General features: G+C 63.4%; 138 protein-coding genes, 2 pseudogenes and 3 riboswitches. Of the genes and pseudogenes, 75 read left to right on the top strand and 65 right to left on the bottom strand.

What is annotated here, in order from left to right; genetic code table 11:
* Window positions 1–339 precede the first annotated feature (339 nt).
* From HB860_RS15485 to HB860_RS15470, 4 genes are all read left to right on the top strand, one after another.
* Window positions 340–789: a pullulanase gene (locus tag HB860_RS15485; RefSeq protein WP_025328176.1), complete on the top strand. Its 450-nt coding sequence runs from the start codon at window positions 340–342 to the stop codon at window positions 787–789.
* A 207-nt stretch (window positions 790–996) separates the two neighbouring features.
* Window positions 997–3,144 carry an adenosylcobalamin-dependent ribonucleoside-diphosphate reductase gene (locus HB860_RS15480; protein ID WP_247627225.1) on the top strand — a complete coding sequence of 716 codons (2,148 nt, stop codon included), beginning with the start codon at window positions 997–999 and terminating at the stop codon, window positions 3,142–3,144.
* A 9-nt stretch (window positions 3,145–3,153) separates the two neighbouring features.
* Window positions 3,154–3,837 carry an NrdJb gene (locus HB860_RS15475; RefSeq protein WP_247627224.1) on the top strand — a complete coding sequence of 228 codons (684 nt, stop codon included), beginning with the start codon at window positions 3,154–3,156 and terminating at the stop codon, window positions 3,835–3,837.
* A 220-nt stretch (window positions 3,838–4,057) separates the two neighbouring features.
* Window positions 4,058–5,428, top strand: coding sequence for a PhoH family protein (locus HB860_RS15470; RefSeq protein WP_139435097.1), 1,371 nt, complete (start codon window positions 4,058–4,060; stop codon window positions 5,426–5,428).
* A 117-nt stretch (window positions 5,429–5,545) separates the two neighbouring features.
* On the opposite strand, the pseudogene HB860_RS15465 reads toward HB860_RS15470, so the two are convergent.
* From HB860_RS15465 to thiB, 4 genes and pseudogenes are all read right to left on the bottom strand, one after another.
* Window positions 5,546–5,686 (bottom strand): annotated as a pseudogene (locus HB860_RS15465) (thiamine ABC transporter ATP-binding protein); the annotation flags it as partial.
* Between the two features lie 40 nt (window positions 5,687–5,726).
* Window positions 5,727–6,434, bottom strand: a complete 708-nt coding sequence (gene thiQ / locus HB860_RS15460) for a thiamine ABC transporter ATP-binding protein (protein WP_247627223.1) — start codon at window positions 6,432–6,434, stop codon at window positions 5,727–5,729.
* A 69-nt stretch (window positions 6,435–6,503) separates the two neighbouring features.
* The gene (gene thiP, locus HB860_RS15455; protein WP_247627222.1) at window positions 6,504–8,132 is read right to left on the bottom strand and encodes a thiamine/thiamine pyrophosphate ABC transporter permease; all 1,629 of its coding nucleotides are present in this window, start codon (window positions 8,130–8,132) and stop codon (window positions 6,504–6,506) included.
* The gene (thiB, locus tag HB860_RS15450; RefSeq protein ID WP_139435091.1) at window positions 8,108–9,088 is read right to left on the bottom strand and encodes a thiamine ABC transporter substrate binding subunit; all 981 of its coding nucleotides are present in this window, start codon (window positions 9,086–9,088) and stop codon (window positions 8,108–8,110) included. The genes thiP and thiB overlap by 25 nt, the downstream gene beginning before the upstream one ends.
* 100 nt (window positions 9,089–9,188) lie before the next feature.
* A riboswitch (TPP riboswitch) is annotated at window positions 9,189–9,279 on the bottom strand.
* Window positions 9,280–9,370: 91 nt separating this feature from the next.
* Between thiB and HB860_RS15445 the strand changes: the two genes are divergently transcribed.
* Window positions 9,371–9,661 carry a PilZ domain-containing protein gene (locus tag HB860_RS15445; protein WP_005323856.1) on the top strand — a complete coding sequence of 97 codons (291 nt, stop codon included), beginning with the start codon at window positions 9,371–9,373 and terminating at the stop codon, window positions 9,659–9,661.
* A gap of 104 nt (window positions 9,662–9,765) precedes the next feature.
* Here HB860_RS15445 and HB860_RS15440 read toward each other — a convergent pair whose 3' ends face one another.
* The 5 genes from HB860_RS15440 to leuA all read right to left on the bottom strand — a co-directional run bounded on the left by HB860_RS15440 (window position 9,766) and on the right by leuA (window position 15,856).
* Complete coding sequence (locus tag HB860_RS15440) at window positions 9,766–10,695, bottom strand: transglutaminase domain-containing protein (protein WP_247627221.1); 930 nt, start codon at window positions 10,693–10,695, stop codon at window positions 9,766–9,768.
* A 116-nt stretch (window positions 10,696–10,811) separates the two neighbouring features.
* Window positions 10,812–11,411 (bottom strand): 3-isopropylmalate dehydratase small subunit, encoded by a 600-nt coding sequence (leuD, locus tag HB860_RS15435; protein WP_202047127.1) that lies wholly within the window; start codon window positions 11,409–11,411, stop codon window positions 10,812–10,814.
* A gap of 107 nt (window positions 11,412–11,518) precedes the next feature.
* Complete coding sequence (gene leuC, locus HB860_RS15430; protein ID WP_247627220.1) at window positions 11,519–12,916, bottom strand: 3-isopropylmalate dehydratase large subunit; 1,398 nt, start codon at window positions 12,914–12,916, stop codon at window positions 11,519–11,521.
* Window positions 12,917–12,948: 32 nt separating this feature from the next.
* Entirely contained in the window at window positions 12,949–14,034 is a 1,086-nt protein-coding gene (leuB, locus tag HB860_RS15425; protein WP_247627219.1) for a 3-isopropylmalate dehydrogenase, read from the bottom strand.
* A gap of 259 nt (window positions 14,035–14,293) precedes the next feature.
* Window positions 14,294–15,856: a 2-isopropylmalate synthase gene (gene leuA, locus HB860_RS15420; RefSeq protein WP_005323845.1), complete on the bottom strand. Its 1,563-nt coding sequence runs from the start codon at window positions 15,854–15,856 to the stop codon at window positions 14,294–14,296.
* A 406-nt stretch (window positions 15,857–16,262) separates the two neighbouring features.
* On the opposite strand from leuA, the gene HB860_RS15415 reads away from it, so the two are divergent.
* From HB860_RS15415 to ilvN, 6 genes are all read left to right on the top strand, one after another.
* Entirely contained in the window at window positions 16,263–16,886 is a 624-nt protein-coding gene (locus HB860_RS15415; protein WP_247627218.1) for a TetR/AcrR family transcriptional regulator, read from the top strand.
* A 138-nt stretch (window positions 16,887–17,024) separates the two neighbouring features.
* On the top strand, window positions 17,025–17,528 hold the full coding sequence (locus tag HB860_RS15410; protein WP_247627217.1) for a phosphatase PAP2 family protein: 504 nt from the start codon (window positions 17,025–17,027) through the stop codon (window positions 17,526–17,528).
* On the top strand, window positions 17,525–18,634 hold the full coding sequence (locus tag HB860_RS15405; RefSeq protein ID WP_247627216.1) for an MJ1255/VC2487 family glycosyltransferase: 1,110 nt from the start codon (window positions 17,525–17,527) through the stop codon (window positions 18,632–18,634). The genes HB860_RS15410 and HB860_RS15405 overlap by 4 nt, the downstream gene beginning before the upstream one ends.
* A 35-nt stretch (window positions 18,635–18,669) precedes the next feature.
* Window positions 18,670–18,822 (top strand): hypothetical protein, encoded by a 153-nt coding sequence (locus tag HB860_RS15400; RefSeq protein WP_005323837.1) that lies wholly within the window; start codon window positions 18,670–18,672, stop codon window positions 18,820–18,822.
* A gap of 389 nt (window positions 18,823–19,211) precedes the next feature.
* A complete protein-coding gene (locus HB860_RS15395; protein ID WP_202047121.1) occupies window positions 19,212–20,930 on the top strand; it encodes an acetolactate synthase 3 large subunit in 1,719 nt (572 codons plus the stop codon).
* A 79-nt stretch (window positions 20,931–21,009) separates the two neighbouring features.
* Window positions 21,010–21,504, top strand: coding sequence for an acetolactate synthase small subunit (ilvN, locus tag HB860_RS15390; protein ID WP_025328160.1), 495 nt, complete (start codon window positions 21,010–21,012; stop codon window positions 21,502–21,504).
* 639 nt (window positions 21,505–22,143) lie between these two features.
* On the opposite strand, the gene pta is transcribed toward ilvN, so the two are convergent.
* Together pta and HB860_RS15380 are read right to left on the bottom strand one after the other, a co-directional pair.
* Window positions 22,144–24,297 (bottom strand): phosphate acetyltransferase, encoded by a 2,154-nt coding sequence (gene pta / locus HB860_RS15385; RefSeq protein ID WP_025328159.1) that lies wholly within the window; start codon window positions 24,295–24,297, stop codon window positions 22,144–22,146.
* A 69-nt stretch (window positions 24,298–24,366) separates the two neighbouring features.
* Window positions 24,367–25,569, bottom strand: a complete 1,203-nt coding sequence (locus tag HB860_RS15380; protein ID WP_025328158.1) for an acetate kinase — start codon at window positions 25,567–25,569, stop codon at window positions 24,367–24,369.
* Window positions 25,570–25,871: 302 nt separating this feature from the next.
* On the opposite strand from HB860_RS15380, the gene yfbV reads away from it, so the two are divergent.
* Complete coding sequence (yfbV, locus tag HB860_RS15375) at window positions 25,872–26,312, top strand: terminus macrodomain insulation protein YfbV (RefSeq protein ID WP_025328157.1); 441 nt, start codon at window positions 25,872–25,874, stop codon at window positions 26,310–26,312.
* Window positions 26,313–26,357: 45 nt separating this feature from the next.
* Here the strand turns inward: yfbV and HB860_RS15370 are convergent, their stop codons facing one another.
* From HB860_RS15370 to HB860_RS15360, 3 genes are all read right to left on the bottom strand, one after another.
* Window positions 26,358–26,858: a YfbU family protein gene (locus tag HB860_RS15370; RefSeq protein WP_005323826.1), complete on the bottom strand. Its 501-nt coding sequence runs from the start codon at window positions 26,856–26,858 to the stop codon at window positions 26,358–26,360.
* 219 nt (window positions 26,859–27,077) lie between these two features.
* Window positions 27,078–27,542, bottom strand: coding sequence for a thioredoxin-dependent thiol peroxidase (gene bcp / locus HB860_RS15365; RefSeq protein ID WP_106885901.1), 465 nt, complete (start codon window positions 27,540–27,542; stop codon window positions 27,078–27,080).
* Window positions 27,543–27,565: 23 nt separating this feature from the next.
* Entirely contained in the window at window positions 27,566–28,099 is a 534-nt protein-coding gene (locus HB860_RS15360; RefSeq protein WP_247627215.1) for a glycine cleavage system protein R, read from the bottom strand.
* A gap of 199 nt (window positions 28,100–28,298) precedes the next feature.
* Here HB860_RS15360 and dapA point away from each other — a divergent pair, with 199 nt between their 5' ends.
* The 3 genes from dapA to HB860_RS15345 all read left to right on the top strand — a co-directional run bounded on the left by dapA (window position 28,299) and on the right by HB860_RS15345 (window position 31,577).
* Window positions 28,299–29,186: a 4-hydroxy-tetrahydrodipicolinate synthase gene (gene dapA / locus HB860_RS15355; RefSeq protein ID WP_247627214.1), complete on the top strand. Its 888-nt coding sequence runs from the start codon at window positions 28,299–28,301 to the stop codon at window positions 29,184–29,186.
* Window positions 29,179–30,303 (top strand): outer membrane protein assembly factor BamC, encoded by a 1,125-nt coding sequence (gene bamC / locus HB860_RS15350; RefSeq protein ID WP_139435072.1) that lies wholly within the window; start codon window positions 29,179–29,181, stop codon window positions 30,301–30,303. Before dapA ends, bamC begins: the two co-directional genes overlap by 8 nt.
* A gap of 170 nt (window positions 30,304–30,473) precedes the next feature.
* Window positions 30,474–31,577, top strand: coding sequence for a phosphoribosylaminoimidazolesuccinocarboxamide synthase (locus HB860_RS15345; protein ID WP_202047117.1), 1,104 nt, complete (start codon window positions 30,474–30,476; stop codon window positions 31,575–31,577).
* 128 nt (window positions 31,578–31,705) lie between these two features.
* Here HB860_RS15345 and HB860_RS15340 read toward each other — a convergent pair whose 3' ends face one another.
* Window positions 31,706–32,308, bottom strand: coding sequence for a short chain dehydrogenase (locus HB860_RS15340; protein WP_247627213.1), 603 nt, complete (start codon window positions 32,306–32,308; stop codon window positions 31,706–31,708).
* 98 nt (window positions 32,309–32,406) lie between these two features.
* Here HB860_RS15340 and HB860_RS15335 point away from each other — a divergent pair, with 98 nt between their 5' ends.
* The 4 genes from HB860_RS15335 to HB860_RS15320 all read left to right on the top strand — a co-directional run bounded on the left by HB860_RS15335 (window position 32,407) and on the right by HB860_RS15320 (window position 35,329).
* Entirely contained in the window at window positions 32,407–33,306 is a 900-nt protein-coding gene (locus HB860_RS15335) for a LysR family transcriptional regulator (RefSeq protein ID WP_247627212.1), read from the top strand.
* A gap of 77 nt (window positions 33,307–33,383) precedes the next feature.
* The gene (locus tag HB860_RS15330) at window positions 33,384–33,998 is read left to right on the top strand and encodes a DUF2057 domain-containing protein (RefSeq protein ID WP_247627211.1); all 615 of its coding nucleotides are present in this window, start codon (window positions 33,384–33,386) and stop codon (window positions 33,996–33,998) included.
* A 70-nt stretch (window positions 33,999–34,068) separates the two neighbouring features.
* Entirely contained in the window at window positions 34,069–34,515 is a 447-nt protein-coding gene (locus HB860_RS15325; RefSeq protein ID WP_247627210.1) for an HIT domain-containing protein, read from the top strand.
* 118 nt (window positions 34,516–34,633) lie between these two features.
* On the top strand, window positions 34,634–35,329 hold the full coding sequence (locus tag HB860_RS15320; RefSeq protein WP_202047112.1) for a DUF3334 family protein: 696 nt from the start codon (window positions 34,634–34,636) through the stop codon (window positions 35,327–35,329).
* A gap of 68 nt (window positions 35,330–35,397) precedes the next feature.
* On the opposite strand, the gene HB860_RS15315 is transcribed toward HB860_RS15320, so the two are convergent.
* On the bottom strand, window positions 35,398–36,396 hold the full coding sequence (locus HB860_RS15315) for a DUF2860 family protein (RefSeq protein ID WP_247627209.1): 999 nt from the start codon (window positions 36,394–36,396) through the stop codon (window positions 35,398–35,400).
* A gap of 201 nt (window positions 36,397–36,597) precedes the next feature.
* Between HB860_RS15315 and arcB the strand changes: the two genes are divergently transcribed.
* From arcB to HB860_RS15285, 6 genes are all read left to right on the top strand, one after another.
* A complete protein-coding gene (gene arcB / locus HB860_RS15310) occupies window positions 36,598–38,910 on the top strand; it encodes an aerobic respiration two-component sensor histidine kinase ArcB (RefSeq protein WP_139435059.1) in 2,313 nt (770 codons plus the stop codon).
* A gap of 33 nt (window positions 38,911–38,943) precedes the next feature.
* Window positions 38,944–40,314 carry a dGTPase gene (dgt, locus tag HB860_RS15305; RefSeq protein ID WP_247627208.1) on the top strand — a complete coding sequence of 457 codons (1,371 nt, stop codon included), beginning with the start codon at window positions 38,944–38,946 and terminating at the stop codon, window positions 40,312–40,314.
* A 291-nt stretch (window positions 40,315–40,605) separates the two neighbouring features.
* Window positions 40,606–40,809, top strand: coding sequence for a hypothetical protein (locus HB860_RS15300; protein WP_139435055.1), 204 nt, complete (start codon window positions 40,606–40,608; stop codon window positions 40,807–40,809).
* A gap of 143 nt (window positions 40,810–40,952) precedes the next feature.
* Window positions 40,953–45,206 (top strand): transporter substrate-binding domain-containing protein, encoded by a 4,254-nt coding sequence (locus tag HB860_RS15295; RefSeq protein ID WP_247627207.1) that lies wholly within the window; start codon window positions 40,953–40,955, stop codon window positions 45,204–45,206.
* Complete coding sequence (locus HB860_RS15290; protein WP_247627206.1) at window positions 45,199–46,410, top strand: EAL domain-containing response regulator; 1,212 nt, start codon at window positions 45,199–45,201, stop codon at window positions 46,408–46,410. The genes HB860_RS15295 and HB860_RS15290 overlap by 8 nt, the downstream gene beginning before the upstream one ends.
* A gap of 36 nt (window positions 46,411–46,446) precedes the next feature.
* A complete protein-coding gene (locus tag HB860_RS15285; protein ID WP_247627205.1) occupies window positions 46,447–48,423 on the top strand; it encodes a methyl-accepting chemotaxis protein in 1,977 nt (658 codons plus the stop codon).
* Between the two features lie 177 nt (window positions 48,424–48,600).
* Here HB860_RS15285 and HB860_RS22300 read toward each other — a convergent pair.
* The 5 genes and pseudogenes from HB860_RS22300 to metN form a co-directional block, all read right to left on the bottom strand.
* A pseudogene (locus HB860_RS22300) lies at window positions 48,601–48,693 on the bottom strand (transcription/translation regulatory transformer protein RfaH); the annotation flags it as partial.
* Between the two features lie 139 nt (window positions 48,694–48,832).
* Window positions 48,833–49,333: a transcription/translation regulatory transformer protein RfaH gene (rfaH, locus tag HB860_RS15280; protein WP_139435048.1), complete on the bottom strand. Its 501-nt coding sequence runs from the start codon at window positions 49,331–49,333 to the stop codon at window positions 48,833–48,835.
* Between the two features lie 98 nt (window positions 49,334–49,431).
* Window positions 49,432–50,232 carry a methionine ABC transporter substrate-binding lipoprotein MetQ gene (gene metQ, locus HB860_RS15275; protein WP_005327312.1) on the bottom strand — a complete coding sequence of 267 codons (801 nt, stop codon included), beginning with the start codon at window positions 50,230–50,232 and terminating at the stop codon, window positions 49,432–49,434.
* A 26-nt stretch (window positions 50,233–50,258) separates the two neighbouring features.
* Window positions 50,259–50,912, bottom strand: coding sequence for a methionine ABC transporter permease (locus HB860_RS15270; RefSeq protein WP_247627204.1), 654 nt, complete (start codon window positions 50,910–50,912; stop codon window positions 50,259–50,261).
* Between the two features lie 58 nt (window positions 50,913–50,970).
* Window positions 50,971–52,014, bottom strand: coding sequence for a methionine ABC transporter ATP-binding protein MetN (gene metN / locus HB860_RS15265; RefSeq protein ID WP_247627203.1), 1,044 nt, complete (start codon window positions 52,012–52,014; stop codon window positions 50,971–50,973).
* A gap of 482 nt (window positions 52,015–52,496) precedes the next feature.
* On the opposite strand from metN, the gene HB860_RS15260 reads away from it, so the two are divergent.
* Window positions 52,497–52,952: a hypothetical protein gene (locus tag HB860_RS15260; protein WP_247627202.1), complete on the top strand. Its 456-nt coding sequence runs from the start codon at window positions 52,497–52,499 to the stop codon at window positions 52,950–52,952.
* Between the two features lie 52 nt (window positions 52,953–53,004).
* On the opposite strand, the gene ppgK is transcribed toward HB860_RS15260, so the two are convergent.
* Window positions 53,005–53,748 carry a polyphosphate--glucose phosphotransferase gene (gene ppgK / locus HB860_RS15255; protein WP_247627201.1) on the bottom strand — a complete coding sequence of 248 codons (744 nt, stop codon included), beginning with the start codon at window positions 53,746–53,748 and terminating at the stop codon, window positions 53,005–53,007.
* A gap of 83 nt (window positions 53,749–53,831) precedes the next feature.
* A complete protein-coding gene (gene queG, locus HB860_RS15250) occupies window positions 53,832–54,986 on the bottom strand; it encodes a tRNA epoxyqueuosine(34) reductase QueG (RefSeq protein WP_247627200.1) in 1,155 nt (384 codons plus the stop codon).
* A gap of 132 nt (window positions 54,987–55,118) precedes the next feature.
* Between queG and HB860_RS15245 the strand changes: the two genes are divergently transcribed.
* The 11 genes from HB860_RS15245 (at window position 55,119) to HB860_RS15200 (ending at window position 65,895) form a co-directional block, all read left to right on the top strand.
* Entirely contained in the window at window positions 55,119–56,621 is a 1,503-nt protein-coding gene (locus tag HB860_RS15245) for an NAD(P)H-hydrate dehydratase (protein ID WP_247627199.1), read from the top strand.
* 17 nt (window positions 56,622–56,638) lie between these two features.
* Window positions 56,639–57,112, top strand: coding sequence for a tRNA (adenosine(37)-N6)-threonylcarbamoyltransferase complex ATPase subunit type 1 TsaE (tsaE, locus tag HB860_RS15240; RefSeq protein ID WP_041206351.1), 474 nt, complete (start codon window positions 56,639–56,641; stop codon window positions 57,110–57,112).
* The gene (locus HB860_RS15235; protein WP_247627198.1) at window positions 57,103–58,638 is read left to right on the top strand and encodes an N-acetylmuramoyl-L-alanine amidase; all 1,536 of its coding nucleotides are present in this window, start codon (window positions 57,103–57,105) and stop codon (window positions 58,636–58,638) included. Before tsaE ends, HB860_RS15235 begins: the two co-directional genes overlap by 10 nt.
* 166 nt (window positions 58,639–58,804) lie before the next feature.
* Window positions 58,805–58,927 (top strand): hypothetical protein, encoded by a 123-nt coding sequence (locus HB860_RS22210; RefSeq protein WP_265436001.1) that lies wholly within the window; start codon window positions 58,805–58,807, stop codon window positions 58,925–58,927.
* Window positions 58,928–58,930: 3 nt separating this feature from the next.
* Complete coding sequence (gene mutL, locus HB860_RS15230; protein WP_247627197.1) at window positions 58,931–60,802, top strand: DNA mismatch repair endonuclease MutL; 1,872 nt, start codon at window positions 58,931–58,933, stop codon at window positions 60,800–60,802.
* A gap of 81 nt (window positions 60,803–60,883) precedes the next feature.
* Window positions 60,884–61,816: a tRNA (adenosine(37)-N6)-dimethylallyltransferase MiaA gene (gene miaA, locus HB860_RS15225; protein ID WP_202047099.1), complete on the top strand. Its 933-nt coding sequence runs from the start codon at window positions 60,884–60,886 to the stop codon at window positions 61,814–61,816.
* Window positions 61,817–61,888: 72 nt separating this feature from the next.
* Window positions 61,889–62,152: an RNA chaperone Hfq gene (hfq, locus tag HB860_RS15220; protein ID WP_011704864.1), complete on the top strand. Its 264-nt coding sequence runs from the start codon at window positions 61,889–61,891 to the stop codon at window positions 62,150–62,152.
* A 63-nt stretch (window positions 62,153–62,215) separates the two neighbouring features.
* Entirely contained in the window at window positions 62,216–63,502 is a 1,287-nt protein-coding gene (gene hflX, locus HB860_RS15215) for a ribosome rescue GTPase HflX (protein ID WP_139435032.1), read from the top strand.
* A gap of 82 nt (window positions 63,503–63,584) precedes the next feature.
* Window positions 63,585–64,733: an FtsH protease activity modulator HflK gene (gene hflK / locus HB860_RS15210; protein ID WP_247627196.1), complete on the top strand. Its 1,149-nt coding sequence runs from the start codon at window positions 63,585–63,587 to the stop codon at window positions 64,731–64,733.
* A gap of 3 nt (window positions 64,734–64,736) precedes the next feature.
* Window positions 64,737–65,621 carry a protease modulator HflC gene (hflC, locus tag HB860_RS15205; RefSeq protein ID WP_043130464.1) on the top strand — a complete coding sequence of 295 codons (885 nt, stop codon included), beginning with the start codon at window positions 64,737–64,739 and terminating at the stop codon, window positions 65,619–65,621.
* An 85-nt stretch (window positions 65,622–65,706) separates the two neighbouring features.
* Window positions 65,707–65,895 carry a DUF2065 domain-containing protein gene (locus tag HB860_RS15200; RefSeq protein ID WP_025328123.1) on the top strand — a complete coding sequence of 63 codons (189 nt, stop codon included), beginning with the start codon at window positions 65,707–65,709 and terminating at the stop codon, window positions 65,893–65,895.
* Window positions 65,896–65,987: 92 nt separating this feature from the next.
* On the opposite strand, the gene ispB is transcribed toward HB860_RS15200, so the two are convergent.
* The gene (gene ispB, locus HB860_RS15195) at window positions 65,988–66,959 is read right to left on the bottom strand and encodes an octaprenyl diphosphate synthase (protein WP_247627195.1); all 972 of its coding nucleotides are present in this window, start codon (window positions 66,957–66,959) and stop codon (window positions 65,988–65,990) included.
* Between the two features lie 242 nt (window positions 66,960–67,201).
* Between ispB and rplU the strand changes: the two genes are divergently transcribed.
* The 4 genes from rplU (at window position 67,202) to HB860_RS15175 (ending at window position 70,934) form a co-directional block, all read left to right on the top strand.
* On the top strand, window positions 67,202–67,513 hold the full coding sequence (gene rplU, locus HB860_RS15190) for a 50S ribosomal protein L21 (protein ID WP_005304210.1): 312 nt from the start codon (window positions 67,202–67,204) through the stop codon (window positions 67,511–67,513).
* Between the two features lie 17 nt (window positions 67,514–67,530).
* Window positions 67,531–67,788 (top strand): 50S ribosomal protein L27, encoded by a 258-nt coding sequence (gene rpmA / locus HB860_RS15185; protein WP_005311678.1) that lies wholly within the window; start codon window positions 67,531–67,533, stop codon window positions 67,786–67,788.
* A 201-nt stretch (window positions 67,789–67,989) separates the two neighbouring features.
* Window positions 67,990–69,195: an Obg family GTPase CgtA gene (gene cgtA / locus HB860_RS15180; protein ID WP_247627194.1), complete on the top strand. Its 1,206-nt coding sequence runs from the start codon at window positions 67,990–67,992 to the stop codon at window positions 69,193–69,195.
* Window positions 69,196–69,563: 368 nt separating this feature from the next.
* Window positions 69,564–70,934 carry a YjiH family protein gene (locus HB860_RS15175; protein ID WP_139435027.1) on the top strand — a complete coding sequence of 457 codons (1,371 nt, stop codon included), beginning with the start codon at window positions 69,564–69,566 and terminating at the stop codon, window positions 70,932–70,934.
* 71 nt (window positions 70,935–71,005) lie between these two features.
* Here HB860_RS15175 and HB860_RS15170 read toward each other — a convergent pair whose 3' ends face one another.
* Window positions 71,006–73,891: an HD domain-containing phosphohydrolase gene (locus tag HB860_RS15170; protein WP_247627193.1), complete on the bottom strand. Its 2,886-nt coding sequence runs from the start codon at window positions 73,889–73,891 to the stop codon at window positions 71,006–71,008.
* Window positions 73,892–74,123: 232 nt separating this feature from the next.
* Here HB860_RS15170 and HB860_RS15165 point away from each other — a divergent pair, with 232 nt between their 5' ends.
* Both HB860_RS15165 and HB860_RS15160 read left to right on the top strand, forming a co-directional pair.
* Entirely contained in the window at window positions 74,124–75,113 is a 990-nt protein-coding gene (locus tag HB860_RS15165; protein WP_247627192.1) for a luciferase-like monooxygenase, read from the top strand.
* Between the two features lie 170 nt (window positions 75,114–75,283).
* The gene (locus tag HB860_RS15160; protein ID WP_139435023.1) at window positions 75,284–75,769 is read left to right on the top strand and encodes a 2TM domain-containing protein; all 486 of its coding nucleotides are present in this window, start codon (window positions 75,284–75,286) and stop codon (window positions 75,767–75,769) included.
* A 116-nt stretch (window positions 75,770–75,885) separates the two neighbouring features.
* Here HB860_RS15160 and HB860_RS15155 read toward each other — a convergent pair whose 3' ends face one another.
* Genes HB860_RS15155 through lptD form a run of 6 tightly spaced genes read right to left on the bottom strand, consistent with a single transcriptional unit; the run spans window position 75,886 to window position 82,663 of the window.
* A complete protein-coding gene (locus HB860_RS15155) occupies window positions 75,886–76,707 on the bottom strand; it encodes a symmetrical bis(5'-nucleosyl)-tetraphosphatase (protein WP_247627191.1) in 822 nt (273 codons plus the stop codon).
* A 6-nt stretch (window positions 76,708–76,713) separates the two neighbouring features.
* Window positions 76,714–77,076, bottom strand: a complete 363-nt coding sequence (apaG, locus tag HB860_RS15150) for a Co2+/Mg2+ efflux protein ApaG (RefSeq protein ID WP_202047092.1) — start codon at window positions 77,074–77,076, stop codon at window positions 76,714–76,716.
* A 4-nt stretch (window positions 77,077–77,080) separates the two neighbouring features.
* On the bottom strand, window positions 77,081–77,908 hold the full coding sequence (gene rsmA, locus HB860_RS15145; protein ID WP_162519146.1) for a 16S rRNA (adenine(1518)-N(6)/adenine(1519)-N(6))-dimethyltransferase RsmA: 828 nt from the start codon (window positions 77,906–77,908) through the stop codon (window positions 77,081–77,083).
* Window positions 77,898–78,893, bottom strand: coding sequence for a 4-hydroxythreonine-4-phosphate dehydrogenase PdxA (gene pdxA / locus HB860_RS15140; protein WP_247627190.1), 996 nt, complete (start codon window positions 78,891–78,893; stop codon window positions 77,898–77,900). Before pdxA ends, rsmA begins: the two co-directional genes overlap by 11 nt.
* A 14-nt stretch (window positions 78,894–78,907) precedes the next feature.
* Window positions 78,908–80,200 (bottom strand): peptidylprolyl isomerase SurA, encoded by a 1,293-nt coding sequence (gene surA, locus HB860_RS15135; RefSeq protein WP_139435016.1) that lies wholly within the window; start codon window positions 80,198–80,200, stop codon window positions 78,908–78,910.
* A 30-nt stretch (window positions 80,201–80,230) separates the two neighbouring features.
* Window positions 80,231–82,663, bottom strand: a complete 2,433-nt coding sequence (gene lptD, locus HB860_RS15130) for an LPS assembly protein LptD (protein ID WP_247627189.1) — start codon at window positions 82,661–82,663, stop codon at window positions 80,231–80,233.
* A 174-nt stretch (window positions 82,664–82,837) separates the two neighbouring features.
* On the opposite strand from lptD, the gene HB860_RS15125 reads away from it, so the two are divergent.
* Genes HB860_RS15125 through djlA form a run of 3 tightly spaced genes read left to right on the top strand, consistent with a single transcriptional unit; the run spans window position 82,838 to window position 85,368 of the window.
* Window positions 82,838–83,866 (top strand): aminoglycoside phosphotransferase family protein, encoded by a 1,029-nt coding sequence (locus HB860_RS15125; RefSeq protein ID WP_247627188.1) that lies wholly within the window; start codon window positions 82,838–82,840, stop codon window positions 83,864–83,866.
* Entirely contained in the window at window positions 83,863–84,531 is a 669-nt protein-coding gene (murU, locus tag HB860_RS15120; protein WP_247627187.1) for an N-acetylmuramate alpha-1-phosphate uridylyltransferase MurU, read from the top strand. Before HB860_RS15125 ends, murU begins: the two co-directional genes overlap by 4 nt.
* 18 nt (window positions 84,532–84,549) lie before the next feature.
* Complete coding sequence (gene djlA, locus HB860_RS15115) at window positions 84,550–85,368, top strand: co-chaperone DjlA (RefSeq protein ID WP_247627186.1); 819 nt, start codon at window positions 84,550–84,552, stop codon at window positions 85,366–85,368.
* A 68-nt stretch (window positions 85,369–85,436) separates the two neighbouring features.
* Here djlA and HB860_RS15110 read toward each other — a convergent pair whose 3' ends face one another.
* The 4 genes from HB860_RS15110 to HB860_RS15095 all read right to left on the bottom strand — a co-directional run bounded on the left by HB860_RS15110 (window position 85,437) and on the right by HB860_RS15095 (window position 90,352).
* On the bottom strand, window positions 85,437–86,792 hold the full coding sequence (locus HB860_RS15110; protein ID WP_171272518.1) for an NCS2 family permease: 1,356 nt from the start codon (window positions 86,790–86,792) through the stop codon (window positions 85,437–85,439).
* Window positions 86,793–87,054: 262 nt separating this feature from the next.
* A complete protein-coding gene (locus HB860_RS15105; protein WP_247627185.1) occupies window positions 87,055–87,390 on the bottom strand; it encodes a hypothetical protein in 336 nt (111 codons plus the stop codon).
* 133 nt (window positions 87,391–87,523) lie between these two features.
* Window positions 87,524–89,191 carry an energy-dependent translational throttle protein EttA gene (ettA, locus tag HB860_RS15100; protein WP_247627184.1) on the bottom strand — a complete coding sequence of 556 codons (1,668 nt, stop codon included), beginning with the start codon at window positions 89,189–89,191 and terminating at the stop codon, window positions 87,524–87,526.
* A gap of 318 nt (window positions 89,192–89,509) precedes the next feature.
* A complete protein-coding gene (locus HB860_RS15095) occupies window positions 89,510–90,352 on the bottom strand; it encodes a lytic transglycosylase domain-containing protein (protein WP_247627183.1) in 843 nt (280 codons plus the stop codon).
* A gap of 358 nt (window positions 90,353–90,710) precedes the next feature.
* Between HB860_RS15095 and HB860_RS15090 the strand changes: the two genes are divergently transcribed.
* The 3 genes from HB860_RS15090 to HB860_RS15080 all read left to right on the top strand — a co-directional run bounded on the left by HB860_RS15090 (window position 90,711) and on the right by HB860_RS15080 (window position 93,616).
* Window positions 90,711–91,451, top strand: a complete 741-nt coding sequence (locus HB860_RS15090; RefSeq protein WP_247627182.1) for a glycosyltransferase — start codon at window positions 90,711–90,713, stop codon at window positions 91,449–91,451.
* 88 nt (window positions 91,452–91,539) lie between these two features.
* Window positions 91,540–91,938, top strand: a complete 399-nt coding sequence (locus HB860_RS15085; protein ID WP_247627181.1) for a lipid-A-disaccharide synthase N-terminal domain-containing protein — start codon at window positions 91,540–91,542, stop codon at window positions 91,936–91,938.
* Window positions 91,928–93,616, top strand: a complete 1,689-nt coding sequence (locus tag HB860_RS15080) for an ArnT family glycosyltransferase (RefSeq protein ID WP_247627180.1) — start codon at window positions 91,928–91,930, stop codon at window positions 93,614–93,616. The genes HB860_RS15085 and HB860_RS15080 overlap by 11 nt, the downstream gene beginning before the upstream one ends.
* 55 nt (window positions 93,617–93,671) lie before the next feature.
* Here the strand turns inward: HB860_RS15080 and HB860_RS15075 are convergent, their stop codons facing one another.
* A complete protein-coding gene (locus HB860_RS15075; RefSeq protein WP_247627179.1) occupies window positions 93,672–94,670 on the bottom strand; it encodes an NAD-dependent epimerase in 999 nt (332 codons plus the stop codon).
* Window positions 94,667–96,028 (bottom strand): UDP-glucose dehydrogenase family protein, encoded by a 1,362-nt coding sequence (locus HB860_RS15070; RefSeq protein ID WP_247627178.1) that lies wholly within the window; start codon window positions 96,026–96,028, stop codon window positions 94,667–94,669. Before HB860_RS15070 ends, HB860_RS15075 begins: the two co-directional genes overlap by 4 nt.
* 313 nt (window positions 96,029–96,341) lie before the next feature.
* Between HB860_RS15070 and HB860_RS15065 the strand changes: the two genes are divergently transcribed.
* A complete protein-coding gene (locus HB860_RS15065; protein ID WP_202047080.1) occupies window positions 96,342–96,950 on the top strand; it encodes a YitT family protein in 609 nt (202 codons plus the stop codon).
* Between the two features lie 342 nt (window positions 96,951–97,292).
* On the opposite strand, the gene HB860_RS15060 is transcribed toward HB860_RS15065, so the two are convergent.
* Genes HB860_RS15060 through HB860_RS15050 form a run of 3 tightly spaced genes read right to left on the bottom strand, consistent with a single transcriptional unit; the run spans window position 97,293 to window position 99,982 of the window.
* On the bottom strand, window positions 97,293–98,099 hold the full coding sequence (locus HB860_RS15060) for a heme ABC transporter ATP-binding protein (RefSeq protein WP_247627177.1): 807 nt from the start codon (window positions 98,097–98,099) through the stop codon (window positions 97,293–97,295).
* A gap of 15 nt (window positions 98,100–98,114) precedes the next feature.
* Window positions 98,115–99,146 carry a FecCD family ABC transporter permease gene (locus HB860_RS15055; RefSeq protein WP_247627176.1) on the bottom strand — a complete coding sequence of 344 codons (1,032 nt, stop codon included), beginning with the start codon at window positions 99,144–99,146 and terminating at the stop codon, window positions 98,115–98,117.
* A complete protein-coding gene (locus HB860_RS15050; protein ID WP_247627175.1) occupies window positions 99,143–99,982 on the bottom strand; it encodes a heme/hemin ABC transporter substrate-binding protein in 840 nt (279 codons plus the stop codon). The genes HB860_RS15055 and HB860_RS15050 overlap by 4 nt, the downstream gene beginning before the upstream one ends.
* A gap of 168 nt (window positions 99,983–100,150) precedes the next feature.
* On the opposite strand from HB860_RS15050, the gene hutX reads away from it, so the two are divergent.
* Together hutX and hutZ are read left to right on the top strand one after the other, a co-directional pair.
* The gene (gene hutX / locus HB860_RS15045) at window positions 100,151–100,663 is read left to right on the top strand and encodes a heme utilization cystosolic carrier protein HutX (RefSeq protein WP_005329147.1); all 513 of its coding nucleotides are present in this window, start codon (window positions 100,151–100,153) and stop codon (window positions 100,661–100,663) included.
* Window positions 100,660–101,217 carry a heme utilization protein HutZ gene (gene hutZ / locus HB860_RS15040; RefSeq protein ID WP_005329149.1) on the top strand — a complete coding sequence of 186 codons (558 nt, stop codon included), beginning with the start codon at window positions 100,660–100,662 and terminating at the stop codon, window positions 101,215–101,217. Before hutX ends, hutZ begins: the two co-directional genes overlap by 4 nt.
* 69 nt (window positions 101,218–101,286) lie before the next feature.
* Here hutZ and HB860_RS15035 read toward each other — a convergent pair whose 3' ends face one another.
* Genes HB860_RS15035 through HB860_RS15025 form a run of 3 tightly spaced genes read right to left on the bottom strand, consistent with a single transcriptional unit; the run spans window position 101,287 to window position 103,285 of the window.
* A complete protein-coding gene (locus HB860_RS15035) occupies window positions 101,287–101,691 on the bottom strand; it encodes a hypothetical protein (RefSeq protein WP_247627174.1) in 405 nt (134 codons plus the stop codon).
* 39 nt (window positions 101,692–101,730) lie between these two features.
* Window positions 101,731–102,285: a cysteine hydrolase family protein gene (locus HB860_RS15030; protein ID WP_139434982.1), complete on the bottom strand. Its 555-nt coding sequence runs from the start codon at window positions 102,283–102,285 to the stop codon at window positions 101,731–101,733.
* A gap of 25 nt (window positions 102,286–102,310) precedes the next feature.
* Complete coding sequence (locus HB860_RS15025; RefSeq protein ID WP_247627173.1) at window positions 102,311–103,285, bottom strand: ChaN family lipoprotein; 975 nt, start codon at window positions 103,283–103,285, stop codon at window positions 102,311–102,313.
* Between the two features lie 201 nt (window positions 103,286–103,486).
* Between HB860_RS15025 and HB860_RS15020 the strand changes: the two genes are divergently transcribed.
* The 6 genes from HB860_RS15020 (at window position 103,487) to HB860_RS14995 (ending at window position 119,566) form a co-directional block, all read left to right on the top strand.
* A complete protein-coding gene (locus HB860_RS15020) occupies window positions 103,487–105,580 on the top strand; it encodes a TonB-dependent hemoglobin/transferrin/lactoferrin family receptor (protein ID WP_247627172.1) in 2,094 nt (697 codons plus the stop codon).
* A gap of 264 nt (window positions 105,581–105,844) precedes the next feature.
* Window positions 105,845–106,987 (top strand): 3-phenylpropionate MFS transporter, encoded by a 1,143-nt coding sequence (locus HB860_RS15015; RefSeq protein ID WP_247627171.1) that lies wholly within the window; start codon window positions 105,845–105,847, stop codon window positions 106,985–106,987.
* Between the two features lie 82 nt (window positions 106,988–107,069).
* Entirely contained in the window at window positions 107,070–110,543 is a 3,474-nt protein-coding gene (locus HB860_RS15010; RefSeq protein ID WP_247627170.1) for a hybrid sensor histidine kinase/response regulator, read from the top strand.
* Window positions 110,544–110,745: 202 nt separating this feature from the next.
* Window positions 110,746–110,832, top strand: a riboswitch (cyclic di-GMP riboswitch).
* A 111-nt stretch (window positions 110,833–110,943) separates the two neighbouring features.
* The gene (locus tag HB860_RS15005; RefSeq protein WP_247627169.1) at window positions 110,944–113,541 is read left to right on the top strand and encodes a glycosyl hydrolase family 18 protein; all 2,598 of its coding nucleotides are present in this window, start codon (window positions 110,944–110,946) and stop codon (window positions 113,539–113,541) included.
* Between the two features lie 329 nt (window positions 113,542–113,870).
* Window positions 113,871–113,956: riboswitch (cyclic di-GMP riboswitch) on the top strand.
* Between the two features lie 376 nt (window positions 113,957–114,332).
* A complete protein-coding gene (locus tag HB860_RS15000; RefSeq protein WP_247627168.1) occupies window positions 114,333–117,011 on the top strand; it encodes a PKD domain-containing protein in 2,679 nt (892 codons plus the stop codon).
* Between the two features lie 188 nt (window positions 117,012–117,199).
* The gene (locus HB860_RS14995) at window positions 117,200–119,566 is read left to right on the top strand and encodes a M66 family metalloprotease (protein ID WP_282101237.1); all 2,367 of its coding nucleotides are present in this window, start codon (window positions 117,200–117,202) and stop codon (window positions 119,564–119,566) included.
* Between the two features lie 91 nt (window positions 119,567–119,657).
* On the opposite strand, the gene HB860_RS14990 is transcribed toward HB860_RS14995, so the two are convergent.
* Entirely contained in the window at window positions 119,658–120,458 is an 801-nt protein-coding gene (locus HB860_RS14990) for a putative RNA methyltransferase (protein ID WP_247627167.1), read from the bottom strand.
* A gap of 122 nt (window positions 120,459–120,580) precedes the next feature.
* Window positions 120,581–121,219, bottom strand: a complete 639-nt coding sequence (gene crp / locus HB860_RS14985) for a cAMP-activated global transcriptional regulator CRP (protein WP_025328082.1) — start codon at window positions 121,217–121,219, stop codon at window positions 120,581–120,583.
* 373 nt (window positions 121,220–121,592) lie between these two features.
* On the opposite strand from crp, the gene HB860_RS14980 reads away from it, so the two are divergent.
* Entirely contained in the window at window positions 121,593–121,997 is a 405-nt protein-coding gene (locus HB860_RS14980) for an OsmC family protein (protein ID WP_171272501.1), read from the top strand.
* A gap of 48 nt (window positions 121,998–122,045) precedes the next feature.
* On the top strand, window positions 122,046–122,345 hold the full coding sequence (locus tag HB860_RS14975; protein ID WP_025328080.1) for a hypothetical protein: 300 nt from the start codon (window positions 122,046–122,048) through the stop codon (window positions 122,343–122,345).
* A 67-nt stretch (window positions 122,346–122,412) separates the two neighbouring features.
* On the opposite strand, the gene HB860_RS14970 is transcribed toward HB860_RS14975, so the two are convergent.
* From HB860_RS14970 to HB860_RS14960, 3 genes are all read right to left on the bottom strand, one after another.
* Window positions 122,413–122,946 carry a DUF4136 domain-containing protein gene (locus HB860_RS14970; RefSeq protein ID WP_247627166.1) on the bottom strand — a complete coding sequence of 178 codons (534 nt, stop codon included), beginning with the start codon at window positions 122,944–122,946 and terminating at the stop codon, window positions 122,413–122,415.
* A gap of 15 nt (window positions 122,947–122,961) precedes the next feature.
* Complete coding sequence (locus HB860_RS14965; protein WP_005330514.1) at window positions 122,962–123,831, bottom strand: phosphoribulokinase; 870 nt, start codon at window positions 123,829–123,831, stop codon at window positions 122,962–122,964.
* Between the two features lie 276 nt (window positions 123,832–124,107).
* Entirely contained in the window at window positions 124,108–124,353 is a 246-nt protein-coding gene (locus tag HB860_RS14960) for a YheU family protein (RefSeq protein ID WP_139434965.1), read from the bottom strand.
* Window positions 124,354–124,442: 89 nt separating this feature from the next.
* Between HB860_RS14960 and HB860_RS14955 the strand changes: the two genes are divergently transcribed.
* The gene (locus HB860_RS14955; RefSeq protein ID WP_247627165.1) at window positions 124,443–125,594 is read left to right on the top strand and encodes a GGDEF domain-containing protein; all 1,152 of its coding nucleotides are present in this window, start codon (window positions 124,443–124,445) and stop codon (window positions 125,592–125,594) included.
* Here the strand turns inward: HB860_RS14955 and HB860_RS14950 are convergent.
* The 3 genes from HB860_RS14950 to HB860_RS14940 all read right to left on the bottom strand — a co-directional run bounded on the left by HB860_RS14950 (window position 125,576) and on the right by HB860_RS14940 (window position 128,360).
* On the bottom strand, window positions 125,576–126,559 hold the full coding sequence (locus HB860_RS14950; RefSeq protein WP_247627164.1) for a hydrolase: 984 nt from the start codon (window positions 126,557–126,559) through the stop codon (window positions 125,576–125,578). The genes HB860_RS14955 and HB860_RS14950 overlap by 19 nt on opposite strands.
* 59 nt (window positions 126,560–126,618) lie before the next feature.
* On the bottom strand, window positions 126,619–127,518 hold the full coding sequence (locus HB860_RS14945) for a chemotaxis protein CheV (RefSeq protein WP_247627163.1): 900 nt from the start codon (window positions 127,516–127,518) through the stop codon (window positions 126,619–126,621).
* A gap of 152 nt (window positions 127,519–127,670) precedes the next feature.
* Window positions 127,671–128,360, bottom strand: a complete 690-nt coding sequence (locus HB860_RS14940; RefSeq protein ID WP_247627162.1) for a hypothetical protein — start codon at window positions 128,358–128,360, stop codon at window positions 127,671–127,673.
* 39 nt (window positions 128,361–128,399) lie between these two features.
* Here HB860_RS14940 and HB860_RS14935 point away from each other — a divergent pair, with 39 nt between their 5' ends.
* The gene (locus tag HB860_RS14935) at window positions 128,400–128,606 is read left to right on the top strand and encodes a YheV family putative zinc ribbon protein (protein WP_033130616.1); all 207 of its coding nucleotides are present in this window, start codon (window positions 128,400–128,402) and stop codon (window positions 128,604–128,606) included.
* Window positions 128,607–128,829: 223 nt separating this feature from the next.
* Complete coding sequence (locus HB860_RS14930; RefSeq protein WP_005330502.1) at window positions 128,830–129,462, top strand: FKBP-type peptidyl-prolyl cis-trans isomerase; 633 nt, start codon at window positions 128,830–128,832, stop codon at window positions 129,460–129,462.
* A gap of 59 nt (window positions 129,463–129,521) precedes the next feature.
* Here the strand turns inward: HB860_RS14930 and HB860_RS14925 are convergent, their stop codons facing one another.
* Complete coding sequence (locus HB860_RS14925; RefSeq protein WP_005330500.1) at window positions 129,522–129,737, bottom strand: SlyX family protein; 216 nt, start codon at window positions 129,735–129,737, stop codon at window positions 129,522–129,524.
* Window positions 129,738–129,751: 14 nt separating this feature from the next.
* Window positions 129,752–130,720: a WD40 repeat domain-containing protein gene (locus HB860_RS14920; RefSeq protein WP_139434957.1), complete on the bottom strand. Its 969-nt coding sequence runs from the start codon at window positions 130,718–130,720 to the stop codon at window positions 129,752–129,754.
* Between the two features lie 119 nt (window positions 130,721–130,839).
* Here HB860_RS14920 and fkpA point away from each other — a divergent pair, with 119 nt between their 5' ends.
* Both fkpA and HB860_RS14910 read left to right on the top strand, forming a co-directional pair.
* The gene (fkpA, locus tag HB860_RS14915; protein WP_247627161.1) at window positions 130,840–131,646 is read left to right on the top strand and encodes an FKBP-type peptidyl-prolyl cis-trans isomerase; all 807 of its coding nucleotides are present in this window, start codon (window positions 130,840–130,842) and stop codon (window positions 131,644–131,646) included.
* 149 nt (window positions 131,647–131,795) lie between these two features.
* A complete protein-coding gene (locus tag HB860_RS14910) occupies window positions 131,796–133,199 on the top strand; it encodes a sigma-54-dependent transcriptional regulator (protein ID WP_247627160.1) in 1,404 nt (467 codons plus the stop codon).
* A 209-nt stretch (window positions 133,200–133,408) separates the two neighbouring features.
* Here the strand turns inward: HB860_RS14910 and HB860_RS14905 are convergent, their stop codons facing one another.
* The 3 genes from HB860_RS14905 to HB860_RS14895 all read right to left on the bottom strand — a co-directional run bounded on the left by HB860_RS14905 (window position 133,409) and on the right by HB860_RS14895 (window position 135,165).
* The gene (locus tag HB860_RS14905; protein ID WP_247627159.1) at window positions 133,409–134,272 is read right to left on the bottom strand and encodes a hypothetical protein; all 864 of its coding nucleotides are present in this window, start codon (window positions 134,270–134,272) and stop codon (window positions 133,409–133,411) included.
* A 99-nt stretch (window positions 134,273–134,371) separates the two neighbouring features.
* The gene (locus HB860_RS14900; RefSeq protein ID WP_043132774.1) at window positions 134,372–134,707 is read right to left on the bottom strand and encodes a hypothetical protein; all 336 of its coding nucleotides are present in this window, start codon (window positions 134,705–134,707) and stop codon (window positions 134,372–134,374) included.
* Window positions 134,708–134,823: 116 nt separating this feature from the next.
* The gene (locus tag HB860_RS14895) at window positions 134,824–135,165 is read right to left on the bottom strand and encodes a DUF2956 domain-containing protein (RefSeq protein WP_139434948.1); all 342 of its coding nucleotides are present in this window, start codon (window positions 135,163–135,165) and stop codon (window positions 134,824–134,826) included.
* A gap of 252 nt (window positions 135,166–135,417) precedes the next feature.
* Here HB860_RS14895 and ushA point away from each other — a divergent pair, with 252 nt between their 5' ends.
* Window positions 135,418–137,088 (top strand): bifunctional UDP-sugar hydrolase/5'-nucleotidase UshA, encoded by a 1,671-nt coding sequence (gene ushA, locus HB860_RS14890; RefSeq protein ID WP_247627158.1) that lies wholly within the window; start codon window positions 135,418–135,420, stop codon window positions 137,086–137,088.
* A gap of 207 nt (window positions 137,089–137,295) precedes the next feature.
* On the opposite strand, the gene HB860_RS14885 is transcribed toward ushA, so the two are convergent.
* Complete coding sequence (locus HB860_RS14885; RefSeq protein WP_139434945.1) at window positions 137,296–138,147, bottom strand: Tim44 domain-containing protein; 852 nt, start codon at window positions 138,145–138,147, stop codon at window positions 137,296–137,298.
* A gap of 426 nt (window positions 138,148–138,573) precedes the next feature.
* Between HB860_RS14885 and dnaB the strand changes: the two genes are divergently transcribed.
* Both dnaB and alr read left to right on the top strand, forming a co-directional pair.
* A complete protein-coding gene (dnaB, locus tag HB860_RS14880) occupies window positions 138,574–139,968 on the top strand; it encodes a replicative DNA helicase (RefSeq protein WP_005330482.1) in 1,395 nt (464 codons plus the stop codon).
* Between the two features lie 147 nt (window positions 139,969–140,115).
* Window positions 140,116–141,189 carry an alanine racemase gene (gene alr / locus HB860_RS14875; RefSeq protein WP_182786200.1) on the top strand — a complete coding sequence of 358 codons (1,074 nt, stop codon included), beginning with the start codon at window positions 140,116–140,118 and terminating at the stop codon, window positions 141,187–141,189.
* A gap of 155 nt (window positions 141,190–141,344) precedes the next feature.
* On the opposite strand, the gene putA is transcribed toward alr, so the two are convergent.
* Window positions 141,345–145,298, bottom strand: coding sequence for a trifunctional transcriptional regulator/proline dehydrogenase/L-glutamate gamma-semialdehyde dehydrogenase (gene putA / locus HB860_RS14870; protein WP_247627157.1), 3,954 nt, complete (start codon window positions 145,296–145,298; stop codon window positions 141,345–141,347).
* Window positions 145,299–145,711: 413 nt separating this feature from the next.
* On the opposite strand from putA, the gene HB860_RS14865 reads away from it, so the two are divergent.
* Complete coding sequence (locus HB860_RS14865) at window positions 145,712–146,149, top strand: VOC family protein (protein WP_247627156.1); 438 nt, start codon at window positions 145,712–145,714, stop codon at window positions 146,147–146,149.
* A gap of 61 nt (window positions 146,150–146,210) precedes the next feature.
* Here the strand turns inward: HB860_RS14865 and fumC are convergent, their stop codons facing one another.
* The gene (gene fumC / locus HB860_RS14860; RefSeq protein WP_247627155.1) at window positions 146,211–147,602 is read right to left on the bottom strand and encodes a class II fumarate hydratase; all 1,392 of its coding nucleotides are present in this window, start codon (window positions 147,600–147,602) and stop codon (window positions 146,211–146,213) included.
* 122 nt (window positions 147,603–147,724) lie between these two features.
* Here fumC and HB860_RS14855 point away from each other — a divergent pair, with 122 nt between their 5' ends.
* Genes HB860_RS14855 through HB860_RS14845 form a run of 3 tightly spaced genes read left to right on the top strand, consistent with a single transcriptional unit; the run spans window position 147,725 to window position 150,795 of the window.
* On the top strand, window positions 147,725–148,153 hold the full coding sequence (locus HB860_RS14855) for a MarR family winged helix-turn-helix transcriptional regulator (RefSeq protein WP_139434935.1): 429 nt from the start codon (window positions 147,725–147,727) through the stop codon (window positions 148,151–148,153).
* 37 nt (window positions 148,154–148,190) lie between these two features.
* Window positions 148,191–149,258: an HlyD family secretion protein gene (locus HB860_RS14850; RefSeq protein ID WP_247627154.1), complete on the top strand. Its 1,068-nt coding sequence runs from the start codon at window positions 148,191–148,193 to the stop codon at window positions 149,256–149,258.
* Between the two features lies 1 nt (window position 149,259).
* Window positions 149,260–150,795 (top strand): DHA2 family efflux MFS transporter permease subunit, encoded by a 1,536-nt coding sequence (locus HB860_RS14845; RefSeq protein ID WP_247627153.1) that lies wholly within the window; start codon window positions 149,260–149,262, stop codon window positions 150,793–150,795.
* 90 nt (window positions 150,796–150,885) lie between these two features.
* Here HB860_RS14845 and pepE read toward each other — a convergent pair whose 3' ends face one another.
* From pepE to HB860_RS14830, 3 genes are all read right to left on the bottom strand, one after another.
* Window positions 150,886–151,626 (bottom strand): dipeptidase PepE, encoded by a 741-nt coding sequence (gene pepE, locus HB860_RS14840; RefSeq protein WP_247627152.1) that lies wholly within the window; start codon window positions 151,624–151,626, stop codon window positions 150,886–150,888.
* A 141-nt stretch (window positions 151,627–151,767) separates the two neighbouring features.
* Window positions 151,768–152,379 (bottom strand): response regulator transcription factor, encoded by a 612-nt coding sequence (locus tag HB860_RS14835; RefSeq protein ID WP_247627151.1) that lies wholly within the window; start codon window positions 152,377–152,379, stop codon window positions 151,768–151,770.
* A gap of 1 nt (window position 152,380) precedes the next feature.
* Entirely contained in the window at window positions 152,381–154,216 is a 1,836-nt protein-coding gene (locus HB860_RS14830) for a sensor histidine kinase (protein ID WP_432612683.1), read from the bottom strand.
* A gap of 290 nt (window positions 154,217–154,506) precedes the next feature.
* Here HB860_RS14830 and dsrO point away from each other — a divergent pair, with 290 nt between their 5' ends.
* Genes dsrO through HB860_RS14815 form a run of 3 tightly spaced genes read left to right on the top strand, consistent with a single transcriptional unit; the run spans window position 154,507 to window position 159,513 of the window.
* Window positions 154,507–155,292, top strand: a complete 786-nt coding sequence (gene dsrO, locus HB860_RS14825) for a sulfate reduction electron transfer complex DsrMKJOP subunit DsrO (RefSeq protein ID WP_247627149.1) — start codon at window positions 154,507–154,509, stop codon at window positions 155,290–155,292.
* Entirely contained in the window at window positions 155,279–156,406 is a 1,128-nt protein-coding gene (nrfD, locus tag HB860_RS14820; protein ID WP_247627148.1) for an NrfD/PsrC family molybdoenzyme membrane anchor subunit, read from the top strand. Before dsrO ends, nrfD begins: the two co-directional genes overlap by 14 nt.
* On the top strand, window positions 156,406–159,513 hold the full coding sequence (locus HB860_RS14815) for a tetrathionate reductase subunit A (RefSeq protein ID WP_247627147.1): 3,108 nt from the start codon (window positions 156,406–156,408) through the stop codon (window positions 159,511–159,513). The genes nrfD and HB860_RS14815 overlap by 1 nt, the downstream gene beginning before the upstream one ends.
* Window positions 159,514–159,573: 60 nt before the next feature.
* Here the strand turns inward: HB860_RS14815 and HB860_RS14810 are convergent, their stop codons facing one another.
* The 3 genes from HB860_RS14810 to HB860_RS14800 form a co-directional block, all read right to left on the bottom strand.
* Window positions 159,574–160,941, bottom strand: coding sequence for an endonuclease/exonuclease/phosphatase family protein (locus tag HB860_RS14810; protein WP_247627146.1), 1,368 nt, complete (start codon window positions 160,939–160,941; stop codon window positions 159,574–159,576).
* A 265-nt stretch (window positions 160,942–161,206) separates the two neighbouring features.
* A complete protein-coding gene (locus HB860_RS14805) occupies window positions 161,207–161,944 on the bottom strand; it encodes an EAL domain-containing protein (RefSeq protein ID WP_247627145.1) in 738 nt (245 codons plus the stop codon).
* 212 nt (window positions 161,945–162,156) lie between these two features.
* Window positions 162,157–162,432, bottom strand: a complete 276-nt coding sequence (locus HB860_RS14800; RefSeq protein ID WP_247627144.1) for a hypothetical protein — start codon at window positions 162,430–162,432, stop codon at window positions 162,157–162,159.
* Window positions 162,433–162,645: the final 213 nt, after the last annotated feature.

Raw genomic sequence — 162,645 nt, 5'->3', positions numbered from 1 at the left:
GCGCCGATGGTAGTGTGGCATTCGCCATGCGAGAGTAGGACACTGCCAGGCACCCAATACAAGAAACCCCGCTCACTCGAGCGGGGTTTTTTATTGCCTTAAAATCAGTGCGTTGACTGATAATTGAGCTTTAACACTCCTGCAGTTTGACGATGAGCTCCCTACTCTCCCAAAACCTCTCCCCCTTTTCTGTTCGATATTTATCCATCGGTGCGGCGTGCTGGATATAAAAAGCACAGAATGTGATGACTCTACCTTTCTTGTGATGCCTGCTCTGCTTTAATTCGTCTGCCCACGTTCGATGGGCCAAGGAATCACAATAATCTGAGGAATGGACACATGTTCAAAAGAACAGTAACGATGATGCTGGCGGCGGGAACCCTGGTATTAGGCGGTTGCGCATCCAATGGCGGTGCAGAGCAGGCTGCAGACAACAGCGACTTCGGTGGCAAGTCCATCTACCTGCGGGGGGAGATGAACGACTGGATGGCGACCGATGAGAGCAAAGTGGTCAAGGTGGCCGACAAACTCTACATGGCCAAGGGAACACTCAAGAAAGAGTGGGCTCCCTACAAGTTCAAGTTCGCCGACTCCGGCTGGAGCTGTGGCACCAACTTCGGCTACAAGAGTCCGAGTGACGGCGTCGCCGTGCTGGGCGGAGAGCCTGTGCCGGTCAACCCCTGCTCCAAGTATGAGGACATGAAGTTCTCGCCGGATGCCGATGGTGTCTACGAGTTCTATCTGAATATGGCGGGTGAGACGCCGAGCGTGTACGTCAAGAAGCCCTGAAATTCCTCCTCCCGTTAAATTCATCGGGAAATGAACCGGTTAAATGCCCTGGCCCAAATATCTGCTGGCCGGGGCATTTTTTTAGGATAGAATCGGCGCCCCGTGAGAGAGATACTATATATAGTGCTATATGGTTAACATAAGACCTATTGGTTGTGTTTTTGACTCTGTCATGACGTTGTTGCATTCACATAAGGTGGCTTGAAAATGGCTAAATCCAACCCTGTTCTGGAGAGTGGACCCAACTCTGCCCTCATCCCCATGCAGGAAACCTCCCTCGAGATCTGGGACAGCAAGTATCGCCTCAAGAGCAAGGATGGGGCGCTCATCGACGGCACCATAGACGAGACCTATCAGCGGGTTGCCCGTGCGCTGGCGGCCCAGGAGAGCGAGCCCGATGCCTGGTATGAGCCCTTCCTGTGGGCCCTGCGCAATGGCGCCATCCCGGCGGGTCGTATCACCTCCAATGCAGGGGCCTTCGAGCACAAGCCGGCCACCTCGACCATCAACTGCACCGTCTCCGGCACCATCGAAGATTCGATGGATGACATTCTCGGCAAGGTGCACGAGGCCGGCCTGACCCTGAAGGCGGGCTGCGGCATCGGCTATGACTTCTCGACCCTGCGTCCGCGCGGTGCCTTCGTCTCCGGCGCCGGGGCCTATACCTCGGGCCCGCTCTCCTTCATGGATATCTACGACAAGATGTGTTTCACCGTCTCGTCGGCGGGTGGCCGTCGTGGCGCCCAGATGGGCACCATGGATATCCGCCACCCCGACGTGATCGAGTTCATCCAGGCCAAGCGGGAAGATGGTCGCCTGCGCCAGTTCAACCTCTCCCTGCTCATCACCGAAGAGTTCGTCAAGGCGGTGAAAGAGGATGCGCCCTGGCGGCTCATCTTCCCCTACACCGCCAAGGAGGTGGAGCAGGACGGCATTGCCCTGGACGATCCCGAGCAGGTGATCTGGGCGGACTGGCCGAACAAGGAGGGAGTGGTGATCAACGCGCTGGGGCAGGTGGCCTGCAAGGTCTACAAGACCCTGCCTGCCCGCAAGCTGTGGAACGTCATCATGACCTCCACCTATGACTATGCGGAGCCCGGTTTCATCCTGATCGACAAAGTGAACGAGATGAACAACAACTGGTTCTGCGAGGAGATCCGCGCCACCAACCCCTGTGGTGAGCAGCCCTTGCCCCCCTATGGCGCCTGCCTGCTGGGATCGGTCAATCTGACCAAGTTTGTGCGCGAGCCCTTCACCGAGCGGGCCGCCTTCGACTGGCCGGCGTTTCGCAAGGTGGTGGCCATCTTCACCCGGATGCTGGACAACGTGGTGGAGATCAACCAGCTGCCTTTGCCCAGGCAGCGCGAGGAGATCACCGCCAAGCGCCGCCACGGCATGGGCTTCCTCGGGCTGGGGTCCACCCTCACCATGCTGCAGATCAAGTACGGCTCTGCTGCCTCCGTGGCGTTTACCGAGCAGGTCTCCCAGGAGCTGGCCATGACCGGCTGGCAGGAGTCCCTGGCGCTGGCGAAGGAGAAGGGCCCGGCCCCCATCATGGAGCAGGAGTTCGAGGTGACCGGCAAGATGCTGCGGCTGCGCCCCGAGATGGCGGCCGATGGCATCAAGCTCGGCGACAAGGTGAAGGGCAAGGTGCTGCATGCACGCTACAGCCGCTATATGCAGCAGGTGGCCGAGGTGGATCCCGCCCTGGTGGCCGCGCTGGCCGAGGTGGGCGGGCGTTTCACCCACCACAGCAGCATAGCGCCGACCGGCACCATCTCTCTGTCGCTGGCCAACAACGCCAGCAACGGCATAGAGCCGAGCTTCGCCCATCACTACAGCCGCAACGTCATCAAGGCGGGCAAGAAGAGCAAGGAGAGCGTGGATGTCTACTCCTTCGAGTTGCTGGCCTATCGCGAGCTCGTCAACGCCGGCGCCATGCCCTACACCGAGGATGAGGCCTGCCGTCTGCCGGATTACTTCATCACCGCCGACGACATCAGCCCGGCCCAGCACGTGGACATCCAGGCCGCGGCCCAGCGCTGGATAGATTCATCCATCTCCAAGACCGCCAACGTACCGACCGACTTCCCGTTCGAGCAGTTCAAGGACATCTACATGTATGCCTCGGACTCTGGCCTCAAGGGCTGCACCACCTTCCGCTTCAACCCCGAGGCCTTCCAGGGGGTGCTGGTGAAGGAGAAGGATCTGGAGAACACTCAGTACGAGTTCACTCTGGAGGATGGCTCCGTCATCACGGTGAAGGGGAACGAAGAGATCGAATACGATGGCGAGCTGCACACCGCCGCCAACCTCTACGACGCCTTGAAAGAAGGCTATTACGGCAAATTCTGAGAACAGATTATGGTCAAGAAGATCGACAGGAAAATCGTCGCCTACAAGGTGAAAACCCGGGATGAGCCGCAAGAAGCACCGGCTCCCCAGGATGACGTGGTGCACATGCACGAGACGGTGCTGCGTCCGGAGCGGCTGATGGGCACCACCTACAAGCTGAAGACGCCGGAGCATGTCTCCGAGCACTCGCTGTTCATCACCATCAACGACATCATTCTCAACGAGGGCACAGTCCACGAGACGCGCCGTCCGTTCGAGATCTTCATCAACTCCAAGAGCCTGGAGCACTACCAGTGGATAGTGGCGCTGACCCGCATCATCTCGGCGGTGTTTCGCAAGGGCGGGGATGTCACCTTCCTGGTGGAGGAGCTGAGGTCCGTGTTCGATCCCAAGGGGGGCTACTGGAACAAGGGCAAGTATGTGCCGTCGCTCATCGCCGAAATTGGCAACGTGATCGAGACCCATCTCACCGAGATCGGCATGCTCAAGGCCACCGGGCTGGATGAGCACCAGCAGGCGTTTCTGGCCGAGAAACAGGCACAGATCCAGGCCGAACAGGAGGCTGACGCCCAGCAGTCAGGCAGCGGCTTCCCGGCCAGTGCGGCGCTCTGCTACAAGTGCCACACCAAGGCGCTGGTGCAGAAGGATGGTTGCATGACCTGCCTCAACTGCGGTGATTCCAAGTGTGGCTAATGGGGCCCACAGGAGCATAAATCAGCTTAAAAGACCGGCCTGTGGGCCGGTCTTGTTTATTGATTGCTTTATATACAGTCAGTTAGGACGGGCAAGGGAAATGTTGCACACCGGTAAATTCGGGCGTAGCGTGAGGGGTAATAAAACTGTCACGGCCGTGTGGTTTCAATGACATCTGAGATTCACACACGTGGCACCTTCAGTGCCAAGGAGGATGCTTATGGACAACACGGACCGAAAGCTGTTTATCCTGGATACCAACGTTCTGCTTCACGAACCCCTCGCCATCTACTCCTTCAAAGAGCACGACGTGCTCATCCCCATGACGGTGCTCGAAGAGCTCGACAACATCAAGGATCGCCAGAAGGACGTCAGCCGTGATGCCCGCATCGCCATCCGAGCCCTGGAAGACGTGTTCCGCGATGCGACCCCGGAGCAGATAGTGCAAGGGGTGGCGCTGGCCGGCGAGGCGAGCGGTCGCATCTCCATCTTCAGCGATCACCATCTGCCCCAGGATGCCGAGGTGTTCACCGACAAGGAGGCGGACAACCGCATCATCAACGCGGCCCTCTACCTGCAAAAGCACGAGATGAAACGCCAGGTGGTGCTGGTGACCAAGGACATCAACATGCGCCTCAAGGCCAAGGGGGCGGGCCTTGCCCACGTGGAGGATTATCGCAGCGACCAGCTGATCGACGACATCCGCCTGCTGGCCAAGGGCTTCCAGGTGGTGCCAGGCAGCTTCTGGGAGCGGGTTGGCGAGTGCGACAGCGAGACCCATGGCCGCGACACAGTCCACGTGATCGACTCGAACCTGCTGGAGGGGGTGCACGTCAACCAGTACCTGCTGGACGAGGAGAACTTCTTTGCCGCCAGGGTGCTAAGCCACGACGGCAACAAGATCCGCCTCAAGGATCTGGGCCGCGAGCGGCTGATGTCACGCAAGGCCTGGGGGGTGCATCCCAAGAACATCTATCAGGGCATGGCGCTGGACGCCCTGCTGGATCCGCACATCGATCTGGTGATCCTGACCGGCCCGGCGGGCTGCGGCAAGACCTTGCTCGCCATGGCGGCGGCCCTGGAGCTGGTGATCGAGAAGGGGATCTACGAGAAGGTGATCGTCACCCGCAACACCCCGGAAATTGCCGAGAGCATCGGCTTCCTGCCCGGCACCGAGGAGGAGAAGATGATGCCCTGGCTGGCGGCGGTGACCGACACCCTGGAGGTGCTGCACAAGCAGGACGAGAACATGAGCGGGTCTCTCAGCTACATCATGGAGAAGGCCAACATCCAGTTCAAATCGGTCAACTTCATGCGCGGGCGCAGCATCCAGAACACCTTCGTGCTGCTGGACGAGTGCCAGAACCTGACCGCCTCCCAGATCAAGACCATCATCACCCGCTGCGGCGAGGGGACCAAGATCGTCTGCTCCGGCAACCTGGCCCAGATAGACTCCAACTACCTGAGCCCGGTGACCTCGGGTCTGACCTACATAGTCGAGCGTTTCAAGGACTTCGACGGCAGTGCCAATATCTTCCTGAACGGCGTGGTGCGCAGCCGGCTGGCTTCGTTCGCCGAGGAAAATCTCTGATTCAACGCAATCTCTGCATGAGAAAGGGGAAGCCGGACGGCTTCCCCTTTTTTGATCCCGTTGCCGTCATTGCCTATGTGTATGGCCAAGGTAGCGCAGCAGCTTGTTGGCCATCCACTATGGAAATAGAGCGCGACCAAGGTAGCGCAGCAGCCCGGGGTGCTCGCTGTTCTGCAGTATGTCCGGTTTACCCTGCAGGGTGATGCGGCCTTCGTCTACGAACAACACCTGATCGGCGATCAGCTGGGCATCTTCCGGGGTTATGCCAGGGGGAGACCATCCACTTGTTGGCCATCCACTATGGAGATAGAGCGCGGCCAAGGTAGCGCAGCAGCCCGGGGTGTTCGCTGTCTTGCAGTATGTCGGGTTTGCCCTGCAGGGCGATGCGGCCTTCGTCCACGAACAGCACCTGATCGGCAATCAGCTGGGCATCTTCCGGGTTGTGGGACACCATGAGCACAGTGATGCCCTGCTCGCAGGCGAGGCGGGCCACCTCGGCCAGCATCTCCCGGCGCAGGGCGGGATCCAGGGCCGAGAAGGGCTCATCCAGCAGCAGCAGGGGTTTTCCCCGCACCAGGGCGCGGGCCAGCCCCACCCGCTGTTGCTGGCCGCCGGAGAGCTGCTCCGGCAGGCGGCTCAGCATGCCTCCAAGGCCGACCCGCTCTGCCCCCTGTTTCACCTGCTCGCGCTGGGCCTCGCTCAGGCGCAGGCCAGGGTGCAGGCCGATGGCGATGTTGTCGAACACCGACAGATGCAGGAAGAGGTTGTGATCCTGAAACAGTGTGGTCACCGGCCGCTCGGCGGGGCCGAGCGGCAGCAGATCGACACCATCGAAACTGAGACGGCCGGACTCCACCGGCACGAAGCCGGCGATCATGCCGAGCAGGGTGGACTTGCCGGCACCGCTCGGCCCTATCAGGGCGGTGATCTCCCCCCTGGGCAGGGTGGCGCTGAAGCTGACGCGCCAATCCGGGTAGCTGGTGACCAGCTGATCAATGTTCAGCATGTTGTCTTCTCCAAGAGGCCGCTTGACCAGCCAGAACAGCCGCAGAAACGGTAGCGCAGGGTTTGTACCTCAATGCTCGCCATTTTTTCCTCCAAGACCCCGCTCAACCAGCCAGAACAGGGAGAAACAGAGCGTGAGCAGCAGCAGGGCAGTGGCGGCCGCCTCGGTCAGTCGGTAGCTGCCGAGTTGCTGATAGAGCAGCCAGGGCAATGTGGTAAGGGCCTGGCTGCCGAACATGGCGATGGCGCCGAGATCCCCGAGGGACAATATCATGGAGAGCGCCATGGCGAGCGCCAGCGGGCGGCGCAGCAGAGGCCACTCCACCAGTCGCAGGCGATGCAGACCGCGCACTCCAAGGCTGTCCGCCAGCCGGTCGTACTGGCGCACCACCAGTTGCATGGGGGCGCTGAGGGTACGCAGCACATAGGGCAGCGCCATCAGGGCGTTGACCAGCACCACCAGCCAGGGGCCCAGGGCAAAGACGTCGACAAAGGGCATGAACATGATGAAAAGACCGGTGGAGAGCACCACTGCCGGGATCATCAGGATCATGGAGCCGCTGGCCTCCCACAGGGCGGCGGCCCGCCGCTTGCGCCCGCGCACCCTCAGGTGGCGGCTGGTGAGCAACAGACCGGCGCCGAGCAGGGTCGCCAGCGACCCGGCCGCCAGGGCGATGGCCAGGGACTGGCCGCCCGCCTGCCACAGCGCGGGGGATGCAAGCGCCGTCAGCAGGCCGGGGTTGAAACCGGCCACGACTATGGCCAGCAGGGGCGGCAGGAAGATGGCGAGCCCGGTGCAGAGCGCCACGGCATCCACCAGGCCTGTCCCCGGCTGATGGCGATCCGGCCTCAGGCAGGGGCGGCGGCTGGTGAGACGGCTGGCCGGGGTGGTCTGCAGTCGGTGTTGCAGCAGGAGCAGGGCGACGGTCAGCAGCAGCTGTACCAGCGCCAGACCGCCCGCGGTGGCGAGATCGAAGTCAAAGCGCAGTGCCTGATAGACGGCCACTTCCAAGGTGGTGGACTTGGGGCCGCCGCCCAGCGCCAGCACTGTGGTGAAGCTGGTGAAGCAGAGCATGAAGATGAGGCTGGCGAGCCCCGGCAGTATGCCGCGGATGAGCGGCCACTCCAGCAGCCGGAAGATGTGGGATGAGCGCATGCCGAGCTGGCTGGCGAGGCGCCATGAGGTCTCGGGGACGCTCTCTATGCTCTGCAGTATGAGGCGCGCCGCCAGCGGCATGTTGAAGAACACATGGGCCAGCAGTATGCCGAACAGGCCGTACAAGTAGTTGCCGGGATCCAGCCCCAGACCGCGCAGCAGCTGTGGCAGCCAGCCCTGGCGGCCGTGCACCGCGACCATGCCGAAGATGGCGATGATGACGGGCAGCACCAGGGAGAGGCCGAACAGCTTCAGCAGCAAGGCCCGGCCGGGGAAGCGGCGCCGCGCCAGGGCACGGGCCACCGGAATGGCTACACCCAGGCTCAGCAGGGTGGAGAGCAGGGCCTGCCCCAGGCTGAAGCCCAGCACATGGCGCAGATAGGGATCGGCCAGCAGGGTGCGGGGAGACAAGGTGCCCGCCTGCCACAGCAGGGCCGCGAGCGGCCCGAGGGACAACAGCAGGATCAGCAGGGTGGCTGCACTGCCCGGCAGCCACCAGAGGGGACGAGAGCCTGCGTTCACTGGGTGACGGCTTGCAGCCATTCACGGATCCAGTTCTTGCGATTGGCGGCCACGTCATCAGAGGTGAAGCTCAGCGGCTTGGCGACCGTGATCATCTGCTCGAAGCCCTTGGGCAGCGGCTGGTCTATCACCGGGTACATCCAGTTGCCGGCAGGGATCTCCTGCTGGAAGGCGGGGCTGACCATGAACTGCAGGAACTGGTCCGCCAGCTTGTCCTGGGCAGCGCTTTTCAGCTTGGCGGCCACTTCCACCTGACGGTAATGCCCCTCTGCGAAGGCGGCCGCCCGGTACTGGGGCTTGTTCTCGGCGATCAGGTGATAGGCGGGGGAGCTGGTATAGGAGAGCACCATGTCCGCCTCGCCGTCGAGGAACATGCCATAGGCCTCGGACCAGCCCTTGGTGACGGTGACCGTCTTTTTGGCCAGCTGTTCCCAGGCTGCGGGGGCCTGATCGCCATAGACGGACTTCATCCAGAGCATCAGCCCCTGGCCCGGGGTGGAGGTGCGGGGATCCTGATAGATCACCTTGAGATCCTGGCGTTCCACCAGCTCTTTCAGGCTCTTGGGGGGCTGCTTGAGTTTGTCCTTGTCGTAGACGAAGGCGAAGTAGCCGTAGTCATAGGGGACGAAGGTGTCATCCTGCCAGCCACCCGGCACCTTGAGGGCGTCGAGCCTGGTGTGATGAGGGGCGAACAGGCCGCTCTGCTTGGCCTCGCTGACCAGGGCATCGTCCAGCCCCAGCACCAGGTCTGCCTTGCTGTGCTGGCCTTCCAGCCGCAGCCGGTTGAGGATGGCGACACCGTCTTCCAGGGCCACCAGATTGAGGGTACAGCCGCACTCCTTCTCGAAGGCCTGCTTGATCTTGGGACCCGGGCCCCATTCGGCGGCGAAGGAGCCGTAGGTGTAGACGGTGAGGGTGTCGGCGGCAAATGCCTGGGCAGAGAGCAGGCCGGTCGCGAGCAGCAGCAGGGTCTTCATCAATGGCACTCCTGTGGGTACTGAGGTGCCATGGGCAGCGGTCTGCTCATCAATGGCACCTTTCTTGTGGTGAGGGCCAGCGGATGAGGGCGCAAAAAACGCGCGCCATGCCTCAAATTCCTCCGCCAGCATTATCTGGATCAGGTTCACGGGTATAATCTCAGCGGTAAACCGCACCCCGTTTGAGCAACGAACCGCATTGTATTGACCTTCTTTGGGGGAGGCCAGCACTATGTTTCACGGGCCGCGCCGTGCGAGCCACCACCAAGGAGGATGCCCCCAGTGATCACCAGCACCAAGGAAAGACGTGCCTTCCAGCGCATGGTCATCAACGCCCCTGTCACCCTGTTCCAGCACCAGCAGGTGCTTGAAGGAGTCTGCCGGGATCTCAGCGCCAATGGCATGGGGGTCGAGGTGAACGAACACGGGTTTGATCTGGCCCAACCCATCCGGGTGAGCCTGGCCACCAGCAGCAACCTGCTGCCTCCCTTTGAGGCCCAGGCTCGCATAGTGCGGGTGCTGGAGGAGGAGGGTGGGCTCTTGCTGGCGCTGGAGTTTCTGCCGCTGACCTGAGTCTGCACACCACCCTGTTCCATCGACCAGCCACCGGCTGGTCGATGCATTTTCGGCCCGGGCCAACCTTGTCTTCCCGCCCGGATCGCCGCTCCGGGTGCGGCTCAGTTGCTGGCCAGCACGGGTTGGGCGCTCAACTGCTTGCTGTCGACCAGCGTCTTGCTGGTGGGGGCGAGCTGGCCCATGGGGAGCTGGGCGGGGCCGGTCGGTTCCAGCAGCAGATAGGTTTCCCCTTGCCAGCTCAGGGTCGCCTGACCCGGGCCGGCCGGCAGCGCCACCCCCAGCAGGGCATGGCCCGGCACGAACACCATGGCCTGCTTCAGCTCGGGAAATCGCTGGGCCAGCAGGGCCGCCATCAGGGTCACCTTGCTGTCGCAATCCCCCCGGTTCTGCTCCAGCACCTGGCGCGGGCTCAGAAAGCCCTTGCCCGAGCGCCCCGACTGGCTGTCGAGCAGCTGATAGGGGATGGCCTGGATGAAGTCGAGCATATGGGCCACCGTCTTCTGGCGCGCCTCTGTCTCTGTGGCGCCCTCCTGCTTGAGCTGCTCGGCCAGGGGCGCCAGTTCGGCACGGCTCTCCAGGGCGATGCGCACATGATCCTGCTTGATGGCGGGGGCGCCGTCGGGCGGGGTGAAGGGCTGGAAGTAGTGCTGCTTGAGCCACTCGGCCTCCAGTCTGGCCTGCTCCGGCTTGACCCATAGCGAGGCTTCCCTGGCCTTGTCGGCGTTGCGGCTCTTGAGGCTGAGGGCGAGGCTGGGGCGAGAGAGGGAGAACTGCACCTCGGGGAATTCAAGCTCCGCCTGTCGCAGCAAGCTCTGCAGCACCTCCTCCTGCATCCTGGCCGGGCGATAGGCGATGAGCGGCGGCAGCTTGCCCGCCTCCAGCCGGTAGCTGAGTTGCTGGGCCTTGCCATCCCTGTCCTGCCAGCCGACGTTGAGCTGGCCGCCGTTGCTGTTGAAATAGGTCTGCCCGGCGCAGACCGGCAGCGCCAGCCAGAGGCCGCAGAGTAGGGGGAGGGCGATCGTCATCTTCATTCAGGTGTCCCGTCGGGCATGCAGAAGTGGCCGGCCATGCGTGTAGTCTGGCCTGACAATAAAACAGGGAGCCTGGGCTCCCTGTTGATTCTACTCGCTTTCTTGCCGCTGGCGCGTCAAATCCAGCTTGGCTGCTTTGCTTCGAAGGCACTGATGGCGGCCTCGTGCTGCAGGGTTAGGCCGATGGCATCCAGCCCGTTGAGCAGGCAGTAGCGGCGGAACTCGTCGATCTCGAAGCCAAACGTGAGCGCGCCGGCGCGCACCTGGTTCGCCTCCAGATCCACGTCGATCTCGATACCCGGCTGGGCGGCAACCAGCTGGAACAGGGCCTCGACCTCTTCTTCTTTCAGGCGTACCGGCACCATGCCGTTGTTGATGGCGTTGCCGTAGAAGATGTCGGCAAAGCTCGGGGCTATGATGGTCTTGAAGCCGTAGTCCGCCAGCGCCCAGGGGGCGTGCTCGCGGCTCGAGCCGCAGCCGAAGTTCTCCCGGGCCAGCAATATGCTGGCACCGGCGAATTGCGGCTGGTTCAGCACGAACTCGGGGTTGGGCTGCTCCCCTGCATCGTCAAGGAAGCGCCAGTCGTGGAACAGGTGCTTGCCAAAACCGATGCGGTTCACCTTCTGCAAAAACTGCTTCGGAATGATGGCGTCGGTGTCGACGTTGGCGCTGTCGAGGGGAACGACGATCCCTTTATGCTGTTTGAAACCTGTCATCTTGTTCTCCTCGTAATTACAGCGCGCGAATGTCGGCGAAGATGATGTCGGTGACGGCGAAGGGCCGTCCGCGTTGTTTGAAACCTGTCATCATGTTTTCCCTGTCGTTACAGCGCACGAATATCGGCGAAGCGGCCGGTGACTGCGGCGGCGGCGGCCATGGCCGGGCTCACCAGGTGGGTGCGGCCGGCACGGCCCTGACGCCCTTCGAAGTTGCGGTTGCTGGTGGAGGCGCAGCGCTCCCCCGGTTGCAGCCGGTCGTTGTTCATGGCCAGACACATGGAGCAGCCGGGCAGGCGCCACTCAAAACCCGCCTCGAGGAAGATCTTGTCCAGCCCCTCGGCTTCGGCCTGGGCCTTCACCTGCTCGGAGCCCGGTACCACCAGGGCCTGTACCCCGGCGGCCACCTTGCGGCCACGGGCGATGGCGGCGGCGGCGCGCAGATCCTCGATGCGGCTGTTGGTACAGGAGCCGATGAACACCTTGTCTATGGTGACGTCACAGAGCTTCTGGCCCGGCTGCAAGTCCATGTAGGCAAGCGCCTTGCGGGCGGACTGCTGCTCCATCAGATCGGCAAACGACTCCGGCGCCGGAATGGGTTCATTGACGGCGATCACCTGGCCCGGGTTGGTGCCCCAGGTCACCTGAGGGGCGATGGCGGCGGCGTCCAGCACCACTTCGGCATCGAAGGTCGCGCCTTCGTCGCTCTTGAGGGTTTGCCAATGGGCGATGGCCTGCTCCAGCGCCTCGCCGGTGGGGGCGAATACCTTGCCGCGGATGTAGTCGATGGTGGTCTGATCCGGGGCTATCATTCCCGCCTTGGCGCCGAGCTCGATGGCCATGTTGCACACCGTCATGCGCCCTTCCATGGAGAGACCCGTGATGGCATCGCCTGCGAACTCCACCACGTAACCGGTGCCGCCGGCAGCGCCGACCTTGCCAATGATGGCCAGCACCACGTCTTTCGCGCTGATGCCTTCGGCCAGCTTGCCGTTGACAGAGATACGCATGGTCTTGGCCCGGCCCTGCTTCAGGGTCTGGGTCGCCATCACGTGTTCCACTTCGGAAGTGCCGATGCCAAACGCGAGCGACCCAAAGGCGCCGTGAGTGGCGGTGTGGGAGTCGCCGCAGACTATGGTGGTGCCGGGCAATGTGATGCCGAGCTCGGGGCCCATCACGTGGACTATGCCCTGGTATTTGTGGTTGAGATCGTAGAGACGGACCCCGAACTCCTTGCAGTTGGCTGCCAGGGTCTCCATCTGGATGCGGGCCATCTCGCCGGAGGCGGCGATGTCCTTGGTGGTGGTGGAGACGTTGTGATCCATGGTGGCCCAGGTCAGATCCGGGCGGCGCAGCGGGCGTTTCATGGCGCGCAGGCCGTCGAACGCCTGGGGGCTGGTCACTTCGTGCACCAGGTGGCGATCGATGTAGATGAGGGGGGTTTCCCCTTCCACTTCCCGGACCACGTGGGCATCGAACACTTTCTGATAGAGGGTCTTGGACATTGCTCGGTATTCCTTGTTATGTGCTGCGTGGCTCAGATCCGTGCGGCTATCTGGCTGCCCATCTCGGCGGTGCTTTGCACCGGGTGCTGTGCGTTAGCCTGATGCAGATCGGCGGTGAAGTAACCTTCGGCCAGAGCCTGGGCAACGGCCTGCTCTATGGCCTGGGCGGCGGCTTCCTGGCCCAGGCTGTAGCGCAGCATCAGGGCGGCGGAGAGGATCTGGGCTATGGGGTTCGCAATGCCCTTGCCGGCGATGTCCGGGGCCGAGCCACCGGCCGGCTCGAACAGACCGAAGCCGGATTCGTTCAGGCTGGCTGAAGGGAGCAGCCCCATGGAGCCGGTGATCATGGCGCACTCGTCGGAGAGGATGTCGCCAAACAGGTTGGAGCAGAGCAGCACGTCGAACTGGGACGGATCCTTGATGAGCTGCATGGTGGCGTTGTCGATGTACATATGGTTCAGTTCGACGTCGGGATAATCCTTGGCGACTTGCGTCACCACTTCGCGCCACAGGATGGAGGAGGCGAGCACGTTGGCCTTGTCGATGGAGGTGACCCTGGACTTGCGCACCCGGGCGGATTCGAACGCTATCTTGGCGATGCGCTCGATCTCGAAGCGATGGTACACCTCGGTGTCGAATGCCTTCTCCATGGAACCTTCCCCTTCGCGCCCCTTGGGCTGGCCGAAGTAGATGCCACCGGTCAACTCCCGCACGCAGGCGATGTCGAAGCCGCGATCCGAGATGTCGGCGCGCAGGGGGGAGAACTGCTCCAGGCCGGTGTAGATGCGGGCCGGACGCAGGTTGCAGAACAGCTTGAAGTGGGCACGCAGGGGCAGCAGGGCGCCGCGCTCCGGCTGATCGTTCGGTGGCAGGTGCTCCCACTTGGGGCCGCCCACCGAGCCGAACAGCACGGCATCGGCCGCTTCGCAGCCCGCTATGGTGCTTTGCGGCAGCGGGGTGCCGTGGTTGTCGATGGCGATGCCACCCACGTCGTGGCGATCATAGTCGAGGGAGAAGCCGAATTTGGTCTGCACCTTTTCCAGTACCTTGATGGCCTCGGCCATCACTTCCGGGCCAATGCCGTCCCCCGGCAATACTGCGATCCGATAACTGCTCATACTCTCTCCGTCCTGATGTTGTGTTGAGTTCCATCTGCCCAGTGACCCGATACTGCGAGCCTATGCCTGTTCAGACTGTCTCCGTCCTGATGTTGTGATTGCATTCCATCCGTTCAGCGAGCCGTTCGCTGTTCAGACGGTCTCCGATTTGGTGCTGTTTTTATGTCCCATCTGCTCAGCGAGCCGAGCGCTGCTCAGACGGTTTCCGATTTGGTGTTGTTTTTATGTCCCATCTGCTCACTGAGCCATCACTCACAGTTCAGACGGTTTCCGATTTGATGTTGTTATTGCGTTCCATCTGCTCGGCGACCTGATCGGCACGCCAGATGCTGTTGATGACATGGACCAGGGCCTGGGCCGAGGATTCGATGATGTCGGTGGCCAGCCCCATGCCATGGAATTTGCGACCCTTGTATTCGGCGACTATGTCGACCTGGCCGAGGGCATTCTTGCCTTCCCCCTTGCCCTTGAGCTCGTACTTGTCGATGCGGATCTCGTAGCCGGTGATGCGGTTGATGCACTGGTAGACAGCATCCACAGGGCCGTTGCCTGTGGCCGCTTCGCAGATCAGGTCCTGACCCACCTTGAGCTTGACCGAGGCGGTGGCCAGCACGGAGCTGCCGCTCTGCACCCCGAGGTACTCCAGCTTGAAGTGCTCGGGCTCCTCGTGGATCTGGCTGAAGAAGGCCAGTGCCTCGAGATCGTAATCGAACACCTGCCCCTTCTTGTCGGCCAGCACCAGGAACTTGCCGTAGAGGTGGTCGAGATCGTAGCTGCTCTCGGCGTAGCCCATGCTCTCCATGCGGTGCTTGATGACGTGGCGGCCGGAGCGGGAGGTCATGTTGAGGTTGTTCTGGGTGAGGCCGATGCTCTCGGGGGTGATGATTTCGTAGGTGTTCTTGGCCTTGAGCACGCCGTCCTGATGAATGCCGGAGCTGTGGGAGAAGGCGTTGGCCCCGACGATGGCCTTGTTCGGCTGTACCGGCATGTTGCACAGCTGGCTGACCAGCGTGCTGGTGCGGTGGATCTCGTTGTGACGGATGTTGGTGTGCACCCCGAGCAGGTCGGCGCGGGTTTTCAGGATCATCGCCACCTCTTCCAGGGAGCAGTTGCCCGCCCGCTCGCCGATGCCGTTGATGGTGCACTCGATCTGGCGGGCCCCCATCTGTACGGCACCGATGGAGTTCGCCACCGAGAGGCCCAGATCGTCGTGGCAGTGCACCGAGATGATGGCCTGGTCTATGTTCGGTACCCGGTTGAACAGGGTCTGGATGATGCCGGAGAATTCGGTCGGCACCGTGTAGCCCACGGTATCCGGGATGTTGATGGTGCGGGCGCCCGCCTTGATGGCGGCCTCCACCATGCGGCAGAGGTTGTCAATCGGCGTGCGGCCCGCATCCTCGCAGGAGAACTCCACATCGTCTGTGTAGCGCAGGGCGTGCTTGATGGCGCCGACCCCCATCTCCAGCACGTCTTCGAAGCTCTTTTTCAGTTTGCTTTCGACGTGGATGGAGGAGGTGGAGATAAAGGTGTGGATACGGAAGGCTTCGGCGACCCGCAAGGCTTCGCCGGCGGCATCTATGTCCTTGGGCAGGGCGCGGGCGAGGGCGCAGACACGGCTGTTCTTGATGTGGCGGGCTATGGTCTGCACCGATTGAAAATCACCGGGGGAGGAGACAGGGAAGCCCACTTCCATGATGTCGACACCGAGTCGTTCCAGCGCCTGGGCAATCTGCAGCTTCTCCTTGACCGTCAAGCTGGCCGACAGCGCCTGCTCGCCATCACGCAAGGTGGTATCGAATATGATGACTCGATCTGACATGTGACTTCCCTCTTCCTAAGTTCGGTGCGTGCATCCTGCATTGGCATAAAAAAACCCGTGCGGGGTGCACGGGTTTTTGTAAATTCCGGCTATGCCTTAGCCCGGCTACAAGGATCCCGCGCGAGGAGTCGCGATTAGGGAGAGCAGTAGTAGCGGAGCGGCAATATGCATGATGACTCAATCCTTCCAGTCGATAACGCTACTACCAATATCGAGATTTTTATGCTGTGTCAACTCGAAAGGACAGGTTCAATTCACTGTGTTATTTAATCGGATTGTAAAGGAGTGCAAATTTCCTTGTCCCATATTCGGTTCATGCCTGATTATCTGGTCGTTCCTGCTGTACTCGATCACCCGCACAATCAGATCGACTTATCAGCCCTTGCTGAATTATCTGAGGTATTCCATGGAAAAACGCAGACCTGGCCGTCCGGTCGGACGTTCCGACATTCGTGACAAGCTGCTCGCCGCCGCACGCGAACGTTTTCTCAACACCCCCTACAGCAAGGTGACGACCCGCGAGATCGCCGAGCTGGCCGGCTCCAATCTGGCGATGATCCACTACTACTTCGGCAGCAAAGAGGGCCTCTACAAGGCGGTGCTGGGGGATGTGGCCGAGCCGCTGGATCAGGCCTGGCATGACGAGAGCAGCAACCGCAGCTTGACCGATCTGCTCAATACCTACTATCAGGTGATGGCGCCGAACAGCGAGCTGACTTCCGCCATCTCCAGCGCATTATCAACCGAGAAGAGTCCGGGGCGGGATTTTGTATTGAATCGTCTGCTGGAGCGCCAACTGCCCCAGTTCGATGCCCTGCTCGAGTCCATGCGCACCAATGGCCAGCTGGGTGACAACCTGGATCCCGAGATGCTGAAGATCTCCTTCCTCAGCATGATGTGGCAGCCCTTCGTGATGAAGGATCTCTACGAACAGGTGTTCGGCCTGACGGTGGACGAGAGCTTCATGAGCCGGTTGGCGGCCCACAACTGCCAGTTGATGGAGAACGGCCTGCGCGGTTCCCTGAACTGAGTCTTCCCGGGTAAAAACTGAAAAAGGGCCGCATGGCCCTTTTTGCATGGTGCCTGTCACAAATCTGTTATCTCTCCTTCAACCAAGTGTCACTCCGCCGCCCTAGTCTGCAGGCAAGACTCAAGAGCAGGAGGCGTGATGAACAAGATCCAGCAATGGGACCTGCGGGTGTGCCGCGTCTGCCTGCTTCATCCCTACAACGGGCCGCAGGCCAGGATCAGCCGGCTCGTCTCCCGCACCGGTGACGGTCCCCTCTACGCCGTGCTGGCCGCCCTGCTCTGGTGGCAGGGGGAGGCGCAGCGGGAAGTGGTGCAAGTCGCCCTGCTGGCCTTTGCCGCCGAGCTGCCGCTCTATTTGCTGCTCAAGAATGCCCTGAGACGCCAGCGCCCCGTGGGCTTGCCGGTCTTCATCACCCCCTCCGATCGCTACAGCCTGCCCTCCGGCCATACCGCCGCCGCCTTCCTGATGGCCACTGTGCTGGCGGCCAGTTTTCCGCTCTGGGCGCCCCTGCTGTTTCTCTGGGCCATATTGGTCGGGGCGTCGCGGCTGCTGCTCGGGGTGCACTATCTGAGCGATCTGGTGGCCGGCGCCCTGCTCGGGGGCGGCTGCGCCCTGTGGGCGCTCGGCTGGAGCCAGGGATGAGGATACTGTTCGGGGTACAGGGGACCGGCAACGGTCATATCAGCCGTAGCAGGACTCTGGCGCGCGCATTGAAGGGCAGGGGGATAGAGGTCGACTACCTGTTCAGCGGCCGCGCCGCCGACGGTTACTTCGAGATGGGGGAGTTCGGGGAGTACCGCACCTTCCCCGGCATCAGTTTCGTCAGTCATCAGGGCCGCATCTCGGGCTGGCGTACCCTCAAGAGACTCTCCCCCCTGCGCTTCTGGCAGGACATGCGGGCGCTGGATTGCCGGGGTTACGATCTGGTGATCAGCGATTTTGAGCCACTCAGTGCCCATGCCGCCCGGCGCTGGCAAAAACCGAGTCTGACCATCAGCCATCAGGCTAGCTTCGACTGGCCCATTCCGCGCTGGGGAGAGAGTGGTTTCAACCGCCAGCTGATGCGCCACTTCGCCCCGGTGAGCCGCTCTCTGGGGTTGCACTGGTTCCACTTCGGTCAGCCGCTGCTGCCCCCCATCATAGATCCCATGACCCCGGCCCCGGACAACCAGCAGATCCTGGTCTATCTGCCCTTCGAGCAGACAGAGCAGATAGCTGCGCTGCTGTCGCGCTTCGGCCAGCAGCGCTTCGTCTGCTTTCACCCCGGTCTTAGCAAGGCCAGTCAATGGCGCAACATCCGCTTCGAGCCTGCGGCCCGGGAGGGGTTCAAGCTGGCGCTGGCCGGTTGCCGGGGCGTCATCAGCAATGCGGGGTTTGAACTGGCCTCGGAGGCGCTGTCTCTGGGCAAGAAGCTCTTGGTCAAGCCGCTCGGCGGCCAGTTCGAGCAGCTGACCAACGGCAGGACCCTGGAGTTGATGGGGCTCGCCCAGTTGATGGAGACGCTGGATGCCAATGCGGTGCGGAGCTGGCTGGAGGCGCCGGCACCCGGCAGAGTGCATTACCCCGACGTGGCGGGGGCGCTGGCCGACTGGCTGCTGGCCGGTGCCGAGGAAGATATTGAGTCTCTCTCCCGCCGCCTGTGGGCCAGGACCCTCTTCCCGGAGGAGGTGTGCGATCGCCTCAGCGAACTGGCGGGCAACCCGACATTGGCCCGTCCCTGGTTATCGCAACTCAGCGCCTTTGACTAGACTGAGTTGATCCCACCAAGGAGAGGACGGACACCATGCGCTTTACCAATGAAAACGGCGACACCATGACCCTGGCAGACAATCTCACCCTGCATGAGCTGCTCGACATGGGGGTCAGCATCTCGGTCTGCGAAGAGACGGATCCGGATCAGCAGATCTGGCTGGCGGAGCCGGAAGACGAGCACTGAGACGCTATGGTTTTGACGGCCCGCCCCCTGGGGGCGGGCCATTTATTTCCATCCCGGCCCGGATTGGCAGCATGATCCGCTAGTTTCTCCCCCATACCCCCCGCTTTGTTTCCGGTCTGGTGACCAAGTCACTGAATGTTAATAGCTGTTTGAAATTTATGACTGTTCTGGTCAGACAAAGCCGTGGACAAGCGTTCACAAGCGGGTTAAGTTGGATTTTCACCCGCTTTTCGGGTGAATGATGGAAAAACCCTATTTTTCTACTATCGACGGCTCCGAACTCGCCTGGTCTGGATGCAGACAACAACAAGAGACGGATCGGCGCTGCCGGGAAGCAGCGGACTGTCGGTAGCTTTCGCTTAACGGAGCAAAGCCTGGAGGGCTTTATCATGGAGATGTTATCAGGCGCCCAGATGGTGGTTAGAGCGCTGGAAGATCAGGGAGTGGAACACGTTTTCGGCTACCCTGGTGGCTCAGTGCTCGACATCTATGACGCTCTCTTCGAAAACGGCAAGATGGAGCATGTTCTGGTGCGGCACGAGCAGGCCGCGGTGCACATGGCGGACGGTTACGCCCGCTCCACCGGCAAGGTGGGCACTGTGCTGGTGACCTCGGGTCCCGGCGCCACCAACTGCATCACCGGCATCGCCACCGCCTACATGGACTCGATCCCCCTGGTGATCCTGTCCGGTCAGGTGCCGACCAGCATGATAGGGGAGGACGCGTTCCAGGAGACCGACATGATCGGCATCTCCCGCCCTGTGGTGAAGCACAGCTTCCTGTGCAAGAAGGCCAGCGACATTCCCGACGCCATCAAGAAGGCCTACTACATTGCCGCCAGTGGCCGCCCGGGGCCCGTGGTGGTGGACTTGCCCAAGGACGTGCAGAACCCGAAAGAGAAATTCCCCTACCAGTATCCCGAGTCCGTTTCCCTGCGCTCCTACAATCCGACCAAGGCCGGACACAAGGGCCAGATCAAGCGGGCTGCCAAGCTGCTGACCGAGGCGAGCCGCCCGGTCATGTACGTGGGCGGTGGCGCCATCAACGCCAATGCGGATCACCTGGTGACCAAGCTGGCGGAGCTGCTGAACCTGCCGGTGACCACCACCCTGATGGGGCTGGGGGCCTTCAGCGGCACCCATCCGCAATTCATCGGCATGCTCGGCATGCACGGCACCTTCGAAGCGAACAAGAGCATGCACAACGCGGATCTCATCTTCGCCGTGGGTGCCCGCTTCGATGACCGCGTGACCAACAACGTGAGCAAGTTCTGCCCCAACGCCACCATAGTCCACATCGACATAGACCCCACCTCCATCTCCAAGACGGTGCAGGCCCATGTGCCCATCGTCGGCTCGGTGGAAACCGTGCTGGAGCAGATGCTGGAAGTGATCCGCGAGTGCGGCTTCGACAACGACAAGCAGGCGCTGGCAGACTGGTGGAGCCAGATCGATCAGTGGCGCTCCCGCAACTGCCTGGCCTACGAGACCCACCCCACCCTGATCAAGCCGCAGCAGGTCATAGAGGCGCTCTACAAGGTGACCAAGGGGGAGGCCTTCGTCGCCTCCGACGTGGGTCAGCACCAGATGTTTGCCGCCCTCTACTACCCGTTTGCCAAGCCGCGCCAGTGGATCAACTCCGGTGGTCTCGGCACCATGGGCTTTGGCATTCCGGCCGCCATGGGGGCCCAGTTTGCCAACCCGGATGCCGTGGTCTGCTGTGTCACCGGCGACGGCTCTGTGCAGATGAACATCCAGGAGCTCTCCACCTGCATGCAGTACGGGGTGCCCATCAAGATCATCTCCATCAACAACCGCGCCCTTGGCATGGTCAAGCAGTGGCAGAAGATGTTCTACGGCGGTCGTCACAGCCACTCCTACATGGAATCCCTGCCGGACTTCGTCAAGCTGGCGGAAGCCTATGGCCACGTCGGCATCGCGGTGAGCGATCCGGCCGAGCTGGAGAGCGCCATGGAGAAGGCGTTCGCCATGAAGGATCGGCTGGTGTTCATGGATATCTCGGTCGACCCGGACGAACACGTCTATCCGATGCAGATCAAGTTTGGTGCCATGGACGAGATGTGGCTGAGCAAGACGGAGAGGACTTGACGATGGGACATATCATTTCGGTCGTACTGGTGGAGCCCGCCATCGATGAGATGTGGCTGAGCAAGGCGGGGAGACATTGATGAGACATATAATTTCCGTTCTGCTGGAGAACGAATCCGGCGCCCTGAGCCGTGTGGTGGGCCTCTTCTCCCAGCGCGGCTACAACATAGAGACCCTGACGGTGGCCCCCACCGAGGATCCCACCCTGTCCCGCATGACCATAGTCACCATGGGTGACGAGCGGGTGCTGGAGCAGATCCAGAAGCAGCTGCACAAGCTGGTGGACGTGCTCAAGGTGTGCGATTTGAGCGAAGGGGAGCACATCGAGCGGGAGATCGCCCTGGTCAAGGCACGGGCCGCGGGCGGTGCCCGAGACGAGCTGAAACGGCTGGCGGACATCTTCCGTGGCCAGATCGTCGACGTCACCCCCGAGCAGTACACAGTGCAGCTGGTGGGCACCAGCGAGAAGCTGGACGCCTTCATCAAGACTGCCGCCCAGACCAACGAGATCATCGAAGTGGTGCGTTCCGGTGTCTGCGGCATCTCTCGTGCGGACAAGTCCCTGCGTCCCTGATATGGCCGGACGTGGAAAAGGTTGTTCAAGGGCTCTTCGGAGCCCTTTTGTTATTTGGCCGGGTGGTGCGCCTCAAGCTGTCTGCGGCATCTCCCGGGCGGACAAGTCCCTGCGTCCCTGATATGGCCGGACGTGGAAAAGGTTGTTCAAGGGCTCTTCGGAGCCCTTTTGTAATTTGGCCGAGTGGTGCGCCTCAAGCTGTTTGCGGCATCTCTCGTGCGGACAAGTCCCTGCGTCCCTGATATCAGGGGCTGGTAACCTGTCCAAAGGGGCTCTTCGGAGCCCCTTTCTCATGGTCGCTCGAGGGGGAGAAGTGCTGACCGGAACTGTCATTTTCTTTCAAATGATCGGTAAACTATCCACAAAAGCTGTGGAAAACTCTGTAGATTAGCGGTGTGTCTGGCGTTAGTTTGCTGATCTTAAAGGGATATTCTGATTTGATCCTGACTGGATCGCAATTGTGCAATCACCCTGCGCGGGTGTGAGTGTTTGCTTATCGCCAGCGCCTTGCCAGATGAGCCCCAGCGTCAGATCGGGGGATCAGCTCAGGATCCTGATTTGATCTTGTGGATCAACATCTCGCCGCCATAAAAAAACCCGCCGGAAGGCGGGTTTTTCACAGGGTCAGCGTTGGCGATATTACTCGGCCTGGGCTGCCTGGATACCGGTCAGGGCGATGGTGTAGACGATGTCGTCTACCAGGGCGCCACGGGACAGGTCGTTGACCGGCTTGCGCATGCCTTGCAGCATGGGGCCGATGGAGACCAGCTCGGCGGAGCGCTGTACCGCCTTGTAGGTGGTGTTGCCGGTATTCAGATCCGGGAACACGAACACGGTGGCTTTACCCGCGACCGGTGAGTTCGGTGCCTTGGACTTGGCCACGTTCTCCATGATGGCCGCGTCGTACTGCAGCGGGCCGTCGATGATGAGGTCTGGGCGCTTGGCCTTGGCCAGCTCGGTCGCTTCGCGCACCTTCTCGACGTCCGCGCCGGCGCCAGAGGTACCGGTGGAGTAGGAGATCATGGCGACGCGCGGCTCGATGCCGAAGGCGGCAGCGGAGTCGGCGGACTGGATGGCGATCTCGGCCAGCTGTTCGGCGCTCGGATCCGGGTTGATGGCGCAGTCACCATATACCAGCACCTGATCAGGCAGCAGCATGAAGAAGATGGAGGAGATGAGGGACGAACCCGGGGCAGTCTTGATGATCTGCATCGGCGGACGAATGGTGTTGGCTGTGGTGTGCACGGCGCCGGAAACCAGGCCGTCCACTTCGCCACGTTCCAGCATCATGGTGCCCAGCACCACGTTGTCTTCCAGCTGTTCGCGAGCGACCACTTCGGTCATGCCCTTGTTCTTGCGCAGCTCGACCAGACGCGGCACATAGCGCTCGCGCACTTCCAGCGGGTCGATGATCTCGACGCGATCGGTCAGTACCACACCCTGCTGTTCGGCGACGCGACGGATCTCTTCCGGGTTGCCCAGCAGCACCGGACGGGCGATGCCACGCTCGGCACAGATGGCGGCAGCCTTGATGGTCCGCGGCTCTTCCCCCTCCGGCAGCACGACGCGCTTGTTGGCCTGACGGGCCAGCTCGGTCAGCTGATAGCGGAACGCCGGCGGGCTCAGGCGACGGGAGCGGGTGGACTTGGCAGAGAGAGACTCGATCCAGTGCTTGTCGATGTGGCCAGCCACATAGTCCTGCACCAGCTCGATACGCTCGCGGTCATCTTCCGGGATGTCGACGTTGAAGTTCTGCAGGCTGACGGCGGTCTGCCAGGTGTTGGTGCCGGTGATCATGATCGGCAGGCCGGTGGCCATGGCCTGTTGGCACAGGGCGATGACTTGCGGCTCAGGGTGGTAGTTGCCGGTCAGCAGCAGGGCACCCAGCTTGACGCCGTTCATGGCGGAGAGGCAGGCGGAGACGATGACGTCGGAGCGATCGCCTGAGGTCACCAGCAGGCTGCCCGGACGGAAGTGCTCGATCATGTTGTGGATGGAGCGGGCACAGAAGGTCACGGTCTGCAGGCGACGGCTGTCCAGCTCACCCTTGTGCAGGATCTTGGCGGCCAGGTGCTTGGCGAGATCCTTGGCGCGCGGGGCGATCAGCTGGGTGTTCCAGGGGATGCAGCCGAGGATGCGCAGCGGGCTCTTGCCGAACACCTGCAGCACTTCCAGGTTGTGGGCGGTGTCGGAGGTGTGGTGGTGCGCCTCGAACATCTCGGTCAGATCGGGGCGGGTCACGCCGTGCTCGTCAACCGGTGCACCCACCTTGTTGATGACGCAGCCCACGATGCGCGGGTTGCTGACGCCACCGAAGTTGGAGCAGGCCAGCTCGATGCGCTCTTTGAGCTTCTGGCTGGAGTCGTTGCCCGGATGGGTCACGAACACCATGTCGGCATCCAGCGCCTTGGCGACGTCGTAGTTCAGCTTGTTGGCAAAGGGTTGCTTGTCGGTCGGCACCAGGCCTTCGATCACCACCACTTCGGCACCGCTGGTCTTCACGTGCTCTTCGAAGCGAGCAACTATCTCTTCCAGCAGGATATCGGTGTTGCTGGAGGTGATCATGTTCTCGGCGTAGGAGAGGGCGAACGGCTCGGGCGGGTTGATGTTGGCGGCGGCGCGGATCACGGCGGTGGAGCGCTCGGTACCGGTTTCACCCGGACGCGGCTGGGCAACCGGTTTGAAGAAGCTGACATTGACACCGTGACGTTCCATGGCGCGAACGACGCCAAGGCTCACGGAAGTTACGCCGACACCAGTGCCGACCGGGATGAGCATAATAGTGCGTGCCACTTATTACCCCTTGTTCATTTTTGGGATCAGGAAAAGGCCGCCCTGGGGCGGCCTTGCTCTACAGCTAATTTATGCGCCGACCAGTTCCAGCGCGTCGTGGGCGATGACCCACTCTTCGTTGGTCGGGATAACCAGGGCCTTGGTGGAGCCAGCCTTGGTGATCTCGCCACCCTTGCCGAAGCGCGCCTTCAGGTTGGCGTCGTGGTCGACGTCAAAGCCCAGCAGGCCCAGCTTGTTCAGGGTGATCTCACGGATCGGGGCGGAGTTCTCGCCGATGCCACCGGTGAAGACCACGGCATCCAGACGACCGTCCATGGCGGCGGCGTAGGCACCGATGTACTTGGCCAGGCGGTAGCAGTACACGTCCATGGCGCGCTTGGCTTCTTCCTTGCTGTCGTAGTTGTCTTCAACGAAACGGCAGTCGGAGGTGACTTCGGTCAGACCCTGCAGGCCGGATTCCTTGGTCAGCATGGTGTTGATCTCGGCGACGCTCATGCCCAGCTTGTCGTGCAGGAAGAAGATGATGGCCGGATCGATGTCACCGGAACGGGTACCCATCACCAGGCCTTCCAGCGGGGTCAGACCCATGGAGGTGTCGACGGACTTGCCGTTCTTGATGGCGCAGACGGAGCCGCCGTTGCCCAGGTGGCAGTTGATGATGTTGAGCTCTTCAACCGGCTTGTTCAGCTGCTTGGCGGCTTCCAGGCTGATGTAGTAGTGGCTGGTGCCGTGGGCGCCGTAGCGACGGATGCCGTTCTCTTTGTAGAGCTTGTACGGCAGGGCGTACAGGAAGGCTTCTTCCGGCATGGTCTGGTGGAAGGCGGTGTCGAACACGGCGACGTTCTTCTCGGCCAGCTCAGGGAACACCTTGAGGGCGGCACGGATGCCGATCAGGTGAGCCGGGTTGTGCAGCGGAGCGTAAGGAATGGCGGCTTCGATACCGGCGATCACGTCTTTGCAGATCCGCACGGAAGAAGTGAATTGCTCGCCGCCGTGTACCACGCGGTGGCCGATGGCAATCAGGTTCTTGGACAGTTCAGGGTTGAGCGGCAGGATCTTGTGGACGATGTAGTCCAGCGCTTCCTGGTGAGCGGCACCGGCACCCAGATCGGCGCTGCCCTTTTCGCCGTTGAGCTTCCACTTGATGCGGGCGTCGTCGAGGTTGAAGCACTCGGCCAGGCCGGACAGCAGATCATCACCGGTGGTTGCGTCAATGACAGCAAACTTCAGGGACGAGCTGCCACAGTTAAGAACAAGAACCAGCTTACTCATGAATAAATCCTATCGCAGATTGGGTTGGGTTGGAGGATGCGCCGGACGCGGTGCGCCCAAAAACTATCAACTTATCCTTATGAGGGTTGGCAATCTGTTGCTTGCCCCTTGTATAGTGATACAAGACCCGGAATTCTGACGTCCCTGACAGGCCAGCAGCAAACCACTGGCGTAAAAATTGGGCGTACAAAGGATAACCTGATTGTTGAAAAATAACAAAGTCATCCTCAACCTTTGTTATTGCCTCTCAAATATTGTCGAGGTTTTGCCGTTAATACGTTCAAAAAGAGCTCGGAGGTAGTATGAGCATGAACATTTTTGGAACTAAATTACAGCAAGGCCGTCATTATATGACTCTTTGGCCGCGCCGTCCCGAGCTTAATTCCATGTTCCCGGAGAATCGGGTGATCAAGGCCACCGAGTTCGCCCTCAGGGTCATCCCGGCGCTCGCCGTGCTCAGCGTCATGCTGCAGTTCCAGTTCGGCGAGCTGCACTACTGGCCCTCCGTCATGGCCTCAGTGTTGTTCCTGCTTAGCCTGCCGCTGCAAGGCTATTACTGGCTCGGCCAGCGTGCCGATACCCGCCTTCCCCCCTCCCTCGCCAACTGGTACAGGGAGATCAACGGCAAGATGAACGAGCAGGGGGGCCATCGTCAGCTGGTGGCCCGCCCCCGTTACGAGGAGCTGGCCGATACCCTCAACGCCGCCTTCAAGCAGCTGGACAAATCCTTCCTCTACGAATAACCCCGGCAGGGGAGCAAAAGGCGCCATCAGGCGCCTTTTTCACATTCAGGCGGCCAGCACCTTGCTGATCTCCTGGATGGAGAGCTTGTACTGACGGGGGCACTGACGCCAGGCCGCCAGCATGCGCTGGTACTTGTCGCGCATGGCGATGTCGCTGGAGAGCTCGTCGCAGGGGCAGGGCAGCTCGGGGAAGCGCTTGTCCACCTCCAGCAGGAAGCAGACATAATCCGCCAGTTCCCGCTCCTGGCTGCGGCTGTAGCCGTTGAAGGCCAGACGGCTCTCGTTCACCTCGGCCCGGGTACCGGCGTCGAGGTTGCCCCAGGAGATGGCCAGCGCGTGGTGCAGCTCCAGGGTGTCCAGCACCTCTTGGCAGGTGGCGAGATCCAGGTGGCCGAAGCTCTTCTCCAGCTCGAGGATCTGCAGGCAGTAGCCACGTTCGACTATGGTGCTGGCCCGCTGGTAAAACGCCGCCTTCTCCGGATTGAGTTTGGCCAGGATCTCGTACTGATTGCTCAGGATCAGGCGTTCGGTATGGCTCATGTTCATGGGCTGTCTCGCTGGAAAATGAATCTGGGGTCACGTTAACCCATATCCAGGATGAATTTTTTGATCTGATAAGGGAGGTTGGCGAGAAAAACGGGGAGGAGGGCGCAATAGGGGCGTTGCTTTTGGCAGGACATCCCCGGCTCTTGCGTGGCAGCGCCGGGTGCAAACGACCAGGGCCTGCATCTGCAGGCCCTGTTGTCGTGTCTGAACTTGCGGGGGTCAGCCCTTGACGAGGTCGAGCACCACCTGATGGTGATCGCTGGTCTTGAACTTGTCGAAGCGATGGGCCACCTTGCCCTCCTCATCGATGAGGAAGCTCAGTCGATGGATGCCGTCATACTCCTTGCCCATGAACTTCTTCGGGCCCCAGACGCCAAAGGCATCGGCCACGGCATGATCCTCATCGGCCAGCAGCCGGAAGTTCAGGCTGTCGCGCTCTTCGAACTTCTTCAGGCGCTTGGCCGGATCCGGACTGATGCCGAGCACCACCACGTTGAGTGCGGCCAGCTCGGCATTGACGTCGCGCAGGCCGCAGGCCTGGGTGGTGCAGCCCGGGGTCATCGCCTTGGGATAGAAATAGATGAGCACCTTCTTGCCCCGCAGGGAGGACAGGCTGACCTGCTGACCATCCTGATCGGAGAGGGAAAAATCGGGGGCCTGAGTACCAACTTGTAGTGGCTGCATGGGGTCTCCTCGGATAAACGCCGTCAGGCGTATTTGTGATTGACGATGAACTCGAATGACTCGGCACCCAGTTCAAGACAGAAATCGGCGAAGGCCGTCTTCGAGTCCGCCGCCTCCCCCTGCTTGGCCTGATTGAGCTGGAAATTGGCCTTGAGCAGGTTGAAGGGTTGCTGCTCGAGGGTGACGGTCTGCATGGCCTGGATATCCCAGCCGTGATCGCTGAAGAACTGGGTGCACTGGCTTACGATGCCCGGCTGATCCCGGATCAGCACCTCGGCGCTGGCGCTGATGTCATATTGAAGGGAGTGGTGGCGCTCGGTGCGCTTCATCATGGTGATGAGATCCCACTCCTGGCTGCGCAGGGGAAGGCTTATCTCAAGCTGCATCAAGCTGTTCCAGTCACCGGACAACAGCATGATGAAAGTGAATTCGTTGCCGAAGATGCCAAGACGGCTGTCGACAATGTTGCAACCGCAGCCACTGACGTGACGGGTAACCTCATTGACGATGCCAGGCCTGTCCGTGCCGATGGCCGTTACGACCAGGTAGTGAGTCATAAATCGTCTCTCGTCCATTTATTGCGAATGCGGTGAGAGCGAGCGCCTGACGGGCATGACGCCCTGCTCCGGGCTCTCTCCTGCCCTCGTGCATCCATACGTTTTGTGGCGGATGGTAACACGGCTTGTCCCTTGCCTCCCTTGTTTTTCAAAAGGGGCAGCTTTACCATTACGCCCCTGAAAATCGGGAGAAATATCCATGTTACGCGGTAGTATTGTTGCGCTCGTTACCCCCATGCTGGCCTCGGGTGAGATCGATTGGACCAGTCTGGCGGCCCTGGTGGAGTATCATGTCGGTGCCGGCACCAGTGCCATAGTCGCGGTGGGCACCACGGGAGAGTCGGTCACCCTGAGCGAGCAGGAACATATCGCCGTCGTGGAAAAAACCGTCGAGTTCGCCGCTGGCCGCATTCCGGTCATCGCGGGCTGCGGCTCCAACAGCACAGCCCATGCCATCGCTCTCTCCCGGCGTTTCGCCCAGACCGGCGTGGTGGCGGGCCTCTCTGTGACCCCTTATTACAACAAACCCACCCAGGAAGGTCTCTATCGTCACTATTGTGCGATCGCCGAGGCTAGTGGTCTGCCTCAAATTCTCTATAATGTGCCCGGTCGCACCTGCTGCGATCTCAAACCGGAGACCGTGGCTCGTCTGGCCAAGGTTCCCGGCATTATCGGTTTGAAAGAAGCGACGGGTGATTTGAGCCGCACCCCGCTGCTGCGCGAGTTGTGCGGGCCGGATTTCGCGCTTTATAGTGGCGATGATGCCAGCGGATGTGATTTTATGCTGCAAGGGGGCGATGGCGTCATTTCGGTCACCACCAATATTGCGGCGCCCCAGATGGCCGACATGTGTCGTGCTGCGCTGGCCGGTGATGCCGGGCAGGCTCATGACATCAACAATCGATTGATGCCGTTGCATCAGACTCTGTTCTGCGAACCGAGTCCCATCCCGGTGAAGTGGGCCTGTGCCCGACTGGGATTGATGGCGACGGCGACCTTGCGCCTGCCGCTGACCGACCTCACCCCCGAGGGGGAACAGGCGATGGCGCGAGCACTGACGACTGCGGAGTTGATGGCGAGTGTTTAAAGCAAATGGAAAGGGAAATGCAGTGCGCCTGGTGCTGAGTGTCGCGACTGTTGCCGTGTTGGCAGCCTGTAGCTCACCCCAGGATCGCAAGATGGCCAACCGTGGCTTCGAGTATGAAGAGAGCCGCCTCGAAGGTCGCGCCTTCCTCGTGCCCGCCGGGTTGAGTACCCCCGCCTTTAACAGTAATTTCGACATTCCGGCCCTGCCGGAGAGCAGCCGCGAAGGTGCCATCGGCGCCAAGGTGGACGTGCGTCCGCCAGCCCAGCTGCTGACAGTGGTCCCTGGCAGTCAGGTGGTGGCCAAGGCCAGCGAACCTACCCTGGCCTTCTATGCCCTGAGCACCAGCCAGAGCGTGGAGCGCGATACCTGGGCCTTCCTGATGAACTTCCTGGCCCAGCACAAGGTCACCACGGAGAAGCTGGATCAGCAGGCCGGCGTGTTGCAGACCGGCTGGTTTGACAACTCCGCCGCCCTCGATGGCTGGGCGGAGGAGGACGACGACTTCCGCATCCGTCAACGCTACCAGTTCACCCTGCGCAACGATGTGCAGCGTCACGCCGTCAACATGTCGGTGAGGGTGCTGGATCATGAAGAGACCATAGACGGCGAGACCAGCACTGTGCTGACCCCGGCCGATGCCCAGCGCTATGCAACCCGGGCGCTGAACCAGTTCTCCCTCTACTACGACAAGCAGCTCAAGGCTCGCGAACAGCACAAGTCCACCGATGGCATGGGCCTGGAGCTGGGTCTGGACAACAACGAGCTGAGTGCCTGGATTGCCGATGGTTCCTTCGAGCAGGTCTGGCGCCGTCTCAACCAGGTGCTGCCGGCCTACGGCTTCACCATCAAGGATACCCAGCAGTCCCTGGGCTGGATCGACGTCGAGTATGACGAGCCCAATGCCGAGTTCTGGCAGGCCAAGGGGGCCGAGCCGTTCAAGCTGGAGGAAGACCAGTACCGCTTCCAGCTGGGCGAGATGGCCGGGGGCAAGACCTCCATCACCCTGTTCGACAAGGACAAGAAGCCGGTTGCATCCGGTGTCATCTCCCAGATGTATATCAGCCTGTCCGAGGCCTTTGCCAAAGGCGTGGCCGATCAGGCCGCTAAAGCAGAATAGAAACAGGGGCCTGGTGCCCCTGTTTTGTTATGTGGAGTTCGCGCAGAGAGCCCTCTTGGGAGCCTGTCCCGGCAGAGAGGCCTGGCGCTGCTTCGCGTGAATGAATCCCTCGTAGACAGGAGCCTGATGCGCCTGTCTTGTCAGTCCCACAACAGGAAGTGTTATTAGCCATGAGTCTTGCAGATCAAGTATTGGCGGTGAATGACGATTTGCCGATCCGTACCGATAAACCTGTCCATTCCGGCAAAGTGCGCAGCGTCTACTGGTTGACCCCCGCAGACAGTGCCCGGCTCATAAGAGAGAAAGGCTATGATGTGCCGGCCGATACGCCCCTCGCCCTCATGGTGATCAGCGACCGCATCTCGGCCTTCGACTGCATCTGGCAGGGTGTGGATGGCCTGAACGGTGTGCCGGGCAAGGGGGCTGCACTCAATGCCATCTCCAGCCACTGGTTCAAGCTGTTCAAGGAGAAGGGGTTGGCGGACAGCCACATCCTGGACATACCGCACCCCTTCGTCTGGATAGTGCAAAAGGCCCGCCCGGTGATGATCGAAGCCATCGCCCGCCAGTACATCACCGGCTCCATGTGGCGTGCCTACAAGGACGGCGAGCGCGAGTTCTGCGGCATCACGTTGCCGGAAGGGCTGAAGAAGGATCAGAAGCTGCCCGAGATCCTCATCACCCCCTCCACCAAGGGGATCCTCAAGGGGCTGGATGGCGTGCCTGAAGCGGACGACGTCAACGTCTCCCGTGCCGACATCGAGCGCCACCATCAGGCCTTCGGTTTCCGCTCCCCGGCGGACATCGATCGCTATGAAACGCTGCTCAAGGAAGGTTTCAACGTCATCAGCGAGGCCCTGGCCGCGCTCGATCAGATCTTCGTCGACACCAAGTTCGAGTTTGGCTATGTCCAGGATGCCGCCGGTCGCGAGAAGCTCATCTACATGGACGAAGTGGGTACCCCCGACAGCTCCCGCATCTGGGACGGCGCCGCCCTGCGCAATGGCGAGATCGTCGAGAAGTCCAAAGAGGGCTTCCGCCAGTGGCTGCTGAACCACTTCCCGGATCCGGACATTCTGCTCAACAAGAACCGCATGCCGGAACGCTTCGCCCTGGCCCGGGACAACAAGCTGCCCACCGAGGTGATGATGGACATCTCCCATACCTACGTGGGGATCGCCGAGAAGGTCATCGGTCACAAGCTGGTGCGCAGTGCCAATCCCAAGCAGGAGATCATCGAGGTGCTGCGCGAGCAGTACGGTCTGATCGACTGAGGCTGACCGCCTTTTTTTGCCGCCGGCGCACAAACGTTTGCCGGCGGTGAAGGCAGCAAGCAGACAAACAGACGGGCCCCATGACGGGGCCCGTTTTTATTGGCGTCTGGCAGTGAGGGAGGGTGGCCTCAGCCATTGACCCGGAAGATCTGGCCGCTCTGCACCCCCAGCACCGACTTCTTGTAGGCCTGGGCCACCCGGGCGGCGGGCACGGGCACGAAGCCCGGGAAGAAGTCGGCGTACTTGTCCATGGACTCTTCCAGCACTGTGGGGCTCACCACGTTGATGCGCAGCCCCCTCGGCAGTTCGCACGCGGCCCCCTTCACGAAGTGCTCTATGGCGCCATTGATGGTGGTCGCGCTCACCCCCCAGTTGATGGGCTCCTCGCTCAGTATGCCGCTGATGAGGGTGATGGATCCCTTGTCATTCAGATGGGGAATGGCGGCCCGGGTCAGGTTGATCTGCCCCATCAGCTTGCTCTGAAGCCCCAGTTGCCACTGCTCGTCGGTCATCTCGGTCAGGGCGCTGAAGGCCACGCTGCCGCTGGCGACCACGAGGGCATCGAACCGACCTATGCCCGAAAATAGGGCGGCGATGGAGGCGCCATCCGTCATGTCGACGGTGGCATCCCCCCGGCTGTGGCCGACCCGGATCACCTGGTGGTCTCTGGCAAGCAACTCGCTGACGGCGGAACCTATGGTGCCGGAGGCACCCACAATCACAATCTTCATCTCTATCGCTCCTGGTTGGGATGTGTTGATGATAGCTGGATGAAAAGGGAGAAAAAGCGCTTAAGATAAACCCATTGTTTCCATATTGGAGCTAATGGATGGAGATCGCCCATCTGAGCAGTTTCTACGAGGTGGTGCAGCGCGGCAGTTTCTCCGCCGCCGCCGATGCATTGGGGGTGAGCAAGGGGATGCTGAGCCGCCACGTCAGCGCCCTGGAGTCCGCCCTCAATGCGCAACTGTTGCAGCGCACCACCCGTCGCCTCAGCCTGACCGAGGCGGGCAGGACCCTCTATGTGCAGGCTGGGCAGATAGCCGCCCTGGCCCGCCAGGCGGAGCAGGACATCCAGGCCCTGACCGAGGAGGACAGCGGTCGCCTGCGCTTCACCTGCCCGGTCAGCACGGGGGATCGCATGGTGAGCGAGCTGCTGGCGCGCTTCGCCGAGCTCTGCCCAGGGGTCGAGGTGGAGCTCAACTTCACCAACGCCATGATCGACATGAGCCAGGGGGAGAATGACATCGCCCTGCGCGCCATGGATCAGGTGCCGGACAATCTGGTGGCGCTGCCCCTCGGGCAGTTGAAAGACGTGGTGGTGGCGAGCCCGACCCTGCTGGCCCGGGAGGGGCTCCCCGCCACCCCCTATGAGCTGGGCGGGCGCCCCTGCCTGCTCCAGGGGCACAACCCGGCCTGGGAGCAGTGGCATTTTCGCAAGGCAGGGGAGGAGGCCCACATCCTGGTGCAGGGCAAGGTGCGGGCCAACCACTACAGCACCCTGCTGCAGCTGGCCCGCTCGGGCATGGGGTTTGCCAAGTGCCCGCTGATGCTGGTGGATACGAGCCTGGCCAGAGGCGAGCTGGTGGCCGTGCTGACGGAGTGGCAGACCGGCCTGCACCCGCTGCATGTGCTCCATGCCCAGCAGCGCCGGGTGCCGCGCAAGATCCGGCTGTTCAAGCAGGTGCTGGCCCAGTGGTTTGCCGAGCGGCCCCACTACCTGCTCTGAGAGGCTGGCGCGCGTTATTTTTCTGTCATCTTCGGCTGCTAGCCTGCGCCCATCATAGCGAGCAGAGAGAGACGGGAATGAAGGGTCATCAGGGTTGGGTTGGGGTCATGTTGTTGTGTGTCAGCTCGGTGCAGGCCGAGGTCAGGGTCGAGGTCCCCGGGGATTTCCAGATCCTGGCGGTGAGCGACGGCAAGGTGCAGGACGAGCGGCATGGGGTGCTGGCCGACGGGGCGCAGCAGTTGCTGGTGCGCTATGAGGGGGTGATCCCGAGTCGCAACAGCAGCGACAACGATCGCCAGATCCGCTCCGAGCCCCAGGTGCTCCGCTATGAGGCCAGCGGCCAGTCGGTACGCCTGAAGGCCCTGGTGCCCACCGACGAGAAAGGCATGGAGCGCTACGCCAAGGCGCCGGTCGTGAGCCTGCTGGCGGGAGACAAGCCCCTGCAGGTGCAGCAGGAGGCCCTGGTGGTCAACGGCATGCAGATCGGCATGGACTGGCACGCCAGGCTGATGGAGTACAACCGCGGCACGGGCAAGGCGGTGCTGGCGACCGGCGCCGTGGCGACCACGGCAGCGGTCCAGGCCCCGTCAGTACCCGCCAGCGAGCTGGAGGGGCAGTTGCAGCAACTCTTCCTGCGGGCGGACCCCGAACTTCGCAAGCGCTTCATCGGTTGGGCCGTGCCCCGGCTTTAAGTTTGCCCCCCGTTGCAGTAACGTGGGCACACTCATCTCCTGACGTGCCCATGTTGACCAGCGAGGCCCCATGTTTGAATTGCATCCCCGCCTGCAGGCGGATACCCAGATACTCGGGGATCTCCCCCTTTGCCGCGTGCTGCTGGCCAAAGACAGCCAGTATCCCTGGCTCATCCTGGTGCCCAGGGTCGCCGGACTGCGGGAAATCCACCACCTGGCCCCCGCGCAGCAGCAACAGCTGATGCAGGAGTCCTGCGCCGTCGCCACCCTGATGGAGCACGCGCTCAATCCGGACAAGATCAACGTGGCGGCGCTCGGCAACCTGGTGCCCCAGCTGCACCTGCACCATGTCGCCCGCTTCAGCTCGGATGCCGCCTGGCCCGGTCCCATCTGGGGAGCTCACCCCGCTGTCCCCTATCAGGCACAAGATTTGCGACAGCAGGCCGATAACTGGCGAGCCCGGTTGGCCACCCTGGGTGGATTCCAGCCGTTTCTGACTGACAATACGGTCAAGTGAGAGGCGGCTCGCGGTTTCAACACCGGGATCACGCAATCTGTTAGCGTATCGGACGCGCGCGTGATGACATGGGCGGTGAGACAGACAAGCCTATTTTTTCGATCAGCAGGAAGGTTCCATGATAGTGACAAGATCCGAGGATGATGCCGTATTGACCACAGAGGACGTGCTGCTGAGCCTGTGCAATTCGGTGACGAGCGTATTGAGTGCGGCGACCCAGACCCAGGTGCGCTTCTCCGGCATGGTGCAACGGATCAGCAAGACCTGCCTCAAGCCGGACATCGGCTGCTTCGTGCTGTTCGACGGAGGCTTCTCCGGGCTGGTGGTGATCAACTTCTCCGCCGCCGCCGCCATGGAGCTCTACCAGAGCTACATGCTCAGCATGGGGCTCTCCAAGGAGGATCTCGCCATCTCCCACACCTCGGATGAGGTGAGCAACGTCATGGGCGAGCTGATGAACCAGATCGTCGGCAGCTTCACCGGCAAGGTGGGGCGCGAGCTGCAGACCCACATCACCCAGAACCAGCCCAAGATGCTGGCACTCAACAAGCAGGTGATGCTGAGCGTCGACACCAACCTCGACAACCCCGAGACCCGCAGGGTCACCTTCTTCACCGCCAGCAACAACATCTTCTATCTGGAGCTGGCCATGGACAGGACAGAGTTTATCCGGATCCACGATGGCGGTGTGCAGGAGGAGGTCGATCCGGACGAGCTGATCGCCCAGGCCAAGCTGGCGGCGACCAAGCCGGCCCAGGCGGTCGCCCCGGCGAGCAACGAGCACGACGATCTGCTGGACTCTCTCGGCATCTAAGGCCGTCAGGAAGCGAAAAAAACGAGGCCACCCCTGGGGTGGCCTCGCTGTTTTCGACAGGGCTCGACTTAGAAGTTGTAGAGCAGGCCGGTGCTGAAGCGGGTGGCCTGGGTATCGTAGAAGTCGATGTCGGAGTCGGCGCCTGAGTAGGCGGCGGTGAAGGTCGCGGCCAGGGCCTTGACCCCGAACAGGTTGTGCCAGAAGAAGGTGCCGTTGATGGCGAACTCGTCTGCATCGGCACGCCGGCCGAACAGGGGATTCGCCTCGTCATACTTGCGCTTGCCGGCATAGAGGTTGCTGACGATGGACCATTGCGGGCCCCGCTTGGCGTAAGTGAGCTGCACCCCTGTGTTGTCGAAGCTCTCGGCGCTGCCGTCGAGCCTGGCCTGCTTGTAGAGGATCGCCGGCTCCAGCAACTGGTTGCCGCCGAAGTGGAACTGGTAGGAGAGCTCCATGTCGTGCACCTTGCCGTTGCGATTCAGCATGGCGGCATAGTTTGTGCCGTGGGCCTGGTCATACTGCTGACCGCTGCGCTCCTCGTCCAGATCCACCTCCCGGGTGGTGAGGCTGCCGTAGAACTGGCTGCCCCAGATCTTGTCCCAGGCAAAGCGCACCCCTTTCGACTTCACGTCGGTGGCGCTGCGATCCACCCCGGTGGCGAAGGGATCGCTCCACAGCTCCACCGGCATGGCGTTGAACACCAGGGAGGTGGCGACTATGCCCTTGTCGCCCATCTCCTGGCGCAGGCCCAGCTGCTGGGTGAAGTCGAAGCGCACCGCATCCTGGATCAGGTTGCCGAGGAACACCTGGGTGCGGGTGTCGGCGAAGGTGTAGCGGATGTCGGCGTTGATGAGGGGGGTCAGGCCGCTCTCGCTGTCGGGAGAGCCGAGATCATGGATGCGGCTGTTGCTGTCGTCGCCGGCATAGAAGTTGGACTCGTGGCTGACCACATTGACCCCGCCGAGCAGGAAACCGGACCAGCCGGACTCTCTGGGGATCTCGCCAAGATCGGCGTGGGCGGCATTGGCGGCTAGCAGACCAAGACTCAACAGGACATGATTGCGCATGGGGTGTGCTCCTGACACAAGGGATGACAAGGGTGGCAGTGCGGCTCGGGATCCTTTGCTGAACCGGAGCTGACTGACTCAGGCGGGCATGCTACCCCAGTCGGAGTGTGACGTTAATCAATAATTTAAGGTGCAACGGGCAAGAGTTCAGGGCGCCGTACTGGTATTCTGTTTGCGCAATAACGGGGAGAAAACAACGAGATGAAGCAAATCAAATCCTGGGCGCAATACTATGTCGACCTGATGACCAAGCTGGGACTGGTGCGCTTCAGCATGTTCCTGGCGACCGCCATCATAGTGCTGGCGGTCTCCATCCAGATGGGGGTGACCCTGTTTCTGCGCGGCACCGTGGATATAGTCGACCTGGTGCGCTCTGTCTTCTTCGGCCTACTGGTGACCCCCTGGGCCGTCTATTTCCTCTCCATAGTCGTGGATCAGCTGGAGGACTCCCGCCAGCGGCTGACCCGCATGGTGCGCAAGCTGCAGGACATGCGCGAGCGCGACCTCGAGCTCAACAGCCAGCTGCAGGAGAACATCAGCCGCCTCAATGCCCAGATCGCCGAAACCAACCGGGCCGAGACCCTGCGCCAGCAAGCCATAGAGGATCTGGAGAACGAGGTGTTCCAGCGGGAGAAGGCCCAGCTGCACCTGGGGGAGCGCACCGCCCTGTTGCGCTCCTTCATCGACTGCTCCCCGGATCTGGTCTACTACCGCAACGAGGACGAGCAGTTCTCCGGCTGCAACCGCGCCATGGAGGAGCTGACCGGCAAGGTGGAGGCCGAGCTCATCGGGCTGACCCCGTTCGATGTCTACAAGCAGGAGATCGCCAACAAGGTGGTGGAGACCGACAAGCAGGTCTTCGCCAGCAACGAGCCCCTCACCTACGAGCAGTGGCTGGAGTACCCCGATGGCCGCAAGGCCTACTTCGAGCTGCGCAAGGTGCCCTTCTTCGACCGCTTCGGCAAGCGGCTCGGCCTGCTCGGCTTTGGCCGCGACATCACAGAGCGCAAGCAGTATCAGGACAAGCTGGAGAAGGCGAGCCGGGACAAGACCACCTTCATCTCCACCATCAGCCACGAGCTGCGCACACCGCTCAACGGCATCGTCGGCCTGAGCCGCATGCTGATGGACACGCCGCTCGATGCCAAGCGGCAGCAGCAGCTCAAGACCATCCACCTGAGTGCGGTGACGCTCGGCAACATCTTCAATGACATCATCGATCTCGACAAGCTCGATCGCCGTCGCCTCGAGATAGCACCTGCCCCCATGGACCTGCCCGCCTTCCTCGACGAGCTGGAGATGCTGTCGCGCATCCAGGCGGAGCAGAAGGGGCTCTACCTGCACTTCGATCGGGATGGCGACATGCCGCAGTTCGTGATGGCGGACGGCACCCGGCTGCGCCAGGTGCTGTGGAACCTGGTGGGCAATGCGGTCAAGTTCACCGACGAGGGGGGGGTGACGGTGCGCTGCCTCGCCCACGCCGCCGATGAACCGGGCAAGCTGGCCCTGCACTTCGAGGTGGAAGACACCGGGGTCGGCATTCCCCGTGCCCAGCAGGAGAAGATCTTCGCCATGTACTACCAGGTGCAGGGCAAGAAGCACGCCACCGGCACCGGCATCGGTCTCGCGGTCTCCCGCCAGCTGGTGCAGGCCATGGGCGGCCAGCTCTATGTGGACAGCGACCCGGGGGAAGGCGCCTGCTTCACCGCCGAACTGGAGGTGGACTGCGTCGAGCCGCAGGCGACCTCGCCTGAGCCCGAGATGCCCTCCCTCGACATCCTGCTGGTGGAGGACGTAGAGCTGAACGTCACCGTCGCCTGCGCCCTGCTGAACAAGCTCGGCCATCAGGTGCAGGTGGCGCGGGACGGCACCCAGGCGCTGGCCATGGCCAACCCGGATGACTTCGACCTCATCCTGCTGGACATCCAGCTGCCGGACATGACCGGCTTCGACGTGGCGGCCCAGCTGCTGGCCCGTTACGGCGACAGCCTGCCCCCCATGGTGGCGCTCACCGCCAATGCCACCGGCGATCGCCAGTACTACCGGGATCACGGCATGCAGGATGTGATCAACAAGCCGCTCGGCTCCAAGGCGGTGCGGGAGGTGATAGGCCACCTGTTTGCGGATCTCGCCGACGACGAGGCCTTTGATCAGGCGGACGCGGGCAACCAGGATGCGCTGCTGGACTTGCCCTTCCTCACCGACTACGCCAGCACGGTCGGCAAGCCGGTGCTGATCTCCAGCGTGGATCTGTTCGAGAAGATGATGCCGGACTACATGGCGGTGCTGGACTCCAACATGATTGCCAGGGATCAGGCCGGCGTGGTGGAGGAGGCGCACAAGATAAAAGGGGCGGCGGGTTCCATCGGCCTGCGCCGCCTGCAGCAGACGGCCCAGCTTATCCAGAGCCCGGATCACCCCGCCTGGTGGGAGAACGTGGAGGACTGGATTGAGACGCTGCGTCGTGAATATCCCGGCGACATCGCCCGCTTGCGGCGCTGGTTGTTGTCGTGAACCTGACGGACGTCGCAGGCAAGGAGCCGCACCATGTATGACAGTCTGATTACCCCGGCGCGCATTCACCCCTGGGGCAGCGAGGAGCTGCTGGAGGCGACCGAGCAGGATCGCGCCCGCATCGTGCAGGCGGCGCCGGTGCGCCGCCTGCAGCAGAAGACCCAGGTCTTCCCGCTCGATGTGAAGGCCTCGGTGCGCAGCCGTCTCACCCACTCCCTGGAGGTGCAGGAGACGGGTCGCCAGATCAGCCGCCGCATTCTGGCGGCCCTGCCGGCGGGCACCGTCTGCGAAGGGGCCTTCATCAACCTGGTGGAGATGGCCTGCCTGCTGCACGACGTCGGCAACCCGCCGTTCGGCCACTTCGGCGAGCAGGTGATGAGCCAGTGGCTGGCACAGTCGCTGGATGAGCTGTTCGCCAGCGCCCATGATCAGCTGCCGAGCCCGCAGTGGGCCGAGCTTCGTCAGGACCTGCTGGTGTTTGACGGCAATGCCCAGAGCCTGCGGCTGGTGCACAGCCTGCACGAGATGAACCTCACCCTGGGCCAGCTGGCGGCCCTGTGCAAATACCCGCAGCAGCCCCTGCTGCACAGTCCCCAGGGCTATGGCCAGCACCATGGCTGGACCAGCAAGCGCGGCATCTTCTTCAGCGAGCAACCCCTCTATCGCGCCCTCGGCCAGAGTCTGGGACTGGCGCCGGGCTGTCGGCATCCGCTGGTCTACATCATGGAGGCGGCGGACGACATCTCCTACTGCATCGCCGATCTGGAGGACGCGGTGGACAGGCGCATCCTCACCCAGGGGGAGTTGCTGGCGGCGCTGCGCGGTGCCGATGAGGGGGACTACATGGCCAGCCTGCTCGAGGAGGCGCTCGCCTCCGGTCGGGGCTTCTTCCCCCATTTTCGCCAGCATCTGACCCGGGATCTGGTGGCGCTTGCGGCCCACACCTATGTGAGCGACCACGAGGCCATACTGAGCGGGGCCTACCCCAGGGCGCTGCTGCACGGTCAGGCCCCGGCGGCCCGGGTGCTGGATGTGCTCAAGGGGGTGGCGCGGGAGCAGGTCTTCATGCGTCCCGAGGTCGAGGCGCTGGAGCTGGAAGGCTATGCCGCCCTGCGCGGGGTGCTCTCCACCTACGCCTGCCTGCTGGCCCTGCCCGCCGCCCAGTTCGAGCGACTGCTGGCAGGCAACGGCGGGAGCGAGCTCTTCTTCGCCCGGCGCCTGTTCCACCGGTTGTCGGCCCGCCACCTCAAGGCCTACCGGCTGGCGGTGGCCAGCCGGGATCCGCGCTTTGACAATGGCGCCGAGCAGGAGTGGTACTACAGGGTGCGGCTGCTGCTCGACTATGTCAGCGGCATGACGGATACCTATGCGCTTGAGGAGTTCAGGCTGTTGTCCGGGATTTGACCGGGGCCGGTTGTGGCCGCATTCCACCCATATGGGTGGGGGTGATATTGCGTAAAATTCGGTGTTTTTTTAGACTGTGGCAACTTGTTCAACTTTCACACGGTAAGGAGACGATCATGCAACATTCCATGTTCAACGTTGCGTTCGATCGCTGCAATGGCAGCGCGAAGACTCGTGCTCTTTATTTACCGCGTGGAGGGAACAGGTAACACCTGCTTTTTCATCACCCGCGGTTGTCCCGCAGGGTGATGCCTCTCTCCGGGAGAACCGCACGTTCAACTGGAGAATATTATGTCTATCGAACTCGCCCTGCTGCGCCGCGTCGAAACCCTGGTTCAAAAACGGATCACCCGGCTGGAGCGCCGCGTCAGCTATCTGCATCTCTCTCCCGCCCTGCTCAAGGACATCGGGCTGGAAGGGCACAATGTGCAGGTCGCTCATGTCCGTGAGCGGGAGTTTCAAACCGGTTTCCGACTCGGGAATCGAATAACCTGAGGCGAGGGGCCTTGGCCCCCGACTCCTGGATGGCAGGCCTGGGCCTGCCATTTTTCTTTCCTGATGAGCATTCTCTCAATTTTGTTGTCGCACATTGAGCCAGACACATTATGATCCCCCTCCTATCCATACGGGAGTCACCTATGCTTTGCCGCTGCTATCGCCTCATCCTGTTGTGCTGGCTGGCCTGCTGTAGCCAGGGGGCGATGGCGGTCGAGACGCTGCTGGACAGGAGCGCCTTCGCGCCATCCGGGCAGCAATGGCTCTTCACCCACCATGAGCTGGTGGTCGGCATGCCGGCGACGGCCTGGCCCCCCTATACCTATACCGATGGCCGGGGTAACTTCACCGGCCCTCTGGATGCCTTTGCCTCGCAGATTGCGGGCAGCCTGGGCCTCGAGTTACGTTATCGCACCTATGCCAACAATACGGCGGTCCAGCAGGCGTTGCTGGACGGCAAGATTGACATGGTGATCGGCGTGGCCCCCAGCCCGATCCGCAAGCTGCGGATGCTGTTTACCTCGGAGCTGATGGCGTTGCCCCGCGCCGTGCTGCTGACCGGGGGGCGGGAGAGCCTCTCCCTGGAGGAGGCCTACGGGGTGCGCTGGGTCTGCGTCTTCGGTGTCAGCGCCTGCGATGAGCTGCTGCGCCTTGGCATCTCGAACCTGGTGACGGTGGACAGCCGGGATGAGGCGATCTTCATGCTCAAGGAGGGGAAGGCGGACGCCTATCTGGCCGAGCTGCCCATGTTGAGCCGCCTGCAGGCCATGGCGGGCATGACGCTGACCACGGTGGACTGGATGAGGGATACCTCCCTCGCCATGGCGGTGGCACCGGGCAACGAGCCCCTGCAGGGGCTGCTCGAGCGGGCGCTGGATGACATCTCGCCCGGCGAGCGCCGCCGCATCCTGGAGGCGGGGGGCATAGTTGACTATGAGCTGGTGAAGGGCAGCAAGGAGGTCGTCTTCAGCGCGCCGGAGCAGGCGTGGCTGCAGCAGCACCCTGTGCTCAAGTACGGGATCGCCCCAAACTGGCCCGGGATGAGCGAGATAGACGACAAGGGCCGGCTCAAGGGGCTGGTTGCCGATCTGCTGGCGATGTTGAACCAGCGCGCCGGCCTGCAGTTCACCCTGGTGCAGACCCGAAGCTGGGCCCAGACCCTGGAGCTGTTTCAGGCTCGCCAGCTGGACCTCATCCCGGCCATGACCCCGACCATGGAGCGCCAGCAGTTTGCCCGCTTTACGCCCAATTACGTCTCTCTCAACAGGGTGATAGTGGGCAGGCAGGGCATGGCGGAGCTGACCAGCCCTAGGGAGCTGAAGGGATACAGGGTGGGCATGGTGGGGGGCTCGGTGGAGAAATCCCTGCTGAGCGAGGTGGGAGCCGAGGCCGTGACGGTCGCAAGCGATCCCGAGCTGCTACCGCTGCTGGATCAGCAGAAGGTGGACTATGTGCTGATGAGTATGACCACGCTGGAGCAGTCGTTGCAGCGGGGCTTCAGCGATCGCTATCAGGTGGTCTTCTCCGGCAGCGAGTTGCGGGTTCCCGTCGCCATGGCGGCCCACCTGCAGGATCCCATGCTGCAGCAGATCCTGACCAAGGTGCTGCTCTCCATCCCCCCGGAGGAGCTGGTCGCCCTGGAGAAGAAGTGGCTCTCCCTGACCATACAGACGGGGCTGGATCCGCGCAAGGTGCTGCTCTGGTCCTCCCTGGGCGGGGGGATCTTTCTGCTCTTCCTGCTGCTGTTCGTGGGCTGGAACCGGACCCTGCGCCGCCAGATCAGTCAGCGGCGGGAGGCGGAGCGCCGGCTCGAAGAGCAGCTGGTGTTCGTCCAGATGATGCTGGATGCCCTGCCCAACCAGGTGGTGCTGACCAATGAGCACTATGAAATCGCGATGACCAACCTGGCATACCGGCAGATGTTCCTGGGGGGCGAGAACCTGAGCGGCTCGTACGAGCGCTTGCTCAAGGACAGGCTGCCGGAGGCCATCCGGGCCAGGGTGATCGAGGAGGATGCCAGGGTCTGGGAGAGCGGCGAGGAGCTGCACGGCCGCGGCGAGATCCGGCGCGCCGACGGTGTCGAGCATCAGATGATCTACACCAAGCGGCTGTTCGTCGGTCCCGACGGCAAGCGGCTCGGGATCCTGACCGTACTGACGGATGTCACCGAACTGAGGCAGGCGCGTTCCGCGGCGCAGGAGGCGCAGACCCGGCTGACCCAGATCACCGACAGCATGCCGGGGCTGGTCTATCAGTATCACTGGCTGGGGCCGGGCAACGGCAGCTTCCTCTACACCTCTCAGGGGCTCAAGGAGATGATGGGGTCCGAGGCGGCCGACGACACCCTGCTGGGGCTGACGGGGCAGGCCCTGCATGACTTCGTGACCACGGTGGAGCGCCATGCCCTGACCATGCAGCCGCTGGATCTCGAGGTGGAGATCAGGCGTCAGGGACAAACGGGCTACCTGCAGATCCGGGGCCACTTCGTGCGACAGGAGGGGCTGGAGGGGGTCATCCTGAATGGGGTTGTGCAGGACATCACCAAGCTCAAGCACCAGGAGCTGGAGCTGCGCGAGGCCAGGCGGGTGGCGGAGGAGGCGACCCAGGTGCGCAGCCGGTTCCTCGCCACCATGAGCCACGAGTTGCGCACCCCCATCTCCGGCATGCACGGCATGCTGGAGCTGCTGCAGATGAGCTCCCTCGATGACGATCAGCGCTATATGCTGCGCAACATCTCGACCTCCACCAATCACCTGCTCTATCTGGTGAACGACATCCTGGACTTCTCCAAGATGGAGGCGGGGCAGTTGCAACTCAATCCCCATCCCTGCCGGTTGACCTCTGTCATCTGCGACGTCATCCGGGGTCATGCCACCCTGGCCTATGGCAAGGGGCTCAACGTGACGCTGGCGTGGGGACAGGAGGTGCCGGATCAGGCCAGCCTGGACGCGGTGCGCGTGGGTCAGGTGATCTCCAATCTGCTGAACAACGCGGTGAAGTTCACCGAGGCGGGGGAGATTGCCATCCAGGTGGGTTATCAGGCCCATCAGCTGACCTTGACGGTGCGGGATACGGGGATTGGCATAGCCCGGGATAAGCAGGTCAATCTGTTTACCCCGTTCAAGCAGGTGGAGTCAGACATCACCCGGCGTTTTGGCGGCACCGGGCTCGGGCTCGCCATCTGCCATCAGCTGACCCTGAAGATGGGGGGAAGCCTGGTGCTGGAGAGCGAGGCGGGGGTCGGCACCACAGTGACCTTCGCCATCCCCCTGGCCGAGTGCCGCTGGGATGCCCCGCCGCTGGCGGGTCAGCACTGGTGGTGGTTCGGGGAGGACGAGGTGCTGCAAGCCGTGATGGAACGGCTCGGCGCCACGCTCCACCCCATGAGCGCCGAGCAGTGGCGTCATCCCCTTGAGGGCTGCCTGCTGGCGCAGGAGAGCCGCCTGGAGCAGGCCCTTGGCAGTGGCTGGTTGCAGCATTTGCAGCAATCTTCCCTCAAGGGCATAGTACTCTCCCCCCATGAGGCATTGCGTGGCCGCATGGGCAGTGACGCCTGGTGGCGGATCGGCCAGTCCCCCATCTACCCGGATCTGCTGCTGGAGACCTGCCGCCAGCTGTCGAGCGAGCGGCCGAGCCAGCCGATGCAGATGGAGGGAGAGCGACTCAGGGGCAGGGTGCTGGTGGCGGACGATCATCCCGTCAACCGCGCGCTGCTGACCCGCCAGCTCGCCATCCTCGGCATAGAGCCCGAGGTGGTGGATGATGGGGAGAAGGCGCTGCGCGCCTGGCAAGGGCAGGAGTTCGCCCTGCTGCTCACCGACTGCCACATGCCGGTGATGGATGGCTATACCCTGGCGCGCACCCTGCGGGCGGCCGGTGACGAGGCGCCCATCATAGGCATCACCGCCGACACCTCTGAGGAGGCCAGCCAGCAGATGCTGGAGGCCGGCATGAACGACATGCTGTTCAAGCCCTACAGCCTGGAAACCCTGCGCCAGACCCTGGCTCGCTGGCTACCGGCGGCCAGCCCGCAACAGGAGGCAGTGGCACCCCGGCAAGCAGAGGTTCAGGCTCCGGGAATATGCTGGTTGACCCTGTTTGGTGACGAGGGGGTGGCGCGCAGCATGGCCAGCGAATATCTGGAGGCCAACCGCCAGGATGGCGAAGACATGATGCAGGCTCTGGCCCGGCAGGATAACCAGGCGCTGGTGGAGACGGCGCATCGCATCAAGGGGGCCGCCCGCATGGTGGGGCAGCAGGCATTGGCGACCGAGGCCGCCCAGCTGGAGGCGGCGGCCAGGTTGAAGCAGCTGGACAGGCTCGACGAGCTGGTCCAGACGGTACAGGCATTGATGGACTCTATCAGAGGTGAAATGGAGTTATGGCTCGATGAATAGTGCACGGCATGAGTTGGCGATCATGGTGGTGGAGGATCACAACTTCCAGCGCAAGGCCCTGATGCACCAGATCCGCGGGCTTGGCTACGGCAACCTGCTGGAAGCCCAGGACGGGGAGGAGGCGCTGATCCAGTGCCAGCACCACCAGGTCGACATCCTGTTCTGCGATCTGCGGATGCCGGGCATGGATGGCATGGCCCTGCTGCGTCGCCTCTCCCTCGGCGGCTTTCGCGGCGGCATAGTGCTGTGCAGCGCACTGGAGGATGATGTGGTGGACGCCGTGCTGCGCATGAGTCGTGCCTACGGCCTGCAGGTGCTGGGGCGCATCGACAAACCCGCCAGCCATCAGCAGATCGCCCAGTTGATCGGCGCCTGGCAGCCCCAGCAGGTGCGCAGCCAGGAGGAGGACGGCCACAGCCTGAGTCTGGATGAGCTGTGCCGGGCCCTGGAGCAGGACCAGCTGCTGCCCTGGTATCAACCCAAGGTGAGCTTTGAAAACGGTCAGTGGGTCGGCATGGAGGCGCTTGCCCGCTGGCAGCACCCCGAATATGGGCTCATCTCGCCGGCCCGCTTCATCCCGCTGGCGGAGCACAACGGGCTCATGGATCCGCTGACCGAGGTGATCATCGGCAAGTCACTGCGCGACGGCCACCTGTGGGAGAAGACGGGGCTCTCCCTGAACCTGTCGATGAACCTCTCCACTACGTCGCTGATCGAGGGGGATCTGTGCAATACCCTGCTCAATCACTGCCAGCGCTGGAGCATCAACCCCGAGCTCATCACCCTGGAAGTGACAGAGAGCGCCTTCGTCAAGGATCTCGGCAAGTCCCTGGAGGTGCTGACCCGCTTGCGGATGCACGGCTTCGGCCTCTCCATCGACGACTTCGGCACCGGCTACTCCTCCATGCAGCAGCTCGCCCTGCTGCCGTTCACCGAGCTGAAGCTGGACAGATCCTTCGTCGATCGCTGCTATGAAGATCCCTCCCGCCTCGCCATCATCGAATCCAGTATCGAACTGGCGCGCAAGTTGGGGTTAAAATCGGTGGCAGAGGGGGTCGAGGACGAGGCCACCTGGCTGCTGCTGGCCAGGCTGGGGTGCGATCAGTGCCAGGGATTCTTCTCCGCACGCCCCATGCCACGCGAGGAGTTGCTCGTCTGGCATGACACCTGGCGCGAACGATTGCCCGCATTGATCGGGCGCTAATCAAGGGCAGGATGCCCCTGCGACACAAGGATGGTCATGAAAATATCAAGCAAGCTGTTGTTGAGCTTCTGTTTTATCAACCTGCTCATCATTCTCTCCTCCGCCCTTGTCTACCATCAGCTCGGCCGGATTGAAGCCTCCCAGGAGGCCTTGCTGGCCCAGGCCCTACCCGCCCTGCAACGGGACGAGGCGAGCCAGAAGGCCCTGATCGCCACCGTCTCCTCCCTGCGGGCCTACCTCATCCTCGGCAAGGATCCGGCGCAAGGTGCGCGCATCAAGCAGGAGTGGGAGCAGGCCTGGCGAGCCATAGAGCAGCAGGGATTCACGCCTGACCTGACCCGGTCCCTCAAGAGCTTCAAGGGGGCGCAGGAGAAGGTGTGGGCCCTGGCCCATACCGAAGACAACCTGCCGGCCCACACCCTGATGCTGCTGGAGGCAGGCCCCCTGGCTGAGGCGGCCCTCGATCAGCTGCAATCCATCGCCAACGAAGAGGTGGCGACCCCCCAGGAGGCACTGCCCGGCGATCGCCGTCTGCTGCTCAAGCAGGTGGGGGATGCCTACAACGGGCTGGCCAATGCCCTCTCCGCCCTGCGGGACTTCCTCATCTCGGGGGACAAGGAGTATCGCGACAAGTACCAGGACTACTACCAGTTCCATCTGCAGCGGGTGGCCGAGCTGAAACAGCAGCAGGCCAACTTCACCGAGGCGCAGAAGGGGTTGTGGACGCTCTTCGAGGAGATGTCTGCGCCCTTTGCCGAGCTGGTGGGGCAGGTGATCGCCAGGCGGCAGGCGCCGGACTGGGATCAGGCCAATCACCTGATGGCCACCGACATAGAACCTGCGTTGACCCGGCTCGCCGATCAGCTGGCGAATCAGGTGACCCAGACCCGGGGAGAAGTGGACAAGATAGCGGGCAAGCTGGCCGGTGCCAGTCAGGCCATTCACCGCACCCTGCTGCTGGCGACCACCAGCGTCATCCTGCTCGGCACCCTGGTAGCCCTGCTGTTCAGCCGCCGCCTGACCCGCGACATCGCCAGCCTGGTGAACCGTGCCGGGCAGGTCGCCGATGGCCGCCTGCCGAGTGCGCCCCTGCCGGTGCTGCGCCAGGACGAGCTGGGCGGGCTGACAGGCTCCATCAACCGGATGTCGAGCCAGCTGCGCCAGCTGGTGGGGGAGATCCAGGGGGCGGTGGCGCAGGTGGAGGGGGCCGGCCGCGAGGTGGGCCAGACCACCAATGCCATAGTGGACGATCTGGCGAGTCAGAATCAGCGGCTGGATACGGTCGCGGCCGCCATAGAGCAGATGTCCGCCAGCACCCGGGACGTGGCGGGCAACATCGCCGATGCGGCTGGCGCCGCGCGGCAGACCGAGCAGCAGGCCAGGCAGGGGGAGCAGGCCCTCGCCCGCATGGGGAGCACCATGGCGCAGATTGCCGCCATGATCACCCAGGCCAATCAGGCGATGACGCTGCTCAGCAGCCAGAGCGAGCAGGTGGGCCGCGTCACCGAGGTGATCGCCACCATAGCCGAGCAGACCAACCTGCTGGCGCTCAATGCCGCCATAGAGGCGGCGCGCGCCGGGGAGCAGGGGCGGGGATTCGCCGTGGTGGCGGACGAGGTGCGCCAGCTGGCCAGCCGCACCAGCCAGTCGACGGCGGAGATCAACCAGACCATCGCCAGCATACAGCAGCAGACCCGCCAGACCGCCGATACCGTGGGCAGCGGCACCCTGCTGGTGGAGCAGGGCAGGGGGGCCGTGGCCTCGGCCACCGAGACCCTGGCGGCCATGTCGGCGCTGGTGCAGGATCTCTGCGGCCAGCTCGCCGCCATCGCCACCGCGACCGAGCAGCAGTCCAGGGTGGCCCAGGAGGTGGCGGGCACGGTGGAGGAGATCGCCGGACTCAGCCACCAGTCCAGCGAACACAGCCAGCAGGGGGAGTTGATCGCCGCCCGGCTGACCCGGGAGACGGGCCAGCTGACCGCGGCCATCAGCCGCTTCGAGCTGGATGCCTGAGCAGGGCAGGGGTGACAGCCAAGCGGGGCAGGCCTATGGGCCTGCCCCGCTTGTTTTCACGCATGATATCGAGAGGCCCTGTGGTCGATGCTGCTGCCGGTCTCCTGGTTGAGCAGGCAGGCCAGCAGGCATAGGGCGCTTCTCGCTGCCGGCTCGGTCCGGACGCAGGAATCCAGGTCAGTCCAGACGCCGGAAGGCCCGGTGGTCGACGCTGCTGCTGGTCTCCTGGTTGAGCAGGCTGACCAGCAGGGGGATGGGGCGCTTCTCGCCAGCAACGTCTGGTGAGGGTCAGTCCAGCCGCCGAAAGGCCTGGTGGTCGACGCTGCTGGTCTCCTGGTTGAGCGGGCTGACCAGCAGGGGTATGGGGGCGCTTCTCGCTGCCGGCTCGGTCCGGACGCAGGAATCCAGGTCAGTCCAGACGTCGGAAGGCCTGGTTGTCGAAGCTGCTGCTGGTCTCCTGGTTGAGCAGACTGACCAGCAGGATGGCCCGCTTCTCCCCATCCGGCTCCAGATAGATGGCCTCGAACCCGGCCAGGGGGCCGGATTCGATCAATACCTTGTCCCCTTGCGTCGGCAGGCGGGCATAGCTGGCGCGCGCCTCGTCGCTGTCGTCCCGGCTCATCAGCCGGTAGATCAGCTGGCTGCTGACGGGGCTCCACTCCTTGCCGAAGTGAATGATGCGGCTGATGCCGCGGGTGGACTTCAGGGTGACCGGGGTCACCACTTCCAGATCCACGTAGATGAACAGGTAGTTGGGGAACATGGGTTCACGCTGCGGGACCCGTTTGCCACGCCGCAGCTTCTCCACTTCCACCATGGGGTAATAGGATTCGACGCCTTGAGCCGCCAGATGGGCGCGGGCGCGGGCCTCTTCCTTGGGTTTGCAATAGGCCAGATACCATTTCTTCATTGTTGTTCTGTTTTTTCGTGTTGCCGTGCTTCTGGCTATGATAACGGGGGCAAAAAAAAAGGCCACGCTTGACGTGGCCTTTTTTACAGAGTGAGTGGTTACCAACCTTTCACCAGACCGCCCTTGAACAGCTCGGTCCCCTTCTTGTAGACCTCGTCGGTCTGGAAGGCCTGGACGAACTCCTTGACCTTCTCGTCGTCCTTGTTGTTTTCGCGGGCAACGATCAGGTTGACGTAGGGGGACTCCTTGTCTTCGACGAAGAGGCCGTTTTCGGTCGGGGTCAGGCCGATCTGACCGGCGAAGGTGTTGTTGATGATGGAGAGATCAACATCTTCCAGGGAGCGGGGCAGCTGAGCGGCTTCCAGCTCGACGATCTTGAAGTTGCGCGGGTTGCTGGCGATGTCCAGCACGGTCGCTTCCAGACCGGCACCTTCCTTCAGCTTCAGCAGGCCCTGCTTCTCCAGCAGGATCAGGGAGCGACCCAGGTTGGTCGGATCGTTCGGCACCGCGATCTGGGCACCGTCTTTCAGCTCGGACAGGGCCTTGATCTTCTTGGAGTAACCGGCGATCGGGTAGACGAAGGTGTTGCCAACCGGCACCAGCTTGAAGCCGCGATCACGGATCTGGGCATCCAGGTAGGGCTTGTGCTGGAAGGCGTTGACGTCGACGCTGCCGTCGTTCAGGGCCACGTTCGGGGTGACGTAGTCGGAGAAGGTGACGATCTCGACGGTCAGGCCGTATTTCTCCTTGGCCACCTTGGCCGCGGTCTCGACCAGTTCGGTCTCGGGGCCGGCGATGGCGCCGACTTTCAGGGTCTTGCTCTCTTCCTTCTGACCGCAGCCGACCAGTACCAGAGTTGCCAGCAGCGCAGCCGCAGCGGATTTAATGCCCAATTTCATAAAAACCTCCTGTCAGAAATCGACGATTAACGATGATCACATTGTTTGACCAGGCGCTCACCCGCGCTCTGGATGAGTTGAACCAGTACCACCAGAATGACCACGGTGACCAGCATGACGGTAGGGTCGAAGCGCTGGTAGCCGTAGCGAATACCCACATCGCCCAGGCCGCCCCCCCCGATGGCACCGGCCATGGCGGAGTAGTTAACGAGCGTGACGAGGGTGATGATGATGCTGTTGAGGATCCCGGGCAGGGCCTCGGGCAGCAGCACCTTGGCAATGATTTGCAAGGGTTTGGCACCCATGGCCTTGGCGGCTTCGAGCAGGCCGTCCGGCACTTCCATCAGGGCACCTTCCACCAGACGGGCGATGAAGGGGATGCAGCCCACGGTCAGCGGCACTATGGCGGCTATGGTGCCTATGCTGGTGCCGACGATCAGCCGGGTCAGCGGAATGATGGCCACCAGCAGTATGATGAAGGGCACGGAGCGGCCGACGTTGACGACGATGCCGAGGATCTTGTTCAACAGCGGGTTGGCCAGGATCTGGCCCGCCTTGGTCACGTGCAGTGCCACGCCGAGCGGCAGGCCGAGCAGGCAGCCGAACAGGGCGGAGGCAAACACCATGATCAGGGTGTCGCCGAGGGCCGTGAACAGCAGATTAATCATGGCTTCGGACATGAGTCATTACCTCCAGCTGGATAAGATGGCTGAGTCGCCGAGGATTGGGCGCAGCAGATTAGTCATTGCTTCGGACATAGCCCATTACCTCCAGCTGAATGTGGTTGTCGATGAAGAACTGCTGGGTGGCCTCGCACTGGGCCTCGTCCCCGAACAGCTCCGCCAGCAGGAAGCCGAACTTGACGCCACCGGCGTATTCGATGTCTGCGCTCAGTATGCTGATGTCGATATTGAAACGGCGGCTCACCTCTGAGATAAGCGGCGAATCGACGGTGGCACCGGTGAAGCCGAGCTTCACCAGGGGATAGCTGTTGGCCACCCGCTCGCTGCTCATCCTGTCCTGGTACTCCTGGGGCACTTCCAGGTGGATGGTGGAGTGGATGAAGTCACGGGCCAGCTGGGTCTTGGCATTGCTGAAGAACCAGGCCACTTCTCCCTGCTCGATCAGGCGACCGTCGCTGATGATGGCCACTTCGTCACAGATCCCCTTCACCACGTCCATCTCGTGGGTGATGAGCAGTATGGTGAGCCCCAGCTTGACGTTGATCTCCTTGAGCAGGCTCAGGATGGATCGGGTGGTCTGGGGGTCGAGGGCCGAGGTGGCCTCGTCGCACAGCAGTACCTTGGGGGCCGGAGCCAGGGCGCGGGCGATGGCGACGCGCTGCTTCTGACCGCCGGAGAGCTCGGACGGATAGGCGTGGGCACGGGCTTCCAGCCCGACCAGGGCCAGCAGCTCTGAGACCCGGCTCTGGATCTGCGCCTTGCTCCAGCCCGCCAGCTCCAGCGGGAAGGCGATGTTGGCGAACACGGTGCGGGAGGCCAGCAGGTTGAAGTGCTGGAAGATCATGCCGATCTGGCGGCGAGCCTGGGTCAGATCCCGTTCGCTCAGGGCCACGAGATCCTGGCCGTCGACGATGACCTGGCCCTCTGTGGGGCGCTCCAGCAGATTGACGCAGCGGATCAGGGTGCTCTTGCCGGCACCTGAGGCGCCGATCACGCCGAAGATCTTGCCTTGTGGCACATGCAGGCTCACGTCACGCAGGGCGTGCACGGCGTCACTGCCTTTACCGTAGACTTTGTTGAGACCGATCAACTTAATCATGGATTCTTCCGTGCTAACAGCCTTAAAGCACAGGGCGCTACAGGCGGGTGAATTGGGCAGAGGTTTCACTGGGTTGCTCTGCCATCATGGAGGATGATGCTAAGATGTCCGGATGGCTGTGTCAACGCATGTTTCTACGTCTAGACGTCTAAAAAATGGATAAGGATTCCCGCTCGCTGACTAAGGAAAGAGGGGTAAACCGACAGCCTCAATATTAGATTCTGATTTGAAATTAGTAGGCCGAATATAACCTGGATAATCCTCCTTAACTCGATGATCCCCCCGTTTTGTCACGACCTCTCCCTGGGCGCTGGCGGCCAGTTGCCAGCATGACAGGGAGGAATCTCTTTGTCCTTTTCTCCTCGTTTTCTGCTTTTTCTTTCCCATCCCTTTGATGTAGAACAAAAAATGACCGCTTTTATCCGGGGAGAGCGCGGCGTTTTTTTATACTGGCAGGAGGTGGACGGCAGGAGGAGGCAGAGATGCGATTTCAACAGATCAAGGACCTGATGCTTTACCTCGAACAACTGCATCAGCAGCAGGGGCGCAGTTACGGGCGCCTGATCCCCCAGGTGGATGGGGAGCGCAGCCGGATGTTGCTGGCCTATCTGCAAGGGCGGGAGGATGCGGCGGCGGCCCACCTGCACGACTATCGGGAGCAGATGGGGCGCGGGGTCAAGGAGACCTGGCTGGATCAGGGATTCGGTGTGGATCTGCTGGCCGATTGCCAGCGTCTGGCACTGCCCGCCGGTGCCCAGCCCGAGGAGATAGTGGCCCTGGTGTCGCGGCAGGAGGAGAAACTCGTTGGCGAGCTGGGGCGCCTGGCCCGGGAGTGCCCCACGCCGGACACGGCCGCGCTGCTGAGCTCCCTGGCGTCCATGGCGCAATCCCGGCTGACCCGGCTGGTGCACGGAGCCCATCGGCTCGACGATCTCTAGCGCGCCATGGCAGAGGCCCGGCTCGGGCCTCTTGCGGCGTTGTCGGGGAGAGTCAGCCCTCTTGCCGGGCCGCACCGTAGAGGGCGGCCCCTATGATGCCGGCCTGGTTGAGGTTGGCCGCCGCCACCAGGGGGGCCCGGGTCTCGATCCGATCGATGAACTTGTCGAGCTTGGCGGCGCTGCCGCCTCCCAGGATGAAGAGATCGGGAGAGAAGAGGAACTCGAGGCGGGCCAGATACTTGTTGAAGCGTTTGCCCCAGCGGTTCCAGGAGAGATCCTCGCGTTTGCGCACCGCATCCGAGCAGTAGTGCTCCGCCACCATGCCTTCCAGGATGAGGTGGCCCAGCTCGGTGTTCGGCAGCAGCTGGCCGTTGACGAACACGGCGGTGCCGATGCCGGTGCCCACAGTGATGAGGATGATGACCCCCTTGCGATCCCGGCCCGTGCCGAAGCGCATCTCGGCCAGCCCGGCCGCGTCGGCGTCGTTGAGCACGTGGCAGGGCAGGCCGGTCACGTCGGCGAACAGGTGGGCGGCGTCTGTCTCGATCCAGCTCTTGTCGATGTTGGAGGCATTCTTGGCGATGCCGTTGTGGATGGTGGCGGGGAAGCCGCACCCCACGGGGCCCTTCCACTGGAAATGCTCGACCAGCGCCTTGAGGGTGTGCGCCACGGCGGCCGGGGTGGCCGGTTGCGGCGTGGCGATGCGGTGGCGCTCGCTAATCAGTTCGCCAGTCTCGGTGTCCACCAGGCAGCCCTTGATCCCGGAGCCGCCAATATCTACTCCCAACATCTGCATCCGAATCTTCCTTTTATTGTGCCTATGGTCAATGGTCGGCAGAGCATGAAAAAAGTGCTGTCATCCGGCAAGGGCCAGATCGCTTATGCGTGATCCGGCAGGCCTTTTTCGATGCAGCGGATCAGCAAACGGGTCTTCTTGTTCTCCTTCTCCTGGCGCGCGGCCAGGGTCGCCAGCGCCCACTCGATGTGTTCGGCCACCATGGGCTCGGCGCCGGGAAGCGCCTGCTGCAGGGCCGCCATGGCATCGCTGCTGGCCGGGCCGTTGCCCAGCGCCACCGCCAGGTTGCGGCGCCAGCGCTGATAGCCGATGCGGCGAATGGGGCTGCCTTCGGTGTGCTTCAAAAATGCCGCCTCCGACCACTGCCACAGGTCGAGCAGGGGGGGGCGGTGCAGATTGGGGCGCGGGCTGAAGTCGGGCTCTGGGCTCGCATCCGCATAGCGGTTCCAGGGGCAGATAAGCTGGCAGTCGTCACAGCCGTAGATGCGGTTGCCCATCAGCGGCCTGAACTCTTCCGGGATGGGGCCGTCATTCTCTATGGTGAGGTAGGAGATACAGCGCCGTCCGTCCACCACGTAAGGGGCTATGATGGCGCCGGTCGGACAGATGTTGATGCAGGCTACGCACTTGCCGCACTGCTCTTTTTCCACCGGGGCATCGACGGGCAGCGGCAGGCTGACCAGCAGCTCCCCGAGAAAGAAGAAGGAGCCGGCCGACTCGTTGAGCAGCAGCGAGTGCTTGCCCACCCAGCCCAGCCCCGCCTTGGCCGCCAGGGGGCGCTCCAGTATGGGGGCCGAATCGACGAAGGGGCGCCACTCCCCCGGGGTTTCCTGCGTGGATGGCAACAGCGCCTGGCAGCGCTGCTCGATGCGCTCCCCCAGCTGCTTGAGCCGGTTGCGCAGCACCTTGTGGTAGTCGCGCCCCAGGGCATAGCGGCTGATGTAGCCCAGGGTCGGATCGCGCAGAGTGGCGGCAAAGCCCGCCTCGAAGGGGAGATAGTTCATCCGCACCGACAGCACCCGCAGGGTGCCCGGCAGCAGCTCGTGGGGCCGGGCCCGCATCATGCCATGGCGCGCCATGTAATCCATGGTGCCGTGATGACCCGCATCCAGCCAGGCCTGCAACCTGGGCTCCTCGAGGGCGAGATCCGTGTCCGTGATGCCGGCCTGGTCAAATCCTAGCTCCCGTGCCCAGAGCTTGATATCGTGGGCCAGTTGTGCGAGTTCGGCGGCCGTCATTGTGCCTCACCTGCCTGCTGGCAGCGGCATGGCGCCCATGGCACCGAGCGTGACGAGGGCCGTGCGCCGTCATGGCACGCCATATGCCGGGCCAGGCGCCGGGCCAGTGGATGATGAAGGTGGGGAGCCGTCATGGTAGAGGGTATCGAGGACGCTATCGGCAAAAAACAAGGCATCAGTCTAGCACAGCCCCTGTGGCGGGCCGAACAGATCCGCAAGATGGAGCAGCGCTGGGCCGAGCGTGAGGGGCAGGCCCTCTACGCCCTGATGGAGCGGGCCGGTGCCGCCCTGTGCAGCTATGCCCGCCATCACTGGCCCCAGAGTCACCACTGGTGGATCTTCGTCGGCCCGGGCAACAACGGGGGGGATGGCTATGTGCTGGCCCGCCTCGCCCGTCGACTCGGTCTCGAGCCTCTGGTGATCGCCGCCCGGGCGCCAGGCCTGCTCCGAGGGGATGCCAGGCGGGCCGCCGACGAGTGGCTGGCGGCAGGGGGAGAGGTGATGATGGCCGATGCGCTCGAGGGGGCGTCGCTCCCTTCGCCGGATCTGGTGATAGATGCACTGCTCGGCACCGGTGTCCAGCTCCCCCTCTCCTCGCCAATGACAAAGATCGTCGCAACAATCAATGGCTTGAATGCCCCCGTTCTGGCGGTGGACCTCCCCTCCGGGCTCAATGCCGACACCGGCCGTGCCATGGGGGCCCTGGTGCACGCCACCCGTACCCTCAGCTTCATCGGCATCAAGCAGGGCATGCTCACCGCCGACGGGGTGGACGGCGTAGGCCAGCTCGACTTGGATCCCCTCGGGGTGGTGCCCGAGGCCGGCCTGGTGCCCGCCGCCGAGCGCCTGGATTATCCCCGCCTAAAGAGTCTGCTCACCCCTCGTCCCCGCTCTGCTCACAAGGGCAAGCACGGCAGGGTGCTGCTGGTGGGGGGCAACCTGGGGATGCAGGGGGCCATACTGCTGGCGGGGCTGGCCTGCCTGCGGGCGGGGGCGGGTCTGGTGCGACTGTGCCAGCACCCGGACTCTCCCCCCGCCAGCCTGGTGCAGCCTGAGCTGATGGGATGCCCGGCCGGGACGGACGAGGGGTGGGCCACGGTGCGCGTGCTGGGGCCCGGGCTCGGTCAGGATGAGTGGGGAAGGGCCCAGTTCGAACACCACCTCAGTGCCAGCGGGCCCCTGGTATTGGACGCCGATGGATTGAATTGGCTGGCGCAGGCACCCCGTCATCAGGATAATTGGGTGCTCACGCCCCACCCCGGGGAGGCGGCCCGCCTGCTGGGGTGCTCCGTCGCCGAGGTCGAGGCGGATCGTTTCGCCGCCGTATCGAGGCTGCAGCAGCGATACGGCGGCGTCGTGCTGCTCAAGGGGGCGGGCTCGCTTATCTGCGATGGCCAGTGCATCAGCCTCTGCGACGAAGGCAATCCCGGCATGGCCAGTGGCGGCATGGGGGATCTGTTATCTGGTATAATCGCCGCCCTCCTGGCCCAGGGCTGGTCTGCCGGCATGGCCGCGCGACTGGGGGCCGTGATCCACGCAGAGGCCGCCGACCTGGCCGCCGCCGAGGGTGAGCGGGGCATGTTGGCATCGGATCTACTGCCCTGGATCCGCCGTCTGGTCAATCCGACACCGTAACAAGTAACAAGAAGAACATGGCAAAAACCTTGATGATGACACTGCCGGACGAGGCAGCAACTGTGGCACTGGGTGGCCGTCTGGCGCAGGCGTGCCAGCAGGCCACTACCGTATTTCTGCACGGCGCCCTCGGGGCCGGCAAGACCACCCTGACCCGCGGCTGGGTGCAAGGGCTTGGCCATCAAGGTAAGGTCAAGAGTCCGACCTATACCCTGGTGGAGCCCTATGAACTGGCCGACTGGCAGGTCTATCACTTCGATCTCTATCGACTGGCGGATCCGGAAGAGCTGGAATTCATGGGCATTCGGGACTATTTCGGCGCCGACACCCTCTGTCTGGTGGAGTGGCCGGAGAAAGGGGAGGGCTGGCTGCCGTCCCCCGATCTCGAGATTACCCTGACGTATGTGAACGAGCAGCGCGAGGCCCTGATTGCGGCCCGCACTGCTATTGGCGAAGCCATTCTGGAACGGTTGTCATCTCAGTGCGCTTGATCCTTGTTATTGCCCTCTCCCTGATGGCCTTACCCTCCTGGGCGAACCAGCTCAAGAGTGTGCGGGTCTGGCCATCGCCGGATAACACCCGGGTGGTGCTCGACATGAGCAGTGCCCCCAATTTCAACTACTTCACCCTGAGCGGCCCGAGCCGCCTGGTGATCGATCTCAAGGGGGCGAGCAACGCCGCCAACCTGGCTCGCATCGAGAACAAGAGCGAACTGGTGCGCAAGATCCGCGAGAGCACGCCCCTTGAAAAGGGCAGCATGCGTCTGGTGCTGGATCTCAGCTCTTCCATCAAGCCGGTGGTGTTCCCGCTGGCACCGGCCGGCCCCTACGGCCATCGTCTGGTGATCGATCTGCCCTATGAAGAGAAAGGCGGCGCCACGGCGCAGCCCGCGCCCGTCGGCGGCCAGGGCAAGGCCATCGTCATCGCCATCGATCCGGGCCATGGGGGGGAAGATCCCGGCTCCATAGGCCCGCGCCGCACCTACGAGAAGCGGGTGACCCTGTCGGTGTCCCAGAAGCTGGCGGCGCTCATCGACCGCGAGCCGGGCATGCGCGCCGTGATGACCCGTCGTGGTGACTACTTCGTCGACCTCAACAAGCGCTCGGAAATCGCCCGCAAGGCCAAGGCGGATCTGCTGGTGTCCGTGCATGCGGACAGCTTCCACAACTCCACCCCGCGCGGCGCCTCGGTCTGGGTACTGTCGACCAATCGCGCCAACCGCGAGATGGGCAGCTGGCTGGAGAAGCAGGAGAAGCAGGGGGAACTGCTGGGCGGGGTAGGCAAGGTATTGGCCGAATCCGACCCCAATCCCTATCTGGCGCAGACCTTCCTCGATCTCTCCATGGACAAGTCCAGGGCCGAGGGTTATGAGGTGAGTCGCCAGATACTGCGCTCCATGGGACGGGTGGCCCGGCTGCACAAGAAGGCGCCGGAGCACGCCAGTCTGGCGGTGCTGAAGGCGCCGGACATTCCCTCTGTATTGGTGGAAACCGGCTTCATCTCGAACCATGCCGAAGAGAAGCTGCTGGCCACCGCCAGCTACCAGGATCAACTTGCCCGCGCCATCTTCGAGGGGATCCGCAGCTACTATCGCAGCCACCCGACCAAGGGGCCCATGATGACGGGCAAGGGGCAGCAAGTGGCCAGCGCCAGTCAGCCAGCGGCGAAAAAGGCGGCGGTTGCCCCCGCGCCCAGGCAGCAGGTGGCCAACCGCATGCCGGCGACAGTGCCGAGCCGCAGCAGCGATGGCGGCGCCCCGGTCAGCAGCGTCGGCAGCGCCTCAGGTGCCGGGGTGATAAAACCCTACAAGGTGGCGGCCAAGGAGCCGAGCGTGCCGGTCGCAAGCGTGCAGAGCAACGACAAGTCCAGGATGATCCGCCACGTGGTCACCCGCGGCCAGAGCCTCTCCCGCCTCGCCGAGAAGCACGGCGTGAGCCAGGCACGGCTGGTGGAGATCAACAAGCTCAAGTCACGGGATATCCAGATAGGGCAGGTGCTCTATATCCCCCAAAACTGACGCGCGGGAGCTGGCGAGGCAGGGCCGAGGGGCGCCCGGATTGGCGCTCGAACCAGGCCTTCGCCACGCTGGCCAACCGGATGGTTGCTGGCGAAGGTGCGGTGGCGCGGCCCGTCCCCGTGTTGAACGTGTCTTGACCCGCAAGCGAAATCATCAGGAGTAAGCCATGCCGATCCGTATATTGCCTCCCGTTCTGGCCAACCAGATTCCGGTTGGCGAAGAGGTGGTGGCGCTGCCCTTCTGGGTGGTTAAGGGGCTCATCATCCGCAAGATTGAAATTCAGGAGTAAGTGATGCCGATCCGTATATTGCCTCCCATTCTGGCCAACCAGATTGCTGCCGGCGAGGTGGTGGAGCGGCCCTCTTCTGTGGTGAAGGAGCTGGTGGAAAACAGCCTGGATGCGGGGGCCGACCGGGTCGAGATCGACATCGACAAGGGGGGCGCCAAGCTGATCCGCATCCGTGACAACGGCAGCGGCGTCGCCAGGGACGAGCTGGTGCTGGCGCTGTCACGGCACGCCACCTCCAAGGTGGCAACCCTGGATGACCTGGAAGGGATCAACAGCCTCGGCTTTCGCGGCGAGGCGCTCGCCTCCATCAGCTCCGTCTCCCGTCTCACCTTCACCTCCCGCACCGCTGAGCAGTCCGAAGCCTGGCAGGCGCAGGCCGAAGGGCGCGAGATGAGCGTCACCGTCAAGCCGGCCGCCCACCCGGTGGGCACCACGGTAGAGGTGGTGGACCTCTTCTTCAACACCCCGGCGCGGCGCAAGTTCATGCGCAGCGAGAAGACAGAGTTTGCCCACATCGACGAGCTGGTGCGCCGCATCGCGCTCTCCCGCTTCGACATCACCCTGATCCTGCGCCACAACGGCAAGGTGGTGCGCCAGTACAAGGCCGCCAATACGGTGCCTGAGCAGGAGCGCCGCCTCGCCGCCGTCTGCGGCACCCCCTTCATGCACCACGCGCTGGCGGTGGAGAGCGAGCACAGCGACGTGCGCCTGTGGGGCTGGCTGGCACTGCCCGCGGGAGCCAGACCGCAAAACGATCTGCAATACACCTATGTGAATGGCCGCATGATGCGCGACAAGCTCATCAACCACGCCATTCGCCAGGCCTATGACGAGCTGCTGCCCGCCGGCAGCTTCGCCGCCTATGTGCTCTACATAGAGCTGGATCCCCGTCAGGTGGATGTGAACGTCCATCCCGCCAAGCACGAGGTGCGTTTCCATCAGGCGCGGCTCATTCACGACTTCATCTTCCAGGCGCTCTTTACCGCCCTGCGCCGGGAAGGGGCGGGAGCCGGCGAGCAGGACGAGCCGCTCGCCGAGACCCTGGTCGAGCTGCCGACCAGCCCGCAGATAGAGTATCCAGGCCAGGCGCCGCGCCCCGAGTGGTACGGTGCCGAGCACAGCTATAGAGCCCCTGTCCAGACGCGGGATGGCGGCGCCGTGCGCGAAGGTGCAGGGCGCGCGGGCAACTATCAGGCCCCCGAGCCCCCCAGCCGGGAGGCGATGCGCGGCATGGGCGCCCTGCTCACCACCCTGCCGGTAGCGGGAGAGGCGCCCCAGACCGCCCCCGTCACCCCGGCCGGTCCGTCGCCCCAGGGGACTCGCGCCCTGACCCTGGTGGAGCAGGCCTATCTGCTGATCGAGCGGGAGGGACAACTGGCGCTGCTCTCCCTGGTGCGGGCCGAGCGGGTGCTGCTGCGCCACTGGCTGCTGGAGACCTGGGGGCAGGGGCTGGCGGCGCAGCCCCTGCTGCTGCCGGTCTCCTTCAAGCTGCCAAAGAACCTGATTGCGCTGGCGCAGGAGCAGGAACGTTTGCTCAAACGCATGGGGCTGGAGTTGAAAAGCGGGGGGCGCGACACCATGATCCTGACCAGGGTGCCCGCCTTGCTGCGCCAGACCGATCTGGTGCGTCTCTTACCCGAATTGCTGCAATTGGTCGAGAGCGGATCTGACAGTGATGCCGGCCAGCAGGCTGAAGTACTATGCCAGTGGCTGGTGGAGCAGGGGATAAGCGCCGAGAAAATATATGATTTTTCAACGGCCAGCCGGCTGCTGACGGAACTTGTGACCGATTTCAGTGACCAACTGGCAGACATTCGCATGGTGCGCCCTCTGTCGTTGGCGGCCGTGCTGGAGGGGTTTGCACAAGGCGATTGAGTCGCCGGGGCTGACCGCTTCAATCCATTGATAGTCAATTGCATGGTACGCCTCCCGACGAGGCGACCGTGCCAGAGGAACATGAAAGTGGCTGACTTGCCGACTGCAATTTTTCTGATGGGGCCGACGGCCTCCGGCAAGACGGATCTCGCCATCGCTCTGTGCCAGGCCCTGCCCTGCGACATCATCAGCGTGGACTCCGCGCTCATCTATCGCGGCATGGACATAGGCACCGCCAAGCCCACTGCCGCCGAGCTGGCCCAGGCGCCGCATCGCCTGATCGACATCCTGGATCCGGCCATGAGCTATTCGGCGGCGGATTTCTGCCGCGATGCCCTGCGGGAGATGAAAGAGATCGCCGACCGCGGCCGCATTCCGCTGCTGGTGGGGGGCACCATGCTCTACTTCAAGGCGCTGTTGGAGGGGCTCTCTCCGTTGCCCTCCGCCGATCCGGCCATTCGCGCCGAGATTGAGGCAGAGGCCGCCCGCCTCGGCTGGCAAGCCCTGCACGACGAGCTGGTGCGCATCGATCCTGTGGCCGGCGCCCGCATCCACCCCAACGACCCGCAGCGGCTCAGCCGGGCGCTCGAGGTCTATCGCATCAGCGGCAAGACGCTGACCGAACTGACCCAGGTGCAGGGGGAAGGCTTGCCCTACCGGGTGCACCAGTTTGCCATCGCGCCGAGCGATCGCGCCGTGCTGCATCAGCGCATCGAGCTGCGTTTTGACAAGATGCTGCAAGGGGAGTTCGAACAGGAGGTCAGGGCGCTCTATGAGCGGGGTGATCTTCACCCGGATCTGCCAGCTATCCGTTGCGTTGGCTACCGCCAAATGTGGGACTACCTGGCAGGGGAAGTGGGATATGATGAGATGCGTTATCGTGGCATCGTGGCCACCCGTCAGCTGGCCAAGCGTCAGATGACCTGGTTGCGTGGCTGGCCCGACCTGACCTGGTTGGAATCTGGTGAGTCTGGCAATGTGGCCAGGGTGGTCGCCCGAGCTGGTGCGGCTTGACACTCCCTGTATAATCAGGTTGTTATATTGATATCCGGTGTTTAAAAACAACAAACTATAAGGAAAAGAAAGATGGCTAAGGGGCAATCTCTCCAAGACCCGTTTTTGAATGCGCTGCGCCGTGAGCGGATTCCTGTTTCTATCTATTTGGTGAACGGCATCAAACTGCAGGGTCAGATCGAATCGTTTGACCAGTTTGTCATTTTGCTGAAGAACACCGTGAGCCAGATGGTCTACAAGCACGCCATTTCCACCGTGGTGCCGGCCCGTGCCGTCAACCATCACCAGCACGCCCCGGGCGCCGCCGGTGAAGAGCAGGGTGAAGCCGAGGCGTGATATCCCGCGGCGAGCCTACTCGCCAACTCAGAATCATCATGATACCTGTCAAGGAGCAAGCGCTTGTTTGACCGTTACGAAGCTGGTGAACAGGCCGTTCTGGTACATGTCAACTTCAGCGATGAGGGTGAGCGGGAGGATCTGGACGAGCTCAAGATGCTGGTGAGCTCGGCCGGGGTCAATGCGCTGGGGGTGATCACCACCAGTCGCAGCGCGCCCAGTGCCAAGTATTTTGTCGGCAGCGGCAAGGCGGAAGAGATCGCGTCCCAGGTCCAGATGCTGGGCGCGGACGTGGTCATCTTCAACCATGCCCTGACCCCTGCCCAGGAACGCAACCTGGAGCGTCTGTTCCAGTGCCGTGTGGTGGACAGGACAGGCCTCATCCTCGATATCTTCGCCCAGCGCGCCCGTACCCACGAAGGCAAGTTGCAGGTCGAACTGGCCCAATTGCGCCATCTTTCTACTCGCCTGGTGCGAGGCTGGACCCACCTCGAACGTCAGAAGGGCGGGATCGGTCTGCGCGGCCCGGGTGAAACCCAGCTTGAAACCGACCGACGCCTGCTGCGAGAGCGCATCAAGGCGATTCTGCGCCGGCTCGACAAGGTGGCGAAGCAGCGGGAACAGGGTCGTCGCGCCCGCAACCGCAACGAGGTGCCGACCGTGTCGCTGGTGGGCTACACCAACGCCGGAAAGTCCACTTTGTTCAACCAACTTACAGATGCCAGCGTGTATGCTGCCGACCAATTGTTCGCAACCCTGGATCCCACCCTGCGTAAATTGGTGATCCAGGATGTGGGTGATGTGATCCTGGCGGATACAGTTGGATTTATTCGGCACTTGCCCCATGATCTGGTCGCGGCCTTCAAGGCGACGCTGCAGGAGACCCGCGAAGCGGACCTGCTGCTGCACGTCGTGGACTGTGCCGATGAGCAGATGCAGGAGAATGTCGATTCGGTGCAGACAGTCCTGGCCGAGATCGAGGCGGACGACCGCCCCCAGCTGATGATCTGCAACAAGATCGACAAGCTGACCGATCGTCCGGCCGGTCTGGAGCGGGATGACGAAGGGCGCCCGCAGCGAGTCTGGCTGTCGGCCCAGACGGGTGAAGGCAGTGAATACCTGTTCCAGGCCCTGACCGAACTGCTGGCCGGATCCATGGTCCATCACACCCTGCAGTTACCGCCCTCGGCCGCGAGATTGCGCAGTGCGCTCTATCGGCTGAAAGGCATCGAGCAGGAAGGTTTCAGCGAGGAGGGGGATTTTGTCCTGGAGGTACGCTTGCAGCTTGCCGACTGGAACCGCCTCATGAAACAAGAAGGTGAGAGTTTACAACGCTTTATCAGGCATTGATCCGGCGATGAAGACAGGCTTCGTCAACGGTTGATGGCCCGATAGAGATGATATCCATCCGCATGTATTAATGGAGACGCTGATGGCTTGGAATGAGCCTGGTAACAACGGCAAAGACCGTGACCCTTGGGGGAACAACGGCAAGAATCAGGGACCCCCTGATCTGGATGAAATGCTGCGCAAGGTGAGCCGTCGTTTCGGTGGCCTGTTAGGTGGTGGCAAATCGGGTGGTGATGTGGGCAAGTTTGGCCTCTCCATCGCCCTGGTGGTGGCCGTGGTGGTGTGGGTCGTCAGCGGCTTCTACACCATTCGCGAAGCCGAGCGGGGCGTGGTGCTGCGTTTTGGGGAGTACTCCCATAACGTGGATCCGGGCCTGCGCTGGAAGCCGACCTTCATCGATCGGGTGATCCCGGTGGATGTGGAATCGGTGCGCTCCCTGCCTGCCTCCGGCTTCATGCTGACCCAGGACGAGAACGTGGTCCGGGTCGAGATGGACGTGCAGTATCGCGTGGTCGATCCCGAGCAGTATCTGTTCAGCGTCACCAATGCCGACGAGAGTCTGAGCCAGGCCACCGACAGCGCCCTGCGCTACGTGGTGGGTCACACCAAGATGGATGATGTCCTGACCACGGGTCGGGAAAAAGTTCGTCAGGAGACCTGGCAGGTGATCGATGGCATCATTGAGCCCTACCAGATGGGTCTGCAGATCGTCGACGTCAACTTCCTGCCGGCGCGTCCGCCGGAAGAGGTGAAGGACGCCTTCGATGACGCCATCTCCGCCCAGGAAGATGAGCAGCGCTTCATCCGTGAAGCAGAAGCCTATGCCCGTGAAGTCGAGCCCAAGGCCCGTGGTCAGGTCAAGCGTCTGGAACAGGAAGCCGAAGGCTACAAGTCCCAGATCGTGCTGAAGGCCAAGGGTGAAGTCGCGCGCTTCAACGAGCTGCTGCCCCAGTACCAGTCCGCCCCCGAGTTGACTCGTGAGCGTATCTACCTGGAAACCATGGAAGAGCTCTATCAGCAAGCCAACAAGGTGCTGGTCGACATGCCTGCTGGCAACAACAGCATGATCTACCTGCCGCTCGACAAGCTGTCCGGCAAGGCGAATGCCGTGCAACCGGCGCGTCCGGCGGGCACACCTGCGGTGGAGCCGGCCCAGCCGTCCAACGAAGGGGCCAACTCCACTCCGACCCCGCTGCGTGGCGGTGATCGTTTCAGCACAGGGAGAAACTGATAGATGAAAAAGCTAGCTATTGGTGTCATCGCTGTGGCCGCCATGGTCTGCTTCTCTTCCGTCTTCATCGTCGATGAAGGGCAGAAGGGAATCGTGGTGCAGTTTGGCAAGGTGAAGCGGGTTGACTCCGGCGAGCCGCGGCTCTATGAGCCGGGCCTGCACTTCAAGGTGCCGCTCATCGATCAGGTACGCAAGATGGATGCCCGCATCCAGACCCTGGAAGGTCAGGCGGATCGCTTCGTCACCTCCGAGAAGAAAGACCTCATCATCGACTCCTACGTGAAGTGGAAGATCGAGGACTTCTCCAAGTACTACCTGGCGACCGGTGGTGGCAACAAGATCCAGGCCGAAGACCTGCTCAAGCGCAAGATCAACAACGGTCTGCGTTCCGAGATCGGTAACCGCACCATCAAGGACATCGTCTCCGGCGAGCGCAGTACCGTGATGGAAGACGCCCTGATGAAGATGGCGCGCTCCTCCGAGCTCGGCATCAAGGTGGTGGATGTGCGCATCAAGCAGATCAACCTGCCGGTGGAAGTCTCCAGCTCCATCTATCAGCGGATGCGTGCCGAGCGGACTGCAGTCGCCCGTGAGCACCGCTCCCAGGGCCGCGAGCAGGCCGAGATCCTGCGTGCCGACATCGACCGCAAGGTCACCGTCATGATCGCAGACGCCGAGAGTAATGCGCGTCAGCTGCGTGGTGAAGGGGATGCCGAAGCCGCCAAGATCTACGCCGACAGCTACAAGAAGGACCCCGAGTTCTTCAGCTTCGTGCGCAGCATGGAGGCCTATCGCAAGAGCTTCGCCGGCGGCAACGACCTCATGGTCCTCAAGCCTGACAGCGAGTTCTTCCGCTACCTCAAGTCGCCTCACGGTGACAAGCAGTAAGCAGGCATAGCGCCATAACCCAAAGGGCCTGATGATTCAGGCCCTTTTGCTTGATGAGACAAGGGCCCAGAGGGCAGGAGGAGTCATGCTGACAGCCATCTTGATGGGAGTGGGGCTGTTGCTGCTGTTCGAGGGGCTGGGCCCCTTGCTGGCGCCGAGGGCCTGGCAACAGATGCTGAGACTGATGAGCGATCAGCCGCCGGAGCAGCTGCGGCGCATCGGCGGTTGCCTAGTGGTGGCGGGTGCCGTCATCCTCTGGGCGCTGGCCCATTGAGCAGTCAAGAGAGCGCTGGCGCCCGAGAGCAAGGCGCAGACCAAAAAAAAGAGGCCTATGGCCTCTTTTTTCTTGGATGCTGACACACTGGTTCAGGCGCTGCGCTGTACCGCCATCTGGGCCAGGGTCTCCAGCGCCTGCCTGTGCTGGGAGTCCGGCAGGATGGCGAGGGCGGCAATGGCCTTGTCGGCCTCTTCCCGGGCCCGCATGCGGGAGTACTCCAGGGCGCCGGTGCGATCCAGGATGGCCAGGATGCGTTCGAGATGCTCCATGCCGTTGCGGTGCTCGATGGCGTCGCGGATGAGCTGACGCTCTTCCGGGGTGCCCACGGCCATGGCGCGCAGCAGCGGCAGGGTGGGCTTGCCTTCGGTCAGGTCGTCGCCGACGTTCTTGCCCATCTCGTCGCTCTGGGAGCAGTAGTCCATGACGTCGTCGATGATCTGGAAGGCGGTGCCCAAATACTTGCCGTAGTCGGTCATGGCCTGCTCGACGGGCTCGGGCTGATGGGTCAGCACGGCGGCGAGGCGGGTGGCGGCTTCAAACAGCTTGGCGGTCTTGCAGTAGATGACCGTCATGTAGCTCTCTTCCGTGGTGTCCGGATCGTTGCAGTTCATCAACTGCAGCACTTCCCCCTCGGCGATGGTGTTGGTGGCATCCGACAGGATCTCCATCACTCGCAAGTTGGAGAGCTCGCTCATCATCTGGAAGGAGCGGCTGTAGAGGTAGTCACCGACCAGGACGCTGGCGGCGTTGCCGAACAGCGCATTGGCGGTCTCCCGGCCGCGACGCAGGTCGGATTCATCGACCACGTCGTCGTGCAGCAGGGTAGAGGTATGAATGAATTCGATGATGGCGGCGAGCTTGAGATGGTCCTGACCTTGGTACCCCAGTGCGCGGGCGGCCATTACCGTCAGCATGGGGCGCATCCGTTTTCCGCCTGCACTGACAATGTAGAAACCCAGCTGGTTGATCAGGCTGACATCGGACTGGAGCCGGGCCAGGATCAGTTCATTGACCGCCGTCATGTCGGCGGCACAGAGCGCACGGATAGTCTGTTGGTCCATAAGTCTCGTAACGTGACGGCAGCAATTACTGCGTTTTTAGCAATGGCGGGGATTCTACACGATTTCACAATGGGTTACAGTTAAGCGTTTATTCACGGCGGCAGATATGCGCACAAAATAAACTTTTTGCTAAATTGGCCTTGCCTAGGCAAATCGTTCTGCGTAGAATGCCCGCCCATTGTTATAGGTTTTTGCGCGTGTCTGGCCTTGAGCAAAAGACACGCCTTTACGGAGTTAATCAAATGTACGCGGTATTCCAAAGCGGCGGAAAACAACACCGTGTGGCCGAAGGTCAAATCGTTCGTCTGGAAAAGCTGAACGTTGAGACTGGCGCTACCATCGACTTCAACGAAGTTCTGATGGTTGCTGCAGGCGACACTTTTAAAGTAGGTGCTCCTTTCGTTGAAGGTGGCAAGGTTGTAGCTGAAGTTGTGGCTCACGGCCGTGGCGAGAAAGTGACTATCGTCAAGTTCCGTCGTCGTAAGCACCATCGTAAGCAAGCGGGCCACCGTCAGTGGTTCACTGAAGTCAAAATCACTGGCATCAGCGCTTAATTAGAGGAGTCCGATAAATGGCACATAAAAAAGCTGGCGGTTCATCCCGCAACGGTCGCGATTCTGAAGCTAAACGCCTTGGCGTTAAGCGTTTCGGCGGCGAAACAGTTCTGGCAGGCAGCATCATCGTTCGTCAACGTGGCACCAAGTTCCACGCTGGCACCAACGTTGGCCTGGGCACCGATCACACCCTGTACGCGAAAGCGACTGGCAAGATCCTGTTCGAAGTTAAAGGTCCGCTGAATCGTAAGTACGTCAGCATCGTTGCTGAGTAATTACGGACCGCAAGGATCCGAAGCCCCGCCAACAGGCGGGGCTTTTGTTTTTCTGACGTCTTTTCTGATGTCGTTGACGAAAAAACGGAACGCAGCTGACTTTGGCTCTGACGGGCATGATTGGCAAGATGCGTATCGCCCGCAGGGGTCTGTACCACTATAATTGCGTATCGGTTTTTCGAATTAAGGTGACGGTTACCTATGAAGTTTGTTGATGAAGTCCAGATTCGAGTCGATGCCGGTGACGGTGGTAACGGTTGTGTGAGCTTTCGCCGTGAAAAGTACATCCCGAACGGTGGCCCGGACGGCGGTGACGGTGGTGACGGTGGTGATGTCTATCTGATCGCCGACGAGAACCTGAACACCCTGATCGACTACCGTTTCGAGCGTTTCCATGCCGCCGAGCGTGGCGAGAACGGCCAGAGCGCCAACTGTACCGGTCGTCGCGGCAAGGATCGTACCCTGCGCGTCCCGGTCGGTACCCGCGCCAGCGATGAGGATACCGGTGAACTGCTGGGGGATCTGACCACCCATGGCCAGAAGCTGCTGGTCGCCAAGGGCGGTTTCCACGGCCTTGGCAACACCCGCTTCAAGAGCTCGGTCAACCGCGCCCCCTATCAGAAGAGCAACGGCACCCCGGGTGAAGTGCGCACCCTGAAGCTGGAGCTGCTGCTGCTGGCTGACGTCGGCATGCTGGGTCTGCCCAACGCGGGCAAGTCCACCTTCATTCGCGCCGTCTCTGCCGCCCGCCCGAAAGTGGCCGACTACCCCTTCACTACCCTGGTGCCGAACCTGGGTGTGGTGCGTGGGGAGAACTCCCGCTCCTTCGTCATCGCCGATATTCCGGGTCTGATCGAGGGTGCCGCCGAAGGCGCCGGCCTCGGTATCCGCTTCCTCAAGCACCTGGAGCGCTGCCGCGTGCTGATCCACCTGGTGGATATCTGCCCGGTTGACGGTTCAGATCCCGCCGAGAATGCCGTGACCATAGTCCGGGAGCTGGAGAAGTACAGCCCCGAGCTGGCAGGCAAACCGCGCTGGCTGGTATTCAACAAGATGGATCTGATCCTGGAAGAAGAAGCCCAGGAAGTGATGGACAGAGTCAAGGCAGCCCTGAACCACGAAGGCCCTGTCTATGCCATCACTGCCATCAGCAAGGAAGGCACCAAGAAGGTCTGCTACGACATCCTGGATCTGCTGGACACCATGCCCCGTCAGCTGGAAGCCGATGCCAAGGCCGCCATCGAGAAGGTCGAGTTCAAGTGGGACGACTACCACAAGAACCAGCTGGCCCAGGCCGAGGCGGAAGCCCTGGCAGCCTCCAAGGCCTTCGATGAGGCGCTGGACGATGACGACGACTGTGATGACGAAGATGACGACGGCGTCGAAGTGATCTACGTCCGCGACTGAGACTCTCTTTCGTGACAAGACCGGAGCCCCGACAGGCTCCGGTTTTTTTATGGGAGGATCGACGGGATCACCTTATAGATATATTTCTCATGCCACTTATTGCCTGCCAACCGCAACTGATTATACTGCGCCCCTGAACGTAACCTGTATGAAACATTATGCTAACCTGTTGAATTGAATTGATATGCATGACTGTTTTGGTTTGTTCTTATGGATGGTTTGCCTGATAAAATATTTATGCTTGAAATAATCCATTAAAAGCTTGTTTGTGCAGTTTTTTGGGTTATTCTTGCGCCCGTTTGCCGGGCGAGGGCATGAATATGCAGGCGGCCTGGCTGAAGGAAAAGTCACATTTAAGGCTGTCTATCATGTTGGAAAAGACCCTGCAGGCACCGGCGATCCATACTCGCCGCAATGTGCTGATGTTTTTGATCCCGTCGCTCATCGGGATCCTGCTGTTCATGACCCCCGTCATCTATGACGGCAATGTCACCATCCCTGTCGCCGTGCTGGCGAAGCTGGTACAGACGGTGTTCGCCGACTATCTGGTGGCCATGGTCAGCGCCATCATTACCACTACCATGCTGATGACCCTGATCGCCTGGTTGTTCAAGCCGGCGATCCTGGTGAGACGCCCCTTCCTCAACAGCCTGTTCAACGTCTCCCCCTTCTGGGCCTGCGTGCGGGTGCTGGGGGGCCTCTTCGTGCTGCTGACCTTCTTCGAGGCCGGTCCCGAGGTGCTGCGTTCCGGGGCGACCGGCGGCCTGGTGCTGCACGATCTGCTGCCGGTGCTGTTCTCCGTCTTCATCTTCGCCGGCTTGCTGCTGCCGCTGCTGCTGGACTTCGGCCTGCTGGAGTTCGTCGGCACCATGATGACCCGCATCATGCGCCCTGTGTTCCGCCTGCCCGGTCGCTCCGCCGTGGATTGCTTCGCCTCCTGGCTCGGGGATGGCAGCGTCGGCATCCTGCTTACCAGCAAGCAGTACGAGGGCAAGTTCTACACCCAGCGTGAAGCCGCCGTCATCGGCACCACCTTCTCCGCCGTCTCCATCACCTTCTGTCTGGTGGTGATCTCCCAGGTGAAGCTGGAGCACATGTTCGTCCCCTTCTACCTGACCGTCTGCCTGGCCGGTGTGGTTGCCGCCATAGTGGTGCCGCGCCTGCCCCCGCTCTCCTGGAAGAAGGATGTCTACAGCGACGGCACTCCCCTGTGCCGCAAGCAGGAGGCGATCCCTCATCAGCACAGCGTGCTGAGCTATGGCTATCAGCGTGCCCTGGCCAAGGCCGACAGCATGACTGATCTCGGTGCCGTGGCGCGGGAAGGGGTGAAGAACGCCCTGGACATGGTGTTTGGCGTGCTGCCGGTGGTGATGGCGATCGGGACCTGTGCCCTGATGCTGGCGGAGCACACCCCCATCTTCAACTGGCTGGGCGCCCCCTTCGTCCCCTTGCTGGAGTTGCTGCAACTGCCGGAGGCCGAGGCGGCGTCCAAGACCATCATGGTGGGCTTCGCCGACATGTTCATCCCGGCGGTGCTGGCCTCGACCATAGAGAGCGACATCACCCGCTTCGTGATCGCCGCCATGTCGGTGACCCAGCTCATCTATATGTCGGAAGTGGGCGCCCTGCTGCTGGGCAGCAAGATCCCGGTCAAGCTGTGGGAGCTGTTCGTCATCTTCCTGCTGCGTACCCTGGTGACACTGCCGGTGATCGCCGGTGTGGCGCACCTGCTGTTCTAAGGGGCAGCCTGGAGATGAAAAAACGGTCAACCTCGGTTGACCGTTTTTTATGGGCGCCCGGGCAATTGCGGCTAGCGCGGCTCCGCCAGCAGGGCCTGGCAGGCCGCCTCGTCCAGCTGCTCGGGGGTGAGGAAGCGCAGGGCATAGTCCCGCCAGACGCCGCTGTCGAGGAAGAGGGAGAACAGGGCCGGGTCTATGTGCTGCTCCTGCACCATCCTCTGCATGATGGTCAGGGACTGGGAGACCGTCTTGCCCGACTTGTAGGGACGATCGCTCGCGGTCAGGGCTTCGAAGATGTCGGCGATGGCCATGATGCGGGCGGGAATGCTCATCTGCTCACCCAGCAGCTGGCGCGGGTAGCCGGTGCCGTCCATCCGCTCGTGATGGCCCCCTGCGATCTCCGGCACCTTGCGCAGGTGACGGGGGAAGGGGAGCCGCTCCAGCATGCGGATGGTCTGGATGATGTGATCGTTGATCTTGTAGCGCTCCTCCTCGGTGAGGGTGCCACGGCCGATGGCGAGGTTGTAGCGCTCTCCCCGATTGTAGAGATGGGTGGGCACCCGCACCTTGAAGCCCCAGGGATTGTGCCTGGCCAGGTTGTCGTGGGCGGGGCGGGGAATGAGGTGCGCCGGCTTGTCGGCCAGCAGCGGCTCGCGGCAGGGCAGCGGCGCCGCCTCCCCGGGATGGCGCCTGAGCTCCTCCGGGCTGACGCCGAGGCGATCATCCAGGGTGCGCAGCCAGGTGCGGCTGGCAATGGCATCGAGCCGCGCCAGTTTTTCCGGTGCCATCCACTCGCCCCCCAGGTTGCACTCGGCGACGAAGGCGAACTCCTGATCCAGCATCTGCCAGATCGGGGTCACGGCCTCGAGGGTTGCCTGCCGCTCGGAGGCGGGCAGCCGGGCCGCCAGCGCCTCTATATGGGCGTCGCGCTTGAGCACCTCGAAACGGGTGCGGATCTCGTGGATCCTGTCGTAGATGGTCTCCAGCTTGGTGGCCTTGTCCACCACGAACTCAGGTGTGGTGACCTTGCCGCAGTCGTGCAGCCAGCTCGCGATATGGATGGCCTCCCACTCCTCGTCGCTGAGGGTGAAGTCGCCAAAGGGGCCCTGCTGCTGGGCGCAGGCCGCCTCCGTCAGCATGCGGGTCAGTTCGGGCACGCGCTGGCAGTGGCCTCCGGTGTAGGGGCTCTTGGCGTCGATGGCACCGGCGATGAGCTCGATGAAGGCCTCCAGCAGCTGTTTTTGCTCCTCCAGCAGGCGCTGATTCTCGATGGCGGAGGCGGACATACCCGCCAGCGCCTCGATGAGGCTGATGCGTGACGCCAGCTCCCGTGGTGCGCAGTCCGGCAGGATCAGCAACAGGCAGCCGATCAACTCCTGACGGTGATTGTAGAGGGGCTCGGCCAGCAGCTGGCGGGGGCCGGGGAAGGGGCCCCAGTCGGCGAGGTAGTGCGACCACTGTTCGGCGTTGAGGGGCAGGCTGAGCCGCTCGCTATGGTAGAGGCCGCCGAGCAGGGACTCCTGCCACTGCACCCGCTCACAATCCAGGGGCTGCCGTTGCCAGATGGCCTGAACCGCCTTCATCTGCCTGTCCTGGGCCAGATAGAGGCAACCGCCCTCCGCCTGGGCCGCCGCCACCGTCTCGTGCAGTATGCGGCTGAGCAGGGAGTCGAAGCGGTGCTCGGCCGTCAGCGCCAGACCCATGCTCATGAAGTTGCCCAGGGTCAGCCGCATGCTGGACATGGCCCGGGCGAGATCGTCTATTTCGCGGATCGCCGAGTCGGGCCGCTCGCTCTCGCCGAAGTCGAAGTGCTGGATCCGCTCGGCCTCTTGTGTCAGCGCCAGCAAGGGGGCGGCGGTGCGCCGCGCCACCAGCCAGATGACGGGCAGCAGCAGCAGCAGACCGGCACATGCCCAGGCCAGGTTGCGCAGGGCATCGTGGCGGGCCGGTGCGGTGAGCGCGTCCGCCGGGACCAGCAGGGCCAGGTAGAAGGGGGAGTCCTCGTCGAGGGAGGAGAGGTTGACCAGCCAGTCACGGCCATTGCCATCGTCCAGCGTCAGCTCGGCCGGCTCGTGCAGCAGGGCGGGCCTGGAGGCCATCTCCTGTTGCAACCTGACCAGTATGGGGTGCTTGAGCGCAGACAGCATGGGCAGGCGGCTCAGCTGCTCGAAGCTGGGCAGCCGCTCGGGATCCGTGGCCAGCAGGGTTCCGAATTCGTCGAACATCACCAGCTGGCAGTGGCTCGGCAGGGGCAGCTCGCCGATGAGGGAGGAGAGCCCCTCCACACCGGCATCCAGCCCTATCACAGCCCGGCGATCGTCGCTCTCCACCGCCAGCGTCATGCCCGGCTCCTTGGTGGTGAAGAAGAGATAGGGGTGGGTCACTATGATGCCCGTGCCCCAGCGGGCCTCCTTGTACCAGCCGCGGTCGCGGGGATCGAACTGGTAGTCCGGCATGGGCCGCCGCTCCAGAAGCCGCAGGCGCTGGTTGAAATAGAGGTACTCTCCCCGGCCCTGGCTCAGGCTCTGCACCAGCAGGTGGCTCCCGGGAGGGGGGCTGTCCAGCAACCCCCTGGCCCGCTCGGTCAGCTTGCGCACCAGGAAGAAGTCGCCGTTCTCGTAACCGGCATAGATGGCGCCATAGCTGGCGCTGTTGGCCAGCACCTCGGCCAGCTGGGGCAGGTAGCCGAGGCGGGATTCCAGGCTGGTCATGGCGGCCAGCTGGCCACTGCGCAACAGGCTGAGCGACATGCGGGCCGGGCGCTGGTTCAGCTTGATGGCGAGCGCCAGCTGTTCCCTGTACTGCTGGAAGCTTTGCCGTTCGTGCTCCAGCCCCTGCTGCATGCCCTGTTGAAACTGCAGCATGATGAGGGCGCCCCCCAGCACGGAGAACAGCAGTATGAAGAGGGTGGCAATGTGCACGTAGAAGGGCTTGCTGCCGAGGCTTGCTTTTGTCATGGACCTGTCCTTGTCCTGCGGGCGCTCCCCGCGATGATCTGCTAACAGTGTGCTCGCAAGATGACAAAAAGCATAGGAGGCGGGGGCCAGAACGGGGGCCCCTATCTTCTGCCATTCCCCTTGCCGCGAGCTGCATGGCGCGGGTCCCGGCAGCCTGGTCAGGTGATTCATTCAGATATCTCGTGCTACATTGCTCCACTGGTGAATCGCCTGTGAATCAATGGAGTGTCCCATGTCTGCCATCCCCTATTCCGTCCTGGATCTGGTGCCCGTCCCCGAAGGAAGCCTGCCGGCCGAGTCGTTTCGTCATTCGCAGGATCTGGCCCGGCATGCCGAGCGCTGGGGCTACCACCGCTACTGGCTGGCGGAGCACCACAACATGCCGGGGATCGCCAGTGCCGCCACCTCTGTGCTCATCGGCCATCTGGCCGGTGCCACCAGCACTCTGCGGCTGGGGGCCGGCGGCATCATGCTGCCGAACCACTCCCCCCTGGTGATCGCCGAACAGTTCGGCACCCTCGCCTCTCTCTACCCGGATCGCATCGATCTCGGTCTTGGCCGTGCGCCCGGTACCGATCAGCGCACCATGCAGGCGCTGCGCCGCCAGCGCAGCGGCGAGGTGGATGACTTTCCTGCGGACGTGCGCGAGCTGATGGGTTACTTCGGTGACGAGGTGGGTGCCGTGCAGGCGGTGCCCGGTCAGGGGCTGCACGTGCCGATCTGGCTGCTGGGCTCCAGCCTCTACAGTGCCCAGCTGGCGGCCGCCATGGGGCTGCCGTTCGGCTTTGCCTCCCACTTTGCCCCCGGTCTGCTGTTGCAGGCACTCGAGATCTACCGTACCCAGTTCCGCCCTTCCGCGCGCTGGCCCAAGCCTTATGCGGTGGTCTGCATCAACCTGATCGCCGCCGACACGACCCGGGAGGCCCGCTTCCTGTTCACCACGCTCCAGCAGCAGTTCCTGCGCCTCTACCGGGGGGATGCCGGCAAGCTGCCGCTGCCGGTGCAGAGCCTGGGAGAGGCGTGGTCACCCCGGGAGCTGATGGCGATGGAGCAGACCCTGGCCCGCTCCCTGGTGGGGGATCCGGATCAGGTGCGTCACGGCCTCAAGGCCTTGCTGGCCGAAACCGGGGCCGACGAGCTGATGTTCAACGGTCCCATCGTCGATCATCAGGCTAGACTGCGCTCCTTCGAGATCGCCGCCGAGCTGATGCGGAGCCTGTGACGGCCGGTGCGGGCACACCAGCTCGTGTGCCCGCACCGGGGTGAACCTCCCGTTCATATTTCAAGTCTTTGATTTTAAACGATAGTCAGGTTTATGTCGGCCCTCTGTCGTGTCACCTCTCGCCGTGCCGGCCCTATGCTGGCCCCGTCAATCACCACAAGGAGTCCAAGATGATCGTCAGGAAGTTGAGATTGCAGCGGGGTTGGTCCCAGGATCAGTTGGCGACCCTGACTGGCTTGAGTGTCCGCACCATACAGCGGATCGAGCAGGGCCAGCAGCCCGGACTGGAATCCCTCAAGGCCCTGGCCGCCGTCTTTGAGCTCGATGTGACTCAACTGCAGGAGAGCGAGATGAAAGGGAACGAGACCGACAGCCAGGGGACAGTGCATGTGGCCAGGGATGAGCGGGAGGCGATGAAGTTCGTCGAGGGGCTCAAGGGCTTCTACGGCCACCTCATCAGCTATGTGCTGGTGATAGGAGGGCTGTTTGTCATCAACTACCTGAGCAACCCGGACTATATCTGGGCCTGGTGGCCCATGCTGGGCTGGGGGCTGGGCCTGATGTCCCACGCCATCAACCTGTTCCAGCCATTCAAGCTGTTCGGGCCCGAATGGGAGCGGCGCCAGGTCGAGAAACGGCTGGGGCGCAAGCTGTAAGCCACGACCTCACCCCATAAAGCACGGGCCCGGCAATGCCGGGCCCGTTTTATATCAGCTCTCCCTCATGACTGCTGGTATCAATGAGGCAGGGGATCGCTGCCTGGGCGTCATGCTCACTTGGCATAGGCAGGGCAGGGGGTCGCTATCAGGGCATCGTCCTCGTAGCGCCAGAGGGTGAGGCTGTTGCCCCAGACGCAGCCGGTGTCCAGCCCCTTGATGTCATCTTTGCCGGTGGCGCCCATCAGGGCCGCCCAGTGGCCGAACACCAGTATGGGGTCGTCCACATGGTGCTCGCGCTGCTCGAACCAGGGGCGCAGGCCAGGGGTGGACTCTGTGGGACCCTTCTTGCACTTGAAGTCGAGCCGGCCATCGAAGTAGCAGAAGCGCATCCGGGTGAAGCTGTTGATGATGTAGCGGTAGCGCTCTATCCCCAGCAGATTTTCGTCCCAGCTATCGGGCTGATCGCCATACATGTTGTGCAGCAGCCAGCTGTACTGATCGCCGCGCAGCAGCGTCTCCACCTCGCGGGCACAGCTGCGTGCAGTGTGGGCATCCCAGGCCGGAGAGAGACCGGCATGGATCATCATGATGGGGAGATCCGGGTGCTCCGCCAGCAGGGGACGGTGGCGCAGCCACTCCAGCAGCTCGTCCCGATCCGGGGCTTCCATCAGGGCCTGCAGCTTGTCTTTCTTCTTGAGGGGGGCGACCCCATGAGCCACCGCCAGCAGGTGCAGGTCGTGGTTGCCGAGCACGGTCACGGCGCGGTTTCCCAGTGACTTGACGAAGCGCAGGGTGTTGAGAGAGTCCGGCCCGCGGGCGACCAGATCGCCGCACAGCCAGAGGGTGTCGTTGTCGGGGTCGAATTCGGCAAGATCCAGCAGACGGCGCAGATCGTCGTAGCAGCCCTGGATATCACCGACGAAACAATTCGCCATGAAACCTCAGTTGATAATGTTGGGAACGGCCAGTGTGAAGGGGGCTATGGGGGCCTCAAACTGCTGCCCCGATTCGTCTTGCAGGGTGTAACTGCCTTCCATCACGCCGAAGGGGGTGGGGAGGGGAACGCCACTCTGATAGGTGAAGGTCTCGCCGGGGGCGATGAAGGGCTGCTCGCCCACGACCCCGGGACCTTCCACTTCCAGCATCTTGCCATTGGCATCCGTGATGAGCCAGCGCCGATGCAGCAGCTGCACCTTGCCCGGTCCCAGATTCTCTATCTCGATGAGATAGAGAAAATGGTAGGGATCCTCGGTGCCCGCCACATAGCTGGGGTGCGGGCGAACCACTATCCGGGGGGATGCCATGGGATCAGGCCTGCTGCTGATCGGCCAGCCAGTTGGCTATCATGACGAACTGCTCGAGGGAGAGGTTCTCCGGGCGCAGGTTGCCATCTATGCCAAGCTCGGTCAGCTGAGCGTCGGTGATGAAGTTGGAGAAGCTGTTGCGGATGGTCTTGCGACGCTGGCCGAAGCCCTCGGTGCAGACCCGGCTCAGGCAGCGGATGTCTTTCGCGACTATGGTCGGGTTCTTGTGCGGGATGAGGCGCACCACGGCCGAGTCGACCTTGGGGGCAGGCTTGAAGGCGCCGGGGCCCACTTCCAGCACTGGCACCACCTGGCAGTAGTACTGGGTCATCACGCTCAGGCGGCCATAGGCCTTGCTGCCGGGACCGGCGGCCAGACGCAGTACCACTTCCTTTTGCAGCATGAAGTGCATGTCCTCCACCCGGTCGGCGAACTCGCACAGGTGGAAGATGAGCGGGGTGGAGATGTTGTAGGGCAGGTTGCCGAAGATGCGCAGGGGCGGTTTGCCTTCTCCCATCAGGGTGCCGAAGTCGAAGCGCATGGCATCGGCCTCGATCACCGTCAGCTTCTCCTTGAGGGTCGGGTGCTCGCGCAGGCGAGCCGCCAGATCCCGGTCAAGTTCGACCACCGTCATCTTGTCCATCTGGGAGGCGACCGGTTCGGTCAGTGCCGCCAGACCCGGGCCGATTTCCACCAGGTTCTGACCCGGCTGCGGGTTGATGGCGGCGACGATCTGGTCGATCACATAACGGTCGTGCAAGAAGTTCTGACCGAAACGCTTACGGGCCGTGTGGCCCATGTGCACCTTGTTGCTCTGCACCTTACTGCTCATATCTTTTTTTCTCTACCATCTGGATGGCGTGGTTAATCGCGGTGACCAGGCTGCCCGAGTCTGCCAGGCCCTTGCCTGCCAGATCCAGCGCTGTGCCGTGATCCACCGAAGTACGGATGAAAGGAAGTCCGAGGGTGATGTTGACCGAGTTGCCAAAGCCCTTGTATTTGAGCACCGGCAGCCCCTGGTCGTGGTACATGGCGAGTACCGCATCCGCATCCTTGAGGTATTTCTCCTGGAACAGGGTGTCGGCCGGCAAGGGGCCGACCAGATCTATCCCCTCCTGGCGCAGACTGGCCAGGGCGGGTTCGATCACGTCGATCTCTTCACGGCCGAGATGGCCCCCTTCCCCGGCATGGGGGTTGAGGCCGCAGACGTAAATTCTGGGGTGTGCTATGCCGAACTTGCCCTTGAGATCCGCATCCAGGATGCGGATCACCTTGGCAAGGCGCTCCTGCGTGATGGCCATGGCCACGTAGGCGAGGGGAATGTGGGTGGTCGCCAGCGCCACCCGCAACCCTTCGGTAGCCAGCAGCATCACCACGTCGGCGGTGTCTGACTGCTGGGCGAAGAATTCGGTGTGGCCGCTGAACGAGACGCCCGCCTGGTTGATGATCCCCTTGTGCACCGGACCTGTCACCACGGCGGCGAATTCGCCGCTCAGGTTGCCGTCGCAGGCGCGCTGCAGGGTGGCCAGCACATAGGCGCCATTGCCCTCGTCGAGCTCGCCCGGCACCACGGGGGCGCCGAGGGGGACGGGACAGACCGTCAGGGTGCCCGCCCGCTGACCCCTCACGGGGGCAGCAGCATCATAGGGTTCCAGCGCGATGGGCAGCCCCAGCAGGGCGGCGCGCTCGCGCAGCAGCGCCGGGTCGGCAATCACCACCAGCTGGTGCGGCCAGTCCCGCTGGGCTATCTGCAGCACCAGGTCCGGGCCTATGCCGGCGGGCTCACCCGGCGTGATGGCAAGACGATGGCTGTTCATCTGCTCGTCGCCCATTAATTGGGTTCGATCTGGATGTAGGCTTCGTCGCGCAGCTCATCCAGCCAGGCTTGGGACTCTTCGGTGAAGCGGCGGTTGAAGATGAGCTGATAGGCGCGCTGTTCCTGGGCCTTGCCGGTGGCATCCTGGCTGCGGCGATCTTCCAGCTGCACTATGTGCCAGCCGTGGCTGGTGCGGAAGGGCTCGCTGATCTGGCCCGGTTGCAGGCGGTTGACCATGTCGCGGAATTCAGGCACATAGACGTTGGGATCAGACCAGCCCAGCTCGCCACCCTGCACCGCAGAGCCCGGATCCTCGGAGTACTTCTCCGCCATGCTGGCAAAGCTCGCCTTGCCGCTCTTGATGTCGTGCAAGATGCCGTCCAGGGTACCCTTGGCCTTCTCCTCGGAGAGGATGATGGAGGGCTTGATCAGGATGTGGCGGGCCTTCACCTCGGTCTGCATCACTTGCTGCTGACCCTTGGTGTCGAAGATCTTGATGATGTGCAGACCGGCGCCGGAGCGCAGCGGGCCGACGATATCGCCCTTGCCGGCGCCCTGTACCGCCTCGGACATCAGGGTGGGCATCTCCTGCGGGCTCATCCAGCCCCAGTCACCCCCTTCCAGGGCCTTGGGGCCGTTGCTCTCGGCGATGGCCAGCTTGCGGAAGTCCGCCCCCTCTTTCAGTGCAGCCAGGATGCGTTCGATCTTGGCCTTGGCAGCGTTGAGCTGTTCGGCGTTCGGGTTGTCAGGCAGGGCAACCTGGATGTGGCCGACATGGTATTCGGTCTGTTGCTGGCCCTGCTTGCTCAGAGCCTCGACCACCTGCTTCACCTCCTGCTCGGAGATGTTGATGCGGCGGCGAACCTGGCTGCGGCGTACCTCGTTCATCAGGATCTCGCGGCGCACCTCTTCCCGGTACTGGGCATAGGTCAGCCCTTCCCGTTCGAGCTGGGCACGCAGCTGCTCCAGGTTCATCTTGTTGTCGGCGGCTATGCTCTGGATGGCCTGCTCCAGCTGGGTATCACTGATCTTGAGCCCCTGGCGATCCGCCAGCTGCAGCTGCAGGCTCTCCTGGATCAGACGATCCAGCGCCTGCTTGCGCAGGGTGACGTCATCGGGCAGGGATTGGCCGCTCTCCTGCGCGGAAGCCTTCACCTTCTGTACCAGGGCTTCCTGCTGACTGGCCAGCACCACGTCCTTGTTGACCACGGCAAGCACCTTGTCCACCAGCTCGGGCGCGGCGAGGGCGCCCTGGCTCATGACTCCAAACAGGCCTGCGGTCAGCAGGGAAATCAACGTCTTCTTCATATCCATCTCTCAAGGCGTTTGCCAGACCCGTTATTGGTCTCGCAGGTTAAACGGACGAATGTAAGGCAGTGCTTCGGTGTCAAGGGAGGTGCCCTTGGAGCCGGTACCCACGCTACCCAATCCTTTCATTTCAAATTGAATGCCGAGGCTGCGCTCGGACGTCGGGGCCAGGTTCACGTTGTCCGGCGTATTGACCCACTCCAGGTTGAAGTTGATGCTCCAGCAGCAGGAGTCATATTTCAGGCCCACCTTGCGGTCAACTTTGACGTTCTGATCGAGCTCCTGATAGTAGCCGCCATAGAGGTGCCACTGATCGTTGAGCGGTGTGGTCAACAGCAGGCCGATCTGGTTGAGATCCGTCACCTCGCCCTTGCGATCCAGGTCGTAGTTGGCGTCCCGCACGAAGCGGTGGCTCAACTGGCTGATCAGCTTCTCGTGGCGGTACTCCAGGGCGCTGTTGGAGGAGCTTATCTGACGCTGCTCCAGATCATATTGTGCCCCCGCATGGGCATACCACTGCTCGTTGATCTTGGCGTCACCCTCGAACGAGAGCGGAGAGCGGGTATTGGTGCTCAGCTCGTCGCTGGAGTAGAGCTTGACCCTGGGCGCCACGAAGTCGAAGGCTTGGGCAACGGCCAGCCGAATTCGTTCATCCCCGGCCGGATCATAGATACGGGTGGTGACGCCGACCGAGAGCCGGTTGGAGTCGCTGATGCGGTCCAGGCCGGCGAAGCGGCGGTCGCTGAACAGGCTGTAGTAGTCCTGGCGCATGGTGGTGGAGTCGTAGACCCCGATGTTGTCCTGATCCTTGTAGGGCACATAGAGGTACTGGAACTCCGGCTCCAGGGTCTGGCTGGCCCCTTCGCCGAACCACTGCTGGTCGCGCTCGAAGGTCATGCCGCCCTTGAGGCGAAACGAAGGCAGCACCCGGGTGATGATGCCCTCTTCCAGGGTGACATCCCCCCCACCCTGAGGAGTGAACCTGTTGGTGAAGGTGCTGCTCATGTCATCCGGCACCGTCTGATCGTAACGGGTGTACATCAGCTTGTACTGGCTGTCGAGGAAGTAGCCGGCTTCGTCGATGAGCGGTATGGTCAGGGTGGGGGCCGTGTAGACCCGGGTGCCGGTATAGGCCTCCCCCTGGTTCTGCTGGACGGCCTGGTCGTTGTTGTAGCCGAAGTTGGTCAGCTCTGTGTTCCAGGCCAGATCGTACCAGCTGCCCTGGTGGTAGTAGTTGTGATCGATGCGCGGCATCAGCTCGTGGGGCTGCTGGGCGCTGGCCAGCAGGATCTGGTAGGTGCGTACCTCGGCATTGAGGTTCCAGCTCTGCTGGAAGTAGCCGGCCGTGAGGGACTGCTGCAGCTGGTTGTCGACCTGGGTCCCCACCTTGGGGGAGAAGTCGTTGAAGTAGTTGTAGTCCCGATCCCGCACCTTGGTGTAGTCCACCGACACCCGCAGGGCGTTGTCCATGAACATGGAGGTGTGGCGGGCGTTCAGCAGGTAGCGATGCCCGTCGGACAGGTAATCGTTGAGGCTGTCCGTCTCGTCGTACTGCTTGTCATCCGCCAGGTTTTCGAAATAGAGGCTGCCCACGTGGGCCGGGTCCGGCATGTAGCGGAACTCGACCTGCTCCATCAGGCCCCGTCTGTCCATGAAGCGGGAGGTGATGGTGGCATCGTAGTTCGGCGCTATGTTCCAGTAGAACGGCTGGGTGATGTCCATGCCGTTCTTGGAGCTTTGGGTATAGCCCGGGTAGAGCAGGCCCGTCTTGCGCTCATCCTTGATGGGGAAGTTGATATAGGGGAAATAGAAGACCGGATAGTCATAGAGCCAGAGGCTGGCGTTCCAGGCCTCCCCGAACACCTCGGACTGATCGATGTCGATGCTGCCGGCCTTCAGGGTCCAGGCCTCCTGACCCGGTGGGCAGGTGGTGTACTGGGCCCCCTCCAGAGTGATGTTCTGGTTGTTGTTGGTCATGGTGACTTTTTCGGCGAAGCCGCGCACCGGTGAACCATGCACCTGATACTTGCCCTCTTCCAGCTCGGAGTTCTTGGTGTCCAGGTTGGATTTGAGGGTCTTGTCGCTGGTGACAGTAATCTGGCCATCGTTGTAATAGATGTTGCCGATGGCGATGACATCCCGGCTCTTCTGATCGAGCTGGGCGTAGTCGGAGTCAAATTTGCGCACGCCCTGACGCACCTTGACGTCACCTTCATAGACGGCGGTGCCGCCCTGCTTGGCCTCAAGGCGATCGGCATCCACTTCGACGGGCTGGGCATTGGCGTCCTGATCCGCGCTGGGTTTCTCGACCTTGGGGACATAGTCATAGCAGAGGCTGTTGAGGATCCCGGTGGCCGGTGGCGCATTGAGGGGCGCCGCCTGCACCGTGAACGGACTCAAGGCAGGAACAAGGCTGATGGTCAGGGCGATGGGATAAGAAGACCCCAGTGTCCATTTTGTCATGTGAAGGGCTCGCGCAATCCGTAGTAAAAACGGTTGATTCAGGGCATGCATTTTATGTCAGGATCCATCGAGTTGACATTGCATGTCATTGCTTTATGTTAGCCGGCAATGATAAAGCATTATTGCGGCCAGGGCTAACAGCCAAGTGCTGCTTTCCAATTTGGTTCCCGACTCATGCACGATCGCGCTTCCCTGCTATTGCAATGGGCACGCCGGATTACCGGTGATGCCAACCTCTCGTTGACGCTTATTTCCGGTGACGCCAGTTTCCGCCGCTACTTCCGTGGTGGTGGCCTGGTGTGGGTGGATGCTAATCCGAAAACCGAAAAAAATCATGAATTCGTTCGCAATGCCGCCGCCCTGCACGGCGTTGGACTGCTGGCCCCCGAGGTGAAGGGGGTCGACTATGAGCAGGGGCTGCTGGCGGTCAGTGACCTTGGCGATACCCAGCTTATCGGCTGCCTGAACGATGACAATGTGCTGGCCTGGTATGGCAAGGCCATAGGACTGCTGCCCCGGCTCGGATCGGTGGCGCTCGAGCTCGAGCCCTTCGACGAGGCCTTCATGGCCCGCGAGAACGCCATCTTCCCCGAGTGGCTGCTGGGTCATCACCTGCATCTGAGTCTCGGCGAGACCGAACTGCAACTGCTGGACGAGATGTTCGCCTGCCTCACGCAGAACAACCTGGCCCAGCCCCAGGGGGTGATGCACAGAGACTTCCACAGCCGCAACCTGATGGTGTGCGGTGGTGATACGCCGGACGACAGCCGGCTTGCCGTCATCGACTTCCAGGACATGGTCATCGGGCCCCTGAGCTACGATCTGGTCTCCCTGCTGAAAGACTGTTACGTGCGCTGGCCCGATGAGGTGATCGAGCAGGGCATGAGCCATGGCTTTGAGACCCTGAGCCGGGCAGGCCTGCTCGACGGGCTCGATTATGCCGGCTTCCGTCGTCACGCCGACCTGACCGGCATGCAGCGCCATCTGAAGGCGGCCGGCCTCTTCACCCGTCTCTACCATCGCGACGGCAAGTCCGGCTACCTCAAGGACATCCCCCGCACCCTGGGCTATGTGGTGGACGTGTGCCGCCAGCATGGGGTCGAACATCCGGTGCTGGCCCGCTTCGGCGACTGGTTGCAGCAGGTGGTGCTGCCGGGCCTGGCCCGGGCGGCAGAGGCACGGCGTGCCGGGGAGCCGTCATGAAGGCGATGATCCTGGCCGCGGGCCGCGGGGAGCGGATGCGCCCGCTCACCGACCTGCTGCCCAAGCCGCTGCTCGCGGTGGGGGGCAAGCCCCTCATCGTCCACCACATCGAGAAGCTCAAGGCGGCCGGGGTGACCCGGCTGGTCATCAACCACGCCTGGCTCGGTCACAAGCTGGTGGAGGCCCTCGGCGATGGCCGCCAGTTCGGGGTCGAGATCCTGTGGTCGGCGGAGGAGAGTGCTCTCGAGACCGCGGGCGGCATAGTGCAGGCATTGCCACTGCTGGGGGCGGAGCCCTTCTTGGTGATCAACGGCGATACCTGGATTGATGCGGATTATGGTGCTCTGGTGAACCAGTCGCTGGGAGAGGACCTGGCCCATCTCTGGCTGGTACCCAATCCGCCCCAGCACCCTCAGGGGGATTTCTCCCTGCAAGACGGCCGGGTGCTGGAGGCGCCAGCCCTCACCTTCAGCGGCGTCGGCCTCTATCACCCGGCGGCCTTTGTCCCCCTGCCTTGCGGTGCCCGCAAGCTGGCACCCCTGCTGCGCGACTGGATGGCACAAGGCAGGGTCGGTGGCACTCTGCTGACCGGCGAGTGGCGGGACATAGGCACAGTCGATCGGCTGCGGGAGCTGGATGACCAGCTGCTTGCCGGCACTCATTAACATCACGAGGTCTGAACCATGCGTATTTGGGGTAAGGTGCTTGGCGCCTTCTTCGGTTTTCTGCTCGGCAACATCTTCGGCGCCCTGCTTGGCCTCTGGATCGGCCACCGCTTCGATCGGGGCATGGGCATTCGGGGGGCGTTCCAGCGAGCTCCCAGCCAGCAGCAGCAGGCGGTCTTCTTCCACGCCACCTTCGCCGTCATGGGCCACATCGCCAAGGCGAGCGGTCAGGTCACCGAGCACGAGATCCGGGTCGCCTCCAGCCTGATGGACAGGATGCGACTCTCCGGCGAGCAGCGGGTGCGGGCCCAGGAGTCGTTCCGCCAGGGCAAGGAGAGCGATTTTCCGCTGCGCGAAACCCTGGCGGAGTTCCGCCGCGCCAGCCTGGGGCAGCGCGACATCCTGCGTTTCTTCCTGGAGGTGCAGCTGCAGGCCGCCTTTGCCGATGGCAAGGTGGAGGCCAACGAGCGTGCCATCCTGCAGACCATAGCGGACGAGCTCGGCTTCAGCCGTATCGAGCTGGCGCGGATCCTGGCGATGGCGGAGGCGCAGATGAACTTCTTCCACCGCCAGCAGCAGAGTGGACAAGGGCAGCAATACCGGCAGGAGGCCCCCTCCCAGGATCGCCTCAAGGATGCCTACCAGCTGCTGGGGGTGAGCGAGAGCGACAGCGATCAGGATATCAAGCGCGCCTATCGCAAGGAGATGAGCAAGCATCACCCGGACAAACTGGCCGCCAAGGGGCTGCCCCCCGAGATGATGGAGATGGCCAAGGAGAAGACCCAGGAGATCCAGCAGGCCTGGGAGTGGATCCGCGAGGCCCGCGGCATCCGTTGAACCCTGCCCCTCGCCAGCCATAAAAAATGCCCGTCGATGACGGGCATTTTTGTATGCGGAAGCCGGGATTAGTGGCTGTCGACCCAGACGAACTTGAGCACGAACAGCAGGGCCACCACCAGCACGCAGGGGTTGATCTCGCGCCAGCGGCCGGTGCCCGCCTTCATCACGCAGTAGGAGATGAAGCCCACGGCTATCCCCTCTGTGATGGAGAAGCTGAACGGCATCATCACCGCTGTCATGAAGGCCGGCACCGCCTCGGTCAGGTCTTCCCACTTCACCCGGGTCAGCTCGGAGCACATCAGCACCCCCACGTAGATGAGAGCGCCGGCGGCGGCATAGGCCGGCACCATGGCGGCAACCGGGGAGAAGAAGATCGCCAGCAGGAACAGCACGCCGACCACGATGGCGGTCAGGCCGGTACGGCCGCCGACGGCCACCCCTGAGCTGCTCTCGATATAGGCGGTGACCGATGATGTGCCCATAAAGGCGCCGCCGACCGAGCTCACGCTGTCCACCACCAGCGCCTGCTTCATGCGCGGGAAGTGGCCCTTGTCATCCGCCAGCTTGGCGCGGTTGGTGACGCCGATCAGGGTGCCGGAAGAGTCGAACAGATTGACCAGCATAAAGGAGAAGATGATTCCCGCGAGGCTGATGTCCAGCGATCCCATCAGGTCCAGCTGACCGAAGACGGGGGTGATGCTCGGCGGCACAGAGACGAAGCCCTTGAAGGTCACGTCGCCAAACAGCCAGCCCAGGGTGGTGGTGACGACGATGGCGATCAGCACGGCGGAGTGCACGCCGCGGGCGGAGAAGATGCAGATCAGGAAGAAGCCGAGCAGCCCCAGCAGACAGGGCAGGGAGGTGAGGTTGCCCACCGTCACCATGGTAGCGGGGCTTGCCACCACTATGCCGGCGTTGTGCAGGCCGAGCAGGGCGATCAGCAGGCCTATGCCGGCTGTGATGCCGACCCGCAGGGTGAGGGGGATGTTGGCAATCAGCCAGTAGCGTACCCGCAGCAGGGTGAGGATCAGCAATCCTAAGGCGCCCCAGAAGATGGTGCCCATGCCGACCTGCCAGGAGTAGCCCATGCCGGCCACCACCACGAAGGCGAAGAAGGCATTCAGCCCCATGGCGGGGGCCAGGGCGATGGGCAGGTTCGCCAGCAACCCCATGAGAATGCTGCCGATGCCGGCGATGAGGCAGGTGGTGACGAACACCGCCTGGGTGTCCATGCCCGCCGCAGAGAGGATCTGCGGGTTGACGAACACTATGTAGACCATGGTCAGGAAGGTGGTGATGCCGGCGATGACCTCGGTGCGAGCCGTGGTGCCATGGCCTTTCAGGGCAAACAGGCGCTCGAGCAATCCTTGCCCGGCGGCCGGGTTGGCTGCCTGCTCTGTGGCGTTGTGTGGTTGATTCATGTTGGATTCCAATGGGTGACGTGAAATAAGCAGCAGGCGAACAGTCAACTCCATCCATGGGGGCTGGGTTGCCCTGTTTCTGGCGACTGAGCGACCAGACTCGTCCTGATACCGTGACAGCGCGCACATTTTTACACAGGCGGCGACGTTTACAAACCCCGGATCTGCGAGGCGGATCAATGAATAGAGTAAAAATTCAAACGTTTGCCCATCGAGGTGCAAAAACAAGGTTCGATAGAGGCTTGTGTTGCCATGGTGCCCCTCAACGGCTCTTGAGGTAGCGCTCCACCAGCTGGGCCAGCACGGCGTCGCTGTGCTCCTGCAAGGTGGCGAGCGTCAGCCCCATGCGCTGCAGCAGCAGGCCGGCCTGTGTCTCGCTCAGGGTGCGCCCGTCGATGAAGTAGGCCTGCTCGGGCAACTGCTTGTCATGACGGGGGAGCAGCACCCAGCTCACCCGCTCGGGTTCGATGGCGGCAAAGATCCGGCTGGCCGCGGTGCAGAAGGTATCGATGTGGCGCTTGCCATCCGGGCCCAGGCAGCCGGGTTCGATCCGGATCTGGATGGTGACTCTCTTCGGGGGGGCGCTGGTCTGGGTCATCGGTGAGTGCCGGTAGGGGGAAGCGGGAAGAGTGTAAGCGAAAAGGCAAAAGAAAGGGGAGCCCGGGCTCCCCTTGTGACGTTGCAATCCCCCTGATGGGGCGACGCATCACTTCGCTTGCATGGCGGTCCGCTTACTTGGCGATGCGCTTGTACTTGGCGCGGTGCGGCTGGATGGCGTCGGCGCCGTAGGTCTTCTTCTTCCACTCTTCGTATTCGGTGAAGTTGCCCTCGAAGAAGGCAATCTTGCCCTCGTCCTGGTAGTCCAGGATGTGGGTGGCGATACGGTCGAGGAACCAGCGATCGTGGGAGATGACCATGGCACAACCCGGGAACTCCAGCAGGGCGTTCTCGAGGGCGCGCAGGGTTTCGATGTCCAGATCGTTGGTCGGTTCATCCAGCAGCAAGACGTTGCCGCCGGTTTGCAGCAGCTTGGCCAGGTGCAGACGGCCGCGCTCACCACCGGACAGCTCGCCGACCCGCTTCTGCTGATCGGCGCCCTTGAAGTTGAAGCGACCTATGTAGGCACGGCTCGGGAACTCGTAGTTGCCGATGCGCAGGATATCCTGACCGTCGGCGACCTCTTCGAACACCGTCTTCTTGTCGTTCATGCTGTCGCGGAACTGATCCACCGAGGCCAGCACGACGGTATCGCCCAGGGTGATGGTGCCGGAGTCCGGCTGCTCCTGGCCCGACATCATGCGGAACAGGGTGGATTTACCGGCGCCGTTCGGACCAATGATGCCGACGATGGCCCCCTTCGGAATGGAGAAGGAGAGATCGTCGATCAGCTGGCGGTCACCGTAGGACTTGCAGAGGTTCGCCACCTCGACCACCTTGTCGCCGAGACGCGGTCCGGGCGGAATGAACAGCTCGTTGGTCTCGTTGCGCTTCTGGTAGTCGTTGGTGTTGAGCTCCTCGAAGCGAGCCATACGGGCCTTGGACTTGGCCTGACGGCCTTTCGGGTTCTGACGCACCCACTCCAGTTCCTTCTCGATGGACTTGCGACGGGCCGCTTCCGAGCTGGCTTCCTGAGCCAGACGGGCGTCTTTTTGCTCCAGCCAGGAGGAGTAGTTGCCTTCCCAGGGGATACCCTCGCCACGGTCCAGCTCCAGGATCCAGCCCGCCACGTTGTCGAGGAAGTAGCGGTCGTGGGTGATGGCCACGACGGTGCCCTCGTAGTCGTGCAGGAAGCGCTCCAGCCAGGCCACGGATTCCGCATCCAGGTGGTTGGTCGGTTCGTCCAGCAGCAGCATGTCCGGTTTTTCCAGCAGCAGACGGCACAGGGCTACCCGGCGGCGCTCACCCCCGGAGAGGTGCTTGATCTGGGCGTCCCAGGCCGGCAGGCGCAGGGCGTCGGCCGCGCGCTCCAGCTGGTTCTCCATGTTGTGACCCCCCTGGGCGGCGATGATGGCTTCCAGCTCGCCCTGTTCGCGGGCCAGCTTGTCAAAATCCGCATCCGGGTCGGCATAGGCCGCATAGACCTCATCCAGGCGAGCCATGGCGCGTTTCACCTCGCCGACCGCCTCTTCCACCGCCTCGCGGACCGTCTGCTCCGGATCCAGCTTCGGCTCCTGGGGCAGGTAGCCGATCTTGATGCCGGGCTGCGGACGGGCTTCCCCTTCGATCTCGGTGTCTATCCCCGCCATGATGCGCAGCAGGGTGGATTTACCGGCGCCGTTCAGACCCAGCACACCTATCTTGGCGCCCGGGAAGAAGGAGAGGGAGATGTTCTTGAGGATATGACGCTTGGGCGGCACGACCTTGCCGACCCTGTTCATGGTGTAAATAAATTGAGCCATTGGCTAATTCTCTTCCTTTTCAGCAGTTTAATGTCTTTGCATTAACAAACTGATGTCGTGGTGGGGCCTGGTCGGCAGGGGCCGACCCGGTTCCAAAAAACCTGTCGATTGTAAACCAATGGGAAGAGGGCGGCAAAGTAGACAACCGGGGCATTGAGTGCAGGGAGTGCCCATCGGCAGAGGGGGGAAAAGAGGCGGGCATCTGGCAGATGCCCGGTCAGGGTTTCGGGCCGAGCTGGCTTAAGACTTCCTTAATTCTGGCTCGATAGGATTCATCAGCCGACCTTGAGAAGTCATGGGATCAGCTTATGCCAGGAGTCAGCGGGGCTGCCTGGTGCTCTTGGCCGCGTCCTGCCCCGAGTAGTAGAGCACCCGCTGCACATACTCCTGGGTCTCCTGGTAGGGCGGTACGCCGCCATGGCGGATCACGGCCTGTTCACCGGCGTTGTAGGCGGCGCTGATCCTGACCCAGTCGGGGCCAAACTGCTTCTCCAGCCACTTCAGGTAGATCATGGCGCCGCGGATGTTCTGCTGGGCGTCGAAGGGGCGGGTCACGCCGAAGCGCACCTGGGTCTCGGGAATGAGCTGCATGACCCCTTGCGCCTGCTTGGGGGAGACGGCTGTGCTGTTGAGATTGGACTCGGCGATGGCGATGGCGAGCGCCAGCTGGGGGTCGACCTTGTGACGGTGGGCTGCCTGGCGGATCATGACGGCCAGCTTCTGTTTGGTGAGGGATTGGCGGGCCAGATAGCTATCCTGATCGAAGGGGGTACTGGGGCGCACCCAGGGAGCGCCTCCTCCACCTCCGCCGATGCCGCAGGTGCCAAGGGGGGCGTTGCCCACCCGCTCGTTGTAGTAGCGAGCCGCTTGCTGATTGCCAAGGCGCATGGCCATGGCGAGGTAGGCGTTGGCGTGGCGGGGGCTGCGGATCCCCTGGGGCCCGCGAGCCAGCAGGCGGCCGATGCGATAGTAGGCTTCCGGGTTGCCCAGGCTGGCCGCAGTGCAGTAGTGGGCTATGGCTCGCCGCGGGTTGCTCTGCTCCATGGCGGCGCCCTGACGCAAGGCGCTCATGGCCTTGGGGGCCTGGCGAAAGGTGTCGGCATGGGAGGAGGTGGCAAGCAGCAGCAGGACTCCCCAGCCCCAGGTGCAGAGTCTCTGCATGATGGATACCTCGAATTAGTATCCGGAAGATATAGGCCTGATATGGGGGGGGCGCCAGCCAGGGGATGGAACATCTGGTTATGTGTCAGGCCATCAGAGATGAAAACGGTCTGGAACTTTTGGCAGAGTAAAAAAGGCGCTTCTGGTGAGTGTGATGGGGAGTCTGGAGTGTACGCGGTCAGCCTCTCTGCTTGCGGTACAACTCAAATTGATGGATTTGTTACTTTCGGGGCAATAAACTGCCGGCCTTGCACTCTAACGTCTTGTATTTGCATGATGTTAGCGAGCTTGTCGATAAAATAGAAATGGGGGACGCAGTCGAACCGATTGCATCCTTCGTCATGATTGGGAAGCGCATATGGTTGATTCGATCGATGTCTCTGTCGTGGTGCCCGCCAAGGATGAGCGGGACAATCTGGCCCCCCTCATCGGCGAGATCGATGCCGCGCTGGCGGGGAAATACAGCTACGAGCTGATCTATGTGGACGATGGCAGCGAGGATGACAGCTACGCCGTCCTGTGCGAGCTGAAGAGGCGTTATGCCGGGCTGCGCGTGATCCGCCATGCCAGGGCCGTCGGCCAGAGCATGGCGGTGCTGAGCGGCGTGCGCCAGGGGCGCGGCGACTGGCTGGTGGTGCTTGACGGGGATGGCCAGAACGATCCGGCCGACATTCCCGCCATGCTGGAGGAGGCCAGGCGCCGCTTCGCCTCGGACAAGTACCAGGTGGGGCTTATCGGTCATCGCGTCAATCGCCGGGATGACTGGGTCAAGCGCCTCTCGTCCAGGCTGGCCAACGGTTTTCGCGATCTGTTGCTGCGGGACGGCATCCCGGATACCGGCTGCGGTCTCAAGGTGGTGCGGCGTGACTGGTATCTGCGCCTGCCCGGTTTCAACCACATGCACCGTTACATTCCGGCCCTGATCCAGGCCCAGGGCGGGCGCATGTCCCCCTGGCCGGTCAACCACAGGCCACGGCAGGCGGGTGTCTCCAAGTACGGGGTCTGGAACCGGCTCTGGGTCGGGCTGGTGGACGTGGTCGGCGTCTGGTGGCTGCAACGCCGATCCAAGGTGGTCGAAGTCAGGGAGATGCTGGAGTGATGGAGACCCTGCTTTCGTTGCCGTCGATCTGGCTGGATAGGGATGTGCTTGCCCTGCATGTCGGTGGGTTGCACCTAGGAGGGTGGCGATGATCGATGCCCTGCTCTCCATGGAGCTGACCTGGTTCGACTGGACCGGCCTGCATGTCACCGGCTGGAAGCTCATCGGCTACACGGGGGCGCTGATGTTCGGCGGCCGCTGGCTGGTGCAGTTCCTGGCCTCCAAGCGGGCCGGCAAACCCGTCATCCCGCGCCTGTTCTGGTACATGAGCGTGTTAGGCAGCCTGATGACCCTCAGCTACTTCGTTTTCTCCCCCAAGCAGGACTCCGTCGGCGTGCTGCAGAATCTCTTCCCCACCTTCACCGCCCTCTACAGCCTCTACCTGGATATCCAGCACAGGGGCTGGAAGCGGGACAAGCTCGTCGAGGACAACGAGATCCGCCATAACAAGGCCGTCGACGACAACGAGATCCACCATGGTAAATGACCGCTTCCTGCTCAATCAGGCCTCCCTCGGCTGGCTGCTGCTGATCGCCCTGATAGTGCTGGGTGCCGGCCTCGGCCTGCGGGATCCCTGGCCCGCCGACGAGCCGCGCTTCGCCCTGGTCGCCAAGGAGATGGTGGAGAGCGGGCAGTGGCTGTTCCCCATGCGCGGCGGCGAGATCTACCCGGACAAACCCCCCCTGTTTATGTGGGGCATCGCCCTTGGCTATCTGCTGAGCGGCTCCATCAAGGTGGCGTTTCTGCTGCCCTCCCTGCTGGCGGGCCTGCTGACCATAGCGCTGGTGTGGGATCTGGGTCGCCGTCTGTGGAACCCGGCAACGGGCTTCATGGCCGGGCTGCTGCTGCTGTTCACCGTCCAGTTCACCCTGCAGGCCAAGACGGCCCAGATAGACGCTCTGGTGACCTGCTTCATCACGCTGGGGGTCTACGGTTTCGTGCGTTTTCTGCTCTGTGGGGGAGGCTGGCGCTGGTACTGGCTCGGCTGGTTTGCCGCCGGGCTCGGCATCATCACCAAGGGGGTAGGGCTGCTGGCCCTGCTGATCCTGATCCCGGCAATCTGGACCCACTGGAAGCAGATCCGTACCGCCCCCTTTGTCGACTGGTTGAAGGCGCTGGCGGGGCCGCTGTTCATGCTGCTGGCCATCGGGCTGTGGCTGGTGCCCATGCTGAGCGCCGTGGCCCAGAGCGGGGACCCAGTGCTGCAGGCCTATAGAGACAACATACTGCTGCGCCAGACGGTGACCCGCTACGCGAATGCCTGGCATCACGTCAAACCCTTCTGGTACTACCTCGGCTCGGTGATCCCGCCGTTCTGGCTGCCCCTCTCCCTGCTGCTGCCCTGGCTGGTGGTGGCGTGGCGCAAGGCCATCCAGGGGCAGGACAAGCGCGTCATATTGCTGCTCGGCTACCTGGTGCTGGTGGTGCTCTTCTTCTCCCTGTCGCCGGGCAAGCGCGGCGTCTATGTCACGCCGGGCACCCCGGCCCTGGCGCTGCTGACCGCCCCCTACATAGGTTCACTGCTGGCGCGGGTCTGGCCCGGCCGCCTGCTGGGCGGGCTCGGCTGGTTGCTGGGGATCATCTGCGTGGGCGGCGCGGGGGCGCTGGCCGTCAGCGACAAGCTGGCGAACCGGCTGGGGGAGCTGGGACCGGCCCCCTGGCTGCCCCTGCTGGTGCTGGGGGCGGCGCTGCTGCTGGTCAATGTGCTGCTGCGCCGGGCGCCGCTCAGCGCCATCCTCTGTTCGCTGGCGGTGGGGTGGCTGCTCTACTCCTGCTGGATCTGCATGCGCCTCAACGACATGCGCACGCCGCAGGGGGTGATGGCGCGGGCACAGCAGGAGGTGCCCGCGGGGGATGAGCTGCTGCTGGCCGGTTTCAAGGAGCAGCACCTGCTGTTCGCCCGGCAGCCCGTGCAACATTACCCCTACCTGCTGGGGGACGGGGAGCAGGCCCGCGAGGCGGCGGCCTGGGTGGCGGCCGGGCCCGGGCGCCATGTGCTGGGCAGCGCGGATCTGATGGTGCTCTGTTTCGAGCCCGAGAAGATGGAAAACCTCGGCAACCGCCATCGCACCGACTGGCTGCTGGCAGGCGCTGAGGCCCTCAAGCCCGCATGTCAGGGGCTGACCCCCAGGCTCGAACCCTTCCGCTATACCCCTGGCCCCTGAGGCCCCAGCAAGAGGGGCTGCCACTGGCAGCCCCTTTTCATTTCAGGCGTTCGGGTCAGACCCCGTAGTAGGCCCTGTACCAGTCGACGAAACTCGCCACCCCTTCTCTGAGGCCCACGCGGGGTCGATAGCCGGTGGCATCGAACAAGGATTCGGTATCGGCCCAGGTGGCGAGCACATCCCCTGGCTGCATGGGCAGCAGGTTGCGGATGGCCCGCTTGCCGAGCGCCGCCTCTATGGCCTCCACGAAATCCATGAGTCGCACCGGGCTGCCATGGCCGATGTTGAAGAGGCGGTAGGGGGCCGGGCTGGCGTCGGCCGCTCCCTGCCAGTCCGGGTCGCCCTGCGGGGGCCTGTCCGCGACCCGCACTATCCCCTCCACTATGTCGTCTATGTGGGTGAAGTCCCGACTGAGCTGGCCCTGGTTGTAGATGTCGATGGGCTCGCCGTTCAGGATGGCGCGCACGAACTTGAACAGCGCCATGTCGGGCCGCCCCCAGGGGCCGTAGACGGTGAAGAAGCGCAGGCCAGTGGTGGGCAGCCCATAGAGGTGGGAGTAGGAGTGGGCCATCAACTCGTTCGCCTTCTTGCTGGCGGCATAGAGGGAGACGGGGTGATCCACCCCGTCCGAGGTCTTGAACGGCATCTGCTCGTTGAGGCCATACACCGAGCTGGAGGAGGCGTAGACCAGGTGCTGCACCCCGTGATGGCGGCACCCCTCGAGGACGGTGAGGGTGCCGTTGAGATTGCTGTCGGCGTAGGCAAACGGGTTGTCCAGCGAATAGCGCACCCCGGCCTGGGCCCCCAGGTGGATCACCAGATCGAACCGCTCGCGGGCAAAGAGCGCCGCCATGGCGGCGCGATCGGCGAGATCACCGCGCTCGAAGCGAAAACCGGGCAGTGGCAGCAGCAGTGCCAGCCGCGCCTCCTTCAGGCTGACCTCGTAGTAGTCGTTGAGGTTGTCCAGGCCAACCACCTGATGGCCGTCGCGGCAGAGCCTCTGCGCCACATGAAAGCCGATGAAGCCGGCGGCGCCGGTGACCAGATATTTCATTGCCGTTGCTCCTCGTACAGCTCTGCGGTCAGGCTGTCGCCCCGGCCTATGGCGTAGTAGGTGAAGCCGCGCTGGCGCAGGCGGGCCGGATCATAGAGGTTGCGGCCATCGATGATGAGGGCCTGCTTCAGGGTTTGGCGCAGCAGCTCGAAGTCCGGGGCGCGGAACTGCTGCCATTCGGTGCAGATGAGCAGGGCGTCGGCCCCCTTGAGGGCGGCCTCCTGGGTGCCGCACAGGGTCAGATCGTCCCGCAGGCCGTAGAGGCGCTGGGCCTCGCTCATGGCCTCGGGATCGAACGCCTGCACCTTGCCGCCGGCGGCCCAGATGGCCTCCATCAGTACCCGGCTCGGGGCTTCGCGCATGTCGTCGGTGTTGGGCTTGAAGGCCAGGCCCCAGAGGGCGAAGGTCCGTCCCGTCAGATCGCTGCCGAAGTGCTGCTGCAGGCGCGCCATGAGCTTGTGCTTCTGACTGTCGTTGACCCGCTCCACCGCATGGAGCAAAGGGGCATCGCAGCCAATCTGGCCGGCGGTGTGGATCAGCGCCTTGACGTCTTTCGGGAAACAGGAGCCGCCGTAGCCGCAGCCGGGATAGATGAAGTGATGGCCGATGCGCGGGTCGGCGCCTATGCCCTTGCGCACGGCTTCGATGTCGGCCCCGAGCTTCTCCGCCAGGGTAGCCATCTCGTTCATGAAGGAGATCTTGGTGGCCAGCATGGCGTTGGCGGCGTACTTGGTCAGCTCGGCGCTGCGAGCGTCCATCTGGATGATGCGATCCCGGTTGCGGTTGAAGGGGGCATAGAGCTCTTCGAGCAGGGAGAGGGCGTGGGCCGAATCTGTGCCTATGATGATGCGATCCGGCCGCAGGCAGTCGGCCACCGCGGCCCCCTCCTTGAGAAACTCCGGGTTGGAGACCACCTCGAGGGGCAAGTCGACCCCGCGATCGCGCAGGATGGCGGCGATATGTTGGTGCACCCGGTTGACGGTGCCGACCGGCACTGTGCTCTTGTTGACCACCACCTTGCCGCCCTGCATCAGGCGGCCTATGGTGCCGGCCACCGCCAGCACGTGCTGCAGATCGGCCGAGCCGTCCTCATCGGGCGGGGTGCCGACCGCGATGAAGATGAGCTCGGCGAACGCCACCCCCTCGGCCACGTCCGTGGTGAAGTGCAGGCGACCGGCCTGATGGTTGGCCTGCACCAGGGGGGCGAGACCGGGCTCGAAGATGGGGATCACGCCCTCTTTGAGGCGCTCGACCTTGGCGGCGTCCACGTCCACACAGGTTACCCTGTGGCCCATCTCGGCAAGCACGGCGGCCTGAACCAGCCCCACATAACCTATCCCGAATACGCTGACTCTCATCTGCTGTCGCTCCGCAGCCTGTGGCAAGGAGGTCATTTTAGAACGATTCCCGCCTGCTGGCAGCGAGATAGCCCGGGTTTTTCAGACGCGCTTCAGGCTGGCTTCAGCTTGAGAGGGGAAGGGCGTGACATATTTTGGTGCAAGGGTTGTAACGCGGCGCTGACGCGCACCATTTCGGCGCATGCGATCCCGTACTTGTGATCCGGGTCACTCAAAATGGACACTGTGGCCATAACGAAGCCCCGACTCACGGGGCTCGCGCCCGTCATCGGGTCTCAGACACTCTTTTCACTTCGCTACTGGACATAAGGTTATGGACAACACCCCCCGTTCGGCCCATCCGCTCTATGAGGATGTGCTCGCCCTGCTGACCGCGGCAGGCTTCGTTTCCCTCGGCATCTTCCTGTTTCATCAGGTCGGTCTGCTCACCGGCGGTACTGCCGGGCTGGCACTGCTGCTGCAGCAGGTGACCGGCCTGAGCTTCGGCCTGCTGTTCTTCACCATGAACCTGCCATTCTACGCCCTGGCCTGGCTCAGGATGGGGCCGCGCTTCACCCTCAACACCTTCGCCGCCGTGGCCACCGTCTCCTTCATGACGGATCACCTCAACGCCGTGCTGCAGATAGGCAAGATAGAGCCCGTCTATGCGGCTCTGATCGGCGGCACCCTGATCGGCATGGGGCTGCTCATCATGTTCCGCCACAAGGCGAGCCTGGGGGGCTTCAACATACTGGCGCTGTTTATTCAGGACAAGTTCGGCATCCGCGCCGGAAAGCTGCAAATGGGGCTGGATTGCGCCATCGTCATCGCCTCCTTCTTCGTGGTCTCCCCCTGGCTGCTGGCGCTCTCCGTGGTCGCGGCCATCATCTGTAACCTGGTGTTGACACTCAACCACAAGCCGGGCCGCTACCAGATCGCCTGAGCCTCCCTCCACTTTGCAAGCAAAAGAGCGCCTGATGGCGCTCTTTTGCTATTCAGGATCCTGACTTTATTCACACCACCATGGGTTGCCTTGTGTCGGGGTGATGGATGGCTTGGACGGGGTAGGCGTGGATACGAAGGACGATGCTCCCGTGATCGCACCACCACCGATATCACACCACCATAGGCTGTCCCGTCTCGGGGTGATGGATGGCTTGGACGGGGTAGTCGTGGATACGAAGGACGATGCGCCCGTGATCGCACCACCATAGGCTGTCCCGTCTCGGGGTGGTGGATCACCTGGGCGGGGTAGTCGTAGAAAGGAAGGGCGATGAGCTCGTTATCACACCACCATGGGCTGTCCCGTCTCTGGGTGATGGATCACCTGGGCGGGGTAATCGTAGAGGCGGGCGATCAGTTCGGGGGTCAGCACCTCTGCCGGGGAGCCGTCCGCCATCAGCCTGCCCTGCTCCAGCATCACCAGCCGGTCGGCGTAGCGCGCCGCCAGGTTGAGGTCGTGCAGCACCACCAGCACGGCGGTATTGCGGGCGGCCAGGGCGCGGGCCATGGTGAGCAGCTGATGCTGGTACTTGAGATCGAGGGCCGAGGTGGGCTCGTCGAGCAGCAGCAGTCGCGGCTGTTCGGGATCGGACAGCCGTTCCGGTGACGGCTCCTGCCAGATCTGGGCCAGTACCCGGGCGAACTGCACCCGCTGGCGCTCTCCGCCGGAGAGGCCGGGATAGAGGCGGCCGGCCAGGTGCTCGACGCCGGCATGGGTCATGGCGGCCCGCACTATCTGGTCGCGGCGGCTGACGGGTTCGCTGTGGGGCAGCCGCCCCATGGCCACCACCTCCTCGCACAGGAAGGGGAAGCTCAGGGACGAGCTCTGGGGCAGCACTCCGACTCGGTGGGCCAGGGCATCGCCGGCCCACTCTTGCCGCTTGCGACCGAACAGGGAGATGTTGCCGTCATAGGCCAGCTCGCCGGTCAGGCACTTGAGCAGCGAGCTCTTGCCCGCCCCGTTCGGGCCGAGCAGGGCGGTCAGGCTGCCCCCATGCAGGTCGAGATCCAGGTTGTCCAGGATGAGGCGATTGCCCCGGGTGAGGTTGAGAGCGCGGCAGGCGAGCAGGGGGGAGGGGGATCCGGGCAAGGTGGCGTTCTCCTGTTACAGCGTCCGGCGACTCTTGACCAAGAGCCAGATGAAGAAGGGGGCACCCAGCAGGGCGGTGATGATGCCCACCGGCATCTCGGCCGGTGCCAGCAGGGTGCGGGCCAGCATGTCGGCCCCCAGCAGCAGGGCGGCGCCGAGCAGGGCGCTGAGCGGCAGCAGCCTGACGTGATTGGGCCCGGCCAGCAGCCGCACCAGGTGCGGCACCACCAGGCCGACGAAGCCGATCATGCCGGCCACCGCCACCGCCACACCGACCCCGGCGGCAGTGAGCAGGATTAGGCGCCGCTTGAGGCATTGCACATTGACCCCCAGATGACGGGCCTCACCTTCGCCCAGCAGCAGGGCGTTGAGGGGGTTGGCATCGCGCATGAAGAGCCACAGCAGGGCGACCAGGGTCAGCAGCGCCAGCCCCACATCCACCGGCTTGCCGGCGGCCAGGGAGCCCATCTGCCACAGGCTCAGGTTGCGCAGCATCTGATCGTCAGCGAGGTAGGTGAGGAGCCCGATCACGGCCCCAGACAGCGCCGTGATGGCGACGCCCGCCAGCAGCATGACGGTGACCGAGGTGCCCCCCTCACGGGTGCCCAGCAAATAGACAAGGGTGGTGGTGAGCGCCCCGCCGAGGAAGGCGAGCAGGGGCAGCAGACCGAGGCCCAGCAGGCTCTGCAACTGCTGGCCGAGGGGGGCCAGCAGCACTATGGCCAGGGCGGCCCCGAGCGCCGCACCGCCGGAGACCCCTATGATGCCGGGGTCGGCCAGGGGGTTGCGAAACAGCCCCTGCATCACGGCGCCGCAGAGGCCGAGAATGCCCCCCACGGCGATGCACAGCAGGGTGCGTGGCAGGCGGATCTCCTGCACTATCAGCAGCTTGTGTGCTTCTATCCCGCTCTCTTTGCCGGCGAACAGCGCCTGCAGACTCTCGCCGAAGGAGAGCGACATGGGGCCGGTGGCGAGGGAGCCGACCAGCAGCAGGGCGAGCGTGCAGCCGGTGAGCGCGAGCAGCCAGGGCAGCGGCAGACGCATCATGAACCCTGCTTGATCCACTGGGCTATCTGGTTGGCCTGCTGCAAGGATCTCAGGCTGAGCCCCCCTTGCAGGGCGTGACCGTCGATGGCGTGGATGGCCCTGTTCTTGCCTGCCGGCGTGGCGGCCAGGGCCGGCACCTGGGCCAGCACGCTGTCGACGCTCTGGTATTGCTGCCAGTCACGACCGCTCACCAGCACCAGATCCGGCTGCAGTTCGATCAGGGATTCGGTGGAGACGGGCTTGTAGTCGTGCAAGCGGGCGACCGGGTTGACGCCGCCGGCCAGGGTCACCAGGGCGCTGGCGGTGGTATTGCCGCCGGCTATGCTGGTGGGCTGGCCCTTGTGCAGCAGCAGGAAGGCGACCCTGAGGGGTTTGTTCTGTTTCGCCTGGGCCGCCAGCTTGTCGCTCTGGACGGCGATCTCGGCCTTCAGCCTGGTGCCGGCGGCCTGATTGCCCAGCAAGCCGGCCAGGGCGTCGATCCGCTCGTTGAGGTTGGCCAGGGTGGGTGCCGTCGGCAGCACTGTCACCTCGACGCCGGCCCGGCGCAGCTGTTCCAGAGCCGGTGGCGGCCCCATCTCGTCGCTGCCGACCAGTCGGGTCGGGGCCAGGCTCAATATCCCTTCGGCAGCCAGGGCGCGGTGGTAGCCGACTCTCGGCAGCCCCTTGGGTTCAGGGCTGCTGACGTCGGTGGCAATCAGGCTCTGCTCGCCCCCCAGAGCCATAATGAGCTCTGTGGTGGCCGGGCCTATGCTGACGATACGTTCCTGCGCGACAGCAGGCAGAGAAAGGGCTGAACAGCCGAGCAGGCTGAGTGCGAGGGCAAAACGACGGCCCATGCGAACCTCCGAAGGGTGTATGAGAGTGGGATTGCCGCCGAGAATATCAAGCTCGTGAAAAAAATGCACTGATAATGAAAGCGATTATCAATTGCGTTAAGGGGGCCGCTTTATTACAGTATCCGCCGCGAGACCGAGTACCATCGCCAGATCATCCAGGGAGAACCGATGAGCATTGCACAACGCATTCATGCGCTGCTGGAACAAGATCCCAGCGCCCATCCTTCCAGCATCGCCACCGAGCTGGCCGTCAGCGAGTGGGAGGTGGTGCGCCACCTGCCCGCCGAGCTGATGACGCTGGTGCCGAGCGATCAGGCCGAAGCCCTGCTGGCGGATCTGGCCAGTTGGGGTCAGGTGACCACCATTGTGGAGTCCGACGGCTCCATCTTCGAGGTGAAGGCCCCCTTCCCCAAGGGCAAGACGGCCCGTGGCTACTATAACCTGATGGGTCGGGACGGCGAGATGCACGGCCACCTCAAGCTCGACAACGTGGTCGGCATTGCCCTGGTCAGCAAGCTGTTCATGGGCAAGGAGGGGCACTCCTTCCAGTTCTTCGGCCACAGCGGTCGCTGCATTTTCAAGATCTACCTGGGCCGTGACGAGCAGCGTCAGCTGCTGCCTGACCAGGTGGAGCGTTTCAAGGCCCTGCGCCACCAGTATCAAGAGGAAGTGAAAGCATGAGTGAACGTCAGGAGCGTCTGCAGAACCGTCTGCAACCGGAGATCCGCGAATTTCGTGACGGTTGCCGTACCCTGCAGCTTGCGACCGTGGATGGCGAAGGCAACCCCAATGCCAGCTACGCCCCCTTCGTGCTGCAGGAAGATGGCTACTATGTGCTGATCTCCGAGATAGCCCGCCATGCCCGCAACCTGCAACAGGTGCCCAAGGTCTCCCTGATGCTGATCGAGGACGAAACCGGCGCCCGCGAACTGTTCGCCCGCAAGCGACTCACCTTTGACGCGGTGGCCGAGGTGGTGGCGCGGGATGACGAGCGCTGGGGCAAGGCGATAGCTGCGCTGGAAGGGCGTTTCGGCGACATCGTCAAAGGGCTCTCCAACCTCAAGGACTTCGTGCTGTTTCGCCTCAAGCCCGAGCAGGGACTGTTCGTCAAGGGCTTCGGCCAGGCGTTCCGGGTCTCGGGTGACGAGCTGGTGGACTTCGTCCATCTGGTGGAAGGACACAAGCGCGTCGACAACGGCGCCGAATTGACCAGCGAGACGGACGCACCTGTCTGAGGCGCGAGGTCATGAGATGAAAAACGGGCAGCCTGGGCTGCCCGTTTTGTTACCTGTCCCCAATCGGGATCACTCCTGCCAGGAGGCCTTGTTGGGGAAGGCGTCGCGATCGGCCTGGGTGGCGGTCTCGTTGCACTCCCCCCGGATCTTCCAGGAGGTCTGGCTGAGGACTATGTAGCCGGTGCGGCAATAGTTGCGCGCCGTCAGCGTCTCGGTCAGTTGCTCGTCCTGCAGGGCCTCGCGGCGCTCCAGCAGGCTCTTGCTGTTGCGGCTCAGCCGGCTGTCATCCTCCTGCAACCGACTCGGCAGGACGTCGAGGGGCGCGGCTTCGAAGGTGAAGCGCTTGCTCCCCTCTTCGTTGATGTTGGTATGAAACAGGGGGGCCGGGCCGTCGGGCGTGGTGCCCGGCATTCCGGAGCAGGCCGTGATCGCCGGTAACAACAGCACAAGGGCAACGGCAGAGAATAGACGCACGCAAGACTCCAATCAGGTGATCACTTCAAGGCAGGCAGATTAGCACGCCAGCGCGGGTTGAGCCGCCTCGAGCAGCTGATCCGTGGTGAGCAGGGTTATGCGTCTGCCCTCGGGCAGGTCCAGACGCTGCCACATCCAGTTGTGGTGCTCGATGATCTGCTCGGCGCTCAGGTGGGGACGATCGGCTGTGGTGTGACCATCCTGCAACACCAGCACCTCAAAGCCATGGGCCGCGGCGCTGCGTACCGTGGTATCGACGCAAAAATCGGTGTTGCTGCCACAGAGGATCAGCCGGTCGACGGACTGCTCGGCCAACAGGAAGGCCAGCTCGGTCTCGAGGAAGCTGTCGCACGCCGTCTTGCGTACCCGGCTATCCCCCTTGGCGGGTTGCAGGGCCGGGTGCAGTTGCCAGCCCGGGGTACCGGGCTCCAGCTCGCCCCCTGGCAGCTCGTCATGCTGGATGTAGATGACCCGGCCATGATGCTGTCTGACGTGGGCCGCGGCCCGGTTGATGTTGGCCAGTACCTGTGGCTGTTGGTGATGGGTCGCTTTCATGACCCCTTGCTGCACATCGATGATCAATAACACGTCCATATTTTACCCGCCGTATCCTGGAAGATTAGGGTTGCAGCCACTGGCTGCAGTCACGGCTGCGGGATTGATGCAGCGCGCCCATATCTTGCTTCATTTCCGCTGCATTTAGCCAGCGTTCCGGCAGGGGGGCTATGTGCACCCGCACGTCGGCACTCCGTCCGGGGGCGGCCTTGCCATCCTGGGAGCCAGTCTCAGGCACCACCAGGGCGACTCTCAGCGCCGGATTGCGGCTGGCGATGCGGCTCGCGATACCCAGTCCCCCCTCCACGTGGAAGTTGCCGGCGATGTGCATGATGCGCCGGCCGGGATGCTGCTCGAGATAATCGACCATGCTCTCGGCCATGGTGTCGTCCCAGCTGGTCTGGGCGGCAAATCGGCGGGCATTGCCGTCCGCATCCCCATGATGCATGGAGGCCATGAACTTCTGACGATAGGGATCTTCCCCCAGGGTGAGCTCGCGGGCGAGCTGGCTGCGGCGGCTGGCAGGCAGCTTGTCGAGCCACTCGGGGCCCTCCTGACCGACACAGCTCACCAGCGGCTTGGGGGCATTGGCGGCGATCACCGTCAGCTGCTGCGCCTTGGCAAATTCCACCAGGGGGCGGTAGTCGCTCGGGTAGTTGGGCCAGGCATGGCCCTCGCGGATCAGCGTGGATTCGCCGATGCGCCCGGCCAGGTAGGCATCCAGCACCGGTTGATCGGCGCGGGTGAACTGCTCCATGGAGAGCACCAGGGCCCGGCCATCGACGCGCGACATGCCGGCAAGCTCTGCCAGCAGGTTTGCCTGCAACAGGTGCACGGCAGGGTGGCTGTGAAGCTCGCCCACCAGCACTATGTCGGCATCCCTGACCTTGTCCACCGCCTGGGCGAGGCTGAGGGGCCTGTCGTCCGTCCCCTCGCCAAGCTGGTAGTGATAGAGGGTCTGGGGAGGCTGGCTCTGCGGCGGGGTGGCACAGGCGGCCAGCAGCAGGGGCAGGGCGAGCAGGGGGAGTCGTCGAGTCATGGCATCTCACTCACAAAGGCAGAGATTGGCAAAGGTACAGCACCATACGATGGCAGCATGGCGAGCAGGAAAAAAGAGGCGCTAGTGTAAAACCGTTCAGAAGCAAAAGAAAATGAGAATGATTCACTTTATTATTGATCTTTGTCGCGAGCTGGGTAAGATGCCGTTCGGTTGATAATGATTCTCAATAAGGACTTTGCAGTGGCGCACAACAACACCCCCTCTCTGATTGCCCTCGCCGTGGCGGCCGGGCTGGTATCCCCTGCTTTCGCCGCAGACAAGAAAACGGATGAAGTCATGGTCGTCAGCGGCTCCCGCATGGAGCAGAAGCTGGAAGACGTCTCCGGCCCCATCGCCGTCATCACCTCGGAGCAGATCGAAGAGCAGGTCGTCAGCAATGTCGCCGATCTGTTCCGTTATGAGCCGGGTGTGAGCGTGCAGGGGGGGGCGGGGGATGCCCAGACCTTCACCATTCGCGGCATGAGCGAGAACCGGGTCAAGGTGGTGCAGGACGGGGTGCGCCAGAACGACGCCTACAAGAATGGCGGTGTGGGCCAGACCTACTTCGACACCGACATGATCAAGCAGGTGGAAGTGGCCAAGGGGCCGGCGTCCGCGGCCTACGGCTCCGATGCCCTGGGGGGCGTCATCGCCATCACCACCAAGGATGCCGGCGACTTCCTCAAGGGGAAGGACAGCTACCTGGACGCGACTACCGGCTATGCCTCCAGCAGCCACCAGAAGATGGCCGGCATCACGGGAGCGCTGCGCAGCGGCGAGTTCGAAAACCTGTTGCGCTACACCTGGCGCGACGGCGGGGTGACCCAGAACTACGACAGCGACAAGGACGAGTTCGACATCGTCAGCCAGGCGGTGCTGCTCAAGAGCAAGTGGAACCTCTCCGATGATCAGTTCCTGAAGCTGACGGTCGACTACTTCACCGAGGGGCAGGATCCGGATGCCATCGATCTGACCAAGGCGGGCTCCGTCTTCAATCAGCCGATCACCGATAAAGACACCGACAACCTCTCCCTGGTGCTGGATCACGGCCTGGCCCTGAACGCCCCCTGGGCGGATCGGGTGGACAGCAAGATTTACTACACCCGCACCAAGCAGACCCTGGATCAGTACGCCTCCTCCAAGTATCCGGTCAACCCGCGCAACCCCTATGTGACCAAGAACTCCCTGGATCACAACGGCTTCGAGCAGGAGAGTCTGGGGGCCCAGGTGAAGTTCAGCAAGGCGCTCGCCAGCCAGCGCCTTGCCTGGGGTGTGGAGTATGAGCACACCGACAACGAGCGTACCCGTTTCAAGGCGCCGACCGTACCGGGCGACTTCGTCGGTTACAGCGAGCTGAGCTTCCCGTCCACTACCAGCGAGCGCAGCGCGCTCTGGGCCTTCGACGAGATCAAGTTTGGCGAGCGCTGGGTGCTGACCCCGGGTGCCCGTTACGACTACTACAAGATGACCCCGGACGAGGATCCCGCCTACACCGGCGAGAACATGCAGAAGATCTCCGAAGGGGAGTTCTCTCCCAAGCTGGGGCTGGTGTTCAAGGCACACGAGGCGGCCAACCTGTTCGCCCAGTACAGCCACGGCTTCAAGGCGCCCATGTATGACAACGCCTTCTCCACCCTGAACCACCAGGCCTACGGCTATCGCATCGAGCCGAACCCTAACCTCAAGCCCGAGAGCAGCGACGGCATCGATCTCGGGGTGCGCGGCAGCAGCGGCGGCTTCAGCTACGAGGTGGCGACCTTCTACAACCAGTTTGACGACTTCATCGAGCTGACCGCCGTGGGGACCGAAGGGCGCACCGCCATCTATCAGTACCAGAACCTGGACAAGGCGACCACCAAGGGGGCCGAGGTCAAGGCGGACTACTGGCTGAACGAGCTGGTGAACGTCTGGGGCAACCTGGCCTACATCGAGGGCAAGGACGGCGACGGCAACTACATCAACAGCCTGAGCCCGTTCAACGGCAGCCTTGGGGTGCGTCTGGAGCAGCCGAACTGGAACATCAACACCGCCCTGCGCTTCGCCGACGACATGGACAAGGTGGGCAAGGACGCCAGAGGTAACGACAACATCAAGAGCGCCGGCTGGGGCGTGGTGGATATCTACGCCCAGTTCAAGCCGATGCAGGATCTGCAGCTCAACGTCGGCGTCTTCAACCTGTTTGACAAGGAGTACGTGAGCTACGAGAGCATCACGGGCCTTGCCGCCAGCTCGGACACCAGCAACCAGACCGAGCCGGGTCGCAACCTGAGCGCAAGGGTCAAGTACGTGTTCTGATACTTGCCAGTGACGATGATGAAGGGGCCCTTGGGCCCCTTCTCTGCGTCTGGCGGCCCAAACCGGCCCCAAAAAGAAACCCGCCAGGGGCGGGTGTAAGGATTGCAACACTCATCAGGAAGCGGTGTTATCCAGATAGACAGGGGGATGTGACAAAGGTTCAACTTTATTGATATTTATCGTTTTTATCTCCCCCTTGCCCCTGGGGATCCCCGCGCCAAAATCGGTTATCATTTGTGCCCCTTGTCCCGCTGCCGAGCCCCTATGCCCGCCTTCTCCTGGTTAGCCCTGTTCTTTGGCGCCTTCTACTTCGTCTACGGCGCCTATCTGCCGTTCTGGTCCCTGTGGCTCGAGGGCATAGGGGTGAGCGCCGAGCAGATAGGCTTGCTGCTGGGGGTCGGCATGGCCATCCGTTTTGCCGGCAACCTGATGGTGATGGGACGGGTCAAGGGGGCCGGTCAGTTGTTGCCCGTCACCCGGCTGCTCTGCCTGCTGAGCCTGCTGGCGTTTCTGGGCTTCTACCTCAGCCACAGCCTCTGGTGGCTGGTGCTGCTGACCCTGGTGGCGAACTTCATCTACCCGACCCTGATGCCCATGGGGGAGGCGCTCGCCACCCGCATGGTGGTGCAGACGCACCTCGACTATGGCAAGGTGAGGCTGTGCGGCTCCTTCGCCTTTATCGCCGCCTCCACCCTGGTGGGGGCTCTGGTGAGCAACTTCGGCAGCGACTGGGTGCTGCACACCATGGTGGCGGGACTGCTGGCCATGCTGGCGCTGAGCGCGCTGCCGCTGCGGCCGCAGCCCCAGGAGCTCAAGGGGGAGCGGGCCCGGGCTTCCCTGCTCGTCACCCTCAAGTCAGCGCCGGTGCGCCGCTTCCTGCTCATTACCGCCCTGCTACAGGGCAGCCATGCCGCCTACTACGGCTTCAGCGCCATGTACTGGAAGGGGGCGGGTTACAGCGGCACCCTGATCGGCTACCTGTGGGCCCTGGGGGTGGTGGCGGAGATCGCCATGTTTGCCGCGGACAAGCGCTTCTTTCACCGCTTCGGGGCCCAGACCCTGTTTCTGGTGGGGGCCGTCGGCTGCGTGGTGCGCTGGGTGTTGCTCGGCGCCTCTACCGAGCTGGCGGTGCTGGTGCTGGGTCAGCTGCTGCACGGGGTCACCTTCTGCATCAGCCACCTCGGCGCCGTGCGCTTCATGACCCGCCAGCTGCCCGCCGAGCAGCAGATCCCCACCCAGGCGCTCTATGCGGCGCTCGGCCTCGGCATGACGGTGGCGGCCCTGATGGCGATCTGCGGTGTGCTGTTCGAGCCGCTCGGTGGGGGCATCTTCTTCATCATGGTGCTGGTGGTGCTGCCGGTCTTCGTCCTGCGGCTGCGCGGGGAGCATGAGGGCGCCGCCGCCTGAGCGGGCACACTCAATGACGGTTGCCCGTCGGCACGCTGAGCCGGCGCGGCGCTCAACACATCTGAACAAGGGAAGAATGTAGATGCACCAAGGATGGCTGCTGATCGGGTTGTCGCTCGCCTATCTGGGCTTGCTGTTCCTCATCGCCTATGTGGCGGACAAGAGCAAGCGCCGTCGGCTCAAGGGCCAGCCCCTGCTCTACAGCCTGTCGCTCGCCGTCTATTGCACCTCCTGGACCTTCTTCGGCACAGTGGGGCAGGCGAGCGAATCCCCCTGGTCGCCTGTGCCCATCTATCTTGGCCCCATGCTGGTGTTCCTGTTTGGCTGGCGCCTGCTGGCCCGCCTCATCCTGGTGGCCAAGCGCGAGCACATCACCTCCATCGCCGACTTCATCGCCGCCCGCTATGGCAAGTCCCAGCGTCTGGCCATGGTGATCAGCCTGATCGCCGTCATGGGGATACTTCCCTACCTGGTGCTGCAGCTCAAGGCCATCGTCACCGGGCTGGATCTGCTGATGGCCAACTCGGTGCCGGCGGGGCCCACGGGCAACACGGCCGAGCTGGCCCTCGGCGTCGCCCTGTTGCTGGCCCTGTTCAGCATACTGTTCGGCACCCGCAACCTGGACGCCACCGAGCACCACCGCGGCATGGTGGTCGCCATCGCCTTCGAGTCCGTGGTCAAGCTGCTCGCCTTCATGGCGGTGGGGGGCTTCGCGCTCTGGCTCATCATCGCTAGGCCGAGCGAGGCCCGCACCCTGGTGGCCGGGGACTTTCTCGATGCGGTGGTGGCGGTGTCGCCGGGCAGCCTGCTGGAGCTCGCCATCTATACCCTGGTGGCCATGTGCGCCGTCATCTGCCTGCCGCGCCAGTTCCACGTGACTGTGGTGGAGAACAACCAGGGCCAGGATCTGCACTGGGCGCGCTGGCTGTTCCCGCTCTACCTGTTCCTGATGGGGCTCTTCATCTGGCCGCTGGCGCTGGCGGGCAAGCAGTGGGTGGGGGCCGACATGGCCTCGGACACCTATGTCATCAGCCTGCCCATGTCGCTGGGCTTCGACGGCATGGCGATGCTGGCGTTTCTTGGCGGCACCTCGGCGGCCACCGGCATGGTGATCGTCTGCACCATAGCCCTGGCCATCATGGTCAGCAACGATCTGGTGCTGCCGGTGCTGCTGCGCCGCTTCTGGCAGCAGGGGCGGGATGAGCGGCTGATGCGGCTGCTGCTGCAGGTGCGCCGGGGCGCCATACTGCTGATCCTGCTGGCGGCCTGGGTGCTCTATCTCTGGCTCGGGGATCTCACCAGCCTGTCGCGCATCGGCTACCTGTCGTTCGGCGCCGTGGCCCAGTTCGCCCCGGCCCTGCTGCTCGGCCTCTACTGGCGGCACGGCAACCGCAAGGGGGTCTATCTCGGGCTCGCCCTCGGGGTCAGCCTCTGGTTCGTGACCCTGCTGGCCGAGAGCGGCCTGCTGGCGGGCTCGCCGCTGGAGGCGCTGCTGGCCCCCCCCGACTGGCCCGCCTTTCGCGAGCTGAGCCTGGGGGCCTGGTGCATCTTCCTGAGCCTGTTGCTCAACCTGCTCGGCTACGTGGCGGGATCCCTGCTGTCGCGGGCGGCGGTGAGCGAGCGGCTGCAGGCCGCCAACTTCGTCGGCAAGCCGAGCCGGGATACCACGGCGCTCTACCAGGCGCGGGTCTCGGTCAAGGAGCTGGAGATGCTGGCGGCCCGCTTCGTCGGCTCGAGCCGGGTCAAGCGCGCCTTCGGCCGCTTCGCCGGCGAGCGCGGCGGCACCCTGGCGCCCCAGATGCAGGCGTCGGCCGATCTGATTGCCCACACCGAGCGGTTGCTGGCGGGGGTATTTGGCACCTCGTCCGCCCGGCTGGTGCTGGCCTCTGCCCTGCAGGGGCGCAACATGCAGCTCGAGGAGATAGCCACCATAGTGGACGAGGCCTCGGACGTGTTCCGCTTCAACCGCGGCCTGCTGCAGGGTGCCATAGAGCACATGGGGCAGGGGATCTCTGTGGTGGACAGGGAGCTCAAGCTGGTGGCCTGGAACCGGCGCTACATAGAGCTGTTCCACTATCCGCACGGGCTCATCCAGGTGGGGCGATCCATCGAGGAGATCATCCGCTACAACGCCGGGCAGGGGCTCTGCGGCCCAGGGGACATAGAGGCCCAGGTGGCGCGCCGGGTCGCCTTCATGAAGCGGGGCAGCCCCCATGTCTCGGCGCGGGAGCGACCGGACGGCCGGGTGATAGAGATGCAGGGCAATCCCATGCCGGCGGGGGGCTTCGTGATGACCTTCACCGACATCACCCCCTTCCGGGCGGCGGAGCGGGTGCTGCGGGAAGCGAACGAGCACCTGGAGGCGAGGGTGGCCGAGCGTACCCACGAACTCTCCGAGCTCAACCGCCAGCTGCTGCTGGTGAACCAGCAGGTGGAGCGGGCGAACCACTCCAAGAGCCGCTTCCTGGCGGCGGTGAGCCACGATCTGACCCAGCCGCTGAACGCGGCCAAGCTGTTTACCTCCTCCCTGCTGGAGATGCTGCCGCAGGGAGGGGAGCAGGCGGCGGAGCAGGTCCGCATCGCCCGCCACATCGACGATGCCCTAGGGGCGACCGAGGATCTCATCACGGATCTGCTGGACATCTCGCGCCTCGAGGCGGGCAAGTTCAAGGCGAAGAAGCTCGATTTCGCCCTGAGCGACGTGCTGGGCAACCTCAAGGCGGAGTTCGGGGTGCTGGCCCAGGCGGGAGAGATCCAGTTCTCCGTGGTGGAGAGCCGCCTCGCGGTCTACAGCGACGTGCGCCTGCTGCGCCGGGTGTTGCAGAACTTCCTCACCAATGCGTTCCGTTACAACCCGGGCGGCCGGGTGCTGCTCGGCTGCCGCCGCCTGGGGGACAAGGTGCGCGTCGAGGTGTGGGACAATGGCCCCGGCATTCCGCTGGACAAGCAGGAGGCGATCTTCGACGAGTTCTCCCGCCTCGATCACTCCCGCACCGCCAGGGAGCAGGGACTTGGCCTCGGGCTCGCCATCGCCCGCGGCATCTCCCAGGTGCTGGGACATCAGCTCTCCCTGCGCAGCTGGCCCGGGGCGGGGTCTGTGTTTTCCATCACCCTCAACCTCGCGACCCGGCCGGTGACGCCGAGCCAGCTGGCGGCCCCCGTGGTGCGGGACAGCCAGCTCGAAGGGATCCGGGTGCTCTGCATCGACAACGAGGAGGACATCCTCATCGCCATGGCCTCCCTGCTGGGACGCTGGGGCTGCGAGGTGCGCTGCGCCCAGAGCCTGGAGCAGGCAGAGGAGATCATAGGGGCCGGTTTCCTGCCCCGGCTGGTGCTCTCCGACTACCACCTGGATGACGGCAAGACCGGGCTGCAGGCGCTGCACATGATCCGGCTGGCCCATGGCAACGACATAGGCGGCATCATCATCAGCGCGGATCGCAAGAGCGAGCTGCAGACCCAGATCCGCGAGCACGGCTTTGGCTACGTCAGCAAGCCGGTCAAACCCCTCAAGCTGCGGGCGCTGATGAACAGCCTGCTGCTGCCAATACAGTGACAGCCTTCACACAATCAAGCATTGTTTGGCAAGTTCGGGAGCTGTCATCAGGCGCCAGCATCACCGATGTTGGCGCCAGCTTGCCGGCATGTTCGCGAACAATCTGGAAAATGAGTCCTATTCGCTGTCATTTTTACTAGGTAGCGCCGCCTCCGACTCCCTCCTATAGTCATTCGGCGATTATTTTTGTCGCAAATCAAGTTGTGCAAAAAGGCAAACCGGACGAAAGTCCGGGACGCAAAGCCTCCGGTCTAAGGGTCAAAGTACCTAGGATAGCGGGGTCACCACAGGTTGTATCGTCCATGGGCCAAGCCATGGTGGCGATGATGTCTGCGTTACCTGGCAGGTTGCGTTGCCTTTTTCGTTGTTAATTCCAATAACGAAATAAGGAAGTTCAAATATGTTAAGTCCAAAACTTTCCCTGCTGGCGCTCCTGGTCGGGGGATTCTGTGCTACCTCCGCCTTCGCCGCTGCCCCGGGCAAACCCACCATAGGCTCGGGCCCCACCAAGTTCGCCATCGTCGAAGTCAATCAATCCGCCTCGGCCTACAACCAGCTGGTGACAGTCCACAAGGATGGCGCCCCGGTCAGCGTGACCTGGAACCTCTGGTCCGGTGACGTCGGTCAGACCGCCAAGGTGCTGCTCGATGGCCAGGAGGTGTGGTCAGGCCCCGCTTCCGCCGCGGGTACCGCCAACTTCAAGGTGACCAAGGGGGGCCGCTACCAGATGCAGGTGGCCCTGTGCAACGCCGACGGCTGCACCCTCTCCGACAAGAAGGAGCTGATGGTCGCCGATACCGACGGCAGCCACCTGGCGCCGCTCAATGCGCCGCTCAAGGAGAACAACAAGCCCTACGCCAACAAGTCCGGCAAGGTGGTGGGGGCTTATTACGTGGAGTGGGGTGTCTACGGTCGCAAGTTCACCGTGGACAAGATCCCGGCCCAGAACCTGACCCACATTCTCTACGGCTTCACCCCCATCTGTGGCGGCAACGGCATCAACGACAGCCTCAAAGAGATCTCCGGCAGCTTCGAGGCGCTGCAGCGCTCCTGTGCCGGTCGTGAGGACTTCAAGGTCTCCATCCACGATCCCTGGGCGGCGATCCAGATGTCCCAGGGCAACCTCAGTGCCTGGGATGAACCCTACAAGGGCAACTTCGGCAACCTGATGGCCCTCAAGCAGGCCCATCCTGACCTCAAGATACTGCCGTCGGTCGGGGGCTGGACCCTTTCCGACCCCTTCTACTTCCTGGGGGACAAGAGCAAGCGCGACACCTTCGTCGCCTCGGTCAAGGAGTTCCTGCAGACCTGGAAATTCTTCGACGGGGTGGACATCGACTGGGAGTTCCCGGGTGGCCAGGGTGCCAACCCCAGCCTGGGCGGTCCGAACGATGGTGCCACCTATGTGGTGCTGATGCAGGAGCTGCGCGCCATGCTCGACGAGCTGGAAGCCGAGACCGGCCGCCAGTATGAGCTCACCTCGGCCATCAGCGCCGGCGGTGACAAGATTGCCAAGGTCGATTATCAGGCTGCCCAGCAGTACATGGACCACATCTTCCTGATGAGCTACGACTTCAGCGGCGCCTTCGACCTGCAGAATCTGGCCCACCAGACCAACCTCTTTGCCTCAAGCTGGGATCCGGCCACCAAGTACACCACCGACAAGGGCGTCAAGGCGCTGCTGGGTCAGGGGGTGACACCGGGCAAGATAGTGGTGGGGGCGGCCATGTATGGCCGTGGCTGGACCGGGGTGAAGAACTACCAGGCCGGCAATCCCTTCACCGGCACCGCGACCGGGCCGGTCAGCGGCACCTGGGAAAACGGCGTGGTGGATTATCGCGACATCGTCAACAACCGCATGGGCGCAGGCTGGGAGCAGGGCTATGACGAGTCGGCCGAGGCCCCCTATGTGTTCAAGGCCAGCAGCGGCGATCTCATCAGCTTCGACAACGATCGCTCGGTCAAGGCCAAGGGGCAGTACGTGCTGGCGAACCAGCTCGGCGGCTTGTTCGCCTGGGAGATAGACGCGGACAACGGCGACATCCTCAACGCCATGCACGAGGGACTGGGCCACGGCGAGGGTAGTCTGCCGCCGGTCAACAAGCCGCCGGTGGCCAATGCCGGCAGCGATCTGAGCGTCACAGGCCCGGCCGAGGTGACCCTCAACGGCAGCGCCTCCCACGATCCGGAAAGCGGCGCGCTGACCTACAGCTGGAAGCAGGTCTCCGGGCCCCAGGCCAGCCTGCTGGATGCCACCCAGGCCAAGGCCCGGGTGGTGCTGGACGCCGCCACTACCGACATCAATCTGGTGTTCGAGCTGACTGTGACCGACGATCACAACCTCAGTGCCAAGGATCAGGTGGTGGTGACCAACAAGGCGCCGCAGCCGAACCTGCCCCCCGTGGTCAGCGTACCGGCCAGTGCCACCGTCGAGTCCGGCAAGCAGGTGACCATCAAGGCCACGGCGTCCGATCCGAACGGTGATGCCCTGAGCTACCAGTGGAGCCTGCCAGCGGGGCTCACCGCCACCGGTCAGGACAGCGCGACCCTGGTGGTCACGGGCCCGAACGTCACCAGCGACACTGTCTATGACCTGAGTCTGGTGGTGACCGACGGGGCGCTGGATGCCAGTGCCGGCACCCGCCTGACCGTCAAGCCAGCCAGTACAGGTGGCGGCTGTGAGGCAACCGATCCGGATGCGGCCAACTGGCCAGCCTGGAGTGCCAGCACCGTCTACAACACCAATGACAAGGTGAGCCACAACCAGCTGGTGTGGCAGGCCAAGTACTGGACCCAGGGCAACGAGCCAAGCCAGAGCGCCGATCAGTGGAAGCTGGTGAGCCAGGTGCAGCTCGGCTGGAATGCCTCAGTGGCCTACAACGCCGGTGATCTCACCAACCACAACGGTCGCAAGTGGAAGGCCCAGTACTGGACCAAGGGCGATGAGCCCGGCAAGGCCGCCGTCTGGGTGGATCAGGGGGCTGCCAGCTGCAACTGATGGTCATAAGGAGTGGGGCCTTGGCCCCACTCCTTTTTCCTGTGGCGCTTTGCGGGCTGACCTCGGCCTGGGGCGGATAAACCGCCAGCCATGGCCATCGGCGCCAGTCTTTGCTAGGGAATTAATCATTTCACCCGAAGTTGAAAAAAATATTTTCATCTTGAAAACGCTTTCAATGGAGTGAGTTGGATGGTTGACATCCGCTCTCACGCCGAGCTTAACCCTGCCTTCAGGGATATTTCCTGATAGAACACCAAGTCAGGATCCCGCTCTGCCATTTGCAGTGACTGCGGCTATGGAGAATAATCGCGGCGCACTACTGATTAATTTGTGTATAAGGGCAAACCGGTTGAAAGGCCGGGACGCAAAGCTTCCGGTCTAAGGATCCATGATCTAGGACAGCGGGGCCGCCACAGGTCGTATCGATCCTCTGCCAAGGGGAGATCTTGCACCATCTGCTGGTTACGTCGTCCTTATCGTATTGACTAATAACGAAAAAGGATTATTCGCCATGCAAAGTCCACCCCTTCTTACTGCCGACCTGTCTGGTTGGCTCCCTGCTTGCCTTCCCCCTTCGTGTCACCGCGCCAGGCAAACCCCGCCTAGGCTGGGGTGAAACCAACTTCGCCATCACCGGGCTCAACCCGCCCGCTCACGCCCTGCCGCTCAGGGTGAGCGCCGTCAGTGGCGGCAGGAGAAGAGGGTCGAACCCTGTGCTCATGTCAACTCAATAACAACGATGTGCCTGCCACCGACGCAGGCGCCAAAAATAGGGACATCACGGAATGCAGATGAAAAAAAACAAGGTAAATCTGGCGATGCAGGGGGGCATGCTCGCCCTGCTGGCCGCAGGGGCGGTGCCGCAGACGCTGGCCCAGCAGAGCAGTACCACCGGGGAGTTTCGCAAGGACAACAGTGAGCCCAGGATTTACAGTCAGGAGGGCATGGTCAACAACTTTGCCCAGCAGTTGCCGCTCGGCGCGACCTTTGCCCCCTTGCTGACGGCCTGGGACGTGGAGGATGGGGACATCACAGCCCGCCTCACTCAGGTGAGCGGGGTCAATACCCAGGTACCGGGCAGCTATGTGGCCCAGTACCAGGTCAAGGACGATGGCCTGCCTGACGTGGATGGCTTCAAGGGCTGGGTCGGCAGCACCGTCACCTTCTCGCTGCCGGTGACAGTCTACGATCCGGCCGAGGGGATCCCGGCGCGGGCCATCCCTTTTGGCGAGCTATGGGATGAGGGCACCGTCGTCCAGACCAACCTCTACCTGCCCATCGGCGGATCCCTGAGCCGCGACTTTCGTGTCGAGGCCGGGGAGCTGCCTCTCATCGGCGACGAGCTCACTCTCACCGCCTTCCGGCTGCAAGAGGGTCACTGGGGCGGCAACAACCGCCAGTTCGCCATTCTGGTGATCGACAATGAGGATGACATAGTCGTCTATGACGGCGCCGCCACTTTCAGCGGTGGTCGCATGATCCCAGCCACCCCAGTCACCATAAAGAAGGCGCGGGACTACAGCTTCACTCTGCGCTATCTGGCAGGGGCCGACCAACAAGGGTTTCGCAAGAACGAGGCAGGCCAGCTCTGGCTGGTAGCCGAGGGAGAACAGCGCCAGTCACTCTATCCCTATGCCCAGGTACTGCCGGACCCCGCTAACAAGCTGGCCTACGATCCCGGCCTGAGCCGCCCGCTCAAGGAGAAGCTGCTGAGCAGCGCAGGGGGCGAGGAGGTGCTCCATGTCCGCAAGCTGGCCGGTGGCGAGACGCTCAGTTATGCCATCGCCGACCCGGCATTGGCGACTCTCCAGGTACTACCGGCGCAAGGTCAGGATCGGCTGGTGCTCTCCGGCCTCGCCCAGGGGGAGACCAACCTGGAGATCCGTGCCGGCGGCGAGCTGGTGGATCTCGTTCGCCTGATAGTCACTGTGCCCAAGGAGCTGAGCCTCTCCTACAGCTACATCGCCTTCCCCGGCGAGACCAAGACTCACCTGTGGGATGACGGTGCCCTGATCCAGAACGAGATAGCCCGCCGCTACGCCCCCTACAACCTCAGCCTGAAGTGGGTGGACAACGGGGTGTTGGTGCACGAGTGGGACAAGGATGGCGATGGCGAGTCCTACGAGGCGGATCGCGCTGAGCGGGAGGCCCCCTTCGATGAGGGTTGGATCCCGGATCGGGAACAGGTTTTCTCCAACCTCTATGTACTCCGCGCCTACAAGGATCCAGCGCGGGCTTGCTCCGGTTCGGGCGGCGGCTCTTCCACCGGCATGGGGGCACTGGACGCACCGCCCCGCGAAGGACACCGCGCGGCCTGCCCTGGCAACGCCACCGAGTTTGGCCAGGCGATGACCCTGGCACATGAGCTGGGCCACAACCTGGGTCTGTGGCACATGAGTAACACAGACACCAACGGCAGCGGCAACCTCATGTATGTCGGCCGCAAGGAAGGGGTCTTCTTCGCCCCCCAGTGGCGCACCATGCACCAGACCCTTGAGGCCAGAATAGCGGCCGGTGATGCGGGGGTCAGCGAGGCGAGTGGCGAGCCTGAGTCGCCTCCGCCAGCTACCAACCAGCCCCCCCTGGCCAATGCCGGTGGCGATATGCGTACCACTGGCCCGGCCGAGCTGGTGCTCGACGGTGCCGATTCCCGGGATCCGGAGAACGGTGCCCTGCGCTACCAATGGCGCCAGGTCGGCGGTCCGCAGGCTTCCCTGAGGGATGCGGAGCAGGCACGAGCCAGGCTGAGTCTGGGCACGGTCGCCCAGGATACCCAGCTGACGTTCGAGCTCACCGTCACCGATGAGCAGGGGTTGGCAGGCGTGGACCGCGTGGTGGTGACCCACCAGGCACCACCGCCCAACCAGCCACCCGTGCTGACCGCGCTGGCTCCCGCCTCGGTGCCGTCGGGCATGCAGGTGAGCTTCACCGCCAGCGCCACCGACCCCGATGGGGATGCGCTCAGCTACCAGTGGACGGTGCCGGCCGGCCTGACCGCCAGCGGCCAGAGCAGCAAGACCCTGGTGGTGACAGGCCCCAACGTGGTGGCCAGCACGGATTACGATCTGACTGTCACCGTGACCGATGGCGCCCAGAATGCCCAGGGCCAGACCCGGCTCACCGTCACCCCGGCAAGCGGTGGTGAATGCAGTGCCACCGATCCGGACGCGGCCTACTGGCCGGCCTGGAGCGCCAGCACCGTCTACAACACCGATACCAAAGTGAGCCACCACCAGCTGGTCTGGCAGGCCAGGTACTGGAACCAGGGCAACGAGCCGAGCCAGACGGCGGATCAGTGGAAGCTGGTGAGCCAGGTACAGCTCGGCTGGCATGCCGCCGTGGCCTACAGCGCCGGTGAGCTCGCCAACCACAAGGGACGCAAGTGGCAGGCCCGCTACTGGACCAAGGGCAACGAGCCCGGCAAGCACGATGTCTGGCTGGATCAGGGGGCCGCCAGCTGCAACCTATGACCATCAGGAAGGGGGCCCCGGGGCCCCATTCCTTTTTCCATTCCTGTTTCAGCCTGCGGTGATGCCGCTGTGCGGCAACCAGAACCGAGGCTCAGGTCGGGTGGTAGTACCTGGCCCCCGACGCCCATTTTGTAATGATTCCTGCAACAGGGCATGTGGACATGCCCACCACAACGAGAACCATAACAATGACAAAAACACAGTTAGCCAGCCTCATCATGGCCGCTCTGGCGAGCGGCCCCCTGTTGGCTGCCGTTCAGGCACCCACCTCCTTGCCCTTCAATACCCAGCCACCGACCAACGATCTGCAAGGATCCCTGGCGGCGCAGGTTCAATTCGCCCAGAGCCAGATCCTGCCAGCCCATGTCGCCGAAGGGGACAGCCAGCCCAGGCTGACCGCCCTGCGCAAGAGCCTGCTGCTGGTCAGGCCGCTGCAAGCCGAGACCGGCGTGCCCATGACGGTGACGGCGCGAGATGGCGCCGGGCAGACCCTCGGGACGCTTAGCCTCAACCCGCCCGAGCAGCTGCCGAAGACGGCTTATTACCTCGATGGTTCGCCGGAAGAGGGGGTCGACTTCACCCCGGCGGCGGGAACCATCAATGTCATCAGCAGCAGTGCCGAGCTGGCCCGGCTGGATGATGCCACGGCGAGCTTGCTGCGGGATCGCCTGGGACAGCATGCCCTGGTGGAGGTGAAGACCGCCGATGGCCGATGGGTCAGGGATATCTATCTGCCGGAGGGGGCCGCACTGGAAGGCAAGATGGTGCGTGCGAGTTCCAATGCCGGTTACAACTCGACGGTGCGCTACAGCGGCCGCCAGGTGACGCTCTCCCGCGGTCAGACCCTGCAGTTCAAGTTCGTCGGGGGTCAGTGGATCCGTGACGGGGAGCTCGAGAACAACGGCATCCGCTATGCGACCGACGCCTGGAGCGTGGTGCTGCCGGCGGAGTGGATCCGGCCAGGCCTGAGTCTGCAGTTCAATCAGGGAAGCCTCGGCGGCGAGCTCACGGATCTCGCCATCGGTGCCCCGAGCGAGCTGCTTATCCACACCATAGATCTTGGCATGCTGACCACCCCCCGGGATCAGTTTGCCTTCGCCAGGGATCCCGAAGCCCATCGCGAGTACTTCCAGACGGTGCCGACCAGCCGGCTGATCGTCAGCCAGTATGCTCCCCTGTCGCTGCCGGAGGTGATGCTGCCAAACGGTACCCTGCTCACCGACTTCGATCCCGGCCAGGGGGGCTGGCACGAGGGCACCATGCGCCAGCGCATCGGCAAGGAGCTGATCTCCCACGGGATAGACAATGCGAACTATGGCATCAACAGCACGGCCGGCGAGGGGGAGAGCAGCCATCCCTATGTGGTGGCCCAGCTGGCGGCCCATAACAGCCGTGGCAAGTACGCCAACGGCATCCAGGTGCACGGCGGGTCGGGCGGGGGCGGCATCGTCACCCTCGACAGCTCCCTTGGCAACGAGTTCAGCCACGAGGTGGGCCACAACTATGGTCTCGGCCACTATGTCGGCGGCTTCCAGGGCTCGGTGCACCGCAGCGCCGAGGCGGTCAATTCGAGCTGGGGCTGGGACGGGGATCGCAATCGCTTCATTCCCAACTTCGGCGCCGCCCGCAGCGGCCAGAGCGCCTGTCTCGACGGTCAGTGCCAGGCGCCTTTCGAGGGCCACCCGTTCGGTTTCGATGCCATGGCGGGTGGCTCGCCCTTCTCCGGCTTCAACCGCTTCACCCTCTACACCCCGAACTCGGCCGCCATCATCCAGCGCTTCCTCGAGAGCAAGGCGGTGTTCGATGCCGCTTCCCCGACCGGATTCAGCAAGTGGGATGCCGCCACCGCCACCATGGTGCCCTACCAGCACAGGGTGGAGCAGCTGGAGCAGATAAATGCGCCCATCAAGGATCTGGGCGAGGCGACGCTGGCGGCCCTGCTGGCGGAGTATGATCTGGTCAAGGTAGCCATGTGGGACGGCAACTGGACGCGCAACATCCAGGCGCCCCCTGCCGGAGCCGGGAATGCGGGGCGCATTCTGACCGTGGAGCACGGTGCCGGCTACAACAGCATCCTCTTCATCAACGGCCAGCAGATCACCGTCTCCCGTGGTTTCAAGAAGAGCTACACCTCGGACGGCAGCCGCTGGCACGAAGGACCTGTGGTGGATACTCGGGCGGCACGCAAGCCGCAGGTATTCGGGGTGCCGGTGACGACCCTGGTGGGCTATTACGATCCTCGCGGGCTGTTGCCGAGCTACCTCTATCCGGCCCTGCACGGTGCTTACGGCTTCGGCTATGGGGATGACGGCGAGCGGATCGGGGCGGGGGATTGCCAGCTGCAGGTGGAGACCCGGGAGGGCTTGCTGCACTTCCGGCTGGCCAATCACCGGCTCAATGCCGGCGTGATGAACAAGTTCCATGTCAATGTGCCCACGGCCAGCGAGCCACGGGGCGCCGCCGTGATCTGCGCCGCCGGGACCCAGGTTCAGAGGGCCATCTCGGCGCCGGCAGTGGATCTCTCCTTCACCGTCAACGGGCGCCCGCTCGAGTAAGGGGGGCGCGCCTTCATTGCCGGGGGAGAGGACATCGCCATTGGCGAAGAAGCAAAAAAAAAGGCCCGTATGGGCCTTTTTTTCATGGAAATCAGAGGGGTTTTTGCCACAGGCTCAACAGCAGATCCTGTTCAAGCTCGTCCGGCCCCTGGTGGGTGAAGGCGTGACGCTGCTCACCGCCGGCACGCCAGCCGAGGCGACTGGTTTCCAGCACATGGGCGCGCAGAGCCTGATCCATGGTCATGGAGAACTGGCAGCGTTGCCGCTCAACGGGGACTAGCCCGGCCAGGGCTGGCCAGCTGAGGGGGTGCTCCATGCTCACCGGGTTGAGGCTGACCCTCAGCTGCCACTGGTGGCGCGGGCCGGGTTGCAGGTGGAGCAGGTAGCCGCCCGGGGTCAGCAGGCTGACCAGCAGCTCTGTCTTGATCTTGAGGTCGTTGACCAGCAGCACCTGGGCGGAGCCGGTCAGCAGCGGTGCCTTGGCCGGATCGGCGATGACGAAATGGCCGTCGGGTTGTGCCTTGTTGGCGGCGAAGATGGCGTTCTTGGCCAGATCGAAGCCGCCAAATTGCCAGCCCGGCAGGCGTTCTGCCAGGGCGCGGCAGTAGTACCCCTCACCACAGCCGAGGTGGATCAGCTCGCGCTCGCCGAGTGGCGCCAGCAGGGCCGCCATGGCCTCCACCAGGGGCAGCTGGTGTCCCTGCTCCAGGAAACGGCGCTTGGCACGCAGCAGGGCCCGGCTGTCGCTGTCCTTGGGATCCTTCTTGCCCGGGATGAGATCCAGATAACCTTCCGGGGCCGGATCGAAATGGTGCTTGTTGTCGCAATAGACCCCGCGGGAGGCTTCATGAAGATGCAGGGGGCTGCGGCACAGGGGACATTGAAGATGCATACACACTCGCTTGGTTGAGGCCGGGGAAGGGCGTGCGGGATTATAGGGGAGGAGATCAGAAAAGGCTGCCGTGGCAGCCTTTTTTATCCAACGGCCCTGTGCTGAGCCGTCGGGGAACCCGGTCAGCGGGTGCCAAACACCACTATGGTCTTGCCGTGGGCCGAGATGAGCTCCTGCTCTTCCAGCATCTTGAGGATGCGGCCGACGGTTTCGCGGGAGCAGCCGACGATCTGGCCTATCTCCTGGCGGGTGATCTTGATCTGCATGCCATCCGGATGGGTCATGGCGTCCGGCTGCTTGGCCAGGTTCAGCAGGGTCTGGGCAATCCGGCCGGTCACGTCCAGGAAGGCGAGGTTGCCGACCTTCTGGCTGGTGTGCTGCAGGCGCTTGGCCATCTGGCCGGAGAGGCGCAGCAAGATGTCCGGGTTGACCTGGATCAGCTGGCGGAACTTCTTGTAGGAGATCTCGGCGACTTCACAGGCGCCTTTGGCACGTACCCAGGCGGAACGCTCCGGATTCTCGTTCTCTTCGAACATCCCCATCTCGCCCAGGAAATCCCCCTGATTCAGGTAGGAGAGGATCATCTCCTTGCCCTCGTCATCCTTGATCAGGACGGCGACTGTACCCTTGACGATGTAGTAGAGGGTTTCCGCTTTTTCACCGGCGTGAATAAGGGTGCTCTTGGCGGGATACTTATGAATGTGGCAATGCGACAAGAACCACTCCAGGGTGGGATCGCTTTGCGGTTTGCCAATGATCATGAGACTTCCTCTGTAGTGTCATTTTTATGGACTGTGCGTCCAGGCAAGTTGCCAAGCTTGCCATTCCTTAGTCTTTGGTCGCAGTAGAATAAGAGCCTTTGTCTGTGCTGACAAGGCTTTGGGACTTTGGTGTCCATCTGTGTGCATCGATCTGCTGCGCCATCCGGGCCATTCTAGGCAAGAAGGGGGGAAGATATGTTGATTTCGATCTATTTCCTTCAGGGTCTGCCACGGTTTCGGAACAAGTCCCGGCGCCGGGGCGAGGCGGTCATGAAACCGGGGGTGGCGCAACGTGACGGGGCATGTGCCACTCGACCCCTGCTTGAGGTATGCTATGGGCGTCAGAACCGTCGTCATTGAGAGGAAATGTGAGATGAAAGCCAAGGTCAGCTGGGTGGAAGGCATGAAGTTTGTGGGCGAGAGCGAGTCCGGTCATCAGGTGACGCTGGACGGCGCCAACCCGGGCGAAGGTGCCAGCCCGATGGAGATGATCCTGCTGGCCGTCGGTGGGTGCAGCTCCATCGACGTGGTCTCCATTCTGGAGAAGGCGCGCCAGTCCGTGACCGCCTGTCATGTGGAGCTGGAAGGGGAGCGTGCCGACTCAGTGCCCCGGGTGTTCGAGAAGATCCATCTCAAGTTCGTCGTGACCGGCAAGGGGCTGGCCGAGAAACAGGTTGCCCGCGCGGTCGACTTGTCGATGGAGAAGTATTGTTCCGTCTCCCTGATGTTGGAAAAAGCGGTAGAAATTACCCATAGTTATCAAATCGTTGAAGCTTGATTGTTGTAGTTTGTCCCGTCGATAACGCCATGACATAAGGAAAGTGCGATGAAAAAGATAATGATGTTGCTTCCCCTGTTCGGGCTGGCTGCCTGCAGCATGCCGCAGCCGACCCAGTATCAGTACAGCCAGTATCAGTGCGGGGAAGAGTTGTTGGCCATCACCTATGATGCCCAGGCCGACATGGTGCAGTTCCCTTATGCCGGGGTCTATCACAAGCTGGGTCGCATCGAGTCACCCAAAGAGACCGCCAGCTATTCCGATGGGGTGACCACCTTCTCCCATCAGGAAAAACAGGCCACCCTGGTCAAGAACGGCGTGACCCTGCTGACCTGCGAACTGAAGTAATTCTCATGCCGTGCAACGGCGTGTATCCACAACGGCCTGCTTGAAGCAGGCCGTTGTGTTATGGGGCTCATTGGGCGGGCAGGGAGCCGAGGAGTTGAGCGGCGAGCTGCTGGCTCAGCTGGCTGCGCTCGTCCTCGGCGATGGGCACGTCGCTGGCGAGCTGGATGGCGCTGCTCCAGACGCTTTGCTGGGTGCGCCTGTCGATCAGCAGTATGGCCAGGGTGCCCTTGCGGGCATCGGCGGCGGCATTCAGCCCTGGGGTCATGCCGATGCGGGAGAATATCTCCCCATCGCTCATGTCCTGGCTGTCCGCCACCCCGATGGCGACCCAGACGTCGGCCTCATCGAGGGGCACGCTGCGCCAGCCCTTGCCGTCGAGCGCCTGGGTGACGGCCTGCTGCACCGGCTCCAGCCAGGGGGCGGCGCTGTTGCCCGCGTACTGGAACTGCTCCGCCAGCGCATAGCGTGGCGTCGCCCCGTAGGCCCAGTTGTCTGCCGGACGGACCACCATGGTGCCCGTCTCGACCGTGGGGGCGGCGGGGCCAGTGCTGCAACCGCCCAGCAGGGCTGCCAGCGTGAATGAGAGAAGTGCACCGCGCATCATAAGCTCCTTGGCTCAGGTGATCTTGCCGGTTTCTAACAGTTGCTGGATCAGGGGACGCAGGATCAGCTCCATCGCGAAACCCATCTTGCCCCCCGGTACCACTATGGTGTTCATTCTGGACATGAAGGCCCCGTCTATCATCGACAGCAGGTAGGGGAAGTCCACCTGCTTGATGCCCCGAAACCGGATCACCAGCATACTCTCGTCCAGGCTGGGTATCACCTTGGCGCTGAAGGGGTTGGAGGTGTCCACCGTCGGCACCCGCTGGAAGTTGATGTGGGTGCGGGAGAACTGCGGTGTGATGAAGTTGATGTAGTCATCCATGGATCGGACGATGGAGTCGGTCACCGCCTCGCGGGAGTGGCCACGCTCCGAGGTGTCGCGAATGAGCTTCTGGATCCACTCCAGGTTGACGATGGGCACCACGCCGATGAGAAAGTCCACGTGACGGGCCACGTTGTGTTCGCCGGTCACCACACCGCCGTGCAGCCCTTCGTAGAACAGCAGGTCCGTTTCCCCCGGCAACGCCTGCCAGGGGGTGAAGGTGCCCGGCATCTGGTTGAAGGGGACCGCCTCGTCGAAGCTGTGCAGGTAGCGCCTGTACTGGCCGCTGCCACTCTGGCCGTACTCCTGGAAAAAGGATTCCAGCAGGCCGAAGTCGTTGGCCTCGGGGCCGAAGTAGCTGATGTGGCGTCCCTGCTCGCGCGCCTTGCGGATCGCCACATCCATCTCGGGCCGCGTATAGCGGTGAAAACTGTCCCCCTCGACCACGGCCGCCTTGTATCCGAGCTGGTGGAACATGGAGCGGAAGGCGTTGGTGGAGGTGGAGGTGCCGGCACCGGAGGAACCGGTAACCGCAATGATGGGATGCTTGGCCGACATAGAATTCTCTCTTCCTTGGGAGTTCCGTTATAAAGGCAGGTTCAAAGTGCGGTCAAGTGCAGCCTTGCTGCGCGGGCGGCATCATGAGCCCCCATGCCCCCGGCTGCTGGCCTCCATCGGCGCCACGACAGTCGGCGAGGGAGGCAAAACAAGCCTGTTCGAAGCGCCAGTCTCATCGGGCGAGCCGCCCATCTTCCCCCCTGAACTGAACGCCGCACCGCCGTGCTCGGCAAGGCCCGGACCGGGCACTGTTCAGCTCGTGTTCCTTCTCTTGTGTCACTCTGCCGGAGAGTCATCCCTCGGCGCATTGCTCAAATGCGTCTTGGGTACGACGTTGACACTCTCGTGCAACTCGCTGTAGACGAGCACGGCACTACCTTGTAGTAATTGTTGTCTGACCTCTTCAACCTTGTCGGCCAGGCTGACATCCTGTTCGCCGTATTCGGTGCCTTCTTGCAGGACGAAATGTTCGAGCAGGTTGTTGAGGGTGTCTGGATCCAGTTCTTGCCAGGGGATAATCATGATTTCATCTTCAGTCAAAGCGATGCGGATATTGTCGGTGTCTGACCGGCAAGCGCAAGGAGTTTATCTGGACCTGAGCGAGGGTTCTCATGGCATCAGCTGAACAGCGTCGCCCAAGCAGTGAGTTTGACCATCACCTTTACGATGCGCGTCGCCGTGCCCTGAGCGCCGGGCTGCGCTGGTTCTGGGCCATCAACCAGCTGGCGATCCTCTTTCTGCTTGCGCGTTTCTATATCTATCAGGATGCCCGCCTGGTGGCGATCGAGGGGCTGCCCTGGCGGTATGAGTGCCAGCTAGCCCTGGTGCTGGTGGCGAGCGTGCTGCCGCCTTTGGGCTGGCGCTGGTTCTCTCGTCAGGGAACGCCGAGATGGCAGCCCTGGCTCTGGGGTTGCGCCATGTTGTGGGGACTGGCCTGGGCGATGACGGCCTATGCCATCGCCACCATAGAACTCAGAGGGGGCTTCAGCCTGGCATTCAACATCGTCAGCCTGTTGCTGCTGACGGCCCTGATCGCCTTCTACAGCGAGTGGCGCGTCTTCTATTGCCTGAGTGCCCCGCCTCTGCTCTTCCTGCTGTTCGAGGAACGCTGGGTGATATTACCGTCCGGCACCGTTCACTGGCTGGCGGCCATGTGTCTGCTGATCGTCCTGGAGACGGGGCGGCGGATGCTCAACGGCTGGTTCGAGCTGGCGGTGTCGCGCGAATATGACAACCTGATGCTGGCACGCAAGATGGACGCCATGGCCCATCGGGATCCCCTGACCGGGCTCGCCAACCGCCGCCACTTCGATCAGGTCTGCAAACAAGCCATTGCCCAGGGAACGACGCTGGAGACACCGCTCACCGTGATCCTGCTGGATGTGGATTTTTTCAAGCGATACAACGACCACTACGGCCATCAGGCGGGGGATGAGTGCCTGATCCTGGTGGCGGAGTGTCTGGAGGAGAGCGTGTGGGAACCCGGCGATCTGGTGGCCCGTTACGGCGGGGAGGAGTTTGTGGTGTTGCTGCAGGAGACGACGCTGGCCGGTGGCCAGGAGGTGGCGGAGCGCATTCGCGCCACCCTGGCGGCCCGCGCGCTGCCCCACGAGGGCTCCGATGTGGCTCCTCATCTCACCCTGAGCCAGGGGATAGCCCAGTGGCGTCCGGGGGAGAGCCTGGTCATGCTGCTCGAACGGGTGGACGGCGCCCTCTATGAAGCCAAGGGGGCAGGACGCAACGGCTACCGCCTGGCGTCCTGAGTCTGTTCCCGCAGCCACTGGCTGATCCGCTCCTCCAGCCAGAAGCGGGGTCGCCAGGGGGTACCGTGCAGGAAGCCCACGTGGCCACCGCGCCGGCTCAGCTCGTAGCGCACCATGGGGGAGAGCTGCTCCGGTCTGGGGATCACGGCCCCGGTCATGAAGGGATCGTCGGCGGCGTGGATGATCAGGGTCGGGATGGTGATGCGCGCCAGGAGATCAAGGCCGGAGCAGGTCTGATAGTAGTGATCGGCGCTGTCGAAGCCATGGAGCGGGGCCGTGACCTGCTCGTCGAAGTCGCGCAGGGTGGCGATGCGGTTCACCTGCTCCGGTTGCCAGCGGGACTGGGCCGCGGCCTGATGGCGGATCTTGCTCTGCAGATTGGCTCTCATGGTGCGCAGCAGGTAGCTCTGATACACCCGTGAGAATCCCTGATTGACCCTGTCGGCGCAGCTCGCCAGTTGCAGCGGCGCCGAGATCACCACGGCGGCGGTCAGTTCATCCGGACAGGCCCGCGCCAGCAGATTGACCAGCATGTTGCCCCCCAGGGAGTAGCCGATGGCGATCAGCGGCTTGCCGGGGAAACGGCGACCCAGCTCGGCGATCAGCGCCTCTGCATCCTCGATGGCGCCGGAGTGATAGGCCCGCAGCAGCCGGTTCGGCTCGCCGCTGCACCCCCGAAAATGCATCAGCACGGCGTCGTTTCCCTGCCGCTGCAGATGGGCAAACAGTCCCTTGGCATAGTGGGAGTGGATGCTGCCCTCCAGACCGTGAAACAGCACCAGCAGCGGCCGCTCATCCGGGCTGATGGCCCCGCTCCAGGCGAGATCGACGAAATCCCCATCCGCGAGTTCGAACCGTTCAGGGATGAAGCGGGCCGGCGCGCGGCGCAGCCATTTCGGCAAGATGGTTTGCAGATGGGCATTGCGGGCCCACCAGGGGGCGTGGAAGTGGCTTTCTGTCAGCATGCAACGACTCGGGGCAGCAGAAGAGGAAACGGGCGGCGAGCCCAGGGCCCGCCGCGGTATCAGGCGGGCAGGCGGTCGTGGTGTTCGGCGCCGCGCAGCATGGCCTGGATCAGCTCGTTGGCTTCAAACTTGGTCAGTGCCTCGTGGGCGCCGACCTGATGGGCCCGCTCCACGCTGATCTCGCTGGAGAGGGAGGTGTGCAGAATGATGTAGGCCTCCGCCAGCCTGGGATCGCTCTGCACCTCGAAGGCCAGCTCGTAACCGTCCAGCCCCGGCATCTCTATGTCGCTCACCAGGATGTCGATCCGGCTGCCCTGGGCGACCCTGGTCTGCATCAGGCTGAGGGCATCGCGCCCGTTGGTGCACACCTCGTAGGGAATGTTGATGTAATCGAGGGCCGCCATCAGCTGGCGGCGGGCGACGGAGGAGTCGTCCACCAGCAGGATCCGCATCGGCTTGAGCCGCTCGCGCTGCACATCGGTCAGCACGGGGTAGAGGTGGCTGGGATCGTCCGGATAGACCCGGGACAGGATCAGCTCCACGTCCAGCAGCTGGATCAGCTGATCCCCCACCTTGGTCACCCCGGTGACGAAGACGTTCTGCCCGAGGGAAGGGGGCGGCGGCTCTATGTCGCGCCAGTTGCACTCGGTGATCTTGTCGATGCCCCGCACCAGGAAGCCCACCAGGGTGCGGCGGCAATCCGTGATGATGATGAAGCAGCTGGGCATCTCCTCCCGGCTGATGGGGCGATAGCCCACCGCCATCGCCATGTCGATCACCGGGATGGTGGTGCCCCGCATGCTGGCCGCCCCGAGCACGGTCGGGTGCGAATGGGGCAGGGCGGTGAGCTGGGTGTAGGGGACTATCTCCTTCACCTTGAGGGTGCCGATGGCGAAGGATTGCCTGGCTGAGAGGTGAAACAGCAACATGCCCTGGGATTGGTTGGCCTTGCTCGTCATGGCGGATGTCCTGTTGATCTAATCGGTGACGGTCAATCTGGTGTTCAGCATAGAGGATAGTGACCAGGATGATGCCGTTGTTATTAACGGTTATTAGCGACCGCGAGCCGCAAAACTGGACCCTGTCACCCTCATTTATTTTCTCGTCCGGTTCACTGGGCGGAGGCCACCGCCTCCGGCGTCAGCCCGAGCCAGTGCTGGCACGCCTGCGCCAAAGCCTGTTCATCCCGGTAGCCGAGCTTTGCCACGACCTGGGCCGGCTTGCTGCCACTTCTGAGCAGGCGTACTCCTTGCAGCAACTGCCACTGGGCACCGAGCGCATCGGCCGCCAGGGCGGGATCCTCGATGCCCCGCTGGGCGAGGCAAGCCTGCCAGGCCGCGACGCTGCCTTCCGACTGGCTGGCCAGGGCGCGCCAGGCGGCTTGCAGCGGCTGATCCGCCTGCGCCAGGATGGCACAGGCCTGCAACTCGTCCCCGATGACCCGCAGCCGGTGGCCATAGGCCTCTTGCCAGTCACGGGGCCTGGACCAGCTGGCCAGGCTGTCCAGCAGGGCGTCCATCAGCGGGGTGGGTTGCAACCAGCCAGCCTGGGCCGGTTGCGTCACCCGCACCGAGCAGGTCAGCAGATCATGCTGACAACCCGCCAGGGGAGTGAAGGCGGCGAGGGCATCGGCGCACAGCCAGAAGTGGCTGCCCGCCGTCAGCAACAGCTCATGGGAGCCGAGTCTCAGCAGCGCCGCGCCCCGGGTGACGCGCAGCAACTGACCCAGAGGGGAGCGTTTGCGGGGGCCGACCTGCAGGCAAGGAGTGGAAAAATGCTGATATTCGATGGCGTGATGCATGTAAAAACCCTGATATGATGCTGCCTGGAGGTAACAAAAATGGAAACCAGACGTAAAAAGCGCTTCATTGCCGGTGCGGTTTGCCCGGCGTGCGGCAAGATGGACACCATGATGCTGTATATGGAGCATGGAGTCGAGAAGGTGACCTGTGTCGACTGCGGGGATACCCAGGTGCAGACCCAGGCCGAGGTGGACAAGGCGACCCGGGAGGCCGAACAGGTCATAGGGGTCTTTCGTCCCGAATGACCGACCGCCGGCTGGCCGGGGTGGACGGGGTCATCCGCGAGGCCGAACCGCTGATAAAGGTGTTTCGTCTCCAGTGAGGGGCCTCTTGATAATACCCGGGGTGGGGCAAGGCTCGTTCTGGACTGCTGACTTTTTCAGCATGGCGGAGCGGGGCAGATCATATGCTTGGCCACCTTTTTAAGGTATTCTGGGCCCGTTTTTTTCTATCCGCAGGATCCCTGACATGAAAGTAGCTCCCCTGAGCGTGGTTACGCTGGAATACACGGTCACCGACGAACACGGTGAAGTCATCGACACCACTGTCGGTAAAGAGCCTCTGGTGTATCTGCACGGTACCCGTTATCTGGTCTCCGGCCTCGAAGCCGAGCTGGAAGGCCGCAGCGTGGGCGAGGCGTTCGACGTCACCCTGACGCCGAGCCAGGCCTATGGCGAGTATGACGAGAACCTGGTGCAAGAAGTGCCCGGCGAGCTGTTCGATGGCATGGAAGTGTCTGAAGGGGATACTTTTGTGGCCGAGACCGACGATGGCCACCGTCCGGTGACCGTCATCGAAGTCTCCGAAGAGTTCATCAAGGTGGATGGCAACCATCCCCTGGCCGGTGTGACCCTGGGCTTCAAGGTCGAGATCAAGGACGTGCGTGCCGCCACCGCCGAAGAGCTGGCTCACGGCCACGTGCACGGTGCCGGTGGCTGCGGTCACGATCATGGCCATGACCACGGTCACGATCACGACCATGACCACGGCGGTTGCTGCGGCGGTCACGGCCACGATCACGGTCATGACCACGGCGACGAGCAGGGTCACGGCGGTTGCTGTGGCGGCGGTGGTTGCGGTGGCAAGGGCCATCACCACTGATCTGCCGACTGGCAAGATGAAAAAACCCGCTGCGTGCGGGTTTTTTTATGGCGGTGCACTCAGTAGTGCGGGGGCGGCGTCTCTTCGGCCATGCTGGCGATCTGGCTCGGCTGCACGCTCTGCAGCTTGTCCACCAGCAGCTGGATCTGATGCTTGAGCCGGTCGAGTTCACGGCCCTGGGTGGTCACCTCTTCGTTGAGCTGCTCCACCGTGTATTCGGCATAGGCGAGACGGCTTTCCAGGGTCTCGAGACGATCGTTAACTTGCTGACTCATGGGCCTTTTGGTCCTTACTTGATAGTCCAGATTTCGGCCAGGCCACTGGAGCTGGCGCTGACGAGGTGGCCATTGTCGCGCAAAGCCACGCCATAGACCACAGCGCTCGGTGGTTTCACCTTGGGATGAGGAGAGACGCGCCAGCTTTGCAGCAGGCTGCCATCGCTCACCCGCCACAGGGAGAGCTGGCGTGAGGGGGCGCCGGTGACGAGCCAGTCGCCATCCTTGACGAACCGCGCGCTGGTGTAGACCTCGAAGCGGTGATCGAACTGCAGTCGGCTCACCTCTTTGCCAGTCTTGAGATCCCAGATGCTGGCCTGACGGCTGTCGGCGGTGAAGGCGAAGCGTCCCGCCGGATCCAGTCTCGCCATCACCACCCGGCCAGCGTGGTTGAAACGCCACACCACCTGGCCGCTGCGGGTATCCCACAGATAGGCGCTGTAGTCGTTGCCGCCGGTGAGGGCGTAGCGGCCATTGGCGGAGAGATCCACTGTGTTGACCTGCTCGGTATGGCCGAGGAACTGCAGCCTGCGCCCGGTCTGGGTGTCCACCAGCTCCGCCTTGCCATCTTCGCGGCCGATCAGCACCAGACGGCCATCGGCCGAGAGTGCCGCATCCCTCAGGCTGGATTCAGGAAGCGAATAGTAGCCTTGGGAGCGACCATCTTGCAGGCGCCAGATGGCAAAGGTGCGCTGGGTGGCCGTGATGGCGTGGCTGTCGCCCGGGGAGAAGCGGGTGAGGGTGACGAACTCTTCCTGGTCCTCGCTCTGACGCCAGCGCCAGCGCTCCTTGCCCTGTTCCAGATCCCAGACCACTGTGCCCTGGCCCAGGCTGGATACGATGGCCTGCTTGCCGGAGCTGGCGAGATCCGCACTCAGCAAGCCCTGGTTGGCGAGGCGGATCTGCTGGCCGGGAAGTGAGCTCTGTTCGCACCCTGTCAGCATCAGGCAGATACCGATGAGATAAATGGCACTTTTGATCATTTTTCCTGTCTCATGCTTTCGTTACCTGCGATCACGGCGTTAGTATAAGGCGCTTATCACGATAAACCTCTCATTTCACGAAGGAACCGAGAGCGGTATTTAGAGTTTTGGAGAAACTGATGAACAATTTTCTGAAGGTGTCCCTGTTGGCTGCGGCCGTTGCCGTGGGTCTGACTGCTTGCCAAAAAGATGAGAAGCCTGCTGCCAATACCGCAGAGGTCAAGGCAGAAGCCAGCAAGCCGGCAGAGGCCCCCAAGGCAGCAGCCAAGAGCTTTGAAGAGCAATCCGGCTATGCGATCGGCCTCTCCATGGGTCGTTATATCGCCAATACCCTGGAACGTCAGCAGGAACTCGGCATCAAGCTGGACAACAGCGTCATCCTCAAGGGGGTGACCGACGGTCTGGGCAAGGAAGCCAGCATGACTGACGAGGAGATCCAGAAGGTCCTGCAGGAATACGACGCCAAGATCAACGAGCTGACCAAGGCCAAGGCTGACAAGGACGCGGTGGAAAACCTGAAGAAGGGTGAAGAGTACCTGGCCGCCAACGCCAAGAAAGAGGGCGTGAAGAGCACCGAATCCGGCTTGCAGTATCAGGTTGAGAAGCTGGGTGACGGCGCCAAGCCCAAGGCCACCGACATCGTCAAGGTACACTACACCGGCACCCTGACCGATGGCACCAAGTTCGACAGCTCCGTCGATCGCGGCGAGCCGGCCACCTTCCCGCTCAACCAGGTGATCCCGGGCTGGACCGAAGGCGTGCAGCTGATGCCGGTCGGTTCCAAGTTCAAGTTCTTCCTGCCGTCCAAGCTGGCCTATGGCGAGCACGGTGCAGGCTCCATCCCGGCCAACGCCGTGCTGGTATTTGACGTCGAGCTGCTGGCCATCGAAAAGCCGGCTGCCGATGGCGCCGATACGAAGAAATAAGCAGTCAATGCGATGAAAACGGCTCCCCTGGGAGCCGTTTTTACTTGTGTCGCGCCAGTATGGGCGAGAGAAAGCTGGGGGGGCCGTCTTGAGTGTGTGGCGGCTAGCCCCCAGAATAGACAACAAAATCAATCGCAAGGATGGATCTCGTGGCTGAAAGCAAACCCCGTGTCCTGCTGGTGGAAGATACCCGCAGTCTGGCCGTCGTCTATGAGCAGTACCTGGTTCAGGATGGCTATGAGGTGCTGCTGGCCGATTGCGGCCAGCAGGCACTGGCGCAGTTGCTGGCCAGCCCGCCTCCCGTTGTGCTGCTCGACCTCGAACTGCCCGACATGTCCGGCATGGCCATACTGCAGCAGATCACCGAGCAGCAACTGCCCTGCTCGGTGGTGGTGATCACCGCCCACGGCTCGGTGGACGTGGCGGTGGAAGCGATGCGCTGCGGTGCCTTCGATTTCCTGACCAAGCCGTTCGACGGCAAGCGGCTGTGCGCCACCGCCCGCAACGCCTACAAGCATCAACAGCTCAGCTCGCTGGTGGCCCAGTATCGGGAGAACTTCGAGCGCAGCTCCTTTGCGGGCTTCATCGGCGCCTCCATGGCGATGCAGGCTGTCTATCGCATCATAGAGAGCGCGGCGCCGAGCAAGGCGACCGTCTTCATCACGGGGGAGAGCGGCACCGGCAAGGAGGTCTGTGCCGAAGCCATCCATCAGTGCAGCCCGCGCCGGGATCAGCCCTTTATCGCACTCAACTGCGCCGCCATTCCCCACGATCTGATGGAGAGCGAGATCTTCGGCCATGTGAAGGGAGCCTTTACCGGCGCCCAGGGGGATCGCAAGGGGGCGGCCAGCCTGGCGGACGGCGGCACCCTCTTCCTCGACGAGATCTGCGAGATGGATCTCGACCTGCAGAGCAAGCTGCTGCGCTTCATCCAGACCGGCACCCTGCAGCGGGTTGGCAGCGGCAAGGTGGAGACGGTGGACGTGCGCTTCGTCTGCGCCACCAACCGGGATCCCCTGGTGGAGGTGAAGGCGGGGCGTTTTCGCGAGGATCTCTACTACCGGCTGCACGTGATCCCGCTCTCCCTGCCCCCCCTGCGCGAGCGCGGCGAAGACATACTGCTGCTGGCCCGCGACCTCCTGCTGCGATATGCCAAGGAGGAGCACAAGCGCTTCCGGGATTTCGATGCCGACGCCGTGCGGGTGCTGCTCGATTACCCCTGGCCCGGCAACGTGCGCGAGCTGCAGAACGTGGTGCGCAACATAGTGGTGCTCAACGATCGCGAGCTGGTGAGCAAGGATATATTGCCACCGCCGCTCAACGGCGGCCGTGCGCTCCCCATGCCTGCCCCTGCCGCAACCCCCGAGATCCTGGCCGAGCCCGTGTCGACCCCGCTGCCGGTACGCCCGCTCTGGCTGGTGGAGAAGGAGGCCATAGAGCAGGCCATCGCCAGCTGTGACGGCAATATCCCCAAGGCGGCGGCGCTGCTGGAGATCAGTCCCTCGACCATTTATCGCAAGAAGCAGGGGTGGGAAGAGGCGAGCCTGGCCTAAGGCTTAAGGCTGAAGCACGGCTGGGCTCAGGTCTTTCCTTATCTGTCGCAAGAGGCAGGGCTGGGAAGAGGCGAGCCTGGCGTAAGGCTTAAGTACGCACGGCTGGGCTCAGGGCTTCCCTTATCTGTCGCAAGAGGCAGAGTCGGGAAGAGGGGGCCTGGCCTGAGTGACGGGCGGCGCGGGCCGCCCGCTCCTTTTGTGATCCGCCGTCAGAGCTTGGCGAGGCGCTTGAGCCTGGCCAGCCGCTCCGCCTCGTTGGCCTGCAGCCAGCCATCCCGCGAGAGCAGGAACCAGGCGCGGGCGAAGTATTCGGGGGCGGCCGGATCGTCCAGCATCAGGCCGTTCTCCCCCAGCTCCTCGAACACATAGCCATCTTCCGGCGCGCTGGCCTCGGCCATGTCGGCTTTCAGCTGGCTCAGCTCGGCCATCGCCTGTTCGTGCAATCCCTGGGCCCGGCTCAGCCGTGCCAGGCTCCAGCGGGCGATAAAGGCCTTGCCCTGGTTGTTGTGCTGCTGGTGCCAGGCCAGGCACTTCTGCTGGCAGGCTCTGGCTTCATCGAGGCGTCCCAGCTCGAACAGGGTCCAACCCTGATTGTTGTAGAGGCTGGGCAGCCAGCCGCGCACCTTATCGTCGGCACTGCGTTCGGCCAGGTCCATGGCCAGTTGATGCCAGCGGCTCTGCTCCTCCAGCGGGGCGGCGATGGCCACCATGTGGGCCGCATCTATGGCGAGTCCTGTCTCCCCCAGCTTGAGCCCGAGTTGCCACCCCTGCTCGAACAGTGTCCTGGCGCTGGCCTTGTCGCCGGCGGAGTTGAAGGTGCGGCCGCGCTCCAGCAAGGCGCGCAGCCGTGCTCGCGGGGTGCTGTCGGTGAGGCGGGGCTCTATCTCGTCGAGCAACTGGTGCGCCTGTACAAACTGGCGCTGCAGGGAGTGGGTGCGGGCCAGCTGGGTCAGCAGCTCCAGCTCGTATTGCAGATCGTCCTGCGCCTCTTCGAGCAGGCGTCGAAAACGCAGGGCAGTGGCGGCGGGATCCTGGTAATCCCACTGCGCCATGAAATCGGGCGGATTGTTCATCTGGCCTCCTTGCCGGTTATCCGCCCACCAAGATGCCTGAAGGCCATTGTTTGTACAAGAAAGGGAGAGCCTCTTGAGTCAATGCCAACGGCCAGCCGGTCAGTAGACCATGGCCAGGCTCATCAACATCAGGCCGAGGGCCGCGAAGGCCCCCTCCTTGATGGCCAGGCGCGGCACCAGCGCCTTGGGCAGCGCCGGGAACAGGCAGAGCGCGAAGCCGAGCCCCGGCATCAGCCAGTGAAAGCCGGGGCTGCGCAGGCTAGGGTCTGCCGCCCCATTGATGACGATGAGCAGGATGAAGAGGGTGAAGGCGGGTAGGATAAACCAGCGGGCGTTGCCGGCGGCGACCGCTCGCAGGGGAGAGATGCGATAGAGCACCAGGGTCACGATAAAGAGGACAAGGGGGGCCAGCAGATAGAGGGGGGCCGGGTTCATGATGGGGGTCTCCAGACAACGGGGGTAAGAGTGTAAGCAGCCGGGGCGAGGGATGACCAGCGCCCCGGCCCCGGGCTGTGAGGCCGATCCCAGGGCAAAGGTTTGCCAGGCAAGGGTCAGCGCAGCCAGATCCAGGCACAGCCAAAGGCCAGCCAGCTCAGCACCAGCAATACCCATGGCAACGGGTGCTGGCGGCTGATCTCGACAAGCTCTATCTCCTGGACCTCTTCCTCCTGCTCGCCCTGCTGTGGCTGTTTCGCCCTGGCTTGCTGCTTCTTCTGGCGGCTCGCCTCCCGGGCCCGTGCCTTCATCTGTTTCTTGTATTCGTCTATGCCCTTCTGAACCCCCTGGGCGATCAGCTGGGTCTGCTCCTTGGTCTGCCCCGGCTTCTGGTTGGCGCGGGCGATTTTCATCGCCTCCTGCTGGGTCTCGGGGGAAATCTTGTCGTACTTTGCCATTCACGGCTCTCCTTGGCATCGATTGGCGGGAAGTATGCCATAACTGTTTCCGGCAGGCTGCCATCCCTGCGGGCGAAATGAGGCGGCAGGCGATTGGCTCGTGATGAAAATATGAGGAGACAGGTTGCGTGGGTGATCACATTTGGCGGAATTTGTGAGTCACCGATGAAAAAGCGTCACATGTTGTTTGTTATATTACCGCCCGATCCTGGATAGGGTCGTCCAATAACAAAATAACAAGGTGATATGGAAATGAATTATAAATTTGTCAAAGGAACTGTCGCGCTGGCTGTGCTAGCCGCGCTGAGTGGCTGTAAAACCTCAAGCAATGAAAGCGTCGCCCCCTGCACCGAAAATGTCTGCAAGCTGACCATTCTGCACACCAATGATACCCACGGTCGTTTCTGGCACAACGACAAGGGCGAATATGGCATGGCCGCCCAGAAGACCCTGGTCGAGCGCCTGCGCGGGGAGGCCAAGGCGGCCGGCAGCGAGGTGCTGGTGCTCTCCGGTGGCGACGTGAACACAGGGGTGCCGGAGTCGGATCTGCAGGACGCCGAGCCGGACTTCATGGCCATGAACAGCATCCGCTACGATGCCATGGCGGTGGGCAACCACGAGTTTGACAACCCCCTGAGCATCCTAGAGAAACAGCGTGAGTGGGCCAAGTTCCCCATGATCTCCGCCAACATCTACGACAAGGCCAGCGGCAAGCGCTACTTCGACCCCTACAAGGTGTTCAAGCTGGAAAACGGCCTCAAGGTCGCCGTGCTGGGCCTGACCACGGAAGACACCGCCCAGCTGGTGGATCCCAACAACGTCCAGACCCTGGAGTTCCGCGATCCGACCACGGAAGCGGCCAGTCTCGGCAAGCAGATCCGCGACGGCAAAGAGGCGAACCTGGTCCTGGCCATTACCCACATGGGTCACTACGAGAATGGCCAGCACGGCAGCAATGCCCCCGGGGATGTGGAGATGGCGCGCGCGCTGCCGGCCGGCACCCTGGATGCCATCATTGGCGGTCACTCCCAGAACCCGGTCTGCATGGAGCCGGGCACGCCGGACAAGTACGCCGACTTCAAGCCGGGTGACGACTGCCTGCCGGATCAGCAGAACGGTACCTGGATCATGCAGGCCCACGAGTGGGGCAAGTATGTGGGCCGCGCCCAGTTCGACTACCAGAATGGCAAGCTGACCCTGACCCAGTACGACCTCATCCCGGTCAACCTCAAAGACGCTGGCGGCGCCTTCATTCAGGAAGAGATCACCAAGGATCCCGAGCTCTACAACACCCTGCTCACCTACCAGGAGAAGGGTCAGCAGGAGCTGGGCGTAGTGATAGGCTCCACCGACGGCGTGCTGGACGGCGAGCGTGCCAACGTGCGCAACAAGCAGACCAACCTGGGTCGCCTCATCACCACGGCCACCGCCGAGAAGCTGAGCACCGACTTTGGCATCGTCAACTCGGGCGGGGTACGTGCCTCCATCGCGGCTGGCGACATCAGCTATCGCGACGTGCTGACGGTGCATCCGTTCGGCAACACGGTCAACAAGGCGACCATGAGCGGCAGCGAGCTGGCGACCTATCTGGGCCAGGTGGCGACCAAGACGGTCAACACCGGCGGCTATGCCCAGTTTGGTGGCATCAACATGGCGGTGGACTGCCAGGCCAAGAGCGTGACCATCACCAGCGTGGGCGGCAAGGCCTTCGATCCGGCGGCCAGCTACAGCTTCTCCATCCCGAGCTTCAGCGCGGCCGGTGGCGACGGCTATCCGAAGATCAACACCATCAACGCCGGTCTGGTGGATGCCGGGGTATTGAAGGAATATATCGCGGCGAAGAAGACCATACAGGTGGCCGATTATCAGCCGGCCGGCGAAGTCAGCTATGTTAATTCCGCCTCGACGGATGGCTGCAAATAATCCAGCGGCCCTGGGCCAATAACAAAAGAGAGGCAGCCATGGCTGCCTCTCTTTTTTATTTTCGAGGTCATCAACAGGGGCTGATGGCGATTATTCCCGGCCCCTCGCAAGGCGGGGGGAATATTCCATGAACCGCAGTGATGAGTGCGACGGCAATAAAAAGGCGACCCTGAGGTCGCCTTTATCATGCTTGCCGGACGGGCGTGCTTAGAGCTGCTCGATGCCGACGATGTGCCAGGGGGCATTGTCCTTGGCCAGGTTGCGCTCGAGGTGCCACACCTCCTTGATGTCCTCCTCGACCTGCTCCTGACGGTCCATGTAGCGACCGCTGAAGCGCACGCTGACCTGGGCCCAGTCGCTGCCGTAGTCGGCACGTACCAGCTGGGTGTCCACATACATCACCTCGGTGTGCTGCTCGCCGGTCAGTTCGGCGCGCTCGGCCTGGAGGTGCTGGAACAGTTCCGGGCTCACGTACTCCCGTACCTTCTCCAGATCGTTCTTGTTCCAGGCCTCTTGCAGGGTGCGATAGTGATCGCGGGCACCGGACAGGAAACCGTTCATGTCAAAGCCTGGCGGTAGGCGGAAGGGGACGTCGCTGTCGGCAAAGCCGGTCGCCTGCGGGGCGCCGTGGCTCTGTTCGAACTGCTGCGGCGCCGACGGTGGCTGATAGCCCGCATAGGCCGCCTGGGGTGGGGTCGCCGCGGCCTTGTTCTTGCGCAGGGCGCGGATCAGGAACACGGCACCGAGCGCCAGCAGGGCGATCAGCAGGAAGTCCATGCCCTGCAGGCCTTCGAAGGCGCCGCTGCCCAGCAGGTAGGCGAACAGGCCACCGGCCAGCAGGCCGCCCAGCAGACCACCCATCATGCCGCTCTTCTTGGGCGCCGCAGCCAGGGTCGGGTTCTTGCCATTCACGGGAGCTGCAGTCGGAGCCGGTTGGGCCGGTGCCGTCTTGTAGCTCTTGCCAAAGGATTTGCCGCCGCCAAATTTCTTGGCCTCGGCGATGGGTGCCCCAAGGCCGATGGCCAGGATCACGGCAAACAGGGTCAGCATCTTTTTCATTTTGACTCTTTCACTCTCATGTAGGTGGGGGCATGCTCTGCTTGTGCAAGCTCAGCGAGGCGCATGGCAGGCTGCCGGTCCCTTTTTGTGTTGCAGCTTGCGGGTATGATTAACATGTCTGGCATGAATTATTCATGAACAGATTGCCCCTCCCGGGGGCGCCAAGGAGGATCCCCATGAGAAACAGACGACCGAGTCGTTCGGTGCGCAGGCTGCGCAACAAGCTCAAATCCAAGGCGAAGGATCAGACCCTGGTCTGGCCCTTCCTCGTGCTGTGAGGGGCAAGGAGGGCCCCAGGAGCCGATGAGCCGGCCACCCGAAAGCAGGCAGGCCACCGGATGAGGTGAATAGCGCGCATTAGCGCTCGCGATGGCGGGGTTTCTTTTGTAAAATTCCCGTCCCCTTCCCGCTGCGGTTTTTATGTGTATGGCAGAGCAAGTGACGGCGAAAAAAGACGCCAAGACACAACAGCTGAAAGTTCCCCCCCACTCTTTTGAGGCCGAGCAGTCCGTACTGGGCGGCCTGATGCTGGACAACGAGGCCTGGGATCGGGTGGCCGAGCGGGTGATCGACAAGGATTTCTACAGCCGTCCCCACCGCCTGATCTTCCAGGCCATGACCCGCCTCTCCAATGCGGGCAACCCCATCGATCTCATCACCCTGCAGGAGGAGCTGGAGCGCTCCGAGCAGTTGGAAGAGTCCGGTGGCTTCGCCTATCTGGTGGAGATCGCCAAGAACACCCCGAGCGCCGCCAACATCAATGCCTACGCCGAAATCGTGCGTGAGCGGGCCGTGGTACGGGAGATGATCTCGGTCGCCAACGAGATAGTCGAAGCGGGTTACGAGCCCCAGGGCCGCACCTCCGGCGATCTGCTGGATCTCGCCGAGAGCAAGGTGTTCCAGATTGCCGAGCAGCGCTCCAGCGCCAACGAGGGGCCCCAGCCTCTTAAGCTGATCCTCGAGCAGACGGTCGACAAGATTGAGGAGCTGTTCAAGACCCCTCACAACGGGGTGACCGGGGTCTCCAGCGGTTATGGGGATCTCGACAAGATGACCGCCGGTCTGCAGCGCTCGGACCTCATCATAGTCGCGGCCCGTCCCTCCATGGGCAAGACCACCTTTGCCATGAACCTGTGCGAGCACGCGGCCCTCACCGCCGACAAGCCGGTGCTGATCTTCTCCCTGGAGATGCCCTCCGAGCAGATCATCATGCGTATGCTCGCCTCGGTCGGGCGCATCGACCAGACCAAGGTGCGGACCGGCCAGCTCGACGACGAAGACTGGGCGCGCCTCTCCTCCACCATGGGGCTCTTGCTCGAGAAGGGCAAGATGTACATAGATGACGCCTCCGGCCTGACTCCGACCGACGTGCGCTCCCGTGCCCGGCGCATCGCCCGCGAGCACGGCGGCCTCTCGATGATCATGATCGACTACCTGCAGCTGATGCGGGTACCGGCGCTCTCTGACAACAGAACCCTGGAGATCGGTGAAATCTCCCGCTCCCTCAAGGCGCTGGCGAAGGAGCTGCAATGCCCTGTGGTGGCGCTCTCCCAGCTGAACCGAAGCCTGGAGCAGCGGGCCGACAAGCGGCCGGTCAACTCGGATCTGCGGGAATCCGGCTCCATCGAGCAGGACGCGGACTTGATCATGTTCATCTACCGCGACGAGGTGTATCACGACGACAGTCCCGACAAGGGGATCGCCGAGATCATCATCGGCAAGCAGCGTAATGGCCCCATAGGTCGGGTGCGCCTCACCTTCCAGGGTCAGTTCTCCCGGTTCGACAACTACGCCGGCCCGGCGTTTGACGATGACTACTAAGCGGGAGCGAACCGCTCCCAGATGACAAGACACAGTTTTCCCGGTTCGACAATTCTGCCGGTCCGGCCTTAGACGATGACTATCAAGGGATGACACCACTCGGTGCCTGGCGCAGGTGCGCCATCATGCCCTCGTAAGGGAAAACAGATGAAAGCGGCTATTGCCCAAATCGATACCTCGGCCCTGCGCCACAACCTCGCCGTGGTCAAGCGCCACGCGCCTTCCTGCAAGATCATCGCCGTGGTCAAGGCCAACGCCTATGGCCATGGTCTGCTGCCGGTGGCCCGTACCCTGGTGGATGCGGACGCCTATGCGGTGGCCCGCATCGAGGAGGCGCTGATGCTGCGCTCCTGCGCCGTGGTCAAACCCATAGTGCTGCTGGAGGGCTTCTTCTCGAGCGCCGATCTGCCGGTGCTGGCGGCCAACAACCTGCAGACCGCGGTGCACACCTGGGAGCAGCTCGAGGCCCTGGAGCAGGCGGAGCTGCCGGCCCCCGTGGTGGCCTGGCTCAAGCTCGACACCGGCATGCACCGGCTCGGGGTGCGGGCCGAGGAGATGCCCGCCTTCATCGAGCGGCTCGGCAGGTGCAAGAACGTGGTGCAGCCGTTCAACGTCATGACCCACTTCAGCCGCTCCGATGAGCTGGAGCAATCCACCACCCGCGAGCAGATCGACTTGTTCAGCAAGTTGACCGCCCCCCTCAAGGGCGAGCGTGCCATGGCGAACTCGGCGGGCATCCTGGCCTGGCCGGACTCCCACTGCGACTGGGTGCGTCCCGGCGTCATCCTCTACGGCGTCTCCCCCTTCCCGAACACGGTGGCGGCGGATTACGACCTCAAGCCCGTGATGACTCTCAAAACACAGCTTATCGCGGTGCGGGATCACAAGGCAGGGGAGCCGGTGGGCTATGGCGCGAACTGGGTGTCGACCCGGGATACCCGGCTCGGCGTCATCGCCATCGGCTATGGCGACGGCTACCCGCGCATGGCACCCAACGGCACCTCCGTGCTGGTCAATGGCCGCATAGTGCCCCTGGTGGGCCGGGTCTCCATGGACATGACCACTGTGGATCTCGGCCCTGACGCCACCGACAAGGCCGGTGACGAGGCCGTGCTCTGGGGTGAGGGCTTGCCGGTGGAGCGGGTCGCCGAGGAGATAGGCACCATTCCCTACGAGCTGATCACCAAGCTGACGTCCAGAGTGTTTATGGAGTACGTTTAACCCCCTCATCCCCAACCCTTCTCCCGCGAGGGGAGAAGGGAGAACAAAAAGGCCGCCCCGACAAGGGCGGCCTTTTTTATGCTTAGGTGAGCGCGGTGCGGGCATAAAAAGCCCCGCGTTGGCGGGGCTCGATTCTGTGCCGTTAAGCGCGACGCTTAGCCTATGGTCATCAGGCTGGCGTTGCCACCGGCGGCGGCTGTGTTGACCGAGAGGGCGTGCTCGATCAGCAGCCGTTCCAGGGGGATGTCGGTCTCGCCACGGTGCAGGCCGTGCACGCCGACGATGGCGCCAGCACGGGCGGCGGCCAGCTTGGCCACTTCCCGCAGTTGATCCGAGTCGCCGTGGTGCAGCAGGGCATCGAAGCCAACCTCGCTGCTGGCCCAGTCCGCAACCAGCTGGATACGCGCCTGCACCTCGCCGGGCAGGCTGGTCAGCAGGGTGCGGTTCTGGGCATTGTCCTGCCACAGCACCTCTGTCCCGACGGCCAGACAGGCCGCCAGCTGGGCCAGCAGATCCGTTTTGGCTTCTTTATCGTCGGCGGCCAGGCAGAGCACCCGCTCCCGGGGCAGCAGGCTGTAGCTGTTGCGCTCGCCGGTGGGGCCGACCAGCAGCTGGGTCAGGCCGCTCAGCGCCAGCTCGCCGTAGCGATCGCACAGGGCCACCAGTGCCGGGGCCTGCTTGCCCGCCCAGCCACGCAAGGCCAGCAGCGCCGGTTTGGCGGCCTCGGCTTGCGGGGTTGCACCCGGCTCCTGGCGAAGCTGGCTGGTCACCGCCTCCTGCGGACGTGCCCCGAGCAGACGGTACATGTAGAGCGGACCACCCGCCTTGGGACCCGTGCCGGAGAGCCCTTCGCCGCCGAACGGCTGCACCCCGACCACGGCGCCCACTATGTTGCGGTTGACGTAGAGGTTGCCGACCTTGGCGGTGTTGACCACCTGGGCTATGGTCTCGTCGATGCGGGTATGGACCCCCAGGGTCAGGCCGTAGCCGCTGTCGTTGATCTGCGCGAGCAGCTCGCCGAGCTTGGCACGGGGGTAGCGCACCAGGTGCAACACAGGGCCGAATACCTCCGGGCCCAGCTCGTCCAGGCTGTCTAGCTCGATGAGCGTCGGCAGCACGAAGGTGCCGTGGTTGCAGGCGCCCTCTTGGGTGCGGGCAATCTGGTGCACCCGGCGACCCTTGTCCCCCATGGCCTTGATGTGGCGCTCTATGTTGGCCTTGGCCTCGGCGTCGATGACAGGACCTATGTCGGTGGAGAGGTGCTCCGGGCTGCCGACCTTGTACTCGGCCATGGCCCCCTTGAGCATGCGGATCACCCGCTCGGCGACGTCGTCCTGCACGCACAGCACCCGCAGGGCGGAGCAGCGCTGACCGGCACTGTCGAACGCCGAGGAGATGACGTCCATCACCACCTGCTCGGTGAGGGCGGAGGAGTCGACGATCATGGCGTTCTGGCCGCCGGTCTCGGCGATGAGGGGAATGGTGCGGCCCTGGGCGTCGAGGCGACCGGCCAGGTTGCGGGAGATGATGCCCGCCACCTCGGTGGAGCCGGTGAACATGACGCCGCGCACTCGTTCGTCCGCGATGAGCGCCGCACCCACAGTTTCACCGCGGCCCGGCAGCAGTTGCACCGCACCGGCGGGGACGCCGGCCTCACGCAGGATGCGCACCGCCTGCGCCGCGATCAGGGGAGTCTGCTCGGCCGGCTTGGCGAGCACCGTATTGCCGGCCGCGAGCGCGGCGCACACCTGGCCGCTGAAGATCGCCAGCGGGAAGTTCCAGGGGCTGATGCAGACCACGGGGCCGAGCGGCCTGTGGCTCTCGTTGGCGAAGTGGTTGCGCGCCTGGGCGGCGTAGTAGCGCAGGAAGTCCACCGCCTCGCGCACCTCGGCGATGGCGTTGGCGAAGGTCTTGCCGGATTCGCGCACCAGCAGGCCCATCAGGGGTTGCAGCTCGGATTCCATCAGATCGGCGGCGCGCTCCAGCACGGCGGCACGCTCGGCCGGCGGGGTGGATTGCCAGATCTGGCCGCTGGCCAAGGCGCAGGCGAGGGCCTGGTCCACCAGCTCTACCGTGGCTTCGCTCACCTGACCGACGACGTCGCGGTGATCCGCCGGGTTGACCACCTGCTGGAACTCGGTCGGCGCCGGCACCTCGGTACCCAACATGGGCAGGGCCTGATAGGCGGTGTTGGTGCTGGTGAGCAGGGCGGCGGACAGCGATCCCAGACGGTGCTCGTTCGCGAGGTCCAGGCCGGCGGAGTTCGGCCGCGCCTCGCCGTACAGCTCACGGGGCAGGGGAATGCGCGGGTGGGGCAGGCCGAGGCTGCCTTCACGGGCGGCCATCTGCTCGATCTGCTGTACCGGATCCTGCACCAGATCCTGCAGGGAGATGCTGTTGTCCGCGATGCGGTTGACGAAGGAGGTGTTGGCCCCGTTCTCCAGCAGGCGGCGCACCAGGTAGGCGAGCAGGGTCTCGTGGCTGCCGACCGGTGCATAGATGCGGCAGGGGCGACCCAGCTTGCCGTCGGCCACCTTGCCGACCACCTGTTCGTAGAGCGGCTCACCCATGCCGTGCAGGCACTGGAACTCGTACTGGCCCGGGTAGTAGTTCTGCCCCGCCAGCTGGTAGATGGCCGACAGGGAATGGGCGTTGTGGGTGGCGAACTGGGGATAGATGGACTCGGGCACCGCCAGCAGCTTGCGGGCGCAGGCGAGATAGGAGACGTCCGTGTAGGGCTTGCGGGTATAGACCGGATAGCCTTCCAGGCCGTCCTGCTGGGCGCGCTTGATCTCGCTGTCCCAGTAGGCGCCCTTCACCAGCCGGATCATCAGGCGGTGACGGCTGCGCTTGGCGAGATCGATGACGTAGTCGATCACATAGGGGCAGCGCTTCTGATAGGCCTGGATGACGAAGCCGATGCCGTTCCAGTCCGCGAGAGACGGGTCGAAGCAGAGCTTCTCCAGCAGGTCGAGGGAGATCTCCAGCCGATCGGCCTCCTCGGCGTCTATGTTGATGCCGATGTCGTACTGCCTGGCGAGCTGGGTCAGCCCCAGCAGGGTGGGGTAGAGCTCTTCCATGACGCGATCGTACTGGGCGCGGCTGTAGCGCGGGTGCAGGGCGGAGAGCTTGATGGAGATGCCCGGGCCCTCATAGATGCCGCGGCCATGGGAGGCCTTGCCGATGGCGTGGATGGCCTGCTCGTAGGAGGCGAGATAGCGTTTGGCGTCCTCCTCGGTGAGGGCCGCTTCCCCCAGCATGTCGTAGGAGTAGCGGAAGCCCCTGTTTTCCATGTTGCCCGCGTTCGCCAGCGCCTCGGCGATGGTCTCGCCGGTGACGAACTGCTCCCCCATCAGGCGCATCGCCATGTCCACACCCTTGCGGATCAGCGGCTCGCCGCCCTTGCCGATCAGTCCCTTGAGGGAATTGTTGAGGCCAGCTTCGTTGTGGGTGGCCACCAGCTTGCCGGTGATGAGCAGGCCCCAGGAGGCGGCGTTGACGAACAGGGAAGCGCTCTGGCCCAGGTGCTGGCTCCAGTTGCCACCGCTTATCTTGTCGCGGATCAGGGCATCGCGGGTCGCCTTGTCGGGGATGCGCAGCAGCGCCTCCGCCAGGCACATCAAGGCCACCCCTTCCTGGGAGGAGAGGGAGAACTCCTGCAGCAGCCCCTGCACCAGGCCCTGACGGCCGCTGGCGCTCTTCTGGTTGCGCAGCTTCTCGGCGATGCTCATGGCGAGCTTCTGGGTGGCCTCGGCCTTCTCCCTGGGCAGGCGGGCCTGCTCCAGCAGCATGGGCACGGCCTCGGTCTCGGGGCGGCGATAGGCGGAGGTGATGGCGGCACGCAGCACGGACTGCGGCAAGATGCTCTCGGCAAACTCGAGGAAGACCTGGATCCCCTGCTCGGTCAGGGTCTCGATGGCCTCTTCCCCGGCGGCAGCGGCCAGACCAGACTGCTCGGGCGGGGTCAGGCCGCGCTCCAGTTGCTCCAGATAGGTGAAGATCGCCTGCTTGATCAGCCAGTGGGGGGTGCGATCCAGGGTCTGAGCGGCCTGCTTGAGACGGTCGCGGGTCGCTTCATCGAGTTTAACGCCGAGGGTGGTAGTGGCCATGGGACTTCCTGTGTCTAGAAGGTAACAATATTACCGGACGGTTAAATTTTGCCGAGAATGGCGCAACCAGGTGCAACCTTCAAGCAAGAATTTTTAATGTCCCGGCTACATTGTTGAATTCTTCTATGCCAAATGACTCGGCAGATTGAGCATGAAAATAGGGCTGAACACAGCTTTTCACCGAAATATTAATGGGTTGTATGCATGTTTCCGGGATGGGATGTGGGGTGCAACCCTTGATGTATCCGGGTTGCTCTTTTTTCATGAAATATCAGCCAGGTACTCATGGGGAAACGGGTAAAACCGCCGCTGTGGACTCAGAGGTGTACTGATTACCGGGGTGACCCTGGCGCTGACTCTTCTATGCTGATAGCTGGCCTCGAAATCAGTTATCAATGACCAGGGAGATCAACATGGCGCGTGTCAGTACCTATCTCAATTTTGCCCGGGAGACGGAGGCGGCCTTCCTCTTCTACCGCGAGGTGTTCGGCGGCGAGTTCAACGGCCCCATCCACAGATTCAAGGAGTCCCCCGGCTGCCCGGGCCAGCCGCCCCTGTCGGAGGAGGATGGCGACCTGGTGATGCACGTGGAGCTCGCCATCCTCGGAGGACACGTGCTGATGGGCACGGACGCCCCCGCCAGCATGGGGTTCACCCTGGTGCAGGGCAACAACAGCTACCTCAACCTGGAGCCGGACAGCCGGGCCGAGACCGACCGTCTGTTTGCGGCCCTGGGAGCGGGCGGCCAGGTGGAGATGCCGCTGCAGGAGATGTTCTGGGGCGACTATTTCGGTTCTCTGGTGGACAGGTTCGGCACCCGCTGGATGTTCAACTGCCAGAGCAAGACCTGATAGCGGCCTTGCAATGAAAAAGGGCGCCATGGCGCCCTTTTTATTTCTGTGGATTGATGCCTTATTGCTTGCGGCCCACCATGTCGGCGGGCACCACCCAGGCATCGAACTGCTCTGCACTGAGGTGGCCGGAGGCGATGGCCGCCTCCCGCAGTGTCAGCCCCTGGTGGTGAGCGAGTTTGGCGATCTCGGCGGCCTTGTCATAGCCGATGTGGGGGTTGAGGGCCGTCACCAGCATCAGGGAGCGGGACAGCAACTCGTCGATACGCGCCCGGTTCGCAGCGATGCCGACGGCGCAGTGGTCGTGGAAGCTGCTCATGCCGTCCGCCAGCAGCCGCACGCTCTGCAGGAAGTTGTAGGCGATCATGGGCCTGAACACATTGAGCTCGAAGTTGCCGCTGGCCCCGCCGATGTTGATGGCCACGTCGTTGCCCATCACCTGGGCGCAGAGCATGGTGAGCGCCTCGCTCTGGGTCGGGTTGACCTTGCCCGGCATGATGGAGGAGCCGGGTTCGTTCTCAGGGATGCTGAGCTCCCCGAGCCCGCTGCGGGGGCCGCTCGCCAGCCAGCGCACGTCGTTGGCGATCTTCATGAGAGAAGCCGCGAGGGTCTTGAGGGCGCCATGGGCATGGACCTGGGCATCGCTCGCCGCCAGGGCCTCGAACTTGTTGGGGGCGCTCACCAGGGGCAAGCCGGTCTGCTCGGCCAAGGTTTTCGCCACCGCCTCGGCAAAGCCGGGGGGGCAGTTCAGACCGGTGCCGACCGCGGTGCCGCCGAGCGCCAGCTCACACAGATGGGGCAGGGCGGCAGCGAGGTGGCGCTCCCCCTGCGCGAGCTGGGCGACCCAGCCGGAGATCTCCTGACCCAGGGTGAGGGGGGTGGCGTCCTGCAGGTGGGTGCGGCCAATCTTGACAAGGTCGTCGAAGGCGGCGGCCTTGTCGGCCAGGGTCTGTTTGAGGGTGATGAGGGCAGGCAGCAGCTGGCGGGTGATGGCGGTGACCGCCGCCAGGTTCATGGCGCTCGGGAAGACATCATTGCTCGACTGGCTCTTGTTCACCTCGTCGTTGGGGTGCACCAGCCGCGCTTCTCCCCGCGCGCCGCCAAGCAGCTCGCTGGCCCGGTTCGCCAGCACCTCGTTGAGGTTCATGTTGGTCTGGGTGCCTGAGCCGGTCTGCCACACCATCAGGGGAAACTCGGCGTCGTGCAGGCCGCACAGCACCTCGTCGGCGGCGGCCATGATGGCCTGGGCCTTGCGCGCGGGCAGCAGCCCCAGAGCGTGGTTCACCCTGGCGCAGGCGGACTTGATGCGGGCGAGGGCATGGATGATCTCCATGGGCTGGCGCTCTCCCGAGATGTTGAAGTGGTGCAGGGAGCGCTGGGTCTGGGCCCCCCAGAGCCGCGCCGCCGGGACGGCTATCTCCCCCAGACTGTCCCGCTCCATCCTGATATTCATGACATTTCTCCTGCCGTTGAGGTGGTGCTCCCCAGCATGAACCCAAACGGCGGCCGGGGCCAGCTTGCATATGTCGGTTCATGGATTATAATAAGCAAAGCTTACTATATAGGTTGCATGCTATGAACAAACAACCCGACTCCCTCGGCTTCCTGATCGGTGACGTACAGCGTCTGATGCGCCGCCAGTTCCAGCAGCAGCTGGAAGGGAGCTGTCTGACCCTGGCCCAGGCCCGCGCCCTGGTGCACATCGCGCGCAGCGAGGGGATCCGTCAGGTGGAGCTGGCCGACGGCCTGGATATCCAGCCCATCACCCTGGCCCGCCAGCTGGATCAGCTGGCCGAGAACGGCCTGGTGGAGCGGCGCAGCGATCCCAGCGACCGCCGGGCCTATCAGCTCTACCTGACCGAGGCCGCGACCCCCTATCTGGCGATGATCAAGCAGGCGTCCGATCTGGTGCATCAGCGTGCCATCGGCGAGCTGGGGGAGGAGGCGACGGACGCGCTCTGCCACTCCCTCAAGATCCTGCGTGCCAACCTCTCTCATCCCTGATTTCTCATTTTGACGCAACACACAGCGGAGCGATGCTATGACCACTGACTCACCCTCCTCCCCCCGTCCCAGGATGAACCGGCGCCGTACCCGCCTGCTGTTGCTGGTGGTGGTACCGGCACTGGCCCTGGTCGGGGCGGGCGCAATCTATCTTCATGGCGGACGCTATGTGGAGACCGACAATGCCTATGTGAAGGCGGACAAGGTGCCCATCAGTACCGAGGTGCTGGGCCGGGTGGCCAAGGTGTTCGTCGCCGAAAACCAGCAGGTCAAGGCCGGCCAGCCGCTGTTCGAGCTGGACCCCGAGTCCTTCCGGGTTGCCGTGACCAAGGCCGAGGCGGAACTCGCCAAGGTGCGCACCGATCTGGTGGCGCTGCAGACCAGCTATCGCGGTCAGCAGGCCGAGATCGACGTGGCCCGCACTCGCCATGCCTATGCCCTGAAGGAGGAGCGTCGCCAGGCGGATCTGGTGGCCAGGCACTTCACCTCCACCGCCAACTACGATGACGCCCGCCAGCTCACCATACAGACAGCCCAGCAGCAAGTGGCGCTGGAGGAGGGGCTCAAGAAGATCGAAGCCTCCCTGAACGGGGACGTGAACCTGCCGGTGGAGCAGCAGCCCGCCTATCGGGAAGCCGCCGCCGGTCTGGCCAAGGCCAGGCTGGATCTGGCCCGCACCACCATCTATGCCCCCGCCAACGGCATCGCCAGCCAGCTGCCCAAGCCCGGCCAGTACAGCCTGGTGGGCATGACCGCCATGATGCTGGTGGAGACGGACACCCCCTGGGTGGAGGCGAATTTCACCGAGACCGAGCTGACCCATGTGCAGCCGGGCCAGCGGGTCGACATCAGCGTGGACACCTACCCGGACGCCCGCTGGCACGGGGTGGTGGAGAGCCTGAGCCCGGCCACCGGCTCCGAGTTCTCGGTGATCCCGGCCCAGAACGCCACCGGCAACTGGGTCAAGATAGCCCAGCGCGTCGCGGTGCGGATCAAGCTGGACGAGGGGGCGGATCTGCCCACCCTGCGCGCCGGCCTGAGCGCCACTGCCGAAATCGATACCGGTCACCAGCGCACTCTGCCCGGCTTGTCAGGTCGAGGTTGATATGACGACAGCAGCCACAGAGGAGGCCGGCCAAGTCTCCCGCCGCACCTTCATCACCCTGTCGGTGATGCTGGCCACCATCATGCAGGCGCTGGACACCACCATAGCCAACGTGGCCCTGCCCCATATGCAGGGGGCCATGGGGGCGACCCAGGATCAGATCTCCTGGGTGCTCACCTCCTACATAGTCGCGGCCGCCATCTTCATGCCGCTGACCGGCTTTATCTCGGCAAGAATTGGTCGCAAAAGACTGTTCATGTGGTCGGTGGCGGGCTTTACCGTCGCCTCCATGCTGTGCGGCGCGGCCCAGAGCCTGGATCAGATAGTGCTGTTCCGCCTGCTGCAGGGGATCTTCGGCGCCAGCCTGGTGCCCCTCTCCCAGGCGGTGCTGCTCGATACCTATCCGCCGGAGAAGCACGGCTCCGCCATGGCGATGTGGGGCATAGGGGTCATGGTGGGCCCCATCCTCGGGCCGTCGCTCGGGGGCTGGCTCACCGAGTACTACAACTGGCGCTGGGTCTTCTACATCAATCTGCCGTTCGGCCTGCTGGCCTGGTTCGGGCTTGCCGCCTTCATCGAGGAGACCAGGATAGACGCCAGCCGCCGCTTCGATCTGCTGGGGTTCGCCCTGCTGAGTCTCGGCATAGGGGCGTTGCAGATGGCGCTGGACCGTGGGGAGTCCCAGAACTGGTTCGCCAGCCGGGAGATAGTGATTGAGACCGTCATGATGGTGATGGCCTTCTATCTCTTCGTTGTGCACATCTTCACCCACCCCCATCCCTACATAGAGCCTGCCCTGTTCAAGGATCGCAACTTCAGCGTGGGCCTGGTGTTCATCTTCATCGTCGGCATCATCTTGCTGGCGACCATGACGCTGCTGCCCCCCTTCATGCAGGGGCTGATGGGCTACCCGGTGATCGACGTCGGCTACCTGCTGGCACCGCGCGGGGTCGGCACCATGTTCGCCATGATGCTGGTGGGCAGGCTGTCGGGCCGGGTGGATGTGCGCATCCTGATCCTGCTGGGGCTGCTGCTCACCAGCTTCTCCATGTGGGAGATGACGCTGTTCAACACCGACATCGGCAGCTGGGACATAGTGCGCACCGGCATAGTCCAGGGGCTGGGGCTCGGCTTCATCTTCGTGCCCCTCTCCACCATCACTTTCGCGACCCTGGCGCCGCGCTTTCGCAACGAGGGCACGGCGCTGTTCAGCCTGGTGCGCAACATCGGCAGCAGCATCGGCATCTCGGTGGTCATCACCTACCTGGCCCAGCGCACCCAGATGAACCACGAGGTGTTCGCCTCCTACATCAATCCCTTCAATGCCGGTCTGCAGCAGGGGATGGGGACAGCGGCGCTGATCACCCCCAAGGGGCTCGCCATGCTCAACGGCGAGGTGACCCGCCAGGCCAGCCTGCTCGCCTACCTGCAGGACTTCCGCCTGATGATGTGGGTCAGCCTGTGCGCCATTCCGCTGGTGTTGCTGCTAAAGGCCCCCAAACGCGGCGGCAAGGAGGCGCTGGCGATCCTGGAGTGAGGGCCCTTGCGGGGCATCACCCCGGCGCGAGCGGGCAAACGAAAGAGGGATGGCCATGGCCATCCCTCTTTTCATTGCAGCACCCCTGACTCAGATCTTGGGGATGAAGGGGGTGAGGGCGACCAGGGGGGCGGCGTCCTCATGCTCCTGGATCGCCTCGCCGTGCTTGAAGATCTTGAAGCCCTCGCCGCGCACGCTCCAGTACTCGACGGTCTCGCCGCCGCTCTCGCCGCTGATCTGCAGCAGGCTGGCTTCGCGCAGGGCCACCACGAACTCGCTCGGGTTGATGGCGCAGAACTCGGCGAGCCGCTCGTCCCGGGTCTCCCCCATGTGGCCGCTGATGCTGGCGTCCAGATAGTGGGGATTGATCTGCAGCGGGAACAGGCCCAGCGCCGGCAGCACGGCGGCGCTGCACACCGGCATGTCGTTGGTGGTGCGGATGCTCGGAGTCGCCACGTTGCAACCTGCGCTCCAGCCCACATAGGGCACGCCCCGTTCGCGCACGGCGCGCTGTATGGGCACCACCAGGCCGTATTCGTGCAGCAGCTGGTTCAGGCGCCAGGTGTTGCCGCCGCTGATGAAGATGGCGTCTGCCTGATTGATGGCCGCCACGGGATCGTCGAACTGGTGGATGCTGATGGTCTCCACCCCCAGGCTCTCGGTGAGATCCTGGGCGCGGGCATCCCAGTCGCTGCGGATCACCGCATAGGGGATGAGCAGGATGCGCTTGACCTGTTTGCGGGCGAGCAGGGTCTGCACCCGGTCGCGGGCCCAGCCGAGCAGGCCCGGGTGTTCTGTGGTTTTGCCGTTGCTGAGCAGAAGCAGTTCCATGATGTCTCCTCGAAATAATGCGCAGGACCTCGGTCCGTCCTGATAAAGGGAAGGGGCTACTCTACCCCCAAGACGGCGCCAAGTGTGTGATCTCGCCGCGTTTTGTGTCCCGGGGTTGGCTTTGCCCATGGCGTGGGCGAGTCAGGGCTGCCCGTTGACCGCCGCATAGAGCAGCATCAGCTCGGCCAGTGAGCCCACCTCGAGGCGCTTCATCAGGCTGGCGCGGCACACCTCGACGGTGCGCACCGAGATGCAAAGATCCTGCGCTATCTGCTGGTTCTTGTGACCCCGGGCGATGAGCTGCAACAGCTGGTGCTCGCGGGGGGTGAGCCGCTGATAGGCGGCCAGTTGGGCGAAACGGGTGGCCGCACTCTGCGTCGCCTGTTCGGCCCGCGCCATGGCGGCGAGCAAAGGGGCCAGCTGCACCGGCTTTTGCAAGAAATCCACCGCCCCCTGCTTGAGGGACTCCACCGCCAGGGGCACCTCCCCGTGGCCGGTGAGAAACAGGATGGCGATGGGGCTCTGGGCCGCCTTCAGCCGCTGCTGCACCTCGGGGCCCGACAGCCCCGGCATGCGGCAATCCAGGATGAGGCAGGCGGGCAGGCGCAGATCGACCTCGGCCAGGAAGCGCTCGCCATCGGCAAAGCAGTGCAGCGGCCGTTCGTCGCAGCTCTCCAGCATGAAGCGCAGGGAGTCGAGCACGGCCTCGTCGTCATCGACCAGGTAGAGGGGAGGGCGGTCAGTGGACTGCATATCAGCTCCTTGGATTGAGAGGGGACGCGGCCCCAAGCCGCTGCCGAGTGGCGGGCAGGGTCACCCGGGCCAGGCAGCCATGGGGGCTCAGGTTGCTCAAGGCGAGCTGACCGCGATGAGACTCGACCACGTCCCGGCAGATGGCGAGCCCCAGCCCCATGCCGTCGTCCTTGTCGCTGTGGAACGCCTGCTGCAGCCAGGCCTCTGGCATCCTCAGGCCGGGGCCGTTGTCGCGGATCTCCATGACCAAAAGCGCCGCCTCGAAGGAGACAAGCAGCTCGACCCGGCCCGGCTCAGCCCTTTGCGCCGCTGGGCCGTCCGTTCGGGCCGCGCTCTCGGCGCCATTCTTGATGAGGTTCATCAGCAACTGCTCCACCCCGGTGCCATCCAGGGGGAGCAGGCGCGGCTGCCCCTGCCAGCGCAGGGTGAAGGTGACCCCGAGGGGGGTCAACATCTGACCGAGCAGGGGTTGCAGCCCCTCCACCAGGGCGACCAGGTCAGTGGGCCCGGCTTGGCGGGGGCGCTTCTGCAGCCGGGATCTCAGCCGGTTGACGGTCTGGGTGATGCGCTGGACCTGGAGCCCTATCTGCTCCAAGGCCTGGCGCAGGGGTTCCAGGGAGGGATCCTGCCCCTGCCTCGCCAGGCGCAGCAGGGCACCCTGGCTGTAGTTGGCGATGGCGGTGAGGGGCTGGTTGATCTCGTGGGCCACGTTGGCGCCGAGTTCACCGAGTTCGGCGAGGCGTCTGGCCTGCTCGAGCTGGCGCCCCTTCTCCTCGAGTTGCTGGCGGGTGGCGAGCAGTCGGCGCTGGCTGCGGTTGAACAGCCGTTGCAGCAGCAGGTGGTGACCGCCGAGCAGCAGCACCAGCGCCAGGGCCCCCCAGCCCCACTGCTGATGCTGGCGCAGCCAGTGCCAGGCCGATTGCCACCAGGGGCCCTGCAGGGGGTGGCGATCCAGCGCCTTGAGCAGGCGGTCGATGGCGAGCTGACTGGTGGGCACTGTCCAGCCCGCCGAATCGGCGGCCATGGCCGCCTCGCTGTGTGCGGGCAGGTCGAACAACGCTCGCGTCACCGCCAGGGCGAGCGCAGGGGAGGCCTGCTCCGTCTGGGCGAAGGCCCAGTTCGGGTAGAGCCGGGTCGAGCTCTGGCAGCCAAAGCCCGCCGGTGCCTGGTTGTCCAGCACCCGAAAATCCGAGGCGGCGACCTTGCCCTCCCGCACCATGCGCTCCAGCTGGCAGACCGGCACTATGGCGGCGGCTACGTCCCCTGCCGCCAGCTGCTCGATGAGCCGGTCCAGGGGAAAGCCGGTGAAGCGCACGGCAGAGAAGAAGCGCTCCAGCCTGACACCCTGCTCGTCTGCCTCGAAGCGGTAGGCGAGGTAGCCGCCGAAGGCGTTTTCCGACACGGCGGCGACCGGCTGCCCCTCGAGCTCCTGCCAGTGCAGGTAGGGGGCCTGGGCGCGCACCACCAGGGCGGCGCCGATGGCGAGGTTGTCACCCCCCGCCGGGCTCTTGAGGGTGGCGAGCCAGGCCAGTGGATACTGGCGCGCCAGGCTCACCGACTGGCCCGGGTTGGTGATGACAAAGTCGAGCCTGCTTTGCGCGACGGCCTCGGCCAGCGCATCGAGCTCCAGGGGCACCAACGCGAAGCGCCGCGCTGGCACGCGCTCGTCCAGCCACGTCATCAGCGGCTGCCACTGTGCCCTGGCCAGCGCCGGGCCGCGGGTTGCCAGCACCCCTATGCGGACCGGCTCGCTCCGGGCCAGCGCCGACTCTGCCTGGGGCGGCACAGGCTCTGCCAGGGCGGGGGCGAGCCAGAGCCAGAGCAACAGGGCCGGCAGGGAGTTGCGGACGGGCGATGAGGGGGCGTGACGGAACAGGGCGCTCTCCTTGGGCGGCTGATGGGGAGGCCAGTCTATCACCGGGGCGATGTGCTGGGCCGCCCTGGCGCCATGATGGGGCGGCGAATGGGGCTTTGGTCACAGTTTGGCGGTTATGGGGCCGGTTTTATTGCGCTGGATCAACCCGGCTCCCGGTATGTGGAAAACCACAATAGAGGCGACTTCCTGCGTTGCGGACAATCGGCCCAACCCCCCTTTCGGGGAAGCCAGCTCAGCAGAAGGAAAAAGCCATGGAGCCCAGCAAGCGCCGATTGTTATCCGGGATCGCCGCCCTCACCGCAGGGGCGGCCCTGATCCCCGTGACTCAGGCCCAGTCCGTCCCCGTTCCCCGCAATGGGCGGGCGGCCATCAGTCGCGGGGACGGGCGCAAGCGTTACGGCATGCTGATCGACCTGCGCCGCTGCGTCGGCTGCCAGGCCTGCACCGTGGCCTGCACCATGGAAAACCAGCCTCCCCTCGGCCAGTTTCGCACCACGGTGAGCCAGTACGAGGTGAGCGACGTGGCGGCCCTCGAGGCCCCCGCCTCTCTCTTGATGCTGCCGAGGCTGTGCAACCACTGCGCCGAGCCCGCCTGCCTCGATGTCTGCCCCACGGGGGCCACCTTCCAGCGCGACGACGGTATCGTCGTGGTCAACAACGACTGGTGCGTCGGCTGCGGCTACTGCGTGCAGGCCTGCCCCTACGACGCCCGCTTCATCAACCACGAGACCAACACCGCCGACAAGTGCACCTTCTGCGCCCACCGGCTGGAGGCGGGACTCTTGCCCGCCTGCGTGGAGAGCTGCGTCGGCGAGGCGCGCATCATAGGGGACTTAAACGATCCCAAGAGCCGGATCAGCAGACTGCTGCGCGAACATGAGCCCGCCATCAAGGTGCTCAAGCCCGAGGCCCATACCCAGCCGCGGGTCTTCTATCTCGGCATGGACGAGGCCTTCGTCAGCAAGATCGACGGCCATCCGGCGCAGCGCACCCTGCTCGGCGACGACGGCAAGGAGATAGCCCATGACCATTCATGAACTGCTGGCCCCGGATCAACCCATCACCTGGCTGCCCTGGGCGGTGCAATATTTCTTCCTCATCGGCCTCGCCTATGGTGCCCTCTGGCTCGGCGCCTTTGATCTGTGGCGCAAGGCGCAGGACCCGCGGTTGCAGACCCTGGCCGCCGTGCTGATGGTGGCAGCAGGGCTGGTGGCCCCCATCGCCCTGACCGCGGATCTGCACCAGCCGGCCCGGGCCTGGCACTTCTACGCCCAGACCCGCTTCACCTCCATCATGTGGTATGGCGCCTACCTGCTGCCCCTGTTCAGCCTGCTCTCCATGATGCTCGGCTGGCTGCTGCTCAGGCCCGCCCTGGCCAGGCGCGGCGAGGAGCATGACAGGGTGGCCGCCCTGGCGCGGCTGCTCTGCCTGGGAAGCTGGTCCGGCGATGCGTGGCTGAGGCCCCTTGCGGTGGTGGCTGCCTTGAGCGGTCTCAGCATCGCCCTCTACACCGGGCTCGAGACCATGGCGGTGCAGGCACGCCCGCTCTGGCATACCCCCTGGTTGCCCTGGCTGCTGGCGCTGAGCGCCCTGCTGGCGGCCCAGAGCGCCTTGCTGCTGCTCAATCGCCTGCTGGCTGGCTGGCAGCAGCACACCGAGGCGGGGCTGCTGCGCCAGATCCGCCCGACCCTGGCCCTGCTCGCCCTCTCCCTGCTGGGCTGGGCCCTGTCTGGCGGCGCCTCGGCGGCTGAGGCGAGTGCCCTCTATCGGCTGGATCCCAGCTGGCGGCTGGCGGCCCACTGGCTGCTGCTGACCCTGGGGTTGCTCGGCCTGCTGCTGCTGGCTGGAGCAAGACTCTCCCCCCGCCTGCAAACCTGGGGCCTGGGGTTGCTGGCACTGCACCTGGTGTGGGGCCTGCGCTGGCTGGTGCTCATCCAGGGGCAGCTGGTCCCGAAATACGGGGCCGGGGTCTATCTCTACGACATCGCCTGGGGACCGGCCGGGGTGCTCGGCATCCTCGGCACCTTCGGCCTGCTGCTGGCCCTGCTGGTGGCGCTCTCAGAGCTGGTGCGTGCTCCGGCTCTGCCATCCGTCACCACTTCCTCTGCCACCCAGGCAGCCAACCCCCACTCCGCTCGCGAGGCACTCTGATGGATCACAGCAAACGCAAGTTTCTCAAAGGGGCCGCCATCGCCGGGGGCACAGGGCTCTTCGTGGCCGGTTACAGCGACACCCTCAAGCAGGTGGCGAGCGGGGTGGCCACCGGCAGCTCCGGCAAGCCGACCCGGGATCCCATTCACGGCAACTCGCTCGCCGTGGAGTACAGGGTCGACGGGCAGGGGGAGCTTCATCCCAACCCGGATCAGCGCCTCGCCAACACCATGTGCCTCGGCTGCTGGACCCTGTGCGGGGTGCGGGCCCGCATCGACAACGAGAGCGACAGGATAGTGCGCATCCTGGGCAACCCCTATCACCCCCTCTCTGCCCTGCACCACATCGACTTCAAGACGCCGATCAAGCAGGCGCTGCTCGCGACCAGCGGCCATCAGGAAGGGGGGCTGGAGGGGCGCTCCACCGCCTGCGCCCGGGGCAACGCCATGCTGGAGCAGCTCGACAGCCCCCACAGGGTCACCCGCTGCCTCAAGCGGGTCGGCCCCCGCGGCAGCGGCCGCTGGCAGAGTATCCCGTTCGAGCAGCTGATCGAGGAGGTGGTGGAGGGGGGGGACCTGTTCGGGGAGGGGAAAGTGGAGGGGCTGAGGGCCATCCGCAACCTCGCCGAGCCGCTGGACCCGGCGAACCCGGAATATGGCCCCAGGGCCAACCAGCTGCTGGTGAGCAACGCCTCGGACGAGGGGCGCGACGCCTTCATCAAGCGCTTCACCTTCAACAGCTTCGGCACCCGCAATTTCGCGAACCACGGCGCCTACTGCGGCCTGTCGTTCCGGGTCGGGGCCGGCGCCCTGCTGGACGATCTGGAGAAGAACGCCCACCTCAAGCCTGACTGGGACGAGAGCGACTTCCTGCTGTTCATGGGCACTTCCCCCCAGCAGTCCGGCAACCCCTTCAAGCGCCAGTCCCGCCAGCTGGCGGCGGGGCGGGCGCGGCAGGGCAAGCCGTTCTCCTACGTGGTGGTGGCCCCCAGCCTGCCGAACACGGTGAACCTGCCGTCCGCCCCCGCCAACCGCTGGCTGCCCATCCGGCCCGCCACGGACTCGGCGCTGGCCATGGCCATGCTGCGCTGGATCATCGACAACGAGCGTTACGCCGAGCCCTTCCTGGCGGCCCCCCATGCTGCCGCCGCCGAGCGGGCCGGCTATCGCGGCTTTTGCAACGCCAGCCATCTGGTTGTCTGCGACGAATCCCACCCCCGCTTCGGCCAGATGCTGCACGCCAGCGATCTGGGGCTGCCCCACGGCGGTGAGCCCTATGGCGAGGGGGATGCGGTGCTGGTGGTCGAGGAGGGGAGCGACGAGCCGAGACCCGCAGGCCAGTGTGAACGGGCCAACCTCTGGGTGGCGCGCAGCATTTCGACTCCGGGCGGGGAGCTCAGGGTCAAGAGCAGCTTCCAGCTGCTGGCCGAGGCGAGCCGGGAGCACTCTCTCGAGCAATACAGCGCCGAGTGCGCCGTGCCGGTAAGCGACATCGTCGAGCTGGCGCGGGAGTTCACCAGCCACGGCACCCGGGCGGCGGTGATCACCCATGGTGGCACCATGAGCGCCAACGGCTTCTATTCGGCCTGGGCCATCATGATGCTCAACGCCATGATAGGGAACCTCAACGCCCGGGGCGGCGCCGTGGCGAGCGGCGGCAAGTTCGACCCCTTCGGGGCCGGGCCGCGCTACGATCTCGCGAGTTTCCCCGGCATGGTCAAACCCGCCGGGGTCTTCCTGTCGCGCTCCAAGTTCCCCTATGAGAAAACTTCCGAATATCGCCGCAAGAAAGAGGCGGGGCAGAACCCCTATCCGGCCCACGAGCCCTGGTTCCCACTCTCCGGCCCATTGCTCGGCGAGCACCTGACCGCGGCGGTGAGCGGTTATCCCTATCGCGCCAAGGCCTGGATCAACCACATGGGCAACCCCCTCTATGGTCAGGCGGGGCTCAGCCATGCCATAGGCGAGCAGCTCAAGGACCCGGGCGTGCTGCCGCTCTTTGTCAGCATCGACAGCTTCATCAACGAATCCTCGGCGCTGTCGGACTACGTAGTGCCTGACACCCTGACCTACGAGTCCTGGGGCTGGGCCACGGCCTGGCACGGGGTCATGACCAAGGTCTCCACCGGCCGCTGGCCCGTGGTGGAGCCAAGAGTCGCCAAGACAGCCTCGGGGGATCCGGTCTGCATGGAGTCCTTCTTCATCGCCGTGGCGACGCGCCTGGGGTTGCCGGGCTTTGGCGAGGGGGCCCTGAAGGGCGCGGATGGCAAGCTGCACGCCCTGAACAAGGCGGCGGACTTCTCCCTCTACGGGGCGGCCAACGTGGCCTATCTCGGCGAGCCTGTGCCTCCCATAGATCCTGAGGATCTCGCCTGGTCCGGGGTGGAACGCATCATGCCGGCGCTGAACGCCACCCTGAGTGCGGAGGAGGCGGGCCGCGCCGCCTACCTCTTCGCCCGGGGCGGGCGCTTCGAGTCGGTGGCCAAGGGGCGCGATGAATCGGGTCAGCCGAGCAAGCGCTGGCCCAAGCCATTGATGCTGTGGAACCCGGCGGTGGGTAGCCGGCGCCACAGCCAGAGCGGCCAATACTTGAGCGGCACGCCGCGCTTCTTCCTCCCCCAGCTCGCGGACGGCACGCCGCTCAAGGAGGCGTTCAAGCCGACCCAGTGGCCCCTGCTGCTGACCAGCTACAAGTCCCACACCATGAGCTCCATGAGCATAGGCTCGGATCGCCTGCGTCAGGTGCACCCCAGCAACGGGGTGCGGCTCAACGTGGAGACGGCGGCGCGCCTTGGCATAGTGAGCGGGGACAGGGTGCGGGTCAGCACCCCCAATGGCAGCGTGATCGGGCTGGCGGAGTGCGTGGCCGGGGTGCAGGAAGATGCCATCGCCATCGAGCACGGCTTCGGTCACAAGGAGCTGGGGGCGCGCTCGCATTGGGTCGACGGTAAGGAGGTGGTGGCCAGTGCCTTGCGCGGCGCCGGGGTGAACCTCAACGATCTGGCGGTGCTGGATCCCAGTCGTCACGGCCGCTACCCCCTGGTGGACTGGGCCATCGGCTCCTCGGCGCGCCAGGGCTTGCCGGCCCGGGTGGAGAAGCTGGTGTAGCGCCAGAGGCAAAAAAGCGGGGCCATCATGGCCCCGCTTTTCATTGCGTGATCCTGAACATCACTTGTCCAGTTCGAAGTCCATCCACACCAGGCGGTGATCCGAGCTGACCCCCTTGGCGATGCCGCGCTGTGCGTCATACACCAGGTGGTAGCCCGGCTCGAAGCTGGCGGGCCAGAACACCCCAGAGGCGATAGCATTGAGGTTGGCTGAGGGGATCAGGTGATCGAGCTGCAGGCCGCTGCTGCTGGTGATGCGCTCCGGGGTGGTGCGGTTGTTGTTGCGCTTGCACAGATCCGGCTGACTGGCGAGGCACTCGGGGCCCCCCTGGCTCACCGGGATCAGGGCGCCATTGGTGACCGCCTGGTTGACCAGCACATGGTTGTGCAAGTCCTGGATGGCACTGAGATCCCCATCGCCTGCTTGCGGATCGGCGTTGAGATCCCCGGCGATGACGAAGCGGGCACCCTGTGGCAGGCCGCCCGCCTTGCCGGCGTCGTCCACCATGTAGCTGGCGCTCTCCACATAGTCCTGCCAGAAGGCGACCTCGGCCCTGTTGTGCTTGACGTTGTGGCGCGCCGCATTGCCAAAGATGGGGGGCGTAGGGTGGGAGATGAGGAAGTGGATCACTTCTTCCCCCTTGGCGGTCTTGACCCGCACCGGCACGTCCGCGTGGTTCTTGGAGGAGAGCGGGAACTGCGCCCAGGCGGCGTCGTCATACCAGGGCTCGCCGCACTGGCGACCCGCCGGGATCGGCGCCCTGGGGTTGTTGCAGTCGTCGATGACGGGGTTCGTCTCGCCCGGCATGTCCTTCCACTTGAAGTGCTGGAAGGTGCGGATCCCCTTGGTGTCGATGGGATACTGCGACATCAGGGCGAAGGCGTACTGGCCGTGGTAGTTGCCAAAGCCCCAGGCGTCGTCCGGCCCGCTGTTGCGCTTGCCATCCAGGTTGAGATCCTGGCCGCTCATCAGCCCTGTGTTGGTGGCGAAATTCTGCATCACAGGGTAGCTGATGGCTTGCACCTCGCCGTGCTGGGCGTGGGCCAGGTAGTTGTCGTTGAAGGCCTTGAGATCGGCTGTGCTCTCCCCCTTGCCGTCGTTGTCGAACTCGTTGAGCAGGAAGACGTCCGGCCGGGTGCGCTGCACTATCTCGGCGATATTGCGGATCTGCTGCACGTCGAGGGCCCTGGTCTTCTCTGCCCCGCTCAAGGTGCCGTCTGCGAGGCGGGCCAGCAGGGCATCCTGAGCTGTGCGGTCCAGCGCCAGTTCGCCGGAGAGCATGCCGGGGGCGGTGCGATCGAAGGAGAGGTTGAAGGTAGCGAAGCGAACCATGGGATCGGGGGCCTTGGAGTCATTGTTGCTGTGACAGCCTGCCATCAATCCGAGGGAAATGGCAGCGGCGAGCAGGGTCTTGTGGCTATTTTTCATTGTAATATTCCGTAGCATCAACAGGTTATGCCAGGGCACTGAAGAGGCCCAGGCGGGCCCATTATAGAGATGCAGATCTGAAACGGGCTCTGAATGAGCCAAAGTGTGAGTCCATTCACAGCCTGAAGAAGAGGAGGGCGGCGGGACGAGCCGGCAGCCTGGCCCTGACAGCTGGATGCTGGCCCGGGCCTGCGCCGTTCTGGATAAGCGCGAGGGCAAGAGGAGCTGGCCCACTGGCCTCGGTTGATCCTCTGGTCCCGGGTGCCTAGGACCAGCGGGAGAGGGGGAAGGGCATGGCGTAGGCGTAGCCCTGCTGATAGTCGCAGCCGAGGCGGTTCGCTATCTCGACATGGGTCTGGGTCTCCACCCCCTCGCACACCACGGCCATGCCGAGTCGCTGCAGGTAGGCCACCAGACCCACCAGCATCTTGAAGGCGTGAGCGGTGCGCGCCGCCTGCAGCAGCAGGGAGCGGTCCAGCTTGACTACCTCGTAGGGCAGGGCCATCAGGCGCTGAAAGTTGCACTCCAGAGAGCCGAAGTCATCGCAGGCGATGTGGGCGCCATGGGCGCGCAGCACCTCAATCAGCTCCCTGTAGCGGCTCTCCAGTCGGGCGTATTCCAGCACCTCGAACCAGATGTCGATCCCCAGCTTGCGGGCCTGGAGCAGCACCAGCAACAACAGGTTGCGGTAGGTGGGGCTGGAGAGCGCCGGATTGAGGTTGATGGAGAGCGTATAGGGGCCTTTTTGTGCGAGCACGGGCAGGTCGCGCATGATGGCCCTGAGCATGACGATATCCAGGTGCAGGGATTCGTCCTGGCTGAGGGAGGCAAAATCGATGCCTTTGTAACACTGGGCCACCGGATCCCAGCGTCTGGCCAGCGCCTCATACCCCTTGACCTGACGGTCCCGGCCTATGATCGGCTGGTAAAAGGGGACGGCGACATCCGCCATGGCCATCGTTGCCATGGCACTCATCGGATCCTCTTCTTTGAACGCAAACATGGCTCTCACCTGATGGAGATGAATGGCTGCGCATAATACAGGGCGCAGTCATCCAACCGATGTAGGAATTGTCTGATAATCAACCGGCCACGTGAATGGGCAGGGGCCGGACTGGCGGGCAGCGACGGGGAGCAGGCAGAGAAAGGCCAGTCGTCAGGAGGTAGGACGCAGTGACGCCATGGGCACCAAGGGAGTCAGGTGTGGGTGAAGTGTCAGCTCACTGCGTGTTGCGGCTGGTGCCCTCCGGCATCGAGGAACGAGGTGCCATGAATGGCCTGGGCCAGCCACTCCCAGTCGAGCTTGGGGGAGCCGGCCTTGAAGCGCTGGTAGGCCTGGCCTTGCGCAACGGTCAGGAACAGGGTGCTCGGCAGGCCGAGGCGGTTGAGATAGCGCACCATGACGTCACCCTGATAATGGCGCAGTCGTTGTTGCAGCTCGGGCAGCGTCAGCCCTTGCTCACGGCCCCTTTCATCCCAGATTTCAAACATATGAGGGCGATCCTTGCGACTCGAGGCTTCTACTGTTTCGAAAAAGCGGGGGCGGGGCAATTGTCAGATCTGACAGTGCCAAATGACCACTGGTCATAAATGCGAAAACCCGGCGCCAGGCCGGGTTTTCTGAAGGATGGTGGAGGGAGAAGGATTCGAACCTTCGAAGGCAGAGCCGTCAGATTTACAGTCTGATCCCTTTGGCCGCTCGGG

Origin of the sequence: Aeromonas genomosp. paramedia, assembly GCF_023093515.1 — a bacterium.
Lineage (GTDB): Bacteria > Pseudomonadota > Gammaproteobacteria > Enterobacterales > Aeromonadaceae > Aeromonas.
This window is presented reverse-complemented; position numbering and strand designations above follow the sequence as displayed.

Excerpts from the sequence above, each read along its gene's own strand:
- HB860_RS15370 (WP_005323826.1), bottom strand. The coding sequence starts at position 26,858 with ATGAACATGAGCCATACCGAACGCCTGATCCTGAGCAATCAGTACGAG.
- tsaE (WP_041206351.1), top strand. The coding sequence starts at position 56,639 with ATGGCAAAAACCTTGATGATGACACTGCCGGACGAGGCAGCAACTGTG.
- HB860_RS15125 (WP_247627188.1), top strand. The coding sequence starts at position 82,838 with ATGCACGATCGCGCTTCCCTGCTATTGCAATGGGCACGCCGGATTACC.
- HB860_RS15475 (WP_247627224.1), top strand. The coding sequence starts at position 3,154 with ATGGTCAAGAAGATCGACAGGAAAATCGTCGCCTACAAGGTGAAAACC.
- HB860_RS15070 (WP_247627178.1), bottom strand. The coding sequence starts at position 96,028 with ATGAGAGTCAGCGTATTCGGGATAGGTTATGTGGGGCTGGTTCAGGCC.
- HB860_RS15270 (WP_247627204.1), bottom strand. The coding sequence starts at position 50,912 with ATGTCCGAAGCCATGATTAATCTGCTGTTCACGGCCCTCGGCGACACC.
- HB860_RS14905 (WP_247627159.1), bottom strand. The coding sequence starts at position 134,272 with ATGAACAATCCGCCCGATTTCATGGCGCAGTGGGATTACCAGGATCCC.
- HB860_RS14940 (WP_247627162.1), bottom strand. The coding sequence starts at position 128,360 with ATGCATCACGCCATCGAATATCAGCATTTTTCCACTCCTTGCCTGCAG.
- HB860_RS14895 (WP_139434948.1), bottom strand. The coding sequence starts at position 135,165 with ATGGCAAAGTACGACAAGATTTCCCCCGAGACCCAGCAGGAGGCGATG.
- HB860_RS15000 (WP_247627168.1), top strand. The coding sequence starts at position 114,333 with ATGAAAAAAAACAAGGTAAATCTGGCGATGCAGGGGGGCATGCTCGCC.
- HB860_RS15320 (WP_202047112.1), top strand. The coding sequence starts at position 34,634 with ATGATAGTGACAAGATCCGAGGATGATGCCGTATTGACCACAGAGGAC.
- queG (WP_247627200.1), bottom strand. The coding sequence starts at position 54,986 with ATGACGGCCGCCGAACTCGCACAACTGGCCCACGATATCAAGCTCTGG.
- rplU (WP_005304210.1), top strand. The coding sequence starts at position 67,202 with ATGTACGCGGTATTCCAAAGCGGCGGAAAACAACACCGTGTGGCCGAA.
- HB860_RS15025 (WP_247627173.1), bottom strand. The coding sequence starts at position 103,285 with ATGACTCGACGACTCCCCCTGCTCGCCCTGCCCCTGCTGCTGGCCGCC.
- djlA (WP_247627186.1), top strand. The coding sequence starts at position 84,550 with ATGCGTATTTGGGGTAAGGTGCTTGGCGCCTTCTTCGGTTTTCTGCTC.
- thiP (WP_247627222.1), bottom strand. The coding sequence starts at position 8,132 with ATGGCTGCAAGCCGTCACCCAGTGAACGCAGGCTCTCGTCCCCTCTGG.
- HB860_RS15165 (WP_247627192.1), top strand. The coding sequence starts at position 74,124 with ATGTCTGCCATCCCCTATTCCGTCCTGGATCTGGTGCCCGTCCCCGAA.
- dgt (WP_247627208.1), top strand. The coding sequence starts at position 38,944 with ATGTATGACAGTCTGATTACCCCGGCGCGCATTCACCCCTGGGGCAGC.
- HB860_RS15010 (WP_247627170.1), top strand. The coding sequence starts at position 107,070 with ATGCACCAAGGATGGCTGCTGATCGGGTTGTCGCTCGCCTATCTGGGC.
- HB860_RS15400 (WP_005323837.1), top strand. The coding sequence starts at position 18,670 with ATGCGCTTTACCAATGAAAACGGCGACACCATGACCCTGGCAGACAAT.
- pepE (WP_247627152.1), bottom strand. The coding sequence starts at position 151,626 with ATGGAACTGCTTCTGCTCAGCAACGGCAAAACCACAGAACACCCGGGC.
- nrfD (WP_247627148.1), top strand. The coding sequence starts at position 155,279 with ATGACCATTCATGAACTGCTGGCCCCGGATCAACCCATCACCTGGCTG.
- HB860_RS15160 (WP_139435023.1), top strand. The coding sequence starts at position 75,284 with ATGATCGTCAGGAAGTTGAGATTGCAGCGGGGTTGGTCCCAGGATCAG.
- HB860_RS15290 (WP_247627206.1), top strand. The coding sequence starts at position 45,199 with ATGAATAGTGCACGGCATGAGTTGGCGATCATGGTGGTGGAGGATCAC.
- HB860_RS15470 (WP_139435097.1), top strand. The coding sequence starts at position 4,058 with ATGGACAACACGGACCGAAAGCTGTTTATCCTGGATACCAACGTTCTG.
- HB860_RS15090 (WP_247627182.1), top strand. The coding sequence starts at position 90,711 with ATGGTTGATTCGATCGATGTCTCTGTCGTGGTGCCCGCCAAGGATGAG.
- ispB (WP_247627195.1), bottom strand. The coding sequence starts at position 66,959 with ATGGACCAACAGACTATCCGTGCGCTCTGTGCCGCCGACATGACGGCG.
- HB860_RS14805 (WP_247627145.1), bottom strand. The coding sequence starts at position 161,944 with ATGTTTGCGTTCAAAGAAGAGGATCCGATGAGTGCCATGGCAACGATG.
- HB860_RS15330 (WP_247627211.1), top strand. The coding sequence starts at position 33,384 with ATGAAGGGTCATCAGGGTTGGGTTGGGGTCATGTTGTTGTGTGTCAGC.
- hfq (WP_011704864.1), top strand. The coding sequence starts at position 61,889 with ATGGCTAAGGGGCAATCTCTCCAAGACCCGTTTTTGAATGCGCTGCGC.
- HB860_RS14980 (WP_171272501.1), top strand. The coding sequence starts at position 121,593 with ATGAAAGCCAAGGTCAGCTGGGTGGAAGGCATGAAGTTTGTGGGCGAG.
- dapA (WP_247627214.1), top strand. The coding sequence starts at position 28,299 with ATGTTACGCGGTAGTATTGTTGCGCTCGTTACCCCCATGCTGGCCTCG.
- apaG (WP_202047092.1), bottom strand. The coding sequence starts at position 77,076 with ATGGCATCCCCCCGGATAGTGGTTCGCCCGCACCCCAGCTATGTGGCG.
- HB860_RS14850 (WP_247627154.1), top strand. The coding sequence starts at position 148,191 with ATGACCACTGACTCACCCTCCTCCCCCCGTCCCAGGATGAACCGGCGC.
- HB860_RS15485 (WP_025328176.1), top strand. The coding sequence starts at position 340 with ATGTTCAAAAGAACAGTAACGATGATGCTGGCGGCGGGAACCCTGGTA.
- hutZ (WP_005329149.1), top strand. The coding sequence starts at position 100,660 with ATGAGTGAACGTCAGGAGCGTCTGCAGAACCGTCTGCAACCGGAGATC.
- HB860_RS15015 (WP_247627171.1), top strand. The coding sequence starts at position 105,845 with ATGCCCGCCTTCTCCTGGTTAGCCCTGTTCTTTGGCGCCTTCTACTTC.
- yfbV (WP_025328157.1), top strand. The coding sequence starts at position 25,872 with ATGAGCATGAACATTTTTGGAACTAAATTACAGCAAGGCCGTCATTAT.
- HB860_RS14925 (WP_005330500.1), bottom strand. The coding sequence starts at position 129,737 with ATGAGTCAGCAAGTTAACGATCGTCTCGAGACCCTGGAAAGCCGTCTC.
- metQ (WP_005327312.1), bottom strand. The coding sequence starts at position 50,232 with ATGAAATTGGGCATTAAATCCGCTGCGGCTGCGCTGCTGGCAACTCTG.
- HB860_RS15110 (WP_171272518.1), bottom strand. The coding sequence starts at position 86,792 with ATGAATCAACCACACAACGCCACAGAGCAGGCAGCCAACCCGGCCGCC.
- HB860_RS15030 (WP_139434982.1), bottom strand. The coding sequence starts at position 102,285 with ATGGACGTGTTATTGATCATCGATGTGCAGCAAGGGGTCATGAAAGCG.
- dnaB (WP_005330482.1), top strand. The coding sequence starts at position 138,574 with ATGGCAGAGCAAGTGACGGCGAAAAAAGACGCCAAGACACAACAGCTG.
- HB860_RS14965 (WP_005330514.1), bottom strand. The coding sequence starts at position 123,831 with ATGTCGGCCAAGCATCCCATCATTGCGGTTACCGGTTCCTCCGGTGCC.
- rpmA (WP_005311678.1), top strand. The coding sequence starts at position 67,531 with ATGGCACATAAAAAAGCTGGCGGTTCATCCCGCAACGGTCGCGATTCT.
- HB860_RS14935 (WP_033130616.1), top strand. The coding sequence starts at position 128,400 with ATGGAAACCAGACGTAAAAAGCGCTTCATTGCCGGTGCGGTTTGCCCG.
- HB860_RS15050 (WP_247627175.1), bottom strand. The coding sequence starts at position 99,982 with ATGGGCCGTCGTTTTGCCCTCGCACTCAGCCTGCTCGGCTGTTCAGCC.
- lptD (WP_247627189.1), bottom strand. The coding sequence starts at position 82,663 with ATGACAAAATGGACACTGGGGTCTTCTTATCCCATCGCCCTGACCATC.
- HB860_RS14955 (WP_247627165.1), top strand. The coding sequence starts at position 124,443 with ATGGCATCAGCTGAACAGCGTCGCCCAAGCAGTGAGTTTGACCATCAC.
- HB860_RS14900 (WP_043132774.1), bottom strand. The coding sequence starts at position 134,707 with ATGAACCCGGCCCCCCTCTATCTGCTGGCCCCCCTTGTCCTCTTTATC.
- HB860_RS14885 (WP_139434945.1), bottom strand. The coding sequence starts at position 138,147 with ATGAAAAAGATGCTGACCCTGTTTGCCGTGATCCTGGCCATCGGCCTT.
- HB860_RS14865 (WP_247627156.1), top strand. The coding sequence starts at position 145,712 with ATGGCGCGTGTCAGTACCTATCTCAATTTTGCCCGGGAGACGGAGGCG.
- ilvN (WP_025328160.1), top strand. The coding sequence starts at position 21,010 with ATGAGACATATAATTTCCGTTCTGCTGGAGAACGAATCCGGCGCCCTG.
- HB860_RS15055 (WP_247627176.1), bottom strand. The coding sequence starts at position 99,146 with ATGATGCGTCTGCCGCTGCCCTGGCTGCTCGCGCTCACCGGCTGCACG.
- leuA (WP_005323845.1), bottom strand. The coding sequence starts at position 15,856 with ATGTCAGATCGAGTCATCATATTCGATACCACCTTGCGTGATGGCGAG.
- HB860_RS15405 (WP_247627216.1), top strand. The coding sequence starts at position 17,525 with ATGAGGATACTGTTCGGGGTACAGGGGACCGGCAACGGTCATATCAGC.
- bcp (WP_106885901.1), bottom strand. The coding sequence starts at position 27,542 with ATGCAGCCACTACAAGTTGGTACTCAGGCCCCCGATTTTTCCCTCTCC.
- HB860_RS15080 (WP_247627180.1), top strand. The coding sequence starts at position 91,928 with ATGGTAAATGACCGCTTCCTGCTCAATCAGGCCTCCCTCGGCTGGCTG.
- HB860_RS15065 (WP_202047080.1), top strand. The coding sequence starts at position 96,342 with ATGGACAACACCCCCCGTTCGGCCCATCCGCTCTATGAGGATGTGCTC.
- HB860_RS15285 (WP_247627205.1), top strand. The coding sequence starts at position 46,447 with ATGAAAATATCAAGCAAGCTGTTGTTGAGCTTCTGTTTTATCAACCTG.
- HB860_RS15155 (WP_247627191.1), bottom strand. The coding sequence starts at position 76,707 with ATGGCGAATTGTTTCGTCGGTGATATCCAGGGCTGCTACGACGATCTG.
- hutX (WP_005329147.1), top strand. The coding sequence starts at position 100,151 with ATGAGCATTGCACAACGCATTCATGCGCTGCTGGAACAAGATCCCAGC.
- HB860_RS15440 (WP_247627221.1), bottom strand. The coding sequence starts at position 10,695 with ATGAAGATGACGATCGCCCTCCCCCTACTCTGCGGCCTCTGGCTGGCG.
- HB860_RS15315 (WP_247627209.1), bottom strand. The coding sequence starts at position 36,396 with ATGCGCAATCATGTCCTGTTGAGTCTTGGTCTGCTAGCCGCCAATGCC.
- HB860_RS14845 (WP_247627153.1), top strand. The coding sequence starts at position 149,260 with ATGACGACAGCAGCCACAGAGGAGGCCGGCCAAGTCTCCCGCCGCACC.
- HB860_RS15335 (WP_247627212.1), top strand. The coding sequence starts at position 32,407 with ATGGAGATCGCCCATCTGAGCAGTTTCTACGAGGTGGTGCAGCGCGGC.
- HB860_RS15200 (WP_025328123.1), top strand. The coding sequence starts at position 65,707 with ATGCTGACAGCCATCTTGATGGGAGTGGGGCTGTTGCTGCTGTTCGAG.
- pdxA (WP_247627190.1), bottom strand. The coding sequence starts at position 78,893 with ATGAACAGCCATCGTCTTGCCATCACGCCGGGTGAGCCCGCCGGCATA.
- miaA (WP_202047099.1), top strand. The coding sequence starts at position 60,884 with ATGAAAGTGGCTGACTTGCCGACTGCAATTTTTCTGATGGGGCCGACG.
- HB860_RS14995 (WP_282101237.1), top strand. The coding sequence starts at position 117,200 with ATGACAAAAACACAGTTAGCCAGCCTCATCATGGCCGCTCTGGCGAGC.
- HB860_RS15005 (WP_247627169.1), top strand. The coding sequence starts at position 110,944 with ATGTTAAGTCCAAAACTTTCCCTGCTGGCGCTCCTGGTCGGGGGATTC.
- HB860_RS14970 (WP_247627166.1), bottom strand. The coding sequence starts at position 122,946 with ATGCGCGGTGCACTTCTCTCATTCACGCTGGCAGCCCTGCTGGGCGGT.
- rsmA (WP_162519146.1), bottom strand. The coding sequence starts at position 77,908 with ATGAGCAGTAAGGTGCAGAGCAACAAGGTGCACATGGGCCACACGGCC.
- HB860_RS15360 (WP_247627215.1), bottom strand. The coding sequence starts at position 28,099 with ATGACTCACTACCTGGTCGTAACGGCCATCGGCACGGACAGGCCTGGC.
- mutL (WP_247627197.1), top strand. The coding sequence starts at position 58,931 with ATGCCGATCCGTATATTGCCTCCCATTCTGGCCAACCAGATTGCTGCC.
- HB860_RS14945 (WP_247627163.1), bottom strand. The coding sequence starts at position 127,518 with ATGACGAGCAAGGCCAACCAATCCCAGGGCATGTTGCTGTTTCACCTC.
- HB860_RS14800 (WP_247627144.1), bottom strand. The coding sequence starts at position 162,432 with ATGTTTGAAATCTGGGATGAAAGGGGCCGTGAGCAAGGGCTGACGCTG.
- ettA (WP_247627184.1), bottom strand. The coding sequence starts at position 89,191 with ATGGCTCAATTTATTTACACCATGAACAGGGTCGGCAAGGTCGTGCCG.
- HB860_RS15415 (WP_247627218.1), top strand. The coding sequence starts at position 16,263 with ATGGAAAAACGCAGACCTGGCCGTCCGGTCGGACGTTCCGACATTCGT.
- leuD (WP_202047127.1), bottom strand. The coding sequence starts at position 11,411 with ATGACAGGTTTCAAACAGCATAAAGGGATCGTCGTTCCCCTCGACAGC.
- hflK (WP_247627196.1), top strand. The coding sequence starts at position 63,585 with ATGGCTTGGAATGAGCCTGGTAACAACGGCAAAGACCGTGACCCTTGG.
- HB860_RS15295 (WP_247627207.1), top strand. The coding sequence starts at position 40,953 with ATGCTTTGCCGCTGCTATCGCCTCATCCTGTTGTGCTGGCTGGCCTGC.
- HB860_RS15480 (WP_247627225.1), top strand. The coding sequence starts at position 997 with ATGGCTAAATCCAACCCTGTTCTGGAGAGTGGACCCAACTCTGCCCTC.
- metN (WP_247627203.1), bottom strand. The coding sequence starts at position 52,014 with ATGATTAAGTTGATCGGTCTCAACAAAGTCTACGGTAAAGGCAGTGAC.
- cgtA (WP_247627194.1), top strand. The coding sequence starts at position 67,990 with ATGAAGTTTGTTGATGAAGTCCAGATTCGAGTCGATGCCGGTGACGGT.
- thiQ (WP_247627223.1), bottom strand. The coding sequence starts at position 6,434 with ATGCTGAACATTGATCAGCTGGTCACCAGCTACCCGGATTGGCGCGTC.
- leuC (WP_247627220.1), bottom strand. The coding sequence starts at position 12,916 with ATGTCCAAGACCCTCTATCAGAAAGTGTTCGATGCCCACGTGGTCCGG.
- HB860_RS15300 (WP_139435055.1), top strand. The coding sequence starts at position 40,606 with ATGTCTATCGAACTCGCCCTGCTGCGCCGCGTCGAAACCCTGGTTCAA.
- HB860_RS15260 (WP_247627202.1), top strand. The coding sequence starts at position 52,497 with ATGCGATTTCAACAGATCAAGGACCTGATGCTTTACCTCGAACAACTG.
- thiB (WP_139435091.1), bottom strand. The coding sequence starts at position 9,088 with ATGAAGACCCTGCTGCTGCTCGCGACCGGCCTGCTCTCTGCCCAGGCA.
- surA (WP_139435016.1), bottom strand. The coding sequence starts at position 80,200 with ATGAAGAAGACGTTGATTTCCCTGCTGACCGCAGGCCTGTTTGGAGTC.
- murU (WP_247627187.1), top strand. The coding sequence starts at position 83,863 with ATGAAGGCGATGATCCTGGCCGCGGGCCGCGGGGAGCGGATGCGCCCG.
- HB860_RS22210 (WP_265436001.1), top strand. The coding sequence starts at position 58,805 with ATGCCGATCCGTATATTGCCTCCCGTTCTGGCCAACCAGATTCCGGTT.
- putA (WP_247627157.1), bottom strand. The coding sequence starts at position 145,298 with ATGGCCACTACCACCCTCGGCGTTAAACTCGATGAAGCGACCCGCGAC.
- HB860_RS14855 (WP_139434935.1), top strand. The coding sequence starts at position 147,725 with ATGAACAAACAACCCGACTCCCTCGGCTTCCTGATCGGTGACGTACAG.
- HB860_RS15085 (WP_247627181.1), top strand. The coding sequence starts at position 91,540 with ATGATCGATGCCCTGCTCTCCATGGAGCTGACCTGGTTCGACTGGACC.
- HB860_RS15175 (WP_139435027.1), top strand. The coding sequence starts at position 69,564 with ATGTTGGAAAAGACCCTGCAGGCACCGGCGATCCATACTCGCCGCAAT.
- crp (WP_025328082.1), bottom strand. The coding sequence starts at position 121,219 with ATGATCATTGGCAAACCGCAAAGCGATCCCACCCTGGAGTGGTTCTTG.
- HB860_RS15095 (WP_247627183.1), bottom strand. The coding sequence starts at position 90,352 with ATGCAGAGACTCTGCACCTGGGGCTGGGGAGTCCTGCTGCTGCTTGCC.
- hflC (WP_043130464.1), top strand. The coding sequence starts at position 64,737 with ATGAAAAAGCTAGCTATTGGTGTCATCGCTGTGGCCGCCATGGTCTGC.
- rfaH (WP_139435048.1), bottom strand. The coding sequence starts at position 49,333 with ATGAAGAAATGGTATCTGGCCTATTGCAAACCCAAGGAAGAGGCCCGC.
- HB860_RS15170 (WP_247627193.1), bottom strand. The coding sequence starts at position 73,891 with ATGACAAAAGCAAGCCTCGGCAGCAAGCCCTTCTACGTGCACATTGCC.
- HB860_RS15380 (WP_025328158.1), bottom strand. The coding sequence starts at position 25,569 with ATGAGTAAGCTGGTTCTTGTTCTTAACTGTGGCAGCTCGTCCCTGAAG.
- ushA (WP_247627158.1), top strand. The coding sequence starts at position 135,418 with ATGAATTATAAATTTGTCAAAGGAACTGTCGCGCTGGCTGTGCTAGCC.
- HB860_RS14810 (WP_247627146.1), bottom strand. The coding sequence starts at position 160,941 with ATGAAAAATAGCCACAAGACCCTGCTCGCCGCTGCCATTTCCCTCGGA.
- HB860_RS15105 (WP_247627185.1), bottom strand. The coding sequence starts at position 87,390 with ATGACCCAGACCAGCGCCCCCCCGAAGAGAGTCACCATCCAGATCCGG.
- HB860_RS15410 (WP_247627217.1), top strand. The coding sequence starts at position 17,025 with ATGAACAAGATCCAGCAATGGGACCTGCGGGTGTGCCGCGTCTGCCTG.
- HB860_RS15345 (WP_202047117.1), top strand. The coding sequence starts at position 30,474 with ATGAGTCTTGCAGATCAAGTATTGGCGGTGAATGACGATTTGCCGATC.
- HB860_RS14975 (WP_025328080.1), top strand. The coding sequence starts at position 122,046 with ATGAAAAAGATAATGATGTTGCTTCCCCTGTTCGGGCTGGCTGCCTGC.
- ppgK (WP_247627201.1), bottom strand. The coding sequence starts at position 53,748 with ATGCAGATGTTGGGAGTAGATATTGGCGGCTCCGGGATCAAGGGCTGC.
- HB860_RS15075 (WP_247627179.1), bottom strand. The coding sequence starts at position 94,670 with ATGAAATATCTGGTCACCGGCGCCGCCGGCTTCATCGGCTTTCATGTG.
- HB860_RS15340 (WP_247627213.1), bottom strand. The coding sequence starts at position 32,308 with ATGAAGATTGTGATTGTGGGTGCCTCCGGCACCATAGGTTCCGCCGTC.
- fkpA (WP_247627161.1), top strand. The coding sequence starts at position 130,840 with ATGAACAATTTTCTGAAGGTGTCCCTGTTGGCTGCGGCCGTTGCCGTG.
- HB860_RS14950 (WP_247627164.1), bottom strand. The coding sequence starts at position 126,559 with ATGCTGACAGAAAGCCACTTCCACGCCCCCTGGTGGGCCCGCAATGCC.
- fumC (WP_247627155.1), bottom strand. The coding sequence starts at position 147,602 with ATGAATATCAGGATGGAGCGGGACAGTCTGGGGGAGATAGCCGTCCCG.
- HB860_RS14960 (WP_139434965.1), bottom strand. The coding sequence starts at position 124,353 with ATGATTATCCCCTGGCAAGAACTGGATCCAGACACCCTCAACAACCTG.
- alr (WP_182786200.1), top strand. The coding sequence starts at position 140,116 with ATGAAAGCGGCTATTGCCCAAATCGATACCTCGGCCCTGCGCCACAAC.
- dsrO (WP_247627149.1), top strand. The coding sequence starts at position 154,507 with ATGGAGCCCAGCAAGCGCCGATTGTTATCCGGGATCGCCGCCCTCACC.
- HB860_RS14930 (WP_005330502.1), top strand. The coding sequence starts at position 128,830 with ATGAAAGTAGCTCCCCTGAGCGTGGTTACGCTGGAATACACGGTCACC.
- HB860_RS14920 (WP_139434957.1), bottom strand. The coding sequence starts at position 130,720 with ATGATCAAAAGTGCCATTTATCTCATCGGTATCTGCCTGATGCTGACA.
- leuB (WP_247627219.1), bottom strand. The coding sequence starts at position 14,034 with ATGAGCAGTTATCGGATCGCAGTATTGCCGGGGGACGGCATTGGCCCG.
- HB860_RS14815 (WP_247627147.1), top strand. The coding sequence starts at position 156,406 with ATGGATCACAGCAAACGCAAGTTTCTCAAAGGGGCCGCCATCGCCGGG.
- HB860_RS15245 (WP_247627199.1), top strand. The coding sequence starts at position 55,119 with ATGGTAGAGGGTATCGAGGACGCTATCGGCAAAAAACAAGGCATCAGT.
- arcB (WP_139435059.1), top strand. The coding sequence starts at position 36,598 with ATGAAGCAAATCAAATCCTGGGCGCAATACTATGTCGACCTGATGACC.
- HB860_RS14990 (WP_247627167.1), bottom strand. The coding sequence starts at position 120,458 with ATGCATCTTCAATGTCCCCTGTGCCGCAGCCCCCTGCATCTTCATGAA.
- HB860_RS14835 (WP_247627151.1), bottom strand. The coding sequence starts at position 152,379 with ATGCAGTCCACTGACCGCCCTCCCCTCTACCTGGTCGATGACGACGAG.
- HB860_RS15395 (WP_202047121.1), top strand. The coding sequence starts at position 19,212 with ATGGAGATGTTATCAGGCGCCCAGATGGTGGTTAGAGCGCTGGAAGAT.
- HB860_RS15325 (WP_247627210.1), top strand. The coding sequence starts at position 34,069 with ATGTTTGAATTGCATCCCCGCCTGCAGGCGGATACCCAGATACTCGGG.